Source organism: Streptomyces hypolithicus, assembly GCF_052934925.1.
Genome location: NZ_CM128811.1, coordinates 4,253,398 through 4,478,379, shown reverse-complemented (window position 1 = coordinate 4,478,379; position 224,982 = coordinate 4,253,398). Strand labels below are relative to the sequence as shown.

The 224,982-nt window shown below is 70.8% G+C and carries 198 protein-coding genes, 4 tRNA genes, 1 other RNA gene, 19 pseudogenes and 1 riboswitch (2 of these 223 cut by a window edge); of the genes and pseudogenes, 113 read left to right on the top strand and 109 right to left on the bottom strand.

All coding sequences use genetic code 11. The annotated features are described in order from the left end of the window. A protein-coding gene (locus tag ACU6WZ_RS21180) for a DUF998 domain-containing protein (RefSeq protein WP_447029692.1) crosses the window boundary here: on the bottom strand, positions 1-126 show its 5' end (the start). It extends 591 nt beyond the left edge of the window; 126 of the gene's 717 nt are visible here — the first part of the coding sequence; it begins with the start codon at positions 124-126; the stop codon falls past the left edge of the window. 147 nt (positions 127-273) lie between these two features. Here ACU6WZ_RS21180 and ACU6WZ_RS21175 point away from each other — a divergent pair, with 147 nt between their 5' ends. Next, positions 274-2,031: an NAD+ synthase gene (locus ACU6WZ_RS21175; RefSeq protein ID WP_447029691.1), complete on the top strand. Its 1,758-nt coding sequence runs from the start codon at positions 274-276 to the stop codon at positions 2,029-2,031. A gap of 282 nt (positions 2,032-2,313) precedes the next feature. On the opposite strand, the gene ACU6WZ_RS21170 is transcribed toward ACU6WZ_RS21175, so the two are convergent. Next, on the bottom strand, positions 2,314-3,336 hold the full coding sequence (locus ACU6WZ_RS21170; RefSeq protein ID WP_447029690.1) for an endonuclease/exonuclease/phosphatase family protein: 1,023 nt from the start codon (positions 3,334-3,336) through the stop codon (positions 2,314-2,316). Positions 3,337-3,634: 298 nt separating this feature from the next. On the opposite strand from ACU6WZ_RS21170, the gene panB reads away from it, so the two are divergent. The 3 genes and pseudogenes from panB to ACU6WZ_RS21155 all read left to right on the top strand — a co-directional run bounded on the left by panB (position 3,635) and on the right by ACU6WZ_RS21155 (position 6,497). Continuing rightward, a complete protein-coding gene (gene panB / locus ACU6WZ_RS21165; protein WP_447029688.1) occupies positions 3,635-4,498 on the top strand; it encodes a 3-methyl-2-oxobutanoate hydroxymethyltransferase in 864 nt (287 codons plus the stop codon). A gap of 109 nt (positions 4,499-4,607) precedes the next feature. Next, a pseudogene (locus tag ACU6WZ_RS21160) lies at positions 4,608-5,658 on the top strand (ATP-binding cassette domain-containing protein). Then, positions 5,655-6,497, top strand: a complete 843-nt coding sequence (locus ACU6WZ_RS21155) for an ABC transporter permease (protein ID WP_447029687.1) — start codon at positions 5,655-5,657, stop codon at positions 6,495-6,497. The pseudogene ACU6WZ_RS21160 and the gene ACU6WZ_RS21155 overlap by 4 nt, the downstream one beginning before the upstream one ends. A 9-nt stretch (positions 6,498-6,506) precedes the next feature. Here the strand turns inward: ACU6WZ_RS21155 and ACU6WZ_RS21150 are convergent, their stop codons facing one another. Next, positions 6,507-9,929, bottom strand: coding sequence for an AfsR/SARP family transcriptional regulator (locus ACU6WZ_RS21150; RefSeq protein ID WP_447029686.1), 3,423 nt, complete (start codon positions 9,927-9,929; stop codon positions 6,507-6,509). Between the two features lie 4 nt (positions 9,930-9,933). Beyond that, the gene (locus ACU6WZ_RS21145; protein WP_447029685.1) at positions 9,934-10,470 is read right to left on the bottom strand and encodes a DUF6578 domain-containing protein; all 537 of its coding nucleotides are present in this window, start codon (positions 10,468-10,470) and stop codon (positions 9,934-9,936) included. A 96-nt stretch (positions 10,471-10,566) separates the two neighbouring features. Between ACU6WZ_RS21145 and ACU6WZ_RS21140 the strand changes: the two genes are divergently transcribed. After that, positions 10,567-11,364, top strand: a complete 798-nt coding sequence (locus ACU6WZ_RS21140) for a site-2 protease family protein (RefSeq protein ID WP_447029684.1) — start codon at positions 10,567-10,569, stop codon at positions 11,362-11,364. Here the strand turns inward: ACU6WZ_RS21140 and ACU6WZ_RS21135 are convergent. Together ACU6WZ_RS21135 and npdG are read right to left on the bottom strand one after the other, a co-directional pair. Then, positions 11,354-11,593, bottom strand: a complete 240-nt coding sequence (locus ACU6WZ_RS21135; protein ID WP_447029683.1) for a hypothetical protein — start codon at positions 11,591-11,593, stop codon at positions 11,354-11,356. The genes ACU6WZ_RS21140 and ACU6WZ_RS21135 overlap by 11 nt on opposite strands. Before the next feature lie 42 nt (positions 11,594-11,635). After that, positions 11,636-12,346: an NADPH-dependent F420 reductase gene (npdG, locus tag ACU6WZ_RS21130; protein WP_447029681.1), complete on the bottom strand. Its 711-nt coding sequence runs from the start codon at positions 12,344-12,346 to the stop codon at positions 11,636-11,638. A gap of 92 nt (positions 12,347-12,438) precedes the next feature. On the opposite strand from npdG, the gene ACU6WZ_RS21125 reads away from it, so the two are divergent. Further along, positions 12,439-13,050 carry a hypothetical protein gene (locus ACU6WZ_RS21125; protein WP_447029680.1) on the top strand — a complete coding sequence of 204 codons (612 nt, stop codon included), beginning with the start codon at positions 12,439-12,441 and terminating at the stop codon, positions 13,048-13,050. Positions 13,051-13,170: 120 nt separating this feature from the next. Here the strand turns inward: ACU6WZ_RS21125 and ACU6WZ_RS21120 are convergent, their stop codons facing one another. Next, complete coding sequence (locus ACU6WZ_RS21120) at positions 13,171-13,407, bottom strand: hypothetical protein (RefSeq protein WP_447029679.1); 237 nt, start codon at positions 13,405-13,407, stop codon at positions 13,171-13,173. A gap of 58 nt (positions 13,408-13,465) precedes the next feature. Between ACU6WZ_RS21120 and map the strand changes: the two genes are divergently transcribed. The 6 genes from map to ACU6WZ_RS21090 all read left to right on the top strand — a co-directional run bounded on the left by map (position 13,466) and on the right by ACU6WZ_RS21090 (position 19,656). After that, positions 13,466-14,323 carry a type I methionyl aminopeptidase gene (map, locus tag ACU6WZ_RS21115; protein WP_447029677.1) on the top strand — a complete coding sequence of 286 codons (858 nt, stop codon included), beginning with the start codon at positions 13,466-13,468 and terminating at the stop codon, positions 14,321-14,323. A 172-nt stretch (positions 14,324-14,495) separates the two neighbouring features. Next, positions 14,496-15,167 (top strand): biliverdin-producing heme oxygenase, encoded by a 672-nt coding sequence (locus tag ACU6WZ_RS21110; protein ID WP_447029676.1) that lies wholly within the window; start codon positions 14,496-14,498, stop codon positions 15,165-15,167. Positions 15,168-15,374: 207 nt separating this feature from the next. After that, positions 15,375-16,523, top strand: a complete 1,149-nt coding sequence (gene efeO / locus ACU6WZ_RS21105; RefSeq protein ID WP_447029675.1) for an iron uptake system protein EfeO — start codon at positions 15,375-15,377, stop codon at positions 16,521-16,523. A gap of 14 nt (positions 16,524-16,537) precedes the next feature. Then, positions 16,538-17,797: an iron uptake transporter deferrochelatase/peroxidase subunit gene (gene efeB, locus ACU6WZ_RS21100; RefSeq protein ID WP_447029674.1), complete on the top strand. Its 1,260-nt coding sequence runs from the start codon at positions 16,538-16,540 to the stop codon at positions 17,795-17,797. A gap of 25 nt (positions 17,798-17,822) precedes the next feature. Continuing rightward, positions 17,823-18,779, top strand: coding sequence for an iron uptake transporter permease EfeU (efeU, locus tag ACU6WZ_RS21095; protein WP_447029673.1), 957 nt, complete (start codon positions 17,823-17,825; stop codon positions 18,777-18,779). Further along, a complete protein-coding gene (locus ACU6WZ_RS21090) occupies positions 18,667-19,656 on the top strand; it encodes an SCO2278 family lipoprotein (RefSeq protein ID WP_514132738.1) in 990 nt (329 codons plus the stop codon). The genes efeU and ACU6WZ_RS21090 overlap by 113 nt, the downstream gene beginning before the upstream one ends. A gap of 73 nt (positions 19,657-19,729) precedes the next feature. Here ACU6WZ_RS21090 and ACU6WZ_RS21085 read toward each other — a convergent pair whose 3' ends face one another. Then, positions 19,730-20,500, bottom strand: coding sequence for a bifunctional DNA primase/polymerase (locus ACU6WZ_RS21085; RefSeq protein ID WP_447029671.1), 771 nt, complete (start codon positions 20,498-20,500; stop codon positions 19,730-19,732). Positions 20,501-20,765: 265 nt separating this feature from the next. Next, on the bottom strand, positions 20,766-21,440 hold the full coding sequence (locus ACU6WZ_RS21080) for a TetR/AcrR family transcriptional regulator (RefSeq protein ID WP_447029670.1): 675 nt from the start codon (positions 21,438-21,440) through the stop codon (positions 20,766-20,768). A gap of 217 nt (positions 21,441-21,657) precedes the next feature. Here ACU6WZ_RS21080 and ddaH point away from each other — a divergent pair, with 217 nt between their 5' ends. Then, a complete protein-coding gene (gene ddaH / locus ACU6WZ_RS21075; RefSeq protein ID WP_447034171.1) occupies positions 21,658-22,446 on the top strand; it encodes a dimethylargininase in 789 nt (262 codons plus the stop codon). On the opposite strand, the gene ACU6WZ_RS21070 is transcribed toward ddaH, so the two are convergent. Together ACU6WZ_RS21070 and ACU6WZ_RS21065 are read right to left on the bottom strand one after the other, a co-directional pair. Continuing rightward, complete coding sequence (locus ACU6WZ_RS21070) at positions 22,443-23,483, bottom strand: small ribosomal subunit Rsm22 family protein (protein WP_447029669.1); 1,041 nt, start codon at positions 23,481-23,483, stop codon at positions 22,443-22,445. The genes ddaH and ACU6WZ_RS21070 overlap by 4 nt on opposite strands. 36 nt (positions 23,484-23,519) lie before the next feature. Next, a complete protein-coding gene (locus ACU6WZ_RS21065; protein WP_447029667.1) occupies positions 23,520-24,803 on the bottom strand; it encodes a multidrug effflux MFS transporter in 1,284 nt (427 codons plus the stop codon). Between the two features lie 79 nt (positions 24,804-24,882). Between ACU6WZ_RS21065 and ACU6WZ_RS21060 the strand changes: the two genes are divergently transcribed. Both ACU6WZ_RS21060 and ACU6WZ_RS21055 read left to right on the top strand, forming a co-directional pair. Beyond that, complete coding sequence (locus tag ACU6WZ_RS21060; RefSeq protein WP_447029665.1) at positions 24,883-25,881, top strand: Gfo/Idh/MocA family protein; 999 nt, start codon at positions 24,883-24,885, stop codon at positions 25,879-25,881. 121 nt (positions 25,882-26,002) lie between these two features. After that, positions 26,003-27,271: an ATP-binding protein gene (locus tag ACU6WZ_RS21055; protein ID WP_447029664.1), complete on the top strand. Its 1,269-nt coding sequence runs from the start codon at positions 26,003-26,005 to the stop codon at positions 27,269-27,271. Between the two features lie 6 nt (positions 27,272-27,277). Here the strand turns inward: ACU6WZ_RS21055 and ACU6WZ_RS21050 are convergent, their stop codons facing one another. Further along, entirely contained in the window at positions 27,278-28,897 is a 1,620-nt protein-coding gene (locus ACU6WZ_RS21050) for an alkaline phosphatase D family protein (RefSeq protein ID WP_447029663.1), read from the bottom strand. Between the two features lie 92 nt (positions 28,898-28,989). On the opposite strand from ACU6WZ_RS21050, the gene ACU6WZ_RS21045 reads away from it, so the two are divergent. The 4 genes from ACU6WZ_RS21045 to ACU6WZ_RS21030 all read left to right on the top strand — a co-directional run bounded on the left by ACU6WZ_RS21045 (position 28,990) and on the right by ACU6WZ_RS21030 (position 33,198). Beyond that, positions 28,990-29,742 (top strand): SDR family oxidoreductase, encoded by a 753-nt coding sequence (locus ACU6WZ_RS21045; RefSeq protein WP_447029662.1) that lies wholly within the window; start codon positions 28,990-28,992, stop codon positions 29,740-29,742. A gap of 32 nt (positions 29,743-29,774) precedes the next feature. Then, positions 29,775-30,194, top strand: coding sequence for a YhjD/YihY/BrkB family envelope integrity protein (locus tag ACU6WZ_RS21040; protein WP_447029661.1), 420 nt, complete (start codon positions 29,775-29,777; stop codon positions 30,192-30,194). A gap of 71 nt (positions 30,195-30,265) precedes the next feature. After that, entirely contained in the window at positions 30,266-31,609 is a 1,344-nt protein-coding gene (locus ACU6WZ_RS21035; protein ID WP_447028847.1) for an IS4 family transposase, read from the top strand. 152 nt (positions 31,610-31,761) lie between these two features. Further along, a complete protein-coding gene (locus ACU6WZ_RS21030) occupies positions 31,762-33,198 on the top strand; it encodes a glycosyltransferase family 2 protein (protein ID WP_447029660.1) in 1,437 nt (478 codons plus the stop codon). A 314-nt stretch (positions 33,199-33,512) separates the two neighbouring features. On the opposite strand, the gene rnpB is transcribed toward ACU6WZ_RS21030, so the two are convergent. Then, positions 33,513-33,914: RNase P RNA component class A (gene rnpB / locus ACU6WZ_RS21025), an RNA gene on the bottom strand. Positions 33,915-34,031: 117 nt separating this feature from the next. Between rnpB and ACU6WZ_RS21020 the strand changes: the two genes are divergently transcribed. Together ACU6WZ_RS21020 and ACU6WZ_RS21015 are read left to right on the top strand one after the other, a co-directional pair. Further along, a complete protein-coding gene (locus ACU6WZ_RS21020; protein WP_447029659.1) occupies positions 34,032-34,790 on the top strand; it encodes a MerR family transcriptional regulator in 759 nt (252 codons plus the stop codon). After that, a complete protein-coding gene (locus tag ACU6WZ_RS21015) occupies positions 34,787-35,542 on the top strand; it encodes a hypothetical protein (protein ID WP_447029657.1) in 756 nt (251 codons plus the stop codon). Before ACU6WZ_RS21020 ends, ACU6WZ_RS21015 begins: the two co-directional genes overlap by 4 nt. On the opposite strand, the gene ACU6WZ_RS21010 is transcribed toward ACU6WZ_RS21015, so the two are convergent. After that, the gene (locus ACU6WZ_RS21010) at positions 35,493-36,938 is read right to left on the bottom strand and encodes an RNB domain-containing ribonuclease (RefSeq protein WP_447029656.1); all 1,446 of its coding nucleotides are present in this window, start codon (positions 36,936-36,938) and stop codon (positions 35,493-35,495) included. The genes ACU6WZ_RS21015 and ACU6WZ_RS21010 overlap by 50 nt on opposite strands. Positions 36,939-37,342: 404 nt before the next feature. On the opposite strand from ACU6WZ_RS21010, the gene yaaA reads away from it, so the two are divergent. Both yaaA and ACU6WZ_RS21000 read left to right on the top strand, forming a co-directional pair. Continuing rightward, positions 37,343-38,140: a peroxide stress protein YaaA gene (yaaA, locus tag ACU6WZ_RS21005; RefSeq protein WP_447029655.1), complete on the top strand. Its 798-nt coding sequence runs from the start codon at positions 37,343-37,345 to the stop codon at positions 38,138-38,140. 131 nt (positions 38,141-38,271) lie between these two features. Then, positions 38,272-38,575: pseudogene (locus tag ACU6WZ_RS21000) on the top strand (beta/alpha barrel domain-containing protein); the annotation flags it as partial. Positions 38,576-38,617: 42 nt separating this feature from the next. Here the strand turns inward: ACU6WZ_RS21000 and ACU6WZ_RS20995 are convergent. From ACU6WZ_RS20995 to ACU6WZ_RS20975, 5 genes and pseudogenes are all read right to left on the bottom strand, one after another. Beyond that, positions 38,618-39,273: pseudogene (locus tag ACU6WZ_RS20995) on the bottom strand (class E sortase). A gap of 70 nt (positions 39,274-39,343) precedes the next feature. Continuing rightward, positions 39,344-40,531, bottom strand: coding sequence for a bifunctional RNase H/acid phosphatase (locus ACU6WZ_RS20990; protein WP_447029654.1), 1,188 nt, complete (start codon positions 40,529-40,531; stop codon positions 39,344-39,346). Between the two features lie 2 nt (positions 40,532-40,533). Next, entirely contained in the window at positions 40,534-41,277 is a 744-nt protein-coding gene (locus ACU6WZ_RS20985; RefSeq protein WP_447034169.1) for a zinc ribbon domain-containing protein, read from the bottom strand. After that, positions 41,274-42,110, bottom strand: a complete 837-nt coding sequence (locus tag ACU6WZ_RS20980) for a Nif3-like dinuclear metal center hexameric protein (protein ID WP_447029652.1) — start codon at positions 42,108-42,110, stop codon at positions 41,274-41,276. Before ACU6WZ_RS20980 ends, ACU6WZ_RS20985 begins: the two co-directional genes overlap by 4 nt. Positions 42,111-42,163: 53 nt before the next feature. Then, positions 42,164-43,192 (bottom strand): ABC transporter substrate-binding protein, encoded by a 1,029-nt coding sequence (locus ACU6WZ_RS20975; protein ID WP_447029650.1) that lies wholly within the window; start codon positions 43,190-43,192, stop codon positions 42,164-42,166. 233 nt (positions 43,193-43,425) lie between these two features. On the opposite strand from ACU6WZ_RS20975, the gene ACU6WZ_RS20970 reads away from it, so the two are divergent. Beyond that, positions 43,426-44,622, top strand: a complete 1,197-nt coding sequence (locus ACU6WZ_RS20970) for a hypothetical protein (RefSeq protein ID WP_447029649.1) — start codon at positions 43,426-43,428, stop codon at positions 44,620-44,622. Positions 44,623-44,651: 29 nt separating this feature from the next. Beyond that, on the top strand, positions 44,652-44,816 hold the full coding sequence (locus ACU6WZ_RS20965) for a hypothetical protein (RefSeq protein WP_447029648.1): 165 nt from the start codon (positions 44,652-44,654) through the stop codon (positions 44,814-44,816). Positions 44,817-44,874: 58 nt separating this feature from the next. Here ACU6WZ_RS20965 and ACU6WZ_RS20960 read toward each other — a convergent pair whose 3' ends face one another. Both ACU6WZ_RS20960 and ACU6WZ_RS20955 read right to left on the bottom strand, forming a co-directional pair. Further along, on the bottom strand, positions 44,875-46,305 hold the full coding sequence (locus ACU6WZ_RS20960; protein ID WP_447029647.1) for an MFS transporter: 1,431 nt from the start codon (positions 46,303-46,305) through the stop codon (positions 44,875-44,877). A gap of 393 nt (positions 46,306-46,698) precedes the next feature. Further along, positions 46,699-46,878, bottom strand: a complete 180-nt coding sequence (locus tag ACU6WZ_RS20955; RefSeq protein WP_447029646.1) for a hypothetical protein — start codon at positions 46,876-46,878, stop codon at positions 46,699-46,701. 140 nt (positions 46,879-47,018) lie between these two features. Between ACU6WZ_RS20955 and ACU6WZ_RS20950 the strand changes: the two genes are divergently transcribed. The 3 genes from ACU6WZ_RS20950 (at position 47,019) to ACU6WZ_RS20940 (ending at position 49,698) form a co-directional block, all read left to right on the top strand. Next, positions 47,019-47,669 (top strand): class I SAM-dependent methyltransferase, encoded by a 651-nt coding sequence (locus ACU6WZ_RS20950; RefSeq protein ID WP_447029644.1) that lies wholly within the window; start codon positions 47,019-47,021, stop codon positions 47,667-47,669. A gap of 22 nt (positions 47,670-47,691) precedes the next feature. Further along, complete coding sequence (locus ACU6WZ_RS20945; RefSeq protein ID WP_447029643.1) at positions 47,692-48,669, top strand: N-acetylmuramoyl-L-alanine amidase; 978 nt, start codon at positions 47,692-47,694, stop codon at positions 48,667-48,669. 141 nt (positions 48,670-48,810) lie between these two features. Next, on the top strand, positions 48,811-49,698 hold the full coding sequence (locus ACU6WZ_RS20940) for a DUF5336 domain-containing protein (RefSeq protein WP_447029642.1): 888 nt from the start codon (positions 48,811-48,813) through the stop codon (positions 49,696-49,698). A gap of 71 nt (positions 49,699-49,769) precedes the next feature. Here ACU6WZ_RS20940 and ACU6WZ_RS20935 read toward each other — a convergent pair whose 3' ends face one another. After that, entirely contained in the window at positions 49,770-50,603 is an 834-nt protein-coding gene (locus ACU6WZ_RS20935) for a maleylpyruvate isomerase family mycothiol-dependent enzyme (RefSeq protein ID WP_447029641.1), read from the bottom strand. A gap of 9 nt (positions 50,604-50,612) precedes the next feature. Further along, positions 50,613-51,188 (bottom strand): hypothetical protein, encoded by a 576-nt coding sequence (locus tag ACU6WZ_RS20930; RefSeq protein WP_447029640.1) that lies wholly within the window; start codon positions 51,186-51,188, stop codon positions 50,613-50,615. 221 nt (positions 51,189-51,409) lie between these two features. On the opposite strand from ACU6WZ_RS20930, the gene ACU6WZ_RS20925 reads away from it, so the two are divergent. Further along, positions 51,410-51,700 carry a hypothetical protein gene (locus ACU6WZ_RS20925; protein ID WP_447029638.1) on the top strand — a complete coding sequence of 97 codons (291 nt, stop codon included), beginning with the start codon at positions 51,410-51,412 and terminating at the stop codon, positions 51,698-51,700. Positions 51,701-51,879: 179 nt separating this feature from the next. Here ACU6WZ_RS20925 and ACU6WZ_RS20920 read toward each other — a convergent pair whose 3' ends face one another. Genes ACU6WZ_RS20920 through ACU6WZ_RS20910 form a run of 3 tightly spaced genes read right to left on the bottom strand, consistent with a single transcriptional unit; the run spans position 51,880 to position 55,080 of the window. Next, positions 51,880-52,962 (bottom strand): prenyltransferase/squalene oxidase repeat-containing protein, encoded by a 1,083-nt coding sequence (locus tag ACU6WZ_RS20920; RefSeq protein WP_447029637.1) that lies wholly within the window; start codon positions 52,960-52,962, stop codon positions 51,880-51,882. Beyond that, positions 52,959-53,705 (bottom strand): class I SAM-dependent methyltransferase, encoded by a 747-nt coding sequence (locus tag ACU6WZ_RS20915; protein WP_447029636.1) that lies wholly within the window; start codon positions 53,703-53,705, stop codon positions 52,959-52,961. Before ACU6WZ_RS20915 ends, ACU6WZ_RS20920 begins: the two co-directional genes overlap by 4 nt. Before the next feature lie 28 nt (positions 53,706-53,733). Continuing rightward, entirely contained in the window at positions 53,734-55,080 is a 1,347-nt protein-coding gene (locus tag ACU6WZ_RS20910) for a glycosyltransferase family 4 protein (protein WP_447029635.1), read from the bottom strand. A 234-nt stretch (positions 55,081-55,314) separates the two neighbouring features. On the opposite strand from ACU6WZ_RS20910, the gene ACU6WZ_RS20905 reads away from it, so the two are divergent. The 7 genes from ACU6WZ_RS20905 to ACU6WZ_RS20875 all read left to right on the top strand — a co-directional run bounded on the left by ACU6WZ_RS20905 (position 55,315) and on the right by ACU6WZ_RS20875 (position 62,804). Then, positions 55,315-55,908, top strand: a complete 594-nt coding sequence (locus ACU6WZ_RS20905) for a TetR family transcriptional regulator (protein WP_447029634.1) — start codon at positions 55,315-55,317, stop codon at positions 55,906-55,908. Positions 55,909-56,358: 450 nt separating this feature from the next. Further along, a riboswitch (cobalamin riboswitch) is annotated at positions 56,359-56,442 on the top strand. 107 nt (positions 56,443-56,549) lie between these two features. Then, entirely contained in the window at positions 56,550-57,857 is a 1,308-nt protein-coding gene (locus tag ACU6WZ_RS20900; RefSeq protein ID WP_447029633.1) for an SCO2321 family membrane protein, read from the top strand. Continuing rightward, positions 57,854-58,528 carry an SCO2322 family protein gene (locus tag ACU6WZ_RS20895; RefSeq protein WP_447029632.1) on the top strand — a complete coding sequence of 225 codons (675 nt, stop codon included), beginning with the start codon at positions 57,854-57,856 and terminating at the stop codon, positions 58,526-58,528. Before ACU6WZ_RS20900 ends, ACU6WZ_RS20895 begins: the two co-directional genes overlap by 4 nt. 8 nt (positions 58,529-58,536) lie before the next feature. Further along, a complete protein-coding gene (locus ACU6WZ_RS20890; protein ID WP_447029631.1) occupies positions 58,537-59,766 on the top strand; it encodes an energy-coupling factor transporter transmembrane component T in 1,230 nt (409 codons plus the stop codon). Further along, positions 59,763-61,520, top strand: coding sequence for an ABC transporter ATP-binding protein (locus ACU6WZ_RS20885; protein ID WP_447029630.1), 1,758 nt, complete (start codon positions 59,763-59,765; stop codon positions 61,518-61,520). The genes ACU6WZ_RS20890 and ACU6WZ_RS20885 overlap by 4 nt, the downstream gene beginning before the upstream one ends. Further along, positions 61,517-62,395 carry an ECF transporter S component gene (locus ACU6WZ_RS20880; protein WP_447029629.1) on the top strand — a complete coding sequence of 293 codons (879 nt, stop codon included), beginning with the start codon at positions 61,517-61,519 and terminating at the stop codon, positions 62,393-62,395. The genes ACU6WZ_RS20885 and ACU6WZ_RS20880 overlap by 4 nt, the downstream gene beginning before the upstream one ends. 52 nt (positions 62,396-62,447) lie before the next feature. After that, positions 62,448-62,804, top strand: a complete 357-nt coding sequence (locus ACU6WZ_RS20875) for an antibiotic biosynthesis monooxygenase family protein (RefSeq protein WP_447029627.1) — start codon at positions 62,448-62,450, stop codon at positions 62,802-62,804. 17 nt (positions 62,805-62,821) lie between these two features. Here ACU6WZ_RS20875 and ACU6WZ_RS20870 read toward each other — a convergent pair whose 3' ends face one another. Together ACU6WZ_RS20870 and ACU6WZ_RS20865 are read right to left on the bottom strand one after the other, a co-directional pair. Continuing rightward, positions 62,822-63,487, bottom strand: a complete 666-nt coding sequence (locus tag ACU6WZ_RS20870) for a collagen-like domain-containing protein (RefSeq protein ID WP_447029626.1) — start codon at positions 63,485-63,487, stop codon at positions 62,822-62,824. Positions 63,488-63,496: 9 nt separating this feature from the next. After that, positions 63,497-64,135 carry a hypothetical protein gene (locus tag ACU6WZ_RS20865; protein WP_447029624.1) on the bottom strand — a complete coding sequence of 213 codons (639 nt, stop codon included), beginning with the start codon at positions 64,133-64,135 and terminating at the stop codon, positions 63,497-63,499. Positions 64,136-64,244: 109 nt separating this feature from the next. Here ACU6WZ_RS20865 and ACU6WZ_RS20860 point away from each other — a divergent pair, with 109 nt between their 5' ends. Both ACU6WZ_RS20860 and ACU6WZ_RS20855 read left to right on the top strand, forming a co-directional pair. After that, on the top strand, positions 64,245-64,769 hold the full coding sequence (locus ACU6WZ_RS20860; RefSeq protein ID WP_447029623.1) for a GNAT family N-acetyltransferase: 525 nt from the start codon (positions 64,245-64,247) through the stop codon (positions 64,767-64,769). Beyond that, positions 64,766-65,710 carry an aldo/keto reductase gene (locus tag ACU6WZ_RS20855; protein WP_447029622.1) on the top strand — a complete coding sequence of 315 codons (945 nt, stop codon included), beginning with the start codon at positions 64,766-64,768 and terminating at the stop codon, positions 65,708-65,710. Before ACU6WZ_RS20860 ends, ACU6WZ_RS20855 begins: the two co-directional genes overlap by 4 nt. On the opposite strand, the gene ACU6WZ_RS20850 is transcribed toward ACU6WZ_RS20855, so the two are convergent. Both ACU6WZ_RS20850 and ACU6WZ_RS20845 read right to left on the bottom strand, forming a co-directional pair. After that, positions 65,707-66,315: a dihydrofolate reductase family protein gene (locus tag ACU6WZ_RS20850; RefSeq protein ID WP_447029620.1), complete on the bottom strand. Its 609-nt coding sequence runs from the start codon at positions 66,313-66,315 to the stop codon at positions 65,707-65,709. The two genes, ACU6WZ_RS20855 and ACU6WZ_RS20850, sit on opposite strands and share 4 nt — an antisense overlap. A gap of 255 nt (positions 66,316-66,570) precedes the next feature. Next, a pseudogene (locus tag ACU6WZ_RS20845) lies at positions 66,571-66,723 on the bottom strand (transposase); the annotation flags it as partial. Between the two features lie 397 nt (positions 66,724-67,120). On the opposite strand from ACU6WZ_RS20845, the gene ACU6WZ_RS20840 reads away from it, so the two are divergent. Beyond that, the gene (locus ACU6WZ_RS20840; protein WP_447034167.1) at positions 67,121-67,360 is read left to right on the top strand and encodes a zinc ribbon domain-containing protein; all 240 of its coding nucleotides are present in this window, start codon (positions 67,121-67,123) and stop codon (positions 67,358-67,360) included. Between the two features lie 71 nt (positions 67,361-67,431). On the opposite strand, the gene ACU6WZ_RS20835 is transcribed toward ACU6WZ_RS20840, so the two are convergent. Next, the gene (locus ACU6WZ_RS20835; protein ID WP_447029619.1) at positions 67,432-69,513 is read right to left on the bottom strand and encodes an MDR family MFS transporter; all 2,082 of its coding nucleotides are present in this window, start codon (positions 69,511-69,513) and stop codon (positions 67,432-67,434) included. A gap of 147 nt (positions 69,514-69,660) precedes the next feature. Here ACU6WZ_RS20835 and ACU6WZ_RS20830 point away from each other — a divergent pair, with 147 nt between their 5' ends. The 3 genes and pseudogenes from ACU6WZ_RS20830 to ACU6WZ_RS20820 all read left to right on the top strand — a co-directional run bounded on the left by ACU6WZ_RS20830 (position 69,661) and on the right by ACU6WZ_RS20820 (position 71,735). Next, complete coding sequence (locus tag ACU6WZ_RS20830) at positions 69,661-70,701, top strand: peptidoglycan-binding domain-containing protein (protein WP_447029618.1); 1,041 nt, start codon at positions 69,661-69,663, stop codon at positions 70,699-70,701. A 6-nt stretch (positions 70,702-70,707) separates the two neighbouring features. Beyond that, positions 70,708-70,944: a hypothetical protein gene (locus ACU6WZ_RS20825; RefSeq protein ID WP_447029617.1), complete on the top strand. Its 237-nt coding sequence runs from the start codon at positions 70,708-70,710 to the stop codon at positions 70,942-70,944. Positions 70,945-71,070: 126 nt separating this feature from the next. Next, positions 71,071-71,735 (top strand): annotated as a pseudogene (locus tag ACU6WZ_RS20820) (HAD-IA family hydrolase). 400 nt (positions 71,736-72,135) lie between these two features. Here the strand turns inward: ACU6WZ_RS20820 and ACU6WZ_RS20815 are convergent. Beyond that, positions 72,136-72,717: a TMEM165/GDT1 family protein gene (locus ACU6WZ_RS20815; protein WP_447029616.1), complete on the bottom strand. Its 582-nt coding sequence runs from the start codon at positions 72,715-72,717 to the stop codon at positions 72,136-72,138. 475 nt (positions 72,718-73,192) lie between these two features. Here ACU6WZ_RS20815 and ACU6WZ_RS20810 point away from each other — a divergent pair, with 475 nt between their 5' ends. The 4 genes from ACU6WZ_RS20810 (at position 73,193) to ACU6WZ_RS20795 (ending at position 78,898) form a co-directional block, all read left to right on the top strand. Beyond that, the gene (locus tag ACU6WZ_RS20810; RefSeq protein ID WP_447029615.1) at positions 73,193-73,837 is read left to right on the top strand and encodes an HNH endonuclease family protein; all 645 of its coding nucleotides are present in this window, start codon (positions 73,193-73,195) and stop codon (positions 73,835-73,837) included. A 137-nt stretch (positions 73,838-73,974) separates the two neighbouring features. Further along, a complete protein-coding gene (locus ACU6WZ_RS20805) occupies positions 73,975-75,699 on the top strand; it encodes an alkaline phosphatase D family protein (RefSeq protein WP_447029613.1) in 1,725 nt (574 codons plus the stop codon). A gap of 451 nt (positions 75,700-76,150) precedes the next feature. After that, on the top strand, positions 76,151-78,103 hold the full coding sequence (locus ACU6WZ_RS20800; RefSeq protein ID WP_447029612.1) for an FAD/NAD(P)-binding protein: 1,953 nt from the start codon (positions 76,151-76,153) through the stop codon (positions 78,101-78,103). A gap of 132 nt (positions 78,104-78,235) precedes the next feature. Beyond that, on the top strand, positions 78,236-78,898 hold the full coding sequence (locus tag ACU6WZ_RS20795; RefSeq protein WP_447029611.1) for a DedA family protein: 663 nt from the start codon (positions 78,236-78,238) through the stop codon (positions 78,896-78,898). 228 nt (positions 78,899-79,126) lie between these two features. Here ACU6WZ_RS20795 and ACU6WZ_RS20790 read toward each other — a convergent pair whose 3' ends face one another. Beyond that, a complete protein-coding gene (locus ACU6WZ_RS20790; RefSeq protein ID WP_447029610.1) occupies positions 79,127-79,360 on the bottom strand; it encodes a DUF2277 domain-containing protein in 234 nt (77 codons plus the stop codon). Positions 79,361-79,504: 144 nt separating this feature from the next. On the opposite strand from ACU6WZ_RS20790, the gene ACU6WZ_RS20785 reads away from it, so the two are divergent. Further along, complete coding sequence (locus ACU6WZ_RS20785) at positions 79,505-80,107, top strand: hypothetical protein (protein WP_447029609.1); 603 nt, start codon at positions 79,505-79,507, stop codon at positions 80,105-80,107. Positions 80,108-80,117: 10 nt separating this feature from the next. Here ACU6WZ_RS20785 and ACU6WZ_RS20780 read toward each other — a convergent pair whose 3' ends face one another. The 3 genes from ACU6WZ_RS20780 to ACU6WZ_RS20770 form a co-directional block, all read right to left on the bottom strand. Beyond that, positions 80,118-80,525, bottom strand: a complete 408-nt coding sequence (locus ACU6WZ_RS20780) for a hypothetical protein (RefSeq protein ID WP_447029608.1) — start codon at positions 80,523-80,525, stop codon at positions 80,118-80,120. Positions 80,526-80,680: 155 nt separating this feature from the next. Then, positions 80,681-81,055, bottom strand: a complete 375-nt coding sequence (locus ACU6WZ_RS20775) for an ATP-binding protein (protein WP_447029606.1) — start codon at positions 81,053-81,055, stop codon at positions 80,681-80,683. Between the two features lie 484 nt (positions 81,056-81,539). Beyond that, positions 81,540-82,463: a MurR/RpiR family transcriptional regulator gene (locus tag ACU6WZ_RS20770; RefSeq protein ID WP_447029605.1), complete on the bottom strand. Its 924-nt coding sequence runs from the start codon at positions 82,461-82,463 to the stop codon at positions 81,540-81,542. A 207-nt stretch (positions 82,464-82,670) separates the two neighbouring features. Between ACU6WZ_RS20770 and ACU6WZ_RS20765 the strand changes: the two are divergent. Continuing rightward, positions 82,671-82,796, top strand: a pseudogene (locus tag ACU6WZ_RS20765) (ABC transporter permease); the annotation flags it as partial. 21 nt (positions 82,797-82,817) lie between these two features. Here the strand turns inward: ACU6WZ_RS20765 and ACU6WZ_RS20760 are convergent. The 6 genes from ACU6WZ_RS20760 to ACU6WZ_RS20735 form a co-directional block, all read right to left on the bottom strand. Continuing rightward, positions 82,818-84,566, bottom strand: a complete 1,749-nt coding sequence (locus tag ACU6WZ_RS20760; RefSeq protein ID WP_447034166.1) for an ATP-binding SpoIIE family protein phosphatase — start codon at positions 84,564-84,566, stop codon at positions 82,818-82,820. Positions 84,567-84,938: 372 nt separating this feature from the next. Further along, positions 84,939-86,348, bottom strand: a complete 1,410-nt coding sequence (locus tag ACU6WZ_RS20755; RefSeq protein WP_447029603.1) for an IS4 family transposase — start codon at positions 86,346-86,348, stop codon at positions 84,939-84,941. Positions 86,349-86,615: 267 nt separating this feature from the next. Then, positions 86,616-86,816 carry a hypothetical protein gene (locus ACU6WZ_RS20750; RefSeq protein ID WP_447029602.1) on the bottom strand — a complete coding sequence of 67 codons (201 nt, stop codon included), beginning with the start codon at positions 86,814-86,816 and terminating at the stop codon, positions 86,616-86,618. Between the two features lie 207 nt (positions 86,817-87,023). After that, the gene (locus tag ACU6WZ_RS20745; RefSeq protein ID WP_447029601.1) at positions 87,024-87,680 is read right to left on the bottom strand and encodes an ABC transporter ATP-binding protein; all 657 of its coding nucleotides are present in this window, start codon (positions 87,678-87,680) and stop codon (positions 87,024-87,026) included. Between the two features lie 40 nt (positions 87,681-87,720). Beyond that, entirely contained in the window at positions 87,721-89,820 is a 2,100-nt protein-coding gene (locus ACU6WZ_RS20740; RefSeq protein ID WP_447029600.1) for a bacteriocin-associated integral membrane family protein, read from the bottom strand. Positions 89,821-89,987: 167 nt separating this feature from the next. After that, positions 89,988-90,281, bottom strand: a complete 294-nt coding sequence (locus ACU6WZ_RS20735) for a lactococcin 972 family bacteriocin (protein ID WP_447029598.1) — start codon at positions 90,279-90,281, stop codon at positions 89,988-89,990. Positions 90,282-90,745: 464 nt separating this feature from the next. On the opposite strand from ACU6WZ_RS20735, the gene ACU6WZ_RS20730 reads away from it, so the two are divergent. From ACU6WZ_RS20730 to ACU6WZ_RS20720, 3 genes are all read left to right on the top strand, one after another. Then, positions 90,746-92,200, top strand: a complete 1,455-nt coding sequence (locus ACU6WZ_RS20730) for a glycosyltransferase family 39 protein (protein ID WP_447029597.1) — start codon at positions 90,746-90,748, stop codon at positions 92,198-92,200. Positions 92,201-92,515: 315 nt separating this feature from the next. Continuing rightward, positions 92,516-92,962 (top strand): aminoglycoside phosphotransferase family protein, encoded by a 447-nt coding sequence (locus ACU6WZ_RS20725; RefSeq protein WP_447029596.1) that lies wholly within the window; start codon positions 92,516-92,518, stop codon positions 92,960-92,962. A 63-nt stretch (positions 92,963-93,025) separates the two neighbouring features. Next, on the top strand, positions 93,026-93,538 hold the full coding sequence (locus ACU6WZ_RS20720) for a hypothetical protein (protein WP_447029595.1): 513 nt from the start codon (positions 93,026-93,028) through the stop codon (positions 93,536-93,538). Here ACU6WZ_RS20720 and ACU6WZ_RS20715 read toward each other — a convergent pair. From ACU6WZ_RS20715 to ACU6WZ_RS20705, 3 genes are all read right to left on the bottom strand, one after another. Then, positions 93,495-93,653, bottom strand: coding sequence for a relaxase domain-containing protein (locus ACU6WZ_RS20715; RefSeq protein ID WP_447034164.1), 159 nt, complete (start codon positions 93,651-93,653; stop codon positions 93,495-93,497). The genes ACU6WZ_RS20720 and ACU6WZ_RS20715 overlap by 44 nt on opposite strands. Positions 93,654-93,663: 10 nt before the next feature. Then, the gene (locus ACU6WZ_RS20710) at positions 93,664-94,155 is read right to left on the bottom strand and encodes a relaxase domain-containing protein (protein WP_447029594.1); all 492 of its coding nucleotides are present in this window, start codon (positions 94,153-94,155) and stop codon (positions 93,664-93,666) included. A gap of 631 nt (positions 94,156-94,786) precedes the next feature. After that, positions 94,787-94,858: transfer RNA gene (locus ACU6WZ_RS20705), tRNA-Val, on the bottom strand. Positions 94,859-95,027: 169 nt separating this feature from the next. Here ACU6WZ_RS20705 and ACU6WZ_RS20700 point away from each other — a divergent pair. The 3 genes from ACU6WZ_RS20700 (at position 95,028) to ACU6WZ_RS20690 (ending at position 97,683) form a co-directional block, all read left to right on the top strand. Continuing rightward, entirely contained in the window at positions 95,028-95,786 is a 759-nt protein-coding gene (locus ACU6WZ_RS20700; RefSeq protein WP_447029593.1) for a DUF4097 family beta strand repeat-containing protein, read from the top strand. A gap of 80 nt (positions 95,787-95,866) precedes the next feature. Then, entirely contained in the window at positions 95,867-97,258 is a 1,392-nt protein-coding gene (locus tag ACU6WZ_RS20695) for a hypothetical protein (RefSeq protein ID WP_447029592.1), read from the top strand. Positions 97,259-97,452: 194 nt separating this feature from the next. Then, positions 97,453-97,683 carry an FmdB family zinc ribbon protein gene (locus ACU6WZ_RS20690; protein ID WP_447029590.1) on the top strand — a complete coding sequence of 77 codons (231 nt, stop codon included), beginning with the start codon at positions 97,453-97,455 and terminating at the stop codon, positions 97,681-97,683. Between the two features lie 70 nt (positions 97,684-97,753). Here ACU6WZ_RS20690 and ACU6WZ_RS20685 read toward each other — a convergent pair whose 3' ends face one another. After that, positions 97,754-98,413: an O-methyltransferase gene (locus tag ACU6WZ_RS20685; protein ID WP_447029589.1), complete on the bottom strand. Its 660-nt coding sequence runs from the start codon at positions 98,411-98,413 to the stop codon at positions 97,754-97,756. A gap of 81 nt (positions 98,414-98,494) precedes the next feature. Here ACU6WZ_RS20685 and ACU6WZ_RS20680 point away from each other — a divergent pair. After that, positions 98,495-99,121: pseudogene (locus ACU6WZ_RS20680) on the top strand (DedA family protein); the annotation flags it as partial. Here ACU6WZ_RS20680 and ACU6WZ_RS20675 read toward each other — a convergent pair. From ACU6WZ_RS20675 to ACU6WZ_RS20665, 3 genes are read right to left on the bottom strand one after another with little or no spacing between them, the layout of a single operon-like run. Further along, positions 99,090-99,920, bottom strand: a complete 831-nt coding sequence (locus ACU6WZ_RS20675) for an HAD family hydrolase (protein WP_447029587.1) — start codon at positions 99,918-99,920, stop codon at positions 99,090-99,092. The pseudogene ACU6WZ_RS20680 and the gene ACU6WZ_RS20675 sit on opposite strands and share 32 nt — an antisense overlap. Then, on the bottom strand, positions 99,917-102,514 hold the full coding sequence (locus tag ACU6WZ_RS20670; protein WP_447029586.1) for a phosphoribosyltransferase: 2,598 nt from the start codon (positions 102,512-102,514) through the stop codon (positions 99,917-99,919). Before ACU6WZ_RS20670 ends, ACU6WZ_RS20675 begins: the two co-directional genes overlap by 4 nt. A gap of 28 nt (positions 102,515-102,542) precedes the next feature. Continuing rightward, a complete protein-coding gene (locus tag ACU6WZ_RS20665; protein WP_447029585.1) occupies positions 102,543-103,703 on the bottom strand; it encodes an HpcH/HpaI aldolase/citrate lyase family protein in 1,161 nt (386 codons plus the stop codon). A gap of 245 nt (positions 103,704-103,948) precedes the next feature. Here ACU6WZ_RS20665 and ACU6WZ_RS20660 point away from each other — a divergent pair, with 245 nt between their 5' ends. Continuing rightward, the gene (locus ACU6WZ_RS20660; protein ID WP_447034163.1) at positions 103,949-104,764 is read left to right on the top strand and encodes a TerD family protein; all 816 of its coding nucleotides are present in this window, start codon (positions 103,949-103,951) and stop codon (positions 104,762-104,764) included. 54 nt (positions 104,765-104,818) lie between these two features. Here ACU6WZ_RS20660 and ACU6WZ_RS20655 read toward each other — a convergent pair whose 3' ends face one another. The 6 genes and pseudogenes from ACU6WZ_RS20655 to ACU6WZ_RS20630 all read right to left on the bottom strand — a co-directional run bounded on the left by ACU6WZ_RS20655 (position 104,819) and on the right by ACU6WZ_RS20630 (position 109,328). Beyond that, positions 104,819-105,559, bottom strand: coding sequence for a TerD family protein (locus ACU6WZ_RS20655; RefSeq protein ID WP_447029584.1), 741 nt, complete (start codon positions 105,557-105,559; stop codon positions 104,819-104,821). 108 nt (positions 105,560-105,667) lie between these two features. Next, positions 105,668-106,816, bottom strand: coding sequence for a DUF475 domain-containing protein (locus ACU6WZ_RS20650; protein WP_447029583.1), 1,149 nt, complete (start codon positions 106,814-106,816; stop codon positions 105,668-105,670). Between the two features lie 61 nt (positions 106,817-106,877). Beyond that, positions 106,878-107,453: a TerD family protein gene (locus ACU6WZ_RS20645; RefSeq protein WP_447029582.1), complete on the bottom strand. Its 576-nt coding sequence runs from the start codon at positions 107,451-107,453 to the stop codon at positions 106,878-106,880. 92 nt (positions 107,454-107,545) lie between these two features. Next, positions 107,546-108,121, bottom strand: coding sequence for a TerD family protein (locus tag ACU6WZ_RS20640; RefSeq protein ID WP_447029581.1), 576 nt, complete (start codon positions 108,119-108,121; stop codon positions 107,546-107,548). Positions 108,122-108,266: 145 nt separating this feature from the next. Then, a pseudogene (locus ACU6WZ_RS20635) lies at positions 108,267-108,725 on the bottom strand (peroxiredoxin); the annotation flags it as partial. A gap of 171 nt (positions 108,726-108,896) precedes the next feature. Then, a complete protein-coding gene (locus ACU6WZ_RS20630; protein ID WP_447029579.1) occupies positions 108,897-109,328 on the bottom strand; it encodes a DUF3052 domain-containing protein in 432 nt (143 codons plus the stop codon). A 432-nt stretch (positions 109,329-109,760) separates the two neighbouring features. Between ACU6WZ_RS20630 and aceE the strand changes: the two genes are divergently transcribed. Together aceE and ACU6WZ_RS20620 are read left to right on the top strand one after the other, a co-directional pair. Continuing rightward, positions 109,761-112,502 carry a pyruvate dehydrogenase (acetyl-transferring), homodimeric type gene (aceE, locus tag ACU6WZ_RS20625; RefSeq protein ID WP_447029578.1) on the top strand — a complete coding sequence of 914 codons (2,742 nt, stop codon included), beginning with the start codon at positions 109,761-109,763 and terminating at the stop codon, positions 112,500-112,502. Between the two features lie 74 nt (positions 112,503-112,576). After that, positions 112,577-113,374, top strand: a complete 798-nt coding sequence (locus ACU6WZ_RS20620) for a potassium channel family protein (protein WP_447029577.1) — start codon at positions 112,577-112,579, stop codon at positions 113,372-113,374. A 4-nt stretch (positions 113,375-113,378) separates the two neighbouring features. Here ACU6WZ_RS20620 and ACU6WZ_RS20615 read toward each other — a convergent pair whose 3' ends face one another. From ACU6WZ_RS20615 to ACU6WZ_RS20605, 3 genes and pseudogenes are all read right to left on the bottom strand, one after another. Continuing rightward, positions 113,379-113,645: a small hydrophobic protein gene (locus ACU6WZ_RS20615; protein ID WP_447029576.1), complete on the bottom strand. Its 267-nt coding sequence runs from the start codon at positions 113,643-113,645 to the stop codon at positions 113,379-113,381. Positions 113,646-113,728: 83 nt separating this feature from the next. Next, complete coding sequence (locus ACU6WZ_RS20610; RefSeq protein ID WP_447029575.1) at positions 113,729-114,094, bottom strand: peptidase inhibitor family I36 protein; 366 nt, start codon at positions 114,092-114,094, stop codon at positions 113,729-113,731. A gap of 173 nt (positions 114,095-114,267) precedes the next feature. Then, positions 114,268-114,615 (bottom strand): annotated as a pseudogene (locus ACU6WZ_RS20605) (MFS transporter); the annotation flags it as partial. Between ACU6WZ_RS20605 and ACU6WZ_RS20600 the strand changes: the two are divergent. From ACU6WZ_RS20600 to ACU6WZ_RS20590, 3 genes and pseudogenes are all read left to right on the top strand, one after another. Continuing rightward, positions 114,613-114,951: pseudogene (locus tag ACU6WZ_RS20600) on the top strand (acyl-CoA-like ligand-binding transcription factor); the annotation flags it as partial. The pseudogenes ACU6WZ_RS20605 and ACU6WZ_RS20600 overlap by 3 nt on opposite strands. A 53-nt stretch (positions 114,952-115,004) precedes the next feature. Beyond that, the gene (locus tag ACU6WZ_RS20595) at positions 115,005-116,225 is read left to right on the top strand and encodes an alpha/beta hydrolase (RefSeq protein ID WP_447029574.1); all 1,221 of its coding nucleotides are present in this window, start codon (positions 115,005-115,007) and stop codon (positions 116,223-116,225) included. Positions 116,226-116,311: 86 nt separating this feature from the next. Next, positions 116,312-117,202 carry a DUF4429 domain-containing protein gene (locus tag ACU6WZ_RS20590; protein ID WP_447029573.1) on the top strand — a complete coding sequence of 297 codons (891 nt, stop codon included), beginning with the start codon at positions 116,312-116,314 and terminating at the stop codon, positions 117,200-117,202. A 74-nt stretch (positions 117,203-117,276) separates the two neighbouring features. Here the strand turns inward: ACU6WZ_RS20590 and ACU6WZ_RS20585 are convergent, their stop codons facing one another. Together ACU6WZ_RS20585 and ACU6WZ_RS20580 are read right to left on the bottom strand one after the other, a co-directional pair. Beyond that, complete coding sequence (locus tag ACU6WZ_RS20585; RefSeq protein WP_447029571.1) at positions 117,277-118,296, bottom strand: aldo/keto reductase; 1,020 nt, start codon at positions 118,294-118,296, stop codon at positions 117,277-117,279. After that, positions 118,293-118,757 carry a MerR family transcriptional regulator gene (locus ACU6WZ_RS20580; protein WP_447029570.1) on the bottom strand — a complete coding sequence of 155 codons (465 nt, stop codon included), beginning with the start codon at positions 118,755-118,757 and terminating at the stop codon, positions 118,293-118,295. Before ACU6WZ_RS20580 ends, ACU6WZ_RS20585 begins: the two co-directional genes overlap by 4 nt. Before the next feature lie 85 nt (positions 118,758-118,842). On the opposite strand from ACU6WZ_RS20580, the gene ACU6WZ_RS20575 reads away from it, so the two are divergent. Together ACU6WZ_RS20575 and ACU6WZ_RS20570 are read left to right on the top strand one after the other, a co-directional pair. Continuing rightward, a complete protein-coding gene (locus ACU6WZ_RS20575; protein WP_447029569.1) occupies positions 118,843-119,313 on the top strand; it encodes a GNAT family N-acetyltransferase in 471 nt (156 codons plus the stop codon). A gap of 19 nt (positions 119,314-119,332) precedes the next feature. After that, positions 119,333-120,148, top strand: coding sequence for a serine hydrolase domain-containing protein (locus ACU6WZ_RS20570; protein ID WP_447029567.1), 816 nt, complete (start codon positions 119,333-119,335; stop codon positions 120,146-120,148). Here the strand turns inward: ACU6WZ_RS20570 and ACU6WZ_RS20565 are convergent. After that, entirely contained in the window at positions 120,114-120,590 is a 477-nt protein-coding gene (locus ACU6WZ_RS20565) for an ATP-binding protein (protein ID WP_447029566.1), read from the bottom strand. The two genes, ACU6WZ_RS20570 and ACU6WZ_RS20565, sit on opposite strands and share 35 nt — an antisense overlap. Positions 120,591-120,674: 84 nt before the next feature. Here ACU6WZ_RS20565 and ACU6WZ_RS20560 point away from each other — a divergent pair. Then, a pseudogene (locus tag ACU6WZ_RS20560) lies at positions 120,675-120,776 on the top strand (XRE family transcriptional regulator); the annotation flags it as partial. Positions 120,777-120,964: 188 nt separating this feature from the next. On the opposite strand, the gene ACU6WZ_RS20555 reads toward ACU6WZ_RS20560, so the two are convergent. After that, positions 120,965-121,618: a pirin family protein gene (locus ACU6WZ_RS20555; RefSeq protein WP_447029565.1), complete on the bottom strand. Its 654-nt coding sequence runs from the start codon at positions 121,616-121,618 to the stop codon at positions 120,965-120,967. Positions 121,619-121,781: 163 nt separating this feature from the next. Between ACU6WZ_RS20555 and ACU6WZ_RS20550 the strand changes: the two genes are divergently transcribed. The 5 genes from ACU6WZ_RS20550 (at position 121,782) to fabF (ending at position 126,709) form a co-directional block, all read left to right on the top strand. After that, the gene (locus ACU6WZ_RS20550; RefSeq protein ID WP_447029563.1) at positions 121,782-122,981 is read left to right on the top strand and encodes a PucR family transcriptional regulator; all 1,200 of its coding nucleotides are present in this window, start codon (positions 121,782-121,784) and stop codon (positions 122,979-122,981) included. Between the two features lie 89 nt (positions 122,982-123,070). Next, positions 123,071-123,991 (top strand): ACP S-malonyltransferase, encoded by a 921-nt coding sequence (locus ACU6WZ_RS20545; RefSeq protein WP_447029561.1) that lies wholly within the window; start codon positions 123,071-123,073, stop codon positions 123,989-123,991. Between the two features lie 14 nt (positions 123,992-124,005). Continuing rightward, a complete protein-coding gene (locus tag ACU6WZ_RS20540) occupies positions 124,006-125,007 on the top strand; it encodes a ketoacyl-ACP synthase III (protein ID WP_447029560.1) in 1,002 nt (333 codons plus the stop codon). Positions 125,008-125,118: 111 nt separating this feature from the next. After that, positions 125,119-125,367 (top strand): acyl carrier protein, encoded by a 249-nt coding sequence (locus ACU6WZ_RS20535; protein WP_447029559.1) that lies wholly within the window; start codon positions 125,119-125,121, stop codon positions 125,365-125,367. Between the two features lie 79 nt (positions 125,368-125,446). Continuing rightward, positions 125,447-126,709, top strand: coding sequence for a beta-ketoacyl-ACP synthase II (gene fabF / locus ACU6WZ_RS20530; protein ID WP_447029558.1), 1,263 nt, complete (start codon positions 125,447-125,449; stop codon positions 126,707-126,709). A gap of 72 nt (positions 126,710-126,781) precedes the next feature. On the opposite strand, the gene ACU6WZ_RS20525 is transcribed toward fabF, so the two are convergent. Further along, positions 126,782-127,276 carry a DUF3145 domain-containing protein gene (locus tag ACU6WZ_RS20525; protein WP_447029557.1) on the bottom strand — a complete coding sequence of 165 codons (495 nt, stop codon included), beginning with the start codon at positions 127,274-127,276 and terminating at the stop codon, positions 126,782-126,784. 308 nt (positions 127,277-127,584) lie between these two features. On the opposite strand from ACU6WZ_RS20525, the gene ACU6WZ_RS20520 reads away from it, so the two are divergent. After that, the gene (locus tag ACU6WZ_RS20520; protein ID WP_447029555.1) at positions 127,585-128,526 is read left to right on the top strand and encodes an SGNH/GDSL hydrolase family protein; all 942 of its coding nucleotides are present in this window, start codon (positions 127,585-127,587) and stop codon (positions 128,524-128,526) included. Between the two features lie 67 nt (positions 128,527-128,593). On the opposite strand, the gene ACU6WZ_RS20515 is transcribed toward ACU6WZ_RS20520, so the two are convergent. After that, positions 128,594-131,083, bottom strand: coding sequence for a beta-glucosidase family protein (locus ACU6WZ_RS20515; protein ID WP_447034161.1), 2,490 nt, complete (start codon positions 131,081-131,083; stop codon positions 128,594-128,596). Between the two features lie 186 nt (positions 131,084-131,269). Between ACU6WZ_RS20515 and ACU6WZ_RS20510 the strand changes: the two genes are divergently transcribed. Next, positions 131,270-131,845, top strand: a complete 576-nt coding sequence (locus ACU6WZ_RS20510) for a TetR/AcrR family transcriptional regulator (protein ID WP_447029553.1) — start codon at positions 131,270-131,272, stop codon at positions 131,843-131,845. 147 nt (positions 131,846-131,992) lie between these two features. Beyond that, positions 131,993-133,270, top strand: coding sequence for a pyroglutamyl-peptidase I (locus tag ACU6WZ_RS20505; RefSeq protein WP_447034159.1), 1,278 nt, complete (start codon positions 131,993-131,995; stop codon positions 133,268-133,270). A gap of 174 nt (positions 133,271-133,444) precedes the next feature. Here the strand turns inward: ACU6WZ_RS20505 and ACU6WZ_RS20500 are convergent, their stop codons facing one another. The 4 genes from ACU6WZ_RS20500 to ACU6WZ_RS20485 all read right to left on the bottom strand — a co-directional run bounded on the left by ACU6WZ_RS20500 (position 133,445) and on the right by ACU6WZ_RS20485 (position 136,789). Then, positions 133,445-134,239 (bottom strand): EI24 domain-containing protein, encoded by a 795-nt coding sequence (locus tag ACU6WZ_RS20500; RefSeq protein WP_447029552.1) that lies wholly within the window; start codon positions 134,237-134,239, stop codon positions 133,445-133,447. Between the two features lie 4 nt (positions 134,240-134,243). After that, on the bottom strand, positions 134,244-134,756 hold the full coding sequence (locus ACU6WZ_RS20495; protein WP_447029551.1) for a GNAT family N-acetyltransferase: 513 nt from the start codon (positions 134,754-134,756) through the stop codon (positions 134,244-134,246). Between the two features lie 517 nt (positions 134,757-135,273). Continuing rightward, on the bottom strand, positions 135,274-135,702 hold the full coding sequence (locus ACU6WZ_RS20490; protein ID WP_447029550.1) for an organic hydroperoxide resistance protein: 429 nt from the start codon (positions 135,700-135,702) through the stop codon (positions 135,274-135,276). A gap of 67 nt (positions 135,703-135,769) precedes the next feature. After that, positions 135,770-136,789 carry an NADP-dependent oxidoreductase gene (locus ACU6WZ_RS20485; protein ID WP_447029549.1) on the bottom strand — a complete coding sequence of 340 codons (1,020 nt, stop codon included), beginning with the start codon at positions 136,787-136,789 and terminating at the stop codon, positions 135,770-135,772. A gap of 91 nt (positions 136,790-136,880) precedes the next feature. Between ACU6WZ_RS20485 and ACU6WZ_RS20480 the strand changes: the two genes are divergently transcribed. Continuing rightward, positions 136,881-137,303 carry a MarR family winged helix-turn-helix transcriptional regulator gene (locus ACU6WZ_RS20480; protein ID WP_447029548.1) on the top strand — a complete coding sequence of 141 codons (423 nt, stop codon included), beginning with the start codon at positions 136,881-136,883 and terminating at the stop codon, positions 137,301-137,303. A gap of 71 nt (positions 137,304-137,374) precedes the next feature. Here the strand turns inward: ACU6WZ_RS20480 and ACU6WZ_RS20475 are convergent, their stop codons facing one another. After that, positions 137,375-138,190, bottom strand: coding sequence for an SCO2400 family protein (locus ACU6WZ_RS20475; protein ID WP_447029546.1), 816 nt, complete (start codon positions 138,188-138,190; stop codon positions 137,375-137,377). A 112-nt stretch (positions 138,191-138,302) separates the two neighbouring features. Here ACU6WZ_RS20475 and ACU6WZ_RS20470 point away from each other — a divergent pair, with 112 nt between their 5' ends. From ACU6WZ_RS20470 to ACU6WZ_RS20450, 5 genes are all read left to right on the top strand, one after another. After that, positions 138,303-138,896 carry a hypothetical protein gene (locus tag ACU6WZ_RS20470; RefSeq protein WP_447029545.1) on the top strand — a complete coding sequence of 198 codons (594 nt, stop codon included), beginning with the start codon at positions 138,303-138,305 and terminating at the stop codon, positions 138,894-138,896. A gap of 159 nt (positions 138,897-139,055) precedes the next feature. Further along, the gene (locus ACU6WZ_RS20465; protein ID WP_447029544.1) at positions 139,056-140,093 is read left to right on the top strand and encodes a rod shape-determining protein; all 1,038 of its coding nucleotides are present in this window, start codon (positions 139,056-139,058) and stop codon (positions 140,091-140,093) included. Between the two features lie 154 nt (positions 140,094-140,247). Further along, complete coding sequence (locus ACU6WZ_RS20460; protein ID WP_447034157.1) at positions 140,248-141,834, top strand: sensor histidine kinase; 1,587 nt, start codon at positions 140,248-140,250, stop codon at positions 141,832-141,834. A gap of 73 nt (positions 141,835-141,907) precedes the next feature. Next, the gene (locus tag ACU6WZ_RS20455; protein ID WP_447029543.1) at positions 141,908-143,335 is read left to right on the top strand and encodes an acyl-CoA synthetase; all 1,428 of its coding nucleotides are present in this window, start codon (positions 141,908-141,910) and stop codon (positions 143,333-143,335) included. Between the two features lie 235 nt (positions 143,336-143,570). After that, complete coding sequence (locus ACU6WZ_RS20450; RefSeq protein ID WP_447029542.1) at positions 143,571-144,176, top strand: response regulator transcription factor; 606 nt, start codon at positions 143,571-143,573, stop codon at positions 144,174-144,176. Positions 144,177-144,247: 71 nt separating this feature from the next. Here the strand turns inward: ACU6WZ_RS20450 and ACU6WZ_RS20445 are convergent, their stop codons facing one another. From ACU6WZ_RS20445 to lanKC, 4 genes are all read right to left on the bottom strand, one after another. Then, on the bottom strand, positions 144,248-146,026 hold the full coding sequence (locus tag ACU6WZ_RS20445) for an ATP-binding cassette domain-containing protein (protein ID WP_447029541.1): 1,779 nt from the start codon (positions 146,024-146,026) through the stop codon (positions 144,248-144,250). After that, positions 146,023-147,894 carry an ABC transporter ATP-binding protein gene (locus ACU6WZ_RS20440; protein WP_447029540.1) on the bottom strand — a complete coding sequence of 624 codons (1,872 nt, stop codon included), beginning with the start codon at positions 147,892-147,894 and terminating at the stop codon, positions 146,023-146,025. The genes ACU6WZ_RS20445 and ACU6WZ_RS20440 overlap by 4 nt, the downstream gene beginning before the upstream one ends. A 147-nt stretch (positions 147,895-148,041) precedes the next feature. Then, positions 148,042-148,170: a mycelium formation morphogenetic lantipeptide SapB gene (gene ramS, locus ACU6WZ_RS20435; protein ID WP_447029539.1), complete on the bottom strand. Its 129-nt coding sequence runs from the start codon at positions 148,168-148,170 to the stop codon at positions 148,042-148,044. Beyond that, positions 148,167-150,920 carry a class III lanthionine synthetase LanKC gene (gene lanKC, locus ACU6WZ_RS20430; RefSeq protein ID WP_447034155.1) on the bottom strand — a complete coding sequence of 918 codons (2,754 nt, stop codon included), beginning with the start codon at positions 150,918-150,920 and terminating at the stop codon, positions 148,167-148,169. The genes ramS and lanKC overlap by 4 nt, the downstream gene beginning before the upstream one ends. 327 nt (positions 150,921-151,247) lie before the next feature. Here lanKC and ACU6WZ_RS20425 point away from each other — a divergent pair, with 327 nt between their 5' ends. Both ACU6WZ_RS20425 and ACU6WZ_RS20420 read left to right on the top strand, forming a co-directional pair. Further along, positions 151,248-151,601, top strand: coding sequence for a hypothetical protein (locus ACU6WZ_RS20425; protein WP_447029538.1), 354 nt, complete (start codon positions 151,248-151,250; stop codon positions 151,599-151,601). 147 nt (positions 151,602-151,748) lie between these two features. After that, positions 151,749-151,955, top strand: a complete 207-nt coding sequence (locus ACU6WZ_RS20420; protein WP_447029537.1) for a type II toxin-antitoxin system VapB family antitoxin — start codon at positions 151,749-151,751, stop codon at positions 151,953-151,955. A gap of 168 nt (positions 151,956-152,123) precedes the next feature. Here ACU6WZ_RS20420 and ACU6WZ_RS20415 read toward each other — a convergent pair whose 3' ends face one another. Beyond that, a complete protein-coding gene (locus ACU6WZ_RS20415; protein ID WP_447029536.1) occupies positions 152,124-152,624 on the bottom strand; it encodes a hypothetical protein in 501 nt (166 codons plus the stop codon). A gap of 320 nt (positions 152,625-152,944) precedes the next feature. On the opposite strand from ACU6WZ_RS20415, the gene ACU6WZ_RS20410 reads away from it, so the two are divergent. Both ACU6WZ_RS20410 and ACU6WZ_RS20405 read left to right on the top strand, forming a co-directional pair. Next, a complete protein-coding gene (locus tag ACU6WZ_RS20410; protein ID WP_447029535.1) occupies positions 152,945-153,802 on the top strand; it encodes an SCO6745 family protein in 858 nt (285 codons plus the stop codon). Between the two features lie 182 nt (positions 153,803-153,984). Then, positions 153,985-155,304 carry an aldehyde dehydrogenase family protein gene (locus ACU6WZ_RS20405; RefSeq protein ID WP_447029534.1) on the top strand — a complete coding sequence of 440 codons (1,320 nt, stop codon included), beginning with the start codon at positions 153,985-153,987 and terminating at the stop codon, positions 155,302-155,304. A gap of 77 nt (positions 155,305-155,381) precedes the next feature. On the opposite strand, the gene ACU6WZ_RS20400 is transcribed toward ACU6WZ_RS20405, so the two are convergent. Both ACU6WZ_RS20400 and ACU6WZ_RS20395 read right to left on the bottom strand, forming a co-directional pair. Next, positions 155,382-156,359, bottom strand: a complete 978-nt coding sequence (locus tag ACU6WZ_RS20400; protein ID WP_447029533.1) for a penicillin-insensitive murein endopeptidase — start codon at positions 156,357-156,359, stop codon at positions 155,382-155,384. A 7-nt stretch (positions 156,360-156,366) separates the two neighbouring features. Next, the gene (locus tag ACU6WZ_RS20395; RefSeq protein WP_447029532.1) at positions 156,367-158,121 is read right to left on the bottom strand and encodes a glycoside hydrolase domain-containing protein; all 1,755 of its coding nucleotides are present in this window, start codon (positions 158,119-158,121) and stop codon (positions 156,367-156,369) included. 254 nt (positions 158,122-158,375) lie between these two features. Between ACU6WZ_RS20395 and ACU6WZ_RS20390 the strand changes: the two genes are divergently transcribed. The 4 genes and pseudogenes from ACU6WZ_RS20390 to ACU6WZ_RS20375 all read left to right on the top strand — a co-directional run bounded on the left by ACU6WZ_RS20390 (position 158,376) and on the right by ACU6WZ_RS20375 (position 163,976). Further along, on the top strand, positions 158,376-161,243 hold the full coding sequence (locus ACU6WZ_RS20390) for an AfsR/SARP family transcriptional regulator (RefSeq protein ID WP_447029531.1): 2,868 nt from the start codon (positions 158,376-158,378) through the stop codon (positions 161,241-161,243). 87 nt (positions 161,244-161,330) lie between these two features. Next, positions 161,331-162,880, top strand: a pseudogene (gene istA / locus ACU6WZ_RS20385) (IS21 family transposase). After that, positions 162,880-163,656 carry an IS21-like element helper ATPase IstB gene (istB, locus tag ACU6WZ_RS20380; RefSeq protein ID WP_447028588.1) on the top strand — a complete coding sequence of 259 codons (777 nt, stop codon included), beginning with the start codon at positions 162,880-162,882 and terminating at the stop codon, positions 163,654-163,656. The pseudogene istA and the gene istB overlap by 1 nt, the downstream one beginning before the upstream one ends. A gap of 101 nt (positions 163,657-163,757) precedes the next feature. Then, the gene (locus tag ACU6WZ_RS20375) at positions 163,758-163,976 is read left to right on the top strand and encodes a hypothetical protein (protein ID WP_447029530.1); all 219 of its coding nucleotides are present in this window, start codon (positions 163,758-163,760) and stop codon (positions 163,974-163,976) included. Between the two features lie 30 nt (positions 163,977-164,006). Here ACU6WZ_RS20375 and ACU6WZ_RS20370 read toward each other — a convergent pair whose 3' ends face one another. The 4 genes from ACU6WZ_RS20370 to ACU6WZ_RS20355 form a co-directional block, all read right to left on the bottom strand. Further along, complete coding sequence (locus tag ACU6WZ_RS20370) at positions 164,007-164,810, bottom strand: GntR family transcriptional regulator (RefSeq protein WP_447029529.1); 804 nt, start codon at positions 164,808-164,810, stop codon at positions 164,007-164,009. A gap of 529 nt (positions 164,811-165,339) precedes the next feature. Next, positions 165,340-165,705 (bottom strand): cupin domain-containing protein, encoded by a 366-nt coding sequence (locus ACU6WZ_RS20365; protein ID WP_447029528.1) that lies wholly within the window; start codon positions 165,703-165,705, stop codon positions 165,340-165,342. Between the two features lie 59 nt (positions 165,706-165,764). Continuing rightward, positions 165,765-166,727, bottom strand: coding sequence for an IS3 family transposase (locus tag ACU6WZ_RS20360; protein WP_447029527.1), 963 nt, complete (start codon positions 166,725-166,727; stop codon positions 165,765-165,767). Positions 166,728-166,789: 62 nt separating this feature from the next. After that, entirely contained in the window at positions 166,790-167,173 is a 384-nt protein-coding gene (locus ACU6WZ_RS20355) for a hypothetical protein (RefSeq protein ID WP_434593092.1), read from the bottom strand. A gap of 210 nt (positions 167,174-167,383) precedes the next feature. Between ACU6WZ_RS20355 and ACU6WZ_RS20350 the strand changes: the two genes are divergently transcribed. Together ACU6WZ_RS20350 and ACU6WZ_RS20345 are read left to right on the top strand one after the other, a co-directional pair. Then, complete coding sequence (locus ACU6WZ_RS20350) at positions 167,384-167,545, top strand: hypothetical protein (protein WP_447029526.1); 162 nt, start codon at positions 167,384-167,386, stop codon at positions 167,543-167,545. An 83-nt stretch (positions 167,546-167,628) separates the two neighbouring features. After that, positions 167,629-167,940: a hypothetical protein gene (locus ACU6WZ_RS20345; RefSeq protein WP_447029525.1), complete on the top strand. Its 312-nt coding sequence runs from the start codon at positions 167,629-167,631 to the stop codon at positions 167,938-167,940. Positions 167,941-168,024: 84 nt separating this feature from the next. On the opposite strand, the gene ACU6WZ_RS20340 is transcribed toward ACU6WZ_RS20345, so the two are convergent. From ACU6WZ_RS20340 to ACU6WZ_RS20330, 3 genes are all read right to left on the bottom strand, one after another. After that, positions 168,025-168,786, bottom strand: coding sequence for an ANTAR domain-containing protein (locus ACU6WZ_RS20340; RefSeq protein ID WP_447029523.1), 762 nt, complete (start codon positions 168,784-168,786; stop codon positions 168,025-168,027). After that, positions 168,783-169,499 carry an ANTAR domain-containing protein gene (locus ACU6WZ_RS20335; RefSeq protein ID WP_447029521.1) on the bottom strand — a complete coding sequence of 239 codons (717 nt, stop codon included), beginning with the start codon at positions 169,497-169,499 and terminating at the stop codon, positions 168,783-168,785. Before ACU6WZ_RS20335 ends, ACU6WZ_RS20340 begins: the two co-directional genes overlap by 4 nt. Before the next feature lie 345 nt (positions 169,500-169,844). After that, positions 169,845-170,582, bottom strand: a complete 738-nt coding sequence (locus ACU6WZ_RS20330; RefSeq protein WP_447029520.1) for a sigma-70 family RNA polymerase sigma factor — start codon at positions 170,580-170,582, stop codon at positions 169,845-169,847. Positions 170,583-171,378: 796 nt separating this feature from the next. On the opposite strand from ACU6WZ_RS20330, the pseudogene ACU6WZ_RS20325 reads away from it, so the two are divergent. The 3 genes and pseudogenes from ACU6WZ_RS20325 to ACU6WZ_RS20315 form a co-directional block, all read left to right on the top strand. After that, positions 171,379-171,606, top strand: a pseudogene (locus ACU6WZ_RS20325) (hypothetical protein); the annotation flags it as partial. Beyond that, positions 171,606-172,250 carry a TIGR04282 family arsenosugar biosynthesis glycosyltransferase gene (locus ACU6WZ_RS20320; RefSeq protein ID WP_447034153.1) on the top strand — a complete coding sequence of 215 codons (645 nt, stop codon included), beginning with the start codon at positions 171,606-171,608 and terminating at the stop codon, positions 172,248-172,250. The pseudogene ACU6WZ_RS20325 and the gene ACU6WZ_RS20320, both read left to right, overlap by 1 nt. Next, positions 172,250-172,948, top strand: a complete 699-nt coding sequence (locus ACU6WZ_RS20315; RefSeq protein ID WP_447029518.1) for a class I SAM-dependent methyltransferase — start codon at positions 172,250-172,252, stop codon at positions 172,946-172,948. Before ACU6WZ_RS20320 ends, ACU6WZ_RS20315 begins: the two co-directional genes overlap by 1 nt. Positions 172,949-173,745: 797 nt before the next feature. Here ACU6WZ_RS20315 and ACU6WZ_RS20310 read toward each other — a convergent pair. Beyond that, positions 173,746-175,430, bottom strand: a pseudogene (locus tag ACU6WZ_RS20310) (RHS repeat-associated core domain-containing protein); the annotation flags it as partial. Positions 175,431-175,441: 11 nt separating this feature from the next. On the opposite strand from ACU6WZ_RS20310, the pseudogene ACU6WZ_RS20305 reads away from it, so the two are divergent. Continuing rightward, a pseudogene (locus tag ACU6WZ_RS20305) lies at positions 175,442-175,672 on the top strand (PIN domain-containing protein); the annotation flags it as partial. A 276-nt stretch (positions 175,673-175,948) separates the two neighbouring features. Here ACU6WZ_RS20305 and ACU6WZ_RS20300 read toward each other — a convergent pair. From ACU6WZ_RS20300 to ACU6WZ_RS20290, 3 genes are all read right to left on the bottom strand, one after another. Continuing rightward, a tRNA-Ile gene (locus tag ACU6WZ_RS20300) sits at positions 175,949-176,025 on the bottom strand. A gap of 167 nt (positions 176,026-176,192) precedes the next feature. Further along, positions 176,193-176,265, bottom strand: a tRNA-Asn gene (locus tag ACU6WZ_RS20295). A 5-nt stretch (positions 176,266-176,270) separates the two neighbouring features. Beyond that, positions 176,271-176,343: transfer RNA gene (locus ACU6WZ_RS20290), tRNA-Asn, on the bottom strand. Between the two features lie 210 nt (positions 176,344-176,553). Between ACU6WZ_RS20290 and ACU6WZ_RS20285 the strand changes: the two genes are divergently transcribed. From ACU6WZ_RS20285 to ACU6WZ_RS20270, 4 genes are all read left to right on the top strand, one after another. After that, positions 176,554-176,853, top strand: a complete 300-nt coding sequence (locus ACU6WZ_RS20285; RefSeq protein WP_447029517.1) for a YtxH domain-containing protein — start codon at positions 176,554-176,556, stop codon at positions 176,851-176,853. A gap of 67 nt (positions 176,854-176,920) precedes the next feature. Continuing rightward, entirely contained in the window at positions 176,921-178,357 is a 1,437-nt protein-coding gene (locus tag ACU6WZ_RS20280) for an FGGY family carbohydrate kinase (RefSeq protein WP_447029516.1), read from the top strand. Positions 178,358-178,547: 190 nt separating this feature from the next. Further along, positions 178,548-180,281: an ABC transporter ATP-binding protein gene (locus tag ACU6WZ_RS20275; RefSeq protein ID WP_447029515.1), complete on the top strand. Its 1,734-nt coding sequence runs from the start codon at positions 178,548-178,550 to the stop codon at positions 180,279-180,281. Next, entirely contained in the window at positions 180,278-182,242 is a 1,965-nt protein-coding gene (locus ACU6WZ_RS20270; RefSeq protein ID WP_447029514.1) for an ABC transporter ATP-binding protein, read from the top strand. Before ACU6WZ_RS20275 ends, ACU6WZ_RS20270 begins: the two co-directional genes overlap by 4 nt. 207 nt (positions 182,243-182,449) lie before the next feature. On the opposite strand, the gene ACU6WZ_RS20265 is transcribed toward ACU6WZ_RS20270, so the two are convergent. The 6 genes and pseudogenes from ACU6WZ_RS20265 to ACU6WZ_RS20240 all read right to left on the bottom strand — a co-directional run bounded on the left by ACU6WZ_RS20265 (position 182,450) and on the right by ACU6WZ_RS20240 (position 190,276). Further along, on the bottom strand, positions 182,450-183,613 hold the full coding sequence (locus tag ACU6WZ_RS20265; RefSeq protein ID WP_447029513.1) for an RNA polymerase sigma factor: 1,164 nt from the start codon (positions 183,611-183,613) through the stop codon (positions 182,450-182,452). 99 nt (positions 183,614-183,712) lie between these two features. After that, the gene (dnaG, locus tag ACU6WZ_RS20260) at positions 183,713-185,635 is read right to left on the bottom strand and encodes a DNA primase (RefSeq protein WP_447029512.1); all 1,923 of its coding nucleotides are present in this window, start codon (positions 185,633-185,635) and stop codon (positions 183,713-183,715) included. Positions 185,636-185,712: 77 nt separating this feature from the next. Beyond that, positions 185,713-186,975, bottom strand: coding sequence for an NAD(P)/FAD-dependent oxidoreductase (locus ACU6WZ_RS20255; RefSeq protein ID WP_447029511.1), 1,263 nt, complete (start codon positions 186,973-186,975; stop codon positions 185,713-185,715). 137 nt (positions 186,976-187,112) lie between these two features. After that, complete coding sequence (locus ACU6WZ_RS20250) at positions 187,113-188,522, bottom strand: deoxyguanosinetriphosphate triphosphohydrolase (RefSeq protein ID WP_447029509.1); 1,410 nt, start codon at positions 188,520-188,522, stop codon at positions 187,113-187,115. A gap of 58 nt (positions 188,523-188,580) precedes the next feature. Beyond that, a complete protein-coding gene (locus tag ACU6WZ_RS20245) occupies positions 188,581-189,336 on the bottom strand; it encodes a sirohydrochlorin chelatase (RefSeq protein WP_447029508.1) in 756 nt (251 codons plus the stop codon). A 297-nt stretch (positions 189,337-189,633) separates the two neighbouring features. Next, positions 189,634-190,276: pseudogene (locus ACU6WZ_RS20240) on the bottom strand (GNAT family N-acetyltransferase). A gap of 34 nt (positions 190,277-190,310) precedes the next feature. On the opposite strand from ACU6WZ_RS20240, the gene ACU6WZ_RS20235 reads away from it, so the two are divergent. Next, positions 190,311-191,126, top strand: coding sequence for a SanA/YdcF family protein (locus tag ACU6WZ_RS20235; protein ID WP_447029507.1), 816 nt, complete (start codon positions 190,311-190,313; stop codon positions 191,124-191,126). A 45-nt stretch (positions 191,127-191,171) separates the two neighbouring features. After that, positions 191,172-193,307, top strand: coding sequence for a molybdopterin oxidoreductase family protein (locus ACU6WZ_RS20230; protein ID WP_447029506.1), 2,136 nt, complete (start codon positions 191,172-191,174; stop codon positions 193,305-193,307). On the opposite strand, the pseudogene cutA reads toward ACU6WZ_RS20230, so the two are convergent. Next, positions 193,308-193,484 (bottom strand): annotated as a pseudogene (gene cutA / locus ACU6WZ_RS20225) (divalent cation tolerance protein CutA); the annotation flags it as partial. Positions 193,485-193,540: 56 nt separating this feature from the next. Further along, a pseudogene (locus ACU6WZ_RS20220) lies at positions 193,541-194,825 on the bottom strand (RNA-guided endonuclease InsQ/TnpB family protein). A gap of 23 nt (positions 194,826-194,848) precedes the next feature. Between ACU6WZ_RS20220 and tnpA the strand changes: the two are divergent. Further along, positions 194,849-195,277: an IS200/IS605 family transposase gene (gene tnpA / locus ACU6WZ_RS20215; protein WP_447029504.1), complete on the top strand. Its 429-nt coding sequence runs from the start codon at positions 194,849-194,851 to the stop codon at positions 195,275-195,277. A gap of 94 nt (positions 195,278-195,371) precedes the next feature. On the opposite strand, the gene ACU6WZ_RS20210 is transcribed toward tnpA, so the two are convergent. From ACU6WZ_RS20210 to ACU6WZ_RS20195, 4 genes are all read right to left on the bottom strand, one after another. Further along, positions 195,372-195,836 carry a DUF2867 domain-containing protein gene (locus ACU6WZ_RS20210; RefSeq protein ID WP_447029503.1) on the bottom strand — a complete coding sequence of 155 codons (465 nt, stop codon included), beginning with the start codon at positions 195,834-195,836 and terminating at the stop codon, positions 195,372-195,374. Positions 195,837-196,008: 172 nt separating this feature from the next. Next, positions 196,009-196,341, bottom strand: a complete 333-nt coding sequence (locus tag ACU6WZ_RS20205) for an integrase core domain-containing protein (RefSeq protein WP_447029502.1) — start codon at positions 196,339-196,341, stop codon at positions 196,009-196,011. After that, positions 196,322-197,716 carry an IS30 family transposase gene (locus ACU6WZ_RS20200; RefSeq protein ID WP_447029501.1) on the bottom strand — a complete coding sequence of 465 codons (1,395 nt, stop codon included), beginning with the start codon at positions 197,714-197,716 and terminating at the stop codon, positions 196,322-196,324. The genes ACU6WZ_RS20205 and ACU6WZ_RS20200 overlap by 20 nt, the downstream gene beginning before the upstream one ends. Beyond that, positions 197,683-198,420, bottom strand: coding sequence for a DDE-type integrase/transposase/recombinase (locus ACU6WZ_RS20195; protein ID WP_447029500.1), 738 nt, complete (start codon positions 198,418-198,420; stop codon positions 197,683-197,685). The genes ACU6WZ_RS20200 and ACU6WZ_RS20195 overlap by 34 nt, the downstream gene beginning before the upstream one ends. A gap of 82 nt (positions 198,421-198,502) precedes the next feature. On the opposite strand from ACU6WZ_RS20195, the pseudogene ACU6WZ_RS20190 reads away from it, so the two are divergent. The 3 genes and pseudogenes from ACU6WZ_RS20190 to ACU6WZ_RS20180 form a co-directional block, all read left to right on the top strand. Then, positions 198,503-198,610, top strand: a pseudogene (locus ACU6WZ_RS20190) (type I methionyl aminopeptidase); the annotation flags it as partial. Between the two features lie 171 nt (positions 198,611-198,781). Beyond that, positions 198,782-199,948 (top strand): IS630 family transposase, encoded by a 1,167-nt coding sequence (locus tag ACU6WZ_RS20185; RefSeq protein ID WP_447034152.1) that lies wholly within the window; start codon positions 198,782-198,784, stop codon positions 199,946-199,948. 202 nt (positions 199,949-200,150) lie between these two features. Beyond that, on the top strand, positions 200,151-201,422 hold the full coding sequence (locus ACU6WZ_RS20180; RefSeq protein ID WP_447034151.1) for an IS256 family transposase: 1,272 nt from the start codon (positions 200,151-200,153) through the stop codon (positions 201,420-201,422). Between the two features lie 96 nt (positions 201,423-201,518). Here ACU6WZ_RS20180 and ACU6WZ_RS20175 read toward each other — a convergent pair whose 3' ends face one another. Beyond that, complete coding sequence (locus ACU6WZ_RS20175; protein ID WP_447029499.1) at positions 201,519-202,268, bottom strand: NADPH-dependent FMN reductase; 750 nt, start codon at positions 202,266-202,268, stop codon at positions 201,519-201,521. A gap of 68 nt (positions 202,269-202,336) precedes the next feature. Between ACU6WZ_RS20175 and ACU6WZ_RS20170 the strand changes: the two genes are divergently transcribed. From ACU6WZ_RS20170 to ACU6WZ_RS20160, 3 genes are all read left to right on the top strand, one after another. Continuing rightward, positions 202,337-203,149, top strand: a complete 813-nt coding sequence (locus tag ACU6WZ_RS20170) for an aminotransferase class IV (protein WP_447029498.1) — start codon at positions 202,337-202,339, stop codon at positions 203,147-203,149. Between the two features lie 231 nt (positions 203,150-203,380). Continuing rightward, the gene (locus ACU6WZ_RS20165; protein WP_447029497.1) at positions 203,381-203,938 is read left to right on the top strand and encodes a GVDTG sorting domain-containing protein; all 558 of its coding nucleotides are present in this window, start codon (positions 203,381-203,383) and stop codon (positions 203,936-203,938) included. 130 nt (positions 203,939-204,068) lie between these two features. After that, positions 204,069-204,734 (top strand): class F sortase, encoded by a 666-nt coding sequence (locus ACU6WZ_RS20160; protein ID WP_447029496.1) that lies wholly within the window; start codon positions 204,069-204,071, stop codon positions 204,732-204,734. Between the two features lie 11 nt (positions 204,735-204,745). On the opposite strand, the gene ACU6WZ_RS20155 is transcribed toward ACU6WZ_RS20160, so the two are convergent. The 3 genes from ACU6WZ_RS20155 to ACU6WZ_RS20145 form a co-directional block, all read right to left on the bottom strand. After that, positions 204,746-205,528 carry a sulfite exporter TauE/SafE family protein gene (locus ACU6WZ_RS20155; RefSeq protein WP_447029495.1) on the bottom strand — a complete coding sequence of 261 codons (783 nt, stop codon included), beginning with the start codon at positions 205,526-205,528 and terminating at the stop codon, positions 204,746-204,748. 36 nt (positions 205,529-205,564) lie between these two features. After that, complete coding sequence (locus ACU6WZ_RS20150; RefSeq protein WP_447029494.1) at positions 205,565-205,813, bottom strand: hypothetical protein; 249 nt, start codon at positions 205,811-205,813, stop codon at positions 205,565-205,567. Positions 205,814-205,887: 74 nt separating this feature from the next. Continuing rightward, positions 205,888-207,387, bottom strand: a complete 1,500-nt coding sequence (locus ACU6WZ_RS20145) for a ferredoxin reductase family protein (RefSeq protein WP_447029493.1) — start codon at positions 207,385-207,387, stop codon at positions 205,888-205,890. Positions 207,388-207,602: 215 nt separating this feature from the next. Here ACU6WZ_RS20145 and ACU6WZ_RS20140 point away from each other — a divergent pair, with 215 nt between their 5' ends. The 4 genes from ACU6WZ_RS20140 to ACU6WZ_RS20125 all read left to right on the top strand — a co-directional run bounded on the left by ACU6WZ_RS20140 (position 207,603) and on the right by ACU6WZ_RS20125 (position 213,240). After that, positions 207,603-208,955, top strand: coding sequence for an NAD(P)/FAD-dependent oxidoreductase (locus ACU6WZ_RS20140; protein ID WP_447029492.1), 1,353 nt, complete (start codon positions 207,603-207,605; stop codon positions 208,953-208,955). Position 208,956: 1 nt separating this feature from the next. Beyond that, a complete protein-coding gene (nirB, locus tag ACU6WZ_RS20135; protein WP_447029490.1) occupies positions 208,957-211,500 on the top strand; it encodes a nitrite reductase large subunit NirB in 2,544 nt (847 codons plus the stop codon). Beyond that, on the top strand, positions 211,497-211,841 hold the full coding sequence (gene nirD, locus ACU6WZ_RS20130) for a nitrite reductase small subunit NirD (RefSeq protein ID WP_447029489.1): 345 nt from the start codon (positions 211,497-211,499) through the stop codon (positions 211,839-211,841). Before nirB ends, nirD begins: the two co-directional genes overlap by 4 nt. Before the next feature lie 241 nt (positions 211,842-212,082). After that, a complete protein-coding gene (locus ACU6WZ_RS20125; protein ID WP_447029488.1) occupies positions 212,083-213,240 on the top strand; it encodes an alkaline phosphatase PhoX in 1,158 nt (385 codons plus the stop codon). Positions 213,241-213,282: 42 nt separating this feature from the next. Here ACU6WZ_RS20125 and ACU6WZ_RS20120 read toward each other — a convergent pair whose 3' ends face one another. After that, complete coding sequence (locus ACU6WZ_RS20120; RefSeq protein ID WP_447029486.1) at positions 213,283-214,323, bottom strand: helix-turn-helix domain-containing protein; 1,041 nt, start codon at positions 214,321-214,323, stop codon at positions 213,283-213,285. Between the two features lie 374 nt (positions 214,324-214,697). Then, complete coding sequence (locus ACU6WZ_RS20115; RefSeq protein ID WP_447029484.1) at positions 214,698-215,264, bottom strand: GNAT family N-acetyltransferase; 567 nt, start codon at positions 215,262-215,264, stop codon at positions 214,698-214,700. A gap of 99 nt (positions 215,265-215,363) precedes the next feature. Here ACU6WZ_RS20115 and ACU6WZ_RS20110 point away from each other — a divergent pair, with 99 nt between their 5' ends. Continuing rightward, the gene (locus tag ACU6WZ_RS20110) at positions 215,364-215,909 is read left to right on the top strand and encodes a glutamate ligase domain-containing protein (RefSeq protein WP_447029483.1); all 546 of its coding nucleotides are present in this window, start codon (positions 215,364-215,366) and stop codon (positions 215,907-215,909) included. Positions 215,910-216,080: 171 nt separating this feature from the next. Here the strand turns inward: ACU6WZ_RS20110 and ppdK are convergent, their stop codons facing one another. The 4 genes from ppdK to ACU6WZ_RS20090 all read right to left on the bottom strand — a co-directional run bounded on the left by ppdK (position 216,081) and on the right by ACU6WZ_RS20090 (position 222,281). Then, complete coding sequence (gene ppdK / locus ACU6WZ_RS20105; protein ID WP_447029482.1) at positions 216,081-218,828, bottom strand: pyruvate, phosphate dikinase; 2,748 nt, start codon at positions 218,826-218,828, stop codon at positions 216,081-216,083. Positions 218,829-219,202: 374 nt separating this feature from the next. Beyond that, complete coding sequence (dusB, locus tag ACU6WZ_RS20100; protein WP_447029481.1) at positions 219,203-220,342, bottom strand: tRNA dihydrouridine synthase DusB; 1,140 nt, start codon at positions 220,340-220,342, stop codon at positions 219,203-219,205. A gap of 106 nt (positions 220,343-220,448) precedes the next feature. Then, positions 220,449-220,661 (bottom strand): DUF6243 family protein, encoded by a 213-nt coding sequence (locus ACU6WZ_RS20095; protein ID WP_447029480.1) that lies wholly within the window; start codon positions 220,659-220,661, stop codon positions 220,449-220,451. Between the two features lie 234 nt (positions 220,662-220,895). Further along, the gene (locus ACU6WZ_RS20090) at positions 220,896-222,281 is read right to left on the bottom strand and encodes a glycine--tRNA ligase (protein ID WP_447029478.1); all 1,386 of its coding nucleotides are present in this window, start codon (positions 222,279-222,281) and stop codon (positions 220,896-220,898) included. 179 nt (positions 222,282-222,460) lie between these two features. On the opposite strand from ACU6WZ_RS20090, the gene ACU6WZ_RS20085 reads away from it, so the two are divergent. The 3 genes in view from ACU6WZ_RS20085 to ACU6WZ_RS20075 are tightly spaced (at most 59 nt apart) and all read left to right on the top strand, a layout consistent with a single transcriptional unit that may run on beyond the window. Further along, entirely contained in the window at positions 222,461-223,438 is a 978-nt protein-coding gene (locus ACU6WZ_RS20085) for a metal ABC transporter substrate-binding protein (protein WP_447029477.1), read from the top strand. 59 nt (positions 223,439-223,497) lie between these two features. Then, positions 223,498-224,280, top strand: coding sequence for a metal ABC transporter ATP-binding protein (locus ACU6WZ_RS20080; protein WP_447029475.1), 783 nt, complete (start codon positions 223,498-223,500; stop codon positions 224,278-224,280). A 1-nt stretch (position 224,281) separates the two neighbouring features. Further along, positions 224,282-224,982, top strand: the 5' portion of a protein-coding gene (locus ACU6WZ_RS20075; RefSeq protein WP_447029474.1) for a metal ABC transporter permease. Its footprint extends 208 nt past the window's final position; 701 of the gene's 909 nt are visible here — the first part of the coding sequence; it begins with the start codon at positions 224,282-224,284; its stop codon lies beyond the right edge, outside the window.

The window sequence follows — 224,982 nt, the reverse complement described above, 5'->3', positions numbered from 1 at the left end:
GTAGGAGCGCAACGGGTCGAGGCCGGTCGCGAGCACGGCTTCGAGCAGCCAGACGGTGTAGGCGACGGCGCCCAGCAGCAGGAGGACGGCGACGGGCCGGGTACCGGCGGGTGGATCAAGGGGCATAGTGGGCTGAACGCTACTCCGCCGCCGCACCGCTAATCTCACCGAACTCACATTCGTATTTCTGGGTTCCTCCGGGCTGCCGCGCTCCCAGTAGGCCGACGGACGCCCGCCGGGACATCGCGTCAATGTGACGGTTAGGCTGGCGACGTGCCTCAACTACGCCTCGCACTGAATCAGATCGACGCGACCGTCGGCGACCTCGCCGCGAACGCGGAGTCGATCGTCCACTGGACCCGGCACGCCGCCGAGCAGGGCGCCCACCTCGTGGCGTTCCCCGAGATGGCGCTGACCGGCTACCCCGTCGAGGACCTCGCCCTGCGGTCGTCCTTCGTCGAGGCCTCCCGCGACGCCGTGCGGGCGCTCGCGGCACGCCTGGCAGAGGAGGGCTTCGGGGAGATCCCCGTCGTCGTCGGCTATCTCGACCGCTGCGAGAAGGCCCAGCCCCGCTACGGCCAGCCGGCCGGCGCCCCGCAGGACGCCGCCGCCGTGCTGCACCGCGGCAGGGTCGCTCTGTCCTTCGCCAAGCACCACCTGCCCAACTACGGCGTCTTCGACGAGTTCCGGTACTTCGTGCCGGGCGACTCGATGCCCGTCATCCGCGTCCACGGCGTCGATGTGGCCCTCGCCATCTGCGAGGACCTCTGGCAGGACGGCGGCCGCGTCCCGGCGACCCGCGCCGCCGGGGCGGGCCTGCTCGTCTCGATCAACGCCTCGCCGTACGAGGTCCACAAGGACGACAGCCGCCTCGACCTGGTGCGCAAGCGCGCCAGGGAGGCCGGCTGCACCACGGCGTACGTCGCGATGATCGGCGGCCAGGACGAGCTGGTCTACGACGGTGACTCGATCGTCTGCGACAAGGACGGTGAAGTCATCGCGCGCGCCCCGCAGTTCTCGGAAGGCAGCATGCTGGTCGACCTGGACCTGCCGGCCGCCGACCCCGTTCCCCCGTCCGGGACCGTCGCCGACGGTCTGCGCATCGACCACGTCGTCATGTCCGAGGAGCCGGTGGCGGCGTACGAGCCCGAGCTGACCGGCGGGTACGCCGAGCGGCTGGAGGACGAGGAGGAGGTGTACTCGGCGCTGGTCGTGGGCCTGCGCGCGTACACCGCGAAGAACGGTTTCAGCTCCGTCCTGATCGGGCTGTCCGGCGGCATCGACTCGGCGCTCGTCGCGGCGATCGCGTGCGACGCGCTGGGTGCGCAGAACGTGTACGGCGTGTCCATGCCGTCGAAGTACTCCTCGGACCACTCCAGGGGCGACGCGGCCGAACTGGCCCGCAGTACCGGACTGAACTACCGGACCGTCGCGATCGAGCCGATGTTCGACGCGTACATGGGTGCGCTGGATCTGACCGGGCTCGCCGAGGAGAACCTCCAGTCGCGGCTGCGCGGCACGACGCTGATGGCGCTCTCCAACCAGGAGGGTCACATCGTGCTGGCGCCGGGCAACAAGTCCGAGCTGGCGGTGGGGTATTCGACGCTCTACGGCGACTCGGTCGGCGCGTACGGCCCGATCAAGGACGTCTACAAGACATGGATCTTCGCGCTGGCGAGGTGGCGCAACAAGGCGGCCGGGGAGCGCGGCCAGACCCCGCCGATCCCGGAGAACTCAATCTCCAAGCCGCCGAGCGCGGAACTGCGGCCGGGTCAGGTCGACACGGATTCGCTGCCGGACTACGACGTACTGGACCGGATCCTGGAGATGTACGTCGACAACGACCGGGGGCTGGAGTCGATCGTGGCGGAGGGGTTCGACCGTGAACTGGTCGTGAAGACGCTGCGGATGGTGGACACGGCGGAGTACAAGCGGCGGCAGTATCCGCCGGGCACGAAGATCTCCGCGAAGGGTTTCGGCAAGGACCGGCGCCTGCCGATCACCAACCGGTGGCGGGAGTCGCCGGCGTAGCGGGCGGCGCGGGCGGCGCGCTCACGCCTCCGCCCGCTCCTTCGCACGCTCCCGCGCCCGCTCCCCCGCCGACCCCCTCGCCACCAGCCGGGAGCGCGCCGAGCCCGGATCCCGCTCCAGCAGCCCCGCCGTAACGGCGATGCCCCAGGCCCGCCGCCGCCTGGGGCATGGCAGACCTTTTCGTTGACCGGAGGGATTAGGTTCCCGAACGGAACCAAGTCGCGCAGGTCAATTGTTCCGGGAAGTAAACGCGGGATTGCCGCAGGTGTGACAGCGGGCGCGTCACCACTGCACGCGCGCCGCGATCGGCAGATGGTCGCTGCCCGTCTCCGGCAGCGCCCAGGACGACACCGGGTCCACGCCCTTCACCATGATCTGGTCGATCCGCGCCATCGGGAACGCCGCGGGCCAGCTGAAGCCGAAGCCGTCGCCCGCCGCGCCCTGCGTGGAGCGCATCTGGGAGGTGACGGCGTTCAGGGCCCGGTCGTTCATGGTGCCGTTCAGGTCGCCGAGCAGGGCGACCCTGTCCTCCGGCTCGCGGGCGATGGCCTCGCCCAGCGCGTCGGCGCTGTCGTCGCGCTGGCCGGCCGTGAAGCCGGCTTTCACCTTGACCCGTACCGACGGCAGATGAGCGACGTACACCCCGATGTCCCCGTCCGGCGTCGACACCGTCGAGCGCATGGCGCGCGTCCAGCCCATCTTGATGTCGACGGGCCGGGTGCCGGTCATCGGGTACTTGCTCCACAGCCCGACCGTGCCCTGCACGGAGTGGTACTTGTACGTGCCCGACAGGGCGCTCTCGTACGACGGCACTTCGCTCGCCTTGAGCTCCTGCAGCGCGAGTACGTCCGCGCCGGAGGCTGCCAGCTCGCGGGCGGTGCCCGCGGGGTCGGGGTTGTCGGCGTTGACGTTGTGCGAGGCGACGGTGAGGTTGCCGCCGGTGCCCGCCTTGTCGGTGAGCAGGCCGCCGAACAGATTGAGCCAGACGACCGCCGGCAGCAGCAGCGCGACGAGCGCGGTCGCCGAGCGGCGCAGCAGGGCCCCGACGAGGAGGAGCGGCACGGCCAGGCCGAGCCAGGGCAGGAAGGTTTCGGTGAGGCTGCCGAGGTTGCCGATGGCGTTGGGGATCTGCGCGTGCAGGACCATCAGCGCGGTGATCAGGGCCGCGCAGATCGCCAGAAGTACGCCGCGGCGCCAGATGCCCGGGTCCCGGAGCCGGTTTCCGAGGCGGCGCCGGAGCCCGGATCCGGAACGCTCAGAGCCTGAGCTGCCGTTTCCCGCGTCCGTCATGTACGCCTGCGCCATGGAGATGTCCTCACTGCCTTGCTGTGCACACCGCCCCGCCTCAGACCCTAGGGGATGAGCGGTGTCTTTCCCCGCCGCGGATGGACGACGGCCGTACTGCCACGAGGACGACCGGGCGACGCGCCGGGTTCCGCTCCGGGCGCGGCGCGCCGACGCTGTGACGAAACGCGCACAAACCAGCCAGTCGGTGGGCCGGGCTCCGCTTCGCCACTTCCCGCGAGGCCCGTGGGGATGCGACGATGGATGCGGTCCGGGGACGCCGTAAGGGCGCCTCGAGATTTCGAAGGAGCCGTTGGCCATGACGCTTCAGGCTGCCCGCCCGACGCCCACCGACAGCAGCAAGGCGCTGTACGGCGGCACGGGCACTCGCCGCATCACCGTCCACGACATCGCCGCCGCCAAGGAGCGCGGCGAGAAGTGGCCCATGCTCACCGCGTACGACGCGATGACCGCCTCCGTCTTCGACGAGGCCGGCATCCCCGTCATGCTGGTCGGGGACTCGATGGGTAACTGCCACCTCGGTTACGAGACCACCGTGCCCGTCACGATGGACGAGATGACCCTGCTGTCCGCCGCTGTCGTACGGGGCACCCAGCGTGCCCTGATCGTCGGCGACCTCCCCTTCGGCTCGTACCAGGAGGGCCCGGTGCAGGCCCTGCGCAACGCGACTCGGCTGGTCAAGGACGCGGGCGTGGGCGCGGTCAAGCTGGAGGGCGGCGAGCGTTCGCACGCCCAGACCGAGCTGCTGGTGAAGGCCGGCATCCCGGTCATGTCGCACCTGGGACTGACCCCGCAGTCCGTCAACACCATGGGGTACCGGGTCCAGGGCCGCAGCGACGAGGCGGCCCACCAGCTGCTGCGGGACGCTAAGGCGGCGCAGGACGCGGGTGCCTTCGCGGTCGTGCTGGAGCTCGTACCGGCCGAGCTGGCCGCCGAGGTCACGCGCTCGCTGCACATTCCGACCGTCGGCATCGGCGCGGGACCGGACACGGACGCGCAGGTCCTCGTGTGGACCGACATGGCGGGGCTGACCGGCGGCAAGGTGCCGCGCTTCACCAAGCAGTACGCGAACCTGCGGCAGACCCTCGGGGACGCGGCGAAGGCGTTCGCCGGCGATGTCGTCGGCGGGGCGTTCCCGCAGGAGGAGCACTCCTTCCACTGACCACTGCCGCACCCAGAGACAGCCCGCCGACTTCCCCCATCGGCGGGCTGTCGGTGCTTGTGGGCAAGCTGTCGGTGCGTTGTCAGTGGCGGATGCTCTCATAGTCGTCATGAGTCGAATCGAGATGAGCCCCACCGGCGGCGCCGCCAACGCCGTCGAGGTATGGGGACTGGTCAAGCACTACGGCGAGACCAAGGCACTGGACGGCGTCGACCTGGTCGTGAAGGAAGGCACCGTCCTCGGTGTCCTCGGTCCGAACGGCGCCGGCAAGACCACACTCGTGCGCTGCCTGTCCACCCTCGTCCGGCCGGACGCCGGCACGGCCGTCGTGGCCGGGTACGACGTGGTGAAGCAGCCCCGCCAGCTGCGCCGCACGATAGGCTTGACCGGGCAGTACGCCTCGGTGGACGAGAAGCTGGCCGGCTGGGAGAACCTCTACATGATCGGGCGGCTGCTCGATCTGTCCCGCAAGGACGCGCGCGGACGAGTTGCTGGAGCGGTTCTCGCTGACCGAGGCCGCGAAGAAGCCGGTGATGCAGTACTCCGGCGGCATGCGCCGGCGCCTGGATCTGGCCGCTTCGATGATCGGGCACCCTGCCGTGCTCTACCTGGACGAGCCGACGACCGGACTCGACCCGCGCACCCGTAACGAGGTCTGGGACGAGGTGAAGCGGATGGTCGGCGAAGGCGTGACCGTTCTGCTCACCACGCAGTACATGGAGGAGGCCGAGCAGCTCGCCGGCGAGCTGACGGTCATCGACCGCGGCCGCGTCATCGCCGGCGGCAAGGTCGACGAGCTGAAGGCGAAGGTCGGCGGGCGCACCCTGGAGGTCCGCCCGTCCGACCAGGCGCAGCTGACCGCGATGGCCGACGCGCTGAGCGGGGCGGGCCTCGACGGCATCGCCGGCTCGACGGTCGCCGCCGACGAGGGCCTGCTGTATGTACCGATCCTCAGCGACGAGCAGCTGACCGCGGTGGTCGGCCTGCTGGGTGCGCGCGGCTTCGGCATCGCGCACATCGGCACCCATCTGCCCAGCCTGGACGAGGTGTTCCTGGCCATCACGGGCGAGAAGACGAGCGAGTCGGCCAAGGGCAAGACGCCCGCCGACGACGCCGACGACAAGCTCACACCCCACAAGCACGAGGAGGTCGCGGCATGAGCGCGGCGACAGTGACACCGGCGCCGGCGGCGCCGGCGCCCGCGAAGGCGCACGAGGGCGAGGGGCGGATCGGGCTGCGCGCCAATGTGCGGCACGTCGTCGCGCTCGCTCGTCGCAACGCCATGCAGATCAAGCAGGACCCGGAGTCGATGTTCGACGTCCTGTTCATGCCGATCGTCTTCACGCTGCTCTTCGTGTTCGTCTTCGGCGGCGCGGTGGCGGGCCAGGGCAAACAGGCCGAATACGTCAGCTACCTGGTCCCGGGTCTGATGGCGATGATGGGCATGAACGTGTCCATGGCGGTCGGCACCGGCATCAACGAGGACTTCCAGAAGGGGGTCATGGACCGGTTCCGGACGATGCCGATCGCCCGGTCCTCCGTCCTCATAGCGAAGATCGTCGTCGAGGTCGGCCGGATGATGGTCGCCTTCGCGATCCTTCTGGTCGTCGGCTTCGTCCTGGGCCTGTCGGTCGAAACCTCTCCGCTGCACGTGCTGGGTGCGATCGGGCTGTCGCTCCTCTTCGGCGCCTCGCTGATGTGGGTCTTCATCCTGATCGGGCTCACCGTGAAGACGGCGCAGGCCGTGCAGGGCATGGCGATGATCGTGCTGATGCCGCTGCAGTTCGGATCCTCGATCTTCACGCCGCCGTCGACGATGCCGGGCTGGCTCCAGAGCTTCACCGACTACAACCCGCTGTCGAGTCTCGCGGACGCGGCGCGCGGTCTGTTCATCGGCGGCCCCGTCGCCCGTGACGTGTGGATGGTGCTGGCCTGGGCCGCGGTGATCACGCTGGTGACGGCGCCGCTCGCCGTCTCGAAGTTCCGCAAGAAGACCTGACGCCGTCGCTCAGAGACCGAGCAGGGCGGCCGCCTCGTCAAGGGTGAGGTGGCCGCCCTCGGCGTACGCCGCCTCGTACGCGGAGTCGTCCAGGGCGGCGCGGGCCACCGCTTGGGCGTCCGCCCTGGACTCGCGCTCCTGGGTGGCGACGAAGTGGCCCCGAGGCAGCATCGCCTCGTACGCGCCGAGGAACTGGGCAGCGTCGTGGGCGCGGTCGAGGCCGGCCAGGGAGCGGGCCGCCGTCAGCAGGTGGATGGCCGGCATCTGCGGGGCGACCATCATGGACAGCGGCTCGCGGGAGCGCTCCAGTGCCTGGCGGGCCCCGCCGAGCGCTTCGTCGTAGCGCCCGTCGAGGTTGTCCATCCAGGCGAGCAGGCCGAGGACGAACCCTTCGAAAAGGGCGAGGTTCGACTGGTTGAAGGCGGCGCGCATCAGTGTCAGCTGCTCGCGTCCCTCGTCCGTGCGGCCGGTGCGGCCGAGCCACATCGCGAGATACATGCGGGCGGCGGGCTCCGACTCATGCCGGCCCTGCTCGCCCTCTTCGACCTTGGCGAGGATCTCCCGCAGCATGGCTTCCGCCGTCTCGCCCTCCCCCGTCTCGGCCAACACGCCGGCGAGCCGGGTCCGCAGCAAGGACACCTGCGTGCGCGCCCCGAGCCGCTCCGCGTGACCGATCGCAGCGCGGAAGTCCCGGGCGGCAAGAGCGAATTCACCTCTGCGCTCGCGTGCCTCACCGCGTGCGGCCAGCGCCTCGGCGGCGCCGTACGCGTCGCCGAGCCGGGTGAAGATCTCCAGGCTCTCGTCGGCGTCGCGGCTCGCGTCGCCCGCCCACTCGGGCCGGTTGGCGAGGATGTTGGCCCGCAGCTGGAGGGCGCCGGCCAGCTCCCAGGTGTAACCGAACTCCCGGCAGGCGTCGACGGTCTGGTCCAGGACCGCCTTCAGCCGGCCGGGACTGCCGGTCAGCATGATCGCGTAGAACCACAGCGTGCCGGGGACACGGCAGGTCTGCGGGAGACCGGGCCGGTAGACGTCCACGACACGGCGCAGCCAGGCTTCGGCGTCCTCGGTGGTCCACTCGTCGAGTTCGTGGTTCATGCTCGCCAGGTGGAGCAGCCACGCTCCGCGCCTGGCCTCCAGCAGCTGCTCGGGTGCCATGGGCGGCGGCGCGTCCGTACACCGCTCGTGCAGGGCGGGAGCGGGGGCGGCGGGCGGGGCGAAGGGGTCGGGGCCGAGCCGGGCCGCGGCCAGGGACCAGTGGCGGGCCTCGCTGCGCAGGTCGCGGAACGTCCAGTACCAGGCGAGGGAGTGGACGAGGCACAGTGCCTCGTGCTCGTCGCCGGCGGCCACGGCCCGGCGCAGGGCGGTGCGCAGGTTCTCGTACTCCACCTGGAGGCGGCTGACGCAGGCGAGCTGGTGGCGGCCGCGGAGCAGGGGTTCGGCGTGGCGGGCGAGCTCACGGAAATGGACGAGGTGGCGGCGTTCGGCGTCGGGGCGTCGGCCGGCCTCGTCGAGGCGTTCGGCGGCGTACTCGGCGACGGTTTCGAGGAGGCGGTAGCGCATGCCGCCGCCCTCGTCGTCGTTTCCCGCGGGCGTCGAAGGGGCCGCGACGACCAGGGACTTGTCGACCAGTGAGCCGAGCAGGTCCAGCGCGTCGGGGCCGCACACCGCTTCGGCGGCGACGAGGTCGCAGCCGCCGGCGAAGACGGACAGGGCACCCAGGGCCGCCCGTTCGTCCTCGTCCAGCAGGTCCCACGACCAGTCGACGACCGCGCGCAGGGTCTGCTGCCTCGGCAGTACGGTGCGGCTGCCGCCGGTCAGGAGCCGGAACCGGTCGTCGAGGCGGTCCGCGATCTGGCGCGGGGTGAGCATCCGCAGCCGGGCGGCGGCCAGTTCGATGGCCAGCGGCAGGCCGTCGAGGCGCCGGCAGATCTCGGCGGCAGCGGCGGAGTCGTCGTCGGTGCGGAAGCCGGGCTTCGCGGCGGCGCCGCGGTCGGCGAACAGGCGCAGCGCCATGGGGTCGGGCAGCGGTTCCACCGGGCGGACGATCTCGCCGGGCACGCCGAGGGGTTCTCGGCTGGTGGCCAGTACCGTCACACCGGGACAGTGGGCCAGCAGTTCCTCGGCGAGGCGGGCGGCGGCGTCGACGACGTGCTCGCAGTTGTCGAGCAGGAGAAGCATCCGGCGGCGGCCGCAGTGCTCGACGAGACGGGCCGTGGGCTCGTCGCCGTGGCGGTCCGCGGCGGCGCGCAGCTCCTCGGCGCCGGCGCCGCGCAGCACGGTCTCGCGCGCGCCGAGGGCGGCGAGCACGGCCTCGGGGACGGTGTCGGGGTCGTCGACGGGGGCGAGCTCGGCCAGCCATACGCCGTCGCGCCAGGGCGGGTCGGCGGCGTCGCCGGTCGCGCCGGACGGTTGCGCTCCGGCCCGGTTGGCCGCCTCGGCCGCCTCCTGGGACAGCCGGGTCTTGCCCGCACCGCCGGGCCCGAGGAGGGTGACGAGCCGGGCCCGCGCGAGGTCGCCCCGGATCGCCTCGATGTCGGCCTCCCTGCCGACGAAGGACGTCAGCCGGGCGCGCATGTTGCCGGGGGCGGCGTTCCGCTCCCCCGCCCGCCCCCTTCCCGGAACCGAGGGCGGACCCCCGGTCCCCCGACGATGGCCGGTGTGCGTCGTACCGGGCGCGGGCGATGCCTGGCGGTCCTCGCCAGGGGGCCGGTCCGCCGGGGCGAGCAGTTCGGCGTGCAGGGCACGCAGTTCGGGTGACGGGTCGGCGCCCAGGCGGGCCGCCAGGTCGCGACGCAGTGCGTCGTACGCCGCCAGGGCCTGCGCCCTTTGGCCCGTGTCCCGCAGGGCGCGCAGCCGCAGCGCCTGGAGCTGTTCGTCGATGGGGTGTTCGTCACAGAGCGCGGCCAATTCCGGCAGCACCTCTTCGGCCCGCCCGAGGGCCGACAGCGCGGTCAGTCGGCACCGGCGGGCCGCGTGGCGGCGGGCGCTCCACCTGGCGGCTTCGGCCGTACGGTCCGGGAGGCCGGCCAGGGCCGGGCCGTGCCACAGGCCGAGCGCCTCGTCCAGCAGGGCCGCCGCCTTGCCCGGATCACCGTCGTCCAGGGCCCGGGCGCCCTCCGTCGCGAGCCGTTCGAAGCGGTACAGGTCGACGTCCTCCGAGCCGGCGCGCAGCCGGTAGCCGCCGTCCTCGGACGCGACCGCGGCGTGCCCGAGCGCCCGGCGCAGACGGGCGACCAGGGCCTGGAGCGCGGCGGTCGCGTCGGCAGGCGGGTCGTCGCCCCACACTTCGGCGGTGAGGACCCCGAACGGCACCGTACGTCCGGGCCGCAGCGCCAGCACCGTGAGCAGCGCACGCAGCCGCGGCCCGCCGACGGCGACGGGGGTCCCGTCGTCACGGAGTGCCTGGGTCGGTCCGAGGATTCGGTAGCGCACGGGCCTATTGTCCGGGACGCGCGGACGCCGGGCCGCCGGGCGCCTCCAGTTCGACCAGGACCCCGGTCTCGTCGCGCCGGTAGCCGCGGCCCCCACGGTCCGGCCTCGTCTCGTCGCCGAACCACTTGGGGCAGGTGTCGACCGGCCGCAGCCACCGTTCGCCCGCCACCACCTCGTACGTGCGCGAGCCGGTGCGCGTCGCGGCGTACCCCTCGGTGACGACCTGGATGGAACGGACCGTTCCGACGGTCTCCGGTACGTCGCTCGGGCCCGGCCCGTGCGTCTCCACCGCGAGAAGCCCGACCGCGCGCGCCCCGGCGCCGGTGCCGGACCCGGCCCAGAGCGCAGTGATCCCCGGACCGCTCACGAGCCCTGCCCCCGACTGCTCCAGCTCGCTGAAACAGTCTTTCCACGACGCCGGGTCGGCCCCGTCCTCCGTCAGCCTCAGCGCCAATCGCCACCGCACCTCGTCACCCACCGAGAACGGTTTGCCGCAGCATTCCATCTGCCAGCCGTCGTACTTGATGCTCCAGAGCGCCATGAATCCAGCTTTGCCGGAACTACCGTTGCCGCGCGAGACGTTTTCATAGTCCCGGCTCGACGCACCGCTCTCTCCCCCACACCTGGAGCCCCGCGCATGACCACCGCCATCACCCGCCGCGACCGGCGGATCAGTCCCGTCTTCCTCGGGATCGTCGCCGTCATGGCGGTCTCCGGGTGGGCGGTGTGGACGGAGTTCTCGGCGAGTACCGGGTTCGCCGTCTTCCTCTTCGTCACGGCCGCGTGGATCGTCTCGCTGTGTCTGCACGAGTACGCCCACGCCCGCACCGCCCTGCACAGCGGCGACATCTCCATCAGCGAGAAGGGGTATCTGACTCTCAATCCACTCAAGTACACACACGCACTGCTCAGCATCGTGCTGCCGGTGCTGTTCGTGATCATGGGTGGTATCGGTCTGCCGGGCGGTGCCGTCTTCATCGAGCGCCACCGCATCCGGGGCCGTCTCAAGCACAGCCTGATCTCCGCGGCGGGACCGCTGACGAACGTGCTGTTCGCGATCGTGTGCACGGCGCCGTTCTGGCTGGGGGCGCTGGACGGCGTCCCCGATGTGTTCCGGTACGCGCTCGGGTTCCTCGCCCTGCTCCAGGTGACCGCCGCGATCCTGAACTTCCTGCCGGTGCCGGGCCTCGACGGTTACGGCGTGATCGAGCCCTGGCTCTCGCACGGAATCCGCCGCCAGGTCGAGCCGCTCGCCCCGTTCGGGCTGCTGCTCGTCTTCGCGGTGCTGTGGATTCCCGCCGTCAACCACGTCTTCTTCGACGCGGTCGACGCGCTGCTGCGGGGGCTGGGCGTCACCGAGCTGGACACCTACCTGGGGCAGGGCTTCTACCGCTTCTGGCAGGGCGATCCGCAGGTGCCGTTGATCAGCGGGTGACCGGGGCCTCGCGCTCAGCCTTCGCCTTGCGCAGGTAGTACCAGGCCATGTTGGAGGCGACCCCTGCCAGCAGGATCCACACGATCCCGAGCCAGCTGCCCTGGACGAAGGACACCACCGCCGCGGCCGCGGCCAGGACGCAGACGACGAGGGCGTACAGAGCGAGGCGGGGCATGGGGGTCGGCTCCTGGGGTGCGGGGCGGGATACTTCCCGTCCAGTGTCCACCATGCCCGGATCCTGCTTGTACGCCGGTCGGCCGGTGCGCGTCGGTCAGCGGTGCACGTCGGTCACGCGCAGCCCCGCGTGCGCCTTGTAGCGGCGGTTCACCGAGATCAGGTTGGCGACCAGCGACTCCACCTGGTGCGCGTTACGCAGCCGCCCGGCGAAGACGCCCCGCATCCCGGGGATGCGCTCCGCCAGAGCCTGCACGATGTCCGTGTCCGCGCGGGTCTCACCCAGCACCATCACATCGGTGTCGATCTCCTCGACCGCCGGGTCCTGGAGGAGCACCGCCGACAGGTGGTGGAAGGCGGCGGTCACCCGCGAGCCGGGCAGCAGGGCGGCGGCCTGCTCGGCCGCGCTGCCCTCCTCCGGCTTCAGGGCGTACGCGCCCTTCTTGTCGAAGCCGAGAGGGTTCACGCAGTCGACGACGAGCTTGCCGCTCAGCTCCTCACCCAGCCCTTCGAGCGTCTTGGCGTGCCCGTCCCACGGCACGGCGACGATCACGATGTCGCTGCGGCGCGCGCACTGCGCGTTGTCCACACCCTCCACGCCGAGGCCCAGCTCGTCGGCGGCGGCCCGCGCGCGCTCGGCGGCACGCGAGCCGATGATCACCTTCTGGCCGGCCCTGGCCAGGCGGTACGCGAGCCCGCGCCCCTGGTCGCCGGTCCCGCCGAGTACGCCCACGACCAGGCCGGACACGTCCGGGAGGTCCCACGGGTCCTTGGGCGCGGGCTTCTGTGCGTTGTCAGTCGAAGTCATGGGCCGACACTACTTGCTGGTAGCGCGCTCGTCCGGGTGAGACGTGTGCATTCGCGGGCGGGGAGCGAGGCCGTACGGCAGGATGCCGGGCCATGGATGCCGTACGTGTCGCCCTGCTCCGTGAAGTCCTCGACGGCACCGAGTGGTTGCCCGCCACACGGCGGTTCGCCGGGGTGCTGAGGTCGTCCGTCGTGCCGCACGGCGGCGGGCTGCTGCTGGTGGGCACTCGGGCGTACGAGCCGTGGCACCTGGCCGCGCATCTCGTCGACGAGGCCGCCTGGTCCGGGCTCGCGGAGCTGAACCCCACGCTCGTACGCCACCGGGTGCGGCCCGGGGAGCCGGCGCACCTGTCGGTGGGGCTGGAACGGATCGAGGCGGTGCGGCGCGGCGAGACGCTGCTGGTCGTGGCGCCGGAGCGGCCGGGGGCGGAGCTGCTGGAGCGGGTGTGCGGAGCGCGGCGGGCCGGGGCGAGAGTGCTGTCGCTGGACGGTGAGGACGGCGAGAACGGGGAGGTGCGGACGCTGGCGCACGAGGCGCTGTCCGTACCGGTGGGCGGGGACGTGGACATGGACACGGTGCAGCACCTGGTGAGCGCCGCGGCCGGGGAGAACAGCCTGCCGGTGCCTCGGGGGCGGCGACGGTTCCGGGACCGGGTGTCGCGGCTGGCCGATCAGCTGACGGCGCCGCCGCCGGGGCGGTGGTGACCGGCGTGTCCTCCAAGCCGGAGGGGCTGGATGGTGCCGATTGCGGCCCACTTCAGCCCCTCCGGCCTTCGGAGGAGCGGGGTCCGGGGCAGAGCCCCCGTAAGACGCCCGGTAAGCCGGTCAGGCGGCGTCCCCGTCCGGCCGCGTTCCGTCCCGGTCGTGCCAGTTCGGGTCCGTGTCCCACTGGAGGTTGCGGTCCGCCGCGGTCTCCATCGCGTGCTGCGCCTCCTGGCGGGTCGCGTAGGGGCCGAAGCGGTCCTTCGCCGGGCACTCGGGGCCTTCCTCGACCTTCTTGTGCTCCAGGCAGTAGAACCATTCGCCCGGCTTTCCGACCGTGCGCTTCTTGAACAGGGCCATCGTCGGCTCCTTCCTCTGTCGCCATGCTGCCCGATCACGGCTGGATACACTCGCTGGTATGTCTGGCCAGTCACTGCTCGTACCAGGGGAGCTCTCTCCCACCCGTTCCGTCCCCGGCAATGTCCGGCGGCCCGAGTACGTCGGGAAGCCGTCTCCCACGCCGTACACCGGCCCGGAAGTCCAGGACGCCGACACCATCGAGCGGATGCGCGTCGCGGGCCGCATCGGCGCTCAGGCGATGGCGGAGGCCGCGAAGCACATCTCCCCGGGGGTGACCACCGACGAGCTGGACCGGGTCGCCCACGATTTCATGATCGACCATGGTGCCTACCCCTCTACCCTCGGGTACCGCGGTTACCCCAAGTCGTTGTGCAGCTCCGTCAACGAAGTCATCTGCCACGGCATCCCGGACTCCACCGTGCTCCGGGACGGCGACATCGTGAACCTCGACGTCACGGCGTACATCAACGGTGTGCACGGCGACAACAACGCCACCTACCTGTGCGGTGACGTCGACGAGGAGTCGCGGCTGCTCGTGGAGCGGACCCGCGAGTCGCTGGCGCGCGCGATCAAGGCGGTCAGGCCGGGCCGACAGGTCAATGTCATCGGGCGCGTCATCGAGTCGTACGCCAAGCGGTTCGGCTACGGCGTGGTGCGGGACTTCACGGGGCATGGGATCAACTCGTCGTTCCACTCCGGGCTGATCATTCCGCACTACGACAGCCCGCACGCGACGACCGTGATGCAGCCCGGCATGACGTTCACCATCGAGCCGATGCTCACACTCGGCACACACGAGTACGACATGTGGGACGACGGCTGGACGGTCGTGACCAAGGACCGCAAGCGGACGGCCCAGTTCGAGCACACGCTGGTCGTCACCGAGACCGGTGCGGAGATTCTCACTCTCCCGTAAACAAGTCCACGGCACCGGGTTTTTACCGACAGGTCGTCGGGAACCAATTGACTTAGGCACACCTAAGTACGAAGATCGGCGTGGTGGCGGCGGCACGCGCTGCTCGTCACGTCACCGCACCGGCTCTTCGTTTCCCGCCCCGCCCCGTCCCCTCGGCCCCCGGAGGCCCGCCTTGGACGTCACCGCCACAGCCGCCGCAACGCCCTTCTCCACGCTGATCCGCGTCGCGTCGCACGAGCAGCACACCGAGGCGGAGACCTCCACTTTCATGAGCGACCTGCTCGGCGGGAAGCTCTCCGTGGACGCGTACGCCCGCTACACGGAGCAGCTGTGGTTCGTCTACCGGGCGCTGGAGGACGCGGCCGAGTCACTGAAGGACGATCCGGTGGCCGGCCCGTTCATCCGGCCCGAGCTGATGCGCACCGCCGAGCTGGAGCGCGACCTGGCCCATCTGCGGGGCGGGAACTGGCGCGAGGGGGTCGAGCCGCTGCCCGCCACGGCGGCGTACGCCGGGCGCGTCACCGAGTGCGCGCGCAGCTGGCCGGCCGGGTACGTGGCGCACCACTACACGCGCTATCTCGGCGACCTGTCGGGCGGCCAGATCATCCGTGACAGGGCGGAGAAGGCCTGGGGCTTCGCACGCAAGGGCGACGGCGTGCGCTTCTACGTCTTCGAGTCGATCGCCAACCCGGCTGCTTTCAAGCGCAGTTACCGCGAGCTGCTGGACCAGGTGAACGCGGACGACCTGGAGAAGCAGCGCATCATCGACGAGTGCAAGCGCGCCTTCGACTTCAACGGTGCGGTCTTCCGGGAGCTGGGCGGGGAGTTCCCACTCAGCGCGTAGTGGTCGCGCGCCTCAAGCGGCAGACGGGGCGTGGGGCGAAGCGGGCCCGGCCGCCGACTTCGATCGCGTGGTCGGGGGCGGGCGTGAGAGCGGAATCACTGGGGGCGTGGGTGGTGGCGAGATAAGCCTCGGCTAAGTTAGGTCCGCCTCACTTCCTGCCTCTGCCCCCGCCGTGCCGTTCCCCTCCCTGATCCACGTGGAGTCCCCATGCGCCCCGTCCGTCTCTCCGTCGTCACCGCTGCCGCGACCGTGGTGGCTCTGACCGCCGTCACGGGCTGCGCCGAGAAGAGCGACGCCAAGGGCAGCGGCGAGGGAGCGATCACGGTTGTCGCCGAGGACGACGCCTGCGAGGTGTCGAAGAAGGAGTTCCCGGCCGGGACCGTCGAACTGGCCGTGGAGAACAAGGGCTCGAAGGTCACCGAGGTCTACCTCCTCTTCCCCGACGACCGCATCGTGACCGAGCGCGAGAACATCGGCCCCGGCACCAAGGCGAAGATCACCGCCGAGGTGAAGGCCGGTTCGTACGAGATCGCCTGCAAGCCCGGCATGAAGGGCGACGGCATCCGCCAGAAGGTCGAGGCGACCGGCGGCGGCAAGACCGCCAAGCGCAGCCCGGAGATGGACGCGGCCGTCGCCGCCTTCCGTACGTACGTGCAGGAGCAGGCCGACGAGACGCTGCCCAAGGCGAAGGTCTTCACCGACGCCGTGAACAAGGGTGACATCGAAGCGGCGAAGAAGGCGTACGCCGACTCCCGCATCGGCTGGGAGCGCACCGAGCCGGTCGCCGAGTCGTTCGGCGACATCGACCCGAAGGTCGACCTGCGCGAGGACGGCCTGGAGAAGGGCCAGGAGTGGACCGGCTGGCACCGTCTGGAGAAGGCGCTGTGGCAGGACAAGAAGCTCGGCGCCGAGGAGAAGGCCCTCGCCGGCACGCTGCTGACCGACCTCACCGACTGGCAGAAGCGGGTCGGCAAGGCCGAGATCACCCCGACGTCGATGGCCAACGGCGCCAAGGAACTCCTCGACGAGGTCGCGACCGGCAAGGTCACCGGTGAGGAAGAGCGCTACAGCCACACCGACCTCGTCGACTTCAAGGCCAACGTCGAGGGCGCGGAGAAGTCGTACGCCCTGCTCAAGCCGATCGCTTCGAAGAACGACCCGAAGCTGACGGCCGAGCTGGACAAGCAGTTCACGGCGCTGAACGACCTGCTCGACCAGTACCGCGAGGACAAGGATTCGTACGTGTTCACGTCGTACGACAAGGTTGGCAAGGCGGACCGCAAGGAGCTCAGCGACGGCGTCAACGCCCTTGCCGAGCCCCTGTCGAAGCTCGCCGCCGTCGTCGTCACGAAGTAGGAGAGGCGCCGATCATGACGATGCCCGGTGAAGACACGTCCGGTGCGCCGTCCCGCCGTTCGGTGATCGGCTGGGGCGGTGCCGGGCTCACGCTGGGCGCGGCCCTGGCCGGAGGTACCGTCGCCGCGCTCAGCGGCGGTACGGACGCCCGGCCCGCCGCGTCGAACGGTGCGGCCGTGCCGTTCCACGGCGCTCACCAGGCCGGGATCGCCACGGCCGTCCAGGACCGGCTGCACTTCGCCGCGTTCGATGTCACGACGGACGACCGGGAGGCTCTCGCCCAGCTCCTCAAGGACTGGACGGCGGCCGGCGCCCTCATGACGGTGGGACAGCCGGTCGGCGAGGGCGCGTACGGCGGCCTCCCCGAGGCGCCGCCCGACGACACCGGCGAGGCGCTCGGCCTCAAGCCGTCCCGGCTGACTCTCACCGTCGGCTTCGGCCCCTCGCTGTTCGCCAAGGGCCGCTTCGGGCTCGAAGGGGAGCGGCCCGAGGCCCTTGTGGACCTGCCGGTCTTCCCCGGCGACAACCTCGACAAGGCCCGCAGCGGCGGCGACCTGTGCGTCCAGGCGTGCGCGGACGATCCGCAGGTGGCGGTGCACGCCATCCGTAACCTGGCCCGCATCGGCTTCGGCAAGGTGGCGATCCGCTGGTCGCAGCTGGGCTTCGGCAAGACGTCGTCGACGACGCCCGACGCCCAGACCCCGCGCAACCTCTTCGGCTTCAAGGACGGCACCCGCAACATCGCGGGCACCGACGACGCCGGCCTCGACAAGCATGTGTGGGTACGGGAGAAGGAGGGCCCCGCGTGGCTGGCGGGCGGCTCCTACCTCGTCGCACGCCGCATCGCGATGCGCATCGAGACCTGGGACCGCACCTCGCTGGCCGAGCAGGAGGACATCTTCGGCCGCGACAAGGGCGAGGGCGCCGCTGTCGGCAAGGCGCGCGAGCACGACGAGCCGAACCTGAAGGCGATGCTGCCCACGTCGCACGTACGCCTCGCCCACCCGGACTCCAACGGCGGGGCGCGCATGCTGCGCCGCGGCTACTCCTTCACCGACGGCACGGACGGCCTCGGCCGCCTGGACGCCGGGCTGTTCTTCCTGGCCTACCAGCGTGACGTGCGCGAGGCGTTCATCCCCGTACAGCGGAGCCTGGCGCGCGGCGACGCGCTCAACGAGTACATCCAGCATGTGGGTTCGGCACTGTTCGCCGTCCCGCCGGGCGTCCGCGACAAGGACGACTGGTGGGGCCGGGCGCTGTTCTCGAAGCCTTAGCGGTAGCGGAAAGGGACGAACCCACGTGTTCAGCAATTTCCTGATCGGCCTGCGCGAGGGCCTGGAGGCCAGCCTGGTCGTGTGCATCCTCGTCGCCTATCTGGTGAAGACCGGCAACCGGAAGAAGCTGCCGCCCCTGTGGGCCGGTGTGGGCATCGCGGTCACCGTGAGTCTCGCGTTCGGCTTCGCCCTCGAATTCGGCACCCAGGAGCTGACGTTCAAGGCTCAGGAGGCGATCGGCGGCATCCTGTCGATCGTCGCCGTGGGCCTGGTGACGTGGATGGTGTTCTGGATGCGGCGCACCGCGCGGCACCTGAAGGACGAGCTGCACGGCAGGATCGACGCTGCCCTCGCGATCGGCACCGGCGCACTGGTCGCCACCGCGTTCCTCGCGGTGGGCCGGGAGGGCATCGAGACCTCGCTGTTCGTGTGGCGGGCGGTGCACGCGGCGGACGACGGCTGGCGGCCGATGGCGGGCGCGCTGCTCGGCATCGGGACGGCGGTGGTGCTGGGGTGGCTCTTCTACCGGGGCGCGCTGCGGATCAACCTGGCCAAGTTCTTCACCTGGACCGGCGGTCTGCTGGTCGTCGTGGCAGCAGGGGTGCTGGCGTACGGCGTACACGACCTGCAGGAGGCCGAATTCGTCGGCGGCCTGCGCGACAAGGCGTTCGACATCTCGTCGACGATCCCCCCGGACAGCTGGTACGGGACGCTCCTCAAGGGCACCGTAAACTTCCAGCCCGACCCGACCGTCCTCCAGGTCACGGTGTGGCTGCTGTATCTGATCCCCACGCTCGCGCTTTTCCTGGCGCCGGTAGGGTTCCGGAAGTCGGTGGGGACGAAGACACAGAAGGCAGCGCATGAGCAGGCTGAGGCGACTGGGCACGGGGCTCGCGACGGTGACGGCGCTCTCGGTGACGGCGAGCGGGTGCGTGACGGTGCACGGCGAGCTGGAGATCGTACGGTCGGCGACGAAGTCTGAGGCCGCGCAGGCCCTGGAGGACTTCACCACCGCGTACAACAAGGCCGACAAGGCGTACGACCCGGCCCTCGACGCGGGCCGGGTCACCGGCGCGCTGGGTGCGATCAACCAGGCCGGGCTGGAGGCGCGTCAGGTGCAGAATCCGGGCGGCAACCGGCAGCACGAGCCGCTGAAGCTGACCGACGCGAAGTTCTCGATCCCCAAGAAGCAGGGCTGGCCCCGGTGGTTCGTCGCGGACACCGACAGCAACCGCGACAAGGACGGCGGCCGGCTCGACACGCGCTGGCTGCTGGTGTTCGTGCGGGGCGGGGCCGAACAGCTGTGGGAGGTCTCGCACCTGTCGGTGCTCACCTCCGACCAGGTGCCCACGTTCAAGAAGGACGAGGACGGCTGGGCGCAGCCGGTGCGGCCTGACGCGGCGGACCTTCTGCTGGCGCCGAAGGACCTGAGCGCGCACTACGCGTCGTACATGCAGAGCGGCGAGCCCGCGAAGTTCGCACCGGGGCCGCACACCTCCGCCGTACGGCAGATCCGGCAGCAGACGGCGCGCCGGCCCGGGCGTTCGGTCCAGTACGTCGACCAGCGCCTCGACAGCGGGATGTTCGCGCCGCTCGGCCTGGTCACGGAGGACGGCGGGGCGACGGTGTTCTTCGCCACCCGCCAGTTCGAGCAGCAGACCGTGGCCGGCGAGGTCCGGCTGGACATCAACGCGGACGTGCGGGCGCTGATGACCGGCACGGCGAAGACCAGGCTCACCAAGGAGCGGGTCTCCAGCCAGGTCGCCCAGGTGCCGCCGAGTGAGGGCGGCGCCGGGGGGAAGCAGCTGGTGACGGTGCTCGCCAGCATTCAGGGGCTGATCGCCGCGAAGGGGCAGTGACGGGCGCGCAGGGGCGTGACCGCTGCGGAAGGCGCAGTGACCGCCGCGGACGGGCAGTGACCGCCGGCGGTGGTCAGCGGCCCAGGGGCCAGGCAACCGCGTGGTGGTCGTCCGGGTCGTCCTCGCCGACGTACCGGGCGCACGCGTCGGTCAGCGTCTCCAGCAGGGTCAGCGGGTCGGGCAGCGGGTGCTCGGGGCCGCGTACCCAGCTCACCTCGTGCTCACCGGGAAGCTGGGCCGGCGGTACGAGGACGTAGCTGCCCCGGCAGTGCCAGCGCAGACCCGGATGCTCGTCCATGGTCTCGGGGTGGCAGTCCAGCTGGCACGGCCACCACTCGTCCTCGTCCTCCGGGGTGCCGCGGGTCGCGGTGAAGAAGAGCAGCCGGGCGTCGCCGTTTCCGGCACCGAACTCCGCCACCGGGCCGACCTCGACCCCGGCTTCGAGCAGGCGCTCCAGCGCGCTGCGGCCCGCTTCGAGCGGCACGTCGAGTACGTCGTGGACCAGGCCGGTAGCGGTGATGAAGTTGGCCTGGGGCTGGCCCTCGGCCCACCGGGCGATCTGCTCGGGATCGGTCGTCGACTGGGTGTGCCAGGCGAAGGAGACCGGGTGCCTGGCTGGGGTCGGACAGCCCACACGTTCGCACGAACACCGGTATCCGACGGGGTACGCGGCGGGCGCCAGCGGCAGGCCCGCGGCTGCGGCGGCCAGGAGCAGCGCCTCACGGTCACCGGCCAGGTCGGCGTCGGTGGCGGGCCTCGGACGGCGGCGCAACCACTGGGGCAGTCTGCTTTCCAAAGTCGGCCTGCTCTCTGGGCCGCGAAAGCGGCCGGAATCGGCGCCCATTCAACCCCTCACCTCAGCGTTGTGTTCTCCATGCTGCCACCATCCTGCGCTTGTGGTGGGCGCAGTCCGCATCCGGGGTACGGGGGCGGATGCGGCAAGCGTGGCCCGATTGGCGCCTTTGTCCCCATACGCGGCACCATCTGGGCCCTGGACGAGGGGCGCGACCACCCCTCCGGGCTGGTGAGCGAACTCACGTCTGTGCGGGGACGCGGGGACGCGGGGACGCGGCGGTGCGATCCGGCGGCTGGGCGGCCGGGCCGCCGGATCAGCGTGGGGTCAGGCCGCCCAGCGCGCAGTCGACCACGGCGTCGGCGTAGTCGTGGCTGAGCGGGAGGGTGCGCAGCAGCCAGCGGTGCGCGAGCGGGGCGACGAGGAGTTCGAGGGCGATGCGCGGGTCGATGTCGCCGCGTACGTCACCGTTCTCCTGGGCGGCGCGCAGCCGCGTCACGTACAGCTGGAGCTGCGGTTCGAGGAGCTTCTCGACAAACTCGGCACCCAGGGCGGGATCGACGACACCGGCCGCGGCGAGGGCGCGGGAGGGTGCCTCGTACTTCGGGTCGACGAGTTCGTCGACGGTGGCGCGCAGGACCGTCTTGAGGTCGGCCGCGAGGTCGCCGGTGTCAGGGATCTCGTAGCCCTGCCGCTCCCCCTCGGGGGTGTCGTCGCCGGGCCCGGCGGCCTGCGCGGCCTGTGCGTCCTGCGCCGCCTGCTCGCCGAGGTCGATGAACGCCTCCAGCAGGACGGCGGCCTTGGACGGCCACCAGCGGTAGATGGTCTGCTTGCCCACACCGGCGCGGGCGGCGATGCCCTCGATGGTGGTCCTGGCGTAGCCCACCTCGCCGACGAGGGCGAGAGCGGCGTCGTAGATCGCGCGGCGGGAGCGCTCGCTGCGGCGGGTGGCGTCGGGGGGCGTGGGGGTGCTGGTCTGCGGCTCGGGCATGGGGTCAGCCTACCAGCGGGACGAGACGCCGCGTCTCGTCGGATGGACCGGAGCTGACCGGCCGCTGACCGGTTCGCAACCACCCGATCGGTGCACAGCGCGCGCGCCCTGTACGGCGGACCATGGCTGCACGCACACTCGGTGCCAGCCGATGGATGCCCGTGCCACTCGTGAGGAGCCCTCATTGCCTCGTGAAGCTTCGCCTCGCCGCTACCTGATGTGCCCCCCGGAGCACTTCAGGGTGACGTACTCCATCAACCCCTGGATGGACCCCGGAAAGCCGGTCGACCTGCCGCTGGCCGTCGCCCAGTGGGAAGACCTGCGCGACCGCTACCTTGGCCTCGGCCACACCGTCGAACTCCTAGCCCCCCGGCCGGGCCTGCCCGACATGGTGTACGCCGCCAACGGCGCCACCGTCGTCGACGGGCGGGTGCTCGGCGCCCGGTTCGCCTACGCGGAACGTACGCCCGAGGCCGAGGCGCACCTGGAGTGGTTCCGGGGCCACGGGTTCACCGACATCTGCGAGCCCGTGCACATCAACGAGGGCGAGGGCGACTTCGCCGTCACCTCGTCGTGGATCCTCGCCGGGCGGGGTTTCCGCTCCAGCCCGCTCTCGCACGACGAGGCGCAGGAGTTCTTCGGCCGTCCCGTCATCGGGCTGGATCTCGTCGATCCGCGCTACTACCACCTGGACACCGCGCTGGCCGTCCTCGACGACCGTACAGACGATGTCATGTACTACCCCGGCGCCTTCTCCCCCGGCAGCCGGGCCGTCCTTGCCCGGCTCTTCCCCGACGCGATCGTCGCCGAGGAGGCGGACGCGGCGGCGCTCGGGCTGAACGCGGTGAGCGACGGCCGGCATGTGCTGCTGCCGCAGGCGGCGCTCGGGCTGTTCGAGCCGTTGCGGGCGCGCGGGTTCGAGCCGGTGGGGATGGACCTCGGGGAGCTGCTCAAGGGCGGCGGCAGCGTCAAGTGCTGTACGCAGGAATTGCGGGCGGCTAGCTAGCGCGGGTCGGGCTCGGGGGAATCGGGCTGGGGTGGCCAGGTGTCGCCCCAGTCCGTGTCCCGGGCGGCCCGGTAGAGGTCGCCGTGGCGCTTCTTGGTGATCGTCTCCCGGGTGAGTTCCGGTGGGCGGGTGCACAGTTCCAGCAGGACCATGCCCTTGCGGATCTGTGGCCTGCGGATGACGCGGGCGGTGGCCGGGGTCGCCAGGGCTGCCGGGGTCGCGACGGCGGGGCGGACGGCTGCGACGTAGCTGAACTTCTCGTCCTCGTACGGCAGCGAGCCGCCCTTGACCTGGCGGTGCAGGGAGGATCGGCTGACCCGTGCCGAGAAGTGGCACCAGTCGGCGCCCGGCTCTATGGGGCAGGCGGCGCTGTGCGGGCAGGGGGCGGCGACGCTCAGACCGGCGTCGATCAGTTGCTGCCTGGCCTCGATGACGCGGAGGTAGCCGTCGGGGGTGCCGGGTTCGACGATCACCACGGCCTCGGCGGAGCGGGCCGTCTCCGTGACGAGGCTGGCGCGGTCTGCGGGGGTCAGCTCCTTGAGGACGTACGAGACGGTGGCGAGATCGGTGCTCTCGATGCGGAGCGAGGGTCCGATGCGGGAGCGGTGCCAGGTGGTGGCGGCCAGGGCGGGTGAGCCGGAGGCGTCGGCCAGTTCGCGGCCCAGGGCGAGTGCCGGCTCCGCCCAGTCGACGACCGTACTGGCCGGCTGCTCGTGCCAGGCCTCCGCCACGGCCCAGGTCGCCGCGCCCGTACCGCCGCCGATGTCCGTGTGCGTCGCGGGCGTCCAGTGCGGGGCGGCGTCGCGGAGTGCGGCCAGCGCGGAACGTACCGCCTCGAAGGTCGCCGGCATGCGATACGCGGCGTACGCGGCCACGTCGGAGCGGTCGCGGAGGACGGGGGTGTCGGTGGGGGTCGTTCCCCGGTAGTTGGCCATCAGCCGCTCGACGGCCTGCGTGGCCTGCTTGGGCGGCAGCCCGTCGAGAAGTCCGGCCAGGGCGCTGCGGAGGGCTTCTGCGGTGGGTCGGGTGGAGTTCACCCGGGAATTTTACGCGCGGCCTGGGGGCGGGATCCGTCAGTGGCGTTGCCAGGGGCGGCACAGGGTCACGAAGGCCGTGAGGGCTGCCAGGGCGCAGGTCAGCTGGACCACCGCCATCGGGACCGCCGTGTGCTCGCCCGCGACGCCGACCAGGGGTGAGGCGATCGCGCCGGTCAGGAACGTCGAGGTGCCGAGCAGCGCCGACGCCGAGCCCGCCGCGTGCGGGGTCCTGGTCAGGGCCAGAGTGTTGGTGTTGGGCAGGGCGAGGCCCATCGCGGACATGAGGACGAACAGGCCCGCCGCGATCGGCACCAGGCCGACCTCGCCGAAGACCCCGGCGGTCATCAGGAGCAGGGCGAGGGACGCGGTGGCGATGAGCGCGAGGCCAAGGGCCAGGACCCTGTCCATGCTGACCCGGCCCACCAGCAGCTTGCCGTTGATCTGGCCGACCGAGATCAGGCCGATCGAATTGATCGCGAAGAGGAGGCTGAACGTCTGGGGGGATGCGCCGTAGATCTCCTGGACCACGTACGGCGACGCCGAGATGTACGCGAAGAGGGCGGCGAACGCCAGGCCGCCGGTCAGGGTGTAGCCGGTGAAGACGCGGTCCGTGAGCAGGCCCCGCATGGTGTGCAGCGCCTGACGTACGCCGCCTTCGTGGCGCCGCTCCACCGGCAGTGTCTCGTGCAGCCACCTGGCCACGACGAGCGTCAGCAGCGTGCCGATCACCGTGAGGACGGCGAAGACCCCACGCCAGTCCGTGATGCGCAGGACCTGGCTGCCGATGACGGGGGCGATCACCGGGGCCACGCCGGAGATCAGCATCAGGGTGGAGAAGAAGCGGGCCATCTCCACGCCGTCGTACAGGTCGCGCACCATCGCGCGGGCGATCACGATGCCTGCCGCCCCGGCGAGCCCCTGGAGGAGGCGGAAGGCGATGAGGAGTTCGATGGTGGGCGCGAAGGCGCAGATCGCGGTGGCGACGACGTACACGATCATGCCGAGGAGGAGCGGCCTGCGGCGGCCGAACCGGTCGCTCATCGGGCCGACGACGAGCTGGCCGAGCGCCATGCCGGCCAGGCACGCGGTGAGCGTGAGCTGGACCGTCGCGGCGGGTGCGCGCAGCGAGTCGGTGACGTCGGGGAGCGCCGGGAGGTACATGTCCATGGAGAGCGGCGGCAGCGCCGTGAGGCCGCCGAGTATCAGTGTGACCAGGAGACTTGTGCGACGGACCGCTGCGGTGGCGGAACCGGTTGCTGCTGCGGTTTCGGCCCCCGCCCCGGGTATGTGCCCTTGCGTGGACTCGCCGGTCTCCGTCATTCGCGTCTCCATGTCGTTGAATCCGTCCCTATGCTCTCAGCTCGCGCCATGTGGTCGAGACCTTTTTCTGGGGGCTGGGATGGACAGGGAAACCGTTCGATGGGGTGTGCTGGCGACGGGCGGCATCGCGTCGGCGTTCACCGCAGAGGTGATGAAGATGGCGGACGCCGAGATCGTCGCGGTGGCATCCCGGTCGGCCGGGAACGCGACGGCGTTCGCCGAGCGGTTCGGGATACCCCGGGCGTACGGGAGCTGGAAGGAGCTCGCCGCGGACGAGGACGTCGATGTGGTGTACGTCGCGGGGCCGCACTCCGCGCACCGGGCCGCCGCCGGGTTGTGTCTGGAGGCGGGGAAGGCGGTGCTGTGCGAGAAGGCGTTCACGCTCAACTCGCGTGAGGCCGAGGAACTGGTCGCCGTCGCCCGGCGCCACGACCGCTTCCTGATGGAGGGGATGTGGATGTACTGCAACCCCGTCATCCGGCGGTTGGTGGAGCTGGTGAGGGGCGGCGAGATCGGTGAAGTGCGTACCGTGCAGGCCGACTTCGGACTCGGCGGACCCTTCGGGCCCGAGCACCGGCTGCGTGATCCGGCGTTGGGCGGCGGGGCGCTGCTGGACCTCGGGGTGTACCCGGTGTCGTTCGCGCATCTGCTGCTGGGCGAGCCCGATCGCGTACAGGCGGACGCACTGCTGTCGCCTGAGGGCGTCGACCTGAACACGGGCATGCTGCTCGGATGGGACTCGGGTGCGACGGCGCTGCTGAGCTGTTCGGTCACCGCCGCGACGCCCGTCACCGCGGCCGTCACGGGGACGAAGGGGCGGATCGAGCTGGGGCACGGATTCTTCCATCCCGAGCGGCTGGTGGTGCACAGGGAGGGGCGGGACACTGAGGACGCGGAGATCGTCACCGCGGGGGTCGGGAACCGGCACAGCCTCCAGTACGAGGCGGCCGAGGTCATGCGGTGTCTGCGCGCCGGTGAGAAGGAGTCGCCGCTCGTGCCGCTGGCCGGCAGCCTCGCCGTGATGCGGACGCTCGACGCGGTACGCGCGCGCATCGGCGTCCGCTACCCGGGCGAGTAGGCCGCCTCCCGGACGAGTGGGCCGGGTTCCGGGCGGGTGGGCGGCCTTCCGGCCTGCGCCGAGCGCGGTGGGAGGGGCGGGGGTGATGATGGGAGGAGGGGACGCGCGGACAGGAGGCGGGATGGCCGGCTGGCATGTCCGGGAGTTCGCTCCCGCCGATCTTGAGGCCGTCGTCCGGCTGGACACGGAGAGCGGTACGGGAGACCGGCCGGCCGCCTTCCGGCTGTCCGACGTCGTCGCGGCCCTTCAGGCACTGCACCCCGCAGTGGTCGCCGTGGCCGACGGGCATCTCGTCGGCGCGGCAGTGGGGAGGGTGGACGGCGACCGGGCGTGGGTGCTGCGGGTCGGCCTGGACCCGGCCTGGCGCAACCTCGGACTGGGCAGCGCGCTGCTGGCGGCCCTGGAGAAACGGCTGCGGTCGGCCGGAGCCAGGACCCTGGCGGCGGTGCTGCCGGAGGACGAAACCGGTGCGGTCGCGCTGCGCAACTCGGGCTTCCTTCCCCGGGAGGGGATGACGTACTTCGAGAAGACGCAGGCGGTGACGGCGCAGGACGAGGTTCTGCTGGCGTCTTTGGGCGGGGTGGTGCCGCCTGCCGGGCTGTGGGAGAAACTGGCGGGGATGGCGGTGGAGAAACGCATCGTCGAACGCCGCCTGGTCCTCCCGCTGGCGCACCCCGAAACGGCCGACCAGCACGGCGTCGAACCGCCCAGGGCGGTGGTGCTGTTCGGGCCTCCCGGCACGGGCAAGAGCACCTTCGCCAAGGCAGTGGCGGGACGGCTCGGGTGGCCGTTCGTCGAACTCTTCCCGTCCCGGCTCGCCCTGGAGGAGGGCCTGGCGCCGGGGCTCAGCCGCCGTTTCGACGAAGTCGCCCAGCTCGACCGGGTGCTGGTGTTCATCGACGAGGTCGAGGAGGTCGCCGCCGCCCGCGACGACGCCCACGCCGCATCCGTCGGCGTCGTCAACGAACTGCTCACGTCGATCGTGCGGTTCCGGGAGCGTGACAGCAGGCTGCTCGTCTGCGCCACCAACAACGTGGCCGCCCTCGACCCCGCGTTCCTGCGGCACGGCCGCTTCGACTACGTCCTGCCGGTGGGCCCGCCCGACGAGCACGCCCGCTGCGCCCTGTGGTCCAGCTATCTCGCCAGATCCGGGGCCGAAGCCGACGTCCCGGCGCTCGCCGAGGCCAGCGCCGGGTTCACGCCCGCGGACATCGCGCAGGCGTCCCGGGCGGTCGCCCAGAGCGTCTTCGAGCGCACCCTGGACACCGGCGACCGGGCCCACGCCACCACCGAGGACTACCTGCGCACGATCAGCCGGACCCGTCCCACGGTGACCGAGGAGATGGCAGCCGAGTTCGCCGACCACACGAGCCGGTTCGGGCGCACCTGAGTCCCGTCACGCGGGCTTCAGGCCCGGGTTGCCCGCTTCGGTGACGAAGGAGGCGGCAGTGGTGACGGGCGCGCCGGGGGTGGTGACCGCGGACACCGTGCGGAAGTCCGCGCGCGCCACGTCCGTCCCGAGTGTGATCGTCGTGTAGCCGCGCCGGCCGTCGTAGAACTTCAGATGCGCGTTGCCCTGCATCAGCCGGTCGTAGTTGGCGGGCCGCTCGGCGCCGTCCTTGCCGCTGGAGACGGACGTGGTGACGAGTTCGGTGCCGACGATCGGCGAGTCCGGGTTCTCGAAGTCCTTCTTGAGGTCGAAGGCGTACGCCACGTGGACGTCCCCGGTGAGCACCATCAGGTTGTCGACGCCCGCCGACTCGGCGCCCTCCAGTACGCGCCGCCGGGCAGCCGGATAGCCGTCCCAGGCGTCCATGCTGACCTTGGGGTCGCCCACGCTGCGCCGCCGGGCGAAGGTGACCTGCTGCGGTACGACGTTCCACAGCGCCCGCGAGGCGCGCCAGCCGTCGATGAGCCACCGCTCCTGCCCGGCGCCGGTCATCGTGCGCGAGGGGTCCTCGGATTGGGGGCCCGGGAGCTGCCAGCCGTCGCCGTACGCCTGGTTGGAGCGGTACTGGCGGGTGTCGAGGATGTCGAACTGGGCGAGGCGCCCGAACCGCAGCCGCCGGTAGAGCCGCATGTCGGCGCCGTCGGGGCGCTGCGGGGCGCGCAGCGGCTGGTTCTCCCAGTAGGCGCGGTACGCCGCCGCCCTGCGCAGCAGGAACTCCTCGGGCGGTACGTCGTTCTCGGGCTCGCCGCCCGCGTAGTTGTTCTCCGTCTCGTGGTCGTCCCAGGTGACGGCGAAGGCGTGCGCGGCGTGCGCGGCGATCAGATCGGGGTCGGACTTGTAGAGGGCGTACCGCAGCCGGTAGTCCTCCAGGGTGACCGTCTCGCGGTTGAAGTGCGCGGGCAGGCGGCGGCCGGTGTACGCGCGGGCGCCGCCGGTGGCGTTCACGGCGTACTCGTAGAGGTAGTCGCCGAGGTGGAAGACGACGTCGAGGTCCTCCTCCGCGAGGTGCTTGTACGGGGTGAAGTAGCCGTCGTGGTAGGCCTGGCAGGAGACCGCGGCCAGTCGCAGCTCGCTGATGCGGGCGCCGCGGGCGGGCGCCGTGCGGGTGCGGCCGACGGGGCTGATCCAGTCGCCGGCGCGGAAGCGGTAGTAGTAGACGCGGTCCGGGTCGAGCCCGCCGGTGTCGACGCGCACGCTGTGGTGGAACTCGGGGTGGGCGGTGACCTGGCCGCGCCTGACGGTGCGTCGGAACCGGGCGTCGTGCGCGAGTTCCCAGCGCACCTGGACGCGGGCCTTCGGCAGGCCGCTGTCCGGCTCGTACGGGCGGGGGGCGAGCCGCGTCCACAGGAGCACGGATCCGGGGAGCGGGTCGCCCGAAGCGACGCCCAGGGTGAAGGGGTCTTCGGTGATGCGTCTGGCGTCGAGGTCGGCGGCCTGCGCGGTCCCGGGCAGGTTGGTCGCGAACGCGAGCGCTGCGGCCGCTCCGGTGACGGTGAGGAATCCGCGGCGGTGGATGTGGCGTGCGGCGGCCCGCACCTCCTGGCCATGACCCGGTGTGATTGTCATCTGCCCCTCCCCTGACGGCTGTTGTCACAGATATTGGAGGGGAACGGAACGTCGTCACGCTTTCATGTACGTGTCACGTACGCTGCTGGGCCATGAACGCATCGACAAAGACCGCCGTCGTCACCGGAGCGGGCTCGGGCATCGGCCGGGCCGTCGCCCTCGCCCTGGCGGAAGCGGGCTGGTCCCTGGCCCTGACCGGGCGCCGGGTCGGACCGCTGGAGGAGACCGCCGCGTCCGCGGGAGGCGACCCGCTGGTCGTACCGGCGGACGTGTCGCGGCCCGAGGACGTGAACGCCCTGTTCGCAGCGGTGCGCGAGCGGTTCGGGCGACTCGACCTGCTCTTCAACAACGCGGGCACGTTCGGGCCGCGCGGGGTGTCGGTGGAGGACATCGGGTACGAGGAGTGGTGCACGGTCGTCGACGTCAACGTCACGGGCGCGTTCCTGTGCGCGCAGGCGGCGTTTCGCCAGATGAAGTATCAGGAGCCGCAGGGCGGGCGGATCGTCAACAACGGCTCGATCTCGGCGCACGCACCCCGGCCGCACTCCATCGCGTACACGACCACCAAGCACGCCATGACGGGGCTCACCAAGTCGCTGTCCCTGGACGGGCGGCCGTACCGGATCGCGTGCGGGCAGATCGACATCGGCAACGCGGCGACCGACATGACGGAGCGGATGCAGGCCGGGATTCTGCAGGCGAACGGTGAACTGATGGCGGAGCCGGTGATGGATGTGGCGGACGTGGCGCGCACGGTGCGTCACATGGCGGAGCTGCCGCTGGAGGCGAACGTCCAGTTCGCCACGGTGCTGGCGACGGCGATGCCGTATGTGGGGCGGGGGTGAGGCGCGGGAACCGGGAGCACTCAGTAGGCGGGATGCCGGTGAGCCGGCGCGTCTCAACGCGTCGGCCCACCTGGCGACTACATGGCCGCGCCAAGTGGCCGGTGATGCTGCTCATCGTCATCTTCGCCGTGCTCTACTACTCCTCGCTCAACGCGCCGCCGGTCGGCCTGAAATCGGTCCTCCCCGGTGCCGTGCTGGCGCTGGTCACCTGGCTCGTAGCCTCGGTCGCCTTCGCCTTGTACGTGGCCAACTTCGGTTCGTACAACAAAACGTACGGGGCCACTGGGCGGCATGATCGCGTTCCAGGTCTGGCTATGGGTCAATGCCGGGAAGCTTGGCTTGATCATCTCGTGTGCGGGCGCTGGATGCAGCGAAGCTCCTGTAGAACGAGCGATCTACCACGATCGACTTGTTCGGAACAGGAGCTTCGTTGTCTGGGGAGTCTGGCATAGAGGGGTCGTCGCGTGCGAGCGCGGGACAGACGGGGCAGCTGGGTGTGTTGCGCCAGGTTGTGACACGGCGGATGGTCACGGATGTGCTGGCGGCTTCCGGCCGCGGGGACCGGCGTAGTGACGGCAAACTCTGCGCGGTGACGTGTGTGTTCTTCGTGCTCGCGTTGACGCTGTTCCCGAGAGACGGCTACCGGTCGGTGCTGTCGAAGCTGGCCGGTGGGACGGCGCGGCTGGCCGCGCGGGGCCAGCTGGTCTCCTCCTCGGCGCTGCGGCAGCGCCGCGTCACGCTGGGCCCGGAGCCGTTCCGGTTACTGTTCGAGCGGATCGCCGGGCCGGTCGGCACGGTCGCGATGCCGGGGGTGTTCTGGCGGGGGCTTCGGCTGGCCTCGGTGGACGGCACGTTTCTCGAGGTCGCCGACACCGCGGTGAACGCGGTGTTCGGCCGGACCCGCAATCAGCGGCGGATCGCCGCGTTCCCCCAGGTCCGCCTGGTCGCGCTGATCGAGTGCGGGACCCGGGCGCTGCTCGGGGTGGCGTTCGACATCCGCCGGGTCTGTGAGCAGGACCTGACACGGCGCCTGCTGGACCGGATGCGCCCCGGGATGCTGGTCCTGGCCGACCGGGGATTCCCGGGCTGGCTGCTGTGGGTCGATGCCGCCGCCGGCGGGGCGGATCTGTTGTGGCGGATCTCGGCGGCGGTGCGGCTGGTCCCCGACGAGGTCCTGCCCGACGGCTCCTGGCTCGCGACCCGGCACGCGCACAAGAACATCACGAAAGCCCTGGCGGGGCGGCCCCGGTCGGTACGGATCCGGGTGATCGAGATGGTGGTCGTCATCGAGGCCGCCGACGGGTCACGACGCCATGAGCCCTACCGGCTCATCACCACCTTGCTCGACCCTGCGGCCTTCCCCGCCGGTGAACTGGCCGCACTGTATTCCCAGCGGTGGGAATCCGAGCTCGAATTCCGGGACTTGAAGATCACTCAGCGCGGGGCACGCGCCGTCCTGAGATCGAAGACACCCGCGCTGGTCAACCAGGAGATCTGGGCGTATCTCGTCACCCACCAGGCGATCCGCCGCACGATCAGTTCCACCGCCGCCGGCCACGGGCTCGATGCCGACCGGCTCTCCTTCACTGTCGCCCTGACCGTCGCCCGGGACACCGTGATCCGCACCACGGCGCGGATCGGCACCCACCTCGCCGAGATGACCACGTCGCTGCTGGCGAACCTGCGATCGGCCGAGCGACGCCTGCGGGTCTGCCCCCGGACCGTGAAACGCCCCAGCTCCATCTTCCCCTCGAAACCCGCCGGGCCGGCCAGCCGCAGCACAAAAATCACCGGATACGGGATCGAAATCATCCCACTCGACACAACCCCGCCGACCACCGCGGAGCCCGACAGCCACACGAGATGATCAAGCCAAGCTTCCCGGCATTGGGCTATGGGTCTGGCTCTGGGTCTGGCTATGGATCAGAACCTGGCACCCATGGCCTGGCCCGCCCGGCTGCCGACATCTCCATCGACGCTACGAGCACGGGGTGAGCACTTTTCGCCCGCGTCCGACTCGTGCACCGGTCCGTCAACAGCGGAGGCTGCGGGACTCCGCGGAACGACGGACTGCGCGAGGCAACCACCGACTACGTCATGTTCCTCGACAGCGACGACGAGCTCCCGTCCGGCGCTGTCGATGCCCTCCTCGCCGCCGCGACAAGGCACGACGCCCCCGTCGTGGCGGGCGCGTGCACACGCCGTGAGCTGCCCGAGATGCGTGACACCCCCTGGCAGTACGCACTGTTTCGGCGCCCGGCGGTCCTTGAGTCACCGGCCGAACTCTCTCTCTTGGTGCGCGACACGCTGTGCGTCAACAAGCTCTACTCACGCGCCTTCCTGTCACAGCACCAAGTCACCTTCCCCGAGGGAGCCTTTCGCTACGAGGACTTCGTGTTCACAGCCCGGGTGCTCGCGGCTTCGCCTCTTGTCGCGTTGATCCCTGACATGGTGTACGTCTGGCACGTGCGCCGTTCATCCGCGCACTCCTCGATCTCCCTCTCACGCGGTGGCGTTGACAACTGGCTCAGCAGGTTGGAGGCGCACCGCGGCGCGGTCGAGGTGTTCGAACAGAGCGGCCGACCGCACCTCTCCCATGCCGCGCGGGTGAAGTTTCTCGACCATGACCTGCGCATGTACGCCCGGGAGCTAGGCAGCCACAACAGCGAATACCGCGCCACATGGTGGCGGCTCACTCAGGATTACCTGGCCTCCTTCGACGAGTCGGTCTTGCGTTCTACCCCTCTCCCCGCGCGCTGGCTGGCTCGTTTTCTCATCAACGCTGAGCATCCGCGCGACCTGCCGCGGCTCGTCGGACTGGGCGATCACCCCGCCCGGCTTCTCCCGCCGTACCCACACGTGGACGGGAATCCGGTCTGGGCGGTAGATCTGCCCGATGTCGTTCTGGACAGCGTCGACGAGACGCCCTTGAGCCGACTGCCGGTCAGTATCGATGCCGAGCCGCGCATCGGAGCGAGCTCAAGGCTTCTGCACCTCACGGTTCACGAACTGTACGGGCGTCTGGGCGCAGCAGGCCCTAGAACCCTGGACATCGAACTCAGACGTAGGGACGACGGACGAATCGGCCTGAAGCGGACCGTCGCATTGCGCCGCGTGGCGCGGCATGGGCAGGACGGCGCGTCCTGGACCGCTGCAGTTGATCTGAGTGGACTGCATGGGCTCATCGGACGCCGAGCCCATGAGCCCGACGTATGGGACTTCTGGGCCCGACTTCGCTGCGCGGACGGCTCCTCGGTTTATACCGCTCTCCGGGCTACCGGGGCAGGGCTGCGGCGTGCTGTCGTGCCGGACAGACACCATGGGGTAATGCTGATCCAGCCGTACGCGACCGTCGGCGGCTCGCTCGCCGTGAGGATCGCGCCCGGTCCGGCGGCAGCGACTGTGGTTGTCACCCGGAGGCTCCGCCGTCTTATGAGCGGAGCGACGAAGCACTGAACAGCGAGCGGGCTCGCTTCCGCGTTGACCTCCCCGAGCCGGGCGCCGGGGGCGTGCCCGGAAACCGGGAGGCCTGGGTCGCGTCAGAGGACGGAGGTGTCGGCTGCGGTGAAGGCCGCCGCCGGTGATGCCGGCTTGGCTCCGTCGAGGCATCGCGGGCCGCGGGTGCGCCTCCAACAGACCGGAGCGGTTCACCAGGCCGCTGCTCTGGCCTGTCACCAGCGCTGTCTGAAAGCGACACACCTCGGCTGTGTGGCCATCGCCACCGACGACGAGCGTCGGAGGCCCATCGAGGGCAAAACCGCAAGTGGCGGCAGACGAGTCGGGCTGTACGCCGGGTTTTGTCGCCCGGGCGCCTCGCGGCGGCCGGGGAGACGGCCATCCATCTAGGACCGGCGTTGCCGCCGGCCTCGTGCGGTCTACCCGCGGACTCGGGCGAGCAGCCCTCGGTCGTCCGCGCGAGGCCGTCTCGCGACGGCCTCTCTTGACCTTGCTCCAGGTGGGGTTTACCTAGCCGCCTGAGTCACCTCAGGCGCTGGTGGTCTCTTACACCACCGTTTCACCCTTACCGAGGACCGAAGCCCCCGGCGGTCTGTTTTCTGTGGCACTGTCCCGCGGGTCACCCCGGGTGGCCGTTAGCCACCACCTTGCCCTGTGGAGCCCGGACGTTCCTCGGGGAGATCCGGGGATCCCCACGCGGCCGTCCGCCCGGCTCGTCTGCCGTGCCGACCATGCTACCCGGCGGGCGGCGGCCGTTCGGACGCGGCTCGGCCGCTCACAGTGGGCTCGCGGCTGCTTGACCTTGCCGCAGCGTCAGGGTTTCTACTGGCGTCATGCGTATCGGAGAACTCGCCGCGCTCGCCGGGGTCACCCCCCGCGCCGTGCGGCATTACCACCACCAGGGCCTGCTGCCCGAGCCCCCTCGGCTGGCCAACGGCTACCGCGTGTACGGGGTGCGGCACGCCGTCCTGCTGGCGCGAATCAGGCGGCTCACGGAGATCGGGTTCGGCCTGGACGAGGTCCGGGACGTGCTCGCCGACGACGCCGGGACCGAGCTCGTCGACGTACTGCGGGAACTGGAATCCGACCTGGCGCGCCAGGAGGCGCAGATCCGGCTGCGGCGCGAGCGGCTGGCCAAGGTGCTGGCGCAGGCCGAGGCCGGGACGCTGCCCGCCGAGGGTCCCGTGCCGCCGGCGCTCGCGGAACTCCTGGGCGGGCTGCCGGTCACCGATTCGCCGTCGGCGGCGAAGGACCGGGACCATCTGACGCTGCTGGCAGGCCTGGCGGACAGCGACCGGATCATGGCCGCGCTCGCGCCCATGACGCAGGACCCGTCCGTGCCGGCGCTGTACGAGCGGCTGGACGCCCTCGCCGACGCCGCGCCGGACGACCCCCGGATCGGGCCGCTCGCCGACGCGCTCGCGGCGGCGGTGCCCGACGCGGTGCTGGCGGCGATCCCGGCGGAGGGCCCTGCCGTCGCGGCGGGGGCGTACGGGGAGGCGATGCTGGCGGACTTCGCTCCGGCGCAGGCCGCGGTCGTACGCCGGGTCATGGAGCTGCTCGCGGCGAGGGTGAAGCGGTGCTTGCGATGAGGGGGTGGAGAGGGCGGGGCTCGGTGCGGGGCGCCGTCCCCGCGTGGGCCCGGCGGCTCGTGGCGCACGAGGTGCGGGCGCTGCACAGCCTCGCGCTGTGGGTGGCCAGGCGGCGGCACGGGGCCGGGCCGGGGGCGTACTCGGCGGCGTACACCGGGCCGCAGACCGCGCTCCTCTTCGGCCTCGTCTTCGTCGCCGTTGTCGAGACGGTCGTGCTGGCGCTCCTGATCCCGTGGCCGGCGGTGCACCGGATCGTGCTGTTCGTGGACGTCTACACCGTGATCCAGATCCTGGGGCTGCACGCCGCGTGCGTGACCCGCCCGCATGTCGTCGGCGCGGACGGTTCGCTGCGGATCCGGTACGGCGGTTTCTGGGACGTACAGGTGCCGGCCGCCTCCGTCCGGTCGGTGCGCGTCGATGCGCGCTACTCCCACACGAAGCAGGACGGTGTCCTCGGCCTCACCGTGGGCGGGCAGACGAACGTCACCGTCGAGCTGGCCGAGCCGCTCCCCTACGCGCGGCCGCTCGGCAGGAGTGGGCAGGCGCGCGTCGCGGTGCGACTGCACGCGGACGATCCGCGCGGGTTCGTGGCCGCCGCGCGAGCGGCTGCGGGTGGAGCGGCCGCGGGTAGGGCGGGTGCGGATGCCGGCGTGGGTGCCGGAGCGGCCGAAGCGGCTGCGGGGGCCGGTGTGGAAGCCGCCGTCACGCCGGAGCGAACAGGACCTTCGCCGCGCCCGGGTCCGCCTGCGTGAGGCGGACCCTGATCCGCTCCCCCAGGGGCAGGTCGCCGTCGCCGCCCTCGACGCGTGCCACCACCGCCACCTCCTCCAGGTGGACCGTACCGACCGCCCGGTCGTGGTCCTTGACGTCCACGACGCGGGCGTCGAAGATCTCACCCACCCGGTCCTTGAGCAGCGCCGCCTCCGCGAGGTCGACGCACTCGCGCTCCACAGTGTTCGCGCGCCGCGCCCCCTCCGCCATCTCCCGGGGGAGGCCGGGCAGCGCGTCGCGTACCCACCCCGGCGGCTCCTCGCCCGCGACGGCGGCGAGGCACAGCTCGCCCACGTACCGGTCGACGAGGCGGCGCAGCGGGGCGGTGCAGTGCCCGTACGGGGCCGCGACGGCAGCGTGGACGGCCTGGTCGGGGATCTCGCCGTTCTCGAACACCGTGTACCCGGCGCCGCGCAGCAGCGTCGTGCACTCCTGAAGGAACGCTGCGTGCGGGGCTCGCGTCGGATCCAGTGCGCGCACGATCTCGGCGTACGACGTGTGGTGCGGCCACTCGATGCGCAGCGCCTTCGCCGACTGGCGCAGCCGTGCCACCGCGCCGTCGGGGGCGGCGGGCAGCGTGCGCAGGATGCCGGTGCCGGCCGCCGTCATCAGGTCGGCGGCGGCCATGCCGGTGAGCAGCGAGATCTGCGCGTTCCAGCCCTCGGCGGGCAGCTTGGCGCGGTAGCCGAGGATGTACGAGCCGCGGTGCTCGACGATCTCCTGCTCGGGGACGTTCAGCGAGATCCCGCCGCGCTCCCGCTCCCGCGCCTCCCGGAGCAGCCCCACGGCGCGCAGCAACGCGACGGGTTCCTCGGCGGTGCCGTCGTCGATCCGGCGCTGAACGGTGGCGTAGTCGAGCCTGGCCCTGCTGCGTACGAGCGCGCGGCGCACGTCGACCGCCTCGGCGCGGCCGTCCGCGTCGAGGTCGATGCGCCAGAGCAGGGCGGGCGCCGTCTGGCCGGGGAGCAGGCTGGCCGCGCCCTCGGAAAGGCGGGGCGGGTGCAGGGGGATCTTGGCGTCCGGGAAGTAGAGGGTCTGCACCCTGCGGTGCGACTCGGCGTCCAGGAGGCCGCCGGGGGTGACGAAGGCCGCCACATCGGCGATCGCGTAGTGCACGCGGTAGCCGGCGCTGTTGTCCCGGCGGGACAGGTGCATCGCCTGGTCCAGGTCGACCGAGCCGGGCGGGTCGACGGTGAAGAGCGGGATGCCGGTCTCGTCGGCGGTGGGCAGGCGGGGGGACGCGGCGGCCTGCTCCGCCTCCGCGAGGACCTCGGCGGGGAAGTTCTCCGGCACGTCGAGTGTGCTGCGCAGCGCGCCCAGTGCTGCCCGGAGGGGGACCTCGGGGGCGCCGGTCACGTGGATATGGCGACGGGGCATGGTCCGAGCGTAGGTGGGGTGGGACGGGGTGGCATGGCGGGAGCGGCTTACGGCCTGGTGTGCGATAGGGGGTGGATCAGCCCGCGACGCCGCGGGGAATTGTCAGACACCCCCTAGCTTGAGATTTAACCTCGCCGCTCGAACACGACCGCAAGTCGGCTTCACGGAACCAGCATGCGCACCGTTTGTCCCGACTTGCTTAGATTTCCGACTGTGCTGCGGAGCCTGCTCGTGCGGCAGGAAGGGCTGGTCGGAGCTGTTCGAATCCGGAGGTTAAATCTCAAGCTAGGGCGTTTCGCCAACGCGGCGAGGTGCCGTAGCCGGCGTCGCGGGCCCGTCCCCCCTCGCGCACCAGGCCGTTACCCTGGCATGTTCGTGGGTGCGCATCCGAAGGAGTCCTGAACGTGCTTGTGCTGTTGCCGCCGTCCGAGGGAAAGGCCCCCAGTGGGTCGGGTGCTCCCCTGAAACCGGAGTCACTTTCGCTGCCGGAACTGGCCGGAGCGCGGGCCGCGGTGCTGGACGAACTGGTCGAGTTGTGCGCCGCCGACGAGGAGAAGGCGCGGGTCGTCCTCGGGCTCAGCGAGGGGCTGCGCGGCGAGATCGCCAAGAACCTGGAGCTGCGGAGCGCGGGGGCGCGGCCTGCCGGGGAGATCTACACGGGCGTGCTGTACGACGCTCTGGGCCTGGCCACGCTGGATGCCGCCGCGCGTCGGCGGGCCCGGCAGTCGCTGCTGGTGTTCTCCGGGCTGTGGGGCGCGGTGGGGGTGGGCGACCGGATCCCCTCGTACCGGTGCTCCATGGGCGTGAAGCTGCCGGGGCTCGGGGCGCTGGGGGCGTACTGGCGGGCGCCGATGGCTGCCGCGATGCCGGTGGCCGCGGGCGACGGGCTGGTGCTCGACCTGCGCTCTTCGGCGTACGCGGCGGCGTGGCGGCCGAAGGGGGAGCTTGCCGGGCGGACTGCGACGGTGCGGGTGCTGCAGGCGGTCGTGGACGCGGACGGGGTGGAGCGGCGGTCCGTCGTCAGCCACTTCAACAAGGCGACGAAGGGCCGGATCGTACGGGACCTGCTGGCGGCGGGAGCTGCGCCGGCGGGGCCGGCGGAGCTGGTGCCGGTGCTGCGGGACCTGGGGTACATCGTGGAGGCGGCGGCTGGGGCGGGGAAGGCGTGGGCGCTGGATGTGGTGGTGCGGGACGTTCACTGAGGTGGGGTGGGGTGCTCGCTGAGGTGGGGCGTGCGTTGTGTTCGCTGAGGTGGTGCGTGCGCTGAGGTGCGGCGTTGCGTTGTGTGCAACGGGCGTTGCGGTGGGTGTGGGGGTTCGGCGGGATGGCTCGGATGACTTCCGTGCTGGATCTTGCGCCCGTCGTTCCTGTTGTCGTGCTGGAGGATGTGGCCGACGCGGTGCCGCTCGCGCGGGCGCTGGTCGTGAGCGGACTGCCGGCGATCGAGGTGACGCTGCGGACACCGGGGGCGCTCGACGCGATCCGGGCCATCGCCCTGTGAGGTGCCGGACGCGGTGGTCGGGGCGGGCGCGGTGATCACGCCGGGCGGGGTGGCGGACGCGGTGGCGCCGGGGGCGCGGTTCTTGGTCAGCCCCGGATGGACGGATGCGCTGCTGGAGGCGATGCGGGGGTCCGGGGCCTGCCGGGGGTTTCTACGGCCTCGGCCCAGACCCCGCGATTCACTCGGGTTGCAGTACGCCGACCTTGTCTATGCGGTGCTCGGGGTTGCCCTTGGCGTCGCGCCAGAAGTTGCCGGCTGCGTCGTCTTCCGGGGTGGCGCACGTGGAGATCGTGATCATGGCGTCGGTGGGCTTCTCGCCGGGGGCGCCCGGGACCGCCGCCCGCTGTTCGGCGAGGGACTTCTCGGAGCGGAACGACGTCGACCTGGTCTCGGTGATCTTGTACTCGTGGACCGCGCCGTTGGAGGTGACGAAGACGGAGTCGCCGCTTCGCAGGGACGGGAGGTCGCGCAGGGGCCTCCGGCCGACAGGCGGTGGGCCGTTATCAGGTAGTTGCCGACCTCGCCGGGGCCCACTCCGCCACGGTCGCCGTACGGGCTGGCCGCCACGCCCCGGTTCTGGATCCGAGTGCCGGGCCAGTCGTCGGTCATTCCCTCGTAAGGGACCACACGGAGGTTGTCGACGCCCAGGGAGGGGATGTCGAGCAGGGCCGTGGTCCGGTTGGGCTCGGGCGGGTCCGGTGTCGCTGACGCCCGGGGGGTTGATTGCGGCGCGGTGGGGAGCCGGTCGGCTGCGCCGCTGGTGGGGGCGCAGCCGAGCGACGCGGCCGTGAGGGTCGCTGCGAACGCGAGGGTGAAGGCGCGGGGACTGAACATGACACGCTCCAGCGCCGCCGGGGTGTTCAGGTTCAACGCCACGGGTGTGGTGGGTGTTCCCCCGCCCCGCTCAGCGCAGGTGGGACGTGTCGTTCAAAAGGCGCAGCGAGGCGTTGCCGTCCGTGTAGTACGCCACCGCCGAGAGTGACGCCGCAGCCAGTTCCATCCGGAACAGCGACTCCGGCGGGGCGCCCAGGGCCAGGCGGACCAGGGTCTTGACCGGGGTGACGTGGGTGACGACCAGGACCGTGCGGCCCGCGTGGCGGGTCAGCAGCTGGTCGCGGGTCGCGGAGACCCGCCGCGCCACCGACGCGAAGCTTTCGCCGCCGCCGGTCGGGGCTGCCTCGGGGGACGCCAGCCAGGCGTTGAGGTCGTCGGCGTAACGCTCCCTGACCTCGGCGTACGTCAGGCCCTCCCACCGGCCGAAGTCCGTCTCGCGCAGGCCTTCCTCGGTCGTCACGTCCAGGCCGAGCCGCGCCGCCACCGCGTCCGCCGTCTCGCGGCAGCGGCGCAGGGGCGAGCTGACGATCGCCTGGATGGTGCCGCGCGCGGCGAGGGACGCCGCTACCGCCTCGGCCTGGCGGCGGCCGACCGGGGAGAGCTCCGGGTCCGTGCCGCCGCTGCCGGAGAACCGCTTCTCGGGGGTGAGGAGGGTCTCGCCGTGGCGCAGGAGGACGAGGGTGGCCGGGGTGCCCAGGTCCGCCGAGGCCGACCAGCCGGTGGAGGTGGGTGCGGTGGTGGCCGTGAGGGCGGCCCTGGCCTTGGCCGCGCCCGCCTTCGCGTCGCCCACCACGCGCGGAGGGGTGTTCAGGGCCGCCATGGAGGCCGACGGCTCCCACTGTTTGCCCTTCTTGCCGGCGTCCATCGCCTCGTTGGCCAGGCGATCCGCGTGCTTGTTCTTCTCCCGGGGGATCCACTGGTAGGTGACCTGGGAGCGCGGCAGGACCGTCGCCGCCTCGGCGGCCAGCGGCTTCATGTCCGGATGCTTGATCTTCCAGCGGCCGGACATCTGCTCGACGACGAGCTTGGAGTCCATGCGGACCAGGACGATCGCGTCGGGCGCGAGGGCGTGCGCCGCGCGCAGGCCCGCGATCAGGCCCTTGTACTCGGCGACGTTGTTGGTGGCGACGCCGATGTACTCGGCGGCCTCGGCGAGCGTGTCCCCCGTGTCCGGGTCGAGTACGACCGCGCCGTAGCCGGCCGGCCCCGGGTTGCCCCGGGAGCCGCCGTCCGCCTCGATGACGAGGCTGCGTGCCATGACTACAGGCCGGAATCGGACGTACGGACAAGGATGCGGCGGCAGTTCTCGCAGCGCAGCACCGTGTCGGAGGCAGCCGCACGTACCTCGTTGACCTCGGTGATGTTCAGCTCCAACTGGCAGCCTTCGCAGCGGCGCCTGTACAGGCGGGCCGCGCCGACGCCGCCGGACTGGACGCGCAGCTTCTCGTACAGCTTGAGGAGGTCGGCGGGGATGGTCGCGGACGCCACCTCGCGCTCCTTGGTGACGGTGGCGATGTCGCCGTCGATCTGCTCGAACGCGGCCTCGCGTCGCGTCGTGGCGTCGTCGGTCTTGGCCTGGACGGAGGAGACTCGGTCGCTCAGCTCGGTGACCCGCTCCTGGATGGACTCGCGGCGCTCCATGACTTCGAGGACCACGTCCTCCAGGTCGCCCTGGCGCTTGGCGAGCGAGACGATCTCGCGCTGGAGGTTCTCCAGGTCCTTGGGGGACGAGACCGCGCCGGAGTCAAGGCGCTGCTGGTCGCGTACGGCGCGCTGGCGCACCTGGTCGACGTCCTGCTCGGCCTTGGTCTGCTCGCGGGTGGTGTCGCTCTCCTCGGTCTGCGCGGCGACCAGCAGGTCGCGCAGCTGGGCGAGGTCCTTGGTGAGGGATTCCAGCTCGGCGTGCTCGGGCAGGGACTTGCGCCGGTGGGCGAGCTGGGACAGCCGGAGGTCGAGGGCCTGGACGTCGAGGAGGCGGATCTGGTCGGCGGGTGCGGCGTTTATTTGGGGGCTCCAGAAGAGTGGTGGGAGGTCCAGGGGTCTGTGACTGTCGTGGAGACGTGCACGCGCAGGTCCCAGCCGTGACGGTCGGAAATCTCGTCGAGCTGCGCCGCGGCCTGCTCGCACCAGGGCCATTCGGTGGCCCAGTGCGCCGCGTCGATCAGCGCGAGCGGGGTGTTCTCGCGGGCCTCGGAGGCCGGGTGGTGGCGCAGGTCCGCCGTGACGAAGGCGTCGGCGCCGGACGCGGATACGTCGGCGAAGAGGCTGTCGCCCGAGCCGCCGCTGACGGCGACGGTGCTGATGAGCGCGTCCGGGTCGCCGGCAACCCGGACGCCCTGCGCGGTGGCGGGCAGCCGGGCGGCGACCCTGGCGGCGAAGTGGGCCAGCGTGGCCGGTGGGTCGAGTGCGCAGATACGGCCGAGGCCCCGGCGGCCCGCGGGGTCCGTGGGATCGGGCACCAGCGGCCCGGTGACCCGCAGGTCGAGCGCGCCCGCGAGGGCGTCGGAGACGCCGGGGTCGGCGCTGTCGGCGTTGGTGTGGGCGACGTGCAGCGCGATGTCGTGCTTGATGAGGGTGTGCACGGCGCGGCCCTTGAAGGTGGACGCCGCGACCGTCGTCGTACCGCGCAGATAGAGCGGGTGATGGGTGACGAGGAGGTTCGCGCCGAGCCTCACGGCTTCGTCGACGGTCTCCTGCACCGGGTCGACGGCGAACAGGACCCGGGCCACCTCGGCGTCGGGTTCGCCGCAGACCGTACCGACCGCGTCCCAGCTTTCGGCCCGGTCGGGGGGCCAGAGGGCGTCGAGGGCAGCGATGACTTCAGACAGACGGGGCACGGGGACAGGTTACCCGCGCTCCGCACCCCGTCTGCCGGGCGGCCGGACCGGGCCTACTTGACGAGGTGGCCGCGGAGGTCGTCGAGGGCCTTGTCGGCGGCGGTGACGCCGAGACCGAGGTACCAGGTCTCGTCCGGTACGTCCTTGGCCTGCCCGTTCTTCACGGCGCCGAGCTTCTTCCAGAGGGCGTTGTCCTCGGCCTTGTCCTGGCTGGTGGCCTTCGGGTCGCCGTAGACACCGGTGAAGATCCAGTCGGCGTCGGCCTCGTCGATCTTCTCGGGGCTGATCTCGGCGGCGAGGTCGTTGATCTGCTGGTTCTTGGGGCGCGGCACGCCGGCGTCCTCAAGGATGGTGCCGATGAACGAGGCCTTCGCGTACAGGCGGATCATGCCGGGGAGGTAGCGGACCATCGAGACGGTCGGCTTCTTCTCGCCGAGGTCGGCGCCGAGCTGCTTCGCCTTCTTCTCGAACGCGCCGAGCTTGGTCTTCGCCTCCGCGCCCTTGTCGAGGGCCGCGGCGTTGAGGAGGTAGTTCTCCTTCCACGTGAAGCCGGGGCGGATGGAGAAGACCGTCGGGGCGATGGTCGACAGTTCCTTGTACTTGTCGGCGGCGCGCAGCTGGCTGCCGAGGATCAGGTCGGGCTTGAGGGCCGCGATCGCTTCGAGGTTGAGGCTGTTGATGGTGCCGACGCTCTTGGGCTTGCCGGCGTCCTCGGCGAGGTAGCCGGGGACGCCCTCGTCGCCTTCGGCGGGCGCGTAACCGACGGGCTTGACGCCCAGCGACACGACGTTGTCCAGCTCGCCGACGTCGAGGACTACGACGCGCTTGGGCGCGGCTTCGAGGTCGGTGCTGCCCATGGCGTGGGTGACGGTGCGCGGGAACTCACCGGCCTTGGCGTCCGTGCCGTACGCGGCGGTCTTGGCGGCGGCGTCGCCGAAGTCCTCGCCGCCCTGCGCGACGGATTCCTTGCCGCTGCCGTCCTTCTTCCCGCCCGTGTCGCCGCTTCCGGAGCAGGCGGCGAGCGAGAGCGCCGCGGCCACGGCGAGGGAGACGGCTGCGGTGCTGCGGCGTCGTATGGACATCAAGGCTCCTGAGCGGGTCGAGCGAGTGCGCAGGTGCGCGTCGGGCTGCGACGGCCTGCGTCAGCTTGAGTAAGGCGGCCCTAACTTATCCCCGGATTCGCGTCGCCCAGCACACCGGCCCCTGTCGGCTCAGCCGAATCGGGTGGTGGCCACCCTTATGTGTGAAGAGAGCGGTCTCGTGTTGTTCGGCAGGGAGTGCGAAAACTACTTTCGGTTGCCGGAGGTGACGACCGATGACGGCCTGTGCCATCGAGACAGGGGCCGGCGGCGGAGCGCTGCGTGAAGCGGTGTTCACGATCGCCGCGGACGGTTCGTACGCTGCGCGGCTGGCCGGCGTGGGCGACGCCCGGTTCCCCGAGCGGTGGACGCTCGACGGACCCGAGCCCTACGCCGTGCCGCTGCCCGCGGACCAGCCCGAGGAACCGGACACCGGGCTGCTGCCGCTGGCGGACGGGCGGGTGCTGATCCACCGCCGGGAGGGCGGCGCGTCGCACGCCTTCGCCGGTGGGGCGGGGCGGCACTCGTTCTCGCTGCTGTATCCGACGGGGCCGCGTACGGGCCGTTGCACCGGGGAGTTGCGGGTGGGCGCGGTGGAGTGCGAGCACCTGGAGCTGCTGCCCCCGGCGCCGGGCGGCAGCCGGGCGTACGCACTGGCCGTGGGTGAACTGTCCACCGTCGTATGGCTGGTGGCGGGAGGCTCCTTCGGGCCCGAGCGCGTCGCCGAGGTGGGGGGGCGCTGCTCGGGCGGCGTATGGCTGGACGGTACGGGCCGGATGCTCGCCCTGGACCGGGAGGCAGACGGCGTCACGAAGGCGGTGGCGGTCGACCTGGAGCGGGGCGGGGAGATGACGCCGCTGCTCCAGATCACGGACGGCAGCAACGACCGGCTGCTGCTGGCCGACGCGGACAGCGGGCTGTTGCTGCTCAGATCGGACGCTCCGGGGGAAGACCGGCTGGGTTGGGGGGTGCTGGGCAGCATGCTGCCGGTACGTTTCCCGGAGTCGCTGGAGCCGGCCGACTGCGCCGTGACACCTTTCGCGGTGCAGCCGGGGCAGATGCTGACGCCGGAGAACTGCGCGGTGGGGCTGCGCGTCGACGGGGCGGCGGGCAACAGCTGGGTGGGGGTGTGGCGTCCTTCGGGGCGCCGGCTCCATCACCTCGCCGCACCGGCGGGTTGGCTGGCCGGGGCGGGGCTGTTCACTGCGACCGGAGTGCTCCAACTCCCTTACGCGACAGGCGAAGTGCCCTGCGGGGTGGCCGGTGTCGCGGCACCGGAGGACCCGCAGGTCACCAAACCGGCACGAGCGGAATCCGCAGGTGGGGAACCGTTTGCCGCTCCGGACACTCCTGTGGTGTGCAAGCCCGTACCTCTGCAGCAGGCGCCCCTGAACGGGCGAGGCGCGGTGGGGTTGGCCTTGCACCGAAAGTGATCGCAGCGATACCAGGGGATGCCTCCCACATGTCTGAAACCAGAACCGATACTCCTCCGCCGCGCCTCCGGCCGCCGGACGCCGACCGTGCCGACGCCGGCCACTCCGGCAGGCACCGCGGCGTCGCGGCGCCGGCGGAGGACACCACGACCCCGGTGCAGGGGCGGCACCGCCGGGGCGCGACGGAGCGTTAGCCGAGCCGGCTGATCAGGCAGGGCCGGATGACTGGGCAGCGCCGGCCCCGAGCCGCCCTCACGGGCGCCCCCCACGTCGCGGCAGCCACACCACCATCAGCACCGCCCCCGCGAGCAGCGCACCCGACCCCGTCCGGAACGCCAGCGCGTACCCGGCGGTCAGCGCTTGTGCGCTCTCCCCGCCCGCCGTCCTGGACGCCGCCAAGGTCGACAGCACCGCAAGCCCCAGGGCGCCGCCCATGAACCGCGAGGTGTTGACCAGGCCGGAGAGAAGCCCGGCGTCGCCCGGCTCGCCACCGGAGGTCGCGAGCGAGGCCAGGGGTGTCGAGGCGAGCCCGGCGCCGAGCATCATCACGATCCCCGGGCCGAGGATGGCCGTGAGGTACGTCCCGTCGGGCCCCATCGTGGACTGCCACGCCATGCCGCAGGCCGCCACCGCGGTGCCGGTGATCGCAACGCGTCCCGCCCCGGCCCTGGCCATGAATCGCGGGGCCAGCTTGGCGCCGATGACGACGCTCAGTGAGCTGGGTACGAGGGCGAGCCCGGCGCCGAGCGGGGTGTAGTCCAGCACGTTCTGCGCGTACAGCGTCATGAAGAACCACATGCAGAACAGTGCCGAGCCGTTGACGAACATCGCCGCGTTCGCCGCCGCCACGGCCCGCACCCGGAAGAACTTCAGCGGCATCAACGGCGCCTTCGCCCGCGCCTCCACCGCCACGAACGCGCCGAGCAGCGCGAGCCCCACCCCCAGCGGCACGAGGGTGGCGGCCGCCGCCCACCCCTCCGCCTCGGTCTGAACGATCCCGTACGCGAGGGTGGCGAGCCCGGCGGTGACCAGCAGCGCGCCGGGCAGATCGAGCCGGCGCCCGTCCCTGGCGTGGCTCTCCACCAGCCATACGGCGGCGCACGCGAGCACGAGCGCACCGACGGGCACGTTGATCAGCAGCACCCAGCGCCATGACAGCCAGTCCGTCAGCACCCCGCCGACCAGCCCGCCCGCGGCCCCACCGCCGGCGCCGACCGCCGCCCACGTCCCGATGGCCCGCGTCCTTGCGGGTCCTTCGGGCACGGCGGAGGTGAGGATCGTGAGCGTCGCGGGCGCCAGCACGGCGGCCCCGAGCCCCTGCACGGCGCGGGCGACCAGCAGATGCCAGTCCTCCTGCGCGAACCCGCCCGCGAGGGAGGCGGCGGTGAACAGTCCGAGCCCGGTCAGGAAGGTCCGCTTGCGCCCGAAGATGTCGGCGGCCCGCCCACCGAGCAGCATGAACCCGGCGAAGGCGATGGAGTACGCGTTGACGACCCACTGCAGCCCGGCGGCGCTCAGCCCGAGATCGGCGCGCATCGACGGCAACGCGACGTTGACGACGGACACGTCGAGGACGACGAGAAACTGCCCGGCGCAGGCGGCGAGCACGGCCGCCCAGGTACGAGGCGTGGTGGGCGCGGACGATATCCGGGTACGGGAGCGGGCCTGAAACATGCCGGTCATGCTCTCAGCATCACCGTGCCCCGTACACCTGGGTTGAGGGCCGCGCGGTCGTACGTGCTGCCGGCTCGCGCCGTGGGGGTCCGGATCTCCCGCCCCTGCCCGTCAACAGGCCTCGGTGGCGGCCAGGGCCTTCGCCTGACGGCGGGTGAGCCGCTCGCCGGCCTCGGGGGGGGGCGCTCGGCGGGGCGGCGGAGGTGTTCGGTGAAGCCGAGGCGGGCCGGGACGGCGCCGCTGGCGCGGTTGGCCGGGTCGTGGACGACCTCGACGTAGTCACGCCGGGGAGGCGGAAGCCCTGTGCGACCGGGCCGCGGGCGGTCCGGGTGGCCACGCCACGGCCGGTGGCGGCGGGGTGCAGCCACTCCCGCTCCATCGACACGTCCTTGGCCCCGCCCTTCAGCAGCGGCAGCCGTACGACCATGCCGTCGCCCAGCCGGTACATGCCGTTGACCGTGCCACCGGACGGAAACGCTCCACCGCCAGCCCCGACCACTGGGGGAACTGACCGGCGATCAGCAGCCGTACGAGGTCGTCGTCGATGGGGTGCATGTCGGGATGCATCTGTCCTGTGCTCATCGGCCGCCATCTGATCGCCGGACGCCGCCGGGCGTCAAGCTGCCGGAGCCCGGCGGCAAGACGGTTCGAGTGCGGCGCCGGACGCTGGGCCGCCTACGATCGACGCAGCCAAGAACGTACGTACGAGCCGGAGGAACCCCATGGCTGTCGCCGCCGCCCCCAAGCCGGAGACGCTTGCCGCCTTCGAGGCCGCCAAGGGCTTCATGCCGGTACGCGAAGGGCTCGCGCTGTACGCCGCCGCCGCCGAGGCCGGCGCGCTCGGGCTGCCGCTGCTGGAGATCGGCACGTACTGCGGGCGCTCCACGATCCTGCTCGCCGACGCCGCCCGCGAGGCCGGCACGGTCGCCGTGACCGTGGACCATCACCGGGGCAGCGAGGAGCAGCAGCCCGGCTGGGAATACCACGACCCGAGCGTGGTGGACCCCGAGGTGGGGATGATGGACACGCTGCCGGCCTTCCGCCGGACCCTGCACCGGGCCGGTCTTGAAGAGCACGTGGTGGCGGTCGTCGGGCGTTCACCGCAGGTCGCGGCCGTGTGGGGCGGCAAGGTGGGGCTCGTCTTCATCGACGGTGGGCACACCGACGAGCACGCGAACGGCGACTACGAAGGGTGGGCCCCGCACGTCGCCGAGGGCGGGCTGCTCGTGATCCACGACGTGTTCCCCGACCCGGCGGACGGCGGCCAGGCCCCGCACCGGGTGCATCAGCGGGCGCTCGCGTCCGGTGCCTTCACCGAAGTCTCGGTGACCGACTCGATGCGCGTCCTGCGGCGCACGGGCTCGGGGATCTGACCGGCCCGGATAGCATCGCCGCGTGTCGTACGACAGCCAGCCCCCCACCCCCCCGGCCACTCCCCCCACAGCTCGCACGAGCCCGAGCACGAGCCGCCTGCGTCGCGGCACCCTGACCGTCGCGGTCGCCGCGCTCGTGCCGGGTGCGCTGGCGGGCTGGCTCGTCTGGCAGATGACGAGCGGCCCGGAGGCGGGAGGCGAGCCGCCGAAGGCGCTGCCGTCGCCGGGCGGAAGCGAGAGCCGGTCGGTTACGGAGGCGCCGCCCGCGCCTTCCGCACCCGCCCCGTCCGGCACCCCCGACGACAAGCCGTCCGGCTCGGGCAACGGCCCGCTCGCCGGCAAGGTCGTGGTGATCGACGCGGGCCACAACCCGGGCAATTTCCGCCACACTCGCGAAATCAACGAAAAGGTCGACATCGGCACGAACCGCAAGGAGTGCGACACCACCGGCACGAGCACCAACGCCGGTTACACCGAGGCGGCGTTCACCCTCGATGTGTCGCGCCGCCTGCGCACGCTCCTCGCACAGCAGGGCGCGCGGGTCACCTTGACGCAGAACGACGACCGGCCGTACGGACCCTGCGTGGACGAGCGGGCCCGTATCGGCAACGAGGCGAAGGCCGACGCCGTCGTCTCCGTCCACGCGGACGGCTCGGCCATCGGCAACCGCGGCTTCCATGTGATCCTGCCGGCCGAGGTGAAGGGCGGGGCGGCCGACACCCAGAAGATCGTCGGCCCTTCGCGCGACCTCGGCACCCGCATCGCGGGCAAGTTCGTGCAGGCGACGGGCAGCGCCCCCTCCAACTACGTGGGCGGGGGAACGGGGTTGGACGTACGTAAGGACCTGGGCGGTCTCAATCTGTCGATTGTGCCCAAAGTGTTCGTCGAATGCGGGAACATGCGTGATCCGAAGGACGCGGCCCTGCTGACAGAGAGGAACTGGCGCCAGAAAGCGGCGCAAGGCATCGCCGACGGTATTGGCAGCTATCTCCGGGGGTAGGACGGGTGGGGGCCGGTCCCCCGAGCCCTCCCCTTCCCGGGGGCTTCCGGGGGGACGATACATTCATCCGTACGATGCGGAGCTGCCCCCGAGCTTCACACTGTGCCGCCCCGACGAGTCGACCCACTAAGGACCTTCAAAGTGAACATCCGCTCCCTCACTCGAGGCGACGGCGTGGTGATCGGAGCAGCGGTGGTGCTGTTCATCGCCTCGTTCCTCGATTTCAAGTCGTACGACAGGCCGGCCTGCACGGGCGACATCTGCCCGCCGGAGTTCGACTCCCTCAACGCCTGGGACGGCCTGGGCATCCTGATGAGCATCTACCTCGCCGGCGTGATCGCGGCGGCGCTCATCGTGGTGTCCCGCGCGATGCCGCAGCAGCGCAAGATCGCCGGTATCGACCTCGGCCAGTTCGGTGTCGCGCTCGCCATCTTCGCGGCGTGGACCGCACTGTGGACGATCATCGACGGCAGCAACGCCGGCGCCGGCCAGATCATCGGCCTGATCGCGGCCCTGCTGCTCGCCGCGGGTGCCGTGGCCGGCCCGCTCGTCCCCGCCCTCAAGGCCCCGCTCATGGGCGCCTCCCGGCCGCAGGTCTCGCAGCAGCAGCCGTACGGCGGCCAGCCGGGGCAGCACGGCGCCGGTGGGTACGGCTACCCGGGCGCCCAGCAGCAGCCCTACGGCGGGCAGCCGGGCCAGCACGGCCAGCCCGGCCCCGGCCAGCAGCAGCCGCCGTACGGCGCGCCGCCGCAGCACGGCCAGCAGCACGCACCCCAGGCGCAGCAGGCCGCGCAGGCGCCCCAGGCCCAGCAGGCCGACGCGTCTGCCGATGACTTCGCGCCGTTCTGGTTCGCGGTCCCGGTCGCGCGCCCGCTGTACGCCGAGGACGGTTCGCCCACGCCGATCGCCGAGCTCGCGCCCGGCACCTGGTACCTGGCGGTGGACCAGCGCGGTTCCGCTCTGGTCGCCCAGACGCAGGACGGCCGGCGCGGCGTACTCCAGGACACCACCGGCATCCAGCGCGGCTGACCCCGGGCCGCCACCGCACGTGACCGTGGCCCCCGCCCTTCCCGGGCGGGGGCCACAGCCATGTGCACCCGTCAGCCGAACGTCGCGCGCTCCAGCCAGAAGTCCAACAGCTCCGCGTCCCCCAGCACCTCCACCCGGTCGCTGTCGGCCGGCAGCCGGCGGTAGAAGACCTGGAGTACGTCGGCCAGCGGGCCGCGCAGCGCGACCGTCGCCTTCGCATGGGCCCGGCGCCAGGTGAAGCCGTCCTCGCCGAATTCGATCAGCCACTCCGCGTCCGTCACGTCCCCCGCGTCCGTGGCGTGCAGGTGGAGGGAACGGCCGGAGCCGCGCAGTGCGTTGGCCTCCTTGTCCGTGCCGGTGGACTGCACCCAGCTGACGATGTCAAGCCACTCGTCGATGGTGTCGGCCGCGACCGCGGAGTCGACCTCGAAGGTGATGCCCGCCGCGATCGACGCGTCCGCCCGGTGGATCACCGTCTCGTGCGTCATCCGACGCGCCCAGAAGGCCGCGCTGTGGTCCGCCGCCCAGGACCACACCGGCATGTCGGGGCCGGCGGCGCGCAGCGTGTCGGCCGTCTTCTGCGCGCCCTGGTCGAGCCACTCGTCCAGGGCCGCCGGTTCGTCGTCCCCGGGGCCTGTGAAGTCGGGAACCCGGTCCTCGGGGACGGCTTCGGAGGCCCGCGTCCGTACGATCGTCTCGACCCAGCGGTGCGCCCCGCCGACGTGCCGGGCGAGGTGGCCGAGGGTCCACTCCGGGCAGGTCGGCACCTTCGCGCTGAGGTCGGCGTCGACGAGGACGGCCCTCAACAGGTCGGTCTGCCGGACGATTTCGTCGCAGTTGCGTGCGTATCCCGCCTGTACCGAGTGTGCCGCGTGTGCCTCTTGTGCCTCAACCGGATCAGTCATGCGGACACTCTAATTCGCTGCGCCGCCGAGTTGGGAGCCCGAGGGTACCTTGTCCTTCACCTCCGCGCCCGCGCTCTTCCCAGCGTCCTTCACGCTGTTGATGACCCCCTCGAAGGTGCTCACGTCCGCCTCACCCGCCTCGCCCTTGCGCAGCTTGGTGCCGAGTTCCTTCAGGGACGCGATGCCCGCCGACAGTGGCGCCACCGCCTTCGACAGCAGCTCGTCACCCTGGGCGTTCTTCACCGCCGCGTTGAGCCTGTTGTACGTGAAGGCGCCCGCGAGGCCCGCCTTGACGAGGGCGACCCTGCGACCCTCCGCGCCCTTCTTGAACTTGCCCGCACGGTACGGCTTGATGATCCACTGGTACGTCGCACCCGCCGCGAGCCCGGCGTTGGCTACGAAGCGCGCCTTGGCGTACTTCTGCGCCTCTGTCGAAGCGCCGGGGGACGCGGAGCCGCTCGGCGACGCCGAACTGCTCGAAGTGTTCGCGTTCTCGTCGTCGCCGCACGCCGTGCCGGTCAGGAGCAGCGCGAAGGCGAGCAGCAGGGTGGTCACGGCGCGGCGCAGCGAGGGGATCGCGGACACGGCAATGCCTCCAGAGTGGCCCAAGCGGCCGGAGTGGGCGGAAAGCGGCACACAATCCGCAGCATCGCCCGCGCCCGCGTGGCACGCACTCCGGGGCGGGCCGACCGGGCCTGCCCGGTGTTCACCGGCGGAAACCGGCGGAGACCGGCGGAGACCGGCGGACAGACGAGGGAAGCCTTTACCCCGCGTTTAACCCGCCCCATCGCGGCAACCAGACTGCCATGTCTCCCAGAAGCAGATCCGGCAACCCGGCAGCCACGATCCTCGTAGTCATAGCGGACGTCCTGGCCTTCATCCTGATCCTGTGGATCCTGATGTACCTGTTCGACGCCAATCGCGGCAACGAACTCGTCGAGTTCGTCCGTGACTCCGCCCGGTTCCTCGCGGGCTGGTCCCACGACCTGTTCACGTTCGACAAGGAATGGGCGCGTGTGGTCTGCGGCTACGGTCTCGCCGCGCTCGTGTACCTGTTCATCGGCCACGGCATCGCCGGCCGCCTGCGCCGCAGCTGACCCCGCCCGGGCCCACCCGGGTCCGGGCAGCGGCTCCCCAGCTAAGACCGTCCGGCAATTGGGGGGTGCATGCATCGCAAGGCGGAGGATTGAGGCATGGCGGAGCCATGGTGAGTGACGACAACGCGGCGAGGTGCGTGCCCCCACACCGCGACGCCGCCCCCCAATTGCCGGTCGGTCTAAGCGCAGCAGTCCGGATCCAGGCCCAGCGGCAGCCGTTCGCCGCTGAAGACGGCGGTGGTCGCCTCGTCCCCTCCGAGCGCGGCCACCGCGAGCAGCAGTGAGCCCGCCGTCCAGGTGGTGAGCTCCTCCGGCCATACGGCGTCGTCCGCGAAGACGTACCCCGTCCAGTACATGCCGCCCGGCGCCCGCAGATGCTGGATCGACTGGAGGATCTCCAGCGCCCGGTCGGACTCGCCCATCACCCAGAGCGCCAGGGCGAGTTCACAGCTCTCACCGCCGGTCACCCACGGGTTGGGGTCGATGCACCGCACCCCCTGCCCGGGTACGACGAACCGGTCCCAGTCCGTCTCGATGCGTTCCTTGGCCTGCGGGCCGGTGATCGCGCCGGCGAGGATCGGGTAGTACCAGTCCATCGAGTAGTGGCTCTTGTCCAGGAACCGCTCGGGGTGGCTCTGGATGGCGTGCCGCAGCGCGCCGACCGACAACTCCCATTCGGGCTGCGGCTCTTCGAGCTGTTCGGCGATGGCGAGTGCGCAGCGCAGGGCCTGGTGGATGGAGGAGCTGCCGGTGAGCAGAGCGTCGTGCACGGCTGTGCCGTCGTCCTCCCGCTTCCACCCGATCTGTCCGCCCGGCTGCTGGAGCCCGAGGACGAACTCGGTGGCCGCGTACACGACGGGCCACATCCGGTCGACGAACGCGTCGTCGCCCGTGGCGAGGTAGTGGTGCCAGACGCCGACGGCGATGTACGCGCAGAAGTTGCTCTCGCGCCCCTGGTCGGTGACCCGCTCCGCGTCCCCGTCGTCGTACGCCGCGTACCAGGAGCCGTCGGCGTTCTGGTGGCGGGCCAGCCACGCGTAGGCGCGCGAGGCGGCCTCGTGTTCACCGGCGGCGTCGAGCGCCATGGCGGCCTCGGTGTGGTCCCACGGGTCGAGGTGGTGCCCCCGGAACCAGGGGATGGCGCCGTCCTCGCGCTGCGCGGCGAGGATGCCGGCGACGGTCTCGGCGGCCTGCTCGGCGGTGAGGACACCGGGCAGGACCAGGTGTTCCGTACCTCCGAGGTCGCGCTCGTACGTAGTCACTTGGCGGCCGCCGCGACCGGCAGGTGCGGCTTGGTCGCGTAGGCAACGAAGCTCTTGCCCACGACGGGGTTGAGGGCCTGCTCGGCGAGGCGGGTGGCCAACGGCTTCTTCATGATGTCCCAGACCAGCAGCTTGTGGTACGCCCGGACCGGCAGCGCTGCGTCCTTGCCGTCCCTGCCGACACCGAAGGCGCACTTCAGCCACCAGTAGGGCGAGTGCAGCGCGTGCGCGTGATGGGTGCCGTACGGCTTGAGGCCCGCCTCGCGCATCTTGCCGAGGAGTTCCTCGGCCTTGTAGATCCGGATGTGGCCGCCCTCCACCTCGTGGTACGCGTCGCTGAGCGCCCAGCAGATCTTCTCGGGCCCGTAGCGCGGCACGGTGACGGCGATGCGCCCGCCCGGCTTCAGTACGCGCACCATCTCGGCCAGTACCCCCTTGTCGTCGGGGATGTGCTCCATGACCTCGGAGATGATCACGACGTCGAAGGAGGCGTCGGGGAACGGCAGGTTGAGCGCGTCGCCCTCCATCGCGGTGGCGGTGGCGCCCGCTGGGGCCTCTCCGGCCTCCTTCATCGCGGCGAACCACTTGGCCACCTCGCGGATCTCCTCGGCGTTCTGGTCAAGGGCCACTACCTGGGCGCCGCGCCGGTAGCACTCGAAGGCGTGCCGGCCCGCGCCGCAGCCCAAGTCGAGTACGCGATCGCCCGCGGCGAGCGGGAAGCGGGAGAAGTCCACGGTCAGCACGAGGCCTGCCCTTCGGGGTGGGTGTGGGTCAGGGGGTGAGGGTCATGGCGCCGGCGGCCCGGCCGGCGCTCCGGTCGGCGCCGGCCCGCGCTTCGATCCGGGCGCGATAGAGCTCTGCGGTGCCCTGGGCGGCCCTGGCCCAGGTGAACCGGTCCAGCACCCGCAGCCGGCCCGCCGCGCCGAGCCTGAGGCGCAGCGCGGGGTCGTCCAGCAGGCGGCCGAGGGCGGCGGCGAGGGCGCCGGCGTCGCCGGGGGGAACCGCGAGGCAGGTGTCGCCGTCCGCCCCGGTGACCTCGGGGATCGCGCCGCCGGTCGTGGCGACCAGCGGGGTGCCGGTGGCCATGGCCTCGGCCGCGGGCAGCGAGAAGCCCTCGTACAGGGAGGGGACACAGGCGATCTGGGCGCCGCGCACCAGGTCGACGAGTTCGGCGTCGGTGATGCCCTTCACGAACCGGACGGCGTCCTGGAGGCCGTAGCGCTCGATGGCCTGGGCCACGGGGCCGTCCTGCGCCCGCTTGCCGACGACGACGAGGTGGGCGCCGGGTTGCTCGGTCCGGAGCTTGGCGAGGGCTTCGACGAGGTGGACGAGGCCCTTGAGGGGAACGTCCGCGCTGGATGTCGTGACGATCCGCCCCGGTATTTCGGGGACGGACGGGTCGGGCGACCACAGGTCGGTGTCCGCGCCGATGTGCACCACGGAGATACGGTCGCGGCGCACCCCGAGGTGTTCGACGATCTCCTGCTGCGAGGAGCCGGAGACGGTGAGCACCGACGGCAGGCGGCGGGCGACGCGCTTCTGCATGCGCGTGAAGCCGTACCAGCGGCGTACGGACAGGCGTTTGCGGCGGGTTTCGGCGGCGTCGAGGTCGAGGCGGCGGTCGACAGTGATGGGGTGGTGGATGGTGGTGACCAGGGGTGCGCCGAGGTCGCCGAGCAGGCCGTAGCCGAGCGTCTGGTTGTCGTGGACGACGTCGAACTCACCGCGCCGGGCTGCCAGATGGCGCTGGGCGCGCAGCGAGAAGGTGAGGGGCTCGGGGAAGCCGCCGGTCCACATCGTCGCGACTTCGATGGCGTCGATCCAGTCGCGGTACTCGGAGAGCTTCGGTGTGCGGAACGGGTCCGGGCTGCGGTAGAGGTCGAGGCTGGCCAGCTCGGTGAGCGGTACGCCCTCGTCGAGCACCGGATAGGGCTGCGAGCCGAGGACTTCGACGCTGTGGCCGAGGCGGGCGAGTTCGCGCGAGAGGTGGCGGACGTAGACGCCCTGGCCTCCGCAGAAGGGGTTGCCCTTGTAGGTGAGGAGCGCGATGCGCAACGGACGGTCGCCGTCGACGGTGTCCCCCGCGTGGGGGCCCGCCTCTATGGCCTCAGCGGTCACTCTCGGCCCCTCTTCTCACTGCGCTTTCACCGGAGCGTAGCCGCTGGCGTTAACCTAGAACAAGTTTCAGTATGCAACGTCGGACGAGCCCCGAATCTACCCGCAGGTAGCGCAACCGTAAGCGCCGGATCAGGTGATTCGCGCCACGACAGGGGCCCTGCCATGCTGTGCCGCCCGGGGACCCGCTCCCCCACGGCCGGCGCATGGACGGGAAACGCCATGGAATCGGGACGCATGACAGTGGAAGTCAAGCCCACGCCACCGCCCCTGACGGTACGTCAGGAGGAGCGCCGGCGCAGCATCCTGCGCGCCAGCGCGCAGCTGGCCGGGCGGGGCGGGTTCGACGCGGTGCAGATGCGTGAGGTCGCCGAGTCGTCCGGGGTGGCGCTCGGCACGCTGTACCGCTACTTCCCGTCCAAGATCCATCTGCTGGTCGCCACCATGCAGGACCAGCTGCAGCGCCTTCACACCACCCTGCGCAAGCACCCCCCGGCTGGGGAGAGCGGGGGCGAGCGGGTCGCGGAAACCCTGCTGCGGGCCTTTCGCGCCCTGCAGCGGGAGCCGCAGCTCGCGGACGCGATGGTGCGGGCCCTGACCTTCGCGGACCGCGGCGTCAGCGCGGAAGTGGACGCGGTCTCCCGCCTGACGACGGCGATCATCCTGGACGCGATGGACCTGCCGGGCCCCGCGACGCCGCAGCAGCTGTCGGCGGTCCGGGTCATCGAGCACACCTGGCACTCGGCGCTGATCACGTGGCTGTCGGGGCGGGCGTCGATCGCCCAGGTGAGATTCGACATCGAGACGGCCTGCCACCTGATCGACCGCTAACGGCCTGGTGCGCGATAGGGGGCGGATCAGCCCGCGGCGTCGGATGCGGTGCATCGCAAGACGGCGGAGCATCCTCATAGCGGAGCTATTAGGGAGTTTCGCCAACGCGGCGAGGTGCCGTAGCCGGCGTCGCGGGCCCGTCCCCTATCGCGCACCAGGCCGTAACGACCTCCCCCACGGTAGGGAGTGGATCAGCGAGCGGCGTCCTGCGGCTTCGATTGCAAGGCGGAGGAGGGAGGCGGATGGGGTCTCCCCTGCTCGAGCGAAGCCGAGAGCTTGGGGAAGGAGCTTCGCTGACTGACGACAACGCCGCAAGCGGAGTCGCAGAGCGTCGGGAGCCCGCTCCCTATCGTGGGGGAGGTCGTAAGGCCCCCGGGGGCCCGGGCACACCGGCGCGGTCAGGGCGAAACACCGCCGGTAGAGTGTGCGAGTCGTCATCATGCCCGTCTGGGGGAAGCCGGTGTGAATCCGGCACTGACCCGCAGCCGTATACCCCCACCCGGGTCCCCCGGTGGGCGGTGAGTCGGAATACCCGGTGCGGCATGACTGGCTCGGCACCGTCGAGGTATACGGGGCCGGTGCTGGTGCGTGGTTCGTGCGCGCCCGGGGCCGGCTCCTCAGCAGGAGAGGCCCCGCCCGTCATGACCCCCCTTCGCCGCAGCGCAGCCACCGTGCTCGCCGCTTCCGCCATGCTCTGCACCACCGCCGTGACCGCCGGGACCGCCGCTGTCGCCGCCCCGTCGCCGAAGCCCGTGATCCCCTCGGGCCTGTACGGCACGACGGACCCGACGTACGACGGTGTCTTCCGGCAGTCGCTGGCGTTCGTCGCGCAGGACACGGTGGGCGTCAAGCCGGCCGCGAAGGCCGTGGACTGGCTGGTCGGGCAGCAGTGCGACAACGGCGGCTTCGCCTCCTTCCGCGCCGACACCGCCAAGGCCTGCACGGCCAAGACGATGATCGACTCCAACGCCACCGCGGCCGCCGTCCAGGCGCTCGACGCGCTCGGCGGGCAGGACGCCGCCGTCAAGAAGGGCCTCGGCTCGCTGAAGTCCGCGCAGAACGAGGACGGCGGCTGGGGCTACAACCCGGGCGGGCCCAGCGACGCGAACTCCACCTCCGTCGTGATCGGCGCCCTCGCGGCCGTGGGCGAGAAGCCGGCCGACGTGAAGTCGAAGAAGGGCAAGTCGCCGTACGACGCGCTCCTCACGTTCGCGATCCCGTGCGACGCGAAGAAGGGCGGCGGCGCGTTCGCGTACCAGCCGGACAAGGCCGGCAAGCTCACGCCCAACGCCGACGCGACCGCCGCCGCCGTGCTGGGCGGGCTCGGGCTCGGCCTCGCCGCCGACGGCAAGGCGGGGTCCGGCAAGGCGGGGTCCGGCAAGGCGGGGTCCGGCGAGGACGGCGCCGCGGCCGGCTGCGACCAGGCCGGCGACCCGACGCCGGCGCAGGCCGCCGGGAACGGCGCCGCGTACCTCTCCGGCGTACTCGCCAAGACCGGGCACCTCGACACGCCGCCCATGCCGGGCGCCGAGAACGCCGAGCCGCTGCCGGACTTCGGCAACACGGCCGACGCCGTCGTCGCCCTGGCCGCGCAGGGCGACGCCGAGCAGGCGAAGGCCCCGTTGCGGTGGCTGGAGAAGAACGCCGCGCCGTGGGCGAAGCAGAGCGGCCCGGCGGCGTACGCCCAGCTGGTCCTCGCCGCGCACGCGACGGGCACCGACCCGAAGAACTTCGGCGGCAGCGACCTCGTGAAGCAGCTCAACGCCACCGGTCCGGCGCCCGAAGCCGTGAAGTCCGCCGAAGCGCAGGGCGACCAGAAGAAGGCCGACGAGCAGGACGGCGACGACGGCGGCTCCATGGGCACCTGGTGGGTCGTCGGTGTCTTCTTCGTCGCCAGCGTCGGCGCCGGCATCCTCTTCAGCAGCCGCAAGAAGAAGAGCCAGCTGTGATCCGTACCCGGATCGCCGCCCTCGTCCTCGCGCTCGGCGCCGCGCTCGCGGTGCTCGGCGCGGGGCCGGCCCAGGCGGCCACCGGCTACCGCTACTGGTCCTTCTGGGAGGGCGCCGGCGGGAAGTGGGCGTACGCCACCCAGGGACCCGCCACCGCCAGGCCCGCCGACGGTGACGTGATCGGCTTCCGCTTCTCGGTCAGTGAGGACTCCGGGGACTCGGCGAAACCGCGCCGCCCGGCCGGCTTCGACGCCGTGTGCGGCAAGACGCCCGCGAAGGACGGTGCCAAGCGGATCGCCGTCGTCATCGACGCCGGTACGCCGGCCGACGCCCCGGACGGCGAACGGCCGCCCGCGCCGCGCACCGCCTGCGCGACGGCCGCGCCGGACGGAACGGCCGCGGACGCGCTGGCGTCGGTGGCGAAGCCGCTGCGCTACAACAGCGGCGCCCTGCTGTGCGCGGTCTCCGGCTACCCGAAGACCGGCTGCGGGGAGCAGGTCTCCGGCTCAGGGGACGACACGCGTCCTTCGCGGGACGCCCCTTCCGCCACCCCGTCGTCGGCCGACGACAGCAGCGGCGGCGGCCCCTCCGCCGGACTGCTGGCCGGCCTCGGCGCGGTGCTCGCGCTCGGCGCGGCGGGCGTGTGGCAGGCGCGCCGCCGCCGCGGATGACACGGCCGATGACACGGCGTACAGCACGGCGTACGACGCCTGCCAGGACGGCATCCGCCGCTGCGTCCGCCTCCGCGCCCGGCGCGTTCCGGGCGCCGCGGGCGAGCCGCAGCAACGCCCTGCACGCGGGGGCGTGGTGGCTGTGGGCGCTCGGGCTGGCCGTCGCCGCGTCCCGCACCACCAATGTGCTGCTGCTCGGGCTGCTGGTGGGGGTGGCCGGGTATGTGGTGGCGGCCCGCAGGACGGATGCGCCGTGGGCGCGTTCCTACGGGGCGTTCGTCAAGCTCGGGCTGCTGGTCATCGGCATCCGGCTGGTGTTCTCGGCATTCCTCGGCTCCCCGGTGCCGGGCAGCCACACCCTCTTCGTACTGCCCGAACTTCCGCTCCCCGACTGGGCGCAGGGCGTGCGCGTCGGCGGTCGGGTGACGGCGGAGCAACTGGTGTTCGCGCTGTACGACGGGGCGAAACTGGCCACCCTGCTCATCTGCGTGGGCGCGGCGAACGCTCTCGCCAATCCGGCCCGGCTGCTCAAGTCGCTGCCCGGCGCGTTGTACGAGGCGGGGGTGGCCGTCGTCGTCGCGATGACGTTCGCGCCGAACATGGTGGCCGACGTGGTGCGGCTGCGCACCGCCCGCCGCCTGCGCGGTCGCCCCACCGGCGGTGTCAAGGCGGTACTGCAGATCGGGCTGCCCGTGCTGGAGGGCGCGCTGGAGCGGTCCGTGGCGGTGGCCGCGTCGATGGACGCGCGGGGTTACGGGCGCACCGCCCAGGTCCCGCCCGCCGTGCGGCACACCACGACCGCGCTGACGCTCGGCGGGCTGCTGGGCGTGTGCGCCGGGTCGTACGGGCTGCTGGCCGCCGAAGGTGCGGCGTACGGCCTGCCCGTCATGGCCGGGGGGCTGCTCGCCGCGCTGGCGGGGCTGCACCTGGGCGGCCGGCGCAGCGTCCGCAGCCGCTACCGGCCCGACGCGTGGGGCGTACGGGCGTGGCTGGTGGCCGGGTCGGGCGCGGCGGTGGGGGCACTGATGATCTGGGCGGGGACGTACGACGCCGAGGGCCTGCACCCCGGGGTGGTGCCGCTGGTGGCGCCCGAGTTCCCGCTGTGGCCCGCCGCTTCGGTGCTCGTGGGGCTGCTGCCGGCGTTCGTGGCCCCGGCCCCGGCGGTCGCGCAGGCCCCGGCCGTCGCGCAGGCCCCGGCCGTCGCGCAGGCCCCCGTACCGAAGGAGAAGACGCAGTGATCCGCTTCGAGCACGTGTCGGTCAGCTACGGCGACGCCGCCGCGCCCGCGATCCGGGGCGTCGACCTGACGGTGCCGGAGGGCGAGCTGGTCCTGCTGGTCGGCCCCTCGGGAGTCGGTAAGTCGACTCTGCTGGGTACGGTCTCGGGGCTCGTCCCGCACTTCACGGGCGGCACACTGAGCGGACGCGTGACGGTCGACGGGCGCGACACCCGCACCCACAAGCCGCGCGAACTCGCCGACGTCGTAGGGACGGTGGGCCAGGATCCGCTCGCGCACTTCGTGACCGACACGGTCGAGGACGAGCTGGCGTACGGCATGGAATCGCTGGGCCTCGCCCCTGAGGTCATGCGCCGCCGGGTTGAGGAGACCCTGGACCTGCTCGGCCTCGCGGAACTGCGCGACCGCCCGATCGCGACGCTGTCCGGCGGGCAGCAGCAGCGGGTCGCGATCGGCTCCGTCCTGACCCCGCACCCGAGGGTGCTGGTCCTGGACGAGCCGACGTCGGCGCTGGATCCGGCGGCGGCGGAGGAGGTGCTGGCGGTGCTGCAACGGCTGGTGCACGACCTGGGGACGACCGTACTGATGGCGGAGCACCGGCTGGAGCGGGTCGTGCAGTACGCGGACCAGGTCATCCTGCTTCCTGGCCCCGGCCAGGCGCCGGTCATGGGGGCCCCGGCCGACGTCATGGCCGCCTCGCCGGTCCACCCGCCGGTGGTGGCGCTGGGCCGGCTGGCGGGCTGGGCCCCGCTGCCCCTGTCCGTACGGGACGCGCGACGCCGGGCGGCGGACCTGCGGGCACAGCTGGCGAGCGCCGACCGGAGCTCCGTCCCGGACCCCGCTCCTCGAACGCCGGAGGGGCTGGGCCTTCGTCCCGGGCCCCGGGAGCTTGCCCCCGGCTCCGGGAAGGGGCGGGCAGGGGGAAGGCTCGCCCGCCTGCTGCGCGGCCCCCGCACCCCCGTGCCGCGGCTCCCGCCACCGCCCACACCGCATGTCGCCGTCGCCGCCGCCCAAGGCCTCGGCGTACGCCGCGACCGGATCGAGGCCCTGCGCCGCGTGGACCTCACCGTCACCCCCGGCGAGACCATCGCCCTCATGGGCCGCAACGGCGCCGGCAAGTCCACCCTCCTGTCCACCCTCGTCGGCATGACCGCGCCCACCTCAGGCACCGTCACCGTCGGCGGCCTCACCCCCCACCGCACCCGCCCCCGCGAGATGGTCCGCCAAGTCGGCCTCGTCCCGCAGGAGCCGCGCGATCTGCTGTACGCCGACACTGTCGCCGCCGAGTGCGCCGCCGCCGACCGTGACGCCGGCGCCGAGCCGGGCTCCTGCCGGGCACTGGTCGCCGAGCTGCTGCCCGGCATCCACGACGCCACCCATCCGCGCGACCTGTCGGAGGGCCAGCGCCTCGCCCTGGCCCTGGCGATCGTCCTCACCGGACGCCCCCCGCTGCTGCTGCTGGACGAGCCGACCCGGGGCCTGGACTACGCGGCCAAGGCCCGCCTGGTCGCGCTGTTGCGCTCCCTGGCCGCCGAGGGCCACGCGATCGTACTGGCGACGCACGACGTGGAACTCGCCGCCGAACTGGCCCACCGCGTCGTCATCCTCGCCGACGGCGAGGTGGTCGCGGACGGCCCGACGGCCGAGGTCGTCGTCTCGTCCCCCGCCTTCGCCCCGCAGGTCGCGAAGATCCTCGCGCCGGGGCGGTGGCTCACGGTCAGCCAGGTCCGTAACGCCCTGGAGGGACCCGCATGACCGGCCCCACACCCCGCCCCGCACGGCCGGGCACCGACCCCACCCGGCCCGCCCGGCAGCGCACCGACCCCACCCGGCCCGTCCGGCTTGGCCCCCGCTCCGTCGTCGCACTCGTGCTGGTCAGCTGCATCGGCGTGATGGCCTTCGGCTGGCCGCTGCTCGCCGACTCCGCTTCCGGCCTCGCCCACTCCCGCGACGCACCCTGGCTCTTCGCGGCCCTGCTCCCCCTCCTCGTCGCGGTCGTCGTCGCGACGATCGCGGACTCCGGCCTGGACTCGAAGGCCGTCGCGATGCTCGGGGTCCTGGCCGCGGTCGGGGCGGCGCTGCGGCCGCTGGGCGCGGGGACGGCCGGCCTGGAGCCGATGTTCTTCCTGATGGTCCTGAGCGGCCGGGTGCTGGGCCCCGGCTTCGGTTTCGTCCTCGGCTCGGTGACGATGTTCGCTTCGGCGCTGCTGACCGGCGGTGTCGGCCCCTGGATGCCGTTCCAGATGCTCGCCATGGGCTGGTTCACCATGGGCGCGGGGCTGCTGCCCGGCGCGGAACGGCTGCGCGGCCGGGCCGAACTGGCCGTGCTCGCGGCGTACGGCTGCGTCGCCGCCTTCCTGTACGGCACGATCATGAACCTGCAGGGGTGGACGTACATCGGCGGCCTCTCCACCGGCGTCTCGTTCCAGCCGGGCGAACCGGTGCACGAGAACCTGGTCCGCTTCCTCGCGTACTGCCTCGCCACCTCGCTGGGCTGGGACCTGGGCCGGGCCGCGCTCACCGTCGTACTGACCCTCACCGTGGGCGCCACCCTCCTCAAGGCCCTGCGCCGCGCCACCCGCCGTGCGGCCTTCGATGCTCAGGTCACCTTCGAGAGCCGGGGACAGTAGACGCCGAGGAGCAGGCCCGGGAGGTGCGGGCGGCGTACGGCAGGATGGGGGCATGAGCATCGTAAAGATCAATGTCCTCAGCGTGCCGGCGGAGCAGCGTGAGGTGCTGGAGAAGCGGTTCGCGGCGCGGGCCGGGTCGGTGGAGAACTCCGACGGGTTCGAGTGGTTCGAGCTGCTGCGGCCCGTCGAGGGAACCGATCAGTACCTCGTCTACACCCGCTGGGCGGACGAGGCCTCTTTCCAGGCGTGGATGGAGGGGCCGATGAAGGCCGCTCACCAGGGGCCGGGTGCGGGCGGCGGGGCCGGCGCGGGCGCGGGAGGAGGCGGCGAGCGTCCCAAGCCCGCCGCCTCCGGCTCCACTTTGTGGTCGTTCGAGGTGGTCCAGCAGGCCGCTCCGAAGAACGGCTGACCCGCCCCGCCCGTCCCTCACATCCGCAGCAGCCGCTCCGTCACCTCGCGGTAGGTGCGCAGCGCGACCCGCAACTCCTCCGTCTCAGCCTGGCGGCTTTTCGTGTCCGCCCAGGTCGTACGGAGGGAGTCGCGCCGCTGCGTCACGGCCTCGGTCAGCTGGCGGGCGGCCTCTTCGAAGACGCTGTCGGCCTCTTCGACGGCGCGCCTGGGGCCGTCGACGAACGTGTTGACTGCCTGCTGGAGTCGCAGCGTCAGCTTGTCGCGCTCACCCTGCGCGAGCAGCTGCCCCTGGGCCTGGCCGGCGGCCTGCGGGTCGTGCGTACCTCGCGGGTCGTGCGGCTCGTGGGATCCGTGAGCGCCGGGGGGTCCCTGGGCGGTGTGCGGATCTTGCATGCCGTACGGGTCCTGCGCCGGGTCGCGCTTGGCGTGGGTCGCGGCGGGCGGCGTGAGCGGATCGGTGGCCGTCCCTCCGGTCGGCCCCGCTCCCGTCGGCCCGGTCACTCCGGTGGGTCCGGTCGCTCCGGTGGGCCCGGTCGCGCCCGTGGGCCCCGCGGCCCCGGTGGTGGTTCCCGGCGCCCGGTGGCCGGCCCTGCGCTCGGGCACGGGCGGCGGTGCGGGCGGTCCGGACTGTTGCTGCGGCATGCGCTGGGTCCCCTGGCCGGATTCGGCGTCGTACGTCATTACGCCCCACTACCCCTTCGCCTGGTGACGGCGGCCCGGCGACAGCGGGGTGTGCGAGCGCCCCGTGCGGCCGGAACCGTCGTCCATGTGCTGCGAGTTGTGCCGGTCCTTGTCCACGGGCTTGGCGGTGACCAGTGCTTCGAAGAGCTCACGCGCCTCGACCATGGCCGCCCGCATCTGCTCCGTGCTGCATTCGGTGTGCGCGGCGTGGTGCACCGTGCGGTATCCGTTCACGTGCTCCGCGTGGTGCACGGAGAGCGCGGAAACCTGCTCGTCGTAGTTCTCGCCGGCCGGGAAACCACGGTCGGCCGCGAGCCGTGCCAGCAGCCGGTCGGCCTCGGCGACGGCGCGCTGCGGGGAGTCGACGAACTGCTCCTGGACGCCGGCCCAGTGGGCGACGTACTGCTCACGTGCCTCGGGGGTCAGCGCCCTCGGTTCGAGCGAACCGTGGCGCTTCACGCGCTCGTCCAGCTCGCGCTCCGCCGCTTTGGTGTCGCCGTCGTGACGGGCGACCACCCGTTCGTACTCCGGGCCGAAGCGCCGCTTCAGACCGCGCCCGCCGCCGGCCTTGCCCCGCCCGGCGACAACGAACACGGCGACGGCGATGACGATCACCGCTATCAGGGCGATGATCCAAACTGTGGACATGGCTGCCTTCCCGGTTCTCCGTCTTCCGTCTATCTGTCGGCTTGTATGGGCAGCGGGTAGCCCGTAATCGGCTCGCCAAACGGTCCTGCACTCAGGTAAAGAAATGACAATGACGTGGATCGTGACCACCGAGCACTACGGGACCCCTGAGGCGACCCTGCTGCGCCGCGCGTACTACGCGGAGGTCGCCGGCCGGTACTGGGGCCGCCCCGCGACCGCCCGCGAGGTCGACGAGGGCCTCACCGACGACGGCGTCGAGCAGCTCGCGGCGCCGACGGGCACGTTCGTCGTCGGCCGCTACGACGGCGTGGCCGCCGCCTGCTGCGGCCTGCGGCTGCTGGAGTCCGACCCGCACACCGCCGAGCTGACCCGCGTGTACGTACGCCCCGCCTTCCGCGGCACCGGCGGCGCCGCCCTGCTGCTGGACGCGGCCGAGGCGGCGGCCCGCGACTTCGGCGTCGGCCGCGTCCGGCTGGACACCCGCAACGACCTGGTGGAAGCACGCGCCCTGTACTCCCGGCACGGGTATCTCGAAGTCCCGGCCTTCAACAACGGCCCGTACGCCGAGCACTGGTTCGCCAAGACGCTCGCGGTAGCGGCGGGCCCGCAACCGGGGAGATCATCACTGACATGACCCCCAAGACGAACACCGCGACGGCGTCAGGCGCCTCCGCAACAGGCGCCGCCGCATCAGGCGCGTGGACGCTCGGCGACCTGACGGTCAACCGGATCGGTTTCGGCGCGATGCGGCTGACGCAGAACGGCGAGGCGTTCAGTGCCGACGCCGTTCCGAGCGATCGTGGCCGGGCGATCGGCGTGCTGCGCCAGGCGGTCGAGCTCGGTGTGAACCACATCGACACCGCCGCGTTCTACTTCTCGGCGCTGCGGTCCGCCAACGAGCTGATCAACCAGGCTCTGGCCCCCTACCCGGACGATCTCGTCATCACCACCAAGGTCGGTCCTGGCCGCGACGCTTCGGGCAAGTGGCTGCCCCATGCCACCCCCGGGCAGCTGCGCGGCCAGGTCGAGGAGAACCTGCGCCAGCTCGGCCGCGACCACCTCGACGTGGTGAACCTGCGCGTCGTCGGCAGCGATTCGATCGCCGAGCGCTTCGGCGCGCTCGCCGAGCTGCGTGACGCCGGACTCATCCGCCACCTGGGCATCTCCAACGTCACCCCGGAACACCTCGCCGAGGCCCAGGAGATCGCGCCCGTGGTCTGCGTGCAGAACCAGTACGGCATCGGCGTGCGGCCCGAGCACGACGAGTTCGTGCGGGCCTGCGGTGAGCAGGGGGTCGCGTTCGTGCCGTACTGGTCGATCGCCGGCACCGGGCGCGAGGCCGGCCCGAGCGGCGCCGACCACGACGAAGTGCTCGCCGTCGGGCGGGCGCACGGGGTGAGCGCCGCCGAGGTGCGGCTCGCGTGGACACTGCACCGCGGTCGGCACGTACTGGCCATCCCCGGCACCGGCAACCCCGATCACCTCGTCGCGAACGTGGCCGTCGGCGCGCTGCGCCTCTCCGACGACGAACTGGACGCCCTGGACTCCCTCCACCGGAACGCCGCACCGGCCTAACTGCCGTCGGCTCCCCCGGCGACCGGGCGGTAGGTGCAGACGTGGACGCCAGCGTCGCTGATCACCGTGGAGACCAGTTCGAGCGTGCGCAGCACACCGTCGCCCGGGAAGATCGTCTTGCCGCCCCCGAGGATCACCGGCATCACCATCAGCCGGAGTTCGTCGACCAGGCCCTCGCTCAGGAGGGTGCGTACGAGCGTGGGGCTCCCCATGACCAACAGGTCGCCGCCGTCGGCATCCCGCAGCTCACGGATGCCGGCGACGGCCTTGTCGCCGGGGATGCGCGTGGTGTTGTTCCATGTCAGCTCGGAGTCGTCGAGGGTCTCGGACACGACGTACTTCGGCAGGGCGTTGATCCGGTCGGCGAACGGGTCACCGGCCCGCTCGGGCCACGCCCCGGCCATCGTCTGCCAGGTGCGGCGCCCGAAGAGCAGCCCCTTGGCGTTCGCCATCGCGTCGTCGAAGGCACCGCCCACCACTTCCGGGTCGAAGAACGGGTGCGACCAGCCGCCGTTGGCGAAGCCGCCGTCGATGTCCTCCTCGGGCCCACCCGGTGCCTGCACGACGCCGTCCAAACTCATGAACTCAGTGATCAGGATGCGCATCGGACTTGCTCCTCTTTCCCGCTTCTTTACCCGCTTCGGGTGTACGGCCCTGCGTCGGGTGTACGGCCAATGAGACTGTCGTGCCGCACCGAATTCATCGCGATCACTCACACTCGATGCTGTGATACGGGTCACGCTGCCGTCATGTCGTTCAGCCGGATCTTGCAAGGAACCCTCGGGAGGAACTGCGTCCTGGGTGGGCGGCGCGGAGCGCCGCCGCATGGCTGCGGAATGCTCCCACGGTGATGGCCGTGCTCAGTCGGGCCGCTTCTGGTTCTCGATGTACTCCTTGACCACCGCCAGCGGTGCCCCGCCGCAGGAGGCGGCGAAGTAGGAGGGGGACCAGAAGTGGTTGCCCCACAGGTACTTGCGGATGTGGGCGGAGAGCTTGACCTGGGGCGGGTAGTGACTGGATCGGGGTGGACCGGGGCATCGTCAACCTCGCCACCACCTCGGACGGCACAAACCATTCCGGCCGCAGGCTGGGCCGCTACCGCAGGTGGCAGGCCCGTAAGAAGGCCGAACTCCAGGCCAAGCGCACCCGCTCGGCCAAGCAGCTCCTCAAGAAGCGCGCCCGCCGTGAGGCACGGCACGCCACCCACATCAACCACCGAATCTCCAAGCAGGCGGTTGCCGTCGCGCAACGCACCGAGCGCGGTATCGCCCTGGAACAGCTCCAGGGCATCCGTGAGCGGGTCACGGTTCCTCGCGACCAGCGGGCCCGTCTGTCTTCCTGGCCGTTCCACCAACCTGGCCGTTCCACCAACTCGGCTCCTTGCTGGAGTACAAGGCGCGCCGTGCAGGTGTGCCGTTCATCGAGGTGGACCCGGCCTACACCTCGCAGCGCTGCCCGCGCTGCGGCCACACCGCGAAGAACAACCGCCCTTCGCGTGACCACTTCTCCTGTCGTCGGTGCGGCCTCGCTGGGCCGGCCGACCACGTCGCCGGGATCAACGTGCGCACTCGCGCACGCTCGGCGTGGGTATTCGTCAACATGCCCGATCCGCTCCCGGCCACAGCCGGGAACGATAGATGTGACCCGTGACCGCCCTGTCGTAGGGGGTAGCCGGGAGCATAAGCGAAGCCGTATCGAACCGAGACAGCAAGCTCGGTCGTTTACGGCCGAGTAGTTGACATGGCGTGGTCCCCCTTGGGGCCAGGGCTGTACGGGCGGTCCTCGTCGGAGCCGCTGACGTCGGCGCTCAGCTCCTCGACCAGCTTGATCAGGTCGGTCGGCCGGTCCGGCCCCCACCAGTCGCCCAGCAGCTGCGCCAGGGACTCCTCCCGCGCCACGGCCAGCTTCGCCGCGACCACCGCGCCCTTGTCGGTCAGCAACAGTTGCAGGCCCTCGCGGCGGGCGAGCCCGCGCTCCTCCACCTGGCGGGACGCGCCGGTGATCACCCGCAGCGGTATGGGCGTCGTGTCGGCGAGCCGGGCCGGTTCGACGGCGCCCGCGCGTTTGATGCGCAGCAGCAGCCAGCTGGCGGCGGGCAGCAGGTCGTAGCCCGCCTTCGCCGTGATCCGTTCGTAGATCCGGCGGCGGCCGTTCCGGGTGGCGAGCAGGGACAGGGCGCGGGCGCATTCGTCGTGACTGGAGCGTTCGACCGGGTTGGAGGCGTACGTCTGTCCCGCGTCCGGCGCCCGTACCGAACCGCGCAGGGTGTCCTCCTTGAGGAACCAGGCGATTGTGAAGGCGATGAGTACGACCGGGGCGGCGTACAGGAAGACGTCGGTGATCGAGGTGGAGTACGCATCGATCACCGAGGGGCGCAGCTCGGGCGGCAGCAGTGCGATGTCGCGCGGGTCGGCGGCGATCTGGTCGGGGCCGGTGCCGGGTGGCAGTTGCTGTCCGGTCAGGGCCGTGTCGAGCTTGCCGGACAGCAGGTTGGTGAAGAGGGTGCCGAAGATCGCGACGCCGAACGACGCGCCGATGGAGCGGAAGAAGGTCGCGCCCGAGGTGGCGACGCCCAGGTCCGCATAGCTCACGGCGTTCTGGACGACGAGCACCAGAACCTGCATGACGAGGCCGAGTCCGGCCCCGAAGACGAAGAAGAAGGCGCTCATTTCCCAGGTGCCGGTGGTGACCGTGAGCTGGTGCAGGAGGAGCAGGCCCAGGGCGGTGATGCCCGTCCCGGCGATGGGGAAGACCTTCCAGCGGCCGGTGCGGCTGACGATCTGGCCGGAGACGGTCGAGGTGATCAGCAGGCCGACCACCATCGGCAGCATGTGCACGCCGGACATGGTCGGTGTGACGCCCTGGACGACCTGGAGGAACGTCGGCAGGTACGTCATCGCGCCGAACATCGCGAAGCCGACGACGAAGCTGATGACGGCGACGAGCGTGAACGTCCTGATCCTGAAGAGTTTCAGCGGCAGGACGGGCTCGACGGCCTTGCGCTCCACGGAGACGAACCAGACGAGCAGTACGGCTCCGAGCACCGCCAGCGCGATGATCTGCGTCGAGCCCCACGCCCAGGTGGTGCCGCCGAGGGAGGCGACGAGGACCAGGCAGACGGCGACCGAGGCGATGAGGGCGGTGCCGAGGTAGTCGATGGTGTGGCGGGCGGAGCGGGCCGGGATGTGCAGTACGGCGGCGATCACGACGAGCGCGACGACCCCGATGGGGAGGTTGATGTAGAAGACCCAGCGCCAGCTCAGGTGCTCGGTGAAGAGCCCGCCGAGGAGCGGCCCGAGGACGCTCGTCGCGCCGAAGACCGCACCGAACAGGCCCTGGTACTTTCCGCGTTCGCGTGGTGACACGAGGTCGCCGACGATTGCCATGGACAGCACCATCAGCCCGCCGCCGCCCAGTCCCTGGAGCGCGCGGAAGCCGATGAGCTGCGGCATGTTCTGTGCGATGCCGCACAGCGCCGAGCCGATGAGGAAGATGACGATCGCGGCCTGGAACAGCTTCTTGCGGCCGTACTGGTCACCGAGTTTGCCCCACAGGGGCGTGGCGGCCGTCGCGGCCAGGATGTACGCCGTCACCACCCACGACAGGTGGTCGAGGCCACCGAGTTCGCTGACGATCGTGGGCAGGGCGGTCGAGACGATGGTCTGGTCGAGCGCGGCGAGCAGCATGCCGAGCAGCAGCGCCCCGATGGCTACGAGAACGGTCCGCCGGCTCGCAGTCGGCCCGCCCGCACCGGGGCCTGCGTCCGGGGCCGCGGCTGGGGCGCCGCCCGATAGCTGAGCCATGGACCACTCCTCGCGAACTGCTGAGGGAACTGCATCTTCCATCCTGGTCGTTCCGGGCGGATATGGCCTGCCGAGCCGGGGGTCCGCAGTGGGAAAGCGGTCGGCGGGTCTGCATAATCGCTGGCAGTTCGAGGGAGGGGACCCACGGTGAACGGACACACATGTCCTGAGTGCGGTACGGACCGGGGTGCCGCGTCCGACGACGGCAGACCCGGCTGCGGGTGCGCTGAGCGGGCGGCTGCGGCGCTGCGGGCGGAGCGCTCGGCCGAGATCGCGGAGGCGGCGGACTTCCACCCGCTGCGCATACGTCCGTACGTCACCCTGCGGGGTCCGTCGGAGGCGGCGGGCGCCGGTTCGGAGGCGGCGGGCGACGGGCGCGACGGCGGTACGGGCTCGCGGGAGACGGTGCCGCTGGTGGTGCCGATGGCGTTGCCCGGCGCGGGGGACGGGCCGCCGCCTGCGGGCGGGGCCGGGCACTGGCCCGCGCCGGTGTACGCACCCGTACCGCTGCCTGCACCCGTGCCGGAACCCGACACCGACACCGTCCCCGGCGAGAGGCGACGCAAGCCCGGCCTGGGCCGGTGGCTCGCCGTAGGGGCGGTGGCCGCGGCGGTGGTGGGCACGGGGGCGTTCGCGGGCGGTCTGTTCGCGGCGCCGGACGAGTACGAGCGCGCGTTGCCGGACACCGTGACCAGCGCGCCGAGCGCGAGCGAGAGCCCCGCACCCTCCGCGTCACGGTCCGCCGCCGTCTCGCCGCCGCCGTCCGCGTCGGCTTCGAAGTTCCCCTCGGCGTCCGCGTCGGTCGCTGTGTCGCCGTCCGCCTCGGTCTCCCGGTCCGCCGCCGCGTCACCGAGTCCGTCCGCCTCATCCGCCCTGCCGAAGCCGGCCGCCCCGAGCCCGTCGGCGACCCCGTCGACGGCCCAGGCCACCGGCACGGTCGAGGCTGCGCCGGAGGGGGCGGCCGTCACCACGCTGAGCAGGGGTGACAGGGGGCCGGAGGTAGCGGAACTGCAGGGCAGGCTGAAGCAGGTCTGGCTCTACAACGGCCCGGAGCACGGCCAGTTCAACGACCGCGTGGAGCAGGCCGTATCCGTCTACCAGTCGTACAAGTCCATCGAGGGCGACCCCGAGGGGGTGTACGGACCGAACACGCGCGCGGCGCTGGAGGCGGAGACACAACAGCCTTGACGGACTATGGCGTTCGTGCCACGGGCGGCGGAGCAGCCGCACATCAGCAGGATGACCAAGACGTGGCTGCTGCTGCCGGCCCTCCCGCTCCTGCCCCTCCTGCTGATCCAGCGGTTGCTCCGTCGCCGCGGCGCCGGCCGCTGGGACGGTCCGGGCGGGGGCCCGCCGCCGTGGGGCGTGCGCGAACCGCGACGGCCCAGCCCTTCACCGCCCACCGCGGCGGCGGCCCTCACGCTGACTTGACCCGGGAGCGGGGTGGCGCCGGGCCCGCTCTTTTTGTATCGTGGTGGAACAAAGTGGCTCCGCCCGTACTCTCTGACCGGCGGGCGGGGCCGCTTCGCTCTTTCTCCCGCGCTCTGGAGTACGCCGATGCCGGCCGCCACCACGGTTTTGAACGCCCGCGCACTTCTCCTGGACATGGACGGCAGCTCGTCAATTCCGACGCCGTCGTCGAGCGCGTCTGGCGCCGCTGGGCACTGGCGCACGGCCTGGACCCTGAAGAGGCGCTGAAGGTCGTACACGGCAGGCAGGGCTACGCCACCATGGCCGTCCTGCTGCCGGACCGCCCAGTCGAGCAGAACTACGCGGACAACCGCGAACTCCTCGCCCAGGAGACCGCCGATGTGGCGGGCGTGGTACCGGTCGGCGGCGCCCCGGCGTTCATGGCCGCGCTGGCGCGCCTTCCGCACGCGCTGGTGACGTCGGCCGACGCGGCGCTGGCGCAGGCCCGCATGACGGCGGCCGCCCTGCCGATGCCTCGGACGCGGGTCACCGCCGAGAGCGTGGGCGCGAGCAAGCCGGACCCCGAGGGCTTCCTGAAGGGCGCTGCGGAACTGGGCCACGCCCCGGCCGACTGCGTCGTATTCGAGGACTCGGGGGCGGGCATCGCGGCGGGCAAGGCGGCCGGCATCCGCGTGGTGGGCGTGGGCCCCCGCGCGGCCGCTCACGCCCCGACGGTCCACGTGCACGACCTGACCCGGATCCGCGTGGAGCCCCTCCCCGACGGCACCCTCCGCCTGCACATTACCCCCTGACCCCCGGCCCTCCCCGGCCCCGGCGTCACACCCAGCACCCCGCACCTCACCCGCCCACCGGACCACATCCAGCCCGTCCGGCGCTGAGAACCACGGCCCGGGACAGCGCCCGCACCAACGCGACGCCCCGCACCCCCCACCCCCGGCGTCACACCCAGCACCCCGCACCTCACCCACCCACCGGACCACACCCAGCCCGTCCGGCGCTTGAGGACCAGGCCCGGGGCAGCGCCCCGCACCAACCCGACACCGCGCCACCGCACGCCCCGCAACCGCCCGGCCGCCCGCCGCCCGCCGGACCAGACTCAGCGAGTCCGGCGTTCGAGGGGGACCGGGGTCCGGGGCGGAGCCCCGCGCTCCCCGGCCCCGCGCTCCCCGGCCCCGCGCACCGCGCCCCCCGTCAACCAGTGGCCGCCTCGAACAAGCTGAACCCCGCCAGCGCCAGCATCAACGCCGCCGCAACCTTCGTGATCAGGCTCAGCGGCACGTACTTCATCAGCGTCCGGCCGCCCACGATGCCGATCCCGGCCACCGCCCACAGGGCCAGCACCGCCCCGAGACCGACGGACACCGGGTTGTCGTAACGGGCAGCCAGCGTCGCGGTCATGATCTGCGTGAGGTCACCGAACTCCGCGACCAGGATGAGCATGAACCCGGCCCCCGAGACCTTCCAGAAGGACTGGTCGGCAGGCTCCTTGACCTCCTCCTCGTCCTCGCTCTTCTTGAAGAGCAGCACCAGCGCCCCCGCCAGGAACAGGACGCCGACCACCGCTTGCACCAGCCGGTGCGGCAGCAGCGTCAGCACGCTGCCCGCCGCGATGGCGAGCGCCACATGCACGGCGAAGGCCGCCGCGACCCCCGCGAAGACGTACGAGGCGCGGTAGCGAGTGCCGAGCATGAGGCCGGCCAGGGCTGTTTTGTCCGGGAGTTCGGCCAGGAAGACGGTGCCGAAGGTGATCGCCATGATGGTGAAACTGATCACGGGGTGGGTTTCCTCAATCGGTCGGGCTGTCCGCACCGAGAGACCTGCGTGAATCACGCGAATCAGGGGTCGCTTCGGCACGGCAGCGTCGTAAAAAGACAACAACACTGCGGCCGAAGGTCTCGCTGGCGGACGTGAGCCGTGTCACGGCTTCCATCCGCCTCCGGGCGCCGGCTGAGGCGTGCTCAGCAGTATGTCGACGGTCCGGCGAAGAGCTACTCCCCTTCTGCTCCGGACACCCTACGCGACCCGCCCCGCCCCCCCAAAAGGGACCTTGGTCCCGTCCAAGCGGCCCCGTCAACTCCACATCGGTGGAGGATCCGTGTCGGCCTGTCAGAGCCCTTGATGTGACGTGCTCATGTCGCCACCCTGTTACCTGGCGCCCATCCCCAGGCAACCTGGCGCCGCCACGATGGCCGGGCCCCCGACCCTCGACGGGCAATCCGGCCAGGCCTCCACATCACAGGGAGTTCGCATGTCAGGTGTCTACGCGCGTCGAATAGCCGTCCTCGCCGCATCCACCGCTCTCGTCGGCACGAGCGTCCTGCTCACCGCCCCCACCGCCCAGGCCGCCCCGCCCACCCCGGTGAGCGCTGCGACCGCCCGCACGTACCTCGGCCAGCTCACGGAGCGCACCGAGGGCTCGTCCACCGGCTACAGCCGCGACAAGTTCCCGCACTGGTCCACCCAGTCCGGCGCCTGCAACACCCGCGAGGTCGTCCTCAAGCGCGACGGCACCAACGTCCAGCAGGACTCCTCCTGCGCCGCTGTCAGCGGCAACTGGTTCTCCGAGTACGACGGCGCCACCTGGAGCGCCGCCTCCGACGTCGACATCGACCACATGGTCCCGCTGGCCGAGGCCTGGCGGTCCGGCGCGAGCAGCTGGACGACATCCCAGCGCCAGGTGTTCGCCAACGACCTGGGCCAGCCGCAGCTGATCGCCGTCACCGACAACGTCAACCAGTCCAAGAGCGACCAGGACCCGGGCGAGTGGCTGCCGCCGCTTACCTCGTACCGCTGCACATACGCCCGCATGTGGGTGGATGTGAAGCACCACTACAGCCTCACCGTGGACTCCACGGAGAAGAGCGCCCTCCAGGGCATCCTCAACAACTGCTGAGCACCTCCTGAGAGCACCTGCCGAACAACTGCCGAGGCAGGAACCACGACGCCCCGCTCAGTCGTTCCGTACCGTACGGGGCCAGACCCCGTACGGTACGGCCGTGCCCATCAGGGGCGCGACAGAGGAGGGCACACATGGCCGGGCTGCGCCTGGGACCACTGCTGCGCAACGTCGACCGCGAGCGCGGTGACGCCGCAACCGTCTGGGTCGAGACGGACCGGCCCTGCACTGCGGAGGTGCGGTGCGAGGAGAGCGACGCGGGCGGTATGTCCCGGACGTTCCAGATCGCCGGGCATCACTACGCGCTGATCGCGGTGACCGGGCTGCGTCCCGGCTCCGAGACGGCGTACGAGGTACTGCTCGACGGGCGCCGGGTCTGGCCGCCGGAAGCCTCCCGCTTCCCGCCGAGCACCATCCGCACGCCGGCGGTCGCCGGGACCGCCGGGACCGCCGGGACCGCCGGGCAGCAGGAGGAAGTGCGGATCTCCTTCGGTTCGTGTCGCTGGGCGTCGCCGCCGGAGGGCGAGAAGGACCCGGTCGGCCCCGACGCGCTGGACGCGCTCGCCACGTCCCTGGCCGCCGATCCGAGCGCGCCGCGCCCGGACGTACTGCTCCTGCTGGGCGACCAGGTGTACGCCGACGAGACGTCGGAGGCGACCCGGCGCTGGCTGGCGGGCCGTCGCGACCTGAGCGAGCCGCCGCACGCCGAGGTCGCGGACTACGAGGAGTACACCCGGCTCTACTACGAGTCCTGGCTGGACCCCGAGGTGCGCTGGCTGCTGTCCACCGTGCCGACCTGCATGATCTTCGACGACCACGACGTCATCGACGACTGGAACACCAGCGAGTCCTGGCTGGCGGAGATGCGCGCCACCCCGTGGTGGCGGGAGCGGATCCTCAGCGGCCTGATGTCGTACTGGGTCTACCAGCACCTCGGCAACCTGACCCCCGCCGAGCTCGCCGACAACGAGCTGTACGCCGCCGTACGGGCGACCCCGGACGGGACGGACCGGCTGCGGGAGTTCACGGCCCGCGCCGACGCCGACCCGTCGAGTGTGCGCTGGAGCTACCGGCGGGACTTCGGGCGGGTGCGGGTGCTGATGGTCGACACCCGCGCGGCCCGCGTCCTGGGCGAGCAGAACCGCGCGATGCTCGACGAGGCGGAGGCCCACTGGGTGCGCGACCAGGCGCTGGAGGACCCGGCGTCGTACGACCACCTCCTCATCGGCACCTCACTGCCCTGGCTGCTGCCGCACCTCATCCACGACGCCGAGGGCTGGAACGCGGCGCTGAGCCGGGGTGAACGGGGCGCGCGGTGGGCACGTTTCGGCGAGGACCTGCGCCGGCGCTCCGATCTGGAGCACTGGGCGGCGTTCCCGGCGTCCTTCGACCGGCTCACGGACCTGATCGCGGAGGCGGGGTCGGGACCGGACGCACCGGCGACAGTGTGCGTGCTGTCGGGCGACGTCCATCACGCGTACGTCGCCGAGGCGGAGTGGCACGACGGAGTGGCCGCCCCGTCGGCCCGGGTGCTCCAACTGACGTGCTCCCCGGTTCACAACAGCATCCCCCGCTCGATAAAGCTCGGGTTCCGCTTCGGGTGGAGCAGGGCGGGGCGGCGCCTCGGGCGCTTCCTGGCCCGGCACGGGCGGCTCTCCGAGCCGGGGGTCGGCTGGCGCAAGACGTCGGGCCCGTGGTTCGGCAACCAGCTGATGACGCTGACGCTGCGGGGCCGCGCGGCGACGCTGCGCCTGGAGCAGGCCAGGCTCCGCCCCAACGGTGTACGGCGCCTGACCCCGGTCCTGACCAGCAACCTGACCCACCCCTCCGACCCGACACCCACCCCACCCGACGCCTGAGGCCACCTACCCCAGCGTTTCCGGCGCTTGACGCCCACCAACCCCACCAGGCGGCCAGCGCTTGAGAACCGGGCCCCGGGGCAGCCCACACCACCCCCGAGCCCCACCACCCACCCGCACATGCACCACCCACGCCGACCAAATCCAGCCCGTCCGGCGTTTGAGGACCCGGGCCAGGGCAGAGCCCCGCACCGCCCAAGCCCCGCACGCACACCGCACATCCACCCGCGCATCCACCGCCACCAACAGCCCGCCCGGCGCTTGAGGACCGGCACCCGGGCCAGAGCCCCCACCACCCACGCTCCCCCACCCGCGCCCCCGCCCCGCGTGATCCTTCCCACAGCGGGGCGGGAGCTCCCTGCCAGGGCTACGACTTCCCGCACTCCCCCGGCATGATGATGCGGACCCTCCGCTTCCCGCGCACGCCCCGCACGCCCCGGGAGTCACCGTCTTGTCCGCAGTGCACCAAGCCCTCGCCCTCGTGGGCGCCGGCCCCCGCGGCACCAGTGCGCTCGAACGGCTCTGCGCCTCCGTGCCCGCGCTCGCGCCGCAGACCCCGCTGACGGTGCACGTCGTCGACCCCGCACCGCCCGGCGCCGGCCAGGTCTGGCGGACCGGCCAGTCCGCCGAACTCCTCATGAACACGGTCGCCTCACAGGTCACCCTGTTCACCGACGCCAGCGTCGCCTGTGAAGGCCCGATACGCCCCGGCCCGAGCCTGTACGAATGGGCCGCCTCCGGCGCGCCCGGAACAGCCCCCGCCGACACCGGGCTCGGCCCCGACGACTACCCCACCCGCGCCTGCTACGGCCGCTACCTGGAGTGGGTCTTCCAGCACGTGGTGCGCGACGCGCCGCGGTCCGTCACCGTTCGCGTGCACGCCGCCCGCGCCGTCCGTCTCCAGGACGCACCCGACTCCACCCAGACCCTCACCCTCGACAACGGCGAAACCCTCACCCGCCTCGGTGCCGTCATCCTCACCCAGGGTCACCTCCCGTCCCATCCCGCGCCGTCGGACACACACCTCTCCGCGTACGCCGCCCAGCACGGCCTCCGTCACCTGCCGCCCGCCAACCCGGCCGACCTCGGCCCTGCCCTCTCCGCCCTCGGGCCCGGCGAACCCGTGATCCTCCGCGGCCTCGGCCTCAACTTCTTCGACCACATGGCCCTGCTGACCTCGGGACGCGGCGGCACCTACACCCGGGACACCCGCTCACCCCACCGCACCGGCCTCGTCTACCGCCCGTCCGGCCGCGAGCCGCGCCTGTACGCCGGGTCGCGGCGCGGCGTACCCCACCAGGCGCGCGGCGACAACGCGAAGGGCCCGTACGGCAGGCACGAGCCGCTCCTCCTCACCCCGCCGGTGATCGCGGCGCTCCGCGCCCGCGCCGACACGGGCGATCCGCCGGACTTCCTCGGCGAGATATGGCCCCTGGTCGCCAAGGAGGTGGAGACGGTCTACTACGAGGCCCTGCTCGGCCCCGCCGCACACCACCCCGCCGCCTTCCGCTCCCGCTTCCTCGCCACCCCCCACCGCAGCGCGCAGGAGGCCGAAGTACTGGCCGATTTCGGTGTCCCGCACGGCGAGCGCTGGTGCTGGGACCTGACCGCGCGCCCGTACACCGGACGCACCTTCCGCGACCCGGCCGACCACCGCGCCTGGCTGCTGGACCACCTGCGGCAGGACGCCGCGCACGCCGCGCTCGGCAACGTCGCGGGCCCGCTCAAGGCCGCGCTCGATGTACTGCGCGACCTCCGCAACGAACTGCGGCAGATCGTGGACCACGCCGGCCTGCCGGGTGCCTCGCGCCGCGACCATCTCGACCGCTGGTACACGCCGCTCAACGCGTTCCTCTCGATCGGGCCGCCGCGCCGCAGAATCGAGGAGATGACCGCCTTGATCGAGGCGGGCGTACTCGATGTGATCGGCCCCCGGGCGACCGTGACGACGGAGGGCGGAAGGTTCGTCGCCTTCTCCCCCGACGTGCCGGGCTCGGCCGTCGCGGCCGACGCGCTGGTCGAGGCTCGGCTGCCGGAGCCCGATCTGCGGCGTACGTCAGACGAGTTGCTGGCACGGCTGCTGAAGACCGGCCAGTGCCGTCCGCACACCGTCGACGGGTACGAGACGGGCGGCCTCGACGTCACCCGCCGTCCGTATCACCTGATAGACCGTCAAGGGCGGGTGCACGCACAGAGGTTCGCGTTCGGCGTGCCGACGGAGGGCGTGCACTGGGTGACCGCGGCCGGTGCCAGGCCGGGAGTGGACTCGGTGACGCTGACCGACGCCGACGCGGTGGCGCGCGCCGCACTGCGGGTGGCGGCAGCGGTGACGGCCGTGGGTGTGGGCGTACGTACGACGATGCCCCTGATCGGCCCCCCGGCCGGGGACCGCACGACGCTCTGAGAGTCCTTGAAGTCCCCCACGCGCCCCTGCCCGATCTCCCCCATTTGGGCGGGCGTACGCTGTATGGCTGTACAGCCGCCCCTGCCGCTCCCCTGCGACGTCGCGGCGTTGTTCACGAATCGGGGAGTCACGTTGCTGGAAAGTGTGGGGGCCCTGACCGGGAGCCCATGGATCTACGCGGTCGTCGCGCTGTCCGTCGTCCTGGACGTCTTCCTGCCGGTGCTGCCCAGCGGTGTGCTGGTGATCACCGCGGCCACAGCGGCGGCCGCCGGTTCCAGCACAGCCGCCGGCGCCGGCCAGGTCGCGCAACAGGTGCCCGACATCCTCGCGCTGCTGGTGTGCGCGACCACCGCGTCCGTTCTGGGTGACCTGGTGGCGTACCGCCTGGCCTGGCGCGGCGGCGAACGACTGGACCGCGCCATCGCCCGCTCGCGCCGCCTGACCACCGCGCAGGAACGTCTCGGCACGGCACTCAGCCGCGGCGGCGGCATCCTCGTCGTCATCGCCCGCTTCGCTCCCGCCGGGCGCTCCGTCGTGTCCCTGGGCGCGGGAGCCGCACACCGGAAGGTGCAGGAGTTCCTGCCGTGGTCGGCCCTGGCCGGTGTGGCGTGGGCGTGCTACAGCGTGGGCCTCGGCTACTTCGGCGCGCAGTGGCTGGGCGCGACGTGGCTGGGCGCGGCGGTGTCGGTGCTCGCCCTGTTCGCGGCGGGCTCCCTGGCGGCCCTGTTCGTACGCCGCCCGGCCCCGGCGCCCACTGCCGCCGCCCCGGCTGCCCCGGCCCCGGCCGGCCTCTAGTGCCGCGACCGGCAATGTTTGCCCCATAAGGAGCGTCGTCCAGTGCGTGCGATCGCAAGGCGGCCGGAAGTCCTTGGATGGGGTCTCCCCTGCTCGAACGAAGTTGAGAGCTTGGGGAAGGAGCTACCACGGCTTTTGGCCAACGCGGCGAGCGTGCGTGCTGGGCGGCCCGACGGGGCAAAGCTTGCCGGGGAGTGGCACTAGCGGGCTGACCGTCCTGCGCCCGCCTCAGGCGCGGCTGCTCTGCTTCACCGCCCCGCGGACCTCGATCCCGTCGAGCAGCTTCCTGGTGGCCTCGGCGACCTCGGCGACGGCCTGGTCGAACACGTCCCGGTTGTGCGCGGCCGGGGCCCGGAAACCGGAGACCTTGCGTACGTACTGCAGGGCCGCCGCGCCGATCTCGTCGTCGGTGGCCTCTTCGGGGATGGCGGGCGGACGGAGGGTCTTGATGCTGCGGCACATACTTCGACCGTAACGCCGACCGCGCCGACTGCGCCCCCGTGCGGAGGAAACGAAGCGGTGCGTGGTCTCCTCCGTGTGGGGAGTGGTAACACCACCTGGGAGACCCACCGCCCACCCCGAGCCGCCCCGAGCACCGGAGACGCCGTGAACAACCCTTCCCGTACCGCGCACACCGTCGTCCCGGCCCTGCTGGCAGCGCTGCTGATCGGGACGCTGAGTGGGTGCGGCGCCGACACCAGCGGCAGCGGCCGCGCCAGTACCCCCTCGGCCTCGCCCAGCACATCCGAACCCGGCCCGTCCGAACCCAGCCCGTCCGAACCCGGCGCCTCCGGCTCCGCCAGCCCGTCCACCGGCGCGACGGAGTCCGCGAGCCCGCCCAGCCGAGAGGACCTCGACGAGTCGGTGTCCGCGGAGACCGCCCGGGTCCAGGCCTCCGCGTCGGCGGCCCTGCGCGACGTGCCCGACGAGGGCAACGCCATGGACGACGTGTCGCAGGGCGGCGTCCCCACCGAACGCACCGACGGGCTGCGTGCCGCGCTGGTCAGCGTGACGAACAGTACGGACAGGAGCGCGTTCTACTCGGTGCGGGTCGACTTCGCCGACTCCGCCGGCAAGACCGTCGACTCCGTCGTGCTGGGGTTCGACGACGTGAAGCCCGGTGAACGGGCCGAGCGGTACGCGATCAGCAAGAAGGCGGCCGGGCAGAAGACCTTCCCGAAGATCGTCAAGGCCCAGCGCGCCCAGTGACAACAGCTTCTCAACCCGCCAATCCGCGCCGGCGGGGGCTTCGGGCGCCGACGCCGGCGCCGGCCTGGAGCGCCTCGGAGATGAGGCGGACACCGCGGGCGAGGCGGCTGAGCTGCTCCAGCTCGACGGCGTACAGCTTGATGGTGTTCTCGATGACCGCCTCGGAGACGCCGAAGGCGGGCAGTTCCGCCCGGCAGGTCTGCAACGCGGTGCGCACGGCGCGGGCCTCGTGCTCGATCTGGATCTGGACATGGCGGGCCAGGAGTACGTGGTGGCGGGTGAGCGTCGAGTAACCGGCGTAGCGGGCCGGCAGGAGGTCACGCAGCCATCGGGCCGCCGAGCGTTCCCAGTCCGGGCTGCCGGCGGTCTTGACCTGGCAGGGCCAGTCGGGGCTGATCGAGGAGAGGGTCGGGGACATCGTTGTCGCTCCGGGAGGTTGATGTCGGGATTACGGGCGGCCCTGGCCCAGGGGTAGACCAGGGCCGCCATGGGCGTCCGCCGGGGAAAGCGGAGTGCCCGTACGGAACACCCGTGAGCGGCGTGAGGAGGAGGGCGCCGCTGTGGGGTGTCCGGTCATGTGGTCGGTCTGGCGGTCCGCACCGCCGGTGTGCGCTCGATGCGGTAGACCGCGCGGACATGGGTGGCATCGACGGTCGTCGTACTGTCGAGCGACAGTGCGAGAGAGCAGACGATGCCGAGGCCGCGGCCGCACTCGCCGTCGGGGGACGCGGGCGGGCGCTCCTCGGGGCACGGCGGATCTCCATAGTCGGTGACCTGGATGCTCAGGTCCGTTGCGGACAGACCAAGGCTCACCGTCATGTCGGCGCGCCCGTGCACCGCGGCGTTTCCCGCCAGTTCACCGACGATCAGCAGGCTCCAGTGCTGGTCGTCCTCGGTCAGCCGCCACGCACTGAGGCAGGCGGCGGCGTGACGCCTGACGGCGGACACGTGAAGCCTGTGCGCGGGCGCCGAAATGACGGCCACCCGTCGCTTTCCCGCCGGGTTGCCCGACCGGGTCTCCGCCGAGGCCTGTGCCGAGGCCTGTGCCGGTGCCGGGGCGGCAAGGGCCCGGCCGGGGTTGAGCCGGGGTGGAGTACCTGCGAGAGCCTTCGCGGCGGGAGCCGGGCGGCGTACCGGCCTCTGCTGAATCCTGCGATGTGCGCCGCGCATGGCGGGTGAAGGCATCGATTGCATGGGACGGACCGTCGGCTTTTCGTCGGTGAGGGGGGTGGGGGCGGCCAGCGCCTCCTGCGGCATTGGGCAGCCACACGCAGTAAACATATATACCGTCGAGTACGCAAGGGTATGAAAAAATTCATACTCTCCGTCGAATGCCGGGGCGTTTTCCGTGAGCGGCACCACAGACAGCACGGTGGGGCCCCGTCGGCGGGTACCTGCGCGGGGCCCGACGCCTCCGAAGACCAGACCCTGATCAGTCCTCGAGGAAGAAGTCGTGCTGCTCCGCGACCTGCTCGTATTTCTCCAGCCGCACTTGCGTACGTACGGGATCGGCGTCGGCCATGGCCTGGAGAACGGCTGCGGACAGCACACCGGGTGCCGAGTACGAGTCGAACACAAGACGGGAGCCCGTGCCCGCTGTGAGCGCCACATCGGCCTCGTCCACGAGCGCGCCCAGGGTCAGATCGGTGATCAGCGCGACGCGCAGCCCCGTGCTGCGGGCGGCCTGCATCGCCGCCAGGGTCTCGTTCGCATGCCGCGGCATGCCGAACGCGACCACCCAGGTCCCGCCGGCCTCCCGCGACTGCAGCAGCGCGTCGTAGGCAACGCTGCCCCCGCGGGTCACCAGCCGCACATCGGGGTGGATGCGCCGGGCGGCGTACGCGAAGTACTCGGCGAGCGAGACCGAGATCCGCAGCCCCAGCACCGTCAGGGGCAGCGACTGGGCCAGGTCACGCCCGATGCCGAGGATGTGGTTGGGGTCGGCGAGCGTGCGGCGCAGACTCTCCAGATTCTCGATCTCGGCGTCGACGGCCGCCTGGAGCTCGTTACGGCGGATCTCCTCGCGGGTCTCGGGCGAACCGGCCACCGAGCTGAGCGCGATGGGCTGCAGCGCCTCCCGCAGGGCGGGGAACCCGCTGAACCCGAGCGAGGCCGCGAACCGCGTCACCGACGGCTGGCTCACCCCGACCCGCTCGGCGAGGTCGGTGATCGACAGGAAGGCGGCCTCGGTGAGGTGATCGACGATGTACTGGGCGATACGCCGCTGCCCGGGGGAGAGACGGTGACCGTCGAAGAGCGCCAGCACCCGGTCCGTGGGCGCCGCCTCCCCGTCCGGTGCGTGCGGCCCCGGCGTGATCGCAGACGCCCGTGCGCGAGCCTGCTGCCTTGATGGCACCGGCGTGCCTCCTTCTCGTCCCACTCCGCTCAACATAGCCCACCGTCTGCGATCACAACCTGGACGTCCGGCCGGGCGGGGCGGTGCGTGCGCCGGGGGGCCAGGCGTGGCAGCGGTATCGGCTCGCAGCGGGAGCAGTGCCATCAGTGCGGCGGCACAGGCCGCGGCCGCCGACGACAGACTGACCGACCTCGGTGCGGCGGAGGACTCACCCGCCCCTACCGGGCGCAGGCACCTGTGGTGAACGTCGCCGCCGCCGTCCTCGTGCTGCTGCCGGTCGTCCCGATCCATCTTGCCCAGCGGCTGTCGTCCGACACGGCCGCCGGCAGCAGGAATCTGACCGCTCCGCAGCGCTCAGGTGTCGGGGATGTCCTGCTCCGCCCAGACGAGCTTGCCGCCCGGGATACGGCACGCGCCCCAACGGCGACACAGCATGTTGACCAGCTGCAGGCCACGGCCGCCCTCGTCGCTGAGGTCGGTGTGCTGGATCTGTGGCAGGTCGGGGCCGGTGTCGGACACCTCCACCGCCAGGCGGTCGTGCCGCAGCAGCCGCAGTTGCCCGGGGCCCCCGCCGTAGCGCAGCGCGTTGCCGACCAGCTCGCTGACCACAAGTTCGGTCACGTCGGTCACCTCCGTCAGCTGCCAGTGACTCAGCCGTTCGCGGACCAGCTCGCGCGCGATGCCGGCCGCCGTGCCGTCGCCCGGCAGCTGCCACACGTGTACGTCCGTGTCCGGGGAGGGCGCCCGGGTCGATGCGATGACGACGACCGCCTCGTCGAGGCGGTTGTGCGGCTCCGGGCCGGCGGCGCACAGGGTCTGGGCGTCCAGCGTGCCGGGCCCCATGCCGGTCACGGAGAGCAACAGACGCTCCAGCTGGGTGTCGAGGTCGTCGGTTCGGTTCTTGACCAGACCATCGGTGAACAGGATCAGACGGCTGCCGGCCGGCACGGTCAGCCGGATCGGGTCGTAGGGGACGATCCCCGCTCCCAGTGGTGCCCCGGCGGGCACGTCCACGTACTCGGCGGTACCGTCCGCGCCCATCAGCAGCGGGGGCAGGTGTCCGGCCCGGGCCAGGGTGTAGCTGCCGTCGGCCGGGTCGTGCACGGCGCACAGGCAGGTGGCGACCTGGTCCTCCTCGAGGTCGCGAGCGATCATGTCGAGCCGGGCCAGCATCCGCTCGGGAGCCATGTCCAGCGACGCAATGAGGGCACGCGCCACGGTACGCAGCCGTCCCATCGTCGCGGCGGCGGGCAGGCCGTGCGCCATGACGTCGCCGACGAGCAGGGCGGTACGGCCGCCGGGCAGCGCGACCACGTCGAACCAGTCGCCGCCCACCCCGCCGGGGTCCGCGGTCGGCGCGTAGCAGGTGGACACCTCCAGGCCCGGTGTGTGCGGCACCCCGCGGGGCAGCAGGCTGCGCTGCAAGGAGACCACGTGCTCGCGTTCCCGGCCGTACAGACGGGCGTTGTCGACGAAGACGGCCGCCTTGGACGCGAGCTCGACAGCCAGTGCTAGGTCCGTACGGGTGAACGGAGGGCGCCCCCCGGCGCGGAGGAAATCGGCGGCCCCCAGCAGCACCCCGCGGGCGACCAGCGGCACCACCATGTAACTGTGCACGCCGGCCTTGCGGAGCTGGGCTGCGGCGCGCTTGCTGGGAGCGATCCGTACGAACTCCTCCGGCCGGACCCTGCCCAACAGGATGGGCTTGCGCGTCATGATGCACTGCATCGCCAGGAGGGCGTCGGTGCTGGTGATCTCCCCGACAGGATCCGGTTCCAGGTTCGCCAGGTCGTCGATCATCGCCACGGCCATGGCCCGCAGGGCGGGCAGGTCCGGGCCCATCCACCGCTCGCCCTCCTCGCCACCGAGCACCGACTCCAGCAGGTCGACGGCCGCGCCGTCGGCGAGGTCCGGGACGGTGAATTCCGCGAACTCCCGGGCCGTCTGCTGCAGGTCCAAGGTGGTTCCGATACAGGTGCCGGACTCGTTCAGCCAGGCCAGATGGTCCCGGGTGGGCCGCCGCGCGACAGCCGCCCGGGGACCGCCGCCCCCGCCCCGGCGGGCGCGGGCCGAACCGGACCCCAGGAGGCGGCGCCGGGCCATGCTGCGGTTGTTCGCCACCGACCCGACCACCCTTCGACCAACGAATGCCGACACCACCAGTGTGGCTCCCTTCACGGCCGCTCCGCAGCGCGCGGCGGAGGCGCACGGCGGAGTCGATCTCGCAGAGCCACTGTCAGTGGCCGGGTGAAGACGCTGCGAGATCCGAGGCAACGACGTCCGGGAGGTGTCGGCATGACCTCCGACGTACTGCTTACCGCGGGCACACGCAGCGTTCTCGTCGAGGTCAGCCAGCGCGGTGACGGCCGTGTCCGGGCGCACGGTGCGCGGTCTCGGCGAGGCTTCGGCGCAGTCCAAGTCCTATGGCGCCGATTCGAAGATCATCCATGGTCTTTTGCGTCAACACCGTTGCGTTTACCTCCGTGAGCGGTTCGCAAGCCCGTGTTCGAAGAACGTGACGGTGGTGTGGACGGTGTAGTGCTGGCTGGTCGTGGGGTGTTGTCCGGCGTTCGGTCCGTACTTGCTGGTGGGGTTCTTGCGGGTGCGGGCCTTGACGCGGTGTCGGTGGCGGGCGGGGTGAAGAGCGTCGAGGACGGCCCGGCCGATGGGGCCGATGAGCTCGGCGGGACCCGCCGGGGGCAGGATTGCGGTCGCGGTGGTGACGGTGTCGGCGGCGGTGGTCTGCAGGACGGTGAAGCTGATGCGGTCCATGTCCAGGCCGGGCCGGGTGCAGGCGGTGTCGGCGGCGGCGCGGATCAGTGCCTGGTAGGTGGTGAGCAGGGCGTATACCTCCTGGTCGAGGCCGGTCAGGCTGCGGGAGCGCAGGACACGGCCGTCCAGCATGGTGGCCTTGATCGAGAAATACGTCGTCTCCGACTGCCACCGCTCGTGGTAGAGATCCACGAGCCCGGCGGCTGGGTGGGCGGCCGGGTCGAGGAGGCTGGTGAGCAGGCGCCATTGCTCGGTGCGGACGGTGCCATCGGCCAGGGTCACGGTGACGGACGCCTCGATGACGCGGACGGTCAGCAGGACGGGCAGGACACCGTAGCCGATCCGGGCCAGGTAGGAGCCGTCACCCAGGTGCCGGAAGGGGGTGGGTATCCGGCGGGCGGAGGAGCGCACCAGGAACTGGGCGTCGGTGGCCTGGACGTCCCGGACGAACTCGTTCGCATCGAAGCCGGCATCGGCCAGCAGGAGCATCGTGCGGTCCAGCATGCTCAGCAGGCGTCCTGCATAGGTGAGTTCGCCGTCACTCTCGGGGCCGAACGCAGCGGCCAGCACGGCACGGGTGCCGCACTCGACCAGGACCACGAGTCGCAGCAGCGGGTAGCCGAACTCCACACTCTCGCCCGCTCGTTTGGGATAGCGCCAGGTGAGCGCCTCCTCATCCGGTACGTGCAGCAAGGTGCCGTCCACGGCCACGGTCCGAAGCCCTCGATAGAACGAACCGGCCTGCCCGAGATGGGCGACGGGTCCGGCGAGAACCTCGAACAGCCGCCGCAGCGGCGCCGCCCCTATCCGCCGCCGGGCCCTGGACAGCGAGGAGACCGCCGGACGCACCAACGGCAGTCCCTCCAGCCCCGCCGTCAGCTTGCCCCACACACCCCGATAGGAACAGTCCTCGAACAGAGCCAGCGCGAGGACGAAGTAGACCACGACCCGGGACGGCAGCAGCCGCAGTCGCCTCTCCCGTGACCCGGTCTCCTCAATCACCGCGTCCACCAGCACGAAGTCCACGATCTGGGTCAACTCGCCCAAGTGACCCGGCGCGTACACACCCCCGGCCGCCTCGACCGTACGCGTGATGACAGACTTCTCCTGCAACGGGACTCCCGATGATCTTCTTGCTCGACACAAGCTGATCTATCAGGACGTCCCGTTGCGCCATTCCCCAGGGCTTGACCTGCGACTCTAGACGCAAACGCAACGGTGTTGTCTTTTGCGTCCTCCTGGCTGCCAATGTCCCAGGGGCGAGGCTTGCGCGCATCTCGCATCGCCCTCGACGCCGGTCGAGGCGGGCAGGAGCTATGCAATCAGCATGATCGACAATGCTTACAACGCATGCTGGCCGACCGCACCAGTGGCTGATGGTCACACCCTGGTGGGGGGATCAGGCCGCGGCCTGGTGGTCTGCGGGGTGCGTGCGACCAGCTCGCTGACCCGCCGCGCGGAACTCGTCCACCGCTGAAGTGCAGTAGCGGGCGACGTGCTCTGCAGGGCCTGGCGCCCCGCGGCGGCGCGCTCGGGCTCGCCCACGTCGAACAGGGCAGCGGCCAGTCCGATCGAGTCCATCGCCCAGACCCCGCTCAAAGCCGGGGCGCGCAGGTCGAAGGCGGCTTGGAGATGCGTGCCGGCCTGCTGCCCGGGGTGTCCTTTCCCGTCAAGTGGAGTCAGAACAGACCTACCGATGGAGTCGGTTGTCACCGACGAAGCCAATCCGCCCCAACCCGCTGACATCGCGCCAGTTACAAACGCCCCCGCCAGGACAAAACGCGCGTTTCATGGCGAACCGACGAGAGATGAGCCGTGCACCGCGAACACGGCATCACATCGGTCACGGACACTGTCGTCGTGGGTCGCGATGACGACTGCACATCCGGCCTTACTCATCTCGCGAAGAACGCCGATGACCATCGTGCTGTTGACATCGTCGAGAGCACCGGTCGGCTCGTCTGCGAGAACCACGGTCGGCTGCTGGATCATAAGGCGGGCCAGAGCCACGCGCTGCTGTTCCCCTCCGCTGAGGTGGGAGATCCTCTCCCCCTCCCGCCCGACCAGACCGACGCGGTCAAGTACTTCAGCTACAGCCGTGCCGGCGCGCCGCTGCGACGACCGCCGCAGCTTGGCGACTACTTCCAGATTCTCTCGCACAGTCGCAGTCTCGATCAAGGCGTAGTGCTGAAACAGGTAACCGAGGGTATCGCGGCGGTACCGACGGATATCGCGCCGCCCGAAACGGGTGATGTCTTTCCCTTCATAACGGATTTCCCCCTTGTCCGGCCGCTCAAGCAGCCCGAGGCAGTTGAGGAGAGTTGACTTACCCGATCCGCTTGGGCCGACGAGGGCCAGCATCTCACCGCTGTTAACGGTGAAGCTGATATCGCGCCAGACGGTCCGGGCTCCGAAGGATTTCGATAGATTCTTTATATCGATCACAACGCACTCCGACTGATGGGGAATTCCATACTTGAGGGGATCATCCCTCGGCCGCTCCTTCTTTTATGATGCGACGGTGGAAGAAGGCAAGGGCGAGGAGGACGGCTACGAGTTCAAAGACGACAAGACCAGTGATGACGCAGATATCCAATGCGGTAATGTGAATAGCTTCGAAGGTGGCAGGCGCACCGGCCGCAGCGAGCTTATTCAATTCATGATTCTGCTGCCACGCCTCGAAAGGAATTCTGCTGGCAAAAATAATTGCAATTGCCACCTCTACGGCAAGTATGAAGCGATGGGTAGCAACATACCTCCAGCCGCTAATGTGCTGCACGAAGATACTTTGTGCATTCTTTCGCGAGTAAATAATGCACACACCTGCACCTGCGACAAGAAGCACTATCATGGCGACGATGAGGTTGAATATCTGCAGTCGAAATTTATTCGATGCTTCCCTGAGGTCCAATGCGGCTTTCTGTCCGACCGGGCTCACGGAACTCACATAGTTTTGCAGTTTTTGCGCCTTGATGCCATTCAGTGCATCGTTGGGGTCAGGAAATACTATGCCCCCCTGAGTGGCGAATGTTGCATAGGCGTCGTTCGTGAGGAACGATCCATTGGGGACGATGACAAGGACCGGGTCGCGCACCAGGGATCTATCCTCGTCCGCACTGTGTGCCGCGTTGTAAACGTTGATTCCGGTGTTGTAACCGAAAACGCGTTGTCCCGTCTTGCTCGTGAGTGTTTCGAGCGGGACATTCCGGCTGAGATGTGGGTCAATTATCTGAGAAGCCGCTTTGGTGATGTCCGGTGCGTGCGAGGTGAGAGATTCAGGAACGATGACCCTGACCGGACTCGGGTTCGGCTTCTTGCCGTTCCGGGAAGTCGCAGAATAACGTCGGCCAGTCAGGTCGATAACCGACTGTTCGTCGAGATAGGTGTCGTTGACGATGAGTATCTCACCGGCCGGCAGATGTGCTTCGGGGGTGGACACCTGAAGATCTCTGCGCCCGGAAACAATGACCTCACCGCGTTCGTCGGCCTGACGTAGCCACGGCCCCACCCGCTTATCCAACTGGTCAATTTGCATGGCAAATGCACCATTGAGACGAATCGAGACCGCATCGCCGACAGTGTCGTAGATTTCTCGGTTCTCCTGGCGTGTAAGCACATCCCTGGCCGCGAAGCTGACATTCGCGGCAATGCTGAGGGCGAGCAGCAGAGCGGGGATACGCACCAGGTACACGCTGATGGATGCCGCCCGTGAAGGCAGTTCGCCCTTGAGGGCAGGCAGCACGTCGACCTTGTAAGTCAGGGCGAGCACGGCCGCATGGGTGGCCAGGACCAGGACGACGAGCAGGATGGCGATCACAGCAGCCACCGAGGTGAACAGCCCCAACCAGGCGAAGCCGTTGTAGAGGCCGAGGAAGCCCAGCGTGGCAGTCACCACGATGCCGATCGCTGCCAGCCAGGACACTGTCAGCTGCCGCAGGTCACGGAGGAGGATGCCCGTGAACGACATCCCCTGCATCCGAAGGACTGCATATGTTTTCACATTGAGCAGTACGCTCGCGCCGGTCATCGTCAGCGCAGCGAGGGCGACTACGCAGAAGGCCCGGAACAAGGGGTCGTCCGTGTATGTTCTGGACAACTCGTCGTACGACAGAGGGTGCGTGACGCTTGCGACCATGCCGAGGTCATTGAAATCGGCCACCAGGGCATCGGCTGCCTCAGACGATCCGAACACGTAGTACGAGCCGCGCGGATCCTGATATCCGATCTCCGATGTCGGATGTACGCGCGTTTCATATTTCTTGCTGAACGCCGGATAGCCCTTGTGTAGCCATGACGCCGTCATCGAGTCGGCGCTGCCCGGGGCCAAGTACAGATGCCGACGCCCGTCGGGGTTCTTCAAATCGGGCACTTCGCGACCTACTGCGACCCCGTGCTCGGTCGCGAACGACTCGACAAGTCGGACGGCTTGAGCAGCGCTCACCGAATCGTCCGAGTCGAGCACAGTAACCAGAGCCGAGTTTCCCAGAACCGTGCCCTCATCCAGCCCCCGCAGGAACAGAAACCCCAGTACCACGGAGAAGGCCAAAATGGCGGCGTGGACGAATCGTATACCTCGGTGCAGCATCGGTTACCTAGGTTGAGGGCGCTCGGGGAGCACGCGTCCGAATAGGCTCAAGCTCTGAAAGAGCAGCTGTGAGGGCGAGAGGTACTCGCCCTCACAGCTGACTTGAGCTAGGCATGTTGGAGCGGCGCCACTCACGATTGCCATAACTCAGGTTTCGACCAGAAGAACTAGCAGCTCGGGTCGTAGTAGTAGTTGATGCTGCCGCCGTTCTTGGACCCCGAGGCCAGGGACCAGGAGCCCGGCGACGTGCAGCCGCTCCTGGAAAGCTGGCCGCCGATCGACACCGAGGAAGCGTGGTAGTTCGCCGAGTGCTTGTAGTTCGACCACGCCGTGTTGGCGCCCGAGCTGTAGCTCCACGTGCCCCCAGCGACATTGACGGTGGTCGCCAGCGCGGGAGTGGCCGCGGCGAGGACGAGGCCCACCGTCGCGATGGCCGCCTTGAACCCAGTTCGCTTGTTCATGAATGCTCCCCTTTTCATCATGATCTTGTTCGTGAACAAAAGAAATCATGTACGGAGGGCAGCCAAGGTTCAACCCTGAGCGCATGTGATGAGAGAACTTTATGATGCATGCAACTACGCTCGCGCCGGCTGGCGTTAACGGTGCTGGAGTGATCCCGTCAAGGGATCGAAGTGCACTTCTGACTGCAAGGAGCGCACCTTCAGGCCAAGCTGGCCATTATGCGACCTAGGCATGGGAATGGTTTCAGCCATTGGGCATGATTCCGGCCAGGGAGAAGGAACAAGTTGCCACTGCGATGGCATCCTTGAGCGCGCTGGATTTCAACAGGCCGCGCACCACGGGACTAGCCGTAACACCCCTCCGCCACTCCGAGCTGCCCAACAGCTTCTCCAGAATCTCTCCTTCATGTCCGAGGACCGCACACCCGCTCGTCGCACCGCTATCCGAGGGTCTGAACACGTTGATGAAATCCCCAACCGCCCCCCTGCGTGACCGCGTTCTCGTCTGGCTGCTCCCGATGTCGTGGACTCTTGCTCTCGGCCTGTGGGGGCTGCCCCGGCAGGACAGCGTGTGGCGGGACGAAGCGGCAACCTGGCAGGTGGCCCAACGCTCCACGGCCGAGATATGGAACATGCTGGGGAACGTCGACGTCGTGCATGGGTGCTACTACCTACTCATGCACGGGTTGTTCGAATATTTCGGACCCAGCACCACAACCCTGCGGTTGCCCTCGGTGCTGGCCACAGGAGTGGCGGCGGCTTGTGTGGCAGTCATCGGCCACCGGCTGGCCGGGCTATGGGTGGGCCTGGCGGGGGGGCTGGCGTTCGGGGTTCTTCCGGCCGTCCAGTTCTATCTCCAGGAGGGTCGACCGTACGCACTGGTCGCGGCCGGAGCCGGGTTTTCGACCCTGCTGCTCGTGACCGCGCTCCAGGGGCGTGCCCAGATGCCGCACTGGGTCGCCTACGGCGGCACTGTCCTGGTATGCGGGCTGCTGAACTGGCTCTCGCTGATGATCCTGCCGGCGCACTTGATAACGCTGCTTTGGACGCGAGCCACGCTCCGGGTGTCTCTACGCTGGGGAACCGCCTCTGCGGCCGCTACGGCATGTGTACTGCCGCTGGTCCTTTTCAGTCACGGCCAGTCCGTACAAGTGTCATGGATCCCGCCGTTGACGTGGCACATGTTGATCGGACCGGCGATCCTTCTGCTGATCGGCGGCGTCGGAGCCGCACTAGATCGGCCCCGGGCAGGCCAGCTGTCGGTGGCAGCCGTCGGACTACCACTGCTGGCCGTGCCACAGCTCGGCCTCGTAGGCCTTTCCCTGATCCAGCCGCTGTTCTTGGACCGATACATACTCTTCAGCCTGCTGGGTCTGGCGCTGCTGATCGGTTCGATCATCGGCTCGGCGGTACAGGCAGCCAACCCCGGCTTCCCAAGAGCATCGAGGTGGATTCTCCCCGCAGTGGTCGCCCTCGCGATGATGGCACTGCTGCCGCAGTCGCTGGCCAAGCGCTCTCCGGCAAGCCGGGTAGACGATGTCCTGGCGGCGGCATCCGAAGTGCGGCGGATGAAGGAGCCCGGAAGTGCAGTGCTCTTCATCCCGTCCGCGCGGCGGGACACCAAATCCGTCTCCCCCAGCGCCTTTACCGGTCTGCGAGACATCGCTCTGGCACAGAGCCCGGAGAAGTCCGGAACACTAAAAGGTGTGGAAGCAGACCCGGATCAGATCCGTGCTGCGCTGCTTGCCCAGCAAAGGATCCTGCTGGTAACAGACGCATCTCAGGTGGCAAGACCGGTGACAGCCAAGCGGGACAGGTTGAAGACCTCCGTGCTGACGACGTACTTCACGGTGGTGGCGGACGAGCAGGTCCGTGGTCGGAGGGTGACGGCATATGAGCGACGCGCGGCAGCTCATTGACTCAGCTTGGCAGCGACGGGCAGCGATGCTCATCCCCGCAGGCCCTCTTGCCCGTTGCTTCAGACTCACCACGGCCATCACCGCCCGCGAGACCGCAGTGCCTGTTTTTGAACCTCGGGGAAGATCGGGTTCTCGGCGGAGCTGGCGGCAATCCTGGGACTCTCGGCGGTGCCGCTCCGTCGCTGCTGCGAGCATGCTGCGGTGATCCATGACCGCATTCGCGTTCCCGACTCTCTCGCCGCGTCTCATCGCACTTACTTTGGGGAGTCTGGACGGACATGGATCACTGCGCTTCCGGCCCTGGCCGAGGATTGCTTGGATCTGTGGAACCTGCGGCTGGATGGAACGCCTAGTAATGGTGCCGTCGCTCTGGTGCTTCCGGTCCTTCGGGAAGATGGCACACGGGCCGCGCTCAAGCTCCAACCGGTGGACGATGAGACCGGCGGTGAGCCCGCAGCCCTGAGATCGTGGGCCGGGCACGGTGCAGTCTCACTGCTGGAGGCTGATTCCCGTACCGGTGCGATGCTGCTGGAGCGGTTGGACGCCACCCGCTCGCTGAATGCCGTCGAAGACGACATGGCCGCCTTGCAGACTCTCTCCGAGATCCTGGCCTGCTTGGTTGCCGTTCCGGCTCCAACTGGACTACGCCGCCTGGCCGATGTCGCTGCCGCCGTCCTGGACCAGGGCCACTGCCGCACAGAAGAGGCTGGCCGACCCATCGGACCGACGCCTGCTCGAAGCCTGTGCCGTTTCCCTGCATGAGGTTCTCGAAGAACCTGGCGACCGGCTGCAGCAGGCGCGCGGCCCGTACAGGGAGGAGTCGTCATGGAGACGACGTCGTCGAAGCTGCCCCAGCTCACCCCGGAGCAGATCTGGCGGGCCGGCGACTACGTGGAGCTGGTCTGGCGGGACCAGGGCGGCGACCAGGAGCGGGCCGCGCTGGGGGAGTTCCATCGGGACGGCGAGGCGCTGGCGCGGCTGATGGGCGAGTTCGGCGCGCTGCTGCTGGCCGACTACCTCACGGTCGTGCCCGACGAACACGCCGACTGCGAGTCCGGGTACGTCCTGGGGCAGCTGGTCACCGTGGCCAGCCGGTACCTCAAGCGGTGGTGCCTCGCGGGCGGTGGGGCGCAGGCCGCCTGGATCGCGGCCGGCTTCCTGATCGAGTGCATGGAGGAGGTCGACCTCCACCCGCCGCGAGCAGCTCCTCACACACCTCCGTCGTCATCGTCAGGGTGTAGAGCGTCCCGGCCGCGACGACGTGCTGGTACAGGCGGACCGTGTCGAGGGCGCCCTACACCCACTTTCCGTCGTCGTCCAGGCGCTGCACCCGATTGAGGATCAGGCAGTGGTCGTGAAGTAGAGGGAACGCGTGGCGGTTGTCGAAGTGCCGGAACCGCGCGACCACCAGGGCCGGTGCCTTTGCACGCTTGCGGCCGGACGCCCACCGGATCTCCGCGACCTCATCCTCCAGCCAGCGCAGCGACGGTGGCGATGGCCCGCTCGTGCGCCCGCTCGATGACCCGGCGCGTCCTCTTATCCCCCAGCGCCCACAGCACGATCAGGGACGCCTGCGGCCGGAACACGAAGTCGAGGGCGAGCAGCGGGGTCTGCTTCTGCTTCTCGATCTCCTCGATCGGCTTCCCGAGGACGGTCTCCAGCCGTGCCGTCTCCGGGTCGGCGCCGTCGTCCAGGCGCTCGCGCTCCATGCGGTCGGCGTCCGGGTGCCGGCCCATCCCGAACAACAGCTCCATCTGCCGCTCCGTCACCACCGAGCCCGCAGTGAGCCCGAGGGCGGGCAGGCCGCGCCCCATCCACACCCCCGGCGGGAGCCCGGCTTCCTCCTGGGCGTCCTTCAACGGCATGCGCGCCGGACGGCGACCGTCCCCGAAGGCCACCCCGCGCACGTAGTACCGCCAGGCGTGCCGCTTCTGGACCTTCGCCACACTGATCATCCCCACAGGGGACACCGGCTCTGACCTGTGGAAAAGCACGATCCCGTGGGGCGGGACAGTTCACCGGAACTTCACGGCCGATCCCGCCTGGCGGGCGCCGGCGGCAACGTCGAGCCCGCCCGGCGAACACCGTCTTTCGCTCTCACCGCCCCTACAGGGGGCCGTGCAAATGCTGCGCGACAGGCAGCCACCCACACCTCACACACCACAACAACCGACAGCAGCCGACTCCACCGTCAAGGCGCGCACACCCACGTATCGCTCCCCCGGCCACCGGCCAAAGACGCTCCGCCCCGCACCACGTCACCGACTCCCTTCACCCCAGACAGACACCCACAGCCCCCGGCCCGCCGGGGGCTTCGTGCTTCCTGGAGGAGCTCCACACGATCAAGGAGACCCTTGGTCACTCAAAGATCGCAGTGACGAGCGATACGTACATGCACCTCTTGCCGGAGGTGGACCGGGCGGTGGCGGAGCAGATGGCGAAGTTGGTCCCGATGGAGCACGGAAACAAGATCGTTAGCACCCCCGCTCACGCGTCGCTCACACAAGAGGCCCCGGACGAGGTGTCGGGGGCCCCTGTTCGGAACCCTGAAGAGGTTCCGATGCAGGCCAGGGGCCTGCCGGTGAGTGGGCGCGGACGGTTTCGAACCGCCGACATCTGCTTTGTAAGAGCAGCGCTCTACCCCTGAGCTACGCACCCGTGGATGAGGCAACAGCGTACATGGCCCGTGGGGACGGACCGTAATCCGATGGCCGTCGGGGGTGGGGTAAACCCCACCCCCGGGCCGGTGGCCGGCCCTATCGCTGGGGGCGCGGCGAATTCGTACAGTGAGGGCTCTTGCAGGGGACTACTTGGGGGACCGATCACCATGGCGCTTCGCACCCGTACCTTCCTGGCCGCCGGCGGGGCCGTCGTGGCGCTGGTCGCGTTGAGTGGGTGTGGCGATGTCGAGGCCAAGGACGCGCCCGCCGAGGAGCGGTCGTTCGCGTTCAGTGGGCGGACGCTGACCATCGACGCCGACGAAACGGACTTGGAACTGGTGCCGGCCGATGTGTCGGACGTCGAGGTCACCCGGCGGGCCGACGGATGGGTGTTCGTCGGGAACGGGCCCGAGTCGACCTGGGACATGGCGGACGGGACGCTGCTGCTGCGCCAGAAGTGCTCCGCGATGGCCAGCGACTGCGAGTCGTGGCACCGCGTGAAGGTGCCGCGCGGGGTGGCGGTGACGGTGCGGGGCGACAACGGGAGCGTGAGCGCCGCCGGGTTCGACACCGCGCTGACCATGCGCTCCGACAACGGGCGGGTGGCGGTCCAGGACTCGTCCGGCCGGCTGGACCTGACCAGCGCCAACGGGGAGGTCGTCGCGGAAGGCGTCTCGTCCAGGTCCGTCAGCGCGACCTCGAACAACGGGAGCGTACAGATGTCGTTCGACGTCGTCCCGGACCTGGTCGAGGCCGTCAGCGACAACGGCGAAGTCGGCCTCGACGTCCCCAGGGCCACGTACAACGTGCAGGCCAGGAGCGACAACGGGGAGATCTCGATCGGCGTCTCGCGCGACCCCGCCAGCCCGCACGTCCTGCGGGCGAACAGCGCCAACGGGGAAGTCACCGTGCGAACCGCGAACTAACAGGCCCGTGTGTTCGTCACTACCTGGTGGGAGAATGAACCGACCGGGCGGGCGGGACGGACACAGCACGGGAGAGGGATGTGACGGCGACACAGGCGCAGTCGTACACGCAGCGAGTACGCCGCCGTACGAAAGCGGGTGCCGCCGGGGGCGGCGTCGCTGATGCCGTCACGCTCGTACTCCTGCCGGTGCCGCTGCTCGCCGCCGCGCTGTCGTTCGCCTTCGCGGGCGGCGGTACGAGGCGCTGGTTCGGCGGCCGCGGCGAGAATGTGCGGGCCGAGGCGCAGGCGGCCAAGGACGAGGCCGCCGCGGCCTTCTACGAGCTCGACACGGCCCAGCGCGACCTGCGCATCTCGATCGAGACGATCACGGCGGTGGACAGTTCGCCGCGGGCACACCGGGCCGTGGAGGACTTCGCGACGCTGGGGCGGCGCATCGACGAGGTCAGCAACATCTACATCATCGCCGTCGACGCCCACGACCTCGACCGGGACGACCTGGAGGCATCGACCGCCGCCAAGGCACGCACGGAGCTGACCAGGGCCAAGGACGAACTCGTACGGGTAAAGGGCGAGCTCGACCGGTACGAGCAGGGGCTCGGCCCGCTCCTCGACACGGCGGAGACGCAGCTGGCCCGCCTCGCGCCCGCCGTCGAGCGGGCCCGTCAGACGCTGCTGGCGGCGAGCAACGCGCTCGATTCCGTACGGGCTTCCGGGCTCGGGGCCGATGATCTCGCGGCACGCCTGGCCGCCCTGGCCCCCGAGCTGACGAAGCTCAATCAGGGCGCCGGGCGGCACGGCGTGCCGGAGACGTTGCAGCGCGCCGACCAGGTGCTGCGCGACGCCGAGGCGGTGCGCACGGAGGCCGAGCGGCTGCCGGAGCGGGCGTCGGAGATCGACCGGCGGCTCGTGTCGCTGCGGACCCGCGCCCAGGCGCTGACGACCCGGGCGGGCAAGGTCGAGCCGATCCTGAGCGAGCTGCGGCGCCGGTTCACGGCCGCGTGCTGGCAGGACCTGCAGGCCGTACCCGCGCAGACCGCGAGCACCGTCCAGCAGGCCGAGGAGAAGATCAAGGAGGCGGCGAAGGCCCGCGAGGAGCAGCGGTGGCCCGACGCGACGGCTCTGCTCAGCACGGTCCGGGCGCTGCTGAACTCCACGGACGAGGCGGTTTCGGCGGCCGGTGACCGGCTGCAGCGGCTCAACGCGGTGGCCAAGGACCCGCAGCAGGAGATCGAGCGGACCCGGTTCGCGATCCGGGACGCCCAGCGGCTGGCCATGGCCGGGCGCAATACGCCCGATCCGCACCATGCCCGCCCGCTGGACGATTCCGTGGCCCGCCTGGAGCGGGCCGTCGCCGCTCTGGAGGGCCGCCACCCCGACTACTGGCACTTCCTGACCGAGACCGAGGGGGTGCGCCGCACGGTGGCGCGGGTCGTCGAGCAGATCCGGGAGGAGCGGGGCGCGGGCTCCTGACAGGCCGCCGGAGTCAGTAACGGCCTGGTGCGCGATAGGGGACGGGCCCGCGACGCCGGCTACGGCACCTCGCCGCGTTGGCGAAACTCCCTGATAGCTCCGCTATCAGGATGCTCCGCCGTCGTGCGATGCACCGCATCCGACGCCGCGGGCTGATCCGCCCCCTATCGCGCACCAGGCCGTAACCTGTGCGCATGCCCCGTTACGAGTACCGCTGCCGCGCCTGCGACGCCGGCTTCGAGCTGAACCGGCCGATGGCCGAGTCCTCCGCCCCCGCCACCTGCCCGGACGGGCACGCCGACACCGTCAAGCTGCTGTCTGCGGTCGCCGTCGGCGGGACCGCGCGGTCCGCGGGCCCCGCGCCGTCGGCCGGCGGCGGTGGTGGGGGCGGAGGCGGCTGCTGCGGCGGGGGCTGCTGCGGCTGAGGGGCGGCCCTGCGGCTTCGCGGCGCCCCGCCCTGCGGCCTCGCGGAGCCGCGGCCATGCGGGGCCACGGTCAGCGCTTTCTGGAGAGCGTCACCCCGTCCGCCACCGGGATCATGATGCTTTCCATCCGCTCGTCGGCCGACACCCGGTCGTTGAACTCCTTGATCGCCGCCGCGCCGCCCGTCGCGTCCGGGTCGAGCACCCCGCCGTGGAAGAACACGTTGTCGGTGGCGATCACCCCACCCTGCCGCAGCCTCGGCACCAGCTCCTCCCAGTACCGGACGTAGTTGCCCTTGTCCGCGTCGAGGTAGGCGAAGTCGATGTGCGGCTCCTCGGGCATGGCCCGCAAGGTGTCCAGGGCAGGCCCGATCCGTACCTCGACCCGGTCGGCGACGCCCGCCTTCGCCCAGGCCTCACGTCCGTACGCCGTCCACTCCTCTGAGATGTCGCACGCGATCAGCTGCCCGGAGACGGGCAGCGCCTGCGCCATCGCCAGTGCGGAGAAGCCGGTGAAGGTGCCGACCTCGACGATGTGCCGGGCGCCGGTCAGGCGCACGAGGAAGGCGAGGAGCGGCCCCTGTTCCTCGGCGGACTGCATGCCCGCGTGCTCGGGCAGCCGTGCGTACGTCGTGGCGACGAGCTCGCGCTGCACGGCGTCCAACGGCGGATTGTGCGCCAGCATGTACGCGTACAACTCATCGGTGATCTCGGTGCTGTTCCCCTTGCTCATCGCACTCCCTGCCCTCACGCCTGCGGCTCGGCTTCAGTCGGCTTCAGCTTGGCTTCAGCTGCGTGTTCCTAGTGTGGTCGCATGGCCGTAAGCAGCGCACAGCAGTGGATCAATTCCCTCATGGACACGATGGGTGCGCCGGGCGCCGGGCTCGCCATCGCCCTGGAGAACCTCTTCCCGCCGCTGCCGAGCGAGGTGATTCTGCCGCTGGCCGGGTTCTCGGCCGCCAGCGGGAAGATGGGCCTGATCGCCGCTCTGCTGTGGACGACCGCGGGGTCGGTGGTCGGAGCACTCGCCCTGTACGGCCTCGGGGCGCTGCTCGGCCGGGAGCGGACCGTGGCGATCGCCCGCAAAGTGCCGCTGGTCAAGGTGTCCGACATCGAGCGGACCGAGGCGTGGTTCCAGCGCCACGGGACCAAGGCGGTGTTCTTCGGGCGGATGATCCCGGTCTTCCGTAGCCTGATCTCGGTGCCGGCGGGGGTCGAGCGCATGCCGCTGCCGGTCTTCCTGGGCTTGACCACGCTCGGCAGCGCCATCTGGAACACCGCTTTCATCCTCGCCGGCTACAAGCTGGGCGAGAACTGGCAGGACGTGGCGGGCTACGTCTCCACGTACTCCAAGGTGGTGCTGGCAGCGGCTGTCCTCGCGGTGCTCGGCTTCGTCGGCGTCCGGCTGGTCAAGCGGCGGGGTGAGCGGCAGCAGCGCGGCTGAAGCGGCGCAGGATCTCCTCGCCGGCCGCCACGCCCACCTCGGGCAGGACGGTGACCTGCGGGGCACTCCAGCCGGAGTCGGCCAGCTCACCGTGGCCCGGACGCCAGCCCCGGTCCGCGGCCAGCAGCAGATCCGCGTCGAGCAGGGAGTCACCGGCGGCCAGGGTGAGCGTGGTTCCCGCGCGGCGGGCCACCTCGTACATCGCCGCGCTCTTGGTGAGTGGCTTCGGTACGGCGTAGATCTTGCGGCCCTGGAGCGAGACCGTCCAGCCGCGCGCCTCGGCCCACTCGCCGAGCTCCTTGACCCACTCGTCCGGGAGGAGCGCCCGTTCGACGACGAGGTATGCGAACAGGTCCTCGGCGACCCGTTCCTTGAGCAGCCACGCCCGGTCGGCGGCGGAGACGAGGTGGGCGCGGATCTCGGCCAGTGAGGCGCACTCGTCGGCGAGGGTCCTGGCCACCTGGGCCTGCCATCCGGGGTCGGAGACGCCCTCGACGAGGAGGTGGCCGCCGTTGGCGCAGATCGCGTACCGGGGGGTGGGGACGGGCAGCCGGATGCGGTGGTACTGCTCGCGGGTGCGGGTGGTCGTCGGCACGAAGCAGGCGTCGGCCGCGAGTTGCCCCATCAGGGCGGCGGCGGTCTCCGTCACGTAGGAGAGGGGCTTGCTGTCGTACACCTCGACGCACAGCAGCCGTGGTGCCTCGGCGTCGGGCATGGTCAGGCCGAGCGCCGCCGAGGAGTAGATCAGGGTGCGGTCGAGATCGCTGGCGACCAGGACGGGCGGGGTACTGGTCACTTCGCCGCCACCGCCTTGCCGTCCGCGCCCGTGGCGCCCCGGGTGAACTTGGGGTGGATCAGGCCGACGCAGGTGTAGGGGAGGCCGTCGACCTCCTCGACCGGGACGCCGCGCTGCTCGGCGAGGAGCCGCACATGGTCGAGGTCGGCGCCGGCGTCGCGCTTGGCGAGGATCTTCCACGGGACGCGGCGCAGCAGCACGCGGGTGGTCTCGCCGACTCCGGGCTTGACCAGGTTCACGTCGTGGATGCCGTACTCCTCGCTGATCCGCTCGACGGCCGCCCAGCCCTCCCAGGTGGGGGCGCGGTCGGCCGCGAGCAGGTCCTTCACCTCGGCGCCCACGGCGTCGGCGACCTCGTCGAAGCGGGCGGCGATGGTGTCGAGGAAGTACGTGGACACGTCGTCGTCCGCCAGCTCTCGGTAGAACTTCGCCCCGTGGAAGTCGTCGGGCCCGACCAGGTCGGAACGCAGCACCGTACGCGAAATCAGGCCGGACACGGTGGAGTTGAGGCAGGCGGACGGGATGAGGAAGTCCTCGCGGGTGCCGTACGTGCGGACACAGCCGCCGGGGTCGGCGAGGACGGCGATCTCCGGGTCGAAACCGGGGGTGCCGGTGGCGGTGGCGAAGGCGTCGAGGGCCTGGGCCAGTTCGCGGGTGATGGCGCCCTTGCCGGTCCAGCCGTCGACGAAGACGACGTCGGCGGGGTCGTGGTGCTCGGCCAGCCAGCGCAGCGCCCGCTCGTCGATGCCCCGGCCCCGGACGATGGAGACGGCGTAGTGCGGCAGGTCGAGGCCGTGCCGGTGCTGGGCCCAGCGGCGCATCAGTACGCCGACGGGCGTACCGGCGCGGGCGAGGGAGACCAGCACGGGGCGCGGTGAGCGTTCGGCGAGGACGGTCTCGGTGACGGTGCCCACGGCGCGGGCGATGCGGGCCGCCGAGGTGTCCAGGGCTGCCTTGAACAGCTGCTGGTACTGGGCATTGGGCTGGTACTCGACGGGCAGCGACTCGGCGTAGTGGGCGCCGCCGCTCTGGATCGCCTCTTCACGCTCCTCGGTGGGCGCCTCCAGTTCGACGTCCGACAGGTCCTGGAGGAGCCAGCCGACGTCGTCGGGCGCGTAGGAGGAGAAGGCGGGGCCGCGCAGCGGCTCGGGCATGGACGGCTCCTGCCGTTCGGGGGCCGACCGAGGTGCGGCGGATACGGGCGCGAAGGGTATGGCGGCTGTGCTTGTGCCAGGTACACCGGGTACACCGGGTGCGCCGGGTACGTACGTGGGGACGACGGCGAGCACCACCTGCCCGGCGTGGGCGGCCAGGCAGGCCAACAGGCCGTTGGTGGCGTGCAGTTCGGGGGTGTCGGCGGCGGAGTCGACGACGGCCACCACGGCGTCGAACCCGGCGCCGGCGACGTTGTAGGCGTAGCGCGAACCGGGGCCGTCAGCGGGGTTGTCGTGCGCGGGGAAGACGATCCGGGTACGGATGGCGTACCCGGGGTCGTCGACGGCGAGGACGGGTGAGCGGGTCGTGGTCGAGTACCGCACCTCGGCGCCGGTGTGCTCCGCGAGCCGCGCCTCAAGGGCGGTGGCCAGGCGGAGGGGGGCGTACATCAGCTCCTCGAAGCCGAGGACCAGGACGCGGCGGGCGTCTTCGGGCAGCGCCGCCGCGATGCGGTCGGCCATGCCGGGCAGGGCTGCCTCCAGCGCGGCCCGGTGCGCGGGCGCGAACCCGTGCCGGCCCCCGTCGGGCACCCCGAGGGGCCACCCGAGCGCGACCCGCACGGCCCCCCGGCCACCGACGCGGCCGACGCCGACGCCCGCGCTGGTGGGCTGCGCCGACTCGTACTCGGCGACCAGGGCCTGCCCCTTCTCCAGTACGTCGTCCGGCAGCCGCACCGTGCCCGAGGCCGTCGCGATCAGGTCGACCCGGGCGCCGATCTCGCCCGCGAAGTCCTCCAGGCGCCGCCGGTCCCCGGCGGAGCGCATGTCGGCCAGAGCCACTATCACGTACCAGCTGCGCGGGTGGCGTTCATCCAGGTCACGAATGGTGTTGAGCACCGTGTTGCCGGTGGAGAACTCGTCGTCGACGAGGACCAGCGGCCCCGCGCCGGCCAGCAGAGCGGGGTCCTCGGGCAGCAGCAGATGCGAGGTGGCGTGCGAGTGGGATTCCTCGAAGCCGCCCGCCGCGGCCACCCCGTCGACCGGTCGGCGCGTCGAGTGGAGGTAAGGCGCCACGCCCACGCCGTCGGCGACCGCGTGGCCGAGCCCGGTCGCCGTCTCCGCGTACCCGAGGACCACCGCACGCGCGGCCGCCTCCTCGCCGAGCAGCTTCCGTACGTCCTGGCCGAGCCCGAAGCCCGCGCCGTACACCCGCGAGGGCAGCTGCGGCACGTGTTTGCCCAGCACGTTCGACACCAGGAGGTGGGCGCGCCTGGGGTTGCGGCGCAGGGCGAGACCGAGCATGTCGCGCAGCCCGCCCGATCCGGCACGGTCGCCGCTGCCGCTCCTGCTGCCGCCGTCCTGCTCGCCGTCGCCGACGAGTTCGACGCCCAGCCGCTCAGCGACCCACGTCCCCGACCACACCACGTTGTCCGATCCCATCCCAGTACCCACGTCGGCCCGTATCCCGTTAACCGTTTGTCCCGGCGGTCAGCAGCTCCACGAAGCCGATGTCCTCGTGCGCCACCCCGAAGGCGTCGGCCCGCAGCAGGGTGCGTTCGGCCCACGCGCGGTGCGGCTTCACTTCGTTCATCTTGTTCGTGTACGCCGACCGCATCACTCCGCCGCCGTCCCGCTCCGGCCGCAGAATGTCCTGCGCGTCGCTGAATTCCTCGTGGCTGACCACCGACAGCGCATGCACGGGCAGCACGTGCGACGGATGGATGCAGGTCTTGCCGAGCAGTCCGTTCGCCCGGTCGAGTGAGATCTCGCGCAGCAGCCCGTCCATGTCGTGCTCGATGAGGGACGCGCGCAGAGCCTCCGCCTGCCCCGTGAAGGGGCTGCGGCGCAGCTGCGGCTTGAACATCCGCTCCTGGACACGGAAGTACTCCCACACGGGGCCCGTGATGGTGAAGCCGGTGCCGTCCGAGCGCCCCAGCACGTTGACCACGTCGGCGATGACCCCGGCCACGAGCTGGACGTCGTACGCCGTCATGTCGGGGGCCCTGCGCAGCCCGTACGCCGAGCAGAAGTCGGTGACGCCCAGGCGCAGCGCCAGCACCCGCTCCCGGTACTTGTCGACCGTGCGGGCGATGCCGCCGAGCGTCTCGGCCCTGGTCTCCAGGTGGAGCAGCTGCGGCGATTCCAGCACCGGCATCGCGAACAGCCGCTGCCCGCCTGCCGCCTCCGCGGCGGTCAGCGCCTCCAGGAACGCGGTGCCGCGCTCCTCGGTGAACTTCGGCAGTACGAATCCGGACAGCAGCCGCGCGGCGGGGCCGAGCCGCTGCACGAGGTCCGGGATCTGGCCGGGCTCGCGGACCCGGACGAACAGCAGCGGGGTCTGCCCGCCCCGCGCCTGGAGGTCGGCGAACTGCCGGACGAGGTTCTCCTCGGCACTGGTGACTTCGGCGTCGTCGATGGAGTCCTCCAGGCACAACACCATGGAGACGACCCCGCGCGCGGCCTGCTTGGCCACGTTGTCGGCGAGGTGGGGCCGGGTGGCCGGGCTGTAGAGCGTCGCGCCGAGAGCGGCGGCAAGGATACGGGCCGGGGATCCGGCGTCGAAAGCGACCGGCTCCCGGTGGAACAGGCTCGCTCGCACAGAGGGCGGAATATGCCCGAAATGACGCATCAAATTCCCCCCATGCTTCAGTGTCGGCCTAGCGCCGCGTGGCTGGTAATAGTACGTAAGGCCGGTGTCAAGAGTTCCCTGCCCGCATGAACGTCAGGTTACTCAGATGAAAGCACCAGTCCCTCTACCGCCAGTGGGCTGCCGACCGCCAGAGACCGGTTGGAGACAGGGTTGGAGACAGGGTTGGAGACAGGTTCCAGGCCACGAGGCCCCCGCGTTGTCCGCAGGGGCGCCGGGAAGGCAGGATTACCGACATGACGCACGCCATGCTGAAGGGCTCGAACGTCCCGCTCGACGCCACAGCCGTCCGGGCTGTGCTGCGCTGGACTCCCGGCCCGGGAGTCCCCGTGGTCGACGCCTCGGCCCTGGTGCTCGGCGCCGACCGGCGGGTGCGCTCCGACGAGGACTTCGTCTTCTACAACCAGCCCCGCCATCCCTCCGGGCTGGTCAGGAGCCTCGGCAGGAAGACCCTTCCGGACAAGGTCACCGATTCCGTCCAGGCGGAACTCGCGGCACTGGAACCCGCCGTCGACCGGGTCCTGATCGTCGCCTCGACGGAGGAAGAGGTCCCGTTCGAGCGCGTACGGGACCTGAGCATCCAGGTGTACGACGCCACCGCGGCCGGGAGCGGCGAACCGCTCGCGCACTTCGAGGTGCGGCCGGAGACCGGGGCGGAGACGGCACTGATCTGCGGCGAGCTGTACCGGCGAGGCGAGGGGTGGAAGTTCAGGGCGCTGGGTGAGGGCTACTCGAACGGGCTGACCGGGCTGGCCGCGGATCACGGCATCTCGGTCGAGGAGACGGATTCCGCCGCCGCCGACCCCGCCGAAGCGGCCGAGGGGGCGACCGTTGCCGCCGTAGCTGCGGCGACCGCGGAGCCGCCCACGCAGCCCGTGCCCACCGCGCCGCCCGCGTACGGCTACCCGCAGCCGGTGGCGGCCCCGCCGCCACCGTCGGCTCCGCCCGCGTACGGGTACCCGCAGCCGGCGGCGGCCGCCGCGCATGCCCCGGACCCGAACTTCCGACTGCCCCCGCAGGGACCCCAGTTCGTCCGGGGGTAGGGCCTGAACCGCGGCTCCGCCCCGGACCCGCTCGGCGAGGGCGAAATCCAGCCATCAGGCCTTGGTCTTGTAGCCGCGCCCCCACTGCAGTCCCCAGCCGTACAGCCGGTCCAGCTCCGCCTGGAAGCCGTAGACGAACTTCACCTCGCGGTGCACCACCAGGTCGCCCTTGACGTTCTCGACGGTGAAGACCGCGCACGAACGCGCCTGCGGGGCGCGCTCGTCCAGCTCGATCTCGATACGCGGACCGTTGCTCGGGAAGAGCGTGACGACGGCGTGCGTACGGTCAAAGGCCGGTGTCTGGTCGTATATGTAGACGAAGACCAGCAGCCGCTTGATCGCCTCGCTGTGGTCGAGGTTCACATAAACCGTCTCGCCCGACGGGGCGCCGAACCGGTCGTCGCCGCTCAGTTTGACGAACGGCGGTGCGTTCAGGCTCCCGAAGAAGCTGCCCAGTGGCTGCACGACGCCCTTGGTGCCGTCGACCAGCTCGTACAGGCAGCCCAGGTCGAGGTCGACGTTGACCACGCCCTGGGTGTGCGCCTGCACCACGTCCGGCTGGAAGAACCTGACCGTGCGGCGCAGCAGACTCCCGGTGCGCCGCTGCCTGCCGCCGATGTCCGAGCTCCGCGTCCGCCAGGACAGGTTGACTCGCAGGTTCCCGGTGTCCGCACCCTGCCGGGTGAGCGACACCGACGGGTTGCGTTTCGTCAGCGCGATCGCATTGGTCGCCGCGCTGCCGGCCCCGAACCGATCGGCCGCCCTGTCCCGTTTCAGGCTGTCCCAGATAGCCATCCCACCCCCAGGTGTGTCGTTGAGTCCCGGGGCCAACGCCACGGGGCGGCCCCGAGGCCGATGCCTCGTGACCGCCCCGCTCAGAGCGTTCCCTGAATCCGGGCAGGGTCACACCCCGGACTGGACCTCTGTCTTGTCGCCGGCGGATCCGCCCTTGCCGCCCTCGGCACGCTCGATCGCCTTGTTGCGGCGGACCGAGGACAGGAAGGAGGCGGCGATCAGGATCACGCCGATGAGACCGGTGATGATCTCGCTGATCTCGTGCTCGATGGTGATGAGCAGGATGACGGCGAGCGCGCCGATCGCGTAGTGCGCGCCGTGCTCCAGGTAGACGTAGTCGTCCAGGGTGCCCTGGCGGACCAGGTAGACCGTGAGCGACCGGACGTACATCGCGCCGATACCGAGGCCGAGCGCCATCCAGAAGATCTGGTTGGTGATGGCGAAGGCGCCGATGACACCGTCGAAGGAGAACGAGGCGTCGAGCACTTCCAGGTACAGGAAGAGGAAGAACGCGGCCTTGCCCGCCAGGCCGATGGCGGACGGATCCTTGCCCTGCGCCTTGGCCTTCTCCTCCTCTTCGTGCTCGCGCTCCTCTTCCTCTTCGAGCTTGTCCTCGAAGAAGCTGGAGAGACCGCCGACGATGAGATACGTGATCAGGCCGGCGACGCCGGAGAGCAGCACGGTCGCCGACTTGTCGGCGTACCCCGAGCTGGTGTGCGCGTGCGTCGCGAAGGTCATCGCGGTGGCCAGCAGGACGATCAGCGCGATGCAGACCGACAGCATGTCGACCTTGCCGAGCTTGGCCAGCGGTCGCTCGAGCCAGCCCAGCCACTTGATGTCCCGGTCCTCGAAAATGAAGTCCAGGAAGATCATGAGCAGGAACATGCCGCCGAAGGCAGCGATCGCCGGGTGGGCGTCGGTGACCAGCGACTCGTACCGCTCGGGGTTGTCCAATGCGAGCTGGACCGCCTCGATGGGGCCGACCTTCGCACTGATGGCGACGATGGCGACGGGGAAGACCAGCCGCATGCCGAATACGGCGATCAGGATGCCGATGGTGAGGAAGATCTTCTGCCAGAAGGCGTTCATCTTCTTCAGGATTCCGGCATTGACCACCGCGTTGTCGAAGGACAGCGAGATTTCGAGGATCGACAGGATCAGTACGACCCCGAACGCCTCCCACCCCCACTGCCATGCGGCGAAGGCCAGTCCGATTGCCGTGATGGCAAACGACCAGCCGAAGGTTTTCAGAACCACTGGCTACCCCATCGTTAAGTACGGGTCTCCCCCGCGTCGCGCGCGGCTGTCCGCCGAGGCTTTAGGAAACGTTGACTCCGAAGTCTAGGGCGATGCCCCGCAGGCCAGACGCATACCCCTGCCCAACGGCCCGGAACTTCCATTCGCCGCCGTACCGGTACACCTCACCGAAGATCATCGCGGTCTCGCTGGAGGCGTCTTCGGAGAGGTCGTAACGGGCCAGCTCCTGGCCGTCGGCCTGGTTGACCACCCGGATGAAGGCGTTGCTGACCTGGCCGAACGTCTGGCCGCGGTTGTCGGCGTCATGGATCGAGACCGGGAATATGATCTTGTCGACGCGCTCGGGCACCTTGCCGAGGTCGATCAGCATCGACTCGTCGTCGCCGTCGCCCTCACCGGTCATGTTGTCCCCGGTGTGCTCGACCGAGCCCTCGGGGCTCTTGAGGTTGTTGTAGAAGACGAAGTACTCGTCGCCGAGCACCCGGCCGTCCTGGCAAAGCAGCGCGCTGGCATCGAGATCGAAGGGGGCTCCGGTGGTGGAGCGCGCGTCCCAGCCGAGCCCGACCAGGACCTGCGTGAGGTTCGGTGCGGCCTTGGACAGGGAGACGTTGCCTCCCTTGGCGAGCGTGACGCCCATATCTTGCTTCCTCCCCGTGGTACGGAATTGGGTGGTGAGGCGGGTCCGGCGCCGCACGCGCGGTGCGGCGCCGGACAGGAGGGGCCGGTTGCTCAGACGTTGACGCCGAAGTCCTGCGCGATGCCGCGCAGGCCCGAGGCGTAACCCTGGCCGATGGCCCGGAACTTCCACTCCGCGCCGTTGCGGTAGAGCTCGCCGAAGACCATGGCGGTCTCGGTCGAGGCGTCCTCGCTCAGGTCGTAGCGCGCCAGCTCCGTGTTGTCGGCCTGGTTCACGACGCGGATGTACGCGTTGCGCACCTGGCCGAAGCTCTGCTGCCTCGCCTCGGCCTCGTAGATCGAGACCGGGAACACGATCTTGGCGACCTCGGCCGGCACACCGGCCAGGTTCACCTTGATGACCTCGTCGTCGCCCTCGCCCTCACCGGTGGTGTTGTCCCCGGTGTGCTCGACGGAGCCTTCGGGACTCTTGAGGTTGTTGAAGAAGACGAAGTTCGAGTCGTTGGTGACCTTGCCCTCCGCGTTGGTCAGCAGGGCGCTGGCATCGAGGTCGAAGTCACCCCCGGTGGTGGTGCGGGCGTCCCAGCCCAGACCGACGATGACCGCGGTCAGGTTGGGCGCTGCCTTGGTCAGCGAGACGTTGCCGCCCTTGCTGAGGCTGACTCCCACGAGTCCTCCCATGTGTGTCAGGGGGCCGACGGACCCCCCGTGAAGCGCCGGTATCGAATCAACGACCGATCCTAGTGACCGGTTCCCGCCCGCAGCAGGGATGACGTCCGCTTTTCTCAGGACCGGGGGGGGCGTCCCGGTCCCGGAGCGCGTCGAGCGCGGTGAGGTAGTCGTTCAGGTCCCGCGCGTCGGGCAGCGCGTTGACCACCGTCCAGCGCACCGTGCCTGTCTTGTCGATGACGAAGGTGCCGCGCACCGCGCAGCCCTTGTCCTCGTCGAAGACGCCGTACGCGCGCGAGGCCTCGCCGTGCGGCCAGAAGTCCGACAGAAGCGGATACTCCAGGCCCTCCTGCTCGGCGTAGACCCGCAGGGTGTGGATGGAGTCGGCGGACACCGCGAGCAGCTGTACGTCGTCGTTGACGAAGCGCGCCAGTTCGCCCTGGAGTGCCTGGAGCTCGCCCGTACAGACGCCGGTGAAGGCGAAGGGGTAGAAGAGCAGGACGACGTTCGCCTCGCCGCGGAGGTCGGACAGTCTCACCGTGCGGCCGTGGTTGTCCCTGAGCTCGAAGTCCGGGGCCGGTGCGCCGGTCTCGATAGCCGCCATTGGATGCGCCGTCCCTTCAGGCCTTCCCGGGCCCAGTGTTCTGTCCTGCTCGTTCCCGGCCGCCAGCCTACGCACAGGGCCCCCGCCGACTGGTGTCGGCGGGGGCCCACTGGCCTTGGGCGCAGCCTGCTCGTGAGGAGTCTGCTCGGACGCGGCCGACGCCGCGGTGACTCAGCGCTTGCCTGCCTTCGGGGTCACCAGCCGGCCGGCACTCCAGTCCTTGCCCGCGCTGACGGTCTTGGTCTGGGACAGACCCGCCGTCTGGGCGGCCTCGCTGACGTCGCTGGGCTCGACGTACCCGTCACGGCCGGTCTTCGGGGTCAGCAGCAGCACCTGGCCGCCGTCCTCGAGCAGACCGATGGCGTCCACCAGCGCGTCCGTAAGGTCGCCGTCCTCGTCGCGGAACCAGAGCACCACGACGTCGGCGACGTCGTCGTACTCCTCGTCGACGAGTTCCTGGCCGGTGATGGCCTCAATACCCTCACGGAGTTCCTGCTCGACGTCCTCGTCGTAGCCGATCTCCTGGACCACCTGTCCGGGCTCGAACCCCAGGCGTGCTGCCGGGTTGGTCCGCTCCTCCGCGTGGTCCGCGGTCGCGCTCACGGATTGCCTCCTGATCATGTTTTGGGGAATACCTTCAGCCCACGCGCGTGCATGGGCGCTGGCCGTAGTCCACACGTGCGGGACCGATCGCGCAAGTACCCGGCCGTGGAGACAGCCGAAACGGTGACGGATGGGCCCGGTTCACCGCAACTCCAGACGCGGCCGGAGAGCGTCCGGTGATTCATCCCACACCATTGCGACACGTTTGTAAGCGTACGCGGCTTCGGTGGGCCATTCGAGAACGGACAACCTTACGAAACACCTGAACGCATTGGGCGTAAGGTTGCGATTTCGCCGGACCCATCCTCGGGCTGACGTCGAACCTGCTCAGCGAGCCGTGGTTACCCCTCAGTAGAGATGACGTAATGCGATTCCGGGGTACACGATGGAGGCGGCGCGACACCCTGATGACCCAACCAGCGAAGGAACAGCGTGGCTTCCGGATCCGATCGCAACCCGATCATCATTGGCGGCCTTCCGAGCCAGGTCCCGGACTTCGATCCTGAAGAGACCCAGGAATGGCTCGACTCCCTCGACGCCGCCGTCGACGAGCGGGGCCGTGAGCGCGCCCGCTACCTGATGCTCCGTCTCATCGAGCGCGCGCGCGAGAAGCGCGTCGCCGTGCCCGAGATGCGCAGCACGGACTACGTCAACACCATCGCCACCAAGGACGAGCCGTTCTTCCCCGGCAACGAGGAGATCGAGCGCAAGGTCCTGAACGCGACCCGCTGGAACGCGGCCGTGATGGTCTCGCGCGCACAGCGCCCCGGCATCGGCGTCGGCGGCCACATCGCCACGTACGCCTCCGCCGCCTCGCTCTACGACGTGGGCTTCAACCACTTCTTCCGGGGCAAGGACGAGGGCGACGGCGGCGACCAGATCTTCTTCCAGGGGCACGCCTCCCCCGGTATTTACGCCCGCGCCTTCCTGCTGGACCGGCTCAGCGAGGCCCAGCTCGACGCGTTCCGCCAAGAGAAGTCGAAGGCCCCCCACGGTCTGTCGTCGTACCCGCACCCGCGGCTGATGCCGGACTTCTGGGAGTTCCCCACCGTCTCGATGGGCCTCGGTCCGCTCGGCGCGATCTACCAGGCGCGGATGAACCGCTACATGGAGGCGCGCGGCATCGCCGACACTTCCAAGTCCCATGTCTGGGCGTACCTCGGCGACGGCGAGATGGACGAGCCGGAGTCGCTCGGCCAGCTGTCGATCGCCGCCCGTGAGGGCCTGGACAACCTGACCTTCGTCGTCAACTGCAACCTGCAGCGCCTCGACGGCCCGGTGCGCGGCAACGGCAAGGTCATCCAGGAGCTGGAGTCGCAGTTCCGCGGCGCCGGCTGGAACGTCATCAAGCTGGTCTGGGACCGGAGCTGGGACCCGCTGCTGGCGCAGGACCGCGACGGCGTGCTGGTGAACCGGCTGAACACGACGCCGGACGGCCAGTTCCAGACGTACGCCACGGAGACGGGCGCGTACATCCGCGACCACTTCTTCGGTGACGACCTCCGGCTGCGCGCCATGGTCGAGAACATGACCGACGAGCAGATCCTGCACCTCGGGCGGGGCGGTCACGACCACAAGAAGGTGTACGCGGCCTACGCGGCGGCCAAGGCGCACAAGGGCCAGCCGACGGTGATCCTCGCCCAGACCGTCAAGGGCTGGACGCTGGGGCCGAACTTCGAGGGCCGCAACGCGACCCACCAGATGAAGAAGCTGACGGTCGAGGACCTCAAGCGTTTCCGCGACCGGCTGCACATCCCGATCACGGACAAGCAGCTGGACGAGGGCTACCCGCCCTACTACCACCCGGGTCGCGCCTCCGAAGAGATCCAGTACATGCACGACCGGCGCAACTCGCTGGGCGGGTACGTGCCGACGCGTGTCGTCCGCGCGAAGCCGCTGCAGCTCCCCGCCGAGAAGACGTACGCGGCTGCGAAGAAGGGTTCCGGTCAGCAGTCGATCGCCACCACCATGGCGTTCGTGCGTGTGCTCAAGGACCTCATGCGGGACAAGGAGATCGGCAAGCGGTTCGTGCTGATCGCGCCCGACGAGTACCGCACCTTCGGCATGGACGCGTTCTTCCCGAGCGCGAAGATCTACAACCCGCTCGGCCAGCAGTACGAGGCGGTGGACCGCGATCTGCTGCTCGCCTACAAGGAGTCGCCGACCGGGCAGATGCTGCACGACGGCATCTCCGAGGCGGGCTGCACGGCGTCGCTGATCGCCGCCGGTTCGGCGTACGCGACGCACGGCGAGCCGCTGATCCCGGTGTACGTCTTCTACTCGATGTTCGGTTTCCAGCGCACCGGTGACCAGTTCTGGCAGATGGCCGACCAGCTCGCGCGCGGCTTTGTGCTGGGTGCGACGGCCGGTCGTACGACGCTGACCGGTGAGGGCCTCCAGCACGCGGACGGCCACTCGCAGCTGCTCGCCTCGACGAACCCGGGCTGTGTGTCCTACGACCCGGCCTTCGGCTACGAGATCGCGCACATCGTCCAGGACGGCCTGAGGCGGATGTACGGCGGGACCCCTGAGGAAAACGAAGACATCTTCTACTACCTGACCGTCTACAACGAGCCGATCCTGCACCCGGCCGAGCCCGAGAACGTGGACGCCGAGGGCATCCTCAAGGGCATCTACCGCTTCAAGGAGGGCGAGAAGGGCGAGCTGGCGGCCCAGATCATGGCCTCCGGTGTGGCGGTGCCGTGGGCGGTCGAGGCCCAGCAGATCCTCGCCGACGAGTGGAACGTCAAGGCCGACGTCTGGTCCGCGACGTCCTGGAACGAGCTGCGCCGCGACGCCGTCTCGGTCGAGGAGCACAATCTGCTGCACCCGGAGGAGGAGCAGCGCGTGCCGTACGTGACGCAGAAGCTCTCCGGGGCCCAGGGCCCGTTCGTGGCGGTTTCCGACTGGATGCGTTCGGTTCCGGACCAGATTTCGCGTTGGGTGCCGGGCGCGTACTCCTCGCTCGGCGCGGACGGCTTCGGCTTCGCCGACACGCGTGGGGCGGCCCGCCGCTACTTCCACATCGACGCGCAGTCGATCGTGCTGGCGGTGCTCACCGAGCTGGCCAAGGAGGGCAAGATCGACCGCTCCGCGCTCAAGCAGGCGATCGACCGCTACCGACTGCTCGACGTCGCCGCGGCGGACCCGGGCCCGGAGGGCGGCGACGCGTAACGGCCGGCGACCGGCCTTAACGGGATCATGAGCGGCGGGGACCTGCGGGTTCCCGCCGCTTTACGATGCTGGGCATGAAGGAACAGACGGCACAGATCCGGTGGGAAGAGCGCACCCACGGCCCGCTGCTGTGGCTGGCGGCGGCCTTCGCCGTCGCCTACGCCGTCCCGATCGCCCTGCCCGACGCGAGCGGCACGGTGCACCGGCTCTGCGTGTTCACCGAGTGGGCGGTGTGGGCGGCGTACGCGGGCGACTACCTCGTGCGGCTGGCCCTGGCGCCCGGCAAGCGCCTCTTCGTACGCAGCCACCCCCTGGACCTGCTCGCGGTACTGCTGCCGCTGCTGCGGCCCCTCCAGCTGCTGCGGGTGGTCTCCACACTGCTGCTGGTGGGGCGCCGGGCCAGGATGGCGCCGCAGATCCGGCTCACGACGTATGTCGGGGGCGCGGTGGTGGGTCTGCTGATGTTCGGCTCGCTGGCGGTGCTGGAGGTCGAGCGGGACGCGCCCGACGGGAACATCAAGACGCTGGGTGACGCGGTGTGGTGGTCGTTCACGACGATGACGACCGTCGGGTACGGCGACCACTCCCCCACGACGGGTCTCGGCCGGGTGCTGGCGGTCGGCCTGATGCTGTCGGGGATCGCCCTGCTGGGTGTGGTGACGGCCAACATCGCGGCGTGGTTCATCTCGCGCTTCGAGCGCGACGACGCCCAGGAGCGGCGGCAGACGGCGCTGCTGGAGGCGTTGACGGCGGAGGTGCGTGAGCTGCGGGCGCAGGTCGCCCTGTTGTCGCCGGGCGGTGCGGTCCCGGATCGGGACATGAGTGAGGGGCCGCCTGTGGAGGCGGCCCCTGCACCACGGAATCCGGTGTAGCGCGTCAGATCGACATGCCGTAGACGGCCGCGCCGCCGATCAGAGCGATGATCGCGAGGACGGTCATGATCACACCGAGGATGAAGCCGATCATGGCCACCAGATTGCCCGAGTTGAAGCGCTTGCCCATGGCGATCCAGCCAGTGATCATCGCGACCGGGCCGAGGATGATGCCGAAGGCGAAGAAGGCGATGATGCCGCAGACGAGCGATACCCAGCTGAGAGCGCTGGTGTTGGACCCGCTGCGGGTGCGTGCACTGTTGCTCGCCATGGTCACTCCCTGAGTCATGCCCTGGAATTCGTGTGATCCGGGCTTGACCACCGATTGCCCCGCTTTCCCGCTCCCATTCCCTCTCAGTTTTCCCACACCTTGAACGCCCGCACCCGGTAGGGAGACTGCGGCGTCCACGTGCCGCCACCGGGGTACGTCTCGAACTCGCCCGTCTCCGCACACTCCGCCGACTGGTACGTCGTGACGGGCCGCCCGGTGCGGTTGGCGAGGGACTGCACATCGGTACCGGCCGGCAGCACCACGCAGCTCTCGATGTCGAGGCCGGACAATTCGTGGACCTGACGCTTGCCCTTGAAGTCCGGCTTCGCCCACAGGCACAACTCCCCGGACGCGCACGCCCCGAGCCGGGGCGGCGGCGCGGCGTGGGCGGTCTGCGGCAGCAGTGCGGCGACGGTCAGGACTCCGGCCGCGAGAACGGTCGTACGCATAGAGATCAACCCCCGTGTCGTGCGGATCACTTGGGGCCGGCCTGAGCCGGCGCCTGGGACCAGCCTGAGCCGGCGCGACACCGCCGCGGAAGAGGCCGGGCCTCGTTCCACCCGGATAGGCGAAAGCCCCGCCGGACCGTCCCGGCGGGGCCTTCGTACGTACCAGGTTGACGTCAGATGTGGGCGGAGCCCGCCGCCGCGTCCGCGTTCGCACCGCGCTTGGTCAGGGTGGCGACCAGGGCCGCGACGACCGCGACCACTCCCGCGACCATGAAGGCCGAGTGCATGCCCGACACGAACGTGTCATGGATGACCGTGCCGATCTTGTCGATCACAGTCGGCTCCAGGCCGGCCTTCGACAGTTCCTTCGCCGGGACGGAGGCGAACTCGGCCGCTTCCTCCAGCTTTGGATCGACCGGGATCGAGATGCCGGCTTCCTTCCAGTTGCCCGCGAAGTCGGCGCTGACCTTGGCGGACATGATCGCGCCGAGGACCGCGGCGCCCAGGGCGCCGCCGACCTGCGGACGTACCAGATGATCGAGTCGACGCCCGCGCTGCTCGCCGCCCATCTGCGCCGCTCGACCGACTTGGAGGAGCGGCTCGCCAGGATCGTCGCGGACCGCGAGGGCCTGGACCTGGACGCCGATCCGCGGCCACGGATCGCCGTCGCGGCCTTCTCCGGCGTCATGCGGGTGACGGGCAAGCTGTGGGGACAGGGCGAGGACACCAGCGCCGAGTCGATCCGGGCACTCACCGAGCACTACCTCGACCACCTCAGACCGGCGCTCACCGCCGACTTGCACGCCCCGGCGCGCACGCCGAGTGACCTGGCGCACCAATTCTTGATCGAAACGTGATCCGCACCACTGTTTTCACGGTGACCGGCCCGCGTCTCCTAGGGTGTCCCGCAGTGACTTCTTTCGATACCACCCCCACCCTCAGCGCATGGCGCACGCTGCTCGCGCTCGCCGTCGTCTTCGTCATGCTGGCCACCTCGGGCTGGACGGCGATACGCGATCACCAGGGCAGCAGCGATCTCCGCGCCTCCGCGCTCGCGGCCTGGGCGCGGGGCGGCATCGACGGCATCAAGCTCCCGGAAGCCGGTTCGACCCACGACCGGCTCGCCCGGTTCTTCGTCGGCCTGACCGCCGCGCAGCGCGGCCGGCTCGTGGACCGCTATCCGCTCGTGGTCGGCAACCTCGACGGCGTTCCGCTCACTCTGCGCTACCGCGCCAACCACCTCTCCCTCGCCCGTGCCCGTGCGGTCGAGCTGGAGCGGATGCACGACGAACGCCTCACACCGTCGGGCCGTCAGACAGCGGACCGCCGGATGCAGCGCTTCCAGTCGCTGATGGCCGACGGCCGTCAGATCCTCGCCTTCGACCCCGTCGGCTCCGGTCGGGCCGCGGAGGTCTTCGGCGACCTCGGGCGCGCGCAGCGGGTCTCGGTCGTCGTACCCGGCGTCGACACCAACGTGGAGAGTTTCGAACGGAGCCGACGCCCCAACACCGCGCCGGTCGGCATGGCGAAGTCGCTGTACGCCGCCGAGCGCACGGCCTCGCCCCGTACCCGTACCGCCGTCATCGCCTGGGCCGACTACACCTCGCCCGTCGGTCTCGGCATCGACGCGGCGATCGGGCGGCTCGCCAGGGACGGCTCGAAACGGCTCGACTCGCTGGTGCGGGCGCTGCCCGGGAACGCGAAGGTCTCGCTCTTCTGCCACAGCTACGGCTCGGTGGTCTGCGGCCTCGCCGCCCCTTCCCTCCCACCGCGGGTCGCCGACATCGCGGTGGCCGGCAGCCCCGGGATGCGGGTGGAGAGCGCGCAGCACCTGCGGACCGGGGCGCGGGTGTGGGCCACCCGGGACAGCGACGACTGGATCGCGGACGTGCCGTACCTGGAGGTCGGCGGGCTCGGCCACGGCGCGGATCCGGTGGCTCCGGAATTCGGTGCGCGGGTGGTGTCGGCGTCCGGGGCGATCGGGCACGCCGGCTATTTCGAGCCGGGCACCGAGAGCCTCGGCAACTTCGCCGGCATCGGCGTCGGCGCGTACCGCTCGGTGAGCTGCGCGGTCGGCGACGAGGACTGCCGCGGCGGAATCTCCGGTGCGGAAGGGCACGGACGCGCGTAGAACGTTGTTGCGACCCCGCCCGGCCGCAACATCGCGCACGGCACGGAGGGGCGACGCGCGGGCGGACGCCGCATACGATGAGCCGCATGGGTGATGTGCTGGCCGGAATTCATGCCACCTGGGAGTTCGAAAGCGACTCCGTGCTCATCCGCTTCGAACGGGGGATCCGCACGCCGAAGCTGTTCCAGGCGATCGGCGAACGACGCATCCCGCACGAGGCGCTGGCGTCGGTGACCCTGACGCCGGGCAAGCGCGGGACAGTCGTTCTGCACGCGATCCCGAGACCGGGCGCCGACCCCCTCATGGAGGCCGCCGCCGGTCAACTGCGGGACAGCACGGACCCGTACCGCCTGATCCTGCCGCCGGAGCGCGAAACCCTCGCCGAGTACTACGCCGACGAACTGCGCGCCCTGCTGGGGTCGGACGCGAAGCTGCCCGCCGAGAAGTTCCTGGTGCCCGCCCCGCGGGCCCCGCTGCACTTCAAGGCGTACGACGGCAAGGCGTCCTTCGACGGGTCGCAGGTGGCCTTCCGCTGGTTCTGGACGGGCGCGTCCTCCGCGAAGTGGAAAGCCGGCGACCAGAGTTTCCCCGTACAGGATCTCGGCGGCATCGAGTGGCGCTCCCCCGACGTCTTCGACGGCTACCTGCGGCTCCTGCGGCGCGGCGGCGGACCGGTCGTACTGCCCGACCAGCCGGCCCAGGCCGACCAGGACCCGGCGGCGGTCGTCTTCGGCCTCGGCTACGGGCCGGTGCACGAGTCGCTGCCGTTCGCGGCGGCGGTACTGGGCGCGGTACGCACCGGCAGCCCGCCCCCCACCGACGCGCCCCCCATCGAGACGCCGCCCCCCGCCCCCGGACGACGCGCCCCCGCGGACATCGCCGAGCGGATCCGCCACCTGGGCGACCTGCATCAGGCGGGCCTGGTCACCGACGACGAGTTCACGGCCAAGAAGGCCGAGCTGCTCGCGGAGTTGTAAGGCGCCGGCCCCGCCTTCGGGGCGAGGGCGAGGGCGGGGCCGGGGCGAGCCCGAGGCCGGGCTGAAGCGGGAGGCTACTCTCGGCCGGCCGAGGTGAACGTCATGTCCGCGTACCGGCCGCCCGCGACCTGGCTCGCGATCGGCTCCAGCAGCTCCATCTCGGTCTCGGTCAGGAGCAGGTGGGTGGCGGCGGCGTTCTCCTCGACGCGGGTGCGCTTGCGGGTGCCGGGGATCGGTACGACGGCGAGTCCGTGCACCCGCGCCTGCTGCTGCACCCAGGCGAGGGCGACCTGCCCGAGGGTGGCGTTGCGGCCCTCGGCGAGCTTGCGCACCGGGGCGAGCAGCGAGGCGTTCGCGGCGGCGTTTTCGCCGGTGAAGCGGGGCTGCTGGCGGCGGAAGTCGTCCTCGCCGAGGTCCTTCTCGGCGCTGACGAAAGCGCCGGTGAGGAAGCCGCGGCCGAGCGGCGAGTACGGCACGAGCGCGACGCCGAGGTCCGCCGCCGCCGGTACGACACCCGCCTCGATGTCGCGGCTGAACAGCGACCACTCGGACTGGACGGCCGCGATCCGGTGCACTTCCTGCGCGGCCCGCAGCTCGTTGCCGGTGACCTCGCTCAGCCCGAGGTGCTTGACCTTGCCCTCGCCTACGAGTTCGGCCATCGCGCCGACCGTCTCCTCGATGGGGACGGACACGTCGCGCCGGTGCATGTAGTAGAGGTCGATCTCGTCGACGCCGAGGCGCTGCAGGCTCGCCTCGACGCACTGGCGGATGTACGCGCGGTCGTTGCGGATACTGCGCTGCGTCGGATCGTCCGGGTCCATGGCCAGGGCGAACTTGGTCGCGATGACCACCTCGTCGCGGTGGGCCTGGAAGAACGGCGCGAGGAACTTCTCGTTCTCGCCGGCGGCGTACACGTCCGCCGTGTCGTAGAGGGTGATGCCCAGTTCGAGCGCCCGCTCCAGCGTGGCCCGCGCCTCGTCGGCGTCGGTGGGCCCGTACGCGAAGCTCATGCCCATGCAGCCGAGTCCCTGCCCGCCGACCTCCGGCCCGCCGGTTCCAAGCTGCACTTGTTCGATCTTGCTGTCGTCGCTCATGGGGTGGTGACCCTCTCCGACGCCCTTCGGGCGTCCGCATAAAAGTCGATCTTGTAGTCCAGTACGGCAAGCGTGTCGTGAAGCTCGGCGATGCGCGAGCGCACGTCCCGGCGGGTCGCCTCCAGCAGTGCCTGGCGCGCCTCGAAGGTGTGCTCGCCCTCGCGCATCATCTCGGCGTACCTGACCATGTCGGCCACCGGCATCCCGGTCAGCCGCAGTTTGCCGACGAAGCCGAGCCAGTCCAGGTCGGTGTTACGAAACCGCCGCTGGCCGGTGTGCGAGCGCCCCACGTACGGCATCAGCCCGATCCGCTCGTACCAGCGCAACGTGTACGCCGTGAGCCCGGTGTGCGCCGCGACTTCGCTGATCGTGTAGTGGTCGTGCCCGTCGGGACGGGGGTACGGCCGGGGTCCGGCGGTGCAGGAATCGGTGCGCGCGGGTGCGGTTTCCGTCACGGTCATGGCCTCCACGCTAGGACCTTGGAGTGCGCTCCAAGCAACCGTAATCCCGCAGAACTTTCCAGGCGGCCGCGGCTAGCCTCCCGTCATGAGTTCCGTACGCCGCGCCACCGCCGCCGACGCCGGCGAAGTAATCCGTCTACGCCAAGTCATGATCGACTCGGTTTTTTCCGTCGATACGTCGACCGACTGGCACGCCGAGTCCCTGCCGACCGTACGGGAGAAACTCGCCGACCAGGACGGGGACTTCGCCGCGTTCACGATCGACCACCCGCACCGACCGGGCGCCCTTGCCGCGCTGGCCGTCGGTACGGTCGAGTACCGCATCGGGCGCTCCGGAAACCCGCGCGGCGCCGCCGGCCACGTCTTCAGCGTCGCGACCGACCCCGACCAGCGGCGCAGAGGCCACGCGCGGGCCTGCATGGAGGCGCTGCTCGACTGGTTCCGCGAGCGCGGCGTCGGGCACGTCGACCTCAACGCGTCCCCCGACGCGGAGCCCCTCTACGCCTCGCTCGGCTTCGTCCGCAAGCCGGACCCCTCGATGCGGCTGAACCTCTAGAGCCTTTACGCTCGTCACCATGCAGAGCCTGGCGATGATCGAGAACTGGCCGGTACCCACCGCGGCGGCCGCCGTCGTACGGGCGGACGGCACCCTCGCCGGTTCGCACGGCCCGACCGGCCACCGCTTCCCGCTGGCGTCGGTCACCAAGCCGCTCGCCGCGTACGCCGCGCTCGTCGCGTACGAGGAGGGCGCCGTCGAGCTCGACGAACCGGCCGGCCCGGAGGGCTCCACGGTCCGCCACCTGCTCGCCCACACCAGCGGTCTCGCCTTCGACGAGCACCGGGTGATGGCGCCGCCCGGCGAGCGCAGGCTGTACTCGAACGCGGGCTTCGATGTGCTGGGCGACCACATCGCGAAGGCAACTGACATCCCGTTCGCCGAGTACCTGCGCCAGGCGGTGCTCGAACCGCTCGGCATGACCGCGACGACGCTGGACGGTTCGCCCGCCAAGGACGGTGTGTCGACGGTTGACGACATGGCGCGCTTCGCCGCCGAACTCCAGGCCCCGCGCCTGCTGGACGTTCGTACGGTCGCCGAGGCCACCGCCGTCGTCCACCCCGGGCTGAAGGGCGTACTGCCCGGGTACGGCCACCAGAACCCGAACGACTGGGGCCTCGGCTTCGAGATCCGCGACTCCAAATCCCCGCACTGGACGGGCAGTTCGTCCTCGCCGCGCACCTTCGGGCACTTCGGCCAGTCCGGCACGTTCCTGTGGGTGGACCCGGACGCGGGCGTCGCGTGCGTGGCCCTGACGGACCGCGCCTTCGGACCGTGGGCGGCGGAGGCCTGGCCGGCCTTCACGGACGCGGTGCTGGCGGAGCCGGCGGCGTAACCGGGGCGGGTGCGGCCCTCGCCTTCCCGGAGGACAGGCACTCGAACCACACCGTCGTTCCGCTCCCGTCGGGGCGCGGCTCCACCCCCCACTCGTGAGTGACCGCGTCGACCAGGAGCAGCCCGCGCCCACCCTCAGCGAGATCGTCTCCGGCGGCCGGGAGAGGCAGTTGCGGGCAGCCGTCCGCGACCTCCACACGCACGCCACCGGCCCGGAGCAGGATGCGAGTCCGGCAACGCCGGCCGGGCACATGTCGTACGGCGTTCGCGATCAGCTCGGTCAGCGCCAGCTCGGCCGCAGCGGCCACATCAAGCAGGCCCCAGCCGGTGAGGTACAGGCGCAGGATGCGGCGCAGATGCCTGGCCGAGTGCTCACCCATGGCGAACTCGGCACGGTAACCCGCCTCGGCGTCCCGCTCCTGCGGATCGATTACGTGATTCATGTCACCAGCGTGCGAGCACATGACTACGCTCGGCTACGTACGGAAACGAACGCCGCCAGCTGTTGAACGCCGGAGGTGCCCGCTGTGGCCGACATCCAGTCCCTCGACCCCAGCGCTTCCCCGTTGGACTACTACGGCTGGGAGCTCCGCCGTCAGAGAGAGGTCAGCGGCCTCAAGCAGGGCCAGTCACGGGTGCTGGGGATCGAGAAACTCGAGTAGAACTTTAGTTTTGCGGTCTACTTGCACACCGAACTAAAGCAACCTTGCAGTTGCGCGACATCTTGTGGGGACGTCGACACCGTTCACCCGGTACCGCGTGCAGCCAAGTCAGCTGGATCTTCTCCGTCGCGGATCCTCGGCAATCCGCCTACGCCTCAGCCGAGTTCCCACATCAGCAGCTCCGCCGGCTCGTCGGCGACGACCTCCAGGTCCACCGGGGCGGTGAGGCGCGCCGCGTCCCCCGGCCCCAGCTCCTCGCCGCCGCAGCGCACGCGGCCGCGTACGACGTGGGCGTAGACGTGCGGCGCGTCGGGTACGGCTGTGCGCTCGCCCGCGCCGAGCCGTCGCACGTGCAGCATCGCGCCGGCCTCCGGGACGGCGTACGGCGTGGCGTCGGCGATGCCGCGCACGGTCTCGTACGCGGGGTCGCCGCCGGGCTCCAGCGGCGCCAGCCACATCTGCACGAACGCCAGCGGCGTCTCGGCGTCGTTGCGCTCCTCGTGCCGCACGCCGGCGCCGGCGCTCAGGCGCTGGACGTCTCCGGGGCGTACGACGGTGGCGTGGCCCTCCGAGTCTCGGTGGGTCAGCTCGCCCTCGACTACCCAGGTGACGATCTCGGTATGGCTGTGCGGGTGCTCGTCGAAACCGGCGCCGGGCGCGAGGCGCTCCTCGTTGCAGGCGACGACCGCGCCGAAGCGGAGGTGGTCGGGGTCGTAGAACTGCCCGAAGGAGAAGGCGTGCAGGGACTCGATGCCGGCTGGGGCGTCGCCGCCGCGGAAGCGGTCGGCGGAGCGCCGTACAGAAATCACCCGGCCCACGGTAGCCCCAGGTGGTGCGGCGGACGGATTCTCTCCCCGCCCCGGCGCACGGCACCCCGGCCCGCCCCCGGCACCCGCCGCCCGCCACCCGCCGCAAAGGCAACGCACACACCCGGCACCCACCGCCGCCCCGCCGATAAGGCAGTCTTGTCCCGTGCCCCAACCCGATCCTGAGCAGCCCGCCGCGACCGCCGCCCACCCGCACACCGCGACCCTGCGCCGGCTGGAGAAGTCGTCCGGTCGTCTCGCGGCGGACGCGATCGCCCGCATGGACGAGACGCTGCCCTGGTACCGGGCCATGCCGCCGGAGAACCGGTCGTGGATCGGCCTGGTCGCCCAGGCCGGCATCGCCGCGTTCACCGAGTGGTTCCGGCACCCGGAGACCCCGCAGGCGATCTCCACCGACGTGTTCGGCACCGCGCCCCGCGAGCTGACCCGGGCGATCACGTTGCGCCAGACCGTCGAGATGGTGCGTACGACGATCGAGGTCATGGAGACCGCGATCGACGAGGTCGCGGCGCCCGGCGACGAGTCGATCCTGCGCGAGGCCCTGCTCGTGTACGCACGGGAGATCGCTTTCGCCACCGCCCAGGTGTACGCGCAGGCCGCCGAGGCCCGTGGCGCCTGGGACGCCCGGCTCGAATCGCTCGTCGTGAACGCCGTGCTGTCCGGTGAGGCCGACGAGGGCGCCGTGTCCCGCGCCGCGGCGCTCGGCTGGAACTCCCCGGAGCATGTCTGCGTCGTGCTCGGCACCGCGCCCGACGGCGACAGTGAGCTGACCGTGGAGGCGATCCGGCGGGCCGCCCGGCACGCCAAGCTCCAGGTACTGACCGGTGTGCTCGGCACCCGGCTGGTGGTCATCGCGGGCGGCAGCGACAACCCGCTCCAGGTGGCGAAGGCCCTGATCGGTCCGTACGCCGCCGGGCCCGTCGTCGCCGGGCCCATCGTCCCCGACCTGCTGGCCGCGACCCGGTCCGCGCAGGCGGCCGCCGCCGGGCTCAAGGCGTGCCAGGCCTGGCAGGACGCCCCGCGCCCGGTTCTCGCGGACGATCTGCTTCCGGAGCGGGCCATCGCGTCGGACCCCGCCGCGCGGGACCAGCTGGTGGAGGAGATCTACAGACCACTGGAGGAAGCCGGCTCGGCGCTCCTGGAGACTCTGAGTGTGTATCTGGAGCAGGCGAGCAGCCTCGAAGGAGCGGCGCGGATGCTCTTCGTCCATCCCAACACCGTGCGCTACCGGCTCCGACGTGTGACAGATGTCACCGGCTGGTCACCCTCCGATGTGCGCTCCGCGTTCACGTTGCGGATCGCGCTCATCCTGGGGCGTCTGGCCGCCGGGGTTCCGCAGTCCTAGACTTTTGTTGAACACCAACAATTTGCCCGACGGTTCTTGGTCCCTGTCCCCACGGGCCCGTGGAGCCGTCCACAAGAGAGAGTGTGAGGGTGCTCGTACTCGTCGCTCCCGGCCAAGGCGCCCAGACGCCCGGCTTCCTGACTCCCTGGCTCGACCTTCCCGGCGCCGCCGACCGGCTCGCCGCCTGGTCCGACGCCATCGGGCTCGACCTCGTCCACTACGGCACGCGGGCCGACGCGGACGAGATCCGCGACACGGCTGTCGCCCAGCCCCTGCTGGTGGCCGCCGGTCTGCTGTCGGCCGCCGCCCTGGACGCCCGCGCGAACGTCGCGGCGACCGCGGGGCACAGTGTCGGTGAGATCACCGCCGCCGCGTACGCGGGCGTGCTGACCGAGGAGGCCGCGCTGGCCTTCGTGCGCACCCGTGGTCTTGGCATGGCCGAGGCCGCCGCCGTGACCGAGACGGGCATGTCGGCCCTGCTGGGTGGTGAACCCGAGGTCGTCGCCGCGCACCTGAAGAAGCTGGGCCTGACCCCGGCCAACGTGAACGGCTCCGGCCAGATCGTGGCCGCCGGCACCGCGGAGCAGCTCGCCGCGCTCGCCGACGACAAGCCCGAGGGTGTACGCCGTGTCGTGCCGCTCAAGGTCGCCGGCGCGTTCCACACGCATCACATGGCGCCCGCGGTGACCGAACTGGGCAAGGCGGCGCAGGATCTGGTCGTCGCCGACCCGTCCATCACGTATGTGTCGAACGCCGACGGCAAGACCGTCGCCACCGGCCCCGAGGTCGTCTCGCGCCTGGTCAGCCAGGTGTCCAACCCGGTCCGCTGGGACCTGTGCATGGAGACCTTCAAGGAGCTGGGCGCGACCGTGCTCATCGAGGTGTGCCCCGGCGGCACGCTGACCGGCCTCGCCAAGCGGGCGATGCCCGGTGTGAAGACGCTCGCGCTCAAGACCCCCGACGACCTCGACGCGGCCCGCGCGCTCATCGCTGAGCACGCACCGCGATAGGAGCCCGAGAGAGCATGTCGAAGATCAGGCCCAGCAAGGGCGCCCCGTACGCGCGCATCATGGGTGTCGGCGGCTACCGCCCGACCCGTGTCGTGCCGAACGAGGTGATCCTCGAGACGATCGACTCGTCCGACGAGTGGATCCGCTCCCGCTCCGGCATCGTGACCCGCCACTGGGCCTCCGACGAGGAGACCGTGGCCATGATGTCCGTCGAGGCGGCCGGCAAGGCGATCGCCGACGCCGGGATCACTCCCGAGCAGATCGACGGCGTCATCGTCTCCACCGTCTCGCACTTCAAGCAGACCCCGGCCGTCGCGACGGAGATCGCGGACCGGATCGGCGCGGGCAAGCCCGCCGCCTTCGACATCTCGGCCGGATGCGCCGGCTTCGGTTACGGCCTGACCCTCGCCAAGGGGATGGTCGTCGAAGGCAGTGCCACCCACATCCTCGTGATAGGTGTCGAGCGGCTCTCGGACCTGACCGACCTGGAGGACCGCGCGACGGCCTTCCTGTTCGGTGACGGTGCGGGCGCGGTCGTCGTCGGTCCTGCCACCGAACCGGCCATCGGGCCGACCGTGTGGGGTTCCGAGGGCGACAAGTCGGAGACCATCAAGCAGACCGTCCCGTGGTCGGACTACCGGGACGGCGAGGTGGCGAAGTTCCCGGCCATCACGCAGGAGGGCCAGGCGGTCTTCCGCTGGGCCGTCTTCGAGATGGCGAAGGTCGCCCAGCAGGCGCTGGACGCGGCCGGGATCGGCGTGGCCGACCTGGATGTCTTCATTCCGCACCAGGCGAACATGCGGATCATCGATTCGATGGTGAAGACTCTGAAACTGCCGGAGCACGTCACGGTCGCCCGTGATGTCGAAACCACCGGTAACACCTCGGCCGCCTCGATTCCGCTGGCGATGGAGCGGCTTCTGGCGACCGGTCAGGCCAAGAGCGGTGACACCGCGCTGGTCATCGGCTTCGGGGCGGGTCTCGTCTACGCCGCGACGGTCGTTACCCTCCCCTAGGCACGTCCGGAACATTCCGGGCCTGTCGCTCTACCGATTTACCTCGTAACAAGACTGAACCAAGACCGACCCACACCGACCAACACTGACCAACACCGAAGGAGCGCCGACATGGCCGCCACTCAGGAAGAGATCGTCGAAGGTCTCGCCGAGATCGTCAACGAGATCGCCGGTATCCCCACCGAGGACGTCCAGGTGGAGAAGTCCTTCACCGACGACCTGGACGTCGACTCGCTGTCCATGGTCGAGGTCGTCGTCGCCGCCGAAGAGCGCTTCGACGTCAAGATCCCCGACGAGGACGTCAAGAACCTCAAGACGGTCGGCGACGCTGCCGGCTACATCCTCAAGCACCAGGCCTGATCAGGCCGATCGAGTGTCGCCACCCGGCGGTGGCGCCGTAAAAAATTCAGCACCCTCTACACGTGGAGAAAGAATTCCTGTGAGCCCGACCAATCGCACCGTGGTCGTCACCGGTATCGGCGCAACAACACCGCTGGGTGGCGACGCCGCATCGACCTGGGAAGGTCTGCTGGCGGGACGTTCCGGCGTCAAGCCCCTGGAGGGCGAGCGTTTCGCCGAGCTGCCGGTCCGCATCGCGGCCGTCGCAGCCGTCGACCCGGCCGAGGTACTGCCCCGCCCGCTGGCCCGCAAGCTGGACCGCTCGGCGCAGTTCGCGCTGATCGCCGCCCGAGAGGCGTGGGCGGACGCCGGTTACGAGGGCAAGGCCGGGGAGGACGAGAAAATCGCCCCCGAGCGCCTCGGCACCGTCATCGCCTCCGGCATCGGCGGCGTGACCACCCTGCTCGACCAGTACGACGTGCTCAAGGACAAGGGCGTACGCCGTGTCTCCCCGCACACCGTGCCCATGCTCATGCCGAACGGCCCGTCCGCCAACGTCGGGCTGGAGGTCAACGCCCAGGCGGGCGTGCACACTCCGGTCTCCGCGTGCGCGTCCGGCGCCGAGGCGATCGGTTACGCCGTCGAGATGATCCGTACCGGCCGCGCCGACGTGGTCGTCGCCGGCGGTACGGAGGCGGCGATCCACCCGCTGCCCATCGCGGCCTTCGCCAACATGATGGCGATGTCCAAGAACAACGACGAGCCGCAGAAGGCTTCGCGCCCCTACGACACGGGCCGGGACGGCTTCGTCCTCGGCGAGGGCGCCGGTGTCGTCGTCCTGGAGTCGGCGGAGCACGCGGCCGCCCGTGGCGCGCGGGTGTACTGCGAGGTGCTGGGCCAGGGCCTGTCGGCCGACGCCCACCACATCGCGCAGCCCGAGCCGTCCGGCCGCGGTATCGCCGCCGCGATGCAGAACCTGCTCGACAACACCGGCCTCAAGCCGGCCGAGATCGTGCACCTGAACGCGCACGCCACGTCGACCCCGCAGGGCGACATCGCTGAGATCAAGGCGCTGCGCCGGGTCCTCGGCGACGACCTGGACCATGTCGCGGTGTCGGCCACGAAGTCGATGACGGGTCACCTGCTGGGTGGCGCGGGCGGCATCGAGACGGTCGCGACGGTGCTGGCGCTCCACCACCGCCTGGCCCCGCCGACCACCAACATCGACGACCTCGACGAGGACGTGAATGCGGATGTCGTCGTCGGAGAGCCCCGCGCGCTGCCGGAGGGTGACATCGCCGCGATCAACAACTCGTTCGGCTTCGGCGGCCACAACGTGGTGCTGGCCTTCCGCTCGGTCTGATCCTTCTTGTGTACGGCTGTGGCCCGCGTCCGGTTACCGGACGCGGGCCACAGCCGTACGAGTCTGTCCTACTCAGACCACCTGGTGGAGCCAGCGGACGGGGGCGCCCTCGCCCGCGTACCTGAAGGGCTCCAGCTCGTCGTCCCAAGGCTTTCCGAGGAGCTTGGCGATCTCCGCCTCCAGGTCCGTCTCGCCGCCCACCGAGCGGGCGAGAGCGGCGCGCAGGCGGTCCTCGGGGATCAGGATGTCGCCGTGCATGCCGGTGACGGCGTGGAAGATGCCGAGCCCGGGCGTGGCGCTGTAACGCTCGCCCTCGGCGGTGGGGCACGGTTCGGCCGTCACTTCGAACCGCAGCAGATGCCAGCCGCGCAGGGCGGAGGCGAGTTTGGAGGCGGTGCCCGGCTGGGCCTGCCAGGAGAACTCGGCTCTCCAGGTGCCGGGCGAGGCCGGCTGCCTGATCCAGTCGAGGTTGACCCGCACACCGAGTACGCCCGCTACTGCCCATTCGACGTGCGGGCACAGCGCACGCGGTGCGGAGTGTACGTACAGGACTCCACGTGTCGTCACCGGGACCTCCAGTGTGGGACGAGGTTCGCCTTCCCCAGCGGCCTCGCGTCCGTACCGCCTGTTCCCAGTCGGCTCCCGAGGTTGTCAACAGTAAACAGCATCGGGAGTGAATCTCCTGAAAAGGGACAGTATGTGACGTGATGTAATTTACCGGCTCCCCGGATGGGCGAAGAGCAGGTGGCTCGACGGGGAAAAGCTATCGTGCGGCGGGGGGCGGCGGGTGACGTACTGTCGGTCGTAAGGTACGTAAATTCAGGACTTTCACCCGCCGGGACGCGACCTGCGACGGCATGGGAGGAGATCACGGGATGCGCGACGACCGCCCAGGGCGCCCCGGTCGCCTCAGCCGCACCGGCCGCCGATCGCACGCGGCAGCCGTCAGGGCGACGGCGGCGCTCCTTGCTTTGACGGGCGCGCTCGCCGGGTGCGGCGCAGGGAACGACTCCGGCCGCGCCGGCACGCCGTCCGAGCGGCGCTCCTCCCCCACGCCGACTTCCGCGTGGGACAGCAGCCCGGAGTCCATCGCCGCTGTTGGGGACTCCATCACGCGTGGTTTCGACGCGTGCGAAGTGCTCGCCGACTGCCCCGAGGTGTCCTGGGCGACCGGCACGGACCGTACGGTGCGCAGTGTGGCGTGGCGGCTGCTCGGCGGGGCGGGGGCGGCCGCGCACACGTCGAACCACGCCAAGTCCGGTGCCCGGATAGCGGAACTGCCGGAGCAGATGGCGGCGGCGGTGGCACGCAAGCCGGAGCTGGTGACGGTCATGGTCGGCGCGAACGACGCCTGCCGCAACGACGTCTCGCACATGACATCGGTGGCTGACTTCCGGACGTATTTCGAGACATCGGTGAAGAAGCTCCGCGACGAACTGCCGAAGTCGCAGCTGTACGTGTCGAGCGTGCCGGATCTCAAGCGGCTCTGGTCCGAGGGGCGCAGCAACCCGATGGGCAAGGAGATCTGGAAGCTGGGCCTCTGCCAGTCGATGCTCGCCGACGCGGACGCGATGGACGCGACGGCGGTGGCGCGGCGCGAGACGGTGCGGGAGCGGGTCGTCGCGTACAACGAGGTGCTGCGGGATGTGTGTGCGGAGGATGCGCGCTGTCGGTACGACGGCGGGGCCGTGTTCGACTTCCGTTTCACCGGGACGCAGCTGAGCCGGTGGGACTGGTTCCACCCCAGCAGAAACGGCCAGCAGCGGCTGGCGGAGATCGCCTACCGCAACATCACGGCGAAGCGCCCACCGGGGTAGGTGCGGTGCGGGCGGGCGGCGCGCCCACGCCGCCCGCCCGCACCGCAAGCCCGCCCGCACCCCCGCGTCAGCCCCGCACGTCGACCGCCGCACTCAGCCGGGTATCGGTGAGCGACCGCCCCACCCGGACCTCGTACCGGCCGGGCACGAACGCCCAGCGCCCCCGTCCCTCGTCCCAGATCTGGAACGCTCGCTCCGGCAGCGCGATCTCGACCTCGGCCGACTCCCCCGCAGCCACCTCCACACTCGCGAACCCCGCCAGCCACCGCACCGGCCGCTCCACCGCGTCCGCCACCGGCGCCAGGTAGACCTGCACGACCTCGCGGCCACCGCGCGCCCCCGTGTTGCGCAGACGGACCTTCGCCGTCGTGGGCGTCGCGTCCAGGGACTCGTACTCCCAGGTGGTGTAGCCCAGGCCGTGCCCGAAGGCGTACGCCGGCTCCGTGCCTGCCTTGTCCCAGGCGCGGTAGCCGATGAAGACGCCCTCGCGGTAGTGGAGTTCGCCGTCGGCCGGTACCACGTCCGTCACCGGCGCGTCGGCGAGGGCAACCGGCCACGTCGTCGGCAGCCGCCCGCCCGGCTCCTCGGCGCCGAGGAGTACGTCGGCGAGCGCCGCCCCGCCCTCCTGCCCCGGGAACCAGCCGAGCAGCACCGCCGCCACGTCCTCGCGCCACGGCATCTCCACCGGGGATCCGGCGTTGACGACGACGACGGTGTTCGGGTTGGCGGCGGCGACCGCGCCGACGAGGTCGTCCTGGCGGCCCGGCAGGCGCAGGTCGCTGCGGTCGAAGCCCTCGGATTCGACGCCCTCGGTGGTCGCGACCACGACGACCGCCGTATCGGCGCCTCGGGCCGCCTCGACGGCCTCGGCGATCAGCTCGTCCGCGTCCCGATGCGGCGCGCTGTGCAGGAACGAGAACATGACCGCGGGCAGCGGCGCGTCGTCCGCGCGGCCGACGGGGTGGCCGAGGGAGACCTCCACCGGTTCCCCGGCGGTGAGGCGAACGCGGCCGCGTTCGGCCGGCGCACCGAAGAACGCCTCGAAGGGGTCGGCCTCGTCGGCCATCTCCTGTACGCCGTCCCACACGACCTCACCGGCGACGGTCAGCGTGAACGCGCCGAGGCCGCGCGTGCCGAAGGCGTGCTCGCCGCTCTCTCGCGGGGTGAAGACGCCCTGCACCTCGACGCTGTGCAGCGTCTCGTGGGTGAGGCCCTGTAGGACGGCGTGCAGGTCGTTGCCGATCCACTGGACCTGGCCGCCGGGGAGCGAACGGCTGCCGATGACCGTTCCGGCCGCGTCACGGCAGACGGCTCGGAGCTCGAAGCCCTGGTCGGCGGGGCTGAGTTCGTCACTGGGGTCGGCCCCGACGGCGTACGTCAGCATGGACTCGGGCAGTGCGGCCGTGAGACCGTCCAGGGGGGCGACGACGCGCTCCGGGAAGACGGTGGCGGAGCCGCCGCCGAGGACGCGGGCGTCACGGGCGGCCGCGCCGATGAGGGCGAGCCGCCGGATCTTCGTCGCGTCGACGGGCAGTGCGTGATTCTCGTTCCGTACGAGCACGAAGGAGCGGCGGGCCACCTCGCGGGCCAGTGCCTGGCCGCCGACGGGCGCGGGCGGCTCGGTGACGACGGCGGGGGCGCCGTCGAGGATGCCGACGCGGGCGGCGAGCCGCAGGACGTTGCGCACCGCGCCGTCGACGGCGGACTCGTCGACCTGCCCGTCGCGGACGGCTCCGGCGAGCGCCTCGCCGTAGACGGTGGTGGGTCCGGGCATGGCGACGTCGAGGCCGCCCTCGATGTCGCCGCGGGTGGAGCGGGCGGCCATCCAGTCGGAGACGACGTAGCCGTCGAAGCCCCACTCGCCGCGCAGCACCTCGTTCTGGAGGTAGCGGTGCTCGGTCATGGTGACGCCGTTGACCTGGTTGTACGCGGTCATGATGCCCCAGGGGTGGGCGTTCTTGACGATGGCCTCGAAGGGCGCGAGGTACAGCTCGCGCAGGGGGCGTGAGGTGATGATGTTGTCGACGGTGAAGCGGTCGGTCTCCGCGTCGTTGGCGACGAAGTGCTTGACCGTGGTGCCGACGCCGCCGTCCTGCACGCCGTTGACGTAACCGGAGGCGATCTCTCCGGTGAGGTACGGGTCCTCCGAGTAGCACTCGAAGTGGCGCCCGCCGAGCGGCGAACGGTGCAGGTTCACGGTGGGGGCGAGGAGGACGTGGACGTCCTTGCGGCGGGCCTCCTGGGCGAGCAGGCGCCCGGCGCGGCGGGCGAGCTCCGGATCCCAGGTGGCGGCGAGGGCGGTCGGGGAGGGCAGGGCGATCGACGGGTCGTCGGCGCTCCAGCGGACACCGCGTACGCCGACCGGGCCGTCGGACATGACCAGGGATTCGAGGCCGATTTCGGGGAGCGCGGGCAGCGACCACATGTCCTGGCCGCCGAGCAGCCTGGCCTTGGCGTCGAGGTCGAGCTTGCCGAGGGCCGCCTCGACGGCCGCCTCGCGGGCCCGGTCCGCGTCCGGAGCCGGGGGCTGGGTCGGCTGGGGCGGGTCGTGGGGCAGGTGCTGGGCCGGGTCCTGGGCGCTGGGGTCGACTGCCACGGCGGTACCTCCTCGTTGAAGTCCTGCTGGGTGCTCTCCATCCATAGTCACTCGATACCTGTAAGTCGGTAGGTTTCGTAATCCCTTCGTTACTATTAACGATGGCGTAGCGTCCTGCCGGCAAGGACGACGGAAGGAACCAGGACCATGGCCAGGGCCAGGAGCGAGGAGCGGCGGGCGGAGATTCTGCGCGCGGCCCTCGCGGTGATCGCCGAGCGCGGCTACCGGGGCGCGTCGCTGAACGCGGTCGCCGAGCGGGTCGGCCTGACCCAGCAGGGACTGCTCCACTACTTCCCGACCAAGGAGGCCCTGCTCGTTGCCGTACTGGAGGAACGCGACCAGTGGGACACGGGCGGCTCGGGGCGCGGCGGCGGGGCGTGGCGGCCGGACCTGCTCGAATCGCTGGTCGAGTACAACGCGATGCGGCCCGGCGTCGTACAGACCTTCTCGGCGCTACTGGGCGAGAGCGTGACCGAGGACCATCCGGCGCGGGACTTCTTCACCCACCGTTACACGCAGGTCCGCGAGGGCATGGCGGCCGCCCTGCGCGGCGAGTACGGCGATGCACTGCCCGGCGGGCTCACGCCGGAGCAAGCGGCTCCGCTGCTGGTCGCGGTCATGGACGGGCTCCAGTACCAGTGGCTGCTCGACCCGCAGTCGGTGGACATGCCCGCAGCGTTCCGCGACTTCCTGTCACTCCTGCAACGCCGGACCGCCCCGTAGCGCGCGGCGCAGGCGTAACGGGATACTGCGGGCCACCTGAGCCACTGACGGCACTTGAGCCGCTGACGGAAGGACCCGCCCGTGCCCGCGCCCCGGATACGCCCCAGGCAGTACGCACTTGGTGCCGCACTTCTCGCCCTCGCGCCGATGCTTGTCGCACAGCCGGCCACGGCAGCCCCGGCGCCGCCTGCCCCGACCGTCGAGGAGCAGCGACTCGACCGCGCCGCCCCGCAGGAGATCCTGCGCCGCAGCGGTTTCGACGCCGTGGCGCCGGACTTCGCCGAGGCGCTGGGCAGGGCGGGCTCGTACGCCGCGGCCGAGCGGGCAGTGGTACGCCGCGCCTCCGCTCTCTGGCAGCGGGCCGTGGACCGGGCGCAGGGGCGGGGCCCGGCGGCCGGGGACCTGAGCCGGGACGACGACCGGCCGCTGTACTGGGCGCGGCTGGGCATGACGCGGGAACTGCGCCAGTGGCAGCCCCGGTTCGGCCTGTCATCCACGTCGCGGGCGACGCTGCTGGACCGCCTGGAGCGGGCGTCGCGCGGCCAGGACTCGATCCGTTTCCGGGCGGGCAGCAGGGCGGACGACAGCGCGGGCGGCAGGGTGGCCGGCAGGGTTGACGTCAAGCGGGTGCTGGTCACCGGCTTCGACCCGTTCACGCTGGACCGGGACACCCGTATCAGCAACCCGTCAGGCGCGACGGCGCTCGCGCTGGACGGCACGGTCGTACGCACCGCAGCCGGCTTCGCGCGCATCGAGACGGCCGTCTTCCCCGTCCGCTGGCAGGACTTCGCCGACGGCACGGTCGAGCGCACCCTGCGCCCGCATCTGCCGGACCTGGACCTCTTCACGACGGTGAGCCAGGGCAGGGCCGGCCGTATCGACATCGAGCGCACCAACGGCGCCTGGCGCGGCGGCTTCCCGGACAACGAGAACGTCTCACGCACAGAACAGGTCCCGGTGACCGACCCCGCCTCCCAGCCGCAGTGGACGTCGACGACCCTCCCGTACGCCGACATCGTGGCGGCGGACACGGGCCGCTTCCCGGTCTACGACAACACCTCCGTGACCGAGATCCCCACAGGCGCCACCACCCCGGTCGTACGCCCGGACGGCCCGACGCCCGGTTCGACGGCGCGCGCTGGAGGGGGCGGCGACTACCTCTCCAACGAGATCGCCTACCGTGCCACCCTCCTCCGCGACCGCCTGCGCCTGACCGGCCTCCCGGGCGGCCATGTGCACACCCCGGTGCTCCAGTTCGGCCCCGGCAACACGACGGAGATCACCGACCCGGCGTTCGTACGCAACCGGCTGGACATCATCGCCCAGGTCCGGGCCATCGTGACCACGGCGCTGGGCCCCCGGCGCTCGTGCCGTTCAGCGGGCGAGGCCCAGGGTGACGCCGAGGCCGACCAGTGCCAGTACTGAGCCGATGGCGCGGTTGTCCTTGGGGGTGTCTGACAATTCCCCGTGGGTCAAGGAGCAGCGTCCGGTGCGTGCGATCGCAAGGCGCCGGACAGTCCTCGTAGCGGAGCTACTAGGGCTTTTCGGCAACGCTGCGAGCGTGCGTGCCGGACGCCGCGGGGAATTGTCAGACACCCACTAGGCGCTGACCGGGGGCACCGTCGCGTTGACGGTGTCCGCGTCGGCCGACGGCTCCCGCAGCAGGTCCCGGGCCATCAGCGTCGCCCCGGCGACCGCGCCCGGCATCAGGAACACGGCGACCACCGGCACGAGGAAGGCGAGGGTCAGCGGGACGCCGAAGCCGAGGGTGAGCATGCGGCGGCCGCGCAGCAGGGTGAGGCGCTGCTTCAGGTCGATGTCACGGCGCTGGAGTGCCACCGCGATCAGCTCGTGCGCGAGGAAGAACCCGGACACGCAGAAGCCCAGCACGGGCACCACGGTCTGGCCGATGACGGGGATGAAACCGCAGGCGAAGAGCAGCACCCAGTACAGCAACACCCGGGCGAGGATGCGCACGCTGTCGCGCGCGGAGATCCACAGCTCCCGCATCAGGGGCAGCCCCGACTCGGGGGCGGTGCCGTCGGGCGACACGGAGCGGTCGACGCGCTCGGACAGCGACTCGTAGAAGGGCTGGCCGACGAGCAGCGTCACGGCGGTGAAGGTGATCACCGCGAGGAACAGGGCGAGCACGAAGAGCAGTGCGGTCAGCGCACCCCGGAAGACACCGACCAGGGTCGAGCCCCAGTCGTCCGCGAAGGGTGTGGCCCAGGCGACGAAGTCGTCGGCGCCGTACGCGAGGCCGATGAGGGCGCCGGCGTACAGCACGAGGGTCACCAGACCGGGCAACAGCCCGAACCCGTACGACTTCCCGTGCCGGCCGACCCACCGCTGGCCCTTCAGCAGGTAACCGAAACCCACCCCGAAATCACGCATGTGTTCAGCCTATCGGGAGGAACGGGTCGAGCGTGCGTCGGTATTGCGTGCCGGGGCGGCCGTCGAGGGTGACGGGGCCCGTCGGCAGGAAGGCGTTGCGGGACAGGACGGCTTGGGAGGCCGGGTTGTCGGTGGTGGCGGCTGCGGTGAGGGTCCTGAGGCCGTAGTCGGTGGCGGCGCGGGCGCAGATTTCGCGTACTGCGGCTACTGCCAGCCCTCGGCCGGTGGCGTGTTCGGCGATGCGGTAGCCGAGGTCGGCGGTGGTGCCGGTCACGTCGACCAGGTTGACCCGGCCCAGGACCGCACCCCGGTCGTCCACGAGCAGGTGGAAGTGGAGCAGGCCGGCTTCCTGCTCGGCGAGGAGGGTGGCGTGGCGGGCCGCGAAGTGGGTGAAATAGTCGTCGCCCCGGTCGGGTACGGAGCGCGCGAAGTAGTCCCGGTTCTCCCGCTCGAAGGCGAGCAGGGCCGGGGCGTGGTCGTCGCGCAGGCGCGTCAGTTGCAGGGGCGGTGGGAGCACTGGTGGAACATACAACAGGGGTCACAACTGCTGGGCGAGCACATGGCTTTAGCGAACATGAACACGATGGGGTGGACGGTGTGACGTTCTGCGGGTGTGTCGGGCGGGGGTGCGTGACGTTCTCGGTGCGATCTGGGACGCGGGGTGTGGCGTCAGCAGTCGGGGCCCCCGTTTCACCAGAGAGATGGCTCGGGGCCTCCCCGTCGCCTCTGGGCACACCCACATGGCCAGGTCGTAGGGATTCCGCCCGCCCGGGACGGACCGCACACACGATATGCGTCGCCACCCGGGACGCGAAAGCGGAGGACCAGTGCGCCCAAGACCGTTCGGGGCGTGCCGGCGAGACAGGACTCACTCCTGCTCACCGCCCAGGAACGGTTGGCCACGGCACCTCTTGATTTCGATCGGGCCGACCGCCCTTCCTGAAGCCGGGCGGGCCAGAAGTGCCGGGCACAGCGAAAGGCCGCACTCCTTGGGCGGGGTGCGGCCTTTCAGGCCCTGGCGGGCGGCGTCCGGATCAGACGACCGACAGCTCGACCTTGATGTTGCCGCGGGTCGCGTTCGAGTACGGGCAGACCTGGTGCGCCTTCTCCAGCAGGTCCTTCGCGGTGGCTTCGTCCACGTTCGGGATGTGCGCGGAGAGGTGCACCTCAAGGCCGAAGCCGCCGGCGTCCGTCGAGCCGATGCCGACCTTCGCCGTCACGGTCGAGCCCGAGATGTCCGCCTTCTCCTTGCGGGCGACGACGCCGAGCGCACCCTGGAAGCAGGCGCTGTAGCCGGCGGCGAAGAGCTGCTCCGGGTTGGTGCCCTCGCCGCTGCCGCCCATCTCCTTCGGCGGGTTGACGACTACGTCGAGCTTGCCGTCGTCCGATGCGACCCGGCCGTCACGGCCGTTCTCGGCGGTGGCGACGGCGGTGTACTTCACGGCTATGTTCTGGATGGTCATACTGAGGATTCCTCCTGCTGTGTACGTCGCGACTCGCGCCCACGACCGCGACGGCCTGACGGTGAGCCTATCGGTTGAGCGAAACGATCATCTTTCCGGTGTTCTCGCCCCGGAGCAGACCGACGAAGGCGTCGTAACCGTGCTCGATGCCCTCGACGTGCGTCTCGTTGTACCTGAGCTCTCCGGAGCGGATCCAGCCCGAGACGTCTTCGACGAACTGGCCCTGGAGCGCGGCGTGGTCGCCGACCAGGACGCCCTGGAGCCGCAGCCGCTTGCCGATGATGAGCGCCATGTTGCGCGGGCCCGGCGCGGCCTCGGTGTCGTTGTACTGGGCGATCATGCCGCAGATGGTGGCGCGGCCGTGCACCTTCAGCGAGCCGATGGCGGCTTCCAGGTGCTCGCCGCCGACGTTGTCGAAGTACACGTCGATGCCGTCGGGGGCCGCCGCACGCAGCTGCTCGGCGACCGGGCCGTTCTTGTAGTTGAAGGCGGCGTCGAAGCCGAGTTCCTCTACGAGGTACTTGACCTTTTCGTCGGAACCGGCCGAGCCGATGACGTGCGAGGCGCCCCGGAGCTTCGCCAGCTGGCCGACCTGGCTGCCGACGGCGCCGGCCGCGCCGGAGACGAAAACGGCGTCGCCCTCCTCGAACGAGGCGACCTCGAAGAGGCCCGCGTACGCGGTCAGGCCGGGCATGCCGAGGACACCGAGATAGGCGGAGAGCGGGGCGAGCGACGCGTCGACCTTGGTGGCGTGGCGCGCGTCGACATCGGCGTACTCCCGCCAGCCGAGACCGTGCAGTACGTGGTCGCCGACCGCGAAGCGGTCGTCGGCGGAGGCGATGACCTCGCCGACCGCGCCGCCGTCCATCGGCTCGTCGAGCTTGAACGGCGGGACGTACGACTTCGTGTCGTTCATCCGGCCGCGCATATAGGGGTCGACCGAGAAGTGGAGGTTGCGGACCAGGATGCGGCCCTCGCCCGGCGCGGACACGGGGGCCTCGCGCAGGGCGAGGTCCTCGGCCTTGGGCCAGCCGTGCGGGCGTGCGACGAGGTGCCAGGAGCGGCCGGTCGTGGGCAGTGCGGTCATGCTGTGCGACCTCCTAGAAAAGCTTCAGATGATGAAACAACCATGCTCCTCAATATTTCATATTGTCAAGTAAATGGGTACGATGGCGCACATGGCCCCTCCAACAGACCCCCTGACCCTCGAAGTGGTCGAGCTCATCGGCGAGGTCGTCTCCCGCTACCACCAGGAGTACGACGAGGCGGCGGCCAAGCACTCACTCACCGGTGCGCAGGCACGTGTGCTGGCACTGCTGTCCACGGAAGCGACGCCCATGCGGCGTATCGCTCAGAAACTGAAGTGCGAGCCGTCGAACGTCACCGGGATCGTCGACCGGCTGGAGGCGCGCGGTCTCGTCGAGCGGCGGCCGGACCCGGCCGACCGGCGGGTGAAGGTGGCCGCCGCGACGGAGGAGGGACGGCGGACCGCCGCCAGGCTGCGGGATTCGCTGGACTTCGCGGGCGAGCCGCTCGGGGAGCTGACGGACGACGAGCGCACGGCGCTGCGTGACCTGCTGCGGCGGATGCTGGGGGGCTGACCGCCGGCGGCGGTAGCGCTCGGGTGCACCGCCGCACAGGTGCACCACCACGCTCTGGTGCACCGCCACGCTCAGGTGCACCACCACAGGAAGCGGTCGCATGTCTCGGTGGGGGCGGGTGTGGGAGTCGGGGTCGGCGCCGGGCCCTGACCCGGGTCCGACGACGACGCGGGGGGCGGGGGTGGCGGCGCGGGTGCGGGTGCGGACGGCGCACCGCCGCCGTCCCTGGTGCGTGAGGGCATACCACCTGATGCGGGGTCCGGCGCGGCGGGCGGTTCGGGGGCGGAGGTGGCGGTGGCGGTGGCGGTGGCCTGAGTGAACGGGGCCTTCGACGCCTCTGCGGACGGGGAGCCGCTCTCCGAGGCGGAGGCCGAGGCGCTGCTGCGTACTGACGTCGACGGGGCCGGCTGCGAACGGTCGGTCGTCTCGGCGCCGACAGGCCGGGCATCGCTGGTCGAGGCCGGGCGGCGGTCCGGGTCGCCGTCGTCGTCCCCGTCGTCCTGCGCGGACCCCGCCGCCCGGCTGTCGCCGGTGGACTCCGTGGTCAGCTCGGCCAGGCTCAGCGCACCCCCGGCCAGTACCGCACCCATGCACAGCAGGAGCACCTTGCGGCCACGGCGGCGGTGCGCCCTGGGTGAGCTGCGGGCCTTGCGGGCGCCGCTCGCCCCCTTGGCCCGTCGCGCGGCTGCCCGACCGTCGGCCCCGGCGGGGGCGGCGGGGTCCGCGGGGTCCGCGGGGGCGTTGCCGGCGCCGTCGTCGAATCGGCCGTCGTCGTCTTCGACGGGCGGCTGTGGGGCGGCGTGGCCGAGTTCGTCGGCGGGGGCTCCGCATCCGGCACAGGCCAGCGCGCCGTTGAGATGCCTGCGGCAGGAGTAGCAGTAATCCATGGCGCCCGCAGATTATGCGCGCGGCAGGCAACTGCGGGAGCTGCCGCTGTGAAAATCCTGTGTGGAACCAGACGTTCCGCTGCGTGTCAGTGGGTCACGGCAGGATGGAACCATGCATACGGGTACGCATCCCAGCCATCCTGGCAATCCCTTCGGACCGCGCGAGTTCCAGCTGGTCCTGCTGCGCAGAATGGCCGACCACCAGCCGGACCTCGTCGAGGACGCCCGCCGCCGGCTGGGGGCGAACCTGCCCGAGATGCGCGAGGCGAACCGCAGATGGCAGGCCATGACGCGGTCACGCAGGGCGCGGGGCGCGGTGGCGCGCTACCGGTCGGTGCTCGGGCCGCCCGAGACGTCCGTACGCCGCAGGATCGGCGACCTGGAGTGCGACGCCCTCGCGTGGCCGGTGCCGCTCTGGCCCGGGTTGCGCTTCGAGGTGCTGACCGCACCGGGCGGCGCCGTCTGGAACGAATGGCTGGTCCGTGCCCCCGGCGCGGCCGGGCCCGACCTGCGTACGGCCGACGACCTCCTCCCCTGGTCGGCCACCGTCGACGAGGTGGCCCGCGCCTTCGCGCCCGCCCGGCCCATGGAGGGCACCGCGCCCACGCGATGGCGGCTCGGGCTGACCCTGGACGACGGCAGGGCGTGCGTCGCGGAGTTCACCTGGGGGCTCCTGCAGCGGGTGGAGTTCCCTGACGGCCCATAACACAGGCAGGCCCGGATTCCGGCACACCCTGCGGCGTGGCGTCGGCCCGTACGCCCGACCGGCGCATCCCAGCGCGCGCACGGCCCCCGGCGGCCGCACGATGCGAAGCAGGACCGGCGCCCGCCGGCCCGCCCGTCAGCGCTCTCGGGAGAACCTGCCGTGACCGTCAGTCTTGAGCAGTTGCGTCGTTGCCACATCGCCGTCGACCTCGGGGCCGCCAGGACCCGGGTGTTCGTCAAGGGGGTCGGGCTCGTCGTCGACGAGCCGAGTGTCGCCGCCGTGAACACCCGCACCGGCGCGCTCATCGCCGTCGGCGCCTTCGCCGAACAGATGACGGGCCGCACGCCCGACTACATCCGTGTCGTACGCCCCGTCTCGGGCGGCACCGTCGTCGACATCGAGATGGCGCAGCGCATGCTGCGCCAGCTGATCGGTGAGAAGCTGCGCCGCCAGTTGCGGCGCAAGCCGCGGCTGCGCGCCGCCGCCTGCACCCCGCACGACAGCGACCCGCTCGCCCGGCGCGCTGCCGTGGAGACCCTGATCGGCCTCGGCGCCCGCCGCGTCGAACTCGTCGACACCCTCATCGCCGCGGCCGTCGGCTGCGGGCTTCCGGTGGAGCAGCCGTCGGCCACCATGATCATGGTGTGCGGGGCGGCGACGACCCAGGTCGCGGTCCTCTCGCTGGGGTCGATCGTCACCGCCCTGCGGATCCCGGTCGGCGGCAACGCCATCGACCACGCGGTGATCCAGCACCTGCGCCAGCACCACGAACTGATGCTGCCGAGCCAGTCCGTACGACCGCTCCAACTGGCCCTCAGCGGCAACGGCCTGACCGCGGAAGGTCCCGCGTCCACCGTGATCCACGGCAGGGACGTGGCCACCGGCCTCGCCCGCTCGGTGCACGTCGACACCGCCGCCGTCCGTCAGGCGATCCACACCCCGCTCACGGCCGTGATCGACGGCATCGGGAAGGTACTGCGCGACTGCCCGCCGGACCTGGTGGCCGACCTCGCCGACCGCGGCATCATGATGGTCGGCGGCAGCGCCCTGCTGCCGGGCCTGGACCAGATGCTGCGCGACGCGACGGGTATGCCGGTGCACATCGCGGAGCGGCCGGACATCTGCTCGGTGCTCGGGCTCGGTGCGATGCTGGAGGGGAAGATCCAGCCGCTGGTCCTCGAAGCGATCAACGGCTGAGACCGACGACTGGAAGCAGCGGCTGCGGCTGAACCCACGACAGAGAGCAGCGACTGAAGGCAGGGGCTGAGGGCAGGGGCTGAGCGGCGCGGCGCGGCGGGAGGCGGCTTCCTTGAATCAGGAGAACGGCGCACGCCTCGCTCCCCGGCTGCCGATGCTCCTGGAGGCCGTGCTGGGCGTCGGCTCCGAGCTTGAGCTGCACCCGACGCTTCAGCACATCGTGGACACCGCCACCGAACTGGCGGGGGCGCGCTACGGCGCGCTCGGCGTCGTCGACCCCGAGCGCGGCACGATCACCGAGCTGTACACGGCGGGCGCCGACGAGGAGGCGCGCCGGCGCATCGGGCGGATGCCGGACGGGCACACCGGCCTCCTCGGCCTGCTCATCCAGGAGCCGCGCCCGCTCCTCGTCCCAGACATGACCGCCGATGTCCGCTCGGCGGGCCTGCCGCAGGGGCATCCGGACATGAGCTCCTTCGTCGGGGTGCCCATCCGGGTCCACACCGAGGTCTTCGGCAACCTCTACCTCACCGAGAAGCGGGGCGCGGAGGCTGCCGGCGGTTTCACCGTCGACGACCTCGCGCTGCTTCGGGTGCTCGCCTCGCAGGCCGGCATCGCGATCGGCAACGCCCGGCTGTACGAGACGGCCCGGCGGCGGGAGCGCTGGATCGAGGGGGCCGCGGCCTGCACCACGGCCCTGCTCACGGGCGAGAGTGTCGAGGACGCGCTGATGACGGTGGCCGAGCAGGCCCGTATCCTCGCCGGCGCCTCGGCGGGTGTCGTCCTGCAGCCCACACCCGAGGGCGGCATGGAGATCGTCGCCGCCTCGACGCTCGGCGACCCGGCGGACCTCATCGGTACGGTCATCGAGCCCGGCAGCGCAGTGCTGGAGCAACTGCTCGGCGGGGAGGCGGTGTTCATCGAGGACTCGGCGACCGACAGCCGGATGACCACGCAGGTACGGAGCCGCTTCGGGCCCAGCATGATGCTGCCGTTGCAGAGCGGCGGGAAGCTGATCGGCACGCTCGCGCTGCCGCGGCGGCGGGGCGGTCCCGCGTACTCGCCGGTCGAGCAGTTGCTCGCCTCGCAGTTCGCGTCCCAGGCGGCGCTCGTGCTGGTGCTGGCGGGCAGCCGGCACGACCGGGAGCGGCTCGCGGTGTTCGAGGACCGCGACCGGATCGCGCGTGACCTGCACGACCTCGTGGTGCAGCGGTTGTTCGCCACCGAAATGATGCTGGAGTCGACGCGGCGGCGGGCGGCCGGCGGCTCCGCCGACTCCTCCGCACAGTCCTCCGCCGACGGCATGGACGAGCTGCTGGGCACGGCGGTCGACGAGCTCGACTCCACGATCCAGGAGATACGGACGGCGATCTTCGCGCTGCAGCAGCCGCCGGCGGACGCGCCGGCCACCTTCCGTGGCCGCGTCCTGCGCGAGACGGCCGACGCGGCCATGCTGCTGGGCTTCCAGCCCTCGGTGCACTTCGCGGGGCCGGTGGACGCGCTGATCACGGAACCCGTGGACGGGCTGCTGCTGGGGGCACTACGGGGTGCGCTGGCGGCGGCGCACCGGCGCCGGGGGGTCACTTCGGTTGATGTGACGGTGGACGCGCGGAGTGGAGGCTTGGGCGGGGGCGGGGATGGTGACGCGGGTGGTGGGGTGCGGCTTGTCGTCGTCGACGACGGGGAGCGGGGGGATGGGGGGTCGGGCGGGACTACGTTCGCTTGGGAGTCGCCGGTGTGACGGCGGGTGGGGTGCGGGTGGGGCTTGTCCTGGCCGGCTGGGTCTTGCGGGGCGGGGGTCGTAGGGTCGGCGCATGGCTGACTCCTGCGCGTTGTTTCCCGCCCTTGTCGTACGGCCCGACCGGACCGCGCTGCGCTTCGGCGCGCGCTCCCTGACCTACGCGCAGCTCGCGGCGGCGGCCGGCGCACAGGCGGCCGGGATCGCGGGCGCCGGGCGGGTCGCCGTGTGGGCGACTCCCGGCCTGGAGACGGCGGTGGGGGTGGTCGCCGCGCTGCTGGCGGGGGTGCCCGCGGTGCCGCTCAACCCGAAGACCGGGGAGCGGGAGCTGGCGCACATCCTGGCGGACAGCTCGCCGTCGGCGGTGCTGACCGCGCCCGGCGAGCGGCTGCCGGAGGCGCTGCGCGGGATGGAGCGTATCGACGTGTCGGTCGACGGCGACGGCCTGCCGGAAGGTCCGATGCCCGGTGAGCCGGATCCCGGATCGGCCGCGCTCATCGTGTACACCTCGGGGACCACCGGCCCGCCCAAGGGCGTCGTCCTGTCACGCCGGGCCATCGCCACGACACTGGACGCGCTGGAGGACGCCTGGGAGTGGACGGCCGACGACGTGCTGGTGCACGGGCTGCCGTTGTTCCACGTCCACGGCTTGATCCTGGGTGTCCTCGGCCCGCTGCGGCGCGGCGGCGAGGTGCGCCACCTCGGGCGGTTCGACGTGCCGGGCGTCACGCGCGAGTTGTCGGCGGGCGCGACGATGCTCTTCGGGGTGCCGACGATGTACCACCGGCTGGCCGAGGCGCTCGACACCGACCAGGAACTCGCGAAGGCCCTGGCGGGCGCCCGGCTGCTGGTGTCCGGGTCGGCGGCACTGCCCGTACGCGACCACCGGCGGATCACGGCGGCGACGGGGCGCACCGTCGTCGAGCGGTACGGGATGACCGAGACCCTGATGAACACGTCGGTACGGGCCGGCGGCGAGGCCCGCCCCGGCACGGTCGGGCAGCCGCTGCCGGGGGTCGAACTGCGGCTGGTGGACGAGGTGGACGGCGTCGGCGAGATCCAGGTGCGCGGGCCGAACCTCTTCACGGAATACCTGAACCGGCCCGAGGCGACCGCCGAGGCCTTCGACGGGACCTGGTTCCGTACGGGCGACATGGCGACCAGGGACGCCGACGGCTGCGTACGCATCGTCGGACGCAAGGCCACCGACCTGATCAAGAGCGGCGGCTACAAGATCGGCGCCGGAGAGATCGAGAACGCGCTGCTGGAGCATCCGGGGGTGCGGGAGGCCGCCGTGACGGGTGAGCCGGACGAGGATCTGGGGGAACGGATCGTGGCGTGGGTGGTCGCGGTGGACGCCGGACGGCCGCCGTCCGCGGCGGAGTTGGCCGATCATGTGGCCGGGCTGCTCGCCCCGCACAAGCGGCCGCGTGTGGTGCGACACGTCGATGCGCTGCCCCGCAACGACATGGGCAAGGTTCTGAAGCGGTCGCTCCTGCCCTGACCGGAGCGGTCTGACCCTGGCGGCCCTGGTCCGGACCGGTCCTGCCCGGACCTGCACGGCCCGGCGGATCAACGGCGCACGGTGGTACAGGGGGCGCTCATGCGTGGGGGCGCGCGCCCCGAGCGCCTTGGTGTGGATGTTCCTGACCCCGTATGAGGGGCACTTGGTTCCCGAGGGAATGGTTGGCTGCCCGCAGGACGCCGTGAGGCCGAGAGGCCACGAGGGCTGGAGACTAATGATCCGCGTACTGATACTGCACGAGGCGCGTCTGTTCAGGTCGGCGCTGGTGGCGCTGTTGAGACCGGAGAGGACACTCGATGTCTCCTCGGCCTGCTGGAGCACGGCGGGGAGCCGGTCCCGGTCGACCATGCCACATGTGTACGTGGTGGACGCGGACTGCCCGCGGTCCTTCTCGGGCTTCGCCGCCTCGGGGATGGTGCCGGGCACAAACGGCGGGCAGGCGGGCCTGCTGGTGCTGGCGACCTCCCGCAAGCCGGGGCTGCTGCGCCGGGCGTACGACGCGCGAGCACTCGGGTACGTCGACAAGGGGGCCTCCCCCGAGCGATTAGTCGAAGCGATCAGCAAGGTCGCGGGTGGCGAACGATTCGTCGATGAGTCGCTCGCCTTCGATCTGCTCCAGGCAGCCGAGATGCCGTTGACCCGCCGCGAACTTGGCGTGCTCTCCCTCGCCGCGGAGGGCCTATCCATCGCAGAGATAGCCGGTGACCTGCACCTTTCGCCCGGTACGGTCCGCAATTACATGGCGATGGTGACACGGAAGATGGGGGCCAGGAACCGGGTGGACGCCATCCGGATGTCGCAGAGCGCCGGCTGGCTGTGAGCTGCTGAGGGTCGGGCGGGGGAGGCTCGGACGGGCGAGGGTCGGGCGGGGGAGGCTCGGACGGGCGAGGGTCAGACTGGGTCGGTCTCCCACTGGCCGACGAGTTCCCGGTAGAGCGCCGAGCGGCCGAGCATCGCCTCGTGCGGGCCGCAGACCGCCCGGGTGCCGTCCAGCACGAGCACGCGGTCGGCCCGGTACGCCGAGGAGATCCGGTGCGCCACGACGACGAGCGTGCCCCCCTGCCGCCCAGCCATGGCACGTTCGGCGCGGGCCTCGGCGGCCGGGTCGAGGTGACAGGTGGCTTCGTCCAGCACCACGAGGGGGGCGGGAGAGACGTATGCCCGTGCAAGCGCGAGGAGTTGCCGCTCCCCCTGCGACAGTCGGCGCGGGTCGAGCGGTGCGTCGAGACCTCCCAGGCTCTGTACGAGACCCCGGCAGCCGACGGCGTCGACCGCCCGGTCCAGGGCCTCGGCCGACGCCTGCGGGTGCAGATAGCGGAGGTTGTCGCGGACGGTGCCGGTGAAGACGTACGCCTGCTGCGGGATCAGCACCCGCGACCGCAGGGCCCGAGCGTCGGTCGCCGGATGCCCGTTCAGGTGCACGGTGCCGCCGTCGGGGCGCAACAGGCCGGCGACGAGGGCGGTGAGAGTCGACTTGCCGATACCGCTCGGCCCCACCACGGCCAGGTGCTCGCCCTGGGAGACGGTGAGATCGAGCCCGTCCACCACGGGATGCGCTCCGGGGGCGTACGCGAACGTCAGGGCCCGGAGTTCGACCGCGAGTGGCCGGGCGTCCGCGCCCACGGAGGCCGGCGGACCGTGGTCCGCCTGAGCCGGAAGCGCTTGTTTCGGCGGCGGGGCGGGGCCGAAGCGGTCGAGGACGATCAGGAGGCGGGTGCCGGCCGCGCCCAGGGCCGTCATCAGGGTGTGCAGCGCGGGCAGCAGCGCCTGGACGAGGTAGGTGAGCGCGCCCACCAGCGCGCCCGTCGTCACGCCCTGCCGCAGCAGCCAGGGGGTCGCCGCGAGCAGCACCACCACGGGGAGCGAGCCGGCCGTGCCGAGCGCGAGGGTGCGTACGGCCGCCCAGCGGGCCAGCGATCCCGCCACCCGCGCCTGGGTGCCGATCAGTTGGGCGGCGGCGCGGGCGGTGTGCTGCTGGGCACCGCAGGCGGTGATGTCCCGCAGCCCGTCGGCGGCTGCCCCGACACGGTCGGCCAGGGCTTCGTCGCTCTCCAGGTAGTCCCGTTGGCGCACGGCCATCGGGAGGAGCGTGGCCAGGAACATCAGGAGGCCGATGAGCAGCGGTGGCACGACGACGAGCAGCAGCTGGGGCGCGAGCGACGCCATGCCGAACAGTGCGCCCGCGGCCGTGAAGACGAACGACCGGGCCGTCAGGACCAGTCCGGCGAAGCTGTCCCTGGCGATCTCCGTCTGATGGGTGAGCCGGGAGACGACCTTGCTGTCCGCCCGGGCCGGGTCGGCGACCGCCGTGGCCAGTGCCCGGTCCACCGCCCGGCGTACCAGGCCGTCCCGCAGCGGTTCGGCCAGGCCGGCGAGGCCGCCGAACACCCCGCGCACGGCCACTCCCCCGGCCAGCACCGCCACCGCGGCGACGGCAAGCCAGGCCAGGCCGACGCCGGTCCGGCCGGTGAGGAAACCCTGGTCGAGCGCGCGCGCCACGCAGTAACCGCCGAGGAAGGTCTGTACGGACTCCAGCACCGACCAGCCGCCCAGCCGCAGCAGCACCTTGGGGTGCGCGCGCAGGAAGCGCCGGCCGTCGGGAGCCACCCGCCGCAGGGCACCGCGCACGTCCGAGGGGCGGCTGCGAGGGAGCCCGGTCTCCGCCGTCACAGGCCGGCTCCGTCCGGTCGGTCCGGTCGGTCCGGTCGGTCCGGCACAGGTCCGCCGGCCGGTCCCTCCGGCACAGGTCCGCAGTCCGGCTCAGGTCCGCAGTCCGGTCCGTCCGCCGCCGGTCCCGTGAAGGCGGCCCGGTAGGCGGGGTCGGTCCACAGCGCGGCGTGCGGGCCGGTCGCCCGTACGCGGCCGTCATCCAGCCAGATGACCAGGTCGGCGCGGGCCGCCGAGGAGACGCGGTGGGCGACGATGAGGCGGGTGCCTGGGCGTACGTCGTCGATGAGGGCCTGGTTGACGGCGCGTTCGGTGACCGTGTCCAGCGACGAGGTCGCGTCGTCGAGGATCAGCAGCCGCCCTGCGTGGGCGAACGCGCGGGCCAGCCCCAGGCGTTGCAGCTCCCCACCGGACAGGGGCGCGTCGGTGAGGGGCGTGTCGTAGCCCTGGGGAAGCAGCCGTACGAAGGTGTGGGCGCCCGCCGCGTCGGCGGCCGCCCGTACCCGCTCGGGGCCCGGGTCGTACGGTCCGAACGCGATGGCGCCGCCGACCGTCGCGCCGTACAGCGCGGGGCGCTCGAAGGCGTAGCCGATCTCATGGCGCAGCGCGCCGGGCTCGACGAGGGCCAGCGGGACGCCGTCGAGCAGGACTTCGCCCCAGTCGGGGTCGGTCAGCCTGCCTGCGACGGCGGCCAGCACCGACTTCCCCGCTCCGGAGGGGCCGACGACGGCGGCCGTGGCGCCGCCGGGGACCAGCACGTTCACGTCGCGCAGCACGGCCGCGCCGCCGCGTACGACCGTGACGCCGCGCAGTTCGAGGGTGCCGGGGCCGCCTGGCGGCAGCGGCAGTCCGGCGTGCCGGGTCGGGGGCAGAGCGAGGAGTTCGACGGTGCGCTGCGCGGCGGCCCGGCTGCGGACGAGCGTGCCGAGCGGCCCGGCCACCGCCCCGATGCCGGCGGCCAGGGCGGCGTAACGGGAGGCGGCCAGCAGCTCGCCGAGAGTCATGTCGCCGGCCGCGAGCCTGATCCCGCCGACGGCCAGGACGGCGGTCACCAGCAGGGGCAGCAGCACGCCGCTGCGGGCGACGGCCCGGCCGTGCACGGCCCACATGCGGCTGCCCTGGGCGCCGAGTTCGGGCAGCGGAGCGAGGATCCGGGCGCGTTCACGGCGTACGGTACCGGCGGCAGCCACGGTCCTGGCGCCGGCCAGCGTTTCGACGAGACGGGTGGCCACCTCGGACTGCACCTGCTGGTAGCGGGTCACGCTGTCGGACGAGCTTCGGGTGAAGGCCCGCAGGACGAGGACCAGGACGGGCAGGCCGGCCAGGAAGACCGCCGCCGTCCACAGGTCGATGAGCAGCAGCGCCACCAGAGCGCCCACGGGCGGGAGCACGGCGGCCAGCGCGGTCGCCGCTCCGGCGGGGGCGTTGCCCGCTTCGGCGGCGTTGGCCGAGAGCCGGGTGACGAGGTCACCGGTACGGAAGCGGGCGGCGCGGCGGGGTTCGGTGGCGAGGAGGCCGGCCAGGGCGCGGGTGCGCAGCCAGGCGGTGGAGCGGGCGTTGGTGACGCCGGTGCACAGGGCCACCAGCGCGTCGAAGACGACTTCGGCGGCGACCAGTGCGGCACACAGGACCACCCAGCGGGACGCCTCGGCGGACCGGCCGGTGAGCAGGTCGACGGTGTGGCCGAGGACCGCGGGGAACGCGACGGCGGCCGCCGCCGAGACGGTGGAGCAGGCAAGGACGGCGGCGGCGGGGCCGGCGCTGTGCCTGGTCGCTTCACGGAGCAGCCGGTACGCGGCCGAAGGGGCGGCGGCGGGGGCCGGGCCGGGGTCTGGGCCGGGGCCTGGGTGCGCGGGCGGTGCGGGAGCCATCGTGGCGGGCGAACTCCTCGGCTGGATGGGGGGGGGGGGGGGAAGACGACTGCGGGCCGGGACGGCTGAGCCGGTCCCGGCCCGCAGGAGCCTTCGGTCAGTCAGCGCGCGACGAGCGGAGACCGCGCGGCTGTGACGTCAGTTGCGTCAGTTGCAGGTGGTGACGCTCAGGCTGCTGTCGCCGCAGAGCAGCAGGCTCGCGCGGCTTCCAGTGGCCACATCTCCGATGGCCTCTTCCTTCGGGGTCTCCATGGACTGCAGGTCGAGAAGGTTCATTGCTTTCCCCTTTTGTGATTGGGACGGGTGTGCTCGGTTACGGCCCCTGGCAGGGACCGGCTTGTGGGCCGCTGAAGCGGCGGGAGGAACGGCAGGTGGGCCCGGCTGTCCGGGGCGGCGGCCGCGAGGGCCAGCAGGCAGCCCGCGGTGCCGGTGGCGAGGTCCATGGAGAGCCGCATCATCTGCTCGCCGGGGAAGGCCAGCTCTCCCCGGTAGGCCATGGCGTGCGAGCCGAGGGCGCTGATCTGCCGCCGCACGGACGCGGCACCGGCGCCGGGGCTGTCGGTCGTGGTGCGGCTGAGGTGCAGCACCATGCCGGCGGCGCCGCGCAGCAGTCCGGGCTGGGCGTAGAACGTGGCCTGCGCGGCGGCCAGGATGCCGTGCCGGGCCTGCTCGAAGTCGTCGTATTCGTCGCGGCCTTCGCGGCCGCCCGTACGGGCGAGGAAGTCGTCGATGACCATCCCGATGCCGACGCTGCCCGCCCCGAGGTACGGCATCGTCCGCCACCCCTCGCTGACCTGGAGCGCGCCGCCCTCGCTGGTGACGCAGCGCGCGAGGTCGCGGCGCAGGGCGTCGGCCGCGAGATCGAGCAGGCCCCGGTCGCCGGTGCGCTCGTACAGTCGCAGGAAGAGCAGGGCCGGGCCCGAAGCGCCGTGCAGCAGACCGGCACGGACGCTTTCGGGGCCGGACTTCAGGGAGCCGGCGACCAGGTCCGCACAGCGTACGGCGGCGTCGTGCAAGGCGCTTTCGCCGGTGGCCGCCGCGAGCGAGCCGAGCGCGAGGCCGACTCCGGAGAGCCCGCTGTGCAGGTCGGGGGCGATGCTGTCCCACGGCTGGCCGAGGACGATGTCGGCTAGTTCCAGGGCGCGTTCGGGGTGTCCGAGCCGGTGCAGGGTCCAGGCGGTGCCGGCCAGGCCGTCGTAGAAGCCGAGCGGGGTGCCGGACGCGGGCTGCTTGGTACGGGCCAGCAGCCATTCCTCGGCCTCCGGGCAGGGCGCGGCGCCACTTTCGGCCAGGGCGTAGAGCACCCCGGCGGCTCCGTACCCGAAGGACAGGCCACCGCCGGCGGCGGCGAACTGCGCGATGTCGCCGGGGAAGAAACGATCCTCCCGGTCGGGTGTGGCGGAGGCGAGCACCGCCCGGACCATCGAGTCCCGGCTGCGGGGCCAGTCGCCCGGGTCCACCGGCAGCCAGCCCTCGCGGGCCGTGTCCTTCGCGGGGTCCTTCGCGGGAGTCCGGCCGGCGGGGGCACGAAGGGCCTCACCGGTCGTGTCCTTCGCGGAGGCAGAACGGTCCTCGCCGGCCGGGCCCCCGGTGTCGCGCAGGATCTCCTCGACGGCTTCGTCCAGGAAGCCGCGCGGTACGGGAAACTGCCCGGCGATGATGTCCGCGAGATGCGCCGCCTTGCCCCTGTCCACGGCGAAGAGGCTGGTCAGCGGTAGGAAGAGCGCGATGCGCAGGCATGCGAGTGCGTACCGGTCGATGTCGGCTCCACGCCGGTCGGCCGGGGCGACGAAAGCGGGGTTGGCGACCACTTGGCGGGCGCCGTCCTCGATGCGGGCGGCCGCCTCGAAGTCGAGGAGGACGACCGACTCCTCGTCCTCGGACACCATGATGTTGAACAGGTGCAGGTCGTTGAAGGCCACCCCACGGGCGTGGATGTCCTCGACGGCCTTCTCCACCAGGCCGTACACGCGCAGCGCCCATTGGGTGTACGCGGCGAGCCGCTCGGCGTCCGGATCGGGGTCGATCAGCGGGTGGCGGCGAGCGAAGAAGTTATTGAGGGTCTGCCCCTCGACGTACTCCAGCACCAGGAAGTGGTGGTCCCCCAGGACGAAGGTGTCGTGCACCTCGGGTGTGCACGCCAGGCCCGACAACTGCTCCAGCGCCGCCCGTTCACGCTCCAGGCGGGCCACGGCGTCGGCCCCGTCCGCGGCCAGGCCGGCGTGCGGTCTGGCTTCCTTCAGGACGACGCGCTCGCCGGTCCGGCTGTCCTTGCCGACGTACACACCGCCGCCGTTGGAGAAGTGCAAGGCCCGTTCGATCGTGTACGGCATCTCGGTGACGGTGGTCCGGGCGCGGGCGTCCAGGTGCGGCCGGAGAACGGCGGGCGGGGTGACCCAGTCCGGGACACGGAAGGCCGGGCCCCGTACATCGGGCACCAGTTGGCCCTCGGCGTTCTCGATGGCGGGGCACAACTCGCCGTTGTCGCCGTAGCAGTTGCGCTGGGTGAAGCTGCCGTAGCGGACATGGACGGGGCCCGCTCCCCAGCGCAGGTCGCTCAGGATGTACGGGCCCTGCTCACCGGCGAGCAGCGCGTCGAGGTCGGCCGCGATGTCGCCGAACTGCTGGTCATCGGCCGGATATACAGTGATGAATTTGCCGCTGGCGCTGCGGTCCGCGTACTTCGCATTGCGGGTGTGCAGCAGATAGCGGCTCGATATGAATTTGAAGGCCGCGCGGCGCTCGACGCAATAGTCCATGACGCGCTCAAGAATGCTTTCGGCATTGTCGAGGCACGCGGAGACGTGAATCTTCCAGCCCTGTGGCGGGAGTGCGGTGTCGAGCGGGCGCAGGGCCAGCCAGTCCCCCGAGCGGTGGCGCTGCCAGCCGGGAGGTACGGGGAGTCGCGCCGGGGCGTAGCCCGAGCCCTTGCCGGACGAGTCGTCGGCCGTGTCGTCGAGCAGTCGGTGAGGGGCGTCGTAGAAAACACGATCGGCATCACAGAAAACCGCGTACCCCTTGTTCACTCGCACCCCTCCATTTCGGCGACAATTTCGGCGACTGGGATGAAGGTGTCACGCGGAAGGGAGGCCGGAACAGTATTAGTCGTAACGTCCGCACCGTGCAGTACGCACGAGTAACCGGCCCACCCCGCGCGACCGCGCCAGAAGGTGAACCCAGTCGGTCAATTAACGCCAGGTCGATCAGTTTCCGTCATCGACATCTGTCACTGGCTTCTGCCATCGGCCGCGCGCTCAGGTCTGAACACGACGCCCGGCCGCTGCGTACTACCGGCTACCCACACCCGGCCGGGCGCGGCGCGGGGCCTCCGCGTCAACGAACAGGAGCAGCACATGAGCGATCGTGAAGTGCCGATGATGCAAGGCCTGTTGGACGGAGGTGCCGAACTGACCGTGGTCCTGCACCTGCGCTGGGACGACGTGGCCGCGCTCGGCCGGGAGGCGAGCCGGCTGGCGGTCCAGAGCGGGTCGCCGGTCAGCCTCGACGAAGCCGTCAGCCACCGGCTCCGCACCTGGTCCACAGCCGTGGCAAGTGCGCCCGCCGACCGGCACAAGGCGGCGCCGCCGGGCCAGACGACCACGGCCATCACCGCCCCACCGGCCGCCGACCGCACCCGCCTGGGCGTGGGGCATCTGAGCGAGACGGCGTCGGCGACCGCTTCCCTTTCGTCGCAGCCGATCAGGTAGCCGCGGTTCAGGTAGGCAGCGTTCAGGTAACCGCGGCCGCCCCTCCCCCTCTGCCCCCTACCGCGCCGAGGACGCCAGGACCGTGGAGTTCGCGGTGGACCGCATCGCCCAGGCTGTTACAGTCCGGCTCCGACGAAGGGGGCGCGCATGGCCAGGGTCAAGGTGAACATCAGTCTCGATGCCGAACTGGTGGTGGAGGTGATGGTTCTGGCGGGAGTCAGCTCGCCCCAGGACGCGGTCGAGGCGGTGGTGCGCGACTACATCCAGCGGGGTCACCGCACGGAGGCGCGCACCGAGCGCAAGGATCAGAGCCTGCGGGACGTGGAGGTCAAGCCGCAGGAGCCGCAGGGCTGACCGGCTCCGTGGAGCCGAGCACGGCTGCGGCCCGGTGGCTCGGCCCGGTCGCGCACGGCGCGAAGGGTGCGCGGGGTTCAGCCCGACCGGTCTCAGCCCGACCGGTCTCAGCTCACGGGCGCCCTGCCACGACGCGGTGGTTGAGGCCGTCGGGGGGCCCGCCGCACGTCAGCCGGACCGATGCCCCCGCGCGGCCGGTCCGGGAGCGGTGAAGGTGTCCGCGGCAGTGGAGACGCGCAGTGCCTCCAGGAGGTCCGCCTGATGGGTGGCTCGTTGGATCAGGCTCTCCATACGGTCCGCATCGAGCCGGTCGTCGGTCTCGGCAAGGGCACGCAGCGTACGCCAGCAGGACGCTTTGCCTTCGACGCCCAGTCGCATCGCTTCCAGTTCGAGGACATCGCTGAGCGGTGAGCGGGACAGCAGGCGCCCGTTGAGCTTGAGACGGCCGGCTTTCTCCCCGAGCCAGCCCACGGCGGCCCGGCTCCGCTGACGGGAGATGTCCAGGTCCTGCATGATCTGCACCAGCGTGGCGCGGTCGCGGGCGACAGCGCGCGCCAGTTCGGCCAGTTGTTCTCCCGCGGCGTCACCACGGCGGGCCCGGGCCGCCCTGCGCAGGAGTTCCACGCCGCCGGCGGCGCCCGCGAGGTGGTCGTTGAGGTAGATCCCCAACAGCGGAGGAGTAGATGTGCGGGTCGTCTGGTTCACGGAGACCTTCCCGAGGGTGCGGAGTTGTGGCGGCGGTAGCCCTCCGATGGGGGCTCGGAGTACGGACCGACATGGCGTCACCTCAGACCCGAATCATCGTCGACGTGCCGGCCCAAGGCCAGCAGCGACGCGGTGGCCGTCGAGAAATAGGGGCGGCGTCCGGCGGATCACGGCCAGGGCGGCACGGCGAGGCGTCAAAGGAGACGCCGGCGCGGACCACCCTCCCGTCCACCCACCCGTCCACCGCCCCGGCGGCGGAATCGGCCCGACACTAGAGTGCCGTCATGACTTCACTACTCACCGGTAAGCGGTGCCACGGCGCGCTCAACCCCCTGCACTCCCTGATCTACTTCGCCCCCGAAGCCGAGACCGAGTTCACGGCGGTGGGCCTGGAGTCCGGGCGCATGACCTACTTCGCGGGCCGCGCGGCGGCCATGGGGCCGGTCGGAGCGGGCGTGGTGGCCGCCACGTTCTACAACTTCAGCCCGAGCCTCGTCGCCCGCCACATCCCGCGCGCCTGGGACCTGGCCTCCCCGGCGGCCGTGCTGAGCGCCCGGCTCGACGCGGTCGACGGCGTGCTGCGCCGCCTCCTCGGCGAGGACATCGCCGATGACCCCGACGTACGGGAGGCCGCGAAGCTCGCCGGCACGGCCGTAGAGGCGTGCGCCGCCGCGGGGCGGCCGCTGTACGCGGCTCATGCCGACCTGCCCGTGCCCGGCCGCCCGCACCTCGCCCTGTGGCACGGCATCACCCTGCTGCGCGAATACCGGGGCGACGGGCACCTGACGGCGCTGTCCGCCGCCGGTCTTGACGGCCTGGAGGCCCTGGTCAGCCACACCGCCACCGGCAAGGGCTTCACCCCCGAGTTCGCCCGGCAAAGCCGTGGCTGGACCGACCCGCAGTGGGACGCCGCCCAGGAACGGCTGCGTGACCGGGGTCTGCTCGACGCCGAAGGCGGCCTCACCACGGCCGGCGGGGACCTGCGCCGCGAGGTGGAGGAGCTGACCGACCGGCTCGCCGTGGCACCGTACGCGCATCTGGGCGAGTCCGGGGTCGAGCGGCTCACGGAGATCGGGAACCGGCTGACCGGCACCGCCCTGGCCAACGGGGCGTTCCCGCCCGGAGTCTTCGCCGAGGGCTGAGCGCAGCGCCCCGGACCACCGGCCGGGGAATGTCGACGACCGGGGAACAAGCCGGGGAACAATCGGCAGTACTTTATTGCTGGCGTATACACGTACCTGTTTTCGGGCCCGTGCCAGCGCGGTATGCGCTTGTACGGGCGAAGGCAGCCGTCCGCCCCGTTCGCGTCCACAGAGGAGCCAAGGTGAAGTCGTCCACCGCCCCATCCCCCGCAGATGTCGTCGCCCGGCTGCGTGCCACCTTCCGCACCGGCCGCACCAAGCCGATGTCCTGGCGCACCGAGCAGCTGCGCGGCCTGCGTGCCATGCTGACCGAGCATGGTCAGGACCTCGCCGCCGCGCTGCGGGCCGACCTCGGCAAGGGCGAGCGCGAGGCGTTCCGTACCGAGATCGACTTCACCGTCCGCGAGATCGACCACACCCTGGAGCGGCTGACGGACTGGCTGCGGCCCGAGCCCGCCGATGTTCCCGCCCAGCTCGGCGCGTCGACCGCCTGGACGGTGCAGGACCCGCTGGGGGTCGTACTGGTCATCGCGCCGTGGAACTACCCGGCGCAACTGCTGCTCGCCCCGGTCGCCGGTGCGCTCGCCGCCGGCAACTGCGTGGTCGCCAAGCCCAGCGAGCTGGCTCCGGCCACCTCGCGCGTCATCGCCGAGCTGCTGCCGCGTTTCGTCGACAGCGACGCGGTGGCCGTGGTCGAAGGCGCCGTACCGGAGACCACGGCACTGCTCGAACAGCGCTTCGACCACATCTTCTACACGGGCAACGGCGTGGTGGGCCGCATCGTGATGCGGGCAGCCGCCGAGCACCTCACCCCGGTGACCCTCGAACTCGGCGGCAAGTCACCGGCGTTCGTCGACCGGGACGCGGATCTGCGGACGGTGGCGGCGCGGCTGGTGTCCACCAAGTTCCTCAACGCGGGGCAGACGTGTGTCGCCCCGGACTACGTGCTCACGGACCCGCACACCGCGCGCGAGCTGGCGGGCGCCCTGGAGGAGGCCGTACGGGAGACGTACGGCGCCGATCCGGCATCCTCGGCCGACTACGGCCGCATCGTCAACGAACGCCACTTCGACCGGCTGACCGGCCTCCTCGACTCGGGGAAACTGGTCGTCGGGGGCGATCACGACCGTACGAGCCGCTACCTCGCCCCGACCGTGCTGTCCGGGGTGTCGCCTGACTCCCCGGTGATGGCCGAGGAGATCTTCGGCCCCATCCTGCCGATCGTGGAGGTCGACGGTCTCGACGAGGCCATCGCGTTCATCAATGACCGGGACAAGCCGCTCGCGCTGTACGCGTTCACGCAGTCCGAGACGACGCGCGACCGTCTGGCGACGGAAACCTCCTCCGGCGGCCTCGGCTTCGGCCTCCCGGTGGCTCACCTCACGGTCTCCGACCTGCCGTTCGGCGGGGTGGGCGAAAGCGGGATGGGCAACTATCACGGCCGCTACTCGCTGGAGACGTTCAGCCACCGCAAGGCCGTACTCGACACGCCACTCGGCTGAGCGTGCCGGAGATCAGCACGGCGGTGTGACCGCGGGGTCAGCCCCGCGGTCACACCGGCGTGTCCGCGGTCAGCGCGTCAGCACGTGTACAGGCTGTTGGGGTGCACCTTCTCGCAGTAGCGGACGTGTAGGTGGTTGTCGTGGTTGGCGTACTGCGTGGTCAGGCCCTCGGAGATCAGCTGGGGGTCGTTGAAGAAGATGAGCCGGACATGACCGGGCGCCGCGGCGCGGATGGCCTTGACCAGCTCGCGGGTGGCGGCCCGGTCGTACGTGGCGGACTGCCAGGTGATGCGCGGGCCCGTGCACTGGGCCGAATCAGTACGCACCGGCCACAGGTCGTAGTCGAGTCCGATCTCGTGGCTGGCGTGGCCGCCGATGTCGCCGCCGTGTTCGAAGCTCGCGTCACCCAGCGGTACCTTGCCGTTGCCGCCGGCGCCGAAGGATGCCGCGGCTGCTTCGAGTTGGGCGGTGGCGGCGGCCGTCCCCCAGTTGGCGGAGGTGTTGCCGTCCGGGTTGACGTCGCAGAGTCCGCCGCCGGCGCCGAAGTCGGCATAGTCGTAGTGCCACAGGAGGTTCTTCCAGGTGGTGGGCCCGACGATGCCGTCCGAGGCGACCCCGGCGTGGCTCTGGAAGGTCTTGACAGCCGTGGTGGTGGCGGAGCCGAAGGTTCCGTCCACGGGTAGCCCGGCCCCGCGCTTGGCGTTGAGCAAGGACTGCACGGCCTGCACGGCGGGCCCGCGGTCCCCGGCCCGAACGGTGATGACCAGTTCGCTCCACGTGTCGGGGCCGACGACACCGTCCGCCCCGAGTCCCTTCGCACTCTGGAACGACCGGACCGAGGCGTGGGTTCCGGAACCGAAGATCCCGTCGGCGGCCTCGGCCTGCCCGTGCGCGGTGAGCAGATACTGCAGGGCGACGACGTCCGCGCCCCGGTTGCCCTGGCTCTGCGTCGGGTTGAAGGCCTGCGCGAAGGCGTGGGCCGGTGTGCCGACGCCGATGAGGAGAGTGACGACGGTTGCGAACAGCAGCCAGATCCGCTTGCGTGGATGCCTCATCGGCTCCTCACTTCCCTGCCTGGAGGCCGGACCACGTGGCCGGACCTGCGACGCCGTCGACGGAGAGGCCGCGTGAGGACTGGTAGTCACGAACGGCCTGTTCGGTGTTGGGGCCGAAGTCCCCGTCGATGCCTACCGTGCGGCCGAGTGCGGCGGTCAGCGACCGTTGCAGCCGCGTCACGGCCTCCCCGGTCGAACCGCGCTGCACCGTCGGCGTGGAGCCCCGCGACAGCAGAGCCGTCCAGGTGCTCGGGCCGGTGACCCCGTCGGCCGCGAGCCCACGGCTGGTCTGGAAGCTCCGGGCGGCGGACACCGTACCCGCGTCGTACGTGCCCGAGGGAGTGTTCGCGCCCGGATCGTGGCCGGCGGCCTCCAGCAGGCACTGGGCCGCGTTGACCTGGCTGCCGGTGGAGCCGGAGCGCAGCGTCGGGTAGCCGGTGAAGCTCAGGTTGGTGGCGCCGCAGGTCGCGGGCTGCCCGGTACCGGCCGCCACGTCGAGGTAGTTGCGGTCGATGCTGATGCTGACGCCACCCCAGGTCTCGCTCACGTCGCCGGCGTACTGGTGGATGCGTTGGTGGTTGGACCAGGTGCCGGCGGGGGCGTAGCTGCCGGTGTTGGTGTCGACGGCGTTGTTCCACCAGGCGAACCAGATGTGGTCGACGCGGGTGTAGGCGGGGTTGTCGTACTCGGCGGCGGCGTCGCGGATGCCGGATGAGGCGCTGGAGTACACGCCGGAGAGATAGCCCTGGGCGTGTAGTTGGTCGGTCCAGCCGGAGAGGTAGGACAGGACGGCGGCCTTGCAGGACGAGGTGGAGGCGTACCCCTCGATGTCGCTGTAGATGGCGCTGCCGGCGGGGATGCCGAGGTTCTGGGCGGCGGTGACGGAGGCGCCGGCGGCGCCGGCGCCCTGGGAGCGGGCGGTGGAGGTGCTGGTGGACATCTTGTTGGAGAAGGTGGAGCAGGGGGCCTGCTTGCCGACGTCGATGGGGATCAGGCGCCAGCCCTTCGACGTCTGGGTGCTGACCCAGCCGGAGGTGAGGTTGGCCTGCCCACAGGCGCGGGTGGGGCCGCTGATGTAGATGCCGACGGCGCGGTAGGGGGAGCTGCCCAGCCAGGCGTCCATGGCGCCTTGGGAGGGGGCGGTGCAGGCGTCGAAGCCCTTGCCCTGGAAGGTGCCCGGCTGAGGTCCGACCGCGGCGAGCGGGGCGGCCCGGTCCTCCCGGGGGGAGGCCGGCAGGGCGGTGCGCTCGGCGTCGGGGGTCAGCGTGGCCGAGTCCAGGACGCGGCGGACGGAGGCTTCGCTGCCGGGGGTGTGGGCGGCGGTGACCAGGACGCCGGCGGCCTCGACCGCCACCTGTATCTGGTCGTTGTCGCTGGTGGGTGCGATGGCGCGGGCACTGCCGCTGCGTGCGCGGGCGGTGGCGTTGCCCGAGTGCTGGACGGCGGTGGCGTCGATGGGTTCGATGAGCAGGCCGGCAGTACGGCCGACGAGGTGGGTGGGGCAGCTGTTCTGTTCGCCGGGGCGTCCGAGATAGACGGCCGGCTGGTCGAACCGGACGCAGGCGCCCGGCTGTTCGGCGAGATCGACCACCTTCCAGTCCCGGGGAACCTTCACCTGGTAACCCTGATAGGTGACGGTACGGGTGGCCTTGTCGGCCGGCGCGGCATGCGACGCGGGCGCGACGACGGCCGGGGAACCCAGCGCGGCCAGCAGAGCCGCCACGGCGACGGTGGTGCGCGAGCGTCTGCGACGATCAGTCATCAACGGGTCTCCTTGGGGGGAGGAGGAGCACAGCAGGTCGGTTGCGGCAGGCCGGTTTGCGGCAGGTCGGTTGCAGCAGTGGGTTTGCAGCAGGTCCGGTTGCGGCAGGTCGGTCCAGCCCCGTGTGTACGGGACCGAGGAAGCGCGCCGGTTGCGCGCCGGTTGCGGCGGCCTTGACATGTACGCATCGCTCGCTGGATGGTGGCGCCGGACCACGACCGGACACCCCGCGGACACCTCCCAGGGACGGTGAGATGCGTTATCGGATCCTTGGCCGGCTCGATGTCCACAACGGCACCCAGTGGTCCGCGCCGACCGCGGCGAAGCAACGCGCCGTGCTGGGCTGCCTGCTCATCAACGCCAACCACTTCGTCTCCGCCGAGGCGCTCATCTGGGAACTCTGGGGAGATCACGTACCGGACACCGCGGCGAAGTCCCTGCAGGTGTACGTCCATCGGCTGCGGCGCAGCCTCGGCACCGGCCAGGGGTCCTTACTCACCCGGCCGACCGGCTACGAACTGACCGTCCACCCCGACGAGCTGGACGTAGAGCACTTCTCCGTACTTGCCCTCGCCGGGCGGACCGCCCTCGCCGAAGGCCGGCCGGATCGGGCCGTCGAGGCGCTGACCGAGGCGCAGGCGCTGTGGCGGGGACGCGCGCTGGCCGACGTACCGAGCACTCCGTCCGTGCAGGCCGAGACCTCACGACTGGAGGAGTGCCGTCTCGCGGCCTGGCAGGATCTCGCCGACGCCAGACTGGCCGCCGGCATGCACCGCGAACTGGCCGCCGAGCTGAGTTCCCTGCTGGCCGAGCAGCCGCTTCGGGAGTGCCTGTGGGCACGGCTGGTACTCGCTCTGCACGGGGCGGGACGCCACTCGGACGCCCTGCACGCGTACGGGTCCGCCCGGCGTCTGCTCCTGGACGAACTCGGCGTCGAGCCGGGACCCGAACTGCGGGACGCCCGCCGGGTCGTACTGGGCGGAGCCGGACACCCCGACGACCGGCCGCCAACCCGCCAACTTCCCGCAGCGGTAACGGACTTCGTTGGCCGAGACGACCATCTGGCACGGGTACTGGACCTGCTGGCCCGGCCAGGAGACCGCGCCCCCCGAACCGTCATCGTCACCGGGGTGGCCGGTGTCGGCAAGAGCAGCTTCGCCGTGCACGCCGCACACCGCCTGGGCGAGGCGTTTCCCGACGGCCTGTTGCACGTCGACCTGCGCACCTCCGCGCAGCGCCCGGCCGAACCGGCCGACGCCCTCACCTCGTTGCTGGCCACCCTCGGCGTGACCGGGCCGGCCGTCCCCCGGGGGCTGGAGGACCGAGCCAGGCGCTACCGCGCGGAACTCGCGGGACGGCGCGTCCTGGTCGTCCTGGACAACGCCACCGACGAACGCCAACTGCGCCCCCTGCTGCCCGGCTCTGGGGACAGCGCGGTTCTCATCACCAGTCGCGGTGGACTCGCGGGCCTGGAGGGTGCGCTCCGCGTCGACCTGGATCTCCTCACCGACGACCAGGCCCTCACCCTGCTGGCCCGCGCGTCCGGCGAACGGCGTACGCGGGACACTCCAGCCGCCGCCGGGCGCATCGCTCGCCTGTGCGGAAATCTGCCGCTGGCCCTGCGCATCGCCGGCGCACGGCTGGCCACCCGCCCCCACCTCTCGGCGGTCCGGCTCGCCGACGCGCTCGCCGACGAGCGCCGCCGCCTCGACGAGCTGGTCGCCGGAGACCTAGAGGTGCGTACCAGCGTCTCACTGAGCTACGAGGCTCTGGACCCGCGCGCCCAACGCGCGTTCGAGCTGCTGGGCCTGCTCGCCCCGCGGTCGATACCCGGGTGGGTCCTGGGCGCCCTGCTGGACTCCGGGACCGGTGAAGCGGCACGCGTCCTCGACACACTCGTAGACAGCCGACTGCTGGAGGTCGCGGCCCTCGACGACGAGGGCGAGCCACGCTTCGGCATGCACGACCTCGTACGGCTCTACGCGAGCGAGCGGGCCGCCGCCCATACACCGCCGGACGTGAGCGCCGCGGCGCTCGCCCGGGTGTGCGAGGCCTATCTGGCCCTCGCGCAGCGCGCGGACCTGGCGCTCTCCTCCGGCTTCGCCGGCGCCGTTCCCACCCCCGAACCACGGTGGCGGCCCCCGGACGCGGAACGGCTGCTCGCTCGGCCGCAGGGCTGGCTCGATACCGAGCGCACCACCCTGTGCGCACTCGTGCACCAGGCGGAGGCCGGTACGGCCTGGCGCCTCGCCGGCGCCCTCGTCGGCTACTTCGAGTCGGGCGCCCACTTCGACGACTGGCGTGAGACGCACGAGCGCGCACTGGCTGCCGCCCGCGAGGCCGGAGACCGGCTCGGACAGGCCGTCATCCTGCGCGGACTCGGCGAACTGGACACCGTCCAGGATCGCTACACCGAAGCCATCGAATCCTTCCAACGGTCCCTGCACGCGTACGCGTCGGGCGACCGGCCCGAGCCCGGTGAATCCGCGGCCGCGGCCGGCCTCGGTGTCCTGCTACGGCTCCGTGGCCGGTACGGCGAGGCGATCGCCTGCCTGGAACGGAGCATCGGCAGCGCCCAGGCCACCGGCAACGCGCGTGCGCAGGCGTACGCCCGATGCGCGCTCGGCACCGTATACCTGGAGCTGGGAGCGACCGCCGCAGCGCACCACGCGTTCGAGCGCTCGCTGGAGCTCTCCCGCGCAGCGGACTACCCGAGTGGCGAATGCGCGGCGCAGCGCTGTCTCGGTCTGGCCGACCTTGCCGCCGCCCGGCTCGCCCCCGCCCGGGCCCGGCTGGAACTCGCCCGCCGGCTGGCCGCGGAGCGGGGAAACCGGGTCGCCGAAGTCCACGCCCTGCAATGGCTCGGCCACCTCACCGACGTATCCGGCGACGCGGAACAGGCCGAGCGCATGCTGCTGGAATGCCTGACCGCGTACGGCCGCTTCGGCGAACCCTTCGGTGAAGCCCTCACCCTTCGGTCCCTGGCCGATCTCCACCTGCACGCCGGCCGGGAGGGTGTGAGCGATCACGAAATTCCCCAGGTGAGGCGGGTTCCGCGTCACGTAATTCCCCACCCCCGCGGTCACGTAATTCCCCATGGGGACGACGGACGCAGCGGGTAGTGGTCCTGGCCGTCGAGATGACGGACGCTTCCTCGATCAGTGGTTCGAGGTCGAGGGAAGCGCACGATGGCAAGGAGAACGTTCAACGTGGTCGATGTGACCGAGATCTATGTCCACTGGTACGCGGGCCGCTCCAAGAGCGAGCTGGCCGCGTCGCTGGGACTGGACCGCAAGACGATCAGGAAGTACCTGGCCCCGGCGGAGGCCGCCGGGATGGCCCCGGGCGGGGCGGCGATGGCCGCGGAGGACTGGGCCTCTCTGATCAAGGGCTGGTTCCCCGAGCTCGCCGATGCCCGGTTGCGGCAGGTGACCTGGCCCGAGATCGACAAGCACCGTGATTACATCAAGAGCCTGCTGGGGACGGTGACCGTCGCCACGATCCACCAACGGCTGCGGGACGAGAACGAGTTGGTGGTTTCGGTGTCGTCGCTTCGGCGGTGGATATCGTCCTGCGCGACGAGATCGAGCCGGGGCTGGAGGCTCAGATCGACTACGGCTTCCTTGGCCAGTGGATCAACCCGCGGAGCGGGAAGCGGCACCGGATCTGGGCGTTCGTGATGGTGCTGCCGTGCTCGCGGCACATGTTCGTCCGCCCGGTGATCCACCTGGACCAGCACTCCTGGACCGAATCCCACGTCGAAGCCTTCAGATTCTTCGGCGGCGTCCCGCAGCGGCTGGTGCCCGACAACCTGAAGACCGGGGTGGACAAGCCCGACCTCTACGACCCTAAAATCAACAAAGCGTATGCCGAACTCGCGGCCCATTACGGTGCGTTGGTAGATCCAGCCCGCGCTCTGAAGCCAAAAGATAAACCGCGCGTCGAGCGCCCTATGCCCTATATACGTGATTCCTGGTGGCGGGGCCGGGAGTTCTTCTCGCTCGAGCAGATGCAGGCCGAGGCCATCCGGTGGTGCACCGAAGTCGCCGGTCAGCGGCAGTGCCGCCCGCTGGGCGGGGCCGCCCCGGCCTCGGTTTTCGAGGCCGTCGAGGCGTCCACGCTGCTGCCGCTGCCGAAGACCCCGTTCGTGCTCGCGAAGTGGTCGACGGCCACCGTCGGCCCGGACATTCACATCAAGGCCGGCCGCACCCTCTACTCGGTGCCGTGGAAACTGATGGGCAAGCGGGTCGACGTCCGCTCGACCGCGACCTTCGTGCAGGTCTTCCACGACGGCGAACTGGTCAAGACCCACGGGGCACTTGAGCAGGGCAAGCGCACCCATGCCAGCGACTACCCGCCGGAGAAGATCGCTTTCCACATGCGGACCCCGACCTGGTGCCGGACCCAGTCCGCGCAGGTCGGCACGGCCTGCCGCGAGGTGGTCGATGGGCTGCTGGAGGTCAACGCGCTCTATCGGCTCCGCGCCGCCCAGGGGATCCTCGGCCTGCGCAAGAAGTACGGCGAGGGCAGGCTGGAGGCCGCCTGCGCCAAGGCGACCCTGGTCGGCGACCCGTCCTATCGCACGATCAAGGGCATCCTCGTCGCCGGCACCGAGACCGAGCCGGCCCCCGAATCCTCCGGCGATGGCGGAGCCGCCGCCTTCCTGCACGGACCTCAGCGGCTCTTCGCGACCGCGACACCCCCCGACATGACGAACGACGACCGTGATGACCACCGTCACGAAGAAGGAGTGGCGTGATGAGCATCATGGACACCGCCCTGCGGGACGCGCTTCGCGCGCTGAAGCTCTCGGGCATGCTGGAAACTCTCGACGCCCGCCTCTCGCAGGCCCACGGCGGCGAGCTCGGCCACCTGGAGTTCCTCCAGATCCTCTGCCAGGACGAGATCACCCGCCGGGAGACCGTCGCCTTCCAACGGCGCCTGACCCGGGCGAAGTTCGAGCAGCAGGTCACCTTGGAGGAGTTCGACTTCGCGGCCTCCCCGAAGATACCCGCGGCCCAGGTCCGCGACCTTGCGGCACTGCGCTGGCTGCACACCGGCGAGTCCGTAATTTTGTTCGGGCCGGTCGGCGTTGGGAAGACACACGTCGCCCAGGCACTCGGACATATGGCGATCCGCCAGGGCGCCAACGTCCGCTTCGCCAAGACCAGCCGGGTTCTGGCCGACCTGGCCGGCGGCCACGCGGACCGCACCTGGGACCGCCGACTGCGCGAACTGGTACGGCCCGACGTGCTCATCCTGGACGACTTCGCGATGCGCCAGCTGACCGCGGCCCAGGCCGACGACCTCTACGAGCTGGTCTCCGAGCGGCAGGGCCGGTCGCTGATCCTGACCAGCAACAGGGCGCCGAGCGACTGGTATCCGCTCTTCCCCAACCCCGTCGTCGCCGAGTCCCTCCTGGACCGGCTCATCAACACCAGCCATCAGGTGATCATGAACGGTCCCAGCTACCGCCCCAACAAGCGGCCCCGCGCAGGCGTCACCGACAAGACAAACAAGCCCTCGATCAAGTAGACATGGACGAGGCCAGGACCTGGGGAATTACGTGACGCTGAGCCCGGGGAATTACGTGATCGTCCACAGAGGGCGCCGCGGCACGGGCGGCCCGCCAGTCGTTGGCGATCTGGCGGCGGCTCGACTCCCCGTACTGGACCGCCCGCACCCTCGACGTGCTGGCCGCGATCGGTTCGGGCGACGAGCCGAACGGCGCCCGCCGGTCGCGCCGCGAGGCTCACGCGCTGCGCGCCGCCGCCGGCCTCCCGCCCGGCCTGCGCCCGCCGACCTCGCCGACCGGTCGGGCGCTGGGCGGCCATCTCCATCTGCCGGAGCGCTGAGCCCGGCGGCCAGGCGCCCCGGCTGACGGCTCACGCCGGGCGGGGGGCGGGTTGCGCGGGGGCGGTGAATCGGTAGGTGACGCCGCTGTGGGAGGGCGTGTGGGTGAGCCGCGTGAGTTCCAGGGTGCGGTGGTGCTGATCGCGTACCTGCCGATGGGTCAGCAGACGCAAGCCGGAGTGCTCTGCTCCCGTCCCGGGGGCGAGGGTCAGGGTCTCGTAATGCTCCAGAGTCAGTCCGGAATCCACCATCCACTGGTAGAGGCGCCTGAGGTCGCTGCGACTGTGATGCGGCAGATGACGCCGGTACCGGGCCAGGAGCGGGACTTGGGTGATCGCGGTGTGGGACAGGTAGCTGGTCGCGGACAAGGTGACGACGCCTGCCGGCGAAGTGGCCGTGTACTGGTGGACCAGGGTGCGAGCCTTCGGCGGGATCCCCAGCTGTGTGGCGTACGAGTCGGGTACGGCTTCCCAGCCGAGACTGGTGGTGCTGCGGCTGCCGGGTTCAGCGGTGAGAGCACCGAGGGGAAACAGGAGCTCTGTGGCTGCGTGGAACGAGCGTCCGCGCGCGTGATCACTCCTGTCACCCCTATCACTCCTGTCATTCCTGACCACAGTGCCTCTCCTGTCCGTGCTCACCAGCCCCTTTTCCCGCAGCAGGCGCAGTGACTCGCGGACGGTTTGTCGGTTGACACCGTGCTGACGCGCCAGGTCCCGCTCGGCGGGGAGGCGTGCGCCGGTGGCAATGCGGCCGGTTTCGATGTCGGCCTGGACGGCGTCGGCAACCTCGGCGTAGCGGGGGAACCCGCTGCGGGACCGGCCTTGGGGGAAGTCCATGGATCTCCTCAACGTCACTCCGTGTATGCACCTGCTCGTTCTGTGCGACGCCCCTGTTCTAGCATTGGTCTACACCTTTAGTGAAGGGGGTGAGGCTGCGGTTGGCACGAAGTAAGCGGTGCCCCTGCCCTGCGGCGCCACCCGAACCGCCACTCCTCAGCCACGAGCAACCCCGCGCCCAACGCGATGCCGCTCAACGGCAGACCAGGGCGAGGGAACCGGACTGCTCGACGACCCCGGCGCGGGCCACGCGGTACGCGCCTCAGAACCTGCCGTCCATGGCTGCGCACGCGTCGGGTCGAATGACCGAGGAATCGGGACGCCGGAATCGGCGCCTATCTGGGTAACGGATACGCCACCCACCCCATCCCCCATCTGCGAGTACATGATGTACATGCCTAACGAGCTTGGGGTCAATTGAGGGCGAGCGGTGTTGGCCTGGTGGCTCGGGCCCATGTCACCATGTCACGGCCAGGGTCGGCCCGTATGGCCCCGCCCATTGGGCCGACCGGCACTGGCGGGACGCCCGTCATCCTCCCTGCGCCTTGATGTGCTCGATAACCTCGTTGAAGTCCTTGGTCGGCGAGAAGTCGATGTACTCGCAGTCTTCGAGCGCCACCGGGGCGTGGCCGGGCGGCCAGTAGAAGGCCTCACCCGCTTCGTAGAGCTCGTCGCCATCCGGCGTCCGCATCTTCAGCCGTCCCTTGAAGAGGTAGCCCCAGTGCGGGCACGGACAGAGGTCACCGGCCAGACCCTTAAGAGCCGGCCCCATGTCGGTGCCCTCGGGAAACCGCACAAAGGCAACGGACATGTCTCCGCCGACGTCCTGAACACGCAGCTCCACCCCGTCACCTTCGATGGCGACAGGAGTGTCCTTCCGCGTCGTTGCCGTCATAGCTGCTCCTCCCGGCTCACCCACCGGTGCGTGTCAAGTCAAATGAGACGTTTGTGTGGCTATGAGGCTTGTGGTTCGGGTTCCCTGCGTTTTGCGGGGTCGTTGATCCACGCTTTCTGAGGTATCTCGGGTGGTCTGGGGCGGCGGGCGAAGCGTTCGGGGTGTTTGTCGTATGCCTCGGTGAGGGTGACGGCTCGCTGGTCGCGGACCTGCTCGGCGGTGCCGAAGTGGGCGGAGGCGGGCGTGTGGTAGCCGATCCCGGAGTGCCGATGCTCGTGGTTGTAGTACGCGATGAAGGCGTCGAACCAGTCGCGGGCGTGGGTGAGGGAGTCGAACCGTTCGGGATAGTCGGAGGTGTACTTCGTGGTGCGGAAGTACGACTCGATGTAGGGGTTGTCGTTGCTGACTTTGGGGCGCGAGTGACTGCGGGTGACGCCGAGGTCGATCAGTAGTTGGGAGACCTTCTTGGAGGTCATCGAGGTGCCGCGGTCCGCGTGGACGGTCTCGGGCACGATGCCGCCGCGTTCGATGGTCTCGCGGATCAACTCCTCGGCCCGGTCGGCCGATTCGGCTATCTCGACGGTGTGGCCGACGATGTACCGGCTGAAGATGTCAATGATCACGTAGGCGTGATACCAGACGCCCTTCCCGGGCCCGGCCAGCTTGGTGATGTCCCAGGTCAAGACCTGCGAGGGTGCGGTTGCGACGAGTTCGGGGACGGTCTTGGCCGGGTGGGCGGCCTGGCGGCGGCGTTCGCCGCTCTGCCCGAACTGCTGAAGGATTCGGTACATGGTGCGGACCGAGCAGTGGTAGCGGCCGGCGTCCAGTTCACGCGCCCAGATCTGGGCCGGGGCCAGTTCGGCGTAGGGGGCGCTGTTCATCAGCCGCAGGACACGATCGCGTTCTTCGGCGCTCAGGGCAGATACCGGAGTGGGGCGGGGCTGTTTCGGCTTCGGCTCGGCCGGGTGCAGGAACCGGTGGTGGGTGGCGCGCGAGCGTCCGGTCAGCCGGCAGGCCGCCACGATGCCGACGTAGCCTTTCAGCGCGTCGACGGCCTGGGCGAGCTGGGGTTCGACGGCGTGTTTCAGTCCGCGCTCTCGGAGATCATTTCCAAGAGCTTGTGTGCTTTTCCCAGCACTTCCAGCGCGGCGTCGCGCTTTTCCACCTCCTTCTCCAGTCGGGCGATCTTGCGGCGTAGCCGGTCGTTCTCGACCGCGTCCGCGGACTTCTTGGGCCGGGCCGGGCTGGTCCGCCGGTCGACGAGCTTCTCCAGGGCGCCGGCGTCCCGGGCCTGGCGCCACTCCTGGATGTGCGAGTGGTACAGCCGCTCGCGGCGCAGGATCGCACCGCGCTCACCAGGTGCCTCGGCGGCGTCGTATTCGGTGACCATCCGCACCTTGTACTCGGGCGAGAAGGTACGGCGCTTCGGCTTCGGGGCCGGGTCGGCAGCGGGGTTCGTACTGGTCATGGGGGTGGTACTCCTGTTCGCACCCTCTCAGACTAACCCGGCATAACGGGATGTCTCACCCAAGGGTGGCAGGGAGGGCACTGAGGGAGGCAGGGAAAAAACTCCCTCCCCTCCAGCCTGCACCCGGGAGCTATACAGCGCGATACGCGGGCCGACGACCTGTTCGCCTACCGCTGGCTCGACACCGAGCGCACCACCCTGTGCGCACTCGTGCACCAGGCGGAGGCCGGTACCGCATTGCGCCTCGCCGCGCCCTTCCAGCAGGATGCGCTCGGCCTGTTCCGCGTCGCCGGATATGTCGGTGAGGTGGCCGAGCCATTGCAGGGCGTGGACTTCGGCGACCCGGTTTCCCCACTTCGACGACTGGCGTGAGACGCACGAGCGCGCACTGGCCGCCGCCGCCAGATCGCCAACGACTGGCGTGCCGCCCGTGCCGCGGCGCCCTCCCGGCCGGCGTGCAGGTGGAGACCGGCCAGGGACCGAAGGGTGAGGGCTTCACCGAAGGGTTCGCCGAAGCGGCCGTACGCGGTCAGGCATCCCGCGCAGCGGACTACCCGAGTGGCGAATGCGCGGCGCAGTACTGGACCGCCCGCACCCTCGACGTGCTGGCCGCGATCGGTTCGGGCGACGAGCCGAACGGCGCCCGCCGGTCGCGCCGCGAGGCTCACGCGCTGCGCGCCGCCGCCGGCCTCCCGCCCGGCCTGCGCCCGCCGACCTCGCCGACCGGTCGGGCACTGGGCGGCCATCTCCATCTGCCGGAGCGCTGAGCCCACGGGGAAGGGCTGCCCTCATCCCCTCCGTCCGCATCCAGCCCCGTGATCCTGGTGACCGACGGTTGACCCAACCTGGCATCAGCTGCCGGCAGTTGGGGTTGGGGCGGGCCGGGGGATGTCATGGGTGTCGAGGGTCTGGTCGATGATCTGGCGGGCGCAGTCGGAGATGCGCAGCTGATGAGCGCGGGCATAAGTACGCAGGGCGGCGAACGCAACGTCGGGGTCGACGTTCCAGCGCTCCGCGAGGATTCCCTTGGCCTGTTCGATGACGATGCGGCTGGTCAGAGCTCGCTGCAATTGGGCTCTCTCTGCCTGTTCCTGGTCAAGGTCGCGCTGTTGCAGGAGGGCGATGGTGGCGACGTCGGCGAAGGCCTGCGCGAGTGAGGCATCCTGTGGGCTCATTGGCTGCTGACTGGCATGGAAGAGGTTCATCGCACCCACGGCGCGGTCGCGCAGACGCAGGGGAAAGGTGTGACTGGTGTGGAATCCGCTGCTCAGGGCGCGGGTGGCGAAGGCGGGCCAGGCGCTCGTGGCGGCAGGGTCACCGAGGTCGATGTTGATGCGTGCGGTGCCGGTGCGGTAGCACTCCAGGCAGGGGCCCTGATCGTGCTGGAGAGCGAAGAGCTCAAGCAGATGCGTGGTTTCGTCGGAGGCCGCGATGGTGTGCAGGGTCTCCTTCTCGTTGCCCAGGAGGATGCCGGCGGCGGAAACACCGAAGACAGTGACGCAGTGCGCACACAGCTGCTCCAGGAACTCAATGAGGTCGAAGTCGTCGATCAGGGAGTCCGCCACCTTCACGAAGACCTCTGACACTTGCTGTTCGCGGGACATGGATGTCATCCCCTCGCCTCTCCTGATGATTGCGGTTCGGGTCTGTCGTCGTCCAGACGAAGGCGGCGCGACACGATGTCCTCGGCCGCTTCAATGATCGACCTCTCGTGGCCATAGGCGTAAGCGCGCAGCCGTACCAGCGCCTGGCCGAGCGGAACCCCGAGCTGCACACTGAGCATGCCCGTAGCCTGGTGTACGACTGCTCGGTGGAGTTCACCGTCGGGCTGCGAATCCACCCAGGAGGCGAGCTGAGAGCCGGCGCCGAGGAACTGCAGCGTAAGCGCGGCGGCCAGGGCCAGGGCGTCGTCGACCTCCTGTCCCGCCATGGGGCCCGAGGTTGAGCGCAGGGCGGTGAGAATTCCGACCTTGATGCCGCCGAGGCACAGCGGGAAGCAGAACACTGCCTGAATCGGCAGGTGGGCCATAGCAGGCAGCAGGGCGGGCCACCGGTCCGCCCACGCCGCGGACAGGTCGTGCTCCAGCGCCAGCAGCCCTGTGCGCAGTGCGTCCGGACCCGGCCCTTCGCCCAGCGTGAACTGCAGGTCTTCGAAGGATTCGCTGGTCGCCCCTGAGGACCACAGCTGCTCCGTGATCTGGTCCTCGATCGCCAGGGACACCGCCAGATGATCCATACCCAGGATACCGGCGCAGCCATCGGCGATCCGCGGCTTGGCCTGCCCATGCAGGAGCCGCAGGATCTCGGCCATCCCAGAGCTGATCACTGACGGCCACCTCTCTCGGCTCGTTGAGGGCGGGCAGGCCGGCGATTGAGGTTCGGGGCCCTGGCCTCGGGCGACTCGGCCGGAGGAGCCGGAGATCCTCGCGGACACCGGCGTCTGATGTCGAGGGTATCCGGGTCAGCGGTGGGCTGGGGCTGGGGTGCTGGGCGGGTGTCGCTGTGAATGCCGGCGGGCAGCCGGACGATCCCGGCAGCCACCGGAGCGGTGGTCGGTGCATGCGCCGAAAAAGAGCAGCGCCGTAACCGGTCCTCTAGACAAAGCCGGTTACGGCGCTGCTTCTTTCCTTTGTGGTTGCCGCAGCCCCCCAAGGCCACGGCGCGCACCCGCCTAATGGTCGGTGAGCATTCCGGTGCGGAGCTGATCCAGGGCGCGCTTCAGGAGGCGTGAGATGTGCACCTGCGAGACGCCGAGCTTTTCGCCGATCTGGGACTGGGTCATTTCCTGGCCGAAGCGCAGTTCGATGATGTGGCGTGCGCGGTCGTCGAGCAGGTCCAGGAGGGGAGCGAGGGTGTGGAAGTCCTCAACGAATTCGAGGGCGGGGTCGCACGTGCCGAGGGTGTCGGCGTAGGTGCGGCCGCTCTCGTTGACCTGGCCGTCGTCGTTGTCGTCATCGCCGGCGTCGGGTGTTTCGGTGGAGTCAGGGAAGTACCGCTCGAGCTCCCCGAGGATGCACGGGATGCCGAAAGAGGTGAACTCGACCTCACCGGATAGAACGAACCGGTCGATTCCCTTGATAAGGCCGATCGTGCCGATGTCGAGAATGTCCTCCATCTCACCGCCGCCCCGGTTGCGAAAGCGGCTCGCAGCGAACCGGACGAGCGACTGGTTCATCTCGATCAACGTGTTGCGCGCGTACTGATACTCGCGTGTTCCCTCTTGCAGCTCCCGGAGCCGCTGGAAGAGGAGCTTGGACAGTGCCCTGCCATCCTTCGGCGCGATCTGCGTCGCGCCCTCGGTCCATGGCAGTGCGCCCACGGACGACCCGGTCTGCGCTGACGGTGGCGCTGACTGCTGAACAACCTTCGGCGGTACGGACGTTCCGGCGGATTGCTCGAGTATCGTCACGACGTCATCACCTCTGCTGTTGGGTAGCGGCCTGGCCGTCGACGGTCGTTGCGCACGCCTTCGCCACAGCGATGGCGGCTTCGGCGGCGGGCCTCGGTTCCCTCGGGGAGCGGAAGTGCTGTCGAGTGCGGGGCACGCGCGTGCCGCTCGTGATTCTCAAAGGAGCCGTCCACCGACCGAAATGTTGTCGGAGGGGCTGGACAGGCACGGTCACCACTCAAGGCGTCCTGATGCAAGGTGTCCTGCGCCATGATCTTCACCCCACTGCGGCCGTGTCGTCAGGTTCGCCGGGGGCTGAGGCGTGCTTTGCACAATAGTCCCTGGAGACATGCGCTGGCTACACGCGACCGCAAGGGGACACTGCCGCCCCGGCAGATGAACGCCCAACTTTCCATCGATCCCAGGGCTGGCCGCCCTCGGGCAGGGATTGCGTGGGCTTGAATCTCAGCCAGGTGTCGTGACGAAGTGGTCGTCACCAGTACGTGAGGAGCAAGTGGTTGACGAGCAGCGCGACGATGGCTTGTGCGATCAGCCCAGCCGCGTCGGTCGCGGGCGGGCAGGAGGGCGGCGGCCATTGCCGGCCACGGGGTGAAGGGGAGCCAGTGGGAGACAGCTCCCTTGCGCAGGAGCAGGGCTTCCGCAGCAGTCCGCCAGAGGCACCCAGCCTTCACCCATCCGTAGTGGACACAGCAACGAATACTCAGTAGCGCGCTGCCCGGACCCTGCCGCCGCCGATGGAGGTATGTCTCTTTCGTTGCAGAAACGGGCGGTTCATATGGAACGATTCACCGGAGCTGCGCCGCACGTGGACCTGGCGTTCATGCTGCGCAGGCGTACGGGAGTACGCCTGCGGGCGGCCGGCGCCGGATGGGGCATCCGGGAGATGGACGTGCCCTATCTGCCGCGTACGGGGAGATCGAAGGTTACGAGCACCTGGCGGGGCACCTGGCACGCGGTACACGACATGCGTTCCGTGTTGCGCCGAGGAGCGCCCACGACGACGACGAAGCAGGAGGTCCTGTGATCCCCTCCCCGTACGAAACCACGTTGATCGTCATCGCGAAGGAGCCGGTCCCCGGACGGGTCAAGACCCGGCTCACCCCGCCGTACACGCCCCTGGAGGCCGCCCAGCTCGCGGAGGCGGCCCTCACCGACACTCTGCAAACGGCGCTCGACGTTCCGGCCCGGCGCCGGATTCTCGCCCTGGAAGGGGCTCCGGGGCCATGGCTGCCGCCCGGCTTCGAGATCCTTCCGCAATGTGCGGGTGGGCTGGATGAACGGCTCGCCGCCGCGTTCGGGGCCTGTGACGGACCAGCGCTTCTGATCGGGATGGACACACCCCAGGTCACCGCCTCGCTGTTGGCCCCTGTACTCGGGCCGGACGGCTGGAGGGACTGCGACGCTTGGTTCGGCCCGGCTGCCGACGGCGGGTTCTGGGCGCTCGGCCTGGCGGACCCCGACCCCGGCCTGTTGCGCGGCGTACCGATGTCCACGGAGACCACAGGTGCGGTGCAGCACCGGCGCCTCACCGACGCGGGCCTGGCCGTACGGGATCTCCCTGTGCTGCGTGACGTCGACACCGCGGCCGACGCACGCAGCGTCGCGGCTGCCGCCCCGGAGAGCCGGTTCGCGACGGCCTTCGGCCGCTTGGTGAGGGTCGATGCCTGATGGCCACGCAGGAGCAGCCGACGGAGACCGAATCCCGGCATGGCGATCCGTTCGCTCACGCGCTGCGGGACGGAGGAGGCCCGTTGTTCCTGCGGGGCTCGGACGGCGCTCGTCTGCCCTCGGAGATGGACCGCTGGTGTGCGGCGGCGGACGCGGCCGACATCAGTGTCCTTGACCGTTGCAAGGGCGCGGTCCTCGACATCGGGTGCGGACCGGGGCGTCTGGTCGCCGCTCTGAAAGGCCTGGGCCACCACGCGCTCGGCATCGACGTCAGCCGCGCCGCAGTCGCGCGGACCTCGCACACCGGAGGCGCCGCTCTGTGCCGTTCGGTCTTCGACCGGCTTCCGGCGGAGGGCCAGTGGACGAGCGCGCTGCTGATGGACGGCAACATCGGGATCGGCGGGGACCCGCAGGCGCTGCTGGAGCGGATCAGAACGCTGGTGTCCCCCCGTGGAGGCCGGCTGTTCGTGGAGGCCGCCGCGGACGACGTGGACGAACGGCTGTCCGCATGGTTCGACGACGGGCGAGGCCACGTCGGCGAATCCTTCCCGTGGGCCCGGATCGGGGCCCGGGCGCTGGGGTGCACCGCAGCGGCCACCGGCTGGCTGCCGGTCGACCACTGGGTCGTCGGTGACCGCCACTTCCTGGAACTCCACAGAGAAAAAAGGCTCCGCACCCGAGGTGGGGCAGTGCGATGACCGAGCCCTCTTGCTCCTTCGGGCGGGTCGCACCTTCTTCGGGATCTCGTCTTGATCCCCGGTCGCCCGGATTCTGAAGCAGCCCGTCGCACCCTGTTTACGGCCGGTTCCTGTGCCGTAGTGAGTAGCCATCGCCCGCCATGAGGTCTAGCGTGGCGAGGAGCCCCAGCCCCTGGCGATCCTGACGTTAAGGACGCGGTGGATGGAGACTACGGTGCACGGTATGCAAGGCTAGGACGTCCTGAGTGAGACCCAGCCCGCTGCGCGGATTTGCGGACAGCAGCTCGACCAGCGGTCGGTGGACGGCCCCTCAGAGTTCTACGATCGGCACGCGGGGCCCCTGTACTCATTGGCGCTGCTGATCTGCGAGGACTGCGAAGTCGCCGCTGAAGCAGTCGTAGCCACTATGACTCAGACGTGGGCGACGTGCGGCAATCGTAAGGACGAGGTCCTGCGGCGCCGACTCGCGGCTCAGGTCTGGCGCAGATGCACTGAGGCCCGGCGCACCGCGCCGCCGCAGAGCCTCGCGTGGGCGCACGGTTCAACAACGCCAGAGAGCACGGAGGGACACCCGGGGCAGCAACAAGCGTTGCTGGGCCTGGTCTTGTTCGGCTGCCACACCTACCGGCAAGCTGCGGCGCTCCTCGGCCTGTCTGCGCCTGCGGCAGCGCTGCAGTTGCGCTCAGTACTGATCGACGCGCACACCGCGGCCCGTTGACGTGCCCATCCTTGCCCAGCAGAAGCGGGACTCGAGGTCTTGTGCCGGGCCCCCTCCGTCAGCTGCCCACCGGGGGCGATTATTTCTGCGCGTTCTTGGCCCGTTGGGCATGCGTGTTCCCGCTCGACGCTCCGCAGCCGATACCTGCAAGCCCACCCGCTATAACACCGGCAACGTCTCCCCACAGTGCCTTGGTGTCCCCTTCAGCCAAGTGGGAGACACCGGTAATAGCATCTCCGATCGGCCCCAGCGCATCCAGCGCGGCAAGTCCGGTGGGGTCGATGCGGTTGACGGGGTCGCCTTCGGCGTAGAGGTAGGGGTTCTTCTCCTGGCCGCTCGGGTCGGGTGAGGTGAAGCGGGTGATGTTGGGGTCGTAGTAGCGGGCCGCGAAGTGGTAGAGGCCGGTGGGGTCCTGGTAGCCGCCGGCGAACCGGTAGGGCTGGGACACGGTTTGCGAGGTCGCCGCACGGGTGACACCGCGGGGGGTGTAGGAGTACGAGTTGACCTTCGTGCCCGCCTCGTCTGCGAGGGCGATGACGGAGCCGAGTGCGTCGGTGAGGTAGTAGTAGGACTTGCCCCGGTCGTCATGGAATTCAGGGTGCCCCCGGGCTCCCTGTTGAATCCCATGTCGACACCGGCCGTTGACTTCGCCGACAGGCCGAGCGGCCCGTTGTGGAAGAACGTGTCGCCGAGCTTGATCCGCTCACTCTGGTCGGTGGACCCGTACTGGCCCGCGTACGTCTTGGCGCCGGCGGTCAGCGAGGTGAGCTGAGAGTAGTCCGACCACGTCTCGGCGGTGCGGGCCTGGGTGGTGGTGGAGGCGCCGGCGGTCTCGTTTCCGGCTTTGTCGTAGGACCAGCCGGTGGTGACACGCGTGGTGACGCCGCGGCCGTCCTTGCTGGTGGCGGGGCGGCCCAGCGCGTCATAGGTGTACGTGGTGACACCGAGCGGGGCGGGCGGGGTGACCTTGGCGAGGTTTCCCTTGGCGTCGTAGGTGAAGGAGGTGACCTTGCCCAGGGCGTCCTTGACGGTGCAGCGCTGTCCTTCGAAGCCCTGGCAGGTCGGGGTGGCCTTGTTGTAGGTGAAGGTCTGTGTCCCGCCGCCCGTACCGGTCACCGCGACGGTTTGGGTGTTGCCGGCCGCGTCGTAGGTGAAGTCCGACTTCTCGCCGTCCGCGTTGGTCATCGTGCCCGGCAGGTCCGCACCGGCGATCGTCTGGTAGCGGCCGATGGAGGACGATGCGCCGGTCGGCAGTGTCGCGGAGGTCGGGTTGTTCCGGGCGTCCCACCCGTACTCGGCCACGTTGCCCGGGGTGCTGCCCACGCCCATCGCGTCGGTCGCCGAATCGATGTTGCGGTTCGCGTCGAACGTCTTCGCCCGCGAATGGCCCAGCGCGTCGGTGACCTTGGAGACCTGGCCATCGGCGTCGTGCTCGTACTTCGTGGCGTGCTGCTCGGGATCGGTGACCGTTGTCGTACCGGCCTGCGACCCGTCTTCGGCCGTGTAGGAGTACGTGTACGTGGGGCCGGTGTGGCCGGAACCGTCGAAAGCAGTGGCGCGCAGCATCGAGGTAACGCGGTTGTGCGCGTCGTAGGTGAAGACCGTGACCCGCCCCTCAGGGGTGGTGATCTTCGTCAGGCGCCCGGAGCCGTCATACCTGAAGTGGGTGGTCTTGCCCTCGGTGTCCGTCGTCCTGACCAGGTCACCGGCGTCGTTGAGGTCGAAGACGGCGGTGCGGCCGGTGTGGTCCTTCGCCTGCCACTGCAGCCAAGGAGCGTCTGGCCCGGTTCACCCGGTGCCCCATGCCGGAGGGCATCTACCGGCGCGCCCGTGTCGTGCAGGAACAGCTCACCACCAAGGGCGAACACCGCCGCGCCGGAGCCGTCGACCTCCTCTTGGCCGTGGTCGCCGAGCATTCCGGACTGACACTGCTACACCACGACCGCGACTTCGAAACAATCGCCCGCACCACGGGGCAGCCCGTCCGGATGATCGACCTCAAGTAGGCACACAAGCACTACACGACGGCCCGCGAACAGGATCGGCGCAAACCTGGATCGCGGGGCTCATCCGAGACTCGTACGCCCTGATCCACCACGTGCGACGACTATCGATTCGCGATCACACTTCAGTCACACAAGACCTATCGGACACACGTTGAATTTCGGACTCGCGGGCCACTTGATCTTGATTCGGGGCTACAGTGAGGGCCCTCGGAGATGCCCCGAGGGCCATCACTCCTGCGTTTTCGCAGGTCAGAACGATTCTGCGTCACCACTCAGTGGTGGGGCGGGTGGGACTCGAACCCACGGCCGACGGATTATGAGTCCGCTGCTCTAACCGGCTGAGCTACCGCCCCTAACGGCGCGTCGCGCACATTTGTGCGCGCCGTCTGCCGCAGCATAGCCGCTCATACGATCTCCTGCCTCGGATGGTCGGCAACGCTTGACCATGAGGACTGCGCTGCCGCCTGCCCGGTTCCAGGGGACATGAAAAAGGACCCCAGAGGGGTCCTTTTTCGTGCCGCTCCCCCGACTGGACTCGAACCAGTAACCCTCCGGTTAACAGCCGAATGCTCTGCCAATTGAGCTACAGGGGATCGCGCTCCCCCGACTGGACTCGAACCAGTAACCTGCCGGTTAACAGCCGGCTGCTCTGCCAATTGAGCTACAGGGGATTGATGCGTTGCACCGAACGTACCCACCGGAGGCGTCCCGGGGGGCGTGTGCTCGCTGCGACACATACATTAGCGCAAGCAGGGGGGTGCTCCGCCAATCGGTATCGCCTGGGGTGATCACGAGCGTCCCGGGTAGGTGAGCAACACAGCCCCATGGTCCGAAACTTCCCCCGGCACCAGGGGACCGCCGACGCAACGGAAGGTGGCAGCATGCGCTACCGGCTCACATTCATCGCCGGCCTGGCCCTCGGGTTCGTGATCGGGACCCGCGCCGGACGCGAACGCTACGAGCAGTTGAAGAAGTCCGCCCGCCGGATCTCCCAGAACCCGGCCGTGCGCAACGCCGCCGAGTCCGCGGCGCACAACGGGCGCGACATCGCGGGCAAGGCGTACCACTCCGTCAGTGACAAGGTCGGAGACCGGATGCCCCACTCCGTGAGCGACCGAGTCCGCTCCCTGCGCGAGCGCGGCGGCAACGGCGAGGACGGGTGGGGTACGACCAACACCTAGAGCAGCGCAGGGAGAGGCAGACGCATCCGGGGCGCGGCCCCCGTCCCGGATGCGGCAGAATCTGAGTATGGGGATAGTCGCCGGCTTGGACAGTTCGTCTGGTTCTACGCGCATTGTCGTGTGCGATGCGGATACGGGTGCCGTGCTGCGGCAGGGTTATGCCCCGCACTCCGTCGAGGCGAAGGCCGGCGAGGCCGATCCACAGGTGTGGCTGCTGTCGCTGGGTGAGGCCGCCGCCGGTGGGCTGCTGGAGGGTGTGCAGGCCATCGGCGTATCGGCGCAGCAGCACGGTCTGATTCCGCTGGACGCGCATGGCTCCGTGGTACGTCCGGCGCTGCTCGGCAATGACAAGCGGGCCCAGGTCGCGGCCGCCGATCTCGTCGACGCGCTCGGCGGGCGCCGGGCCTGGGCCGAAGCTGTCGGGTCCGTGCCGCAGGCCGCGCAGCCGGTGGCGAAGCTGCGCTGGTTGGCGCGGCACGAGCCGGAGTCGGCGCGGCGCACCGCGGCGCTGATGCAGCCGCACGACTGGCTGGTGTGGCAGCTGCTGGGCCGGCCCGCCCGCCGGACCACCGACCGGGGCGCCGCATCGGGTACGGGCTACTGGTCGGCGGTGACGGAGGCCTACCGGCCCGATCTGGTGGAGCTCGCCCTGGGGCATCAGGCCGGTCTCCCCGAGGTGCTCGGCCCGTCCGACGCCGCGGGGACCACCCCTGAAGGGCTGCTGATCTCCGCCGGGACCGGCGAGACGATGGCGGCGGCCTTCGGGCTCGGCGTGGAGGTCGGCGACGCGGTGGTCTCGCTCGGGGCCTCCGGGTCGGTGATGGCGGTGCACCACGAGGCGCTGTCCGATTCGAGCGGGCTCGTCACGTCCTTCGCCGACGCCACCGGGATGCATTTGCCGGTCGTGCACACGCTCAATGCGGTACGGGCGCTGCGTGGGACCGCGGACCTGCTGGGGACGGACCTGGAGGGGCTTTCGGACCTGGCGCTGAAGTCGTCGCCGGGGGCGTACGGGCTCGTACTGCTGCCGTATCTGGAGGGCGAGCGCACGCCGCAACTGCCGCACACCGCCGGGACCTTGAGCGGGCTGCGGCGTGAGTCGATGAAGCCCGAGCATCTGGCGCGGGCGGCCTTCGAGGGCATGCTGTGCTCGCTTGCCGACGCGATGGACGTGCTGCGGGAGCGGGGCGTGGAGGTGCGGCGGGTCTTCCTGCTGGGGGCCGCCGCCGAGCTGCCCGCTGTGCAGGCGGCCGCGCCGTCGCTGTTCGGTACGCAGGTGGTCGTGCCGCAGCCCGCCGATTACGCGGCGCTGGGCGCGGCACGGCAGGCCGCGTGGGCGCTCGGCGTCTCGCGGGGCACGCTGGCCCCGCACTCCCCGCCGGCCTGGCAGGGCGCGGCGGCGCAGGTGCTGGAGCCGGGTGACGAGCTGGCGGTGGGACGGGCGGTGCGTCAGCAGTACGGGGCGACGCGGGACCAGATCCATCCGGGGGCGTTCGACGCGTGAGGGGTGCCAGAGGGGGGAGGGTGCCAGAGGGGGCCCCGGAGGCATGCCACCCCGCGGCGGGCTGGGGCGGGTGGGAAGTCTTGACTCGCCGATGAGGTAATCCCTTGGAATTACCGGGGCCGGGTGCCGGAAGATGGGACGCGCTCCGATCTTGCCGCCGACACCTCCTAGAGACCCCGAGAGACTCCGCGTGCTCATCAGACTCCTGCGGGCCCACCTCGGCCCGTACCAGAGACCCATCGCCGTGCTGGTCCTGCTACAGCTGCTCCAGACCTCCGCCACGCTGTATCTGCCGACCCTGAACGCCGACATCATTGACAACGGAGTCGTGAGGGGGGACGCCGGATACATCCTGGAGTTCGGCGCTCTCATGATCGCTGTCAGCGTGGTGCAGGTGGTGTGCAACGTCGGCGCCGTCCACTTCGGCGCCCGGACCGCCGCCGCCCTCGGCCGGGACGTGCGGGCCGCCGTGTTCGCTCGGGTGCAGAGCTTCTCGGCGCGGGAGGTCGGGCACTTCGGGGCCCCGTCACTGATCACGCGCACCACCAATGACGTGCAGCAGGTCCAGATGCTGGTGCTGATGGCGTTCACGCTGATGGTGTCGGCGCCGATCATGTGTGTGGGCGGCATCGTGATGGCTCTGGGGCAGGACGTGCCGCTGTCGGGTGTGCTGCTGGCGGTGGTTCCGTTGCTCGGGATCGCCGTGAGCCTGATCGTGCGGCGGATGAGGCCACTGTTCCGGGCCATGCAGAAACGGCTCGACACGGTGAACCAGGTGCTCCGCGAGCAGATCACCGGCAACCGGGTGATCCGGGCGTTCGTTCGGGACGCGTACGAGACGGACCGGTTCAGGGAGGCGAACACGGCGATGACGGACGTCTCGTTGTCCGCGGGGCGCCTGATGGCCCTGATGTTCCCCATCGTGATGACGGTCGTGAACGTCTCCAGCGTCGCCGTGGTCTGGTTCGGTGCGCACCGGATCGACAGCGGCTCCATGCAGATCGGGGCGCTGACGGCGTTCCTCGCGTATCTGATGCAGATCGTGATGGCGGTGATGATGGCCACCTTCATGTTCATGATGGTGCCGCGCGCCGAGGTGTGCGCCGAGCGTATCGAGGAGGTGCTGGGGACCGCTTCGAGCGTCGTACCTCCGGCGGATCCGGTACGGGAACTGCGCCGGCACGGGCAACTGGAGTTTCGCGGCGCCGAGTTCCGTTATCCGGGCGCCGAGGAGCCGGTGATCATGGACATCGACCTGGTGGCCGGGGCGGGTGAGACGACGGCGATCATCGGCTCGACGGGCAGCGGGAAGTCGACGCTGCTGGGGCTCGTACCGCGGCTGTTCGACGCCACTGGCGGGCAGGTGCTGGTGGACGGGGTCGATGTGCGCACGCTCGATCCGGCGCTGATCGCCAGGACGGTGTCGCTGGTTCCGCAGACGCCGTATCTGTTCTCGGGAACGGTGGCTACGAATCTGCGGTACGGAAAGCCGGACGCCACCGACGACGAGCTGTGGCACGCGCTCGAAGTGGCGCAGGCCCGGGAGTTCGTGGAGCAGCTGGACGGCGGGCTGGACGCGCCGGTCGCGCAGGGCGGCACGAATGTATCCGGCGGGCAGCGGCAGCGGCTGGCGATCGCCCGGACGCTGGTGCGGCGGCCGGAGATCTATCTCTTCGACGACTCGTTCTCGGCGCTCGACTACGCGACCGACGCGGCGCTACGGGCCGCGCTGGGGCGGGAGACGGCCGAGGCGACGGTGGTGATCGTCGCCCAGCGGGTGTCGACGATTCGCGACGCGGACCGGATCGTGGTCCTGGACGAGGGCCGGATCGTGGGCTCGGGACGCCATCACGAGCTGATGGCGGGCAATGCGACGTACCGGGAGATCGTGCTCTCCCAGCTGACGGAGGCTGAGGCGGCATGAGCGGGCACGGTGGACGCATGATGGCGGCGGCGGGCGCGGGTCCCGGCGAGCGGTCTATGGACTTCAAAGGCTCGGGGAAACGGCTGGTGCGGCAGTTCGCTCCGGAGCGGGTCACGCTGTGGTGGATGCTGGCGGCCGGGGTGGCGAGCGTCGCGCTGTCGGTGGTCGGGCCGAAGATGCTGGGGCGGGCGACCGACCTGGTGTTCGCAGGGGTGGTGGGCCGGCAGACGGCGGGTGGCGACAGCAAGGAGGGCGTCGTCGAGGGGCTGCGCGAGGAGGGTGACGACGGGCTCGCCGACATGCTCTCCGGGGTGGGTTTCGTGCCGGGGCAGGGCATCGACTTCGGTGCGGTAGGCGACGTACTGCTGATGGTGCTCGCCGTCTATGTGGGCGCGGGGCTGCTGATGCTGGTCTCGACGCGCCTGTCGATCCGGGTCATCAACCGGACCGTTTTCCGGATGCGGGAGGACGTACAGGCGAAGCTTTCGCGGCTGCCGCTGCGCTACTTCGACCGGCAGAAGCGCGGCGAGGTTCTGAGCCGGGCCACGAACGACATCGACAACATCTCACAGACGATGCAGCAGACGATGGGCCAGCTCATCAACTCCCTGCTGACTATCGTGGGTGTGCTGGCGATGATGTTCTGGATCTCGCCGCTGCTGGCGCTGGTCGCGCTGGTGACCGTGCCGCTGTCGGTGCTGGTGGCGGCGAGGATCGGCAAGCGGTCGCAGCCGCAGTTCGTGCGGCAGTGGAAGACCACCGGGAAGCTGAACGCGCACATCGAGGAGATGTACTCCGGGCACGCCCTGGTCAAGGTGTTCGGGCGCCAGGAGGAGTCGGCCGAGGCGTTCCGGGAGCAGAACGACGCCCTGTACGAGGCCGGGTTCCGGGCGCAGTTCAACAGCGGTGTCATGCAGCCCGTGATGTTCTTCGTGAGCAACCTGAACTACGTGCTGGTGGCGGTCGTGGGCGGGCTGCGGGTCGCGTCGGGGACGCTGTCGATCGGGGACGTACAGGCGTTCATCCAGTACTCGCGGCAGTTCTCGATGCCGTTGACGCAGGTGGCGTCGATGGCGAACCTGGTGCAGTCGGGGGTGGCTTCGGCCGAGCGGGTCTTCGAGCTGCTCGACGAGCGGGAGCAGGAACCGGACGCGGTGGATGCGGTGGTCGGGGCCGCACGCGGGGGGCTCGCGCTTCCGGAGGGTCGGGGGCGGGTGGCGCTGGAGGAGGTGTCGTTCCGGTACGAGCCGGACAAGCCGCTCATCGACGGCCTGTCGCTGAAGGTCGAGCCGGGCCAGACGGTGGCGATCGTCGGGCCGACGGGCGCCGGAAAGACGACGCTGGTGAATCTGCTGATGCGGTTCTACGAGGTGACGGGCGGCCGGATCACGCTGGACGGCGTCGACATCGCGAAGGTGGCGCGCGAGGAACTGCGTGCGGGCATCGGGATGGTACTCCAGGACACGTGGCTGTTCGGCGGGACCATCGCCGACAACATCGCCTACGGCGCGGCGGCCGGCCGTCGGGTCACGCGCGCGGAGGTCGAGGAGGCGGCGCGGGCGGCGCATGCGGACCGGTTCGTACGGACGCTGCCGGACGGGTACGACACGGTGATCGACGAGGAGGGGTCGGGGGTCAGCGCGGGTGAGAAGCAGCTGATCACGATCGCGCGGGCGTTCCTGTCCGATCCGGTGATCCTGGTCCTCGACGAGGCGACGAGCTCGGTGGACACGCGTACCGAGGTACTGATCCAGAAGGCGATGGCACGGCTCGCCCATGGGCGTACGAGCTTCGTGATCGCGCACCGGCTGTCCACGATCCGGGACGCGGACGTGATTCTGGTGATGGAACACGGCTCGATCGTCGAACAGGGGACGCATGACGAGCTGTTGGCGGCGGAGGGCGCGTATGCGCGGCTGTACGCGGCACAGTTCGCCCAGGCGGTGGCGGAAGTGGACTGAGACCGAACGGCGTTAGGGGGTGTCTGACAATTCCCCGTGGGTCAAGGAGCGGCGTCCGGTGCGTGCGATCGCAAGGCGCCGGACAGTCCTCGTAGCGGAGCTACTGGGGCTTTTCGGCAACGCTGCGAGCGTGCGTGCCGGGCGTCGCGACGCCGCGGGGAATTGTCAGACACCCCCGAGGGGGGCGCGGGGCTTCGGGGGCTGCTGTCAGTCCAGGTAGCCCCGGAGCTGGTCCGCGAACACGTGGTCGCGGAGCTTGTTGAGCGTCTTCGACTCGATCTGGCGGATGCGTTCGCGCGTGACGCCGAAGATGCCGCCTATCTCCTCCAGCGTGCGCGGCCGGCCGTCCTCGAGGCCGTACCGCAGCTGGACCACTTTGCGTTCCCGCTCGCCCAGCGTCGAGAGCACCATCTCCAGATGTTCGCGCAGGAGCAGGAAGGCCGCCGACTCGACGGGTGACGCCGCGTCGCCGTCCTCGATGAGGTCACCGAGTGCGACGTCGTCCTCCTCCCCCACCGGCGCGTGCAGCGACACCGGCTCCTGGGCGAGGCGCAGGACCTCGCTCACCCGCTCCGGGGTCAGTTCGAGGTGGGTGGCGACCTCCTGGGGCGTCGGTTCGTAGCCGTGTTCCTGGAGCATCCTGCGCTGGACGCGGACCACGCGGTTGATCAGCTCCACGACGTGCACCGGGACCCGGATGGTGCGGGCCTGGTCCGCCAGGGCGCGGGACATGGCCTGGCGGATCCACCAGGTCGCGTACGTCGAGAACTTGTAGCCCCGGGCGTAGTCGAACTTCTCCACCGCGCGGATGAGGCCCAGGTTGCCTTCCTGGACCAGGTCCAGCATGGTCAGGCCCCGGCCGACGTATCGCTTGGCGACGGATACGACCAGGCGCAGGTTCGCCTCGATCAGCCGGCGTTTGGCCATCCGGCCCAGCACGACCAGCCGGTCGAGATCGACGGCGAGCCGGGAGTCCAGGTCGGGGTGGCCGCGGAGCCGCTCCTCGGCGAAGAGCCCGGCTTCGACCCGGCAGGCCAGGTCGACCTCCTCGGCGGCGCTCAGCAGCGGGATGCGGCCGATTTCGCGCAGGTACTGGCGGAACAGGTCCGAGGACGGGCCCGAGGTGTCGGCGCGCGCCCCGCGACGCCGCTCGGCCGCCTCCGGCGTCTCGGGTGCGTCCGCCACCGGGTCCTCGACGAGGACTTCGGGCCGGACTTCTGGCCCCGTGGGCGCGGCGGGGGGCGCGTCCGGCTCGGGGCGTACGGCGGGCTCGGCCGCGGTCTGGGTCCGGGTCTGCACGGGGGCGACCTCCAGGTGATCGCTGCCGGTTCGGGGCGGCCGGCGGGAGCGACCCCACTCAGGAACCGCCACCCAGTGTGGCGTACGACACGTCGCCGCTACGAGGGTCGTGCGGTGACTTTTTGAGACCGGTCCGTCACCGGATGGTGACCCGCGTCGCCCGGCGCGGCGTCAGAGCGCCGCCGCACCGTGGTTGCGGAGGGACTGGGCGTACTGCTGGAGGACCCACAGCTCGTTCTGTACGGCGGCCAATTGCCCGGGGTCCGCGTGCGGGCCGCCGAGGCGGGCCAGAGTGCCCTGGACGTCGAGGATGCGGCGGTCGACGGCGCGCAGCCGTACGCGAATCAGCTGCTCGCCCGCGTAGAGCTCGTCCACCGTCTTGCGCAGGATGGCCTCGACCGCGAGCTCGGTGACCAGCGCCCGTACGGTGTCGTTCGGGGCGGTCTCGCGGACCCTGGCCAGGTAGTCGGATGCGTTCTGCGCGCCCTGCTCCGCGCCGCCCGCCGCCTCGATGGTCTGTCGCACCACGGCGTACGGAGGGGCGGTGAACTCGTCCGCGCCGTACGCGTCGAACGCCGGGGAGACCAGCTCGGGCCGCTGGAGGGCGAGTTTCAGCAGTTCGCGCTCAGTCCGGTGCGCGGGGCTGCGCAGGTTCAGAGCAGGGCCCGAAGGGGCAGCAGGGGTGGCGGACGAGGACGGGCCCACGTCGTACGAGGGGGCCGTGCGGCGGGGCCCCGGCGCGGCGGGGCCCCGGCCGCCCCGGTCGCGGGCCCACCGGGCGAGCTGGGCGACGCGCTTGACGACGAACTGTGTGTCGAGGATGCCGAGGATGCCCGCGAGCTGCACCGCGGACTCGTGCTGGATCGCGATGTTCTTGATGTTCGCGACGATCGGGGCGGCCTCGTCGAGCGCCGCCGCCCGCCCGGCCGGGGTCTCCAGGTTGTGCCGGGACACGACGTGGCGGATGGCGAACTCGAAGAGCGGTGTGCGCGTTTCGACGAGCGACGCCACCGCCGCGTCGCCCTTGGCGAGGCGCAGGTCGCAGGGGTCCATGCCGCCGGGGGTGATCGCGATGGACGTCTCGGCGGCGAACTTCTGGTCGTCCTCGAAGGCCCGCAGCGCCGCTTTCTGGCCGGCCGCGTCGCCGTCGAAGGTGAAGACGACTTCCGCCGACGCGTTGTCCATCAGGAGCCTGCGGAGGATCTTGATGTGATCGCCGCCGAAGGATGTGCCGCAGGTGGCGATCGCGGTGGTGACACCGGCCAGGTGGCAGGCCATGACGTCGGTGTAGCCCTCGACGACCACCGCCGTGCGGGTCTTCGCGATCTCCTTCTTGGCGAGGTCGATGCCGTACAGCACCTGGGACTTCTTGTAGATCGCCGTCTCGGGGGTGTTGAGGTACTTCGGCCCGTTGTCGTCGTCGCGCAGCTTGCGGGCGCCGAAGCCGACGACCTCGCCGGTGATGTCCCGGATCGGCCACATCAGGCGGCCGCGGAAGCGGTCGATGGGGCCGCGGCGGCCCTCCTGGGAGAGGCCGGAGAGGGTCAGCTCCTTGTCGGAGAAGCCCTTGCCGCGCAGGTAGCGGGTGAGGTGGTCCCAGCCGGCCGGGCTGTAGCCGACACCGAAGTGCTGCGCGGCGCTCTGCTCGAAGCCGCGCTCGGCCAGGAACTTGCGGCCGATCTCCGCCTCGGCCGAGTCGAGCTGCTCGACGTAGAACTGCGCGGCGGCCTTGTGCGCCTCGACCAGCCGGACGCGCTCGCCGCGCTGGTGGGTGGGGTTGTAGCCGCCTTCTTCGTACCGCAGGGTGATGCCCGCCAGGCCGGCGAGGCGCTCGACGGTCTCCGAGAAGGAGAGATGGTCGATCTTCATCACGAAGGCGATGGTGTCGCCGCCCTCCTGGCAGCCGAAGCAGTGGAAGAGACCCTTGCTCGGGCTGACCTGGAAGGACGGCGACTTCTCGTCGTGGAAGGGGCACAGCCCCTTCAGGTTGCCGCCGCCGGCGCTGCGGAGCTGGAGGTACTCGGAAACAACGGCGTCGATCGGGACCGCGTCCCGGACCGCCTTCACGTCGTCATCGTTGATCCTGCCTGCCACCCGTGAAGTGTACGGCGGCGCTCGGACACCGCTCGGACACTCCCGTCGGCCCGGACACCTGAGAAGCTGCTGTCGGCTCAGCGGAGCAGCGAGTCCAGGCTCACCGACGGGTCGGCGAGCACGTCGGGGTCGACCTGGGCGCCGCCGCGGATGAGCGCCTGGACGGTATCGGTGACGTCCCACACGTTCACGTTCATGCCCGCGAGCACCCGCCGGTCCTTGAGCCAGAAGGCGATGAACTCGCGCTTGCCCACATCGCCGCGGGCGACGACCTGGTCGTACGAGCCGGGCGGAGCCCAGCCGGAGTATTCGAGCCCTAGGTCGTACTGGTCGGAGAAGAAGTACGGGATGCGGTCGTACGCCGCCTCCTGGCCCAGCATCGCGCGGGCGGCCGCCGGGCCGCCGTTCAGGGCGTTGGCCCAGTGCTCGACGCGCAGCCGGGTACGGAGCAGCGGGTGGTGTGCCGCGGCGACGTCGCCGGCCGCGTGGATGTCGGGGTCGGAGGTGCGCAGGGCGGCGTCCACGGCGATTCCGCCGCCGTGGGCCCGGTCGACGAGGGTCAGGCCCGCGGCTTCGGCGAGGCCGGTGCGCGGGGCGGCGCCGATCGCGGCGAGAACGTCGTGGGCGGGGTGCTCCTCGCCGTCGTCGGTGCGGGCGGCCAGAACCATGCCGTCCTGGCCGACGATCTCGGTGAGGCGGGCGCCGAAGTGGAAGCGGACCCCGTGCTCACGGTGCAGGTCGGTGAAGAGCTGGCCGAGTTCGGGGCCGAGGACCTGGTGGAGGGGGGTCGGCTCGGCCTCGATGACGGTGACCTCGGCGCCGTAACCGCGCGCGGCAGCCGCGACCTCCAGGCCGATCCAGCCGGCGCCGGCGATGACGAGGTGCCCGTTGTCGCGGCCGAGGGAGGCCAGGACGCCGCGCAGCCGCTCGGCGTGGGCGAGGCGGCGCAGGTGGTGCACGCCGGCGAGGTCGGTGCCGGGGATGTCGAGCCGGCGCGGCTCGGCGCCGGTGGCGAGCAGCAGCTTGTCGTAGCGGACGGCGGTGCCGTCGCCGAGCAGGACGGTGCGGTTCTCGCGGTCGAGCTGGACGACGGACTGGCCGAGGTGCAGCTCGATGTCGGCCTGGGCGTACCAGCCGGGTTCGTGCACGAAGACGCTGTCGCGTTCCTCCTTGCCCTGCAGGAACCCCTTGGACAGGGGCGGGCGTTCGTAGGGATGGTCGCGTTCGTCCCCGATGAGGATCACCCGGCCGGTGAACCCCTCACTGCGGAGAGTCTCGGCGGCCTTCGCCCCCGCCAGCCCTCCACCGACGATGACGAACGTCAGATCTGCGTCGACCACTTGGTGCCTCCTCTGTGCCTGCCCACACGCTACGCCGCCGATATTCGAGCGTCCCGCACAGAGCGTGATGCCGAAAGAGGGGGGTGTGGCGTGGGCGTGTCGCGGGGGTGGCCTGAATGTGTCGCGCGGATGATCCGTCAGCGCCCTCTGCGGGCGGTGAGACGGGCGTGCAGGGAGCGCGCGGCCGCGTCGGTGAAGCACGCGATCTGGTCGACGATGACGCGTTTACGCGCCCGGTCGTCGGGCGCGTCGGCGAACAGCGCGCGGAACTGCGGGTCCAGGCCTTCGGGGGCGCGGGCCGTCAGTGCCTCGGCGAGTTCGGCGATGACGATGCGCTGGTCGGCGCGGAGCCGCTCCTGTTCGTCACGCTGTATGACATAGCGGTCGGCGACAGCCTTGAGAACGGCGCATTCGTGACGGACCTCGCGCGGGACGACCAGTTCGGCGGCGTACCGGGTGAGTCTGCCCGTGCCGTACGCCTCGCGGGTCGCGCCCTCCGCCGAGAGGCAGAAGCGGCCGATGAGCTGGCTGGTCGCGTCCTTCAGCCGGGCCTGGGCGAGCGCCGATCCGTCGTACCCGTGCGGCCACCACTCCTGGTCGAGGAGACGGTCGAGTGCGGCGGCCAGCTCGTCGGGGCTGGTGTCCGGGGGTACGTACCGTCCGACGGCCACGGCGAAGATCTCGCGGCGCTCGGGCTCGGCGAAGAGCAGGTTGGGGTCGAGGTGGCCGGCGTGCAGACCGTCCTCGAAGTCGTGCACCGAGTACGCCACGTCGTCGGACCAGTCCATGACCTGGGCCTCGAAGCACTGGCGGTGGGCGGGTGCGCCCGCGCGGGCCCAGTCGAAGACGGGCAGGTCGTCCTCGTACACCCCGAACTTCGACGAGCCGGGGTCGGTGGGGTGGCCGCCGCGCGGCCAGGGGTACTTGGTGGCGGCGTCGAGGGCGGCGCGGGTGAGGTTGAGGCCAACGCTGACGAGCTCACCGGTCTGCGGGGACCGGACAAAGCGTTTGGGTTCCAGGCGGGCGAGGAGGCGCAGCGACTGGGCGTTGCCCTCGAAGCCGCCGCAGTCCTTGGCGAAGTCGTTGAGCGCCTGTTCGCCGTTGTGCCCGAAGGGCGGATGGCCCATGTCGTGGGCCAGGCAGGCGGTCTCGACGAGGTCGGGGTCGCAGCCGAGGGCCGCGCCGAGCTCCCGGCCGACCTGGGCGCACTCCAGGGAGTGGGTGAGGCGGGTACGGGGGCTGGCGTCCCATACCTGGCTGCTGGAGCCGGGGGTGACGACCTGGGTCTTGCCGGCGAGGCGGCGCAGGGAGGCGGAGTGCAGCACGCGGGCGCGGTCGCGCTGGAAGGCGGTCCTGCCGGGGCGTTTGTCGGGCTCGGTGTCCCAGCGCTCGGTAGCGGCGCTGTCGTAGAGGGCGGCGTTGAGCGGCTCGGCGTGGCCGGGGTGGGCGGCGTGGGCGGCGTGGGCGGCACCGGCCTGGGCGCTGGCCTGGGCCTGGGCGTGCTGCTGGTTCTCGTCGTGCTGGGGTGCGTGCGCGGTGCCTTCCATGGACCGACAGTAATCGCAGAGTCTGACAGCCGGTGCTCGGCCGGTGCTCGGCCGGTGCTCAGGCCGCGGTCAGCTCGCGTGGGATCGGTGTCCCGGTGCGGGCGGCGAGGGCCTGGTCGTACCGGAGCAGGAGCAGCCGGGCCAGCGCCGGGTGGGTGCCCAGCGGCTTGGCGGCGATCCCTGGTGCGGCGGCGGCTGTCTGGGTGGCGAAGCGGCCGGGGGCGGTGAAGTGCGAGGCCACGGCGGCCCGGTGGCGGCCCCGCGCGGCGAGGGCGCGCACGGCTTCGGTGACGGTGGGTGCGGCGGCGGACGCGTAGGCGGCGACGACGGGGACTCCGCCGAGGCGTTCGCTGAGCATCGCGGCCGTACGGCGGGTGTCGGCGGCCGACTCGGGGTCGCGGGAGCCGGCGGCGGCCAGCACGACGCCGCTGCCCGGGTGCGCACAGTCGCCGTCGTGCCAGCCGGCCTCGGTGAGCCGGTCGTACAGCGCCTCGACGAGCAGGGGGTGCGGCCCGAGCGGGGCTGCGATGCGGGTCCGCAGGTGGGGGGCGGTGGCGGCGGCCTGCGGCAGGTCGTGCTTGACGTGGTGGCCCCGGCCGAACAGCAGCGGTACGAGGACGGCCGCGCCGGGGGCGAGGTGGGCGAGCGTGTCGGTCAGCAACGGCTCGTTGAGTTCGATGTGCCCGAGCCGTACGTCGAGACCGGGCCGCAGCTCACGGACCCGCTCCAGCAGCGCGGTGACCGTGCGCAGCGCCGCCGGGTCGCGGCTGCCGTGGGCGACGGCGACGAGGGGAGGGCGTGGGGTTGCTGTCATGGGCGGCGGGCTCCGTTCAGGGAGACGTGCCTCAGCTGCGTGCCGAGCTGGTTCCGTCGTGGACCGATACTGCCGGGCGCACGTTGCGGGGCCGTTGCGTGGCGGTGACGGGTGTTTTCCGTGGGCTCACGGTGGGGGCGGGGGTGGTGTCAGGTGCGGGGCGCGCGGCGGAGTGCGGGGCCGCCGGGAGCGCGGTCGGGCCGCATGCTGGGGCCACGCACCGGACCCCGGTCCGCCGGACGGGCTGGAACCCTGCCGGGGAAGTTCGAGGACATGTCCGAAGGGTGTCCCCTCAGGCTACGCCCCGAAGAGTTCCCGGCAAGGTTCCAGCCCCGCCACCCCCACCCGCACGGACCGCCGCGCCGCCCAGTCCTCCCGCGTCAGCCTCAGCCGCGTCACCGTTGTGGCCCGGCCGCGCACCGAGGTGACCATCCGGCCGTCCGGGCGGTAGCCGAAGCTTTTCCGACACCCGCAGCGAGCGCGGATTGTCCGTCATCGCCGCCGAGGTGACGTGGCGCGCTCCCAGCTCCTCGAACGCCAGGTGCAGCACCGCCGCCCGCATCTCGGTGCCGATGCCCCGGCCCTGGTGTGCCAGGCCGAGCCAGGAGCCGGTCTCGCCCTCCCGGGTCACCGGGAAGTCGTCCGTCATGAGGTCCTGCCGGCCGACGGCCCTGCCCCCGTACCGTACGGCGAGACTGAGCGTCCACTTCTGCGGCCGCCACTGTGCGACGGCGCCGAGGACGTGCTGGAAGGTCGCCCGCGCGCGGTCCCGCGGAGTCCCGTCCGTCCACGGCACCGTGAACGGCATGTCCGCCTCGTCGTGCACGCCATCGGCCGCGACCGCGGCGAGTTCGTCGAGGACTTCGCCTTCGGGCACCAGCAGTTCGCGGCGGGGCGTCGTGATGCGCAACCCGTACAGGGGCCAGACACGTCTGCTCATGGACAGATGATTCCAGTCGGGGGCGGGCAGCAGCATGCGATTTTCAGTGGGCCGAGCGCGGCGACGTACGGCGGCAGGGCGGCGGCCGGGGCTCCCGGGCCGCCGCCTCGCACGCACCCGGCGCGCCCAGCGGCGTACCGTGCAGGCCCTCGCGCTCGCGTGCGTCCTCGCGCTGGCGCCCGCCACCTGGCTGCACGCCGTCGCCGACAGCCGGGTCGGGACGACCGCCGACGCCCCGGCGCGTGACGTGGTCGTCGTCTTCGGCGCCGGACTGTGGAAGGGCGGCCCGACGCCGTACCTCGCGCAGCGCCTCGACGCCGCCGCCGAGCTCTACCGCGCGGGCAAGGCGAAGGTGGTGCTCGTGACCGGCGACAACAGCCGAGCGGAGTACGACGAACCGGACGCCATGCGCACCTACCTCGTCCGTCACGGCGTGCCCGACGCCCACATCGTCAGCGACTTCGCGGGCTTCGACACCTGGGACTCGTGCGTACGCGCCAAAAAGATCTTCGGGGTCGACCGTGCGGTGCTGGTGAGCCAGGGATTCCACATCCGCCGGGCGACAGCGCTGTGCCGGTCGGCGGGGATCGACGCGTACGGCGTGGGGGTCGATGCCGTACGGGACGCGACCTGGTACTACGGCGGCGTACGGGAGATCCTCGCGGCCGGCAAGGCGGCGGCCGACGCGGCGACCGAGCCCGACCCGCACTTCCTGGGGCGCGAGGAGCCCGGTGTGGCCGAAGCGCTGGCGCGGGCGTCGGGGCGTGTGCCGGGGCCGGGGCCGGGGCCGGGGCCGGGTGCCTCACGGGGCGGCGCGGGCGGGGCGGAGGGCGGCGTACCTGGCCCGTAACCCGGCGCACCCGTCGGCGTAACACCGCTGACGCACGCTGACACCATGCCCCGCACCTCCGCCGGAACCACCCCGCCCGCGACCACCCCCGCCACCACCCCCACCCACTGCCCGTACTGCGCTCTCCAGTGCGGGATGGGCCTGCGCCCGGCGGGCGGCGTCAGCGAACCGGTGGAAGTCGTCGAGCGTACGGACTTCCCCGTGAACCGGGGCGCGTTGTGCGGCAAGGGCCGCACGGCGCCCGCTGTGCTCTCCTCCCGGGTGCGCCTGACCGAGCCGCTGGTCCGAAGCCCCGCCACAGGCCGGCTCGAAGCGGCCACCTGGGAGGAGGCCCTGGCCCGTACCGCCGAGGGACTCGGCCGTACCCGAGAGGTGTACGGGCGCGACGCGGTCGGCGTCTTCGGGGGTGGCGGGCTCACCAACGAGAAGGCATACGCACTCGGGAAGTTCGCCCGCGTCGTCCTGTCCACCTCGCAGATCGACTACAACGGCCGTTTCTGCATGTCGTCCGCGGCTGCCGCCCACCAGAAGGCCTTCGGCCTCGACCGTGGTCTGCCGTTCCCCCTGGAGGACATCCCGCGCACCGGCTGCGTGATCCTCGTCGGGTCGAACCTCGCCGAGACGATGCCGCCCGCGCTGCGCTACCTCACCGAGCTGCGGGGCAACGGCGGCAAGCTCATCGTCGTCGACCCGCGCCGCACCCGCACCGCCGAACAGGCCGACCTGCACCTCGCCCCGCGTCCCGGCACCGACCTGGCGTTGGCGCTGGGGCTGTTGCACCTCGTCGTGGCACGAGGCCATACGGACGACGACTTCATCGCGGCCCGCACCTCCGGCTGGGACGAGACACGGGCGGCCGTCATGGCGCACTGGCCGGAATTCGTCGAGCGCATCACCGGCGTACCGGTCCCCCAACTCCGCGACGCGGTACGGATGTGGGGCGACGCGGAGACGGGCATGGTGCTCACCGCACGCGGCCCGGAGCAGCAGTCCAAGGGCACCGACACGGTCGGCGCGTGGATCAACCTCTGCCTCGCGACGGGCCGTGCGGGACGGCCGCTGTCCGGTTACGGCTGCCTCACGGGCCAGGGCAACGGCCAGGGCGGCCGCGAGCACGGCCAGAAGGCCGACCAGCTGCCCGGCTACCGTAAGCTCACCGACCCGGCCGCGCGCGAACACGTCGCCGGGGTGTGGGGCGTCGACCCCGACAGCCTGCCGGGCCCCGGACGCAGCGCGTACGAACTTCTCGACGCGCTCGGCGGCGACATCAAGTCACTGCTGCTGATGGGCTCGAACCCGGTCGTCTCCGCGCCGCGCGCCGCCCACATCGAGGAGCGGCTGCGCTCGCTCGACTTCCTCGCCGTCGCCGACGTCGTCCTCTCCGAGACCGCCGCGCTCGCGGACGTGGTGCTTCCGGTCACCCAGTGGGCGGAGGAGACGGGAACCACGACGAACCTGGAGGGCCGGGTCCTGCTGCGCCGCAAGGCGATCGACCCGCCCCCCGGTGTCCGTACGGACCTGCAGGTCCTGCACGGCCTCGCCGCGCTCCTCGGGCACGAGAAGGGCTTCCCCGTGGACCCCGAGGAGGTCTTCGGGGAGCTGCGCCGCGCTTCGGCGGGCGGCCCGGCGGACTACTCCGGCATCTCCTACCGGCGGATCGCGGACGAGGACGGCGTGTTCTGGCCCTGCCCGGAGACGGCACCCGAGCGGGAGGACCACCCCGGCACGCCCCGCCTCTTCCTGAACGGTTTCGCGACCCCGGACGGCCGGGCCCGCTTCGTGCCGGTCGCGCACCGGCCGGCGGCCGAGGAGACGGACGCGGAGTACCCGGTGATCCTGACGACGGGCCGGGTCGTGGCGCAGTACCAGTCGGGAGCCCAGACCCGCCGCGTCGACGAACTGAACGCAGCCGCGCCGGGCCCCTTCGTGGAACTGCACCCGCGCCTCGCGCAGCGCCTGGGCGCGGCGGACGGCGACCGGCTGGCGGTGGTGTCGCGGCGGGGGCGGGCGGTGGCGCCGGCCCGGATCACGGAGGCGATCCGCTCGGACACGGTCTTCATGCCGTTCCACTGGCCGGGCGAGGGCCGGGCCAACACGCTGACGAACCCTGCGCTGGACCCGACGTCGCGGATGCCGGAGTTCAAGGTGTGCGCGGTACGGGTCGAACTCGCCCAGGACTGATCACCGGGGGCCCGCTTCTTCCTGCACCCAAGCCAGGTACTCGGCGCTTCCGCGCACCACGGCCGTAGCGATGATCTCGGGCGTCTCATAGTGGTGCGCGCCCTTGATGTGCGCCTCCAGTTCCTCGTACCGCTCCCCCACGGTCTTGAAGAGCACCTGCCACTCCTCGCTGGTCTCCACCTCACCCTTCCACCGTTGGAGTGCTCTCCTGGCTGAGGCCGGGAGATTCCTGCCTACCTTGCGGTGGCGGGTTTGACGCGGCGGGCGCGCCTGACGACTGCCCTCCCGGCAGCCGGGACGAGCGCGAGGCCCATCCGGTACAGGTGCAAGACGTTCCGGGACGCGTTGTGGTCGACGCTCCCTTCCCAGCCGCACTCGGGGTTCTTGCACACGAACACGGCCTGTGACTCCCGGCTGCCGGGTGTGGTGAACCCACAGGCCGAGCAGCGCTGGGAGGTGCCGGGGGCGGGGACCTTGTGCAGGGTGCCGCCGCGCTGGGCGGTCTTGTACGTCAGCATCGTCACGGCCCGTCCCCATGCCTGCTGGCTGATGGCACGGTTCAGGCCGGACTTCTGGGCGACGTTCTTCCCCGGCTGGTAGATGGTGCCCTTGGCGGACTTGACCATGTTCGTGATGGTGAGTGCTTCGACCACCACCACGCTGTACTTGACGGCGATGGCGGTGGTGGTCTTGTGCTGCCAGTCGACGGCCCGGCGCTTGGCTTTGGCGCGGAGCTGGGCGATCTGGTCGTAGGTGCGGTGCAGACGGCGGGAGGACTTCTCGCCGGGCTTGCGATGGTTCTTGCGCTTCGCGGCGCGCTGCTCCAGACGCAGCAGCTTGGCCTGTTCCTTCTTGGTCAGCCACTCGCCGTGGGGTCTTGGTGTCGCCGTCGGAGAGGGCGAGGGGGACAGTGATGCCGACGTCGATGCCGACCTCCGGCCCCTGATGCGGCTCGGGCTTGGCCACCAGGGTCTGGACGCGGAAGGCAATGTGCCAGCCCACTGCGTCCTTGACCAGCCGGGCCCCGGTGATCCGGTTCTCCAAGTTGGCGCGCTTGCCGACGGGGAGGTCTTTGGTCCAGCGGAACCGGACTCGCCCGAGTCTGGGGATGTTGACCAGGCCCCACCGGCGGTGTACACGGATGATGTTCAGGTCCCGGCCCTGCGGGATGTCCACCGACATCACCGACCGGAAGCGGCCCTTGAAGTTCGGGGCGTCCGCACGCCCCTCCCAGCAGTTCTTCCACGCCTGGACGTACGTCTTGAGCACAGCCTGCGCGGCCTGAGCCGGAAGCACCGCGAGGAAGTCGATGTCGCCCCGGGCCCGGCGGATCGCGGCGTCCGCGTTTACCAGGGTCCGCTGGTCCTTCGGCATCATCTGCCACCACGCGTGCAGCAGATTCCACATCGTGCGCGCCGCGTGCGCCTGCTCATCCGCCTTGACCGTGAGCGCGAGAGACAGTGCCAGTCGGGCACGATGCCCGAACTGCCGCTTCTCATAGTCGCGTTCTGTGCCCACGCAATCACTGTACCATTTGGTTCATGTCGCCACGGTGGAACCCGAATCCCGATGTACGCACCGGCCGTCACGTTGTCCATAACCTGCATGCCCACTTGGTGTTCGTCACCAAGTACCGGCGCAGGGCCTTCACCGACGAGATGCTGACCCGCTGCGAGGAGATCATGCGGGAGGTCTGCACCGACTTCGAGGCCGAGCTGAAACAGTTCAACGGGCAAGAGGGCCACGTCCACCTGCTCGTCCACTACCCGCCCAAGGTCCCACTCTCGAAGCTGGTCAACTCCCTCAAGGGCGTCAGCTCCCGGTACCTGCGGCAGGAATACGACAGCCACGTAAGCCAATACCTGTGGGGCGGACACTTCTGGTCCGGCTCCTACTTCGCCAGCTCGTGTGGCGGAGCACCCCTCACCGCCGTCCACCAGTACATCGAGAACCAGCAACGGCCAGTCTGACCGTCACCCCGAGGCGCAGCGAACTCCGGCGCTCCGCGCCTCCGCGCCAAGGACACCCTTCACCCCGCCCTGAAGGGCGGAGCACTGGGCGAGATCAGAGGTAGACGGCCATCTGACCGTGGTAGCCGCCCGTCCGGTCCGGGACCCAGCCGATGTGCATGACCCCGCGAACGGTCCGGTTGGCGATCTCCGCGGCCCACTCGTCGTCGAGCAGATACAGCGACGTGAAGCGGTCCAGGTGCGGGCCGGATGGGGCTTCGCGCAGATCTACCGGCAACCGTTCGCGGAGGGTCGGCACCCTGGAGCCCAGGCCGGCGTCCGGGCGGTCCCAGCCGAGCAGCTTCCCGATCTTCCACCGGATCGCCCAGAGCATGCGCGCGGCGCGGGAGGAGCCTTGTTCCGGGTCGATGCCACCCGAGGCGATCAGCCGCACCAGTTGAGGGAAGTCACCCCGGTCGCCCTGCGTCGGCAGCGCCCACACGTCTTCGAGCCGAAAGTCTCGAGTGATGTCGTGGATACGCCAGTGCCCGGAGGTCTGCGCGGCGTTTGGGAGCCTCATGCATGGACTCCGTCCATACGGTGACGTACAGGTCCGGTACTCAGCTTAGAGGTCGCGCAGATAGGCGCGGTGGGGGAGCCCTGGGCGAAACAGGCACAGGTCCTGGGCGATCACGTAATTGTCCGCTCTGTGTTTTCCCGGGGTCTGAACCGTTCCGGGTTCGGTAGAGGCTCTAGATTGTGGCTTTGACCTGCGGTTCTTGCGAGTTTTGGTAGTGGATGGCTTCGTATTCGGAGGGTGGGACGTGGCCTATCTCACCGTGGAGTCGACGATGGTTGTACCAGTCGACGTACTCGGCGGTGGCCAGCTCGATGTCGCTCAGGGCTTTCCAGGGCCGCTGCGGCTTGATGAGTTCGGTTTTGTAGAGCCCGATGGTCGATTCCATCAGGGCGTTGTCGAGGGCGTCTCCGACGGTGCCGATGGACGCGGCGATCTGTTCGGCGGCCAGGTGGGTGGCGAGACGGAAGCTGGTGTATTGCTTGGGTTCAAGGAGTCGTCGCAACACTTCCGCTTTGTGTCGATAGTAGGTGACTGTCGAGAGTCTCGGCTGGGGTCCTCCAGCCAAGGGTCTTGCGAGGTCTGCTGTTAAGGGCGGCGGCGACGGCGGCGAGGTCTTCGCGGGTGTGCCTGCTGAGGTCGGTGCCCTTCGGGAAGTACTGCCGTAGCAGGCCGTTGGTATTCTCATTGGTTCCGCGCTGCCAGGGGCTGTGCGGGTCGGCGAAGTAGATCTCCAGACCTGTGTCGATGCGGAGCAGGGCGTGCTGCGCCAGTTCCGAACCCTGGTCCCAGGTAAGGGACTTGCGGAGCTGGGAGGGAAGGTCGACGATCACTTCCGCGAGGGCTGCACGTACGGCCTCGGCTCCGTGACCGGCAAGCGCGGGGCCGTTCTTGGTCCGTGGGCCGCCGTGGCCGGGCATCGGCGGCAGGTGCAACAGCATCGTGAACCTGCTGCTGCGTTCCACCAGGGTGCCGATCGCGGAGCTGTTCAGGCCGATGATGAGGTCGCCCTCCCAGTGACCGGGGACCGCCCGGTCCTCCACCTCAGCCGGCCGCTGACTGATCAGCACCTCCTCGGTGACGAATTTCTTCCCCCGGCCAGCGGTGCGGGCCCGGGGCACTCGTAGGGCTCGGCCGGTACGCAGGCAGGCGACGAGTTCACGCTTCAGCCCGCCGCGGCCCTGGACGTAGAGCGCCTGGTAGACCGCCTCGTGCGAGATACGCATGGACTCATCATCGGGGAAGTCGACCCTCAGCCGGTTGGATATCTGCTGTGGGCTCCACGATGTGGCCCAACGGCGGTCCTGACGCCTCGGCTTGTTCCGTCCCTTCCACCGCGATACCGCGGGCCCCGGCGCAGGTGCACCGTCCTGGTAGCGGATCTCTCCGGCCAGGCGGTCCTGGACGTACTCGTGCAGCCGCTCGTTGCCGGCCAGCTTGGACAGTTTCGGCCGCTGCGCGGCCAGTTCGGCCTTCCACTGCGCGATCGACGCCCGGTAGGCGAGCTGTCCATTGCGGGTGGCGGCGTTGCGCCGCAGTTCCCGCGAAATCGTCGAAGGGGTCCTGCCCAGCCTGCGGGCGATCTCCCGGACCCCGGCGTCCTGAGCCTTCAGCAGAGCGATCTCTTCACGCTCTTCGAAGGAGAGATACCTGCCCGACACCGGGCCAATCTGGATCGACGGCATCCCGCCACGTTCCCGGAACCACCGAGTTCCCACGGGCCCCGACACGCCGCACGCGATCGCCGCATCCTCACTGGTCAGCCCCTCAGCAATCTTCTTCCAGAAGACACGCTCCACATCCCGACGAATCGGCGGTCTGCCCGGCGATCGCATCGCCGGGCGCCCTGTTACCGCCGTCGTCCACCCAGTCGGCCGTCCCATCGGACACCTCCACGATCAAGGTGTTGCGACGACCGGTTGAATCCGCCTTGAGATCCGGCATCGGAATGATGTATCAACTCCCTTGCGGTAACGGGGTTTCCGGACCGGTCGCGTTGCCACAGACCCATTTCCAGTGCGGACAGCACCAGCGGGGTCTGCTTGTTCGTCGCTGCGGACCAGCCGACGATCCGGCGGGAGTAGGTGTCGACGAGGAACGCGACGTAGACGGTGCCGGACCAGGTGGCCACGTAGGTGAAGTCCGCGACCCACACCCGGTTGGGAGCACTGGCCACGAACTGCCGGCTGAGCCGGTCCGGGGCACGCTCGGCTTCTTTGTCCGCCACCGTGGTGACGACTTTCTTCCCTCGCACCGCCCCCACCAGACCTTCGGCCTTCATCAGCCGCTCGACGGTGCTGGCGATCTTGCGGCGTAGCCGGTCGTTCTCGACCGCGTCCGCGGACTTCTTGGGCCGGGCCGGGCTGGTCCGCCGGTCGACGAGCTTCTCCAGGGCGCCGGCGTCCCGGGCCTGGCGCCACTCCTGGATGTGCGAGTGGTACAGCCGCTCGCGGCGCAGGATCGCACCGCGCTCACCAGGTGCCTCGGCGGCGTCGTATTCGGTGACCATCCGCACCTTGTACTCGGGCGAGAAGGTACGGCGCTTCGGCTTCGGGGCCGGGTCGGCAGCGGGGTTCGTACTGGTCATGGGGGTGGTACTCCTGTTCGCACCCTCTCAGACTAACCCGGCATAACGGGATGTCTCACCCAAGGGTGGCAGGGAGGGCACCGACCCCGACGGATGGACCCTGCGCACGATCGACGGCAGCCGAGCCGCCCACATCGAACACACCATCGCCATCACCAAGGACGGCCCCCGCATCCTCACCCTGCCCTGACCTCGAATCCGCTCACACGTGTTGGCAGACGACGTCAACCACGCGGGAATCACAGACGGGCGATCGCAGGCCATACCAGCGTCGAGCCCGGTGGGGAGCGCGAAGCGGCGTGTCGGCGCAGGGTGCTTGACCGTTCCCAACGATCTTCCCGAGATTGGCCGGTTGCCTTCCATGCCCCTGGCCCGAGCCATATCTCTTACCTTGACCGGCTCCCAGCGCCGCCGGTTGAAGACGATGGCCTACGGCCACAAGACCGAATATCAGGCCCGACAGCGGGCATCGATCGTGCTACTTGCGGCACGGGGGCACTCCAACGCCCGAATAGCAACAGATACCCGTCTGCACGTGGACACGGTGCGGACCTGGCGGGGCCGGTTCGCTGCCGGCGGCTTACCCGCCCTGGCTGACCGCAGGCGCTCCGGACGCCCAGCGCGGTTCACCCCGGCGCAGGTCACCGAAGTCAAGGCGCTGACCTGCCAGTTACCCGCGGAGACCGGTATCCCGCTATCACGCTGGCCATGCCCGGAACTCGCACGCGAGGCCGTCCTACGAGGCATCGCCCGGTCCGTGTCGGCGTCCACCGTGCGCCGCTGGCTGACGCAGGACGCACTCAAGCCCTGGCAGTACCGCTCCTGGATCTTCATCCGCGACCCGGACTTCCGCGCCAAAGCCGCCCGCGTCCTGGACCTCTATGCCGGCACCTGGCAGGGCACCGCTCTCGACGAGGACGAGTACGTGATCTCCAGCGACGAGAAGACCTCCATCCAGGCCCGCTGCCGCTGCCACCCGACCCTGGCCCCCGGACAAGCACGCGCCATGCGCGTCAACCACGAGTACGGCCGCGGCGGCGCCCTGGCCTACCTCGCCGCCTACGACGTCCACCACGCGAAGGTCTTCGGCCGCTGCGAGCCCAAGACCGGCATCGCACCCTTCACAGCCCTGGTCACCCAGGTCATGACCACCGAGCCCTACGCCAACGCCAAACGCGTCTTCTGGATCGTCGACAACGGCTCCTCCCACCGTGGCAAGAGAGCCATCGATCGCCTGACCAATGCGTTCCCGAACGCGGTCATGGTCCACACTCCCATTCACGCCTCCTGGACGAACCAGATCGAGATCTTCTTCTCCATCGTCCAACGCAAGGTCGTCAGGCCCAACGACTTCACAGACCTCGTCGAGGTCCGGGACCGGCTCCGAGCATTCGAAGACCGCTACAACGCCACGGCACAGCCATACCAGTGGAAGTTCACCACCTCCGACCTGGACGATCTACTGGCCCGACTCGACCGACACACACTCGGCCAACACGAAGAATCCTCCGCCCCACAGCCAGCATGATCAACCCCCGAAGGACTTCCAGAGTCGACCACTTTGACCCGTCGGTCTTGACCGGGCAGGGCGGCGAGCCGGCTGGTCAGGAGTCGGTTGATCTCGTCGGGGCGCTCCTGCTGGATCCCGTGGCGCCGCGGGTCTGTACGGTCTCCGGTGTAATTGATGATCAAGGAAGAGACATCAAGTGACTGACACCGTGACCGAGTGTGTGGCCGCCGGCGACCAGGCGGAGCCGTCGTTGGAGACCCCGACGGTCGAGCAGAAGCTCATTGACCAGCTCGTCGAGCAGGCCCGGAGCAAGGGGCTGCGGCTGACTGGCGAGGGCGGGCTGCTGCAGCAGTTGACCAAGACGGTTCTGGAGTCCGCCCTGGAGGGCGAGATCACCGACCATCTCGGCTACGACAAGCACGACCCGGCGGGCAAGGACGGTGGCAACAGCCGCAATGGCACCCGTTCCAAGACCGTGCTGACCGACATCGGCCCGGTCGAGATCGACGTTCCCCGCGACCGCGAGGGGTCCTTCGAGTCGGCCATCGTCAAGAAGCGGCAGCGCCGGCTGACCGGCGTCGACGAGATGGTGCTCTCGCTGTCCGCGAAGGGCCTCACACACGGGGAGATCTCCGCGCACCTGGCCGAGGTCTACGGCGCCAACGTGTCCAAGACGACCATCACCACGATCACCGACAAGGTGATGGACGGCATGGCGGAATGGCAGAACAGGCCGCTTGACCGCGTCTACCCCGTCGTCTTCATTGACGCTATCAACGTGAAGATTCGCGATGGCCAAGTAGCGAACAGGCCGATCTACGTGGCTCTGGCGGTCACTGCCGAAGGGCACCGGGACATCCTCGGGCTGTGGGCCGGCGACGGCGGCGAAGGCGCGAAACACTGGCTGCGGGTGCTGTCGGAACTGAAGAACAGAGGCGTCGAAGACGTCCTCATGCTGGTCTGCGACGGACTGAAGGGGCTGCCCAACGCGGTCGGCGAAGTCTGGCCCCGTACCGTTGTGCAAACGTGTGTGGTTCACCTCTTGCGGGCGTCGTTCAGGTACGCGGCCCGCCAGGACTGGGACAAAATCGCGAAGGCGTTGAAGCCGGTCTATACCGCGCCGAGCGAGGACGCGGCCACGACGCAGTTCCTGGAGTTCGCCGAGGTCTGGGGGAAGAAGTATCCGGCGATCGTCCGTCTCTGGGAGTCGAGTTGGGCAGAGTTCACGCCTTTCCTCCAGTTTGATGCGGAAATACGTCGCATTGTGTGCACGACCAACAGCATCGAGAGCGTCAACGCCCGCATCCGCAAGGCCGTCCGCTCCCGCGGGCACTTCCCCACGGAGCAGGCCGCCCTCAAATGCGTCTACATGGCCGTCATGAGCCTCGACCCCACCGGCGCCGGCCGCAAACGCTGGACTATGCGCTGGAAGGGTGCGATGAACGCCTTCGACATTGCCTTCGACGGCCGCCTCACTGCAGGTCAACTCTAGCCACACCAAACCCAGTTACACCTTTGACTGGACAGACCCGTCGCCGCCGTCGAGGATGGCCGAGGAGTGCAGAGGAGTGCAGAGGGCGTCTCTCCCTCAGCCCGTGTACGGACGGGCGGACTTGGCGTCGCGTAGCGCGTGTGCCCACCAGGTGAGCTGGTTCAGCAGGGCCTTGGCGGCGGTGTTGGCGGCCGAGGGGTCCTTGTGCTGTCCGTCCTCGCCGAAGTGGCCCCGGGCGCCGTGGAAGCTGACGGTTTCGCGGATGGTGGTGGCGTGCATCTCGGCGAAGACCTGACGCAGTTGCTCGACGGCTCGCAGGCCGCCGGACATGCCGCCGTAGGAGACGAAGCCGACTGGCTTGGCGTGCCATTCGCTGCCGTGCCAGTCGATGAGGTTCTTGAGGGTGGCGGGGAAGGAGTGGTTGTACTCGGGGGTGACGACGACGAACGCGTCGGCGGCGGCGAGCCGCGGGGTGACGTGGTCGAGGACGGCCCGTACCTCGTCGGACGGGTTGAAGGAGAGGGCGGTCGGCAGGTCGATGCCGGCCAGGTCGATCACGTCGATGTCGAGGTCGTCGTGGTGGGCGGCACGGGAGACGAACCAGTCGGTGATGACGGGGGCGAAGCGGCCCTCGCGGTTGCTCGCCACAAGTACCGCGACGCGCAGCGGCGCGGGCGTGGCGGATGCGGGCGTGGCGGATGCGGGCGTGGCGGATGCGGGCGTGGCGGATGCGGGAGTGGCGGATGCGGGAGTGGCGGATGCGGGCGTGGCGGATGCGGGCGTGGCGGATGCGTGCGTGGCGGATGCGGCGCTGACCTGGGGTGATGCGTGTGTGGTGAGGTTCATGCGGTAAGGCTCGTACGTCAACCATGGTTGAGGTCAAGCGGATCGCGCGGCGCGTTTACGGTGGTCGTATGACGACGCCTGCCGCGCCCGACGCGCCCTGGATCGAGATCGACGGCCGCCGGGCCACGACCGCCGACGACCTGCTGGTCCCCGCGCTGTACGGCGGTTATGCGCACTTCACCGCGATGCAGGTCAGGGACGCCCGGGTGCGCGGGCTGCGGCTGCACCTGGCCCGTCTCGACGCGGCCACCCTGGAGGTGTTCGGCTCCGGGCTCGACGGGGAGCTGGTGCGGGAGAGGCTGCGGAGCGCGCTCCATGGCTCGGGGCTGCGGGACGCGGCGCTGCGGGTGTACGTGCTGTGGGCGCCCGGCGCCGACGCCGCCACGCTGATGGTGACCGTACGGCCGCCGCTCACCATGCCGTCGGCGCCCCAGGCCCTGATGTCCGTCCCGTACGAGCGCCCCTTCGCGCACGTCAAGCACCTGGGCGGCTTCGCGCAGACCCACTACGGGGTGCTGGCCCGGCGGGCGGGATTCGACGACGCGCTGCTGACCGGGCCCGGCGGGGTCATCACGGAGGGGGCGGTCACCAACATCGCTTTCTGGGACGGCACTTCGGTGGTCTGGCCCGACGCCGCCTCGCTGCACGGCGTCACCATGGCGCTGCTCGAAGCCCGCCTCCCGGACGCCGGTCTGCCGTCGGTGCGCGGGCCGGTGACGCTGGGCGGCCTGGCGGCGTACCGGGGTGCCTTCGTCACGAATTCGCAGGGGGTCGCGGCGGTGCGGCGTATCGACGACGTGGAGTTCGCCGTCGACGAGACGCGGACGCTGATGAAGGCGGTCGCGGCGGCGTACGACGCGACGCCCTGGGACCGGATCTGACGGGGCGCCCGGCGTTCCCTTCGCGGCTCCGGGCGTCACCCGTTCGGGGCGGCGGAGGCCGGGCGCCGCACGGCCTCCCGGTGGTCCGGGGCTGACCTGCGCGAATGTCGCGCGAGCGGGGCGCCGCGGTGCGGCGGGACGGCGTATCTGACGCTTCGTCAGCAGGCGCGAGAGGTGCGGCGGGCGTTTCCTCGGAAGCAGTGCCGCACCGACGCTTCCCGGAGGATCACCATGCGCCCTGCACTTCTGCTGACGGCCACCGCGCTGGCCGCCGCCGCGTGCGGCCTCGGCACAGGTCCAGCGCACGCCGAGAACGACACGCGGGAGCACACCCTGGAGGTGTATCCGGCGAGTGCCGGGCCCGGCGCCACGATCACGGTGAACACCACCGCCTGCGGCACGAACAGCGGCGGTACCGGCGACGCGAACTCGGTGGGGGCCGGCGACTTCGTCCTGCGGCCGGCGACCCACAAGGAGGTCGTCACCGGGCAGTTCAAGCTGCCGCAGCACGCCACGCCGGGCACCTTCGACATCGCGGTGGCCTGCGACAACGGCAACACCGCGACGGGTCCGCTGACCGTGACCGCGGGAACGCACCCCACCCACCCGCCCACGCACCACCCCACCCACCCCACCCACCCGTCGGGTCCGGTGCGGACGGGCATCGGCGGGTCGACGGGCTCCGACACCACCCAGATCGCGGCGGGGGTGGCCGTACTGGCCGCGACCGCCGTCGGCGGTACCACCTGGTTCCTGCGTCGCCGGGCGAGCGGCCCGCGGGACAGCTGACGGGCCGGCCGACGCGGCCCGGCCGTACCGCCACAGTTCCCCGTGCCCCCGCCCTGGCCCCGAGCCGGGCGGGGGCACGCGGGGGCGCACTCCGTCGCCCCGGGGGGCCGGGGCTGGAGCCGAGAGGATCATGATGACGTGGGACGTGCGGTCAAAGGCCGGGCTCGTCGCCATCGCCGTGTGCACCGGGCTCTGGCTGATCCAGAACGGCTCGGCGGGGCAGGACCCGCCCCGGCCGACGGCCGCCGAGGCGTTCGCGGCCGGCCCGGAGCAGGCGGCGTCGGGCGGGGCGGCCGCGCCCGCCGGTCCGCTGCGGCCCTCCGATCCCGTACGCATCCGGATCCCCGCCGTGCGGGTGGACGCGCCCGTGACGCGACTGGGGCTGGGCCCGGACGGCAGTCTCGACGTACCGCCGCCCCGCAATCCCAACATCGCGGGCTGGTACGAGGACGGCACGGCGCCGGGCGCGGCCGGCACGGCGGTCGTCGCGGGACATGTCGACACGGCGCGGGGGCCCGCCGTCTTCTACAACCTGGGCGCGCTGAAGAAGGGGCACACCATCGAGGTGGGGCGCGAGGACGGGCGTACCGCCGTGTTCACGATCGACGGCATCGAGGTGTACGACACCCGGGCGTTCCCGGAGCAGCGGGTGTACGCGTCGTCGGGCCGCGCCGAGCTGCGGGTGATCACGTGCGGCGGCGCGTACTCGCAGAAGTCGGGCTACCGGGGGAACGTCGTGGCGTACGCGCACCTGACCGAGGTGCGTCAGGCGCCGCAGCCGGACGGCGGGCAGTGACGTAACTAACGTCACGTCCACTGGTCGAAGGCAAGCTTCGCGACCAGGGAGAGGACGACCACCAGCAGCACCCCGCGCACGAACTCGCTGCCCTTCCTGAGCGCCGTCCGCGCGCCCGCCATCGCTCCGGCCAGGTTGAACACCGCCATGAGCGCGGCCAGCTGCCACAGGACCGTCCCCTGGTAGGCGAACATGGCGAGGGCGCCGGCGTTGGTGCAGACATTGACGATCTTGGCGTTGGCGGACGCGGTGACCAGGTCGAGGTGGAGCAGCGCGGTCAGCGCGAGCACCAGGAAGGTCCCGGTGCCGGGTCCGAAGAGGCCGTCGTAGAAGCCGATGCCGCCGCCGACCAGGACGATCGCGGTGACGGTACGGCCCCGGGTGACCGGGCGCTGCTCGGCGCCGGCGGCGCGGCCGAAGGACGGCCGCAGCAGCACGAAGGCGGCGACGGCGAGCAGCACCACCATGATGACCGGGCGCAGTACGTCGCTGCTGATCCCGGCGGCGAAGAACGCGCCGGCCATGGATCCGAGCAGGGCGGCGAGCCCGATCCGTACGGCGGTCCCGACGTTCACCGGCGTCTTGCGGAGGTAGGTGACGGCGGCGCCGGATGTGCCGACGATGGCCACGGCCTTGTTGGTGCCGAGGATGTGCGCCGCGGGCGTGTGCGGCAGCCCGAGCAGCAGGGCCGGCAGGAGCAGCAGCCCTCCCCCGCCCACCACCGCGTCGATCCAGCCGGCCGCGGCGGCGGCGAGGCACAGCACGACGAGGGTGGTCAGCGATATCTCGGGCACGATCGCAACCCTATGGACAGATGCGTGTGGCGTCCATCAATCCCGGGAGAGTCGAGCGACATCTGAGCTTCCGTCGGAGGCCGGACCGGACGGGGCTGACGGGGCGGCCGGGGCTGACGGCCCTGACGGGGCGCGGTCGGGGGCGGCCGGTGCAGTCGGTGCGACCGTGAGCGACAGGACTGTGGCGGCGAGGGCGCTCGCGCCGAAGAGGGCGGCGGCGAGCTGCCTGCGGGCGCGGTCGGTGGGGGCGGGCGCGGCGGGCCGGGGCTTGCGGTGGCGGGCCATGGCGGGGCGGTCCTCGAGGTCGGGAGCGGGTCGGTCGGTCGCAGAGCCGGGGTCGGAGGGTCAGAAGGTGCGGGTCAGAAGGTGAAGTACTCGCTGTGGATACGTGCGGCTGGTACGCCGGCCCGGACCAGCGCGGCCGTCGCCGCCTCGGCCATCCGGGGCGGGCCGCACAGGTAGACGTCGTGCTCGGCGAGACCGGGCACCAGGGCCCGCAGAGCCTGCGGGGCGAGCGGGTCGTGGGCGGCGTCGGACGGGCCGAGGAGGTAGTGCAGGGCCGCGCCCCGCGCCCTGGCGATCTCCTCCAGCTCGTCCCTGAGCACCAGCCGGCCCTCGTTGCCGGCCCGGTAGAGCAGAGTGAGGTCGCCGGGGCCGCCGGGCAGCGTTTCGAAGAGCGCGCGCAGGGGGGTGATGCCGACGCCCCCGGCGAGCAGCAGCACCTTGCGGCGGGTCCGCCGGTGCGCGGTCAGGGCGCCGAACGGGCCGGTGGCAAGGACCCGGGTCCCGGGTTTGAGGCGGCGTATGCGGCGAGTGTGGTCACCGGCCGCCTTGACCGTGATCCGCAGGGTGTCGTCGCGCACCGGCGCGGAGAGGGAGAACGGCAGAGCGGTGTGCCAGATCCTGCGCTGGAGGAACCGCCAGCGGAAGAACTGCCCCGCTTCGGCGCGGAGTTCGTCGAGGCCGATGCCCTGCATGAGTACGGACACCACCTCGGGCCCTTCGCTGCGTACGTCGACGACGCGCAGGCTGTGCCGCAGGGCCTGGCGTACGGGAACCACGCCCCGGTACCAGAGCAGGAGGACGGCGACGCCGGCGTGCAGCATCGCCCACACCCACACGGTCGGCGCACTGCCGGCCACGTCGGGGCCGACGAGCTGGTGCCCGAAGGCGAGGGCGGCGCCGAGGTAGGTGAGCAGGTGGACGGCGCGCCAGGTCTCGTGCCCGACGCGGCGGCGTACGGCGCGGGCCGAGGTCACGCCGACGGTGATCAGCAGGGCCGTACCGGCGGTGGCGGCGGCGATCGCGGGGTAGCCGAGGAGGCCGTTCGCGGCGGCCAGGAGGTCGGTGCCGGTGTGGGCGGCGTACCCGCAGAGGGCGAGGACGGCGTGGCCGAGGCAGAGGGAGAGGACGTACCGGCCGCCGAGGGCGTGCCAGCGGGCGAGGCGGCCGGCGCCGACGCCGTGCTCGACGGCGGGGACGCGGGTCATCAGCAGGATCATGACGAGGACGCCGTAGCCGGCGAGCAGCCCGGTCAGATGCGCGCCGGTCGCGAACAGTACGTCGAGCCGGGCGGACGGCGTGACCTGCACGGCCCACATCACGCCGACACCCACACTCCCGGCAAGCACCCCGCCCCGCACGACCTCGGGCGCGAGGCGCGGGGCGGGGGCACCGGGGCGCGCCCGGAGGGCGCCGGTGCCGCGGTGGGGGCGGGGGGCGGCCGAGGGGCGCGGCGGTGGGACGGGGCGGTGCGGGGCGGTGCGCGACAGGTACGCCGACAGGGCCGGGTACGCCTCGGGCGGCGGCTTCGGCGGGAGCATCTGCGGGTCGGTGGCCTCGATCGTCACGCTCGCCAAACTAGGGCCACAGCAGCCCTCGAATGCGCTGGTCAGCGGCCCAGGCGTGATCCTTAAGGCCGCCTTGAGGATCGGCTGACCGGTGGTTAAGGGGGTGCGAGCGCCCGGTGGGACCGCCGCCCTCACAGGCCCGGGCCCCGTGCACTGAGGGCAGTGTTCCGCGCGGGAAACAGTGGGGATGCGGCCGGGTAACACCGTCCGCGCAGGCTGCGTGCATGAGCAAGGACATCGTGGTGATCGGCGGCGGGACGGCGGGTACCCGGCTGGCCCGGCAACTGACCGCATCGTCGACCGGCCCCGCCGCTGTCACCGTCACCGTCATCGGCGAGGAGGAGCACAGCCCGTACAACAGGCTGCTGCTCGCCGAGGTCCTCGCCGGGCGCTACGGCCCCGAGGTGATCGCGCTGCCCTCGACGCCCGTGCGGCGCGGGGTGCGGGTCGTGCGTATCGACCGCGCCGAGCGGGTCGTGCAGTGCGACGACGGCAGCGTCGTCCCCTACGACACGCTGGTCCTGGCGACCGGGTCGAACCCGGTGCTGCCGCCGCTGCGCGGCCTCGGTGCGGAACTGCCGGACGGCGTACACCCGTTCCGTACGCTCGACGACTGCCTGGCGCTCGCGGCCGCCGTACGCGAAGGGGGAGACGGCGTCCGCGCCGTCGTGGTCGGCGGCGGCCTCCTCGGCGTCTCGGCGGCCCGCGCCCTCGCCGAACGCGGCGCCCAGGTGGTGCTGGCGCAGCAGGGCGAGCACCTGATGGAGCGTCAGCTCGACCCGGAGGCGAGCGGGCTGCTGCGCGGCCACCTCGAAGCACTCGGCGTGGAGATCCACACCGAGTGCCGGGTGCGCGGCCTGCGCTGCGAGCCCGCCGAGGGGCCCGCCAGGGGCGGCGCCGGTACGCGCGTGCGGGCCGTGGAGCTTGCCGACGGGTACGCCCTGGAAGCGGATATCGTGGTCCTGGCCTGCGGAGTACGTCCGAGGGTCGGCCTCGCGCAGGCCGCCGGCCTGGACGTGCGCAAGGGCGTCGTCGTCGACGACGAGCTGCGCACCTCCGACCCGTACATCCGCGCCGTCGGTGACTGCGCGGAGCACGACGGGCGGGTATACGGCCTCGCGGGCCCCGCGCTCGAACAGGCCGACGTCCTCGCCGCACTCCTGACGGCGCCCCCGGAGCCCGTACCGCATGAGCCGGCCGGCCGGCCCCGCTACTTCGGCACCCGCGCCCTGACCCGGCTCACCCTCGGCGGCGGCCCTGCCCTCCTGCGCCAACCCGCCGCCCCGAGCGGCCCCGACGCCCCGAGCCAACCCGCCACCCCGAGCGGCCCCGCGCCCTTGCGCTCACCGCTCGACCTCGCCGCGTTCGGCGAGACCGTCGCGCTGCCCGGCGACGACGTCGTCCGCCTGGCCGACGCCACCCGCGGGGCGTACCGGAAGGTCGTCGTCCGCGGCGACCGCCTCATCGGCGGAATCCTGCTGGGCGATCTCGGCGCCGTCGGCGAGCTGGCCCGCACCTGGGAGGGCGACGAGCCGCTCCCCTCCACCCCGTTGTTCCACCTGCTTGGAGGCGCCTGAGATGGCCACACCGATGTCCACACCCCCCACCATCGTGGTCGTCGGCCACGGCATGGTCGGCCAGCGCTTCCTCGAAGGGCTCGCCGAGCGAGGCGTGACCGCGCGGGCGCGGGTCGTCGTGCTGTGCGAGGAGCCCCGGGCGGCGTACGACCGCGTCCAGCTGACGTCGTACTTCGCCGGCCGCACCCCCGACGACCTGTCCCTCGTCGAGACCGGCTTCATGGAGCGGCACGGCATCGAGCTGTACCTCGACGACCCGGCGACGGCCGTCGACCGCGGGACGCGCACGGTCACCTCGCGCACCGGGCGGACGTTCACCTACGACACGCTGGTCCTCGCGACCGGCTCCTACCCGTTCGTACCGCCCGTTCCCGGGAAGGATGCGCAGGGCTGCTTCGTCTACCGCACCATCGAGGACCTCCTGGCCATCGAGTCGTACGCGAAGACGGCGCGCACCGGAGCGGTCGTCGGCGGCGGGCTGCTCGGCCTGGAGGCGGCCGGCGCGCTGAGCGGTCTCGGGCTCGCCACGCACGTCGTGGAGTTCGCGCCCCGGCTGATGCCGGCGCAGGTCGACGACGGCGGCGGCGCGGCCCTGCTCCGTACGATCGAGTCGATGGGCCTCACCGTCCACACCGGCGTCGGCACCCAGGCCGTCACCACCGACGACGCCGGTGCCGTGCGCGGCATGGAGCTCTCGGACGGCTCGACGCTGGAGACCGACCTCGTCGTCTTCTCGGCGGGCGTACGGCCGCGCGACCAGCTCGCGAAGGACTGCGGGCTGGCGACCGGCGAGCGCGGCGGCATCACGGTCGACGAGCAGTGCCGCACGTCCGACCCGGCCGTCTTCGCGATCGGCGAGTGCGCGCTGGCGAGCGACGGCCGGGTGTACGGCCTGGTCGCCCCCGGATACGAGATGGCACAGACCGCCGCGGAGGCCATCGCCGACGCCGCCGCCACCAGGGCGTTCACCGGCGCGGACATGTCCACCAAGCTCAAGCTGCTCGGTGTCGACGTCGCCTCCTTCGGCGACGCGCACGGCCACGCGGAGGGCTGCCTGAACGTCGTGTACTCCGACTCGCGCTCCGGGGTCTACAAGAAGCTGGTCGTCAGCCCCGACGGCGCCCTCCTCGGCGGCGTCCTGGTCGGCGACGCCGACGCGTACGCGATGCTGCGCCCGCTCACCGGCTCCGTACCTCCGGTCGCACCGGAGCAACTGATCGCGCCGTCGGGGGGCGGCGCGGTCACCCTGGGCCCCTCCGCGCTCCCGGACGACGCGGTGGTCTGCAACTGCCACAACGTCACCAAGGCGGCCGTGACCGCCTGCGCCACCCTGCCCGAGGTCAAGAAGTGCACCAAGGCGGGCACGGGCTGCGGCAGTTGCGTCAAGCTCATCGGGCAGCTGCTGCCCCAGTCCGGCGACAAGGGCCTGTGCGGCTGCTTCTCGCACACCCGCGCCGAACTGTACGAGATCGTACGGACCCTGGGCATCACGTCGTACGCCGCGCTGCTCGACTCGCACGGCCGCGAGGAGGCCCGTGGCGGTGACGGCTGCGAGATCTGCAAACCGACCGTCGGATCGATCCTGGCGAGCCTGAGCAACGGCCACATCCTCGACGGCGAACAGGCCGCCCTCCAGGACACCAACGACCACTTCCTCGCCAACATGCAGCGCAACGGCTCGTACTCGATCGTGCCGCGCATCCCGGGCGGTGAGGTCACCCCCGAGAAGCTGATCGTGATCGGTGAGGTCGCCCGCGACTTCGGCCTCTACACGAAGATCACCGGCGGTCAGCGCATCGACCTCTTCGGCGCCCGCGTCGACCAGCTCCCGCTGATCTGGACGCGCCTGGTCGACGCCGGCTTCGAGTCCGGTCACGCGTACGGCAAGGCCCTTCGGACGGTGAAGTCCTGTGTCGGGCAGACCTGGTGCAGGTACGGCGTCCAGGACAGCGTCCGTATGGCCATCGACCTGGAACTGCGCTACCGGGGCCTGCGCGCACCGCACAAACTGAAGTCGGCGGTTTCCGGCTGCGCCCGCGAGTGCGCCGAGGCGCAGTCCAAGGACTTCGGCGTGATCGCCACCGCGAACGGCTGGAACCTCTACGTCGGCGGCAACGGCGGCGCCACCCCGCGCCACGCCGATCTCCTCGCCCAGGACCTCTCCGACGCCGAACTGGTCCGCCTCATCGACCGGTTCCTGATGTTCTACATCCGCACCGCGGACCGCCTGGAGCGCACATCCACGTGGCTGGAGCGCCTGGAGGGCGGCCTGGACCACGTCAGGGACGTCGTCGTGCACGACTCGCTCGGCATCTGCGAGCAGCTCGAAGCCCTGATGGCCACCCACGTCTCCGGTTACCGCGACGAATGGGCCGAGACGATCAACGACCCGGAGCGGCTGTCACGCTTCGCGTCGTTCGTGAACGCCCCCGACGCGCCGGACCCGACGGTGCGGTTCGTTCCTGAGCGCGACCAGGTGAAGCCGGACCTGACGTTCCTCACTCTCGAAACCATCGCACCCCTCGAAGGGACCCGAACCCGATGACACTGCAACTGCGCATCGACGACTCCTGGTTCACCGCCTGCGACGTGTCCGCCCTCACCCCCGGGCGGGGCGTAGCGGCCCTGCTGCCGGACGGCCGCCAGGCCGCCCTGTTCACCGACCGAGCGGGCCGTCCGTACGCCATCGACAACCGCGACCCGTTCTCCGGCGCCCAGGTCCTCTCCCGGGGCCTGACCGGCACCGCGAACGGCCGCCCCTTCGTGGCGTCCCCACTCCTGAAACAGCGCTTCGACCTGGAAACGGGTCACTGTCTCGACGACGAGACAGTGACCGTCCAGACGTTCCCGGTACGCGTCGCCGCCGCTCCGGGCGCGGTCGCCTGAGCGGGTCGCCCGGGCGGGTCAGGCCTGGCCCTCGACCGCCGAGCTGTCCGACGAAGCGCTGCGCGCTCCACCGGCCGGGACTGGAGTGCCCGGTCCGCTCTGCAGGAGCCGTGAGCGGGGGCGTCCGCACATCCGGCCTGACCGACATCCGGCCGCAATTATCGCTTCGCCGGTTGTTGATGCACTGTCAATTCGCGACTCTTAGGTTCCGAGGTCACAGTCCCCAACCCTGGAGTGACACATGGAACGTCGTAGCTTCCTGCGCGGCGCGGTCATCGGCACCTCCGCCGCCGCCTTCGGCGGCACTCTGTGGCGCGGCGCCGCTCACGCCGCCCCCGCCCAGCCCGGCACCGGTCCGTACGGCGCGCTCGGCTCGCCGGACGCGAACGGCCTGCGGCTGCCGTCCGGCTTCAGCAGCCGCGTCGTCGCCCGGTCCGGCCAGAAGGTCGGCTCCACGTCGTACACCTGGCACAACGCACCGGACGGCGGTGCCTGTTACGCGGACGGCACCGGCTGGATCTATGTCTCCAACTCGGAGATCAACCCCTCGGGCGGCGCGGGCGCGGTGCGCTTCTCCTCGACGGGCGCGATCACCGGCGCGTACCGGATCCTGTCGTCCACCCGGCAGAACTGCGCGGGCGGCAAGACGCCGTGGAACACCTGGCTGTCCTGCGAGGAGGTCGACCGCGGTTACGTCTACGAGACCGACCCGTGGGGCGTGAAGGCCGCCGTACGCCAGTCCGCGATGGGCCGCTTCAAGCACGAGGCGGCGGCCGCCGACCCCGTACGCAAGACCATCTACCTCACCGAGGACACCTCCGACGGCTGCTTCTACCGCTTCACGCCCACCACCTGGGGCGACCTGTCGGCGGGCCGGCTGGAGGTTCTGAAGGCGGGTTCGGCCACGTCCGGTCCGGTCACCTGGGCCACGGTCCCCGACCCGAGTGCGTCCTCCACCTCGACCCGCAACCAGGTCTCGGGCGCCAAGCGCTTCAACGGCGGCGAGGGCTGCTACTACGCCGACGACACCTGCTGGTTCACCACCAAGGGCGACAACCGTGTCTGGCAGTACAACGCGGCCGCGCAGACCATCGAGTTGGCCTACGACGACTCGCTGGTCAACGGCAGCGCCCCGCTGACGGGCGTCGACAACGTCACCGGCACGTCCTCCGGTGACCTGTTCGTCGCCGAGGACGGCGGCAACATGGAGATCTGCGTGATCACGCCGGACGACGTGGTGGCGTCGTTCCTGCGGATCGACGGGCAGTCCGCCTCGGAGATCACCGGCCCCGCGTTCTCGCCGGACGGCCGGCGCCTGTACTTCTCCAGCCAGCGCGGTACGAGCGGCAGTTCGTCCGGCGGCATCACCTACGAGGTGACGGGCCCCTTCCGCGGCTGACCCCCGCCGAGACGGCTGCGTTCGTCACGTGCGTCGCGCCCGTCACGTCCGGCCGAACGGTACGAGCGCTTCCGCTGTGGCGCCGCCCCGCAACAGGGCGGCGCCCAGTGGCGTCAGCGTGTGCAGCACCGCGCCGCCGTGGCGCAGGGTGACGACCAGGCCGGCCTCGCGCAGGACGCAGGCGTGCTGGCTCGCGGAGGCGAGCGACACCCCGGCCCGGCAGGCGAGCTCACTCGTCGTGCAGCCGCTGCCTATGGCGCCGAGCACCGTCGAACGGGTCTGGCCGACGAGACGGCCGAGCGGCGGGCCCGGATCGTCGGTGTGGCCGGGGGCCGGGGCGTCGGCGTGGGTCACCGGGTAGACGAGGACCGGGGCGAGCGTCGGGTCGCGGTAGACGACCGGGGTGCCCCGGCAGAAGAACGACGGCTGGAGCAGCAGCCCCCGCCCCCGCAGGTACAGGTCCCGGTCGACGGGATAGTCGGCCTCCAGGACCGGCGGCCGCCACCGCAGCATCGACGGCAGTGAGGCGAGGAGTTCGTCGGCGCCGCCGTCGAGCAGGGCGCGGCCCCGGGCCGCCCGGTCCGCTTCGATACGGGCCTGGATGTGCGGCCAGTACGGTTCCACGGCGGCTCGGTGGTAGCCGCGCAGGGCGCCGGTGAGCCGGCCGAGCGCGTCGCTGCGGCCGCCGCCGGTGAGGGAGGCGCGGGACTCGCGCGCCGACATGGCCCGGTTCTGCGGCGCCGTACGGTCCAGGCGGTGGGTGATGGCCAGCAGCGCCAGTTCGGCGCGCATGAGCTCGGGCGCGGTGGCCCGTACCGCTTCGAGTCCGGCGTCAATGCCGCGCAGGCCCTCACGGGGTGTCAGGAAATCGGGGAAATAACCCCGGGGCGGCACCACGGAGGCCAGCAACCGTGTTTCACCATTCAACCGAGTTCGGGATTCCCGACGCCATTCTCCGAACACCTTGGCGCCGCGCCGGTCCCTCAGCCGGTGGAAACTCAGAACGGTTTCCCACAACGCGTCGGGCCGGGCGGCCAGTCGCACCCGCGACAGGTCAACGCCGGAGAAATGAACACGTAGCACCGAACCCCCACCTGTTGCATCCGCAATTGCCCCCGCAACTGAGTATGCATGCCATCACGGTTGGTCACCACGGCCTTTCGGCCACAGTTGAAACGCATCGCGGGCACCCTGTGCCGAACGAAATGCTGTTCCCCGTCGGACACGACACCGGAGTCACCGGAAAGGCACAGCGAAGGCCGTGGGGGGCTTGGCTGGGTCTGGCGGCGGTCGGCGAAGGTAGCGGCTCAGTGTCCGGCTGGGTATCAGGATGCGGTCGGCGGGTGGGGATCCGCCGACCGCATCCTGCCCGGATTTCGACGAAGAATGGCGTAATTCAACTGCCGTTGAGCCATTGTTGAAATACTGTTCTTCTGGTCCGGCAGAGAGCCCGTGACTTACAACTCCAACGAGGTGTGTCCCTGGTCACGTTCCTCCTTCAGAACGCCGTAGACCAGGGAGTCGCGCCAGGCACCGCGCACGAAGACATGTCCCCGGATGCGGCCTTCCTCGGTCATGCCGGCGGCCAGGAGGGTCTTGGCGGACGCCTCGTTCTTCGGGGCCCGGGCCGCCCAGACACGGTGCAGATCCAGATCGTCGAAGGCCAGGTCAAGGAGCAGGTGAACGGTCTCGGTGCCGTAGCCGATCCCCCAGGCGTCCGAACGCAGGGCGAATCCGATCGTGGCGGCACGCTGCTGGTGGGGGTCCAGGGCGAGACGTGCGTAGCCGACCAGACGGCCCGTCCCGCCCTCGGTGACGGCCAGCGCGTACTCCTCGCGCGGGGTGGCGCCGGCAGAGGCGATCGAGCGGGTCACGATCCCCGCGACCTGCTCGCGGGTGCGCGGTTCGAAGGAGAGATGCTCGGTCGCCTCGCTGCTGCCGTAAACGGCATGGACTGCGTCCTCGTCGTCGACGGTCAGTTCGCGTATGGCGAGCCGGGGACGGTTGCGGACGACCGGGTACATGGTCCGGACTCTACGCAAGGCTCAGCGGGGCAGAGCAAGAGTGGGCCGGGAGAACGCTTCGATCTCCTCACGCAGTTCGCGGGCGACTGCCGCATCGCGGTGAGTGTCCTGCAGGAGAGCCGTACGGACGCGGCGGGCGGAGTGGATGATGCCCGCGTTGTGCTGGTCGGTCGGCAGGTCCAGGACGGGGCGGACCGCTGCACCGGCTCCAGCGGACGCATGCAGATCCTGACTCGTCCAGACGGCGTCACCGTCATCAACGACGCCTACAACGCCAACCCCGACTCCATGACGGCAGCTCTCAACACCCTCGCCTCACTCACCACGCCGGACCGCACCATCGCCGTCCTGGGCGAGATGCGGGAGATCGGGGACGAATCCGGCCCCGCTCACCGGGAGATCGGCCGCACCGCTGCCCGGCTCGGTCTCCGCCAGATCATTACGGTTGGCGGACGTGCCGCCTCCGCCATGGCTGAGGCGACACAGGCAGAGGGGATCATCGCAACTCATGTCACAGACAAGGAGCGCGTACCAGCTCTGCTCAGCAAGATCCTGACCGCTGGGGACCACGTCCTGGTGAAGGGCGCCAATGCCCTCGGCATGGAGACCACAGCACAACAGATCCTGCGGCAGGAGATTGATTGAGCGGCAGGCGGCTCGGCCGGTAAAGGCGGTGCGGACCGCTGGACGTGTGTGACAACGAGGCGGTGGCACCCTCCTGGGAGGGTGCCACCGCCTCGTTGTCACACCGGAGCCGTTGCCTGTTCGACGAGGGCCGGGGCAAACCGACGGAGCTCGGGTGGTCTGCGCTGTCGGTCAGCGCGAGTCGCTGCCCGAGGGCTGCTGCGCCGCCGCCCGGCCCGCCTCCAGGCGGGCCACGGGGATGCGGAACGGCGAGCAGGAGACGTAGTCCAGGCCCACCTCGTGGAAGAAGTGCACCGACTCCGGGTCACCGCCGTGCTCGCCGCAGACGCCGAGTTTCAGGTCGGGCCGGGTGGCGCGTCCGGCCTCCACGGCGGAGCGTACGAGCGCGCCGACGCCGTCCCGGTCGATCGTCTCGAACGGGGAGACCCCGAAGATGCCCTTCTCCAGGTACGCGGTGAAGAAACTCGCCTCGACGTCGTCGCGGGAGAAGCCCCACACGGTCTGGGTGAGGTCGTTCGTACCGAAGGAGAAGAACTGCGCGGCCTCCGCGATCTGGCCGGCGGTCAGCGCGGCGCGCGGCAGCTCGATCATCGTGCCCACGGTCAGCTTCAGCTTGGTGCCGGTGGCGGCCTCGACCTCGGCGATGACCTGGTCGGCCTCGTCGCGGACGATCTCCAGCTCCTGCACGGTGCCGACGAGCGGAATCATGATCTCCGGACGCGGGTCGCCCTTGGCGTTCTTGCGGTGCGCGGCCGCCTCGGCGATGGCGCGTACCTGCATCGCGAACAGACCCGGGATGACCAGGCCCAGGCGTACCCCGCGCAGACCCAGCATGGGGTTCTGCTCGTGCAGCTTGTGCACGGCCTGGAGCAGGCGCAGGTCGTTCTCGTTGGCGTCCTTGCGGGACTCGGCGAGCGCGACCCGCACCGACAGCTCGGTGATGTCCGGCAGGAACTCGTGCAGCGGCGGGTCGAGCAGCCGCACGGTCACGGGCAGCCCGTCCATCGACTCGAACAGCTCGATGAAGTCGGCCTTCTGGAGCGGCAGCAGCGCGCCCAGCGCCTGCTCGCGCTCCTCGTCGGTGTCGGCCAGGATGAGGCGCTCGACCAGTTCGCGGCGCTCGCCGAGGAACATGTGCTCGGTGCGGCACAGGCCGATGCCCTGGGCACCGAAGCGGCGGGCGCGCAGGGCGTCCTCGGCGTTGTCGGCGTTGGCGCGCACGCGCAGCCGGCGGACCCGGTCGGCGTACGCCATGATCCGGTGCACGGCCGCGACCAGCTCGTCGGCGTCGTCGGCGCCGGCGTGCATGCGGCCCTCGAAGTACTCGACGACCGGCGACGGTACGACGGGCACCTCACCGAGGTAGACCTTGCCGGTGGAGCCGTCGATGGAGACGACGTCGCCCTCCTCGACGACGACCCCGCCGGGGGCGGTCAGCCGGCGGCGCTTGGTGTCGACCTCGATCTCCTCGGCGCCGCAGACACAGGTCTTGCCCATGCCGCGCGCCACGACGGCGGCGTGCGAGGTCTTGCCGCCGCGCGAGGTCAGGATGCCCTCGGCGGCGATCATGCCGTCGAGGTCGTCGGGGTTGGTCTCCCGGCGGATCAGGATGACCTTCTCGCCGGACCGCGACCACTTGACGGCGGTGTACGAGTCGAAGACGGCCTTGCCGACGGCTGCGCCCGGCGATGCGGCGATACCCCGGCCCAGCTTGTGGGTCTTCGCTTCGTCATCGAAGCGCGGGAACATCAGCTGCGCGAGCTGCGCGCCGTTCACCCGCTGGAGCGCCTCGGCCTCGTCGATCAGGCCCTGATCGACGAGCTGCGTGGCGATGCGGAAGGCGGCGCCGGCGGTGCGCTTGCCGACGCGGGTCTGGAGCATCCACAGCTGGCCGCGCTCGATGGTGAACTCGATGTCGCAGAGATCCTTGTAGTGGGTCTCCAGCGTCTCCATGATCTGCATGAGCTGGTCGTACGACGCCTTGTCGATGTTCTCGAGGTCGGCGAGCGGCACGGTGTTGCGGATACCGGCCACGACGTCCTCGCCCTGCGCGTTCTGCAGGTAGTCGCCGTAGACGCCCTGGTGGCCGCTGGCGGGGTCGCGGGTGAAGGCGACGCCGGTGCCGGAGTCGGGGCCGAGGTTGCCGAAGACCATCGAGCAGATGTTGACGGCCGTGCCGAGGTCGCCGGGGATGCGCTCCTGGCGGCGGTAGAGCTTGGCGCGGTCGGTGTTCCACGAGTCGAAGACCGCGTTTATGGCGAGGTCCATCTGCTCGCGCGGCTCCTGCGGGAAGTCACGCCCGGCCTCGTCGGAGACGATCTTCTTGAACTTGCGGACGAGCTTCTTGAGGTCACCGGCCTCCAGGTCGGTGTCGACCGTGACCTTCTTGGCGTGCTTGGCCGCCTCCAGCGCCTCCTCGAAGAGTTCGCCGTCGACGCCGAGCACGGTCTTGCCGAACATCTGGATGAGGCGGCGGTAGGAGTCCCACGCGAAACGCTCGTCTCCGCCGACCTGCTTGGCGAGCCCGGTGACGGACTTGTCGGAGAGCCCGATGTTCAGGACGGTGTCCATCATGCCGGGCATGGAGAACTTGGCGCCCGAGCGGACGGAGACGAGCAGCGGGTTGTCGGCCTGGCCGAGCTTCTTGCCCATCTTCTGCTCAAGGGCGTCGAGGTGGCGGCTGACCTCGGCGCGCAGGGCGTCGGGCGCCTCGCCGCTGTCGAGGTAGACCTTGCACGCCTCGGTGGTGATGGTGAAGCCCGGAGGGACGGGCAGCCCGAGGTTGGTCATCTCGGCGAGGTTCGCACCCTTGCCGCCCAGCAGGTCCTTGAGGTCCCTGTTGCCCTCGGTGAAGTCGTAAACGAACTTCTGGCCCTCAGGCGCGGGGGTGACTGCGTGAAGATCTTTGTTTTCCGACACGGGTCTCGACTCCTCGAGGCTCGGTGGCTGCCCTGACGGCGAGGAACATACCCAGATCGAAGGTGCCTGGGTACGTCCACCTGACTGTCATGCGGCCTTAACCACTCGTCCGCCAGCAGATCGAAAGTGGTCGAGGGTTCGGGGCGACCAGAGGTGATTGTTCAAGAGTTGTACGCATAAATACACTGCGCAGCTAGATCCACGTAGATCATCAACATAGAGTGACGAATGGTTTGATCGATCAAATCAAAAAAGGTGGCACCCAGTGCCACCTTTTGAGAGATGCAACCACAGAGAAGCTGCTCATCTGAGCAATGACCCCATCAGGCGTGGCGAGAATCACGTCACAGATGAGCCCCACCCAGACCCGGATCTCAGCCTCCGGACGTGTCCAGCTCCGCTTCGGCGCTCACACCGGAGCAGTCATAGGGGTCCTTCAGCCAGCCATCCGGCAGGACAACCCGCCCATTGCTGGACGAACGACCCCGAGGGCCGTCCGCACCCACCGGCCACGACTGGTCCAGATCAAGCTCGCTCAGATGAGCGTCCATTTCGTTCAGCGATGAGGAGATGGCGAGCTTCTTCCGCATCTCCGAACCGACCGAGAACCCCTTGAGGTACCAAGCCACGTGCTTACGGAAGTCAATGACCCCCCGTGCCTCGTCGCCGATCCAGTCGCCGAGGAGTTCCGCGTGCCGGCGCATGACCCCGGCCACCTCGCGCAGCGTCGGGGCGGCGTACGCGTCCGTACCCTCGAACCCGGCGACCAGGTCCCCGAACAGCCACGGCCGCCCCAGGCAGCCGCGTCCCACGACCACGCCGTCGCAGCCGGTCTCGCGCATCATCCGCAGGGCGTCGTCGGCGGACCAGATGTCGCCGTTGCCGAGTACGGGTATCTCGGGGACGTGCTCCTTGAGCCGGGCGATGGCGTCCCAGTCCGCCGTGCCGCCGTAATGCTGGGCCGCGGTGCGTCCGTGCAGCGCGATGGCGGTGACGCCTTCCTCGACGGCTGTCCGGCCCGCGTCGAGGTAGGTGAGGTGGTCGTCGTCGATGCCCTTACGCATCTTCATCGTCACGGGCAGCGCGCCCGCGTTGGAGACCGCCTCATTCAGGATCGCCCGCAGCAGGTGTCGCTTGTAGGGAAGCGCGGAGCCGCCGCCCTTGCGGGTCACCTTCGGCACGGGGCAGCCGAAGTTCAGGTCGATGTGATCGGCCAGGTCCTCGTCCACGATCATGCGGACGGCTTTTCCCACGGTGGACGGGTCCACTCCGTACAGCTGGATCGAGCGCGGCGTCTCACTCGCGTCGAAGTGGATCAGCTGCATGGTCTTCTCATTGCGCTCCACCAGCGCCCGCGTGGTGATCATCTCGCTGACGAACAGCCCCTTGCCCTGCGAGAACTCGCGGCACAGGGTGCGGAACGGGGCGTTGGTGATGCCGGCCATGGGCGCGAGCACCACCGGCGGCTGCACGGAGTGCGGGCCGATGGAGAGCAGAGGGAGCGCGGTGGTCATGCGCCCATTGTCCCGTACGCATGGGGGTGGGCCCGGACCGTCCCGTACGCATGCGGGTGGGCCCGGACCGCTCGCTGCGGTACGGGCCCACCACGTCTCGCCGGTGTCAGGCCTGGGCCTGGGCTTCCCCGGCCGTAGGCTCGGCGCCGTCCTCCTGGGTGCCGGTGCGCTCACGCATCTTGCGCAGCAGCTCCTCCTTGTGTTCGGCGGCCGTCTTGCGGTCGGCGTTGCGCGTGGGGCCGTTGTCCGCGAGTTCGGCGCGGGACATCCTCTTGCGCTGCCCGCCTACGCCGAGAAGGTTGTTGCGGCTCTTTGCCACGGGGTTCTCCCGAAGTGATGAGAAGTGATCTGCGGATTCGTCTGGTGGGGGGCGGACGTGGGATCCGCCGCGCTCTCACTCGTAGATCTGGAAGAACATGCACGCGACATTACCGGGCCGTGGCGGCCCCGGTCACCAGATTTTCCGCCGCCCGGCGGGCCCAGCCGGCGCCGCCCGCACGAAGGCCCCGGCTCCGCAGCGGCGGAACCGGGGCCTTGGCGACGTACAGCCGGGTCAGCAGCCGAGGAGGCGGCCGCCCAGGTAGGACTGGATCTGGTCCAGCGAGACGCGCTCCTGCTTCATCGTGTCGCGCTCGCGCACGGTGACGGCGTTGTCGTCGAGGGTGTCGAAGTCGACGGTCACGCAGAACGGCGTACCGATCTCGTCCTGACGGCGGTAGCGGCGGCCGATGGCGCCCGCGTCGTCGAACTCGATGTTCCAGTTCTTGCGCAGGTCGGTCGCCAGGCCCTTGGCCTTCGGCGACAGCTGCGGGTTGCGCGACAGCGGCAGCACGGCGACCTTGACCGGCGCCAGGCGCGGGTCGAAGCCCATCACGGCGCGCTTCTCCATGACGCCCTTGGCGTTCGGCGCCTCGTCCTCGCGGTACGCGTCGAGCATGAAGGCGAGCATGGCGCGGTTCACGCCGGCCGCCGGCTCGATGACGTACGGAGTCCAGCGCTCGCCGGCCTCCTGGTCGAAGAACGACAGGTCCTGGCCCGACGCCTTGGAGTGCGCCTTGAGGTCGAAGTCGGTGCGGTTGGCCACGCCTTCGAGCTCGGAGAACTCACTGCCGCCGAAGTTGAAGCGGTACTCGATGTCCGCGGTGCGCTTCGAGTAGTGCGAGAGCTTCTCCGCCGGGTGCTCGAACCAGCGCATGTTCTCCTCGCGCAGGCCCAGCTCGCGGTACCAGCTCCAGCGCTGCTCCATCCAGTATTCCTGCCACTGCTCGTCCTCGCCCGGCTTGACGAAGAACTCCATCTCCATCTGCTCGAACTCACGCGTGCGGAAGATGAAGTTGCCCGGAGTGATCTCGTTGCGGAAGGACTTGCCCATCTGGGCGATGCCGAACGGCGGCTTCTTGCGCGAAGTCTGCTGCACCTGGGCGAAGTTGGTGAAGATGCCCTGCGCGGTCTCCGGGCGCAGGAAGGCGCGCGAGCCGGTGTCCTGGGTCGGGCCGAGGTGGGTCTCCAGCATGCCGGAGAACTGCTTGGGCTCGGTGAACTGGCCCTTGGTGCCGCAGTTGGGGCAGTTGACGTCGGCCAGGCCGTTCTCGGGGGTGCGGCCGCTGTGCTTGGCCTCGTACGCCTCGATCAGGTGGTCCGCGCGGTGCCGCTTGTGGCAGGCGGTGCACTCGGTGAGCGGGTCGGAGAACGTCGCGACGTGACCGGACGCCTCCCAGACCTCGGGGGCCAGGATGACGGAGGAGTCGAGACCGACCACGTCCTCGCGCCCGACGACCATGGAACGCCACCACTGGCGCTTGATGTTCTCCTTGAGTTCGACACCCAGCGGTCCGTAGTCCCAGGCGGCCCGGGAGCCGCCGTAGATCTCACTGCACGGGTAGACGAAGCCACGGCGCTTGCTCAGGCTGACGATGGTGTCGATCTTGTCGGCGGCCACGGTGCTCTCTTCATTACGACGACGACGAACGGCGAATGCTTCAGATTACCGGCGGCCGGTACCCCAGGATCAAATCGGTGTACCGGGACGGGATCACACCTCGGACCACACCTCTCATTACGCCCAGATCACACCCTCATTATTGACAACCGTTTCCAATTTTGTTGAAAATGGGTGTCATGAACGTACGACGACGCCTCATACCCACCGCCGCAGCCGTCACGCTCGGCCTGCTGACCGTCTCCGCCTGCTCCAGCTCCGGGGCCGCCGAGAAGAACAGCCAGGGCAAGCTCGACGTGGTGGCGTCGTTCTACCCGATGCAGTACCTGGCCGAGGAGATAGGCGGCGAGCACGTCGCCGTGTCGACCCTGACGAAGCCGGGCGTCGAGCCGCACGACCTGGAGCTCAGCCCCAAGCAGGCCGTCGGGCTCGGCGAAGCGGACATGGTCCTCTACCTCAAGGGTCTCCAGCCCGCCGTCGACGAGGCCGTCGAGCAGTCCGGTGTGGAGAACACCGTCGACGCCGCCGGCCTCACCCACCTCGAAAAGCACGCGGACGAGCACGCCGGCGAGCACGGGGAGCACGCCGGGGAAGAGCACGCCGAGGAAGAAGGCCGCCACGACCACTCCGAGACCGGCGGCGACCCACACGTCTGGCTGGACCCGGTGAAGTACGCCGAGGTCGCCAACGGGGTCGGCAAGGCCCTCCAGAAGGCCGACCCCGACAACGCGGCGGCGTACAAGAAGAACACCGAGGCGCTGGTCGGAAAGCTCGACAGCCTGGACAAGAAGTTCGAGAACGGCCTGAAGAACACCTCCACCAGGACGTTCATCACCACTCACGGCGCCTTCGGCTACCTCGCCGAGCGCTACGACCTCAAGCAGGAGAGCATCTCCGGCATCGACCCCGAGTCCGAGCCGAGCCCCGCCCGCATGAAGGAACTCCAGCGGACCGCCAAGGACGACAAGGTCAGCACGGTCTTCTTCGAGACACTCGTCAGCGACAGGACCGCAAGGACGCTCGCGAGCGACACCGGCCTGACGACCGACGTCCTGGACCCGCTGGAGGGAATCACCGGCAAGTCGAAGGGCGCTGACTACACCGAGGTCATGGAGTCCAACCTCACCGCGCTGGAGAAGGCCCTCGGCGCGAAGTGAAACGCAAGCACACCGTCGGCCGCCCGGCCGGCACCCGAGCAGCATCGGAGGCGCGAGCCATGAAGCCTGAGCAGCCCGTCACGTCCGGCCCCGTGATAGCCCTGCGCGGCGCCACGGCCACGCTCGGCTCGCGCCCCGTGCTGCGCGGCATCGACCTCACGGTGCACCGCGGCGAGACCGTCGCCCTGCTCGGCGCCAACGGTTCCGGCAAGTCCACCGCTGTTCGCTCCGTGATCGGTCAGGTGCCACTCACCGGCGGCAGCGTCGACCTCTTCGGTACGCCGCTGCGCCGCTTCCGCGACTGGTCGCGCGTCGGGTATGTACCGCAGCGCACCACCGCCGCGAGCGGTGTGCCGGCGACGGTGCGCGAGATCGTGTCATCCGGCCGGCTCTCCCGGACGAAGTTGCGCCTGCCGTCGAAGGCCGACCGCGCGGCCGTCGAGCGCGCCATCGGCCTCGTCGGCCTCGCCGACCGCGCGAAGGACTCCGTGAACGCGCTGTCCGGCGGCCAGCACCAGCGCGTCCTGATCGCCCGCGCGCTCGCCTCCGAGCCCGACCTGCTGATCATGGATGAGCCGATGGCGGGCGTGGACCTGGCCAGCCAGGAGATCCTCGCGGCGACCCTGCGCGAGCAGGTCGCGGCCGGCACGACCGTCCTGCTGGTGCTGCACGAGCTGGGGGCGCTGGAGCCGCTGATCGACCGGGCCGTCGTACTGCGCGACGGCTGCGTCACCCACGACGGACCGCCGCCCGAGGCCCTGGGCCAGCACGCACTGCCCGGCCACGACCACGTACATCCCCACGCGGCTTCCGAGCCCGTCCGGACGGGACTGCTGACCTGACATGGAAATCCTCGAATCGGCCCTCATGCAGCGAGCACTGCTCGCCGCCGTCCTGATCGGCATCACCGCCCCCGCCGTCGGCCTCTACCTCGTCCAGCGCCGCCAGGCGCTCATGGGCGACGGCATCGGCCACGTCGCGATGACCGGAGTCGGGCTCGGCTTCCTGCTGAACAGCAATCCGGTGTGGATGGCCACGCTCGTCTCGATCGTCGGCGCCATCGCGATGGAACTGATCCGCTCCTACGGCCGGCTGCGCGGCGACATGGCGCTGGCCATGCTCTTCTACGGCGGCATGGCGGGCGGCGTCCTGCTGGTCAACCTCGCCCCGAACGGCTCCACCGGGAACCTGACCTCGTATCTCTTCGGCTCGCTGGCGACCGTCTCGGACACGGACGTCGTCACGATCTGCGTGCTCGCCGCCTTTGTGATGCTGGTCACCATCGGACTGCGACGCCACCTCTTCGCCGTCAGCCAGGACGAGGAGTTCGCCCGCGTCACCGGACTGCCGGTGCGGGCGCTGAACCTGCTGATCGCCGTCACCGCCGCCGTCACCGTGACCGTCGCCATGCGGGTCGTCGGCCTGCTGCTGGTGAGCGCCCTGATGGTGGTCCCGGTGGCCGCGGCGCAGCAGATCACCCGGTCCTTCAAGGTCACCTTCGTGCTGGCCGTGGCCATCGGCACGGCCGTGACGCTGGCCGGCAC

What these genes read in the sequence shown, in the direction of transcription:
- ACU6WZ_RS21170 (WP_447029690.1), bottom strand. Translation starts at nt 3,336, where the DNA reads ATGGCGCAGGCGTACATGACGGACGCGGGAAACGGCAGCTCAGGCTCT.
- panB (WP_447029688.1), top strand. Translation starts at nt 3,635, where the DNA reads ATGACGCTTCAGGCTGCCCGCCCGACGCCCACCGACAGCAGCAAGGCG.
- ACU6WZ_RS21155 (WP_447029687.1), top strand. Translation starts at nt 5,655, where the DNA reads ATGAGCGCGGCGACAGTGACACCGGCGCCGGCGGCGCCGGCGCCCGCG.
- ACU6WZ_RS21145 (WP_447029685.1), bottom strand. Translation starts at nt 10,470, where the DNA reads ATGGCGCTCTGGAGCATCAAGTACGACGGCTGGCAGATGGAATGCTGC.
- ACU6WZ_RS21140 (WP_447029684.1), top strand. Translation starts at nt 10,567, where the DNA reads ATGACCACCGCCATCACCCGCCGCGACCGGCGGATCAGTCCCGTCTTC.
- ACU6WZ_RS21135 (WP_447029683.1), bottom strand. Translation starts at nt 11,593, where the DNA reads ATGGTGGACACTGGACGGGAAGTATCCCGCCCCGCACCCCAGGAGCCG.
- npdG (WP_447029681.1), bottom strand. Translation starts at nt 12,346, where the DNA reads ATGACTTCGACTGACAACGCACAGAAGCCCGCGCCCAAGGACCCGTGG.
- ACU6WZ_RS21125 (WP_447029680.1), top strand. Translation starts at nt 12,439, where the DNA reads ATGGATGCCGTACGTGTCGCCCTGCTCCGTGAAGTCCTCGACGGCACC.
- ACU6WZ_RS21120 (WP_447029679.1), bottom strand. Translation starts at nt 13,407, where the DNA reads ATGGCCCTGTTCAAGAAGCGCACGGTCGGAAAGCCGGGCGAATGGTTC.
- map (WP_447029677.1), top strand. Translation starts at nt 13,466, where the DNA reads ATGTCTGGCCAGTCACTGCTCGTACCAGGGGAGCTCTCTCCCACCCGT.
- efeO (WP_447029675.1), top strand. Translation starts at nt 15,375, where the DNA reads ATGCGCCCCGTCCGTCTCTCCGTCGTCACCGCTGCCGCGACCGTGGTG.
- efeB (WP_447029674.1), top strand. Translation starts at nt 16,538, where the DNA reads ATGACGATGCCCGGTGAAGACACGTCCGGTGCGCCGTCCCGCCGTTCG.
- ACU6WZ_RS21085 (WP_447029671.1), bottom strand. Translation starts at nt 20,500, where the DNA reads ATGGGCGCCGATTCCGGCCGCTTTCGCGGCCCAGAGAGCAGGCCGACT.
- ACU6WZ_RS21080 (WP_447029670.1), bottom strand. Translation starts at nt 21,440, where the DNA reads ATGCCCGAGCCGCAGACCAGCACCCCCACGCCCCCCGACGCCACCCGC.
- ddaH (WP_447034171.1), top strand. Translation starts at nt 21,658, where the DNA reads ATGTGCCCCCCGGAGCACTTCAGGGTGACGTACTCCATCAACCCCTGG.
- ACU6WZ_RS21065 (WP_447029667.1), bottom strand. Translation starts at nt 24,803, where the DNA reads ATGACGGAGACCGGCGAGTCCACGCAAGGGCACATACCCGGGGCGGGG.
- ACU6WZ_RS21060 (WP_447029665.1), top strand. Translation starts at nt 24,883, where the DNA reads ATGGACAGGGAAACCGTTCGATGGGGTGTGCTGGCGACGGGCGGCATC.
- ACU6WZ_RS21055 (WP_447029664.1), top strand. Translation starts at nt 26,003, where the DNA reads ATGGCCGGCTGGCATGTCCGGGAGTTCGCTCCCGCCGATCTTGAGGCC.
- ACU6WZ_RS21050 (WP_447029663.1), bottom strand. Translation starts at nt 28,897, where the DNA reads ATGACAATCACACCGGGTCATGGCCAGGAGGTGCGGGCCGCCGCACGC.
- ACU6WZ_RS21045 (WP_447029662.1), top strand. Translation starts at nt 28,990, where the DNA reads ATGAACGCATCGACAAAGACCGCCGTCGTCACCGGAGCGGGCTCGGGC.
- ACU6WZ_RS21040 (WP_447029661.1), top strand. Translation starts at nt 29,775, where the DNA reads ATGCCGGTGAGCCGGCGCGTCTCAACGCGTCGGCCCACCTGGCGACTA.
- ACU6WZ_RS21035 (WP_447028847.1), top strand. Translation starts at nt 30,266, where the DNA reads ATGGTCACGGATGTGCTGGCGGCTTCCGGCCGCGGGGACCGGCGTAGT.
- ACU6WZ_RS21020 (WP_447029659.1), top strand. Translation starts at nt 34,032, where the DNA reads ATGCGTATCGGAGAACTCGCCGCGCTCGCCGGGGTCACCCCCCGCGCC.
- ACU6WZ_RS21015 (WP_447029657.1), top strand. Translation starts at nt 34,787, where the DNA reads ATGAGGGGGTGGAGAGGGCGGGGCTCGGTGCGGGGCGCCGTCCCCGCG.
- ACU6WZ_RS21010 (WP_447029656.1), bottom strand. Translation starts at nt 36,938, where the DNA reads ATGCCCCGTCGCCATATCCACGTGACCGGCGCCCCCGAGGTCCCCCTC.
- ACU6WZ_RS20990 (WP_447029654.1), bottom strand. Translation starts at nt 40,531, where the DNA reads ATGGCACGCAGCCTCGTCATCGAGGCGGACGGCGGCTCCCGGGGCAAC.
- ACU6WZ_RS20975 (WP_447029650.1), bottom strand. Translation starts at nt 43,192, where the DNA reads ATGTCCATACGACGCCGCAGCACCGCAGCCGTCTCCCTCGCCGTGGCC.
- ACU6WZ_RS20970 (WP_447029649.1), top strand. Translation starts at nt 43,426, where the DNA reads ATGACGGCCTGTGCCATCGAGACAGGGGCCGGCGGCGGAGCGCTGCGT.
- ACU6WZ_RS20965 (WP_447029648.1), top strand. Translation starts at nt 44,652, where the DNA reads ATGTCTGAAACCAGAACCGATACTCCTCCGCCGCGCCTCCGGCCGCCG.
- ACU6WZ_RS20960 (WP_447029647.1), bottom strand. Translation starts at nt 46,305, where the DNA reads ATGACCGGCATGTTTCAGGCCCGCTCCCGTACCCGGATATCGTCCGCG.
- ACU6WZ_RS20955 (WP_447029646.1), bottom strand. Translation starts at nt 46,878, where the DNA reads ATGAGCACAGGACAGATGCATCCCGACATGCACCCCATCGACGACGAC.
- ACU6WZ_RS20950 (WP_447029644.1), top strand. Translation starts at nt 47,019, where the DNA reads ATGGCTGTCGCCGCCGCCCCCAAGCCGGAGACGCTTGCCGCCTTCGAG.
- ACU6WZ_RS20935 (WP_447029641.1), bottom strand. Translation starts at nt 50,603, where the DNA reads ATGACTGATCCGGTTGAGGCACAAGAGGCACACGCGGCACACTCGGTA.
- ACU6WZ_RS20925 (WP_447029638.1), top strand. Translation starts at nt 51,410, where the DNA reads ATGTCTCCCAGAAGCAGATCCGGCAACCCGGCAGCCACGATCCTCGTA.
- ACU6WZ_RS20905 (WP_447029634.1), top strand. Translation starts at nt 55,315, where the DNA reads ATGACAGTGGAAGTCAAGCCCACGCCACCGCCCCTGACGGTACGTCAG.
- ACU6WZ_RS20900 (WP_447029633.1), top strand. Translation starts at nt 56,550, where the DNA reads ATGACCCCCCTTCGCCGCAGCGCAGCCACCGTGCTCGCCGCTTCCGCC.
- ACU6WZ_RS20890 (WP_447029631.1), top strand. Translation starts at nt 58,537, where the DNA reads ATGACACGGCGTACAGCACGGCGTACGACGCCTGCCAGGACGGCATCC.
- ACU6WZ_RS20880 (WP_447029629.1), top strand. Translation starts at nt 61,517, where the DNA reads ATGACCGGCCCCACACCCCGCCCCGCACGGCCGGGCACCGACCCCACC.
- ACU6WZ_RS20875 (WP_447029627.1), top strand. Translation starts at nt 62,448, where the DNA reads ATGAGCATCGTAAAGATCAATGTCCTCAGCGTGCCGGCGGAGCAGCGT.
- ACU6WZ_RS20870 (WP_447029626.1), bottom strand. Translation starts at nt 63,487, where the DNA reads ATGACGTACGACGCCGAATCCGGCCAGGGGACCCAGCGCATGCCGCAG.
- ACU6WZ_RS20865 (WP_447029624.1), bottom strand. Translation starts at nt 64,135, where the DNA reads ATGTCCACAGTTTGGATCATCGCCCTGATAGCGGTGATCGTCATCGCC.
- ACU6WZ_RS20860 (WP_447029623.1), top strand. Translation starts at nt 64,245, where the DNA reads ATGACGTGGATCGTGACCACCGAGCACTACGGGACCCCTGAGGCGACC.
- ACU6WZ_RS20855 (WP_447029622.1), top strand. Translation starts at nt 64,766, where the DNA reads ATGACCCCCAAGACGAACACCGCGACGGCGTCAGGCGCCTCCGCAACA.
- ACU6WZ_RS20850 (WP_447029620.1), bottom strand. Translation starts at nt 66,315, where the DNA reads ATGCGCATCCTGATCACTGAGTTCATGAGTTTGGACGGCGTCGTGCAG.
- ACU6WZ_RS20835 (WP_447029619.1), bottom strand. Translation starts at nt 69,513, where the DNA reads ATGGCTCAGCTATCGGGCGGCGCCCCAGCCGCGGCCCCGGACGCAGGC.
- ACU6WZ_RS20825 (WP_447029617.1), top strand. Translation starts at nt 70,708, where the DNA reads ATGGCGTTCGTGCCACGGGCGGCGGAGCAGCCGCACATCAGCAGGATG.
- ACU6WZ_RS20810 (WP_447029615.1), top strand. Translation starts at nt 73,193, where the DNA reads ATGTCAGGTGTCTACGCGCGTCGAATAGCCGTCCTCGCCGCATCCACC.
- ACU6WZ_RS20805 (WP_447029613.1), top strand. Translation starts at nt 73,975, where the DNA reads ATGGCCGGGCTGCGCCTGGGACCACTGCTGCGCAACGTCGACCGCGAG.
- ACU6WZ_RS20790 (WP_447029610.1), bottom strand. Translation starts at nt 79,360, where the DNA reads ATGTGCCGCAGCATCAAGACCCTCCGTCCGCCCGCCATCCCCGAAGAG.
- ACU6WZ_RS20780 (WP_447029608.1), bottom strand. Translation starts at nt 80,525, where the DNA reads ATGTCCCCGACCCTCTCCTCGATCAGCCCCGACTGGCCCTGCCAGGTC.
- ACU6WZ_RS20760 (WP_447034166.1), bottom strand. Translation starts at nt 84,566, where the DNA reads ATGGCCCGGCGCCGCCTCCTGGGGTCCGGTTCGGCCCGCGCCCGCCGG.
- ACU6WZ_RS20750 (WP_447029602.1), bottom strand. Translation starts at nt 86,816, where the DNA reads ATGGACTCGATCGGACTGGCCGCTGCCCTGTTCGACGTGGGCGAGCCC.
- ACU6WZ_RS20740 (WP_447029600.1), bottom strand. Translation starts at nt 89,820, where the DNA reads ATGCTGCACCGAGGTATACGATTCGTCCACGCCGCCATTTTGGCCTTC.
- ACU6WZ_RS20735 (WP_447029598.1), bottom strand. Translation starts at nt 90,281, where the DNA reads ATGAACAAGCGAACTGGGTTCAAGGCGGCCATCGCGACGGTGGGCCTC.
- ACU6WZ_RS20730 (WP_447029597.1), top strand. Translation starts at nt 90,746, where the DNA reads ATGAAATCCCCAACCGCCCCCCTGCGTGACCGCGTTCTCGTCTGGCTG.
- ACU6WZ_RS20720 (WP_447029595.1), top strand. Translation starts at nt 93,026, where the DNA reads ATGGAGACGACGTCGTCGAAGCTGCCCCAGCTCACCCCGGAGCAGATC.
- ACU6WZ_RS20710 (WP_447029594.1), bottom strand. Translation starts at nt 94,155, where the DNA reads ATGATCAGTGTGGCGAAGGTCCAGAAGCGGCACGCCTGGCGGTACTAC.
- ACU6WZ_RS20700 (WP_447029593.1), top strand. Translation starts at nt 95,028, where the DNA reads ATGGCGCTTCGCACCCGTACCTTCCTGGCCGCCGGCGGGGCCGTCGTG.
- ACU6WZ_RS20690 (WP_447029590.1), top strand. Translation starts at nt 97,453, where the DNA reads ATGCCCCGTTACGAGTACCGCTGCCGCGCCTGCGACGCCGGCTTCGAG.
- ACU6WZ_RS20685 (WP_447029589.1), bottom strand. Translation starts at nt 98,413, where the DNA reads ATGAGCAAGGGGAACAGCACCGAGATCACCGATGAGTTGTACGCGTAC.
- ACU6WZ_RS20670 (WP_447029586.1), bottom strand. Translation starts at nt 102,514, where the DNA reads ATGGGATCGGACAACGTGGTGTGGTCGGGGACGTGGGTCGCTGAGCGG.
- ACU6WZ_RS20665 (WP_447029585.1), bottom strand. Translation starts at nt 103,703, where the DNA reads ATGCGTCATTTCGGGCATATTCCGCCCTCTGTGCGAGCGAGCCTGTTC.
- ACU6WZ_RS20655 (WP_447029584.1), bottom strand. Translation starts at nt 105,559, where the DNA reads ATGGCTATCTGGGACAGCCTGAAACGGGACAGGGCGGCCGATCGGTTC.
- ACU6WZ_RS20645 (WP_447029582.1), bottom strand. Translation starts at nt 107,453, where the DNA reads ATGGGCGTCACGCTCGCCAAGGGAGGCAACGTCTCCCTGTCCAAGGCC.
- ACU6WZ_RS20620 (WP_447029577.1), top strand. Translation starts at nt 112,577, where the DNA reads ATGAAGGAACAGACGGCACAGATCCGGTGGGAAGAGCGCACCCACGGC.
- ACU6WZ_RS20615 (WP_447029576.1), bottom strand. Translation starts at nt 113,645, where the DNA reads ATGGCGAGCAACAGTGCACGCACCCGCAGCGGGTCCAACACCAGCGCT.
- ACU6WZ_RS20610 (WP_447029575.1), bottom strand. Translation starts at nt 114,094, where the DNA reads ATGCGTACGACCGTTCTCGCGGCCGGAGTCCTGACCGTCGCCGCACTG.
- ACU6WZ_RS20590 (WP_447029573.1), top strand. Translation starts at nt 116,312, where the DNA reads ATGGGTGATGTGCTGGCCGGAATTCATGCCACCTGGGAGTTCGAAAGC.
- ACU6WZ_RS20585 (WP_447029571.1), bottom strand. Translation starts at nt 118,296, where the DNA reads ATGAGCGACGACAGCAAGATCGAACAAGTGCAGCTTGGAACCGGCGGG.
- ACU6WZ_RS20580 (WP_447029570.1), bottom strand. Translation starts at nt 118,757, where the DNA reads ATGACCGTGACGGAAACCGCACCCGCGCGCACCGATTCCTGCACCGCC.
- ACU6WZ_RS20575 (WP_447029569.1), top strand. Translation starts at nt 118,843, where the DNA reads ATGAGTTCCGTACGCCGCGCCACCGCCGCCGACGCCGGCGAAGTAATC.
- ACU6WZ_RS20570 (WP_447029567.1), top strand. Translation starts at nt 119,333, where the DNA reads ATGCAGAGCCTGGCGATGATCGAGAACTGGCCGGTACCCACCGCGGCG.
- ACU6WZ_RS20565 (WP_447029566.1), bottom strand. Translation starts at nt 120,590, where the DNA reads ATGAATCACGTAATCGATCCGCAGGAGCGGGACGCCGAGGCGGGTTAC.
- ACU6WZ_RS20540 (WP_447029560.1), top strand. Translation starts at nt 124,006, where the DNA reads ATGTCGAAGATCAGGCCCAGCAAGGGCGCCCCGTACGCGCGCATCATG.
- ACU6WZ_RS20535 (WP_447029559.1), top strand. Translation starts at nt 125,119, where the DNA reads ATGGCCGCCACTCAGGAAGAGATCGTCGAAGGTCTCGCCGAGATCGTC.
- ACU6WZ_RS20520 (WP_447029555.1), top strand. Translation starts at nt 127,585, where the DNA reads ATGCGCGACGACCGCCCAGGGCGCCCCGGTCGCCTCAGCCGCACCGGC.
- ACU6WZ_RS20510 (WP_447029553.1), top strand. Translation starts at nt 131,270, where the DNA reads ATGGCCAGGGCCAGGAGCGAGGAGCGGCGGGCGGAGATTCTGCGCGCG.
- ACU6WZ_RS20505 (WP_447034159.1), top strand. Translation starts at nt 131,993, where the DNA reads ATGCTTGTCGCACAGCCGGCCACGGCAGCCCCGGCGCCGCCTGCCCCG.
- ACU6WZ_RS20500 (WP_447029552.1), bottom strand. Translation starts at nt 134,239, where the DNA reads ATGCGTGATTTCGGGGTGGGTTTCGGTTACCTGCTGAAGGGCCAGCGG.
- ACU6WZ_RS20490 (WP_447029550.1), bottom strand. Translation starts at nt 135,702, where the DNA reads ATGACCATCCAGAACATAGCCGTGAAGTACACCGCCGTCGCCACCGCC.
- ACU6WZ_RS20485 (WP_447029549.1), bottom strand. Translation starts at nt 136,789, where the DNA reads ATGACCGCACTGCCCACGACCGGCCGCTCCTGGCACCTCGTCGCACGC.
- ACU6WZ_RS20480 (WP_447029548.1), top strand. Translation starts at nt 136,881, where the DNA reads ATGGCCCCTCCAACAGACCCCCTGACCCTCGAAGTGGTCGAGCTCATC.
- ACU6WZ_RS20475 (WP_447029546.1), bottom strand. Translation starts at nt 138,190, where the DNA reads ATGGATTACTGCTACTCCTGCCGCAGGCATCTCAACGGCGCGCTGGCC.
- ACU6WZ_RS20470 (WP_447029545.1), top strand. Translation starts at nt 138,303, where the DNA reads ATGCATACGGGTACGCATCCCAGCCATCCTGGCAATCCCTTCGGACCG.
- ACU6WZ_RS20460 (WP_447034157.1), top strand. Translation starts at nt 140,248, where the DNA reads ATGCTCCTGGAGGCCGTGCTGGGCGTCGGCTCCGAGCTTGAGCTGCAC.
- ACU6WZ_RS20455 (WP_447029543.1), top strand. Translation starts at nt 141,908, where the DNA reads ATGGCTGACTCCTGCGCGTTGTTTCCCGCCCTTGTCGTACGGCCCGAC.
- ACU6WZ_RS20450 (WP_447029542.1), top strand. Translation starts at nt 143,571, where the DNA reads ATGATCCGCGTACTGATACTGCACGAGGCGCGTCTGTTCAGGTCGGCG.
- ACU6WZ_RS20440 (WP_447029540.1), bottom strand. Translation starts at nt 147,894, where the DNA reads ATGGCTCCCGCACCGCCCGCGCACCCAGGCCCCGGCCCAGACCCCGGC.
- ramS (WP_447029539.1), bottom strand. Translation starts at nt 148,170, where the DNA reads ATGAACCTTCTCGACCTGCAGTCCATGGAGACCCCGAAGGAAGAGGCC.
- ACU6WZ_RS20425 (WP_447029538.1), top strand. Translation starts at nt 151,248, where the DNA reads ATGAGCGATCGTGAAGTGCCGATGATGCAAGGCCTGTTGGACGGAGGT.
- ACU6WZ_RS20420 (WP_447029537.1), top strand. Translation starts at nt 151,749, where the DNA reads ATGGCCAGGGTCAAGGTGAACATCAGTCTCGATGCCGAACTGGTGGTG.
- ACU6WZ_RS20410 (WP_447029535.1), top strand. Translation starts at nt 152,945, where the DNA reads ATGACTTCACTACTCACCGGTAAGCGGTGCCACGGCGCGCTCAACCCC.
- ACU6WZ_RS20400 (WP_447029533.1), bottom strand. Translation starts at nt 156,359, where the DNA reads ATGAGGCATCCACGCAAGCGGATCTGGCTGCTGTTCGCAACCGTCGTC.
- ACU6WZ_RS20395 (WP_447029532.1), bottom strand. Translation starts at nt 158,121, where the DNA reads ATGACTGATCGTCGCAGACGCTCGCGCACCACCGTCGCCGTGGCGGCT.
- ACU6WZ_RS20390 (WP_447029531.1), top strand. Translation starts at nt 158,376, where the DNA reads ATGCGTTATCGGATCCTTGGCCGGCTCGATGTCCACAACGGCACCCAG.
- istB (WP_447028588.1), top strand. Translation starts at nt 162,880, where the DNA reads ATGAGCATCATGGACACCGCCCTGCGGGACGCGCTTCGCGCGCTGAAG.
- ACU6WZ_RS20370 (WP_447029529.1), bottom strand. Translation starts at nt 164,810, where the DNA reads ATGGACTTCCCCCAAGGCCGGTCCCGCAGCGGGTTCCCCCGCTACGCC.
- ACU6WZ_RS20365 (WP_447029528.1), bottom strand. Translation starts at nt 165,705, where the DNA reads ATGACGGCAACGACGCGGAAGGACACTCCTGTCGCCATCGAAGGTGAC.
- ACU6WZ_RS20355 (WP_434593092.1), bottom strand. Translation starts at nt 167,173, where the DNA reads ATGACCAGTACGAACCCCGCTGCCGACCCGGCCCCGAAGCCGAAGCGC.
- ACU6WZ_RS20340 (WP_447029523.1), bottom strand. Translation starts at nt 168,786, where the DNA reads ATGACATCCATGTCCCGCGAACAGCAAGTGTCAGAGGTCTTCGTGAAG.
- ACU6WZ_RS20315 (WP_447029518.1), top strand. Translation starts at nt 172,250, where the DNA reads ATGGCCACGCAGGAGCAGCCGACGGAGACCGAATCCCGGCATGGCGAT.
- ACU6WZ_RS20285 (WP_447029517.1), top strand. Translation starts at nt 176,554, where the DNA reads ATGCGCTACCGGCTCACATTCATCGCCGGCCTGGCCCTCGGGTTCGTG.
- ACU6WZ_RS20280 (WP_447029516.1), top strand. Translation starts at nt 176,921, where the DNA reads ATGGGGATAGTCGCCGGCTTGGACAGTTCGTCTGGTTCTACGCGCATT.
- ACU6WZ_RS20270 (WP_447029514.1), top strand. Translation starts at nt 180,278, where the DNA reads ATGAGCGGGCACGGTGGACGCATGATGGCGGCGGCGGGCGCGGGTCCC.
- ACU6WZ_RS20250 (WP_447029509.1), bottom strand. Translation starts at nt 188,522, where the DNA reads ATGGAAGGCACCGCGCACGCACCCCAGCACGACGAGAACCAGCAGCAC.
- ACU6WZ_RS20245 (WP_447029508.1), bottom strand. Translation starts at nt 189,336, where the DNA reads ATGACAGCAACCCCACGCCCTCCCCTCGTCGCCGTCGCCCACGGCAGC.
- ACU6WZ_RS20235 (WP_447029507.1), top strand. Translation starts at nt 190,311, where the DNA reads ATGCGATTTTCAGTGGGCCGAGCGCGGCGACGTACGGCGGCAGGGCGG.
- ACU6WZ_RS20230 (WP_447029506.1), top strand. Translation starts at nt 191,172, where the DNA reads ATGCCCCGCACCTCCGCCGGAACCACCCCGCCCGCGACCACCCCCGCC.
- tnpA (WP_447029504.1), top strand. Translation starts at nt 194,849, where the DNA reads ATGTCGCCACGGTGGAACCCGAATCCCGATGTACGCACCGGCCGTCAC.
- ACU6WZ_RS20210 (WP_447029503.1), bottom strand. Translation starts at nt 195,836, where the DNA reads ATGAGGCTCCCAAACGCCGCGCAGACCTCCGGGCACTGGCGTATCCAC.
- ACU6WZ_RS20200 (WP_447029501.1), bottom strand. Translation starts at nt 197,716, where the DNA reads ATGGGACGGCCGACTGGGTGGACGACGGCGGTAACAGGGCGCCCGGCG.
- ACU6WZ_RS20195 (WP_447029500.1), bottom strand. Translation starts at nt 198,420, where the DNA reads ATGACCAGTACGAACCCCGCTGCCGACCCGGCCCCGAAGCCGAAGCGC.
- ACU6WZ_RS20185 (WP_447034152.1), top strand. Translation starts at nt 198,782, where the DNA reads ATGCCCCTGGCCCGAGCCATATCTCTTACCTTGACCGGCTCCCAGCGC.
- ACU6WZ_RS20175 (WP_447029499.1), bottom strand. Translation starts at nt 202,268, where the DNA reads ATGAACCTCACCACACACGCATCACCCCAGGTCAGCGCCGCATCCGCC.
- ACU6WZ_RS20170 (WP_447029498.1), top strand. Translation starts at nt 202,337, where the DNA reads ATGACGACGCCTGCCGCGCCCGACGCGCCCTGGATCGAGATCGACGGC.
- ACU6WZ_RS20165 (WP_447029497.1), top strand. Translation starts at nt 203,381, where the DNA reads ATGCGCCCTGCACTTCTGCTGACGGCCACCGCGCTGGCCGCCGCCGCG.
- ACU6WZ_RS20160 (WP_447029496.1), top strand. Translation starts at nt 204,069, where the DNA reads ATGATGACGTGGGACGTGCGGTCAAAGGCCGGGCTCGTCGCCATCGCC.
- ACU6WZ_RS20150 (WP_447029494.1), bottom strand. Translation starts at nt 205,813, where the DNA reads ATGGCCCGCCACCGCAAGCCCCGGCCCGCCGCGCCCGCCCCCACCGAC.
- ACU6WZ_RS20140 (WP_447029492.1), top strand. Translation starts at nt 207,603, where the DNA reads ATGAGCAAGGACATCGTGGTGATCGGCGGCGGGACGGCGGGTACCCGG.
- nirB (WP_447029490.1), top strand. Translation starts at nt 208,957, where the DNA reads ATGGCCACACCGATGTCCACACCCCCCACCATCGTGGTCGTCGGCCAC.
- nirD (WP_447029489.1), top strand. Translation starts at nt 211,497, where the DNA reads ATGACACTGCAACTGCGCATCGACGACTCCTGGTTCACCGCCTGCGAC.
- ACU6WZ_RS20125 (WP_447029488.1), top strand. Translation starts at nt 212,083, where the DNA reads ATGGAACGTCGTAGCTTCCTGCGCGGCGCGGTCATCGGCACCTCCGCC.
- ACU6WZ_RS20115 (WP_447029484.1), bottom strand. Translation starts at nt 215,264, where the DNA reads ATGTACCCGGTCGTCCGCAACCGTCCCCGGCTCGCCATACGCGAACTG.
- dusB (WP_447029481.1), bottom strand. Translation starts at nt 220,342, where the DNA reads ATGACCACCGCGCTCCCTCTGCTCTCCATCGGCCCGCACTCCGTGCAG.
- ACU6WZ_RS20085 (WP_447029477.1), top strand. Translation starts at nt 222,461, where the DNA reads ATGAACGTACGACGACGCCTCATACCCACCGCCGCAGCCGTCACGCTC.
- ACU6WZ_RS20080 (WP_447029475.1), top strand. Translation starts at nt 223,498, where the DNA reads ATGAAGCCTGAGCAGCCCGTCACGTCCGGCCCCGTGATAGCCCTGCGC.